Source organism: Oceanobacillus longus, from assembly GCF_042650085.1.
Taxonomy (GTDB): domain Bacteria; phylum Bacillota; class Bacilli; order Bacillales; family Amphibacillaceae; genus Oceanobacillus; species Oceanobacillus longus.
Genome location: NZ_JBHSAO010000006.1, coordinates 1 through 230,686 on the forward strand (window position 1 = coordinate 1; position 230,686 = coordinate 230,686).

The window sequence follows — 230,686 nt, forward strand, 5'->3', positions numbered from 1 at the left end:
TAGCTTGTTACTTTCTCAAAAAGTAAAACTTAATGAGTTGTTTTAGAAAGAAAAACAAGTTTTCTTTCATTTGACATACTGGTTGTTTTGTTCAGTTTTCAAAGAGCAAATTTGTGAGTCGTTTAAAATAGCGACCCGATTAATATACCACATTCAGCAAGTATTTGTCAACATTTATTTCTTTCTTGTAAACAGATGTTGTCTTTGGTTACTGTGGACTCTTATTATAGCATTTATTATCAAAGCTTGTCAATACTGTTTTTTGTGTTTGTCGAAAAATAAAATTACTGTTTTCAAAGGCGGCATCACCCGTTCCTAAACAGTAAAATTAATATTACACGCTTTTATTCATAAAATCAACCTGATCTTACTAGAGGTTATTTCCATTTTTTCCAGAGATAACCTCTAACAGTAGTCAGACGATTACTTCGCCTTCCCAATTCATCATGCCGCCTTTCATGTTGATAACCTTAAAACCTTGTTCGTTCAAATATTTCGATGCATTCATACTTCTGGCACCCGAACGGCAAACTAGGATATAATCTTTGTTTTTATCTAATTCAGAGGCTGCTTCAGGAATATCCCCAAGTGGAATATGCTTCGCTTTCTCAATGATACCTTGTGCAACTTCCTCATCTTCTCTTACATCAATCACTACTATATTATCCTTATTCATTAGTTCTTCTACTTCTGTTGGCGTTATTTCTTTAATATCTGCCACATCAACCATCCTTTCCTATTATATGCAACTTCAATTTTACGGATATTACGTATAAGATGCAAACACTACGCACAATCTAACTGCATGAAAACAATCGTGTTTAGCGACGTAACATTTAAAAAATAAACTTTGAACGGAGTGAGTCTGCAATGAAATTCCTGTTTCTTCTATTATTATTTATTCCTTCTGTTACTTTTGCTGCTGAAACAGATCCCAAAGAAGCGATCATAATAGAAACCTATCATGAAGATGTTACGGGTGATGGTGAAAAGGAGACAATCGAATTAAAAGGGATGCTTTTCTCCCCTGATGCCCAGTATTATCAGGATATATGGGCAGAGGTCACATCGACTTCAAGTAATGACTGGAAAATACCCTATGGCGGTGGATATGATCCCGTTATACAGTTTATTGATTTAAATCATGATGGCATCAACGATATTTTTTATCAAAGTCCAACTGGTGGAAGTGGTGGGCTATATACTTATAACCTTCGGACGCTCGCAAATGGGAATATGAAGGAGATTGACTTGCCTGAACAACGTTTTGTTGAAGGGAGTTTTGAAGAAAACTTTAAGGTTTCACTCCAAATGAACCCTGGTGATAAACCAATTATAATAGAAGTAATAGATAGAGCTGGTGATTATGTACGTCTTGGTATTTATGATAAAAATGGTAAGTTATTGGTACCAACACCTCTAATGATTGATCCGATCGCTTTTTTTGAACCAATTAAGGTTAGCGACAGTAAAGGTTATGGGTTAAAAAGTTATAAACAAATAAGTGGTGCTTACCATGCGGATGGTCTCGGTACGATTGAAACACTGTGGTATTTTGAAAATAGTGAATGGGTTATTTTAAAAACAGAATGGGTACCATCGGGTTAAAACGCTCTACTTATTCTTCTTGAATATAAAGATCTCCTCTTAATATTAAGAAGAGATCTTTTTTCATTTTTTTAATTTGCTACGAAGTTAACTAGCTTTCCTGGTACGACAATCACTTTCCGAATTGTTTTACCTTCCAGCCATTTTTGCATGCCTTCATCAGCACGTGCTGCTTTTTCCAAGTCGTCTTTAGAAATATCTACGGAAACATTAATCTTCGAACGAACTTTTCCCATTACCTGTAGGACTACTTCAACTTCATCCTCAACCAATTTGGATTCGTCATAAACCGGCCATTCGGAATAGCTGATTGTTTCTGTATAACCAAGTTTCGCCCAAAGCTCTTCAGCAATATGTGGTGCAACTGGTGAAAGCAGCTTCACAATACCTTCCATATATGCTTTTGGTATACTGTCTGCTTTATAACCGTCATTGATGAACACCATCATTTGGGAAATACCAGTATTGAAATGAAGGTTCTCAAAATCATCCGTCACTTTTTTCACTGTTTCATGATATACCTTATCAAGATTAGCATTCTCTCCATCGATAATCTTATCGGAAAGTTTACCATCTTCATTGATGAATAATCTCCAAACTCGATCAAGGAATCTTCTAGCACCATCAAGTCCATTTGTTGACCAGGCAACAGATGCATCCAGTGGGCCCATGAACATTTCATATAAACGAAGTGTGTCTGCACCGTGGGAAACAACGATATCATCTGGATTAACCACATTCCCCTTAGATTTACTCATTTTTTCATTACCTTCACCAAGGATCATTCCTTGATTGTACAATTTCTGGAATGGTTCTTTTGTGGATACTACACCGATATCATACAGGAATTTATGCCAGAAACGAGCATATAGCAAGTGAAGTACGGCATGTTCCGCTCCACCGATGTAAATATCGATTGGCAACCATTCTTTCAATGCTTCTGGATCTGCAAGCTGTTCCGTATTGTCCGGGTCGATATAACGAAGGAAATACCAGCAGCTGCCTGCCCATTGTGGCATCGTATTTGTTTCACGGCGCCCCTTCATACCTGTTTTTGGATCAATGACATGGACCCAGTCTGTATTATTGGCAAGAGGTGACTCTCCTGTACCAGATGGTTTTATCTCCGACATCACTGGAAGTTCCAATGGTAGCTCTTCTTCAGGAACCGCTGACATCGAACCATCTTCCCAATGAATAATTGGAATAGGCTCACCCCAGTAGCGTTGTCTTGCGAACAACCAGTCACGTAGACGATACGTGATCTTCTTTTCGCCTTTATTTTCTGAAACAAGCCAGTCAATCATTTTACTAATCGCTTCATCTTTTCCAAGACCATTCAAGAAGTCAGAGTTTACATGTTCACCATCACCTGTATAAGCTTCTTTTGTAACCTCTCCACCGGCCACAACTTCTATGATCGGCAGCTCAAATTTGGTTGCAAATTCATAGTCACGTTCATCATGTGCTGGTACCGCCATAATTGCACCCGTCCCATAACTCATCAATACGTAATCAGCAACCCAGATCGGCATCTTTTCATTATTAACTGGATTAATCGCATATGCTCCAGTAAATACACCGGTTTTACCTTTTGCAAGATCGGTTCGCTCAAGGTCAGATTTTGTTTGTACCTCATTCAAATAAGCATCAACTGCATTTGTTTGTTCTGCAGTTGTAATTTTTTTAACAAATGGATGTTCTGGAGCAAGTACGGCATAGGTTGCACCAAACAATGTATCTGGACGTGTTGTAAAGACAGTAAATTCTTCATCATGTCCGTCAATATGGAACGTTACTTCAGCACCTTCTGAGCGACCAATCCAGTTGCGTTGCATTTCTTTTAAACTGTCCGGCCAATCCAAATCATCCAGATCTTCAAGAAGGCGATCTGCATAAGCAGTTATTTTCAGCATCCATTGTTTCATTGGCTTACGTACAACAGGATGCCCACCACGTTCACTTTTTCCATCAATAACTTCTTCGTTTGCCAGCACCGTTCCAAGAGCAGGACACCAGTTAACAGCAACTTCATCAATATAGGCAAGACCCTTTTCATAAAGCTTAATGAATATCCATTGTGTCCATTTATAATAATTTGGATCAGTTGTATTTACTTCACGGTCCCAATCATAAGAGAAACCAAGCTCCTGGATTTGACGTTTAAAAGTAGCAATGTTTTTCGCAGTGAATTCTGCAGGACTATTCCCTGTGTCTATAGCATATTGCTCTGCTGGAAGACCGAAAGCATCCCAGCCCATTGGATGTAACACTTCATAACCTTGCATTCGTTTCATGCGAGATAGAATATCCGTTGCTGTATAGCCTTCCGGATGCCCAACATGGAGCCCAACCCCTGATGGATATGGGAACATATCAAGTGCATAAAATTTATCCTTTTCGGAAAAGGTCTCCGTTTTAAATGTTTTATTTTCCAACCAATGTTTTTGCCATTTCTTTTCAATTTGCTGATGGTTAAAACTCATATTCTTTACCTTCCTTCCACTGCTCAACACTCTATTCGAGGGCCGCTTAACATTAGCTTCAACAACAAAAAAAGCCACTCATCCCTATGTAGGGACGAGAAGCTTTATCTCCCGCGGTACCACCCAAATTAACGCTAAAATTGCGTTCGCTTGTAATCCTTAACGCGGATGGATCGGCAGAAGCTACTTGCGTTCACTTCTGCAACATTAAAGGTGAGTTCATAAATATTTCCAGCAGCAGTTTCCACCAAACACTACTTCTCTAAGCCTGAAAAAATTTACTACTAATCCTTATCAGAGTCGTTGAATTATTTATCCGAATTATAATGAAAACGCGCCTCATTGTCAAGGCGACACGTATTTTCTATTTAATGCTTCATTCTATGTGAAATGTTCAAATTTGATAGTGCGCCGTTTTCAGAAATATTTTAATTTATATTTTATTCCTTGTAAAAGCGCTTTCATGATAAAATAAGTGAAAACATTAAATTTATAACGAAGGAAAGTGCTCATACATGCTAAAAGGCGTCTTAAACTATGCACATTATTTACTCGAAGAATCCATTGAAAAAGGTGAAAAAGTAATTGATGCAACGTGTGGTAATGGAAATGACACCTTATTTTTAAGCAACATTGTCGGCGAACACGGACATGTCTATGCTTTTGATCTCCAGGAACAAGCCATTGCAAGTACTAGGAAAGCATTGATTAGCTATCAACGGACAAATGTATCGCTTATTCATGATAGCCATGCACAAATTGGTGACTATATAAAGAAAACAGAGATCGGTGGAGCCATATTCAATCTCGGATACTTGCCGAAAAGCGATAAATCCATTATTACAAAAGCAGAGTCCACCGTAACTGCAATTGATTCTATTTTAACTCTATTAAAGAAAGGTGGTCTTGTTGTTCTTGTCGTATACTATGGACATAAGGGCGGTAAGGATGAGAAAAAGTCTTTATTGGCATACCTTCTTCAACTGGACCAGAAAGAATATAATGTATTACGCTATGGCTTTATCAATCAGAAAAACGACCCACCATTTATTCTTGCGATAGAGAAAAAGATCTAGGATCCTGTCACTTCCCAAATTTTGCCCCCAAAAACAGGTGCTGGTTTTCTCGCTTTAAGAAGCTGGCTCCTTTTTCGCTCGTGGCTCAGTCTCCTATCCTACTACTGCTCCATATGATTAATTCCAATATTTAAACAGTGCAGCTACTCCTCTAAAAAGCAGTCGAAACGGAATAATAATCAGTTCTGGAATAAATAGCAGGATGTCCATTATCCAGTCCCAAGCACTGCCTTTCTTCTTTTTATCTTGTTGAAGTGAACGCATCATTCTTTCTCCTTTTCTAATTTTTCTAGACGTATCTCCAACTTTTTAATTTGGGTTTGGGCTCCTACAGCGAAAACAAATGCTAATATCCCAAAAACGAATGCAACTGTTTCCAAGCATCATCACTTCTTACATCTTATTGATTTATACGATTAGAAAGGAAATAAAGTTTCAATTTCTTAGGTAAATAAATGATGAAATAATCGATCTCTATCCTCAAAAAATTGTTTCATAACCGTAAAATGATCGGTGTCTTCCAATTTTGTCTCCTTCATTCCCACATCCGTTAACTGTAGAATTTTTGCATCTGGATATGCCATCATTATTGGGGAATGTGTAGCAATAATAAATTGAGATTCCTGATTTACCAAATCATGAATTCTAGCCAACATGGATAATTGTCTTAATGGTGATAACGATGCTTCAGGTTCATCAAGAATATACAAGCCCCTACCTTGAAAACGATTGATAAAGGCGGCAAAAAAGGACTCGCCATGTGATTGTTGATGCAGGGACTTCCCACCAAATGAATCGATAATTCTAGAGCCTCTACCTGGACTTGAATCCATTTCCTCTATATTGCTCGCCAAATTATAAAATGTTTCAGCCCTGAAGAAAAAGCTATCATCCGGTCTAAAAGCCCCCTTCACAATCCGCAGATACCTGTCTAAGTTAGCATGTGAATCAAAACTGGAGAAGTTAAAATTCTTTGTACCACCTTCTGGATTAAAACCTAATTCAATGGCAATCCCTTCAAGCAGGGTAGATTTTCCCATCCCATTCTCACCGACGATATATGTTACATTTGGATGAAATACCAATTCCTCCATCCTTTTAACGACTGGAAGATTAAACGGAAAGCTATCGTATGATTCAATCATCTCTGATTTTAGATATACACTTTTCATATACTGGTTATCCTTGTTCAATTTCACGATTAATACGCCATCCTTTTTATTTCTTTTAGAATTTTTACTTTTTAATGCTCTCGTAATACCTATTGGTCCAAATCCATAAAACATCAATATGAATAGTATATAGGCGATATATCCACCAGCAATTAAAGCTACAAGCATCATCACAAACATCACTAATTGTTTAGTTAATGTATGAAATTTCGAGAAAGAAAATTTGTCTAATGGAAACAAATCATCTGGGAACCACTCACCAAATTTTTTTTTGCCTTTTCTAACTCATCCAGTTTTATGGGCAATTTTTGCATGGATGACGGCAAGCCTTATTATATTCTATAATCTTTCTATTTATTTCCTTCATGTCCTTTTCCGTTTCGGCTTCATGTATAAGGGTGGATTTCTCTTTTTGCAATTGAAGCCAAAATTATCTTTTTCACCAGACTCCTTCAACATATCACCAATCAAATCATTGTATTCTTTGTCCATGATTGATTCCTCCAATTTATTAAGCAAATAACTAATAAACTCCCAATATCAAAAAGATAATCGGAAAAACACTGAAACTGATATTTACGATAAAATGACATACAATCAGTGGAAAGAGCCGCTTCTGTTTATGAAAAATTAACCCGCTGAAAGCACCCCATACAAAAAATGCAGCAGCATAGACGATTGCTCCCTGTAATGTTACCGCAAGCATCGTATGCTGCAAAGCAAAACCGATGGAAGGGATCAGAATAGCAACCCATACTTTTTTATAATGCTTGTTAAATGTCGGCTGTGCATATCCGCGATACATCATTTCCTCGATTGGCGCATTGAAAAAGGGAAACAGCAGAGATACAAATGCAGCAAACCACAGTAGCCATTTCGGTCGCTCATACAAAAAAGCTTCCTCTCCGGCAAATACTGCCTCAAACTGTTGAAACATCTCTGCTCCATGCATGACAAACATGATGCCCATTACCGTTAATACAAATGGGATAAACAGCAGAAACAACCAAAGAAATCCATAAAGAATGTCACTACCCAGACGGTCGCGCTGATATCCGACTAATTCCTTAAACGACCGCCCCTCAACCTTCAATAGCCGATGTAGAAGCACGAAGCATGAGATGTTGACCACTGTAAAGTACACGGTTGACAGTTCCGAAAGAAACGGAAACTGAAATTCCAGACCAAACAATTGTAACAATAAAAACATAACGATCATGGCAATGATTAACATGGGAAAGCGAATAAGCGATATAATCCACGCATGCTTTAACATGTGGTTGCCACTCCTTTAATCACAGAGTTTATCAAACTTAACCCAGAATTTTATAAAAACCAGTGGCCTTCCCTTCAAAACCTCTCCGTTTATAAAATAGATGTGAATCATCCCGTTCATCGCGGTTTCCACTGTTCAAAACAAGCTTTTGAATCCCTTTTTTCCTTAGCCCAAACTTCTGTTTCCAACAACAACTTCTTCCCAACTCCCTGCTTTCTATAGTTAGAATCCACTACAAATGCTACGATTCTGACGTAGTCATCATTTTTTTCATAATGATGACTCCATATCATACCAATCATGCCAGCTACAATGCCATTTACCTCTGCAACGAATGTATGATAAAAAGGTGATGCATTTATATTTGAGAAGCGTGCTTCCATTTCCTCTATTGTTGTTGGGTATCCTAGTTCACCCATTAGCCTAGCTAAGTGAGGCACATCATTTTCTTCCGCTTTTCGTATTAGTACGTTCATTCTGTTCCCTCCCACTTGCATAAACTTCCTATAATATATTTCTATAAATAGCAGTAAATACCTTTAATAATTTTTTACAAAAATCGATAATTACCTTGCATTACAAGTTAGATAAATATATACTTTTACTATACCTTGTAATACAAGTCAAATTATAATAACTAAATACCTTGCAATGCAAGACTATCGGAGGCGAATCCAGCTTGTCAACAACACAGATGATGAAGGGGATCCTTGATGGGTGTCTTTTAGCAATTATAAAAGATAAAGAAGTTTATGGCTATGAGCTTGCTGAAAGGCTTGGCGAATACGGCTTTCAAAATTTCAGTGAAGGTACAATCTATCCACTTTTACTAAGGATGCAAAAAGAAAAGTTAATTACTTCCACGTTAAAAAAGTCGACTGCTGGACCAAAAAGAAAATACTATTCGCTTACTGAAAAAGGAGAAGAAGAATTGCAAAAGTTTCTCCAACGATGGAGTCACATGCAAAGCAGTGTTAACAATGTGCTTAATCATGAAACAAGTAATCATGAGGAGATGAGAGAATGATTAAACAGGAAGTAGCTCTATCACGGAAGAGTAGAAAATTTTTAGAAGATTTGCGTGTGTACCTTTTTTCTAGTGGAAAAAACGAACTGGAAACGAATGAAATCGTTGAAGAGCTGGAGGACCACCTAATCGAAGCGGAGAAAAACGGGAAGTCGATTGAACATATTGTCGGTCAATCTCCGAAATCCTATATGAGAAAAATTTCTAATGAAATGACAATAGATTATAAAGCGTGGATAAAATATATTCCAATTATTTTATTTGGAGCATTTTCGTTTGTCATTATCGGTGATTTATTTGAAGGATTGCTTTCGTACTCCCTCATGGAAATTCTAGGTTTTATTGCTATAACTGCACTGTTTCTAGCCGGTGTTTCTGTGACATTCCGGTATGTATCAGCAAATAACGTATCAACTAGAAAACAATTCATCATTTTTTTCCTGCTTGGAATGTTTCCTATGTGCTTATTTATTGGCCTGATATTTCTTAACGGTGCAATTTCAACCCCTATCATCCATTTTGGCATGACTGGCTCAATCATTACTGCAATTCTAACATTTATTTTTGTCTTAGCCGTTTCTATCTGGGCGAAAACATGGGTAATATTAGTTCTGCTAGCCTTACTGACACTTCCAGATTTCTTTTTAAGCTACACAACGATGACCGAATCACCCCGCTTGATCACCGGGACAATGATAACATTTGGTGGCATCGCTATTTATCTATTTCTAACGAGTCGTATGAATAAGGCATAACCCCTTACAAATGGGATTACAAAAAAACTATGTAATCCCATTTCTTTATTTACTCGGATATAGTCCCTGAAGAAATTCAACCGACTGATTGATTAATGCTTTTAAAACGTCTATTTCTATATCTGCTACTTTATTGATATAGACACAAGCTTTTCCTGTCGTATGCTTCCCAAAATCCTTCAACAGTTCTCCTCTTCTATCATCCCCAGTAGCAAAGTAGAGACTATGTTTTGCTTTACGCGGCGAAAAGCCAACTAACGGTGCATCGCCCTCATGACCTGTTTCATATTTATAATGATACGAACCGAATCCTATAATACTTGGTCCCCACATCTTTGCTTCAAAACCCGTTGTTTCCGTAAAGATATCCAGAAGTTTGTAGGCATCCTCCCGCTTTTTGGGATTATCCACATTTTCGATAAATTCTATTACACTACGGTCTGTTTCTTTTGTTTTTAACTCATACATGTTCGTTCCCTCCTCAGGAATTTTCCATTTTATGATAAAATTTAATGGTGAAATTAATAAATTTTGCAGTCGTTCCACTCGCCTTCAGTAGCGCCTTGCACATCTCTTCTGAACCTCTTACCTGCTCCAATTTTTCATCAGCTAAATAGAGTCCAACAAGGCCCTGAACGATCAATTCATGAAATCTCCTGTCTGGAAGTTGTTTAACATGTTTGTTAGACTGCTTGATAAAGTAGATGAGACGTTCCTTCATTTCATGATCATCGGAATAAAAATTACAGAAATTCAGATCTCCCTCTTCCATGTCTTCTTGCTGATCAATATAATAATCAAGCATGATATGTAAGCCTTGCATGAATGGAAAATATCCATTATATATAATCTGTGATATGTTGCTATCCATTTTACCACCTAATGTATAGGATACAAGACAATAGATTCCTATTGTCGAACCCGCTGCTGCAGCGTATTCATACCATGGTAATTCGGATACCTTCTCTTTGTTTTCCTCGTACCAACTTGTTAAACGGGGTATTCTCTCCTCAACGGTTACATGCTTATGTACCTGTAAATCAGCATACATTTCCTCCAATTGCCAGACCTGATCGATAATCGTTGTATAACCATCCAGTTCTTCAAGAATTTGTTGACATGTTCCTACGAGCTCTGTTAAGTATCCCCCGTCATTCTGATTTTCACGTAGACGGTAATAGTTCTTCAACTCCTTATTGTCAGGGGTCAGAGCGTCTTTCATTGCCAGATGCAATAGTCGGAAATCATGAGGATCAAGAGATGTACTGCGATCACAAAGATTATCAAGATAGTCACTGATTGTCTGATAGGCAACAATGAAGCGAATCGCTGTTTTCGCATTCTCGCCCGCAAGGAGTGCATACACACCCCCACCCTGACAATGAAACTTTTTGGAATCAATACTCGCAATTGCCTGTGACCTCAATTCCTTATTGGGAATCTGTTCCGCCCGATTTCTCCAATAATTGATTTCCTCATCCACCATCGGAAAAATTTTCTGAAAACTGGACCTTAGTAGTGAAATAGCGTTGCCTGGTGCCCGATTCACATGGTTCCCTCCATTCCATACATTATTCCATCATATTTGCTATACTAATTATATCACCAAAATGAATTGAAAAATACAAATGAAAACAGGGGGAATAATCATGATTGACCACTATCATCATATATATCCAAAAATTCATGATACTGCTTTTATCGCAAAAGATGCGGTGATTAATGGAGACGTCGAAATTGGCGAAGAATCAAGCATCTGGTTCAAAACTGTGATTCGTGGAGATGTTGCACCTACCCGTATAGGCAAAAGGGTTAGTATTCAAGATCTATCCATGCTACATCAAAGTCCTAATAACCCGCTTATTGTGGAAGACGATGTAACGGTTGGCCACCAGGTTACCCTCCACTCAGCCATCATCCGTAAAAATGCATTGGTCGGAATGGGGTCGATTATTTTGGATGGAGCAGAAGTTGGCGAAAATGCATTCGTCGGAGCTGGAAGTCTCGTCCCACCAGGTAAAAAAATCCCGCCAAACACCATGGTAATGGGTAGGCCAGCCAAGGTTGTAAGGGAACTGACCGAAGAAGATTATGCTGAAATGGAACGTGTTAGAAAATCATACGTGGAAAAAGGGAAATATTATAGAGAGCATACAAATATGGGGCTTTAAGTTGAGCTATTTATATAATTTATAGTTTTAAATCTATCAGCATTTCTTTATAGGAGGAATGCTTTTATCTTGTCTAAAAAGAAAAAACAACATAAACATTACTATACTCAATAAAAATTTATTGCAAAACAATAAAACACCTGTTAAAATCAATTTTATAATAATTAAATGAGGTGCTTTTTATGAAACGTGGATCAACACTCTTTTTAAAATTGGCTGTAATTCTTATTGGAATTCCAGTTCTTGCTTTATGCCTATTTGGGTTGCCTTGGTTAGTTAATAATCCAGTAAATCCAGATTATTCGCTTATCCTATATCCAATTTTAATAGGTATATATGTATCCGTAATCCCTTTTTTCTTTGCATTGTATCAGGCTTTTAAACTATTAAGCTATATTGACAAAAACCAGGCTTTCTCTCCATTGTCGGTTAAAGCTCTAAAAAAAATCAAATTGTGTGCAATGACAATCTGTGGCTTGTATGTGGTAATATTGCCCTTTGTCTTTCTCGTAGCAGAGCTTGACAATGCACCAGGTCTGATCATAGTAGGAATGGTTCCTGCTTTTGCATCATTGGTGATTGCAGTATTTGCTGCTGTTCTTCAAAGACTTTTAAAAGAAGCAATTGATATAAAATCGGAAAATGACTTAATCATCTGAGGTGAAAACAATGGCAATAATAATCAATATTGATGTGATGTTGGCTAAAAGGAAAATGAGTGTTACAGAGCTTTCGGAGAGGGTTGGAATAACAATGGCCAATCTTTCTATATTGAAAAATGGAAAGGCTAAAGCGGTTCGATTATCTACTTTAGAGTCAATTTGTAAGGCGTTAGATTGTCAGCCTGGGGATATCTTAGAATACCGAAGTGATGAAAAAATCTTAGATTAATAAAGACATTTATTCAAATTTAAGGCACAACTATAAGAGCAATAAAACACAGTTGGGAACAGGCACTATCGTGTTTGTTTCCTGTTGTTATTATATGAAGAATAGATAAAGTTATGGTTGCATTTTATATCAACTACAAGGATTAAAAGCACACCCCCATTTCGAATATAGCTTACAAATGAAAACCTAACTACAAATTAAACATCCCAAAGAAATCAGATCTGAATACGACTACTACAGTAGCAATGATAAATATCAACTGAATTAGTGTAAACAGATAATTATTTTTATCTTTTAGATATTTCCATTCCATATAAGCCCGTATTAATTCTTGTACTGCCATAATGACCATACCAACTACGAATAAATACCAGGAAGTTTCCATACCAAAATTCGAAGAGTCAGCAATCAGGTAAAACATAGCAATCAAATAAGCGATAACAGAAATTACTCGTATTCTTTTATCATACTTTTTATGTGTATCATTAACATAATGATTAGAGAACCATTTCTGACGTTCAACATTCAATAATTTCCTCATGATCCAATTAAAAATGAAAAGGATTAGTGAAAGAGTCCCTGTTAGGATAACTATTTTCAATATTAAATGATCGCCATTATCATAATAATACATACCCTACCCTCCCTTACTTCTATACTACCAAACTTTATTCGAATAAATAACTACTGTTTTGGCGAATGTTTACTTGCCAAAAAGCCACACAGCCTTTACAGGGTTGTGTGGCTTTCTATCATACGTTTTATTTCGTCATTGCTACTAATTCATCAATTTTGTCTGTTTTCTCCCATGGGAATAAGATATCAGTTCTGCCAAAATGTCCATAAGCAGCAGTTTCTTTGTATATTGGTTTACGCAAGTCAAGCATACGGATAATTCCTGCTGGTCGCAAATCGAATAATTTACGGACTGCATCTACAAGAACTTCCTCGCTAACCTTTCCTGTACCAAATGTGTTAATTGCAATGGACACAGGTTCTGCTACACCGATCGCGTACGCCAATTGAACTTCACATGACTTTGCAAGGCCAGCAGCTACAATATTTTTAGCAACATAACGTGCAGCATATGCAGCAGAACGGTCTACTTTTGTAGCGTCTTTCCCACTGAATGCTCCCCCACCATGGCGTGCATACCCGCCATATGTGTCAACAATAATCTTACGGCCCGTTAAGCCGACATCTCCTTGTGGTCCACCGATAACGAAGCGGCCAGTCGGATTAATAAAGTACTTCGTAGATTCATCAAGTAAGGCAGCAGGAACAACTTCACGAATAACATGTTCTATCATATCTTTTTCAATTTGTTCCGTAGTTGTATCCTGGTGATGTTGTGTAGAAATAACAATTGTATCAACTCGAACCGGTTGATCATTTTCATCATACTCTATAGTTACCTGTGTTTTTCCATCTGGACGTAAATAATCCAATACATTTTCTTTTCGGACATCTGCCAAACGTTTGGATAGTTTATGTGCCAGTGAAATAGGTAAAGGCATGTATTCTTCTGTTTCGTCACAGGCAAAACCGAACATTAATCCTTGGTCTCCTGCACCAATTGCATCAATCTCATCTTCACTCATTTTTCCTTGACGTGCTTCCAGTGCAGTATCAACTCCACCAGCAATATCCGCAGATTGTTCATCAATTGCAGTAAGTACGGCACATGTTTCATAGTCAAAGCCATATTTTGCACGTGTATAGCCAATTCCTTTGACTGTTTCTCGAACAATCGCTGGAATATCTACATAGGTGCTTGTGGAAATTTCACCTGCTACTAATACGAGACCAGTTGTAACAGTAGTTTCACATGCTACCCTTGCATTTGGATCTTTCTTTAAAATTTCATCCAGAACTGCATCGGATATTTGGTCTGCCATTTTATCCGGATGTCCCTCTGTTACGGATTCTGATGTAAATAAACGACGATTTGCAGCCATATGGCTAAACTCTCCTTTGTTATGTGTTACGGAACTCGATATCAATTTTCTCTTCTATATTATTCAAAGTACCTTCAAAAGGTAAAACAATTTTTATATGACCAGTTAAATATGTTTTCATTAAAAATAATTTTACTATCCTTAAAAACAAAAAAAGCCTTTCCTACAATGCATGAGGAAAGGGACTACAAGCTGGCCTTTCGCTCTTATTGTTCAAGGAAAAATCCTTGCATCAGGTTAGCACCTTTTCACCGTAGTGATGGTTGCTGGGCTTCATCGGGTCTGTCCCTCCACCAACTCTGAATAAGAGAGTATCCGTTCAAAATTAGATTACCGAAACAATGGTAAACTGTCAACTGTTTTAACGATGTAAGCGGAATCACATAAATTTCATAAATTCTTATTTAATTAGTATGGACTATTAATTTAAATGTGTTATACTAATAACCATATTAAGATAAATAATCTGAAAAGTTATTTCATTATAACATACAAAACCTTTAAAAAGGCAGGAGAATTCAATATGAAAACTGTGGAAAAGTCATTACTAAAAGAGCTTTACACCCATCAAAATATTCACCAAAACTTATCGGTGTCACAATTAGTTGAGAAGATCTTAAGCCGTAATGAAGGAAGTTTGACTTCAACTGGTGCAGTTTGTGCTTCAACTGGAACATATACTGGCCGTTCACCAAAGGATAAATTTATTGTGAACGATGAAGTTTCTAAGGATTTTATTGACTGGGGAAAAGTAAACCAACCTATTCGTGAAGAAGTATTTGATCTTTTGTACAGAAAAGTGATTGACTATTTAAATGGGAAAGAGGAAATTTATCAGTTTAAAGGTTTTGCAGGAGCCGATGAGAAATACCGTTTACCGATTCAGGTAATCAGTGAATACGCATGGCACAATCTATTTTCAAGACAGTTATTTATACCACCGACAGAAGAAGAACTAGATAATCATCAAGCTGATTTTACTGTTGTTTCTGCTCCTGACTTTAAAGCAGATCCAGCGATAGATGGTACGAATTCAGAAGCTTTCATATTGATTTCCTTCAAGAAACGCATCGTATTAATTGGGGGTACGGAATATGCGGGAGAAATCAAAAAATCAATCTTCTCTATCATGAACTACTTACTCCCACAACGTAATGTGCTATCCATGCATTGTTCTGCAAATGTCGGTGCTGAAGGTGATGTCGCATTATTCTTCGGTCTATCCGGTACTGGAAAAACAACATTGTCGGCAGATCCTTATCGTCGTTTAATTGGTGATGATGAACATGGTTGGAGTCCAAATGGCGTGTTTAATATTGAAGGCGGCTGTTATGCAAAATGTATCAATCTCTCTGAAGAAAAGGAACCGCAAATTTTTAATGCCATTCGCTATGGTTCTGTACTTGAAAACGTGATTTTGGATTCGGAATCACGTATTCCAGATTATGATGATATATCTCTAACTGAAAATACGCGCGCAGCATACCCGCTTGAAAATATTGATAATATCGTTATACCAAGTGTTGCAGGGCATCCGAATACAATCATTTTCCTGACAGCCGATGCTTCGGGTACATTGCCACCGATTAGCAGATTAACGAAGGAACAGGCGATGTATCATTTTCTTAGTGGTTACACGAGCAAACTAGCTGGTACCGAACGTGGCGTAACAGAACCGCAGGCCACATTCTCTGCTTGCTTCGGCTCTCCATTCCTCCCTTTAGCTCCATCAAAATACGCAGAAATGCTTGGGGAAAAGATCGATATGTATGAATCCAGCGTCTTTTTGGTTAACACTGGTTGGACTGGTGGCTCTTATGGTAAAGGAAATCGTATGAAGCTTTCCTACACTCGTGCAATGATCCATTCTGCATTGGAAGGTGAATTGAACTCTGTTGAAACAGTAACCGATGGCATCTTTGGATTAGAAATTCCAATGCATGTACCCGGTGTTCCTGATGAAGTTCTTATCCCTAAGAATACATGGGACGACAAAGCTGCCTATCAAAAAGCTGCTGAATCACTTGCCCTTAAATTCCAAAAGAACTTTGAAAAATTCACGTTGGCAAGTGACAAAATCAAGCAAGCAGGTCCTTTGTATAAAGGTTAAAACGTTGTTTCCTCATCCCAAAAGGATTATATATAGGAGTGAAAGTCTTGGTCAGCTTTTATGCTAGTTGCCGGTCTCCCGATGGAGGCCGGCTTTTTTACTTTGGCTCTTTTCGTAAACTTTGTTGCTTTTTTAACCTTCGCAGTTTCTATAAACTACGACGTAACTGCTAGTTGATTTCCGCTGCGCACAGTTGCTTTCCGCGGGCACGGCCTCAGCCTCCTCGAGATAACCACTCTGCGGAGTCTTCGGACACGTGCTGGGACTGCGATTACTCGCCCCATCGAAAACATTTGTTCCCGCAGGAGTCAACTGTCCTCCGCTCCAATCAACTGCCTTAATAGAGCGAATTCATTAACTACTCATTAAAGTGCTTTTAAATTTTTTATTGGACACTATACTAGCTCTGGGAAATACACGGAGACTTCTGCGGGAGGAAAGGCATAGGTGAGACTCTGAAATGCTTCAGCATGAAGAGGCTCACCAGCCGCCCGCGAAAAGCGCAGTGTATTTCCCAGAGCGATCGCCGAAGTTCCCTATTCTAGTTCGCATTTTATCTCGACTACGGAGCAGTTAACAACAATCCATGCGAAAAGTCCTTTACTTTTTAATAGTATTTGAGAGCTGAGTTGGGTGCGGTATTTGGTTTTGTATGTAGCGTTCGATACACTGTATACCACTCTTCTTCATCTGGGCATTCACACATTTTTCTCATATCGCATAAAATGTGTTGATAAACCATCACATATTTTGAAGGGAAAGAATTGTATGAAGAAAATTAGATTCATTGCTGTTTTGTCAGGTTTTTTCCTCATTTTCCTTTCGGCTTGTAATGCTGCGGAAACAACAAAAATAAGTTTAGCAGAGGTTACGCGTTCTCTCTTTTATGCACCACAGTATGTAGCGCTTGAGAAGGGATTTTTTGAAGAGGAAGGCCTTGACGTTGAGCTGCAAACTACATGGGGCGGCGATACGACGATGACTGCACTTCTTTCAGGTGGGGCTGATATTGCATTGGTCGGATCTGAGACATCCATTTACGTGTATGCACAGGATTCAAGGGATTATGCGATTAACTTCGCACAACTAACCCAGACAGATGGTACTTTTCTGGTAGCAAAGGAACCAAAACCTGATTTTACATGGGAAGATCTTGAAGGTAGTAACTTTTTAGGACAGCGTGTTGGCGGCATGCCTCAAATGGTTGGAGAATATGTCTTAAAGCAACATGGCATTGATCCACACGCAGACCTCGACCTTGTTCAGAACATCGATTTTGCGAATATTGCCGGCGCCTTTGCCTCTGGGGATTACGACTATGTTCAATTGTTTGAACCAACTGCGAGTGTATTTGAAAAAGAAGGTCAAGGTCATATTGTCGCTTCCTTCGGTGAGGAATCGGGAAAAGTCCCTTATACCGTCTTTATGACGAAACAAAGCTATATGGAAGAGAATGATAAAGCTGTGGAAGCGTTCACCCGTGCGATTTATAAAGCACAACAATGGGTTCAGGAAAGCAGTGCTGAAGAAATAGCTGAAGTCATCGAGCCTTACTTTGAGGATACCGATTTGGAAATGCTCGCATCATCAATTGATCGCTATAAAAGCCAGGGATCCTTTGCCACTGATCCAATCTTGGATGAGGAAGAGTGGGATAATTTGAAAGCCATTATGAAAGAGGCTGGAGAACTTCCTGTTGATGCCCCTTATGGTGACTTAGTGGATACCGACTATGCTGAAAGAGTCATGACGGATTAAAAGGAGGAGAGCTTGTGTCATTTTTGACTTTAGACCATGTCTCCCATCATTATTTCTCTAAAAATAGCTTTACCAAAGCATTAAATAATATTTCTTTAAACGTTAAAGAGGGAGAATTTGTCGCATTGCTTGGACCGAGTGGGTGTGGTAAGTCTACCCTTCTCTCCATTATTGCTGGCATCATCCGACAAACGGAAGGAAATGTTTTCCTCCAGGGAAAAGCGATTGGGGAATCCGAAATGGATATTGGTTATATGCTCCAGCAGGATTACCTCTTTCCTTGGAAAACGATTATTGATAACACGCTGCTCGGGCCTAAAATCAATAAGATTAATACCATGGAATTAAAGGATAAAGCAGTTCAACTGCTTGATGAGGTTGGCTTAAGAGATGTTTCTAAAAAATATCCAAATGAACTCTCTGGTGGTATGCGTCAGCGTGTAGCATTAGTAAGAACGCTCATTAATGATCCAAAAATTTTATTGCTTGATGAACCATTTTCAGCACTTGATTACCAGACAAAACTGAATCTGGAGGATCTCGTCGCAGATTTACTGAAATCCTATCATAAAACCGCTGTACTTGTAACACATGATATTGGAGAAGCAATCGCAATGAGCGACCGCATTGTTATGATGAATGCCAATCCGGGGTCAATTGCCAAAGTATATGATGTTCCAATCGAGCTTCGTAACGAAGTCCCTTTTATGGTAAGACGTCATCCAAAGTTCCAGATTCTATTTGATAAAATTTGGGATGAACTCGAAGCAAAGGGGTCAGACAAAAAGGCGGTGGAAATCTCATATGAATGATCGCCAATTATTTGAAAGGTATCAACGGGGATTAAAAAGGGAAACAAAAATCATTTTCAGTTGGCAGCTAAGCATTCTAATTGTGTGTATCGGCCTCTGGGAAACAGCCAGCCGCTTCTATTGGATCGATCCATTGTTATTTAGCTCGCCAAGTAAGGTTTTTAATCTGCTCGTAACCCGTTTTGCGAATGGTTCTATTTTTACCCATATACAGATAACTCTCTTTGAAACGATCATTGGGTTTATCATCGGAACAATCGGCGGAATTATTATCGCTACGATGCTCTGGTCATCCGGACGGTTCGCAAAAATTATGGACCCCTATCTTGTTATATTCAATGCAATGCCAAAAGTAGCTCTCGGACCAATTCTTATTGTAGCACTCGGGCCTGGTTATCTTTCTATTATCGCTATGGGGTTCATCATTTCGGTTATCGTAACCACCTTAGTTGTCTTCTCCGCATTTAATGAAGTTGATCCAAACTATGAGAAAGTACTGCGGAGTTTCGGTGCAACGCGATGGCAATGCTTCAAGGAAGCCATTTTCCCAGCAGCCATGCCTGCCATGATTTCTACTTTGAAAGTAAATGTTGGCCTTTCTTGGGTTGGTGTTATTGTGGGGGAATATCTCGTATCCAAACAAGGCCTTGGATATTTAATTATCTATGGATTTCAAGTATTTGATTTCACCCTCGTTATGTCAAGCCTTGTTATCATCGCTATCTTGGCAGCGATGATGTATAAGTTGGTGGAAAGGCTCGAGCGTTGGCTAATCAGAAACAGAAATATATAGCTTGATTCTTCAGGCTGTATATTTCTGCTTTTTTTGTTGATTGATTGTGAAGCTTACGGCAATTTTTATTTAAATGGCTGTTTTCTAAAAGATTGGGACTGCGGTTACTCTTCCTACCGAAAATATTTGTGGTATTGCCACAAAATCTATAAAATGCGAAGTAACTTTAGGTTTATTTCCAGGATTTGTGCTTTTCCCGCCGTCCGGGATCGCTCTGGGCGGATGCTTTCCGCGAGCACGGCCTCAGCCTCCTCGAGAAACCCACTCTGCGGGGTCTTCGGACACTTGCTTTTCCCGCAGGAGTCACCGCCCGCCACTCACCCGGACTGGTGAAGCTATGTGATATGATTTATATTGCAGTTAATAGTTTGTAAGCTTAAAACCAGCTCTGGGGAAATATACGAAGACTCCAGCGGGAGGAAAGGCATCGGTGAGACCCCGGAGTGCGGTAGCACGAGGAGGGCTCACCAGCCGCCCGCGGAAAGCGAAGTATATTTCCCCAGAGCGGTCGCCAAAGTAACTTATCTAGTTCGCATTTTATCTCAACTCTGCGATGATTGAATAGCAACAAACACGACGAAAATTAGCTTTAAAAAAGATCAAACCCATCAGGATTTGATCTTTGTTCATTGTATTTTATTGCTTTTAATGTATTTCATGCAGTTTTCCAGAACTCCGTCTTTCATAATAAAACTGTATTTCTTGATATATTTGACTTTACCAGGGATATAGTTGAGCAGAATAGGTCCTTCTGTTTCGTAATAAGTTTCCTGTTCTGTCAGCTTATCAATCGTAGCAAAGTAAACATTTTTTATTACCGTATCGCTTCTGCCGTCTACCATATACTGACCAATATAATTAATATCCTGGATGGTACCGCCTGTTTCTTCCATCACTTCTCGTATGGCAGCTTCTTTAGCTGTTTCTCCTTCTTCCACTTTCCCACCTGGAAACTCCAATCCGCGTTCACTGTGTTTGGTTAAAAGCCACTGCCCTTTATGCCTGCATATCACCCACACATGCATGGGACTTTCAGAAAAGGGGTGATCTTCAAAGGAAAGCTTTACTTCATTGTTGTAATAATCTCTGAATGTTATCAAATAATTCAACTGCCTTTTTTGCTGGTTGGAAAATTAGTTATATGTGATATTTGTTATTTTCCAATCGTTATCAAATCTGAATTCCAACTCCAGCGAGTAGTTGCCATCAAGATCTGTATGGTTGTCCTGAACAACTTTTACCGTTGAAGCGTCCACAGTTATCATATCATAATCATTTTCTTCAAGAAACCATGGTGGCGTTTCTGTTGGCAAAATATACATACCATCTGCTTCCTCACTGTAATAAAAGTCAACAAATTGCTGTGCAGTTTCCTTCGTTGTTACTTTTTCGAATTCATTCAGAAGTTCATCTTTTGTATCGAAATGAATTACTTTATAATTGGCATCGATATCCTGTACGAGAATATCCATGAATCGATTTGTTATTTTTATTACTTCCTCATGTGTTAATTTCTGTTCTCCCTGTGTTTTCACTACTTCTTTAACGGAAGATAATGTTTTGATTTGCTGATGGTCATTCGCAAATACCTGCTCCTTATTGACAGTCAGATTCCCCACCAATAGGAATAGCGCAATGACTCCTATTGGTATAATCCACTTTAATGTCATATGATGTTTTTTCATTTTAAATCCCCCTGGTCGTTCATAAAGTGTTATGTGCTTTTTCTATTCCTTTTATTCCAAGAGATTAAACACGTTTTACAATTTATATTCCAAAATTTAGCTACATATGATTGTCCGATAAGATTCCCATTGATTCAATATGGGATTTTGTCTGTTCATCCCCAAGTTGATGGAGCATTCTAAATGCTTCTGTGATGTTTATGTCATATTCATCGTTGGCTTTGTCATTATGATATGGAACGATTGGAATATGAGCACGTATAAACGAATCAAAGCTTGCTCCGTGCATGTTCTCCATTGTGGCTCTTAACAAGGCTATATCTTCGGAATTTGCGTGGATTACATAATCATCATTATTTTGATAGCGGTTCTTGGAAATTTCGCCAGTACCAACGTTCACATAGTATTTTCCCTTTTCCAATTACAGCACCTCCTGTCTTTAATTTGGCTCATTCACAAAAATTTAACCAAAAAGAGCATTTGCCCATAGTCAGGCAAATGCTCGAATGTTATTTATTATCGTTTTTCTGGATCATCATTGATAAGTGGATCTGTATCATCGATAGTCTGTTCCGTAGACTTATTAAGATTCACTTCTGTATCTTCCATCAGATCTGTTACATCAGATTGTTTCGCTTTTTGTTCTTTCACGGATGTTTCATCAATCGTGTTATCAAACTTACGTAAGTATTTGCTTGCAAAATCTTTTCCGCCAAGTCCAAATGCAAGACCGAATGCTAAAGCTACACCACCAAGGATGAGGATAAATGCTGCATTAACAATAGTCGGAGCAATTCCAAGTTGTGTCAGCGCCATAAATCCAGCTAATACAAAAATGGCATACTTCGCAAAACCGGCCAGCGCATTAGCAGCAGGACCATCTAGGATATTTCTCAACAGCTTTTGAACCATATTTCCCAGGATAATCGCTACTCCTAGAATTAGCACTGCAGCAAGCACATGTGGAATATAAGCTGTAATTATAGTAGCAATTCCTACAAGGAAGTCAAGCTGTACAAGATTCAATGCCTGTACGGTAAGGAAAAATACAATCAGTATTTGTACGATATATCCTACAATTGTAGAAGGTATCATTATATTGGACGCTCGGTTACTACTGCCAACATTTAATTTAGAAGATAATCGATTGAAACCTAGTCGTTGTAAATAATCTTCCACAAACCCACCAATCAGCTTACCTAACCAAACACCGACAAGAACAAGTCCAATTGCAACTAGGATACTTGGAATCATGTTCATTATTGTGTTCAGCATCGCAATAGCCGGGTCTGTAATTCCTCTTAGTTCAAGTTGTTCAAGTGCAGCAATCGTAATTGGAATCAAGATTAAGATAAATACGATATTACCTACAAATGCCGCAAAGCTTGTCCCTTCAAACAATTTGGTAAGCTTCAGGCGATCAATCAGTTTTTCGGAACCAACGGCATGCAACAGATTCGTTACAATACGCTGAACAATTTTAGCTACAAACCATCCTACTCCAAAAATAATGGTTGCTGCAATCAATTTCGGAATGAATCCAAGGATCGTTGCCAATAAGCCACTAAATGGTTCTGCTACACCTTGAATATTCAGTGCATCAAGAACACCTGGGATGAACAACAGTAAAATTAGATAAAATACGATCTTACCAATTGTTTGTGTATATTTTTGTATATCTGTTTCTGTTTTTGCCAGCTTAAATTTGAAAAGCAAATGTTGTAAATTGACTTTTTTGCTTCCTTCAACAATTAACCATTGGGCAATACTCGCAATAACCCATGCTAGTAAAAGAATAAGTGCTGCGCTTAGAACTGCGGGTATAAAGTTCAGTAATGTAGAAATAAGTTCAGAAAGTGGATTTGCAATCATATTCAGATTCAATACATTGAAGAACAGAATGAAGACAACCACTAGAAGTATGTAATAGACCACTCTTCCAATGAGCTTAGCTGCGTTTACTGGTTTATCACTTGTACGGTATTTGTTTATTAATTTATCGTCCCAATCGGTTTTTTTCAACGCTTTTTCAACTAAATTCCCGATTAATTTGGCGATCAACCAACCTACTAATAAAACAATGAGTGCTACTACAAAATTTTGCAGTCCTTGCATAAAACTACCCGACAAATAATCGTTCATAAAATTGTTCATACATATCAAGCTCCCTTCAAGTATATACCTATGTATACCTTAAGAGAGCCTGCTTGAAACATTTAATATAAATCGATTAATTTACTACGCACCAATTTATTCGAAGCGTTTCTAGGAATTCCTTCAACAAAATGTATTTCTTTAGGCAATTTATACTTTGCCAAACGTTTTTCGGCATAGGTGTAAATGGCCTCCACGGTTACTTCTTTATGTTTGACGACGTATGCGATAGGTACTTGCCCCCACACATTATCTGTTTTTCCAGCAACGCCCACTTCCCGGATTTGTTCCATACCGCTAAGCACACTTTCAATTTCGGATGGATATATGTTCTCCCCACCTGAAATAATTAAATCCTTGCGTCGGTCCACGACATAAAGAAATCCTTCATCATCGAGATAACCCACATCACCTGTTGCTAGCCAGCCATTGTCGAATAATTTACTATTTGCATCCTCATTTTTAAAATAACCATTCGTCACCATAGGGCCTTTTACGAGAATTTCCCCTACTAACTCATCTGTAGTTTGTTCAATTTTCAATTGTGCAGGGAATAGTGGTTTTCCAGCTGATCCAATTTTCTCCAGAGCATCTTTCGGTCCCAGCGTTACAATTTGAGAAGCAGTCTCCGTCATGCCATAGGATTGAAATACAGGAATTTTCTTCTCCTTTGCTCGTTCCAACATTGGCTTTGGTGCTGGTCCACCACCTAGAAGCATGCACCGAAGTGTTTTGGGATAGCTTTCATCACCAAGTCGATCCATCAAACGTTGCACCATCATAGTGACGACCGAAACAATCGTAATTCCTTTGTTGATAATGGCTTGATGTACTGCCTCGGTGTCAAATTTTTCCAAAAGATAGACTGGCATGCCATAGATTACACTCTTGATTGATGTAGATAATCCACTAACATGAAAAATTGGAAGTGGTATCAGCCATTTATCATCTTTATTCAAACCAAGATTCAATGCTGACCCAATTGCACTCCACCAATGATTGCCATACGTATGCAGCACCCCTTTCGGAAAACCAGTTGTGCCAGAAGTGTATATAATCGTAAAAGTATTACCCAAATCTAACTCCGATTTTAAAGTTACCTCTTTTCCTGGTTGTGCTTCAATATCGGAAAATGATTGAATGTGATTTACGTTTAAAGTTTGACATGATTCTTTTAAATGATCTGCAGTAATCAAAATGGAAACTTCTGCATCTGTCACTTGATAATTAAGCTCTTCGGCAGTCAGCCGAGTATTTAATAGAACGCCAACAGCACCTAAATAGCTTAATGCATGAATGGCCACAATCATTGGGATCTGGTTCGTCGATAAAATTCCAACATGACTTCCCTCAGAAACTCCACGTTGTGCCAGTTGCTTAGCAAAGCGCTGACTTTTTTCTTTTAAAATTTTAAATGTAACCGTGCTGCCATCTTCCAACTCCATTGCAATTGCTTCTGGAGATAAATCAGCTTGCTTTGTTAACCAATGTGGTATAACTTCTGCCATTATGTTGATTCTCCTTACTTATATATAGTGACCATGGATGGATATAACGAATCGAGAGCTAATACCACTAAAAACAAAAACCTTTGCCCAGGTTAGCAAAGGTTTTCGTATGTGCATCCATCAATGGATCAAGGGAAACGCGGGAATTGTTTAAAATCCGGTTTTCTCTTTTCTTTGAAAGCGTCGCGTCCTTCTTTTGCTTCATCTGATGTGTAGTAAAGTAATGTCGCATCTCCACCAAGTTGCTGCAAACCAGCGAGCCCATCTGTATCCGCATTAAATGATGCTTTAAGGAAACGTAGTGCAGTTGGTGATTTTTCTAGAATTTCTTCACACCACTGTAATGTTTCTTCTTCTAGTTTTTCAAGTGGTACGACGCTATTAACCATACCCATTTCATATGCTTCATCGGCATTGTACTGGCGGCATAGGTACCAGATTTCACGTGCACGTTTATGACCGACCATGCGCGCAAGGTATCCTGCGCCATATCCAGCATCAAAACTTCCCACTTTTGGTCCAGTTTGTCCAAAAATTGCGTTGTCTGCCGCGATGGTTAAATCACAAACAATATGCAATACATGCCCACCACCGATTGCGTACCCAGAAACCATTGCAATTACCGGTTTTGGAATCTTACGGATTAAGCTTTGTAAATCAAGTACGTTCAAGCGCGGAATATTGTCTGATCCAACATAGCCACCATGTCCGCGGACAGATTGATCTCCTCCGGAACAGAATGCTTTATCTCCATCACCAGCGAGTACAATTACACCAATTGATGAGTCATCACGTGCATCTACAAACGCATCAATCATCTCCTGAACAGTCCGTGGTGTGAATGCATTGCGTTTTTCGGGACGATTAATAGTTACTTTAGCTACTCCATTATATTTCTCATAAATGATTTCTTCATAATTCTTCACATTTTGCCATTCTACAGTCATTTCAGGTTCCTCCTAAAAATAGATTTTATGTAGTTCTTCAATCTAAGCCAGTATTCGCATTTATAAATCCTATTACTATCTTACCAAAAGTTTCGGGTTTTTCCACGTGAATTGCATGTCCTGCATTCTCACATACAATCAGATTACCTGATTTCAAATGACTTTGCATCTTTTTATTAATCTTTACAAATTTAGGGTCAAGTTCTCCGGTAATCAAAAGCACCGGCATATCCAAGTTTTCAAGATGAGACCATAGCGATACTTGGCTGCCTGTTCCCATTGTACGAAGGGATAATGCCAATCCTTCAGAAGTATGAGAAAGTCGTTCCGAACGAAGCTGTTCCTGAACATCGGGCGCTAAACGCTTTTGTGTATGAAACAAAGAAATGTCCTGCCAATAATTCACAAACAATGGTACGCCATCCTGTTCAATTCGCTCGGCAAGCACTTCATCACTCTCCTTGCGCAACCTTCGTTCCCGAACGCTTGCAATTCCTGGTGATGCACTTTCCAAAACGACAGAACGCACTCGTTCCGGATATAACCGGCTGTATGACAAAGCAGTACGACCGCCCATGGAATATCCGACTAGATGGAAGGACTCCAATTGAAGTGATAGAAAAAGTGAATGCAAATCTCCGCAGCACTCCTCCATCGATTTGAGCGAAGGGGTACGGGTTTTACCATGCCCTGGCAAATCAATCGTAATGATTCGATAGCCGGAACCAAACGCATTGATAAAAGATTGCCATGTAGCTGAACTTCCCGTAAACCCGTGCAACATCACAACCGGAAATCCCTCACCTCGTTCCTCATACCAATAGGTTACATTTTCTCTGGAAAAATACAAAAATATCAATCCCCTTCTTGTAAGATTCCCTTCTCAATAGCATGCCACTTCGCACGATGCCATTCCACATTTTCGTTACGATCTGTTTTTACTTCAATAACGGAAAGACCTTCGTGCTGGTAACTTGTATATAGCAGTTCCTTTAAATGATCCTCTGTTGTCGCTAGAGCATATTCCCCACCATACATGGTAATGGCATTTTCGAATTCAATATCCACTGGTGTGCCGAAAAGTGCTTCAAAATGCTTTTTGTCGTTCGACTGAGGTAAAAAGGAGAAGATACCTCCACCATTATTGTTTACCAGTAAAATCGTAATGTTAAGCTTGTAATGCTTTGCGGCCAGAAGTCCATTCATATCATGGAAAAAGGATAAATCGCCTAATAATAAAGTAACCGGCTTGCCTGTGGTTGCCGCACCAACACCACTTGATATCATACCATCAATACCATTGGCACCACGATTTGCAAGTATCGAAATGTTCTTCGGTGTCGTCATTAGGAACGAATCCACATCCCGAATAGCCATACTATTTCCGACATATAATGTACTGTCTTCTGGGATTACATCGCACAATCCTCTTACAACTTCCCCTTCTGTTATTGCCGCTTCCGTGCCGCTTAACAGATGTTTTTTAGAAATACTGTTCATTTCCTGCCAACGATTCAACCATCCTGTATCCACATCAAATGCAGCAGATCCTGCAATCAAATCCTCACAAAGCATAACCGGATCCGCAAAAATGAATTCCGTTATATTTCCAGTCGGTTCGCGGTAACCCGTATAATTTTCCACTAAGTATTGCTTAGAATCTTTGTTTTCTTTCACATAAAAAAGGTATGCCTTTGAAACAGGCATGGCACCAAACCGAATAATATAATCTGGCTTCAATTGTTCACGGATCGATTTATTTCTTAAAAAAGCATCATAGGATTCAATAACCTGATCTTTATGATGGCTGCCTGTACGTACTTGTGATAATGGATCAGCCAAAACAGGAAGACCCCAAATACGCGCAAGTTCAGTTACTGCAGAAGCAAAATCCGGATCCGTTTGCGGTCCACAAACGATAACACCCTTTTGACCATCACCCAATGTTTTAACAAGTTGTTGAACGTGTTGCGCTGCCAATCTTTTTTTTCCATCAAAGACCGGATTAACGGATTGTGTTTGTTGTTGTGTAGCAGGAGATTCCCATAAATTTCTCAAAGAAAAGTCTGGGTTGAGCGGTTCCCGAAATGGAAAGTTTAAATGAAGCGGTCCAGGGTTTCCTTCCTGTGCCATATACACCGCTCTTGCTGCTTTATTTCTTGCATAACCAAGCATTTCAGGCGTACCTTCAGGCAGTGCCATTTCATGAAACCATTTCACATAATCACCATACAATTTAATTTGTTCAATTGCCTGTGGTGCACCAACATCACGTAGCTCATGCGGGCGATCTGCTGTTAAAACTATCAATGGTACTCTACTGTAATGCGCCTCGACAATAGCAGGAAAATAATTAGCTGCAGCTGTTCCGGATGTACAAATAAGTGCAACCGGCCGATTCGTTTGTTTCGCGATTCCCATTGCAAAAAATGCTGCAGATCTTTCATCGATAATGACCCATTCTTTGATGGAAGAATGCTCCGTAAATGTCAATGCAAGCGGCGTAGATCGGGAACCGGGTGAAATTACTACATCCGTCACTCCACTTTTTGTTAACTCATCTACAAAGTTTGCTGTATATCTTGATAATGTTTCTATATGGTTCATCTAATGTTTGCCTCCTAAAACAGATAGCATAGGCACAAGCTTAATTTTTGTTTCTTCATATTCACTGTCTGGATCGGAATCTTTCACTACGCCACACCCTGCAAAAAGGGATGCCTCGTCACCTTGTATGAGAGAAGAGCGTATCGCCACAGCGAACTCACCATTCTGATTACTATCCATCCAGCCAATTGGTGCCCCATACCACCCACGGTCCAAAAGTTCCTCTTCACGAATGAATGCGAGCGATTCCGTACGTGGTGTCCCACCAAGCGCTGGTGTAGGATGCAATTGCTTAATAATATCAAAAATACTGTAGCCATTTCTTAGATTTGCCGTCACAGGTGTGTATAAATGCTGTAAATTACGTAACGGATAGATGACTGGCTCATCCGGAATATTCACTTCTGTACAATAATCCATGATTGCGTGTTTGATCATTTTCACAACGAAATCATGCTCTTGTCGATTCTTCTCGTCATGCAAAAGGTCATCACTAATTTTCCTATCCTCTATTTCTGTTTTCCCACGGGAAGCCGTACCTGCAAGACACGTGGATAAAAGCTTCGTTCCCTCCAGTTTTACAAGTCTTTCCGGAGTAGCTCCAACAAAACAATCTTCATCCATTTCATAGGCGAAGATATAGCTGTTTGGCTGTGTGTTTAAAAGATTCTTTAGTACGGTTGAAATATCTGCTTTCTGGTTGAATTTTAACCGGACTTCCCGGGCCAGTACGATTTTCTCCATATTGCCTTTCCCTATTACTTCCGTAGCTCTACGAACACTGTTTTTCCATTTTTCCGGATCTATCTCTTTCACCTTGGTAATTTTCAATCGATCGGCTACTCGTTTATGATTGAAAATAAGCTTTCTTTCCATCATCTTTAAATCATCTGCCAGCTGCTTGGCATGATCATTCTTTTTCACATAAATATTTATTGTAAAATAATAGCTTTTATCATATTTTGTCAGTAGAAATTCAGGTACTGTAAAGTTACTCGGTTTGAACTTCTTCCATAACTTCGTTGGTTTCTTTTTTGGATCAAAAGACATGCCGCCAAGTACAACGACTCCAGTCCCAGGAACGTCATATGGATTATGAACGAATGCCTTTTCTAATACGGAGTTCCATTGTTTTTCCGTTTCCTCAAATCGTGATTTCTCTGCACTGATTTGGTGCGCGCTTCCAGCGCCTACAAGCAGAAACTGTTGGGATGAGCTTGTCCAAAATGTGCGATTTCCTCCAATTTGCTTAGCTGCATCAAAGAAACAAAGCGGATCCGTTTCTTCTATTTTTTTCGTTATACTTACAAGTCTGGTATCATCTTCTGTCTGAAGTTGTTGTATAGCCTCATTCAGTATCGATACTACTTGTTTTTCCTTTATATCAATCATCTAAATTAACCTCCGTCATGTCCTGAAGTCAGAGACATCCTACCTTATTTTATGCTCTTTTCGTCAGTTTCTCAAGAAAAGCCTTCAATTTCTACAAAAATTGTCAGCAGAACCGTTCGGAATAGATTGACAGGCCTCTTGTATTTCCCTAAAATTATACTGATTGGCAGAGATAAATCAGGGGGAACAAATACATGCAGTCATCAGATAATAATACGATTAAACAGGCTTTAAATGAACGTGGTGGTTTTCACGTTTGGTGGCGTCTATTGCGCCCACATACACTCACAGCATCTTTTGTTCCCGTTTTTGTTGGAACGATGATCGCTTTTAATGAAGGATCCATTGATTGGTTATTATTCCTCGCTATGTTAGTTGCATCCATACTTATACAGGCAGCAACGAATATGTTCAATGAATACTACGACTTTGTACGAGGTTTAGATACTGATGAGTCTGTCGGTATTGGCGGTTCTATTGTTCGGGACGGTATTGCACCGAAAAGAATCCGGAATTTGGCATTTGGTTTCTATGGCATTTCCATTCTTCTCGGCATCTATATTTGTATGACTTCCAGTTGGTGGATTGCAGTTATTGGTTTAGTTTGTATGGCTTTCGGTTATTTATATACTGGAGGGCCGCTTCCTATATCCTATACCCCATTTGGAGAATTATTTTCAGGCGTATTAATGGGAACAGTAATTATTGGCATCACTTACTTTATACAAACCGGTACTGTTACAGCTGAAATGGTTTGGATTTCTATTCCAATTTCAATATTCATCGGAAGTATCAATTTGTCCAATAATATTCGTGACCGTGATGGAGATAAAATAGGCGGCAGGAAAACAATCGCTGTGTTAATTGGCAGAGAAAGATCCGTCACCTTGCTCGCTTTTTTAATGATTATAGCCTATGTAATCACTGGAATCTTGATTATTATCGGGAATTTGCCTCTTTGGTCACTGATCACATTTTTTAGTGCTGTGAAGGCCCGTGAAGTTATTAAGAAGTTCCGAGGTAAAACAGAAGCAATTGAAATGATGCCTGCCATGGCAGCGACCGCAAAAACAAATACGATTTATGGTTTCCTTTTGGGTATTTCACTCCTTCTGGCAGCGTTTATTTAATTCTACGTGCCAGAGATGAAATAAGCGCCTCCGTAACGAAAGGAAGGATGGAATTATGAATCAACTTAGTAATGAGAAGCTTGCATATTTCAAAGAAAAACTCTTACAAATGAAAAACGAGACGGAGCAGGAAATCCATTCCAATAGCAATCAAAGTCCAAATGAATCAATCCAAGAACTTGCTGATTACGATAACCACCCAGCTGATATGGGTACTGAACAGTTCGAACAGCAACGTGACGCGGGATTGGACCTTATGCGGCAGGATCGTTTAAAAGAAATTGAAGATGCACTTGATCGGATAGAAAATGGCTCCTATGGTCTTAGTGAAAAATCAGGCAAACCAATTCCAGAAGAAAGACTGGAAGTAATGCCGATTGCCAGAAATTTAGTTGAAGAAGAGAACTAGTTTGAAATCACCCTTTTGAACATGGGGTGATTTCTTTTTGTGAAAAAAAAAGCCAACCTCATCTGAGATTAGCTTTCTGATGTTAACTTTTGTCGTTTATATAAATCTTGCTTGTTGGCTTTCTATCCAGCTGCGCATTTTTATGAATATTGGTACAAATAGTAACGCAACAACAATTCCTTTAATTATATTAAATGGAAGTACACCTACCAATACGGATGTCCAGATTACTTGATCAGTCATTTCCCAGCCCATAAACCAACTATACGCTGGGAGGATAAAGAAGTAATTAAGCACACTCATACCTACTGCCATGATGACTGTTCCAGCCACTAATCCGGAAACAATGCTTTTAACACCATTAAACTTATGATAAAGCAACGAAACAGGAACAACAAACATGACCCCGGCAAGGAAATTAGCTGAAACTCCGATTGGATCACCTGCTCCCGATACTGCTAAATAAAGGATATTTTTCACCGCTACCACGATAACACCTGCAATCGGGGAGAAAATGAGTGATGCCATTAATGCTGGCACATCACTGAAATCTATTTTTAAATACGGTGGTAAAAATGGTAGTGGGAAGTTAATAAAAAATAAGACTAGTGAGATCGTTCCCAACAATGCTAAAATAATAAGTTTTAATAAATTTGATGATTGCTTTTTTGTATTTTGCATCATCCTATTCCTCCTTCATCTTATCGATTCCGCTCTCGTGATGAAGGATTGCTACCCTGAACTTTACCGAATAATCACAAAAACCCTAAAGCAAATAAGGGCTTTAGGGCTTTAGGGTTTTAAATTCATCGGTAAATAATGGTGTAAGGATACACCAAAATCAGGCTCGACATCTTCTCCCATCCAGACTGTAACTGTCGGTCCTGGAATTGCACCAGGTCAACCATATAGCAAAGCTGCCATACCGTTCGCGGACTTTAAGTAATTATACTTATCACCGCCGGTCGGGAATTTCACCCTGCCCCGAAGATTGGAATCGATTATTTAATTGTTTAACTATATTATACTAGATCTTCACTAGTTTGCAAGAAAAATAATTAGAAATCTCAGCCAAAAGTAAAACAAACGAAGAGAGTGTGGAAAAAAACTCTCCCACACTCTCTTCGTTTGCCTACTACTAATTCTTACTTTTAACCTTTTCCGTTACCTTTGCCTTTTCCTTTACCTTTTCCATTGCCATTACCTTCATCTTCTTCATCGCCGATATATAGCTTTCCTTCCGCTTGATCGCGTGTTTCATTACCAAATTCATCTACTGCTTTTACTTCTACAACTGCACCTTCTGCAGTTACATTACTTGGTACTGTCCAATAACCTACATAGGTTCCATCAGATGTTTCCATCATTGGAAGTTCTGTAGCATTGGCAACTCCAAGATTTGTGAGTGGCATATGGATCATAAATGAAGCATCTAACCCTGGCTCGCTTTCAAACTCAATCATGACACTTTCACCAGCTTTAAGATTGACATCTTCTGTAGGTGTTAAGTTTGAGATCTCAGGAGCAGTGAAATCTGCTCCGATGACTATCGATTCAGTTGCTGTATTTCCAGCTAAATCTGCTGCAACAACTTCAATTGAATTTTCGCCTTCATCAAGCAAGATACGTTTAGAGTAGCTTCCATCTTCAATAGCAGCTGCTTGACCATTCACTTCTACAAAGTCAAGATTTGCATCAGCTACAGTACCTTCAACTGTTACTGTTTCACGAGTAGTTTGATCTCCATCTGCAGGAGAATCAATTGTTAGGTCTGGTGCTTCTGTATCCAGAGTAACTGTCACTGTTTCAGATTCACCAACTACTACACCGTTTAATAACGTTAATGCCTGGAATTCATTATCTCCTTCTGTCAGTTCAGTTGGGAACTCAAAAGACCCATCGTAGCCAACTTCAACAGATTCAATTTCTTCTCCATTATTCAATAACTGAACAGTTGTTGTTGCAGAAGCAGTTCCTGCTACTGTCAACTCCGTTTCATTCGTAATGAAGTCTTCTGCAGGTGTAGTAATTACAGGATCATCTACTCCATACGCTAAACGAGCACGGATCATATAGTTACCTTCCGCTGCTGGAGATGGTCCCCATGCACCACCAACATATTGATAGCTACGTTCTGCATTTGGTCCATTTTCATCTGTTGCAAGTCCTGGTACATTTGGATTTGCTCCCGTTTGAATGTATACCATATAGAAGTCACCATCAACTTGAATAGAATGTTCGGTTAGGTCAACAACAGTCCACTCATCTAGGCTTCTGATTGCCTCTGCATCAACCGGTCCAGCTAATTTTTCTCCTGGTGTTCCATCCGGACCTGTAGCATCCCAAACTTCTACAGCAAATTCAGTTCCACCTGGTGTTGGCCAGTCGGTACCATGGAATTGGAAAACACCATCCGTTACGATAGCAGATTCCTGTCCTTCAGGTAGGGACATTTTTACTGCCCATCCATTTCCAGCGTCATAGAATGCACGTGCATTCTCTGCACTTCCATCATCATAACCAATTTCTCCGCCAGGAACCGTGTAGAATGGTTCCAGTACCACATTTACTTCAGCGTCTGAACCATCAAGATCCACTTCAACCTCAGTTCCATGATATCCAGCTGCAAGAATTTTCAATGTGTACGTACCCTCGTATGCAGTCAATGCGAAACTACCACTAGTATCTGTTTCGATAGGTTCAATAGTTGCATCTTCTACAAGAAGCACTGTTGCACCTTCGATTCCTTCTCCGGTGTCTTCATCAGTAACCGTACCACTAACCGTGTATTGATCAATTTCTTCCAATATAAAATCGGCTACCGCAGTTCCGTCTGCTTCGATTGATACGGATTGTTCTTCCGATTCAAAACCGTAAGATTCTGCTACAACTGTAAACTCACCTGCTGCATGCAGTAAGGAATAACTTCCATCTTGTGGGTTCGTGTTTACCGAACGCCCACTTTCAAGCACGCTTACTTGTGCACCTAATGGTAGTAGTGTTGGATGAATTCCTTCATCACTCAATGAAACAGATTCATTCCTTGTCATGACAGGCTGCATTTTATCTGGATTAACTTTTTCCTTTTTAGCTTCTTCACTTGGACCGATTACGCCGAGTGAAATTGGCTCTTCAGCTTCTACTATTCCCAATGATGTATCTGATAATGCTACATCATCAATATACCAGCCATCTCTTAAAACACTACCATCTGTATCAAGGTTGAAACCAATGTAGACACGTTCTCCGCTATATTCGGAAAGGTCAATTTCAACTTGTTCCCATCCATCAGATGTGTTCGTCAGTCTTAATAGTTGTGTCCAGTTTTCCTGATCTGTTGAAATGAACACATGACCATAATCCCAGTTATTTTCAATGTTATACCATTGTTCAAACTGCAGGAAGGATTCTCCTTCAGGCAAATCGATTGGAGGCATAACTAGTGTTGAATTCTCATTATTGCTATACGTTCCTTCTGTATTTGTCGCATAGACATTTTCACCTGAAACAGCTTCTCCTGGTCCAGAAGTTGGGATACCACGATTCCAGCTATTGTTTTCACCGAATAGTGTCCAGCCTGCAGGAGCCGTTTCAAAGTCTGCAGAATAGCCTACCGTGATACCAGGATGAACTGCAACCGTATATTCATCACTGATTACTTCATTTCCGCCAAAGTCATTAATAACGATTTGATAGGTAAAAGAATCACCAGTTATATCTTCCCCAGGAATGGTTGCAACATATTCGCCGGATTTAAAATCTCCTGTTACTCGAGATGCTTCAATAGATTGTCCATCACCATAGATAACCTCTACAGAATTAACACTAATATCATCTGTAGCCTGAATGCTTAAATCAAGATCCATGCCTTCATATGTTTCTATTGGTGCCTCATGCTCAAAAGTAGGAGCTTCCGTGTCTTCCCCTTCTTTTGTTACTTGTCCTTCTAATGTTCCAAGACCAGTTACTAGAGATGAAACAGCGTCATATGCATTAACAAGACCATATCCATACCCCATGTTTGGAGCCTCAGGATAAGTGCCATCTGTTAATGGTGTCGCTGTACTCATAACTATTTCTTCCAATTCATCAACCGTTAAACTAGCATTCGCTTGAATCATAAGTGCTACTGCACCAGAGACTGCAGGTCCCGCCATTGATGTACCATTCCATCCACCTTCATAGCCACCACCTGGTACCGTTGAACGAATGTTCACACCAGGAGCTGATATATCCGGTTTAATATCATCTTCATATGGTGAAGGTCCTTCCAATGAAAAGCTAGCTAAATTGTCATTAATATCTGTAGCACCAGTTGCGAATGATTCTGGATAGTTTGCTGGAGTTGCAATTGATCCAGGACCACCTGGGTTAGAGAACGTAGTATTACCTGCAGAGAATTCAGGGAAAATTTCCGCCGCTCTCCAAGAAATAACTACATCACGGTACCATTCATCAAGACCTGGTCCACCACCCCATGAATTATTGACAACATCCGGAGCCATAGAAGCGTCCCCACCAGGTGCTAAGATCCACTCAGCAGATGCTAATAAATCTACATCTGTTCCTCCAGCTGCAGTGAAAGCTCTAGCTGAAATAAACTTAGCTCCAGGTGCTACACCGACCTGATTCGAACCATCTGGCTCACTACCTACCATTGTACCAGTTACGTGTGTACCATGCCCCTGGTCATCATAAGGAACATCCTGACCTGTTGTTGCATCAAACCAGCTGTACGTATGATCTACCTCGCCAGTTGCAGCATCATAGCCACGATATTTATCGGCTAATCCTGGATGATCATGCTGAACACCAGTATCGATACTTGCTACAACAACACCTGAACCATCAAATCCCATATCCCAAACACCAGGAGCGCCAACACGTTCTACATTCCACTCTACGTTTGCAATATCAGAATTTGGTGTTTCTGCATCTTTGGAAACTGTTGTATACAGTTCACGTGTTTCATTGGGTAAGATTTTTTCAACTTCAGAAAATGTAGCGATTTTTTCCGCTACTTCTTTTGTTGCTGTTACTGCCAAACCATTGACAATGTGATAAGATTTGAGATTTTCAGCATTTCCATTTTCTATTTCCTTTTCCAAGAATTCCTTTACATTATGTTGGGACGTTAAGGACGTTGCTTTCAATTCAGCAATTACTGCAGAGCGCTGAATATGTTCTGCTTTTTGTGCTGAAAGACTTTCCTTTGCCGCACTTTCCCTAGCTTCACTAGCCACCTTCTCTACTTCTGCTGTTTCTTTAAATTTAACAAGAAAGGTAACTTTTTCATCATCATTAAATTGCTTCATCAGCCGGTCATTTACTTTAACTTCTGCTACCTTATTGGAATCATTTAGTGAGTAAGACGATTTGCTATTCGATTCAGCAAGCGCTACACTTGGTGCAATTAAAGAAAATGTCATTAAAAATGATGCTGCGATACTAAAAGCTTTCACTTGACGCCTTTTCTTTAGTCTCAAATCTTTTCCTCCCCTCAATTTTTAAACCAATGCAATACCAGCTGAAAATACGACATTAAAACGCACAAAAAAACACCCTAGCCTCCTTTTCAAATGCGAACACTTATCATGTCGATTTAAAGCCACTGTGGTGTGAGTGCAAATTCTCGTTGATAGTGCCAGTATAGTAGATAAATAGAAAGGTTAGTGTCGAACTACGTCGAATATAATCCGAATTTTTAAAATTGATAGATTAGTATGAATTTTTCGTATTTTATTCAACTAATATCAACCACTAAATAGCATGTAATTACCTGTAAGCAAGGGTTTATAAGGGATTTATTAGTTATCTAGTTAACAATTTATTGATAAAATGATTATATAAACCTACTTATATTTTAAAGAATGATAGTATTTTTCTAGAACTAGGAAAAATAGGACTATGTATAGCGTATAGATTCATTCGTTCTTAATAAGAAATGGTTCAATAGTCGGGATTCGAAATATAGGTAGTACTTTTGTTGCAACGAGTAAAAAAGCGATAGCGTCCACTTTATTGGACACTATCGCCTTTTTGCTTAGACTCTTTTGTAATTTTTGTTTTTAATCCTCGCAATTGAGATAAAATGCGAAGTAGGATATGTCTCTTCAGCGACCGCTCTGGGAAATACACTACGCTTTCCGCGGGCGGCTGGTGAGCCCCTTCATGCTAGCGCATTTCAGTGTCTCACCTATGCCTCTCTTCCCGCAGGAGTCTTCGTATATTTCCCAGAGCTGGTTAGAAGGTTGCTGACAATGACTACACTTGCTAATAGGTAAAAAAGCACCCTACAGCTTCACTAGTCCGGCATCGCTGTGGGCGGTGACTCCTGCGGAAAAAGCACAAATTCTGGAAATAAACCTATTTTATAGATTTTATGATAAAAGCAACAATTTTTTTAATCTTCTAGCGGATTTAGGCTCTCTTCTCCGGTCATGTCGGTAATCATCGTGACGAGTAATTCAATTTCCTCATCAATATCTTTAAAACTTGCTGTTTCCACTGGTGAGTGCATATAACGTAATGGCAAGGATACTAAAGAAACAGGAACTCCCTTGCCAGTTAATCGCATTTTGTCTGCGTCTGTACCGGTCATTCTCGGAGTAAGTTCATATTGTACGTCCATATTCAGCTTTTTCGCAGTACGTTCAAGCAATTTATTAATTTTTATGTTGATTGGTGCACCTTTTGCAAGTACAGGACCACCATCAAGCGTGATATCACCATACTTATTTTTGTTTACACCCGGATAGTCGGTTGCAAATGTCACATCACAGGCTATTGCCATTGTCGGTTCGATACCTGCCGCTGCAAAATACGCGCCCCCCATATTCGTTTCCTCATTAACCGTGCTTGCTGCATAAACGCCAACCTTTACATCTTTTTCAGAAAGACGTTTTAAAACTTCTGCAACAATAAAGGCTCCCGTCCGGTTATCGAGTCCCCTTCCTGCTACATAACGATCTCTTAAAATCTCAGGTTCCGTTTTATAGACACAGAGATCACCGATTTGAACATCTTTCCCTGCCTCATCGTTCGTTTTATAGCCGCAATCAATAAAAAGATCTTCGAGGCCGAAATCATTCTTCAAACCTCCATGGTGCTGTGCATTTACACCTATAACTCCAGTAACTGTTCCGTTATATCCAAGTACAGTTACACGCATTCCAACGGCAGCTTTTGGATTAATTCCACCCATCTTATCAAAATGCAGATAGCCGCTTTCATCAATCCGATTTACTACGAGCGCAATTTCATCACTATGACCTGCAAGTAATAGTTTAAATGGGGCTTCAGGATTTAGTACACCAATTGCATTTCCTGCATTATCGGTGCGAATTTCATGAGCAAAATCCTTTACATAATGAATCCATTTCTTTTGTATATCCATTTCCATACTGGATGGAGATGGGGTTTTTAATAATTCCAATAAAAATTCCTGATTTACTTTTGACATCATTTCTTCCTCCTCGAGTAAAACATTTCATTAATTTCATGATAGCAAAGATTTTACCGAAGAGCACTTTTGTTTACGCCTCATCCAATAATGGGTAAACTTTAATAAAGAGGATTACAATCTGTAAGGAGTGTGAAAAGATGAATTTGAATGAATGGTATGAAAAAGGCTTGAACCCGGATCTTTATATTGAATCAATGGATAAGCACAAGGATGATTTACTGTATATTTATGATCAATTCATTTTGCCTGAGGATGAAGCATTTTTCGAACAAATGCGTGAAAAAAATCTTCGTGCAATTGTCTTGACGGAAGACTGGTGCGGTGATGCTATGCTTAATATCCCCATTCTTTTGAAGCTATCTGAGGCATCAGGTATTCAGGTACGGATGCTTTTACGAGATCAAAACCTAGAGCTGATGGACCAATACTTGACCAATGGCAAATCTCGCTCCATCCCCATATTTATCTTTATGGATGAAGATGGGAATGAAGTTGCCAAATGGGGACCACGCGCAACAAAGATTCAGAAATTTGTTGATGAGTCACTTCGTAAGCTTCCACCAAAAGATGCAGAAGACTTTAAAGAAAAATCGAGTGAAGTATTTCTATTTATGACAAAATCTTACCGGGACCATCCCGAATTTTGGACAGATGTTTATACCAGTTTAAGAGAAACATTGCAATAACATTCCAAAGTAACAGTGATTTTTTGCTGTTACTTTTTTTGTGGGTGAAAAATGCCGTAACTCAACTTTCGCAAGTTCGATCAGTTAACTGGGTTAAACTTAGAATGTTTCTAATATCCCCTTGCTAAACTTGATTAAAACAGGGCTGTTTTCGCACTATTTATAGCCTTTTAACCATCGCAGAGTTGAGATAAAATGCGAACTAGAATAGGGAACTTCGGCGATCGCTCTGGGAAATACACTGCGCTTTTCGCGGGCGGCTGGTGAGCCTCTTCATGCTGAAGCATTTCAGAGTCTCACCTATGCCTTTCCTCCCGCAGAAGTCTCCGTGTATTTCCCAGAGCTAGTATAGTGTCCAATAAAAAATTTAAAAGCACTTTAATGAGTAGTTAATGAATTCGCTCTATTAAGGCAGTTGATTGGAGCGGAGGACAGTTGACTCCTGCGGGAACAAATGTTTTCGATGGGGCGAGTAATCGCAGTCCCAGCACGTGTCCGAAGACTCCGCAGAGTGGTTATCTCGAGGAGGCTGAGGCCGTGCCCGCGGAAAGCAACTGTCCGCAGCGGAAATCAACTAGCAGTTACTTCGGAGTTTATAGAAAATCCGAAGTAAAAAAATGGAAAGAGCCTCTTGAAATCTCGATGTACCCAGACTGCTCAGGGCAAATAGTTCATCCAAAGTCAACTTGAGCAGTGTAGCACAATCCCTCCTAATTCTATCAAGGCTTATTTGTTCATTTCACACTCCGAAAGTTGATTTATAACATAAAACAATAACAAATATATACAACTTGTATAACCTCCTCCTAACTTGGCACATACTATGTAAAAATCCATTTATTTCTAAGGTGATGTCATGTATATTCGATTTCTGAAACAAATTTATTATCGCCTTCCAACTGCACTTAAGCTACTCGTTACAATTTTAGTTCTTATGTCCTTTTTTGGATTTCTCATTCATTTAACAGAACCTGTACAGTTCCCGACCGTCTTTGATGGGGTTTGGTGGGCTTTTATTACTGGATCTACAGTTGGATATGGTGACTATGTACCTTTGACTCCAACTGGCAGGATTATTGCTATATTGCTGATTTTAACAGGGGGTGGGTTTCTTGCTTTTTATATCACTTCTTTATCCACCGCAACTGTGAAGCATGAACAAGATTTAGAAAACGGTAAACTCCCGTTCAAGGGGAGTAATCATTTTATTTTTATCGGTTGGAATGAACGGACGAGGCAATTAATCGATATAGTAGCGGAAAAACATCCAAGTATCCGAATCGTGTTGATTGACAGGACGTTACACCATCTGACATATCAGGAGTTCCCGGTTCATTTTATTAACGGCGATGCAACGGAAGACAGTGTATTAGAAAAAGCAAATGTTGCCTATGCTGATCGCGTGTTAATCAGTGCAGATATAACTAAAAATGAACGTCAGTCAGACCAATTCACCATTTTATCTACGATTGCAGTTAGAGGAAATAATGAAAAGATACCCATTGTAGCTGAAATTTTGTCCAAAATACAGATTGAAAATGCGTTGCGTGCCGGTGCTACAACTATTATACGATCGAATGATTTTATGAGTGGCTTGTTCTTTCATGAACTTTCTCATAGGAAGACCGCTACCCCATTTGAAGATATCATCCAAATTTTACGTCAGCAGCAGTTTTCACATATGAAACTTCCGAAAGAGCTTGAAGGCCAACCTTTTAACCTGGTGTTGAATGAAATGCTCAAAAAGGAAAATCTGGTTTTCGGTTTTATACGGGAAGGTAATTATTATATGCATCCAGAATCAAAGCATATCTTAATGAAGAATGATATTCTTGTTTCACTAACACGTTGGTAATTTAAAACCGATAGTTTCTATTTTTACTTTGCTAGAATCAATAAACTGTGCTATAATAATATATTGTGTATTAGAATCGAATATAGGTATAGGAGTTGTTCAGCATGACTAACAAATTTGAGGCTGGTCAGATAATAGACGGTAAAGTAACAGGAATTCAACCATACGGTGCATTCGTTGCTTTAGACGATGATAATCAAGGATTAGTTCACATCTCAGAAATCACACATGGATATGTTAAAGATATCAATGAGCACCTAACAGTTGGAGACGACGTTAAAGTTAAAGTTATGAACGTTGACGAAGCAAGAAATAAAGTTTCTCTATCCATTCGTGCTACAGAAGAAGCTCCAAAAAAACCAGCAGCAAGAGCAAAGAAACCTCAAGCTACATTCCAACAGGAAAATGATACAGCTGGATTCAACACATTGAAAGATAAACTTCAAGAGTGGATCGATCAATCAGAAAAGAAGTAAGCAACAGGAAAAAGAGGCATACGTGGTGGATATTAACTTACCTACCACGTATGCCTCTTTTTTATTAATTCTTTCTACGTTAATACTATTTTCAGAAAATAATTGAGTATACTCTCTTTGTTCTTGATTTCACATTCCTAATAGCTTAAAGTAAAATAGTATTATTACTGTAGCCACAAGGAGGATAACAATGACACATGTATCATTTACGTACGATAAAGCTCTGAAGTTTTTCGACAAACAGGAAGTGAACAACTTAAGTCCATTTGTTGAAGCAGCTCATCATATGCTTCACGAAAAAACTGGTGCTGGCAATGATTACCTTGGTTGGATTGATCTACCAGAAAACTATGACAAAGAAGAATATGCACGGATTAAAACAAGTGCTGAAAAAATCAGAAATGATTCTGATATTCTGCTAGTAATTGGGATTGGTGGTTCTTATCTTGGAGCACGTGCAGCACTTGAGATGTTGAACCATTCTTTCCAGAACCTGCTTTCCAAAGAAGAGCGCAAGGCACCACAAATTATTTTTGTTGGCCATCATTTAAGTTCTACATATATGAGCGAGCTTTTTGATGTACTAAAAGACAAAGATTTCTCCATTAACGTTATTTCCAAAAGTGGAACAACAACAGAACCTGCAGTTGCCTTCCGTATTTTCAAAAAATATTTGGAAGAAAAATATGGTGCACAAGAAGCAAAAGGCCGTATTTACGCAACAACAGATAAAGCAAAAGGCGCTCTAAAAACATCTGCAGATAATGCTGGCTATGAAACATTTGTCATTCCTGACGATGTTGGGGGACGTTATTCTGTACTTACAGCAGTGGGACTTCTACCGATTGCAGTAAGTGGTATTTCCATTGATGACATGATGCAAGGTGCGAAAGACGCGATGAATGACTTTGCTGAACCTACACTTGAAAAAAATCCGGCATATCAATATGCAGCTGTTAGAAACGTATTGTACAACAAAGGAAAAGTCACTGAACTTCTGATCAATTATGAACCAAGCCTGCAATATTTCTCTGAATGGTGGAAACAGTTATTTGGCGAAAGTGAAGGAAAAGATCAAAAAGCCATCTACCCTTCATCAGCTAATTTTACAACTGATCTTCATTCACTTGGGCAATACATTCAAGAAGGGCGCAGAAATATTTTCGAAACGGTTCTACATGTGAACACTGCTAAAAAGGAAATGACGTTGGAAGCAGAAGAAAATAATTCGGATGGCCTAAACTATCTTGCTGGGAAAACAATCCATGAAATTAACAATAAAGCATTTCAAGGTACGATGCTTGCGCATACAGATGGGGATGTACCGAATCTGATTGTTGAAGTGCCTGCACTTGATGCATATACATTTGGCTACATGGTTTACTTCTTCGAAAAAGCTTGTGCCATCAGTGGCTACCTACTTGGAGTTAATCCATTTGACCAACCAGGTGTGGAAGCATACAAAACAAATATGTTTGCTTTGCTTGGTAAGCCTGGCTTCGAGAAAGAAAAAGAGGAACTTGAAAAACGTTTATAAAAAATTTTTTCAAAAAAAGTTCAAACATATTGTTTATAATTCGCAACACCGGGTAATACTATAAATGTAAGACTTTCTCGTATTCCCCCTGTAGGCAAGGCGTTTAGACGCTTTGCTTTTTTTTTTGCTATTTTCTTTGATATAATAGCACTACATGAATATTAGGAGGCAGCTGATAATGGGTATTTTTGACGAATTATATGAACGCAGAAACACAAGGTCGGTTAAATGGGACCTACTACAAGAAGTATTTCAGTCTGACGATGTTCTCCCAATGTGGGTTGCAGATATGGATTTTAAAGCACCAGATGAAGTAAACGATGCATTAGTAAAACGAGCACAGCATGGAATATATGGATATACCGTTATCGATGACGATGTATCAGACTCCATCCTAAATTGGTTACAGAAAAGGCATCAGTGGAAAATTGATAAATCATGGCTATCTTATAGCCCAGGTGTGGTAACAAGCCTGCATATGGCTGTACAGGCCTTTACCGAACCGAATGATAAGATTCTCATTCAAACTCCTGTCTATACTCCCTTTTACAGTGTAATTACAGAACATAATAGAGAAGTAGTAAAAAATAAACTTGTACAAAATAATAATTATTATACGATTGATTTTGAAGACTTCGAGAAAAAATTGAAAGATAACGTAAAAGCGTTTATCTTATGCTCTCCGCATAATCCTGTTGGAAGGGTTTGGAAAAAAGAAGAATTGGCAGAAATGGCAAGACTTTGCCTGAAGTATGATGTCATGATTTTCTCTGATGAAATTCATAGTGATCTCGTGTTCCCTGGTGAACATCATATTCCAATCGCATCCCTTTCGGAGGAAATCGCCGATCAAACGATAACGTTTATGGCACCGTCGAAAACATTTAATCTTGCTGGGTTGGATGCTTCCTATGTGGTTACTACCAATAAGGAAAGAAGAAAGAAACTCGATACAACATTTAGTAAGCAAGGTTTTCATAATATGTTGAACACAATGGGTAATACAGCATTGGAAGCTGCCTATACATATGGAGAGCCATGGCTGGATGAACTTGTTGCATTGTTAGAAAATCATAAAAATTATGTAACAGAAATGTTTGATAAGCACGCACCGCAATTAAAAGTCATTAAATCGGAAGGAACATACTTACTCTGGGTTGATTGCAGTGAACTTGGTATGGATAGTAAGGAATTGAAAAAGTTTATGATTGAAAAGGCAAGAGTCGGCCTGAATGCAGGTGTTGACTACGGTGAAGAGGGCAAACAATTCATGCGAATCAATATTGCCTGCCCACGGGCAACGCTCGAAGAAGGCGTGAAGCGAATCATTGATGCTGTAAAAGCACTTTGATCCATATGTAAGCATAAAGACAGCTTGGTGAAACTACACCAAGCTGTCTTTAATTACTACTCTTCCTGATCTTCATTTGTTTCTGTTGGGTCTGTAGGTGATTCATCTGATACGCCGCTATCCTTATCTTTCTTTATTTCACCACAAAGTATTCTCACCCCGGAATCTCCGCTTGGCTGGGTGACACCATCATCCTGTGCTTCATGAACAATCAGTGAACTTCCTTCTTCATTTAAGAGAGAGTTCTTGCCGTCCAGCAATGTAGCGCCGGCGAGCATTAATTCAGCTTCAACAAGCCCACCACCATCAGCTTCGATATTTGGCAAGTCACCCATATGTGGTCCGTCCGGATGCATCAATCCATGTTCCTTCCCTTCCGGATTATAGTGGTTTCCCGCAGTTGTAAAGTCAGGTCCTTCACATTTAGGAAACTCATGTACATGTATGCCATGAAATCCGGGTTCAAGCCCTTCCAATTTAAGCTCTATCCCTACACCATCTTCTTGTTCATTCATTGTCGCAGTTCCTACCATATCCCCTGCACCATTGTACATTTCAATTGTTTGTGTCGTGGGACTGTCCGTCTGACATGCCCCAAGCAGCAGAATACTAAACAGAAAAATAAAACGCATATAACTTATCTCCTTTTGCATTTCTTTGTATTCAGTATCTGCAATTAATCTATAACCTAAACCAAAAAGCCTCCTCATCTTTTCAGATATAAGGAGACTTAACTTCAGGAATTAGGCTTATCTGTTGTGCTATTGGCGCTTTCTAATTGTTGATTGTATTTCTTTTTAAAATCCGCTTCATCTTTTCTCGACTTTTTCATCATAAAATACATTGCAATAACCGCTAGAGTCATAAAAATCGCCAGTGCGATGAACGCTGGAATATACTCGGTTTTATCTTCCGGAAAATAAAGAAATGGCATCATTATACTTCACACCCTTCTTTTCCTATTATATCAAAGTTCTAGTTATAGCCAACAACCTGAGTTAAATATTCGCTAATTTGTTACATTTTTGGCACAATATAGCTGAGGAGAGTGATAACCATGGCGGAAGCTATAATTGGGGATATTGTCAAAGCACATTATCATTCAGGTACATATATCGGTGAAGTAAAAGAGGATCGTGGAGCAAATTATTTAATTGAAGTACTCGCTGTGTTGAAACATCCACTTCAGGGTGATCTGCATAATTACGGGACGCTTGAAGATGTCTTCTTCCATGAACGAAAAGCATTGGCATTCCATGAAAAAATGAATGTGAAAAAAGCTGCAATTCATCCAATCGATGAGGAAATTCCTGCTTATGGGAAATCTCTGAAAAAAGCAGTGGATGAATACAAAGAGAAGATGGCAGTCGAGAATACAGAATTTAACCGTCAAGCTATATTAAAACTGGAGGATTTAGAAGAGAATCATTACAAGAAATTGTACAATTAAAAGAAGCCAGGGATCCCTGGCTTCTTTTAATACTACTCGCCTAAGTGTTCTTTAATTACTTCTCCAACACCACTCAATGCTTCTTCTTCGTCGCTACCTTCAGCAGAAACTTCGATTTCGGCATCTTTTGGAATTCCAAGTGACATAACACCCATGATGGATTTCAAGTTAACTTTTTTCCCTTTATAAGATACCTCTACTTCAGAATTATATTGGCCTGCTTTATTAACTAGTAGTGTAGCAGGTCGTGCATGAACTCCAGTTTCAGCTGTAATCGTAAATGTTTGTGTTTTCATTTAATTCCATCCTTCCAAAACCTATTAGTTATCTTTTGTTTATATAATAAACCATTCATGTTATGTGGTCCACATAAACCTACGTTTATTATATACAATTACACGATTTTATGAAACATTTAACTCTAAAAAAATAGAATGATGCGGAAATTTGTCTTTAACCTGCTGTTATGATAACTTTATTTTAAAAGAAGTTTCGAGAAACAAGGAGGAAAATATATGAGTGTACACATCGGTGCCAAACAAGGTGAAATTGCCGATAAAATTCTTTTACCAGGGGATCCACTCCGCGCGAAATTTATTGCTGAGACTTTCCTGGAAGATGCAAAACTTTATAACGAAGTTCGTGGGATGTATGGTTATACCGGAACTTACAAAGGAGAACGTGTCTCTGTACAAGGAACGGGGATGGGTGTCCCCTCCATTTCAATTTATGTTAATGAATTAATTCAAAGCTATGATGTAAAAAAACTGATCCGCGTAGGAACTTGTGGAGCTATTCAGAAGGATGTCAAAGTTCGCGATGTCATCCTGGCACAAGGAGCAACAACTGACTCACAAATGAATCGATTAATCTTCCAAGGAATTGATTATGCACCAATTGCAGATTTCGATCTTTTGAAGAATGCATATGATGCTGGCCTGGAAAAAGGACTTAACCTCCGTGTCGGAAATGTATTCACAAGTGATACCTTCTATCGTGACAATGCAAAAGAAGTAAATGAACTCCTAGCTAAGTACCAAGTGCTAGCAATTGAAATGGAATCAACAGCACTTTATACATTGGCCGCAAAATATGGCAGACAGGCATTATCTGTACTGACGGTTTCCGACCATATTCTTACTGGTGAAGAAACAACTGCAGAAGAACGTCAAACAACTTTTAGCGAAATGATGGAAATTGCTTTAGATGCTGTAATTAAATAAAGCTCTTCTAAAACAGGTTGTCTAAAAGTGGACAACCTGTTTTTTAAAATATTCGTTTCCTAAAATAAAAAATAATATCGGATGTACTCCCTTAAGTTTAGACCCTGATACTTCTGTATGGTAAAATAAAAAAAAACAAAACGGAAGCGAACCGGTATATAAACAGGTTTCCATCAGCAGGAAGGATGATTTAGCTAATGATTCCGTTTTCCAATTTCCCTTTATGGGCAGCCTTAGCGGCAATTGTATTTGCCCAGTTGGTTAAAATTCCAATTAAATTAATTTTTACAAAAGAATTCCAGCCGGGACTTGCTTTGAGTACTGGTGGAATGCCAAGCAGTCATTCAGCTGCGGTAACTGCATTGACAACTGCAATTGGTATTGTAGAGGGTGTAACCTCAAGTGTATTTGCATTGGCATGTATCTTTAGTGTCATAACGATGTTTGATGCTTCTGGGGTACGGAGACAAGCCGGAGAACAGGCTGCTGTTCTGAATCGATTAATCAAAGACTTTCAACATTTCACAGACAGCGCGAAAGATTGGAATAAAAAGGAAGAAACGGAGAAACGCAGAGAACTGAAAGAATTACTCGGTCACCAGCCTATCGAAGTCTTTTTCGGTGGACTGACAGGAGTTATCATTGCTTTCCTACTCTACCCGCTTTTCCAATAAATAGAAAGACTCCCGTATTCCATTTGGGAGTCTTTCTTTATTTGCAGGCTATGTCAATACACTTTTTCGCGTCCGCTATTGATATTTAACTCTCATTAATTTGTTGTCGAAATACTTGCATGGTTTCTTCTTCGTTTAATTGGATGAGTTGTTCCTCGTTCAGTTTTCCATTGCCCATTTCGACAATATATACTTCTATTTCTTTTTTCCCCCACTCAGAAAAAACATCTTCAACGGAATGATAAAACAAATCGATTTTGTTTCCTTTGATTGCACTTCCCTTATCAGCAACTACACCATAACCATAATCAGGGATATAAAGAATTGTACCAAGTGGGTATATATCTAAATCTGCAGCAATGGTAGAATACAAGTCTCGCTTCACTTTAACACCAGAAAAAGTAATACCGTATTCGGGATGATCAGGGGTCTTACCGGTGGACTCAATTCCAGCCGTATAACCTGTAGCCAAAACCGTTGCAACCGGATACTGATCGAAATCAATTACTTCTTCAATTGTTTTTGGATCTTCAATCTCATCGCTTGAAATATACTTTTGTTTTACATTTGAAACATTCAATCCTTTATCTTTTAACGCACTGTGTCTGTACTCTGCTGGTTTTGAAGTGAAAGAATAATCCAGTTGGACACTTGCAGCCTCAACGTTCTTTTCACTCAATGATACATCGGAAACGGATGTTGCTGCCTGAAAAAATAGTACTAAAATCAGTGTCAGCATTACTAAATGCCAAATAAAATTTTTGATTTTCATAAATAACACCTCTTGGATGCTATCATTTCCAATCTATTAAAATTTATTCATAAAAAAGACTAAAACATCTGATATCCACTCTTACGCAGGAATTTTATAACCAAACCAGAAACAATTGTACCAATAAATCCAGAAGATAAAATAATGATATCCATTACTGCTAAACTAGTAATTTCAGCAGATAACTGGGAAAAAGATTCTCCTGTGTTCCTAAAATATTCCATTGTTGAGAGATTATCAACAATCATTATTACAACGAATGGATACAGGAGTGACATCAGCCACGTTTTTCTTAACAGCATATTTAGAATAAAAGCTACTCCGAAAAATATAACAAAATATAATATGACGGATACAATTAATTGAATCAATGTTATAACTCCTCTCACTTAACTATGTAGGCATATAAAAGCCATTTTATAATAAAACAAAGAAAAAGCAAAGGCTATACCCTTGCCTTTGCATGATTGTCATAAAATATCAATAAAAAAAGTTAAACTTCCCTTTTTTCATTAAGAGGCCGATTCCACCTAACTTTAGAAGGTAACGATTGTCACTCATTTTTTTCATGAAAGCTGCTTTCCAGCCGAATAAATTACGGCCAAATACTTCAGCAATCGCATCATCATTACCAAGAGAAGCAATGGTTCCTTGCAAGTTCGGGCAAAAAGACTTCAATTCATTACGGCGAACTTTTGCTCTCACATTATGGGCGACAGTTTCTGCCTGTTGAATGGCGATTTGTGCAGTTGGAGGAAACGCTTTACCAGTCGCCTCATTTTTAATTAAGGCACAATCTCCAATTACAAAAACATCTTCAAAATCAGGCGTACGCAAATCATTTCGAACTTCCACTTTCCCACGATTCGTTTCAAACCCGGATCGTTCTACAACCGAATTAGCGCGTACTCCCGCTGCCCAAATGGTTGTCATCGTTGGAAGTTCCGTCCGTTTTCCATCTTTTTCGTACACAATATAATCTTGATTACATTCTTTCAGAAGGGCACCATTAATAAATTCAACACCACGGGATTCCAACGAATTAATAGCATATGATACAAGTCGCTCATCAAATCCAGGAAGGACAGTTGGAGCGCCTTCTATAATAATAATTCGCACCTGTGTCTTTTCAATATCGTATTCTTCACAGAGATGTGGGATTCGATTTGCCAATTCTCCAGCAAATTCAATTCCAGTGAATCCCCCACCGCCGACAACAATATTCAGGCGTGCATCATTTTTTTCCAATTCATTATGATAGCTGGCAAAATTGAAGTCGAGCTGTTCTCTAATTAAACGAGCATTATTTATATTTCCGATAGTAAATGCATGTTCACTAAGCCCAGGTATACCAAATGTAGCAGGTTCAAATCCTAAACCAATCACGAGGAAATCATAATTCATTACCCCATTTGCAAGTTTAACTTTTTTTTCTTCAGGCTTTATACAAATCACTTCATCTAATACAATATTAACTTTATTTGAGTCAATTACGTCTTTGATCTTAATTTTCGTTCGATCATGATGAAGTGTTCCGGCAGCATTTTCATGTAGCCACGTTGTTTGATAATGGTAGTCGTTCTTATTTATAAGCGTAATAACAGCTTCGTTTGTATGCAGAGTCTTTTGCAGTTTTGCTGCTGTCATCATCCCACCATATCCAGCTCCCAAGATAACGATATGTTTTTTGTTCATTTTATTTCACTGCTCCATTTTTCTTAGTTGTATAATTTGTGATATATTTCACTAGTATGCAAACCTTTAAATTGACTATAAATATATGCAAAAGTTACCGAAATAAAATCTATTTGTAACCTATTTGTAATATGCACTTTATTATACTAGCCTTTTTAATCATAAATTTCAACCCTTTATTAGATATTTTCGCTATTGTGCTCCGCTTCTTTTTCCCTGAATCTTTAAAGTACGCATTTATACCATGCTCGAGTCATTTTATGGTACGATATAAAGGGCAAAATTAATAGATAGAAATGAGGGTTTACCATGTCTGAAAAAGTATATGATATTACAATTATCGGAGCGGGTCCGACCGGATTATTTACAGCTTTCTATGGCGGAATGCGCCAGGCAAGTGTGAAAATAATCGAAAGCCTACCACATACCGGTGGACAGCTTACAGCCCTTTATCCGGAAAAATATATATATGATGTAGCAGGATTCCCAAAAGTTCGAGCACAGGAACTGGTGGACAGGCTTGAGGAGCAGGCAGCAATGTTTGATCCGGAAATTGTTCTTGGGCAGGCGGTAGATAAGGTGGAACGCTTGGAAGACAATTCCTTCAAGATGACTTCCACTACTGGAGAAGTTCATTATACGAAGACTATCATTATTACAGCAGGAAACGGTGCATTCCAGCCACGCCGTTTAAATATTGGTGAAAGCGAAAGTTTTGAAGGAACAAACTTACATTACTATGTAAAAGACATGAATCAATTTAAAGATAAAAATGTTGTACTTTTGGGGGGCGGTGACTCGGCTGTAGACTGGGCTCTAATGCTTGAAAAAGTTGCAAAAAATGTCAAACTTATTCATCGCCGCGATCAATTTCGTGCACATGAACATAGTGTGGAGCAGTTGATGAATTCTTCGGTAGAAGTACTGACACCATTTACACCAACTGACATTATCACGTCTAATAAAATTGACAAAATTATTTTGGAAGAGGTAAAAGGTGAAAGAGAGATGGAACTTGAAGTCGATGATGTGATCTGTAACTACGGTTTCATTTCAAGCCTTGGACCAATTAAAGACTGGGACCTTAATATCGAGAAAAACAGCATCGTAGTAAATACAAAAATGGAAACGAATATCCCGGGAATTTATGCCGCGGGAGATATTTGCACATACGATGGAAAAGTTAAATTGATTGTGACCGGGTTTGGCGAAGGTCCAACAGCAATCAACAACGCTAAAAACTATATCGATCCCAAAGCACGTATTCAGCCCAAACATTCAACGGCAATGTTCTAAAATACTAACCATCCAACAAGCAATTATTGTTGGATGGTTTTTTGTATAAGCCTTTTCCTGAAATTTTGTTGTCTTTGCCACAATATCTATAAACTGCGAAGTAATTTTAGGTTTATTTCCAGGATTTGTGCTTTTGCCGCCGTCCGGGATCGCTTCGGGCGGATGCTTTCCGCGGGCACGGCCTCAGCCCAGAAGAGAAAACCACTCTTCGGGTCTTCGGACACGTGCTGTTCCCGCAGGAGTCACCGCCCGCCGCTCACCCGGACTGGTGAAGCTGTATAATACTATTTTAGTTACCCGCAAGTGAAGTAATCATCAGCAGCCTTCTAACCAGCTCTGGGAAATACACGGAGACTTCTGCGGGAGGAAAGGCATAGGTGAGACTCTGAAATGCGTTAGCATGAAGAGGCTCACCAGCCGCCCGCGAAAAGCGCAGTGTATTTCCCAGAGCGATCGCCGAAGTTCCCTATCTAGTTCGCATTTCACCTCAACTCCGCCATGCTAATAAAGTAACATTCATAACGATTGTATAAAAACAAAGAAACCGGAGCGTGTTATCACGCTCCGGTTTCTATTAACAGTCTCCTGGGCTTCCTACTTTATCTTTCGTGCGGAAAGACGACCCACAGCCACATGATACGATTGCGTTCGGATTATCAATGCTAAATCCGCCGCCCATCATATTTTGTTTAAAATCGATTGTTGTACCTTCTATGATAGCGACGTCCTGATTGAATAATACAACAGGAATTCCTTTTATATCTTCCACGACATCTAATTCTTCATTTACTTCATAATCAAAACCCATTGAATAGGATAATCCGCTGCAACCGCCGCCTTTGATACCAAAGCGGAAATGTACGTTATCCGACTCTTCTTTCATCATTTCTTTGATTTGGGCACTGGCACTCTCCGTTATGTTAATGACCATTTGACGGACCTCCTCTTTATTTCTACCTTAAGTATACAAATAGAAGAGACGTTATTCAACTATTTAATATCTATATTTTAATACTGAAACGTTCCTGTAGCGATTACATCTGCTCCACCAGTCATCCAAACATCGCCTTTTTCATCCCATTTAATTGTCAAATCTCCACCAGCCAAATGGACGACAATATCTTCATCCCGCTTCACGTATTCATTTAAAACAGATGCGACGACTGCTGCACATGCGCCAGTCCCACATGCCTGTGTGACTCCGGAACCACGCTCCCACACACAGAAATTAATCTCATTCTGTGATACTACTTCAATGAATTCCACATTCACGCCTTCTGGAAAGCGCATATCTTTTTCAATTTTAGGTCCAAGTTCATACAATGGAGCTTCTCCAATGCTATCTACAAAAAACACGGCATGCGGATTACCCATCGATACTGCGGTTACTTCCAGTTTTTGGCCACTAATGATAAACGGTTCAGATATGACTTTAGGGTCATCATTTCCCATCATAGGAATATCCATCCGGCGAAGATATGGGGCTCCCATATTAATCGTAATTTCTTCAACCTGATCACCATTAACAGTAACTTCCGATTCCACGACATTAGCTTTTGTGGAAATGGTGAATTTATCTTTCGCTACGATGCCATGCTCATATGCATATTTTGCCGTACAGCGTAAACCATTCCCACAGCTCATTCCTTCAGAGCCATCTTTATTGAAAATTCGCATACCGAGATCTGCCTTATCACTCGGATGAATCAATATCATGCCATCTGATCCAATTCCTGTATTAACATTTGAAACTTTTTCGGCAATATCTGCTAGCTTTTCTTCTTCTAAATTGTGTTGGAATAAATCAATATAGATATAATTATTTCCTAGCCCGTGCATTTTTATAAAAGGTATTTCCATTTCATTCCCTGCTTTCCTTATGACTGTAATGGTATGCCATATTTGTCCAATGATTGATAGATTGTTTTCAAGCGCGGAATACCTTCTGCGACCATTTCATCATTTACGAAGACAATTGGGTAAAATAGATCTTCTTCAAAAATTTGTTTCACAAACTGTTTATGCTCCTCCACCTCTGGAGGTTGGTTGATATCAATATATTCATATGCAATTGGGTCATCCATATACTTTCTCCCAATTGCTGCCTGAAGCCATTCATACGTATCCTTTGATCCTGGAGCCCCAACACAGCTCGCACAAATCTGTTCCGCTCCATAAATTGTAATCGTTACTTTCTTTGTTTCCATCCATTTTCCTCCTACTTCCAGTTTTGTTCGGCTTAACGCACACTTCCGCTTTTGTATGTAGTTACTTTTATTTTACAAAATCTTGATAAAAAGATAAACTATAAATAACTGGAGACATAAATAAATTTAAGATAGATTTTTACGCATTTACAATTTATAATGGGAATATGGAAAGGAGTAGATGGATATGCAAGAGCAAGTACAAGAAGTATTAAATAAATTACGTCCATTCTTACTACGCGACGGTGGAGACGTTGAGCTAATCGACGTGGATGAAGATGGTGTTGTTCTTCTTCGTCTTATGGGTGCATGTGGAAACTGTCCAAGTTCCACGATTACATTAAAGGCAGGAATTGAACGCGCGCTTATGGCAGAAGTTCCTGGTGTTAGAGAGATCGAACAAGTATTTTAAGGACAAAAAATTATATATTAGAAGGCAGACAAACTTTTGTCTGCCTTTTTTATACTACTATACTACCCATAAGCAATGCCTCAACCAACAGGTGTTTTCGCACCCATTCCCCCTATTACTCCTTTAATATTATCCAAACACAGTCTAATCATTGCCGTACGTGTGTCATCGCTTGCCGATCCGATGTGTGGCAGACATACTACATTCTTCAGACCTATGAGCGGATTGTCGCTATGAATCGGCTCTTCACGAAAGACATCCAACCCAGCACCTCTAATTTTATTTTCCTTTAATGCCTCGAATAATGCCGATTCTTCAACAACATCTCCACGGGATATATTAATAAAAATGGCAGATGATTTCATTTTTTGAAAGGCATCTTTATTAAACATATTTTCCGTCTCCTTTGTCAGAGGAACGACCGAAACAATAAAGTCAGATTCTTTCAACAAATCATCAAAACTCGAATAAACTGCTCCGAGGTTTTTCTCTGCATCTTCCTTCCGTGACCGATTGTGATAACGAATATTCATATTGAACCCGGTTGCGCGTTTTGCGATTGCTTCACCAATTCGACCCATCCCTACAATTCCAATTGTCTTATGGTGAATATCAGCTCCCGCCAACAAGTATGGTGCCCAATCTTTCCACTCACCGTTTTTTATAAATTCATTTGCCTCAATAATTCTTCTCGCCGTAGCCATCAACAATGCAAACCCAAGATCTGCTGTTGTTTCTGAAAGCACATCCGGTGTATTGGTCACAAGGACATTATGTTTTTTGGCTGCACTTAAATCAATGTTGTTATAGCCAACAGCTAAGTTGGCAACTACTTTCAAGTTCACCGCTTGGGAAAGCAACGCTTCATCAACCTGATCACTAAGCACCGTGAGTAATCCATCTACTGTTTTTGCTTCCTCCAGCAATACATCCCTTGGTACGCTTTCATCCTCTTTCTCCCACATCCGGAATGTAAAGTGCTCCTCATAATTCGAAAGCAATGTCTTCGGTATCTTTCGCGTAATATAAATACTTGCCTTATCCACGGAATCACCCTTTTGTAATCTTTACAGCCATTGTACCACAGGAATCTCCCAACTTTCAGTATCCACCCCTACGGTCTCATAAAAATTACTTAAGCGTTTTTCGTAATCTATTTGCACTTTCATGATTCTTCTTAATTCGTTTGCATTCGGTGTAGTCACAAACCCTTTCTCTATAAAATCAAAGAGATGTATAGGAAACAGTAGTCGTGCGTACACTAATCGCCATCCAAAGATAGATAACGGTGAAATAGTCTGATAATCATTTAGAAAGTTTATTATTTTTTCCGAACGGTCATTTTTTAAGAAAGTCGAACGTATATATTCTGCAATGTCTCTTGAAGGGTGGTCATATGCTAGTTGATCTGCCCAAATAATGGATTGTTCCATAAAAGAATCGAATCGAATAAATGTTGTTGTCCCTTGGTCCGTACTTAAGATACGTTGTTCCCGCTCACTTTCCTGTAAATATTGAATGGCATTTTCACTAACACCAATTAAATAAGGAAGGTAATCCATCAGTATACGATAATACTCATTAGGTGTTTCCTGTGCTTGCGCTTCGATTCCTTTCTCAAATGCGGTTAATTTTTCTATCCACAGATCCTTCCACTTGCCATAGCTTGAAATCGACTTAGGCTCATAACTGAATTTGGAACCAACTTGATGGAATTCCGCTAATTTAATTCCAATCGGTTTACTGTACTGCTGATTCGCATTCTTTACATGCAAAACCATATAGGAGTCTTCAGCATAGGATGTATACCATTCCCCATTCATATTTGGAATCGGTATGGCAAGCATTTCCACTTCGTTTTCTCTTAAATAGTAAGATAAGGCTGCTTGTTCCATTAGTATTGTTTCCCTGTTCTTTCCAGAAATGGTAACATAGATATTATCATCCTGTCTGTATCCTTCTTTTTCTCCCAGAAATAATTTATCATCCGTTTGGATACGGTAATGGATATTCAACATCTCTTTCAATGGCAAAGCAATCTCTCCTTTTTTCTTTTTCGTGTATGAACTTCCGCCTATAATAAAAGTGTATGAATGAAAGAAAGATAACTTAACTATAATAAAGAAAAGGTGATCTTATGACTAAATATACAAAAAAAAGCGAACTTGAAATTAAAGCAAGACAATTACTGACGCAACGCGGCGTAGGGCTTGATGATATTGCAGAGCTGGTCTATTATTTACAATCCAAATATCATGAAAATTTATCCATGGATATATGCCGACATAATGTAGACCGCGTCCTTACCAAAAGAGAAGTTCAAAATGCCATTTTGACAGGGATTCAGCTAGATGTTCTTGCAGAGCAGAAAAAACTTGAACAACCATTACAGAAAACAATCGAAATAGATGAAGGACTTTACGGTGTTGATGAAGTTATCGCATTATCAATCGTTAATGTATACGGCTCCATCGGAATGACCAATTTCGGATATATTGATAAACAAAAACCAGGAATTTTGAAGAAGTTAAATGATAAATCAAGTGGCGAGATTCATACTTTCCTTGATGACATTGTCGGAGCAATTGCCGCTGCAGCTTCAAGCAGATTAGCACATAGCGATGCAGAAGACTTGGCTGATGTCGATATTTAATTTGATTTTTGTAATCATCTCCTAGACTAACTTATTAATAAATAATAAAAAGGACATGTGAATGAAAATTGCACATGTCCTTTTCTTTGTGAACTATTATTTTTAGTGTAATTGGCTATTACTAAATAGAAGCTATCCAATCACTTAGTCCGTGCACATGATATGTTGGTTGAATGACTAAATTTGGCAGTTCACGATAAGGGGTAACGCCTGTAAAAACCATTAATGTATCCATCCCTGCATTAATTCCAGCCATCATATCTGTGTTGTAATTATCGCCTACCATTAACGTTTCCTCTTTATCTAGTCCGAGAATAGTTAGAGCTTCTTCCATAATAATTGCTTCTGGCTTTCCAATAAAAATTGGTTGTTGACCGGTACTTACTGCAACAACAGAAGTTAATGCACCATTTCCAGGAAGGAGACCGCGTTCAGTTGGAATCGCAATATCACTGTTGGTAGATATAAATGTAGCACCGCTTCTTACTGCTAGACATGCCTTTGTAAGTTTTTCATAGGTCACTTGTCTGTCAATTCCAGTTACAACAAAATCACAATCTTCATCCGTTATTACCATGCCGCTTGCTTCTAAAGCATGGTGAAGCCCTTCTTCACCAATGATATAGCAACGGGCATGTTCTTTCTGAGACCGGATATAATTTGCTGTCGCCATACTTGTTGTAACGATCTGATTCGGCTCGGATTTTATACCCATTGAATTTAACTTATTGGATACGTCTTCCTGTGTTTTGGAGGAGTTATTGGTGACAAAAAGATACGGGATCCCCTTTTTGGAAAGTATATCGACAAACTCTGCCGCGCCATCAATCGGCTCCGTCCCACGATACATTGTCCCATCCAAGTCTATTAAATACCCTTTATACTTTTTCATGCAAATCCTTCTTTCAACGAAAAGGAAGATGTTTTTGTCATCTTCCTTCCGGTTTTGTTATCGTCCATCTGCAAATTGGCTCCCCTTTTGCGATAAAAGAATGAGCTTCGACTTCACTTTTCGGGAAGACTTCTTCATATAGCTTTTTCTCATTTGTACACATCTGATGATAACAAGAAGCAATATTTGCAACTGGACAATTATAATTATTTATCCTATAGTCACCCGATTTCGATTTTTCCACTTCAAGCATATAGCCTTTTTTATTTTGAATACTCGTCATCTCAGCTATCTTTTCATCAAAGTCATCTGATTGAATTGCTTTAGTTAAGTAGATTTTGTCTCGATCGGTATGTTTATTCAACAGCTCGTGAACTGCCTGTTTTCCTTGTAATTCCTCCAAATCTTGAAGCAATTCTACAGGAAAACGTTTATATTGGTTAGGGAACGTTTCATGGCCCTTCTCTGTCAGATCGTAGGTAAGATATGGTCGACCAAGTTTATGCTTATTGGTTTTCTGCTTTACTAGACCTTGCTGTACTAGTTCATGAATCTGCTTTCTAACAGCTATTTCTGAAATCGTAAAGTGCTCCATAATAGATCCAATCGTTAAGCAGTTTTTCTTTTTCAGGACCATAAGTAGTTTCTCTTTTGTCGATGTACGCTTACTCATTTAATCCATCACCTTCATTCATTTGAAAAAGCGTTAGCTACGCCAAGCTCATTCGTTAAATATGTTCGAATATTGCTGCTGAACTGGTCTAATACCTCTCCATATTCGGTCATCGTATGAAGCAATATGACATGATCGACATCGGTATAGTCATTAACGAGCATTTTGCGGAGACTGATGAATGACTTGTATGCCTGCTCTTCTTCTGATGGTATCACTTTTTCATCAATCAGAATATCGATAATGTCTTCATAACTCCCCGGATCCCTCATTATAAAACCATCAATCATCATATTTCCAACATCGAGCGTAGATTCAATCAGCACATGAACCATCCGTTCCAAACTAAATTTTTCCATCGAACTGCTGAAGGATTGTTTCTTCATTTCATTTAGAATTTCTTCCATATATAAAAGCGTTTGCTCAATTTTACTTCGGTCTACGAAATACATACATATTCCCCCCGTTAACTGTCTATAATTTTATCATATCATATTCTTTATGAATATTAGCTAAAACATGATATATTTAAATGTAATGATATTTATGATGAGGGGAAGCAAATGAAAGAAAGATTGATTATCGATATGGATGCAACGGCAATTGCCAATGCCATTCAAAACCGGGAAATAAAAAGTTCGGAAGCGGTTACGGCCTATATCAACCATATTTCAGAAGAAAATCCTAAAATTAATGCTATGGTTGAAAATCGCTTTGAGAAAGCCTTAGAAGATGCATACGAAATGGATGCCATGATTGAAAGAAATGAAGTAAAAGGGCCGTTACATGGTGTTCCTATCAGCATTAAAGAATCATTACACGTCACAGAGATGAAAACAACCGCAGGACTAGAGCATCGTCAGGATCTAATTTCCAAAGAGGACGCTGAGGTTGTTACCCGATTAAAGAATGCTGGTGCTATTATCTTAGGTAAAACGAACACTCCTGCATTATGTTTTTGTCAGGAAACGGAAAATAAATTATATGGAAGAACAAACAACCCTTGGGATGTAAGTCGCACTGCGGGTGGTTCCAGCGGTGGAGAAGGTGCACTTCTCGCAGTCGGCGGTGCTGCTGCAGGCATCGGTTCGGATATTGGTGGATCCATTCGTTTTCCTTCTCATTTTAATGGTGTCATCGGATTCAAGCCCGGAATGAACCAAGTTTCCACAATTGGACATATTCCTCAAGTAGTGCATCCGCTACAGGAACGCATGATGACGATTGGTCCGATGGGTAAATCGGTACAAGACATGAAATTATTGTATCAAATACTTACAGGATCCTCCTTGGATTCTAAACCATTGCATCGGTTCAGAATTGAAATATTACCAGGAAGTACAGACTATCCTTTATCACAAAAAACGAAGGAAATTCTTGATCAACTTGAAATATTTTTGGGGAAAACATACTCCACCAAGCGGGCTGTCCCTCCTTATTTTAAAAATAGCTCATTAATCTGGCAGGAAATAATGTCCATTGAGGGAAGCAAATTAATTGAATTGGAAGCATACAACAATGACAGATCAAATGTTTATACTTCTTTCTTCAAAGAAAAGTTAACCCAACGGACAAAGGTGCATCCATATCTTTCCTGGGCAATTATGGGATCAAAAATGTTCCGTCCGTCATTGAAGCGGGTAAGTGAGATTGAAGAAACATTGGAACAGGGCGATGAATTACTGGCGGCTTATTTAAAGAATCGGCTACTGATTTTCCCCGTATATCATTCAGGTGCCCTCCCACATGGTCAGGTCTTTAAGGAAATTTTCTCCATTAGAAAAACATTCCTAAATTTTATGCCGTATGTAGCATATGCGAATGTATGGGGCCTTCCTGCATTAACTGTTCCCGTAGGTGTAGATGAGAACAATATGCCAGTTAGTGTTCAAATAATGAGCGCAACAGGCAATGAAGACGCCCTGTTCCGAATAGGGAGACTATTGGAGAAAAAATTTAGAGGCTATATTCGTTCCACATAAAAAATTTAAAGACGGTTCTTCCAATGTTACAAGGAAGTGCCGTTTTTATTTTTGTCAAAAAGGTTATAGCTTTCTCTTTATTGCAAAAGCTATCCGTAAGAAAGGAGGAACTAACTTTGCGTAAAGAAAAGCAACCGTATTCCGATTTTCCAAACGTTAATCAACAACATAATCAGTTGATTCCAGAAGAATTCCCTGAAGGTTCCTATGGTTCCGCAATTAATAAAGATGAAAAGGTTACAGGTAAGTCTGAACCATGGACAGAAGGACAGTATCGTGACAGTGCTTTTGTTTTTCCAGATAAGAACCAACACGAAGGTTTACCAAGACAGGCAGATGGCTCACATCCGACAGACGATGAAAAAGATAAGCTTGGGGATTGAGAGTAAAAAGGCTGCAGTTCAAATTATAAACTGCAGTCGCTTATTGTATGTAGAATGATTTATGTTATTTGGGTAATTTCTTCAGTACAAAATACGCACATCCAAAATTACAGTACTCCAGCAAGTAATCATCTAACGTACCTATTTTTGAATCAATCGCTGCTTTTGCATTTCTATCTTTATAAAATCCTTTTAATCGGAGCTGGTCATATCCCCAATCCCCTACAATATAATCATACTTCGCCAGGATTTCGGAATAGCGGGCTTTTATTGCTTCTTCCTGAAATCCATCTTTAATATCTTCAATAATTTCATAATTCTTTCCGTTCAATTCAACCAAGAAACTCACCCCACTTAAACTGATTCTAGTTTACCACATGAAGCGATATGGAAACCAGAAATATTTCATGCATTATTTTTTGCTTTTTATAGAAACTAAAGGCATCTAATAAATATGTTAGGAGGAAGAATATGAAATCACTCATTTTTATAGCTCTTGCTGTTACTACATTCTTAACTGGATGCAATACAACAGATAATACAATGACAGAACAGGAACAAATTGCAGACGAATTGGACCCTTCGAGAAATTACGAAGCTCCTGCAGACGATGATCAAATTGGCTATGTCCGATATACAAAAGAACAATTTGAAAATGATACGATAAACAACGATAAGGAGATTTCGATCGACCGGAATGAGATGGCTGATATGATTACCAGAATTATTTTAAAAAATAATGGTTTTAATGAAGTGTCTACCCTTGTAACGGACAGAGAAGTTCTAATTGCTTATGACAGAAATGAAAATACAGCTGAAGAAGAAGCTGCTGATATTGCCAAAAAAACTGCGATGTCTATCATGCCAAGTTATTTCGATATTTATGTTTCCGACAACGAAACACTCATGTATGACATTCAAAGTCTGCATAATTCTTCAACAGAAAATCGCGATTACGATAACACGATTAATATGATTATTGAAGAAATGCAAAAATCCTCACAAGGTCTAACTAATGACCAGGAAAAATAGGAAATAGAAAAAATAATTCTTTCTGGAGGTGAGAAAATGTCCTTTCGGGCAACCATAACATGCTTTAGTATGATGTTTCTTTTCTTCTATCCTTTTCATGTTCATGCGGAAGAAGATATTTATGATGAACGCATGGCGCTCTTTAAGAAAACAGAAGCACTCACGCAGATTCCATGGTATTATTTAGCAGCAATTGATAATTATGAACGTAATATGAAGAACAGTGATGAACCTGAGCAACTCATCTCGATAGAAATTATGCCTGAAATTTGGTTTGGGCCTGGTAACAGTTCGTTGCTGAAAGACATAGCTCTCATCGACACATTCAATGGGAAAGGCAAAGATGGTAATGGAGATGGAATTGCAGACCCAGGTAACGAAGAAGATGTTCTATACACAATGGCAATGATTCTTCTTGAATATGGTCCATCCAAAGATGAAATTCGAATTGCACTGTGGAATCATTACAATCGCGATTTAACGGTTCAAACCATCATGAATACTTCAAAGGTATTCCAGACCTTTCAGGGTATAAATTTAACGGACAGAGACTTTCCAGTAGCCATAAAACACAATTACAGTTATCGGAACACATGGGGTGACAGGAGAGGATTCGGAGGTAATCGAATCCATGAAGGAACGGATATCTTTGCAAGTTACGGGGTTCCTGTTCATTCAACTACGTACGGCGTTATCGAAATGATGGGTTGGAATTTATATGGTGGTTGGCGGGTTGGTATTCGGGATATATTCAATATATATCATTATTATGCACATATGAGTGGATTCAGTGATGACATTAAAGTTGGTCAGGTTGTTAAGCCTGGCGATGTTATCGGAAGTGTCGGTTCAACAGGGTATGGACCTCCTGGTACATCCGGGAAATTCCCTCCACATTTGCATTATGGAATGTATAAGGATAACGGATACAGTGAATGGTCCTTCGATCCCTATCCATATTTAATAAAATGGGAGCGCATGGCTAAAGATAAAAGCTAAAGAAAGAACCTTTATCCCAATGATAAAGGTTCTTCTCTTTTTAATCATTACTTTGCCACTTTTGAAGTTTTGATTGCGTACCAAATGCTTGCTCCGAGTCCACCCCATATAATAACGATACCGAGGCACATTACAAATATCGCTCCACCACTCATTTATTTTGCCTCCCCAGTCTTTTGTTTTTCTTCCTCAATTGTAGCCGATGTTTTCCATTTTGTAAGAGAGAGTAAAATACCTATAAGCAAAGCTGCAGCTGCAACTGCCCATCCACCAAACATAATAAAGGTATCCGAATAGCCTTCATAGTTACCAGTAGCACCATCAAATTCTTTTAAAAGGTTTTGTTTGAACAATCCAAACATCATATAACCCAATACGATTGGTGTCACAACACTTAAACAAATCGTCCACCATGAACCCAGTCGAATATCGGATATTCCGTTAGCATGTGTTTGAAGACCTTTTAGTTCACGCAATACCCAAGCAATCATTACAACTTCCACTAGCCCTATCAATGCAACTCCGAATTGGTTAATGAAATAGTCTGCTGCGTCAAGGAAATAAAGACCACCTTGTGTAGCATAAAGAAGTGAAATTACCGCAGCTAAACCGCCACCGAAAAGTACTGCTTTTGTTCTGGAAATGTTGAATTTGTCTACTAAACCAGCGACATATGTCTCCGTAATTGATATTAATGAGCTTAATCCCGCCAGAACTAATGAAGCAAAGAATAAAAAGCCGAAAAATTCATTGAAGAATGGGAATTCATTAATAATTGCAGGGAAAACTACAAAAGCTAATCCTACCCCTCCAGCTACTACTTCATCAACTCCTACACCAGCTGCTGTTGCCATAAATCCTAAAATAGCGAATACACCAATACCAGCAAGCAATTCAAAGCTAGAATTACCAAACCCAACAATAAATGCGTTATTTGTTATGTCGGATTTCTTTGGTAAGTAACTGGAATAGGTAATCATTATTGCAAATGCAATAGATAAACTAAAGAATATTTGTCCGTAGGCCGCTACCCACACATCAGGATCAGCTATCCTGGCAAAATCAGGTGCAAAGAAAGCGTCCAACCCTGCAAGTGCACCAGGTAATGTTAATGCATAAATAACAATAATAAGAAAAAGAATTACTAAAGCTGGTATAAAAATTCGATTTGCAATTTCAATTCCTTTTTTCACACCTTTAAATAAAATACCTAAAACAACTGCCCAAACGATAATTAATGGAATGAATACACCAGGAACTAAACTTCCTATTTGACCCGGGACTTCAGCCAAATTCAGGTATTCACCAAATAAGAATCCTTCTGTATCTGTTCCCCAACTACCATTAAATGAGAATATAGAATAGGATATTGCCCAGGCAATGATAACAGAGTAGTACGTAGATATAACAAATGCGACTAATACCCCCCACCATCCGAGCCATTCTGTTTTCTTATTCATTCTTTTGAACGATAAAGGAGCTGATCCTCGATACTTATGTCCAATGGTAAATTCCATAATAAGTATCGGTATCCCAGCAGTTAACAGTGCAAATAAATAAGGAATAAAGAATGCTCCACCACCATTTTCATAAGCAACCGCTGGAAAACGCCAAATATTTCCCAAACCAACCGCTGATCCAACAGCTGCCAATATAAAACCAGCTCTTGTCCCCCACTGTGAACGTGTTTCCATGTATAAACCTCCCCCTTTTTCTCTTCTACTAGCAATACTATGCTATGCATCATGGTGAAAATGAATGTTTAAAATGTTTATTATTTTCTAACATTTATGCTTGTATTATATCGGTACTTTTCACCTATGTCAAAGTAATTTTTAAATCTTCTATTTATTACCCTCATTCCTAACAAAAAAATCTTTCACCAAATAGGGTGAAAGATTTTTTATTTGTTATTATTTACTTTTGATTGAATGAATGAGGAAACCAATTAGCAACACAAGAGCTAGTGAAATGAATAGTGGAACAAATACCATATTCATTAGACCTACCAATAAATAACCTACAATAGCTACCCCAGCAGCAATGAGTGCATATGGTAACTGTGTCAACACGTGGTCAATATGGTTCGCACCTGCACCTGTAGAAGACAGGATCGTGGTATCTGAAATTGGTGTACAATGATCACCGAAAACGGCACCAGCAAGTACTGCAGCCAAGGACGGTAGAAGCATCTCCATGTCAGAGACGGCCGCAACTTCAGCAGCGATTGGTAACATGATACCGAATGTTCCCCATGATGTTCCAGTTGAAACAGCCATTAATCCAGCAATGATAAAGAACAGAACTGGTAACATCGATGAACTGATGGACGCTTCACTCACTATTTCTGCTAAATACGTTCCGGTTTCAATTGTTCCGATAATAGAACCAATCATCCATGCAAGAATAAGAATATAAATGGCTGGAAGCATGGTTTTAATACCTTCAAAAAAGATTTTCCCTACATTCGCCTTTGGTATGCTTAAGTTAACATGAAATGCGAATGATGTTACAACAGCAGCAACTCCACCTATAAACAGTGATAAATTAACATTTGTATTAGCAAAGATGGTTAATATAGTTACATTATCACTTGCATTGGCACCAGTAACAACCATCGATAGAACTGTACCAACGACTAAAATAATAATCGGCAGTAATAGATGGTATACTTTACCTGATTGATGTGGATTAAATGTATCACTTAAATCTCCAGGTACCTTATCCTGTTCCGGATCCAATACTGCTCCTGTATTAATGGCACGTTCTTCATGTTTACGCATTGGGCCAATATCCAGCTTCAAATAGGCAACCATGAAAACAAGCAATATTGCAGAAAGTGCATATAAATTAAGAGGGATCATTTGGATAAATGCTGTTAATGGTTGCATATCCGTAATGCCATTAGCAGCAAACAATCCACCTAGTATACCTATTATATATGCACCCCAGCTTGAAATTGGCGAAATAACTGTGATGGGTGCAGACGTAGAATCGATAAAATAAGCTAGTTTTGCACGAGAGATTTTATGTCTATCTGTTAATGGCCTTACAACTTGTCCAACAGCCAAGCTATTAAAGTAATCATCGATAAATATAATTAAACCTAAAACACTTGTCATTACTTGCGCACCAGTTCGGGTTTTGACGCGTTTCATCATCCATTCCCCAAACGCCCTGCTGCCGCCTGACGCTTGAAGAAATGCTGTCATCATACCTAATAATAATAAGAATCCTAATAACAGCAGATTTCCTGTATTTAAAGATCCTTCTGAAACAAAGATAGTATAAAAAACCATCCAAACTTCAGATAAGGAATCTAAAATGTTAAAATCATGAATTAATAAAGCTCCAACGATAATTCCTGCACCTAAAGATAGCAATACCTTCCTGGTTAGTACGACAAGTACCAACATAAGCAGTGCTGGAATAAGTGATAAAATTGTTCCTTCCATGATGTTACCTCCATTAGTTAATATCGAATGTGTGGGAGTTGGACATATTGATTGCGAAACGCCTGGTGTACGAGCATACGTCATTAATTTTGCGCACAAAAAAACAACGACAGAAAATAACCCATCATTGTTTTACAATATACGTTATCCTCCATTTCGATCAGTAGTTCTCCATGCACATTCGTATACATTGCATGACAGTGCATCCTTTATTCAAAGATGTACCAGCAATAATAAGTCTGACCCTTATTACACTTCGGCAAACAATCCTTTTACCAACCATCACTGTTGTCCTCCTCCGGTTGATTACTAATATTATTTGCGCCTCTACCTCACCGATCTGATAAGGTTTTTATTCAATTATGATTTTACTATACAAGATTTTCAGTCATTCTGCAAGTCGTCTTTTGGCACAGAGATGGATGGTCCACCTCCATCACCACCATAGAAGTCGGGTACTTTCCCCATAATTGCCCCACCATCAATGTAAATTTCTGTATTGACTGTCTTCACATCTGTGGTGAATGGAATAATTATTTGAACATCAGCCTCTACATCTACATAAAGGGAAACCCATGAACCATTAATACCAAACTCCTCTTCTTCACGTATAATATTCGTCCTTACACTTCCAACTAACCCGAGATTTATTGGTATCTTAGGTCCTAAATTTGCCAGGACTGTATTTCCAGTAACCTGACCTAGTGGAACTTCCACCAATGTCGGATCCTGTTCTACACGTCCCTCTGCCCCTTCTTCATATTCATAAGGATCATGAAGGGAATAATCATACGTAATTGGATCACCCCTGTTTACATTTAAAAAGAATTCTTCAACACGATCTGTTGCCACCCGATTTATTTCACTGACTACAGAGGGATTCCAATTGTATGTTGCGACATGGCCTTCATTATCATAGGTAATATTCAATACTTCATCAAAGCTGTATTCTTCAGCAAATCTTACCGCTGAATTAATCGCACGCGTTGCAAATTCATCCGTTTTTACTTCTGCAATTTCCATTAAGACCGGTTCAATCCGCTTATCAATGATCCATATACTAAGACCAACACTGCACACAAATATAAGTAACGTAATCATCATTATAAAATTATTTGGAGGCGATGCAAAGTTTTTTTTTCGATAACGCTTCTTATGTCTCAACCCAAAAACCCCCTCAAAACAATTTATGCTTGTTTTAAGAGGGTTAGAATAGGTAAAAGCACGGGGAAGAATACTGATTAATCCTTCGTTAATACAGAAGTAATCGTTACATTCACGACTCTTCCCAAATTTACTTCATAAACTTCTTCAACTTCTTTGCCGTTTTCCTGGATAATTCGAATGATGGGCCTGTCACAAAGTTGTTCGTTTTGCCTGATAACGACACCTTGCCTTCCATCACTCAACTCTACTGTCAAGCCTTCGGGATAGACTGCAATGCTCTTCTTAAATGCTTCAACCATCTCTTTATCAAAAAGACGCATCGCACCAGCATAAAGGATCTCCAATCCTTCATGTGGAAGCATTGCATCACGATAAACGCGATTACTCGTTACAGCATCAAAAACGTCTGCGATACCAATTAATTTTGCATATGGAAGCATTTCTCTATCTTCAATGCCTCGTGGATATCCAGAACCATCTAGCCGCTCATGATGCTGATAGGCACAATGGGCAACTACAGAGGAAATCCCCGAATGCTTTCGCAAATAGTCATAGCCCATTTGTGTATGACTTTTAATAATTTCAAATTCCTGATCTGTCAGCCGATCTGGTTTATGTAGAATCTCAGGGTCAATGAAGATTTTGCCTACATCATGCAGCATTGCACCAACACCTATTTCCAACAGCGCATTTTTTGAATAGTCCATTTGAACCCCTATTGCAAGAGAGTAAATTGCGACATTAAGTGAATGCTGAAAGACATAATTATCAGAAACAAAAATATCAGCAAGCAGTGTAAGTGATTTTTCACTGTTTTGGATTTCTTTCAGAATCTGCTCGACCACATTACCAAGATCTCTTCCCTTTTTATTTAAAATATAGGGATTATCCAGAAAACCATCTTTTTTAATCTGATGGAATGTTTCTTTAATCGTTTCTGTCGCTTTTCTACGTAAATGATCCGGGATAATTGACTCAGGATAAATATCTTTTGTCAGTGGATCTTCTATGTATATGTATGTAATTCCCTGGTTAAGCAGCCTCTTAATCATTCTCTCCGTTAAAGACATGCCTTTTGCCAGCAGTACAACACCATTTTCATTATAAATGGACTGCGCAAGCTTCGTTCCAGGTTTGATTGATTTCGTACTCGCAAGTTTCATAATGATCCCCTTACCCTTACATCGACATGATTCAACAAAATGAGCCCTTAGTCATATTAAATAATATCAGAAAATGACCATTAAATCTATGAAAATATTGTCTCTTTTTGCAATATAAACTTTATAGTAGTTTTTAAAAAGGGGGCAAACAAAAATGTCTCCCATATGGAAGACATTCGAGGTCATGATATTTTCAACAAGGCATCTTTTCCTGTCATGCCAACTTCCCAGCCATAGGCTTTCGATGCATCCGTAATTTTTTCCAATGGTGCATTCAGCAATTCATCAATCGTTCTTACTCCTACTGCCCGGCCTGCAATAACATGACGTTCTTTTAATTTTGGAATCTCATTAAAGATATCCACGTCCAATGCCGCACACATAATGTAGCCGATGTCGTTGGAAATCGTTAACAGAGTTGTTTTCGGAAGCTCTACACTTACTGCCGTAAAAATCATGCCATCTACTTCAAGCGGATTTATCGTAATCATAATTATGATTGCCCCCTTCGCAATTTACCTTATATTTGTATGCAAATAGGGGGCGACGTGTCACAATTCCTTTGTAAGTAGTAATGGCCCTTTTAGGAAAAATTACTGCGGAGTGTCTGTGCAAGCAGATCTCTCAGAAATTCAGGTACAAAATACTGCTTTGTATTTGATTTAGCAATTTCTGGCAAGAGCCGGCCAAACGTAAATGTATCTGCGGTTGCAATGTAATACGTATGATCGGGGTTCACCTGCTTGCCGTTTTCCAGTAAAACGCGTTTTACATATTCCCCGCCATCCCTATGAAAAGCAGTTTCCACTTTTAGTCCAGAGAACATCATCCTGCCAAGCAACTCTCCACGGAATCCAAATCCCTTCAGTCTTAATTCCATAAAGTCCTTTGTTAAAGAGGCCCGGATTACTTCAATTAGCTCATCACCCTTCAGGTCAACAACCACAGGATTAATAGGATGTGGACAGATGCGATGTATATCTTTGTATGTGACAGCACCAGCAGGCAAACGATCGAGCAGCAGCCCTGCATTCAACATTGCAGCATCTGCTTTTGTCCAGTTTCTTAATGTATTCGTTAACTCCTGCATGATTGGAGAGTTAGTAAACCAGCTGACCTCTATCGGTTGTTCAAGATGCACAACGGTCTTGCCTAGTAATTTATCAGCTTCCACCTGCATTTCTTGGATCATTTGTTCTGTCTGTAAATCTTTCGCTTTATTTGTTATGTCGGTTGTATAAGCCTCTTTTTTCACGAGCTTTTTCTGATGATGATCCCACGTTAAAATTACTTCCCCAATAAAAGAACAATGCTTACCTGCAGCGGTTATAATCGTATTATTTATCGATTCAGCCTTACGCAACAGATGGTGGGTGTGACCACCAATAATGACGTCAATTTCCTCATATCTCCTTGCAATCTCCTGATCAACGCTGATCCCGAGATGGGACATTAATATAATAATATCCACCGATTGTTCTAATTCAACGATATGGTTATCAAGTGCATCAAACTCAGGAGAAATATGCCAGCCTAGCAGTTCATAGAATGCATTAAATGGTGCAGTTAATCCAATGAAACCAATTTTTACGCCATTAACCGTTTCTATCTTAATTGTTTTATTTAGCCATGGCGGTTCCTCTTGATCTGTGCTATTTAGATTTGCGCATACGACCTGAAAATTCGCTTCATCATATAAGTGATATAAATCTTGATGGGATAGGGTAATCCCTTCATTGTTTCCTATCGTAACAAAATCATAACCTGCATCATTTAATAGCTTTATATTGGACTTACCCATTGAAGCTTCTGTAATTGGATGGGAACGGTCCACATGATCGCCGATATCGATGATCCAGCTTGATTCTCCTTTTTGTTTCCGGAGCGCTTTCGATTCCTTTAAATAGCTTGATACTCGTGGCCATTGTTCGAAATTACTATGTAGATCATTTGTATAATTAAAATAAAGTTTCTCTTCCATTTATATAACTCCTTACTATAACCCTTGATATATCATACGTAATCCAATGAAAACAAGCAGAATGCGCAATATCAATTCAAGCGTTTTGCCGGGCATCAGTTGATTTACCTTTGCTCCAAGTTTACCACCAATCCATGAACCAGGTATAAAGAAAAGCACATACTCCCATGGAATATGACCTAATGAAATATGTGTCGTTGCACCTACAATACTTACAAAGAAAATCATAAACATTGAAGTGGCTGTTGCGATATGTGCAGGAAATCCAAATAATAAAATCATTGCTGGAACCATGATTGAACCGCCACCAATTCCAAACAGACCGGATAATGTCCCAACGATAACTGACAAGAGGAATGCTCCGAAAACAGACACTTTATAGTAATAGGTTTCACCATACAATTCAAACGATCGCAAACCACTTTCATTTTCGGAGTATATCCGCTTTGCAAAAGGTTTCTTTTTAAGTAACAATACAAGCGAAATAACAATCATTAATATACCAAAATACATTAAAAATGATTCAGTATCAACAAATTGATTTAGCCAGGAACCGACTACCCCTCCTGGGATACTCCCAGTTAAAAACAAGGCACCTGCTTGATAATCCACACGTTTCCCCTTCGCATAAGACAATGTGGAGGCCAACGAAGTAACTACCATCGTAATCAACGAAATACCAACAATTGCCTGTGGAGTTGCCCATGAAAAACTGTCCGAAATAGTGCTCATAAATAATAAACTGGGAATCAGTACGATACCACCGCCCAAGCCCATTGCTGAGCCGACAAGTGCAGTAATCACTCCAATAATCAAACAAACAAAAACAACCAATTTAATCCCTACCATCTATTATATTGTAACAACATCATATCATATGCCTCGTACATTTCGTTGCCTTAATTTGTCATATCTAAAATGGGTAATGTCTCCGTTTAGAAAACAAGCAAATTAGTTGCGGGAAAATAAAGGATAGGCTAAGCTTCACTAAAATAGGAGTTGTTCAGTAAAATACTTGTACTTACACGATGAAAAGGATTGATATGGGTGAAAAAAGGTGTCAAAAAGTAAATTATTAAATGTTGTAGATATTAATGATAAAGTGAGGGATTATTGATGAAACTTGTCGGTATATCAGGAGCACTGGCTGGTGACAAAACATCTTTAGCTGTAAACAATGTTTTAGTCGCGGCTCAACTCCATGACCGAACGATACAAAAGGAGTTAATTGACTTAAGGGAATATGAAATTGAATTTTCCGTTGGTGCTGCTTTAGCAGATTATAATGATGATACTAGGGCGGTTGTAAGTAAAATTTTATCCGCTGATTTTCTTGTATTTGGAACTCCAATTTACCAAGCATCCATATCGGGCGCGTTAAAAAACTTGTTCGATCTTCTCCCTGAAAATGCGTTTAAATATAAAGTAACCGGGATTGTTGCAACAGGATGGTCTAACAACCATTTTCTTGTACCAGAATATCAGTTAAAGCCAATCCTTTCTTATTTTAAAGGATTAATTCCAACGGGAAATGTCTATATCCAAAATGACTCCTTTAACTTGGAAAGCGATGAAATAATAAATCAGACGATTTCCGAGAGAATTCAAAAGCTTGCTGAAGAAATGATTTATCTGCAACGGGGGATTAATAATCGATAATGACTTCTCATCTTCAAATTCAGATAAATTTAATCCGTTAAAAACCGAAAACATTCATTAGAAAAACCCCGCCACAAGTGACGGGGTTTTTGAGTATTAACCAATCGAACCTTCCATTTCAAACTTAATCAGACGGTTCATTTCTACTGCATATTCCATTGGAAGCTCTTTTGTAAATGGCTCGATAAAGCCCATTACAATCATTTCTGTTGCTTCTTCTTCCGTCAATCCTCTACTCATCAAGTAGAATAATTGTTCCTCAGAAACTTTTGAAACTTTTGCTTCGTGTTCCAAGGAGATGTTATCATTTAAAATTTCATTGTATGGAATCGTATCCGATGTTGACTCATTATCCATAATTAGCGTATCACATTCGATGTTTGCACGTGCTCCGTCTGCTTTACGACCAAAATGAACAAGTCCACGATAGGATACTTTACCACCTTGTTTGGAAATAGATTTCGAAACAATTGTGGAAGACGTATTTGGCGCCAAGTGATGCATTTTAGCACCTGCATCCTGCATCTGTCCTTTACCTGCAATAGCGATGGAAAGTGTGTTACCACGAGCACCTTCACCTCTTAGGAGGATTGCAGGATATTTCATTGTCAATTTAGAACCGATGTTACCATCAATCCATTCCATTGTTGCATTCGCATCACATACTGCACGTTTCGTCACTAGGTTATACACATTATTTGCCCAGTTTTGAATCGTTGTATAACGGCAATAGGCATCTTTCTTAACAATGATCTCAACAACTGCACTGTGAAGTGAATTTGTTGTATAGACTGGTGCAGTACAACCTTCTACATAGTGAACGGAAGCACCTTCGTCAACGATAATCAATGTTCTCTCAAATTGTCCCATATTTTCAGAGTTAATACGGAAATATGCCTGTAATGGTGTCGTTGTTTGAACACCTTTAGGCACATAGATGAATGATCCACCAGACCATACTGCTGAGTTTAATGCAGAGAATTTATTATCAGAATAAGGAATTACCTTACCAAAGTATTCTCTGAATAGATCTTCATGTTCTCGCAATGCAGTATCTGTATCTGTAAATAGGATACCCAAATCTGTTAAATCTTGTTTCAAGCTATGGTATACTACTTCCGATTCGTATTGTGCTGATACACCAGCCAAGTATTTTTGTTCTGCTTCAGGGATACCAAGTTTATCAAATGTTTCCTTGATTTCCTCTGGTACTTCATCCCACGTAGTCCCTTGCTTTTCAGATGGCTTTACATAATAAACAATCTCATCAAAGTCAAGGCCGGTAAGATCGCCACCCCATTGCGGCATTGGACGATCATAGAAATGTTGCAACGATTTCAGACGGTAATCCAGCATCCACTGAGGTTCTTCCTTCATTTTGGAAATTTCTTCAACGACTTTTTTTGTTAAGCCTCTCTCCGTACGAAAAATAGAGATGTCTTTATCATGAAATCCATATTTATACTCATCGATTTCTGGCATATTTTTAGCCATTACTAAAACCTCCTATTGGTATTTAAAAACAATATACCTTAGTCTTCCTGTACCCCTTTTTCCATAGCCTTCCATGCTAAAGTTGCACATTTAATTCTCGCTGGAAACTTAGCAACACCTTGAAGTGCCTCAATGTCTTCCATATCAAATTCTTCTGTATCAACTTCATTTCCAAGCATCATATCAGAAAAAGCGTGGGACATGTTAATCGCATCTTCCACTTTTCTCCCTTTAATTGCCTGTGTCATCATGGAAGCTGATGACATACTGATTGAACAGCCTTCCCCGTCAAATTTGGCATCTTTAACAATACCATCTTCAACTTGCATCTGTAGCTGTATTCGATCACCACAGGTTGGGTTATTCATGTCAATCGTTACTGCATCGCCATCAATATTTCCACGGTTTTTTGGATTTTTATAATGATCCATTATTACTTGTCGGTAAAGTGTATCGAGGTTATTTAAAGCCATTCCCAAAATACTCCTTCGTTTTTAACAGTCCCTCTACAAGATGATCAATATCTTCAGTTGTATTATAAAGATAGAAGCTCGCACGTGCCGTTGCTGATACTTCCAGCCATTTCATCAATGGTTGTGCACAATGATGTCCGGCTCGCACTGCAATCCCGAAAGAATCGAGTACGGTTGCAGTATCATGCGGATGAACATCATTAAGATTAAAAGTAACAAGTCCAGCACGTTTTTCAGGACCGTAGATTGTCATACCATCTATTTTACGTAATTGATCCATCGCATAGTCTGCTAATTTTTGCTCATGGTCCAAAATGTTTTCCTGGCCAACCTCAAGTATAAAGTCGATTGCTGCACCGAGTCCGATAGCTCCAGCAATAATTGGTGTACCACCTTCAAATTTCCAAGGTAGTTCCTTCCATGTTGAATCATATAGGTCTACAAAATCAATCATTTCTCCACCAAATTCAACAGGTTCCATATTTTCAAGGAGAGCTCTTTTACCATACAATACCCCTATACCGGTTGGTCCACACATTTTATGACCGGAAAAAGCATAAAAATCACAGTCCAGTTCTGCTACATCCACTTTGATATGTGGAGCACCCTGTGCACCATCAACTAAGATGACAGCACCTTTTTCATGTGCAATTTTCGCTATATCTTTGATTGGGTTAATGGTGCCCAATACATTAGAAACATGGTTGACTGCCACAATTTTTGTATTCTCGGTAATCGTCGAGCGGACATCCTCCAATGTAATTGTCCCATCGTTTTGTAATGGTATATATTTTAATGCTGCGCCAGTTGCTTTTGCCGCCTGTTGCCATGGAATGATATTGCTGTGATGCTCTACCTGTGTAATAACAATTTCATCTCCAGCTTTTAACGTGTTACGAGCATAGCTGGTTGCAACTGTATTAATAGCTGTCGTTGTCCCGCGGGTGAAGATTACTTCTGCTGTACTCCCGGCGTTTATAAATCCACGAACCTTTTCACGGGCCCCTTCGTATTTATCTGTTGCCCTGGTTCCTAGCGTGTGAACACCACGGTGCACATTTGAATTATCTTCACGGTAATACTTATTCACAGCCTCTATTACGGTGACCGGTTTTTGTGATGTCGCTGATGAGTCAAGATATACTAAAGGATGTCCATTGACTTCCTGATTTAAAATTGGAAACTGTTCTTTAATGGCTTGAACATCCATTAATTAACTTTCCTTTCAATTACTTGAGTCAATTGTTTTCTAATGGACTCAATCGGAATTTGAGATACAACCGGATCAAGGAAACCATGAATAACAAGGCGTTCTGCTTCTTCTTGTTTCAAACCACGGCTCATCAGGTAATACATTTGAAGAGGATCCACACGACCTACAGATGCAGCGTGACCAGCAGTAACATCATCTTCATCAATTAAAAGGATTGGGTTAGCATCACCACGTGACTTTTCACTTAACATCAATACACGTGATTCCTGCTCAGAGTTAGACCCTGAACCACCATGCTCAATTTTCCCAATCGCATTGAAAATAGTTGTCGCACTGCCTTTCATAACCCCACGTTGTAAAATATAAGCGTCCGTTTCTTTTCCGAATTGACGAATGCTAGCTGTAAAGTTCTGTGTTTGCTTACCGCGTCCAACCGAAACAGCTTTTGCTTCTGAAGTCGAATTATCTCCAAGCAGATAGGTAATGTTTTCGGAAACTGTATTTCCGTCATTCATTTGTCCCAATGCCCAGTTGATTTTTGTATCACGATGACCAACTCCACGACGATTTACATAGGTTGTTGTCCCAGCAGCGAAATGATCCACTGCACCATAGGCAACCTGGGCATTATCATGCGCAAATACTTCGGATACAATATTAGCTACTGTCTCCTGCTCATCATTATGGGAAATATAATTTTCCACATAGGTTAAAGAGCTTCCTTCTTCAGCTACCACGAGAACATGGTTGAATAACGCTGTTTCAGGGTTTTCCTGCCAGAAAATAGCTTGTAATGGTTCTTCAACTTGAACGTTTTTTGGAACGTAAACAAAAATTCCACCGTTCATTAATGCTGCATGAAGTGCAGTTAGACGGTTTTGATCTACTGCTACTGCATCTTTCATGTAATATTTTTCTACGAGATCACTGTGTTCGTTCATCGCAGTGAAAATATCAGTGAAAATAACGCCTTTATTTTTAAGTTCTTCATTTAATGTATTATATGCTACAGATTGATTACGCTGAATCAAGAGATTCTCATTCGCATTTCCTTCATCAAAATACGCTTGCATTTCTGTAGGCAAATCTTTTATGGAAGAGATTTTATCTCCTTCTGTAAATTCGTGCTTAAAATTACTGAAATTCCAATTACCGATCTTCGTCTTATCCGGTTTTGGCATCTCAAGTGTGTCTGCCATTTCTAAAGCACTAAGACGTAACGAGGTCATCCATTGTGGTTCATTACGATCTTTGGAAAACTGGTCTATATAATCTTTATCAAATGGAAGCTTAGTTTCTACAGTCATATTACCCCTCCTAACATTACGCGTTTTGTTCAACTGTTTCGTCTTCGATGCCTAGTTCCTCTTTAATCCACTCATAACCTTCTTCTTCCAAACGTTTAGCAAGTTCAGGTCCACCTGACTTCACAATACGGCCTTGCATCATTACGTGAACAAAATCTGGTGTAATATAGTTTAGCAAACGTTGGTAGTGGGTAATAATTAAGCAACCGAATTCTTCGTTGCGCATTTTATTAATCCCTTTGGAAACGACTTTCAATGCATCGATATCTAAACCGGAGTCAATTTCATCCAGGATTGCAATTGCCGGGTTTATTTGCATTAATTGAAGAATTTCATTACGTTTTTTCTCCCCGCCAGAGAATCCTTCGTTTAGGTAGCGTGTTGCCATGCTTTGATCAATTTCTAGAAAATCAAGATCTTTATCTAATTGCTTAATGAATTTCATTAGAGAAACCTCATCGCCTTCTTCGCGACGGGCATTAATTGCGGAACGAAGGAAATCTGATGTCGTTACACCACTGATTTCACTTGGGTATTGCATTGCTAGGAAAAGTCCAGCACGAGCACGTTCGTCCACTTCCATTTCCAGTACGTCTTCTCCATCAAGAAGAATGCTACCTTCTGTAACTTCATATTTCGGATGCCCCATGATTGCAGAAGCAAGAGTTGATTTACCAGTTCCGTTAGGTCCCATAATAGCGTGGAATTCTCCACCTTTTATCGTAAGGTTTGCACCTTTTAATATCTCTTTTTCTTCAATGGATACATGAAGATTTTTAACTTCTAAAACTGATCCTGACATAAAACATACCTCCAAATACTGTATTTTCTAGTAATCATCAAATGAACTTACATCCATTCTCAATTTAGTCTCATTCCAATCTTAAAGCATTTCAAATTAATAATCAACTCTTTTAGATTAGCAGAAAATCGAGGATTTCTACACTTTTGATATACGCTCTAATTGAAAATAGAGAATGCTAATTAATGTGCTTCTTACTATTCTTTCCTGTAAACTTTTTTCTATCGTATAAAAAAACTGATGCTCCTATTAGGAACATCAGTTTTGTTTTTCAAGTATTTATTTAGGGAGTTGACCATCCATATTAGAGGTTAATTGTTTTGCCTCTTTGTATTCTTCATCGCGTTGTCGTTCAACATCAATACGTTTATCGAGCTTTCTTCCGTATTCCTCATAGTTGACATGTCGTGATTGAGCCATTCCTTTTTGCATTTCAGAAGTATACTTTAAGTCTATTCCACTATTAATAGTGAACCATCCCTTTCAAGTTTTTAACTACATTAATGTTACCACAGAGACGATTCCCCTAACAAAGCGGATATAAACCTCTTTTCAGGGAAATAGAACGATATTTGGTTAAACCATAACTTCAAATAGATTGTTTACATAAAATACGGATAAATAACTAACATATCCTCTGGAATCCTCATTATTCAGTTTTCAATTAATTCTCTCCACCTACAGGAACTACGGCACCCTTGTAGTTTTCAATAATAAAGTTTTGAAGTTCTTCTGATTGAAGGACTTCAACCAATGTATTTAAAGCTTCATTATCTTTATCTTCAGATTTGGCAGCAATAATATTTACATATTCTGATTCTTCGCCTTCAATAAATAATGCATCATCAAGTGGACTTAAACCAGCTTCTATTGCATAGTTTGTATTGATGACAACAAGTGCTTCTTCTTCTGAATTGTAATATTCAGGTAAGAAAGCTGGATCGTAGTCAGGAGAGAAACTTAAATTTTTAGGGTTTTCTGCAATGTCTTCCATTGTTGCTTCTGATTTCTTGACACCTTCGTCAAGTGTAAGTAATCCTTCAGCTTCAAACAAGGATAGAATTCTGCCATGGTCAGACACAGAGTTACTCAAAATTACTTCTGTACCGTCTGGAATCTCGTCAATACTTGCGATGTTTTGAGAATATACACCCATTGGTTCAACATGTATGCCACCAATTGATTCAATTTCATAACCAGTGTCTGCAACCGTTTGGTTCAAATAAGGGAGATGCTGGAAATAGTTTGCATCCAGTTCACCACTTGCCAAATCATCATTTGGAAATACATAATCCTGATATTCTTCAATATTTAAGGTGATTCCTTGCTCTTCAAGCACAGGTTTTGCTTCTTCAAGAATTTCTGCGTGGGGAACACTTGATGCACCTACAGTAATCTCCGTAGTCTCTTCTGTTCCTTCTTCAGTAGTTCCATTATCGCTTCCGGTGTCAGAATCTCCTCCACCACACGCAACCAATAGTAGTACAAATGCTAATGATAATAATGCTAGAATTTTTTTCATCTTTTTCTCTCCTTCTATGTTGTTATATATTTGAAATGGGCATCTGCCTATATACAAATCAATTATCTTTTATCCACTTTATTAGTAATAAAGTCCCCAATAAATTGGAAAATAAATACGATAATAACAATTATAATTGTACAAAGAAATACAACATCAAAGTCTCTTCGCTGGAATCCAAAGTAATAGGCGTAATTTCCAAGTCCACCGGCGCCAATGACACCTGCCATTGCAGTATAGCCAATTAAAGCAATTGCTGTAACCGTAAGTCCTGAGATAAGGGCAGGCATGGATTCTGGTATAAGTACGCGTAAGATAATGGTGCTTGTCTTTGCTCCCATTGATTTTGCCGCCTCGACAACACCTTTATCCACTTCTTTGAGAGCAATCTCAACGAGTCTCCCATAAAATGGTGCCGAACCGATAATTAGGGCGGGCAATGCTGCATTTGGTCCGCGTATAGTTCCAATCAAAAAATCAGTAAAAGGAAATAACAATAAAATCAATATAATAAAAGGAATCGCCCGAAATATATTCACAAAGGCTGCTACGATTAAATTAACAACATTATTTTGCCAAATTCCATCTTTCGTTGTCAGATAGAGAAGTAGCCCTAAGATGAGACCTAAAATACATGTCCCAATCAATGCCAGAATTGTCATATAGAATGTTTCATAGGTAGCTACCCAAAAATCTTCTATATCGATATTCGGAAATAAATTAGTTAGCATCTCGGATAACCTCCACTTCTACTGAGGTTTCTTCCTGGATAAAGCTTACTGCCATATCAATTTCCTCAATTTCACCTTTCGCCTGGACAAATAATGTACCATATCCGCCAGCCTGGGTTTGTGTTATTTTCCCCTGCAATATATTCAAATCGATATCAAACTTTTTCGCCAATTCACTGATGAGGGCTTGATTTGTAGTTTCACCAAGAAAATGCAAGCGTAGAATTTTTCCCTCGTTACTATACGTATTGATCATATTCGATATATCATCATCTTCACTACTGGATCCCATAATTTGTTCCACAAACTTCTTTGTAACGGGCATTTTCGGATGCGTGAATACATCTAGGACTTGCCCTTGTTCCACGACTTTCCCTTGCTCCATGACAGCAACCTGATTACAGATTTTACGAATAACATGCATTTCGTGAGTGATCAGAATAATTGTCAAACCAAGCTTCTCATTTATATCCATCAATAAGTTCAATATGGAGTTGGTCGTTTCGGGATCTAATGCAGATGTTGCTTCATCACATAGCAATACTTTCGGATTGTTTGCAAGTGCACGCGCAATACCAACACGTTGTTTCTGTCCACCACTTAACTGGGATGGATATGCCTTTTCACGTCCACTAAGTCCGACGAGATCAATCAGCTCTTGTACTCGCAAAGAACGTTCCGCTTTGGATGCGCCTGCTATTTCCAATGGAAAGGCAATATTATCTTCGACTGTTTTTGACCAAAGCAGATTAAAGTGTTGGAAAATCATACCTATTTCCTGGCGTGCAAGCCGTAGCTGCTTCGTATTCAAAGCCGTAATCTCCTGGTTGTCGATGATAACTTTACCTGCAGTTGGTTCTTCCAGTCGGTTTAGCAGGCGTACGAACGTACTTTTACCAGCACCACTATATCCGATTACGCCATAAATTTCGCCTTCTTTTATATTAAGGGTCAAATCGTCAACAGCTGTTATATTTTTCTTATTTAGAGCAAAGATTTTACTTAAACCCTCAATTGAAATCACTATTTATCCTCCTAATGATTCACATTCAATCAACAAAAAACGTCTATCTGCTCGAGAACAGAAAGACGTAATAGATTACATAAAGTCTCACGTTCTCTCATCTGTCAAAGTGCTACTTTGCAGGAATTGGCACCTTTCAAATTTAAATTTGAAGGTTGCCGCGGGTTCAAAGGGCCAGTCCCTCCACCGCTCAAGATAAGAGATAGAAAATATTAAGTTTTGAATCAGTGAGACTATAGTAGCACGGTGAAATATTCATGTCAATATTAAATTTTTGTATCTTTCTGTTATCCTTAGCTTTTCGCAAACAACTCAGGCTTATACTTTATTAAATAACTATAGATATTGCCTGTTGATTGGAAGGCATAGATTTTCTCCTTTATTTGGCTGTCTTCCTTAATTAACAGGCATGGGACACTTTCTATTTTATTCTCAATCATAAATTCGGGGTTCAAAGACGCATTCATTTCAAAAAATATTTTTTCCTGATGAACCGCTTCAATTTTTTCAAGCATTGCACGTGCAACACTGCATGTTCCACAAAATGGAGTATAAATATAGAGCAACATTCGTTCTTGTTTAAGCGTTTCTTCTGTAATAGTTTGCACCTTTTACCACCTTATACCTTTGCATTAAAATAAAAATATGGGATGGACAGAAAAATGTTTGCTGAGTAAAGCACTCGCAAGAATCTTCTCAGGTGTGGCAGCTACTTCGCGGTATTCACTGCTAACATAAATGTGTTCCGCATGTGGCAGTTCGCGAGCAAGTTGTTTCCGTAATTTTATCCCCGATTTATCCTCATCTACCAGTATAAAAACATCCTTCTCATCCAGTTCATATGTTTCCAGTAATTCATCAAATTTCTCCACACCAAGTGTACCATTCGTACAAATAATCGTAACATTGTCGTTGATGATCTTTGCAATCTGCCGTTTGTCTGTCAGCCCTTCGACAATAATTACTTTCTCTGGTTCAGTAGTTATCATCACATAGCACTCCTTATGCAAGCAAGAAAGATGCTTATTTACATACATTATATGATAAAACGAAGGCTGACTATACACAATTGTGTGCTTTAGTCAGCCTAAGGAGCATTATTCTTCTGTTAATTCTTTGTATTGATCAGGTGAAAGTAGTTCATCAAGCTCAGATTCATTAGACAGTTCCACTACAACCATCCATGCTTTCTCGTATGGTGATTCATTTACGAACTCTGGGCTGTCATCCAACTCTTCATTTACTTCAACTACTTTGCCACTTATTGGAGCATACAATTCAGAAACTGTCTTAACAGATTCAACACTACCAAAAGGCTCATCAACGGTTAGCTCGTCACCAACTTCAGGTAATTCCACAAAAACGATATCGCCAAGTTCGTCCTGAGCAAATGCCGTAATACCGATTCGTACATTTCCATTCTCTTTTTTAATCCATTCGTGTTCTTTTGAATACAATAATTCCTCTGGTAAGCTCATTCTTATCCCTCCAATAATTAATTCCAATCTAACTATACAATTTAATGTTCTCTTTTTCTAGTCCCTGTAATACTTATTTCCAAGTTTCCTGGAATGTTTCTTCTTTGAAACCGACTGTAACAATCTCGCCATCTGTTACAATGGGCCGCTTAATCAGCATTCCATCAGATGCCAATATTTCCGCCATTTCTTCTGTGCTTGCATCCTTGATTTTATCTTTGATATTTAACTCACGATACTTCTTCCCACTCGTATTAAAAAATTTCTTTGCCGGAAGATCACTTTTCTCCATTAGATTCATTAGTTCTTCTTTAGAAGGAGTCGCTTCCACAATATGTACACTTTTATAATCGACATTATTAGTGTCAAACCACTTCTTTGCATTCTTACATGTCCCACAATTTGGATACCAATAAAATGTTAATGCCACCCGATAACCCCCTCATACCACTAAATTAAATTTCATTATATCAAACCCAATGTGCATAAATCCATTATAAGTGTTTTTATTTAAGGCTCTTTTCGTAATGTTTTCTGATTTATAACCTTCGTATTTGATATAAACTGCGAATTAGTGAAGTAATTGCTATTTATGTTGTAGCTGATAATGGAAGCAAGTTACTTCGGCTACCGCTCTGGGAAATGCACTGCGCTTTTCGCGGGCGGCTGGTGAGCCAACTTGCGCTAAAGCGCTGTGCTGTCTCACCGATGCCTCTGCTCCTGCAGAAGTCTCCGTGTATTTCCCAGAGCTGGTATGGAGATTGCTACTAACTTACTAATCAGGCTTTATCTGAAATAGCAACACACAGCTTTACCAGTCCGGGTGAGCGGCGGGTAGTCGACTCCTGCGGGAAAAGCACGTGTCCGAAGACCAGAAGAGGGCTTTTCTCTTCGGGGCTGAGGCCTTGCCCGCGGAAAGCGACTGCCCAGAGCAATCCCGGACGGCAGCAAAAGCATATAACTCCGGAAAGTTAATCTAAATTAGTTCGGAGTTTATAGATTTTGTGCAAAAGAACAGCCTTATTTAAAAAGCAAAAGTCTCTACTAGAACCGTAGAGACTTTTACTTTATTATAAGGCGTATTTCTCTTCTTTAATAATTTCTGCTGCAATTTCACGTTTTTTGACTACAACATTTATTGGCGTGTGACGAGTCAATTTACGTAAGGATGACAGCATCGTACGAAGTGTGTCTCCTTCTTCAACCGTTATCAATGTTTCTTTTGCATTCGCTTCGATACGATTGAATGCTTCCTGAACATACACTTGTGTATATAGAAGTTTGAGTTTACTTTTATCTTCTCCATTTTTACTGATTGCTTTTTCCGTACGAAGAATTGCTGACTCCATATTGTAAACTTCTGCTGTCATATCTGCCAAATTTACAAGGATCTCCTGCTCTCTTTCCAGATTTTTGCCATATTTTTGTGCAGCAAGGCCCGCTCCAAGGAGAACCATTTTCTTAGCGTTACGCAATAAATATTTTTCTTGTTCCAATGCTTCTGTACCAATTTCTTCGGGCATCATCATCATTAATTCTTCTTGAAGTCCTTGTGCTTTTTGCAGCAATGGTAATTCACCTTTCAATGCCTTCTTCAAAAGGGTACCCGGCACAAGCAAGCGGTTGATTTCATTTGTCCCTTCAAAAATACGGTTGATTCTGGAATCACGATAGATTCGTTCCACTTCATATTCCTGCATAAATCCATATCCACCATGCATTTGTACAGCTTCATCCGCAGTGTAATCGAGTAATTCAGATGCCATATATTTATTCATGGAACATTCAATTGCATACTCAGCAATTGCACGAGCTACTTCACGTCCATCCTTTAACTGTTCGTCAGTCAATGCACCCATACGTTGTTCAAATAGGCCTACCGTACGATAAACAGCACTTTCATTCGCATAGATTCCGGCAGCCATTGTCGCAAGTTTTTCCTGTGTTAATGAAAAACTAGAAATTGGTGTATTGAACTGCTTGCGCTCATTCACATATTTAACAGCTAATTCCAACGCACGTTTCGATCCACCTACACCACCAACTGCCAGTTTATACCGTCCTACGTTAAGGATATTAAATGCAATTACATGCCCACGACCCTTTTCACCAAGGAGGTTCTCTACAGGGACTTCAACGTCCTCTAAAATCAATGTCCGGGTTGAAGAACTCTTAATCCCCATTTTCTTTTCTTCAGCTCCTGTTGAAACGCCAGGAAATTCACGTTCTACAATAAATGCAGAGAAATGTTCGCCATCGATTTTTGCATAGACAATAAATACATCTGCAAATGCGGAGTTTGTAATCCATTGTTTCTCCCCATTTAATACATAATGTGTTCCTGCCTCATTAAGTTTTGCAGTTGTTTTTGCACTTAATGCATCAGATCCAGAGCTTGGCTCAGTCAATGCATATGCTGCTAGCAATTCACCGGTTGCCAGTTTTGGTAAGTACTTCTCCTTTTGCTTATCATTTCCGAAAAATACGATTGGCAGTGATCCGATTCCAACATGGGCACCATGAGTGATAGAAAATCCGCCTGCGCGTGCAAATTTTTCAGTAATCAGTGATGAACTGATTTTATCCAATGCTAGACCACCATATTCTTCGGGCACATCGGCACCTAATAACCCCAAATCTCCTGCTTTTTTTAGAAGTTCAACAGAGTAATCAAACTCATGATTTTCAAGATGATCTACTTTAGGCAAAACTTCTCCAATTACAAAATCTTCGGTTGTTTTAGCAATCATTTTATGTTCTTCCGTAAAATCTTCCGGTGTTATAATGTCATTTCCAGTCAGATCTTCAATTAAAAACGCGCCACCTTTAAATAATTTATCTTTTGTTTCACTCATGAAAATCTTCCTTTCCTTTATAGGAATTTTTATTTTAATATCATATATTATCCATCTTCAACATCCCGCTTACCTTACAGTAGTTCAAAAACTCCTGCTGCTCCCATACCTCCACCAATACACATGGTTACAACACCAAATTGTTCATTTCTACGCTTCATCTCATGCTTGAGTGTTAATGTCAATTTCGTACCAGTGCATCCAAGTGGGTGACCAAGTGCAATTGCTCCACCATTCACATTGACTTTATCCATGTCCAGATTGAGTGCCTGAATGACACGGAGGGACTGTGAAGCAAATGCTTCATTTAATTCAAACAAGCCGATATCGGATAGTTCCAGTCCAGCAATCTTTAATGCCTTTGGAATGGCTTCCACCGGCCCTACACCCATAATTTCAGGCTCTACCCCTGCTACAGCAAAGGAACGGAATTTCAATAAGGCTGTTAGTCCTTCTGCTTCAGCCTTCTCTCGATCCATCAAGAGTACGGAAGCTGCTCCATCACTCATCTGAGAAGCATTTCCCGCCGTTACGGATCCTTTTACATGAAATGCCGGCCGTAATTTAGCAAGAATTTCAGTTGTCGTTCCCTGCCGAACTCCTTCATCCATTTCAAATAGGAAACTTTTTTCTTCAATCTTATTATTCCTACCTACCACACGCTCTGTGACTTCGACAGGAACAATTTCATCATTAAATTTACCGCTTTCAATTGCTTTTGCCGCGCGCTGGTGACTCTGTACTGCAAACGCATCCTGATCTGCACGCGAAATTTCAAAGCGGTTGGCAACTTCCTCTGCTGTATGTCCCATGCCCATATAATAGCCAGGGGCATCCTGCACCAATTTCGGGTTCGGCTTTATTACATGTCCTCCCATTGGTAGTAGACTCATAGATTCTGCCCCGCCAGCAATCATCGTATCGCTTGCTCCAATCATAATACGTTCAGCAGCGTAGGCGATACTTTGTAAGCCAGAAGAACAGTAGCGATTGATCGTTATTCCTGGGACGTCATACTTAAGTCCGGCCAAACCTGCGATATTTCGTGCCATGTTCATTCCCTGTTCTGCTTCCGGGGTTGCACATCCTATAATGACATCATCAATACTTCCATCATAGCCTCCTGCACGCCTCAATGTTTCTTTAATGGTGAGCGCGGCTAAGTCATCAGGTCTTGTATTTGAAAGGGACCCTTTACCTGCTTTTCCAACTGGTGTTCTTGCGCCTGCAACAATAACTGCTTCCTTCACATTTTCTCCCCCTTTTCGGATTAATTCCGTAATGCTTTTCCTTTTACGAGCATATGCTGCATTCTCGCTTGTGTAAGTGGTTCTGCTATCAGACTCAGGAATGCTTCACGCTCCAAATCGAGCATGACCTGCTCATCGATCAACGTTCCCTCTTTAATTCTTCCGCCTGATAATACATACGCTAATTTTTCAGCTATTTTCACATCATGGTCAGAAGCATAGCCTCCATACTGCAACGTTTTTGCTCCCATAACCATTGCCGCATATCCCGCTTCTCCAACGACAGGGATCGTTTCACGTTTTGGTTTTTTATATCCTGCTTTAACTAACGCAAGCACACGCTCCTTTGCGTCATATAGAAGATGATCCGGGTTCACGCTGATCCTATCGTTACTATCAAGATAGCCATGTTCAATCGCTTCTGCAGCAGAAGTGGATACTTTAGCTGTAGCAACCTTCTCAAAAACGTTATTTGCAATCTTTGTTAAATCAAAATTGACACCTTGTGGAAGATTTCGAAGTTCTTTTAAATAAAGTTCCTTCGTCCCTCCACCACCAGGTATCAGTCCAACACCAAATTCAACCAAACCAATATACGTTTCTGGTGAAGCTTGAATTGCTGCTGCAGGTAAAGATACTTCTGCCCCGCCACCAAGTGTCATATTAAATGCTGCGGTTACTACCGGTTTCTCGGAGTATTTAATATTCATCGCCATATTCTGGAATTGCCTAATGACCATATCCAGTTCAAAGTAGTTATCGTCTTGGGCTTCCATCAACATCATCGCGAGGTTGGCACCGACACAGAAATTCTTGCCTTGATTCCCTATCACAAGTCCTTTATAATTTTTGCCGACTTCCTCAATCGCGTAATTAACCATTTGGATAATATCGAGACCAATCGCATTACTAGGTGAATGGAATTCCAGTAATGCAACACCGTCACCCATATCTATTAAACTGGCACCAGAATTCTTCTTAATAACGCCTTTCAGTTCTTTTACGTTCTTTATATTCATCTCTTTTTGATTAAATTCCTGTTGTTTATACCCTTCACGATCATAGTAATAAACGGATCCGTTCCCTGTTTTGTAGAATGATTCATTCCCATTTCCAAGCATTTTCAGCACCCAATCAGGTATTGTTTCTCCTTCCTCCTGCATTCGTTCGACAGACTTACGAAGTCCGATTGCATCCCATGTCTCAAATGGACCAACTTCCCATCCAAATCCCCATTTCATTGCCTGATCGATGGAAACAATATCATCTGCAATCTCACCAAGCAGTTCAGCAGAGTAGATTAATACTGGCTTCAGCACAGACCACACAAGCTCCCCAGCTTTATCATCTTTTGCAGATACAAGCGCTTTCAATTTGTTGCGTGGGCCTTTTTCCTGCTTTGCCATTTCGGTTGCAGTTGTCTTCAATTGTTTCCGATCTTCATATTCCAATGTTTCCGGATTTAATTCATAAATAATGCGGTCTTTTTTCACAAAAAACCCTTGACCACTCTTAGCACCCAGCCAGCCATTTTCAAGCATTTTCTTCATGAACTCTGGTACATCGAATACTTCCTTTTCAGCTCCTTGCACTTGGTCATAAACATTTTTAGCTACATGACTGAATGTATCGAGGCCTACTACGTCAAGCGTACGGAAGGTTGCACTTTTCGGTCTGCCAATAAGTGGACCTGTAACCGAATCAACTTCACCAACACTGAATGCCCCTTTTTGCATTTCTCTTACCGTAACAAGCAATCCGTATGTACCAATTCGGTTAGCGATAAAATTCGGTGTATCCTTCGCTTCGACTACACCTTTACCGAGTATATCTTCTCCAAATTGCTTCATAAAGGAAAGTACTTCTGGATCCGTATGCTTTGTTGGTATTACTTCCAACAGTTTAAGGTAACGTGGTGGATTGAAAAAATGTGTTCCGAGAAAATGTTTTTTCATATCCTCTGAACAATCTTCAATCATTGCTTCCACTGAAATCCCTGATGTGTTGGAGCTGACAATTGTTCCTTCCGTTCGATACGTATCTATATTTGCAAAAACTTTCTTTTTCACTTCTAGATTTTCAACAACGACTTCTATAATCCAATCAACAGTAGACAATTTTCCCATGTCATCTTCCATATTTCCTATCGAGATTAAATCAAGACTTTTTTTAGTTGTAATTGGAGATGGCTTTTGTTTCAATAAGGCCATTTTACTAGCTGCAGTAATACGGTTGCGCACACCAGGATGTTCCATTGAGAGGCCTTTTTTCTCTTCTTCCTTAGTCAGTTCATGCGGTACGATATCAAGCATCATCACTGGTATTCCCAAATTTGCTAAGTGGGCTGCAATCCCGGATCCCATAACACCAGACCCAAGTACTGCGGCACTTTTTATTGAATGCTTCATCATTTATCCCCCAATCAATTTTGAATGAATACTCATTCATTTTTGGATTAAAATAAAAGGACAGTTCCCTATCCGTCTGTCTAATAGTATAATCTAATTTCTGACATTTCGCAATAAATTTAATTCATTTATTTCTAAAGGTTTTCTTTTATTTAGGATTATTCTGTATGGTGTTGCTTTATAATCCTCTCTTGAGATAAACTGCGAACTAGAATAAGTAACTTCGGCGATCGCTCTGGGAAATACACTGCGCTTTCCGTGGGCGGTGACTCCTGCGGGAAGAGCACGTGTCCGAAGACACCAAAGAGTGGTCTTCTCGAGGAGGCTGAGGCCGTGCCCTAAGGATGCGCATCCCCCCGCAGCGATCCCGGACGGCGGATTGCAGTTATTTTGCTGTTTATAGACTTTGAGATATAACAAAATATTTTCGGTGGGACGAGTAATTGTCAATCTTCTAGAAATTTTTTTTAATTATAATCCTCCTATTCTTATTTGAATTATTTTTCTATCAATCGTAATCATTACTATTTACAAACCGTAATCATTACGTTATGATATTGAAAGAAATTCATAAAATGACGGAGGTTTTATTGATCCATGAGAAACTTAAAAACGATAACATTGCTATTATCTTTACTAATAATCGTTGCTGGATGCTCTTCTGCTGATGAAGTAAATTCAAAGCAGGAAGACCATCTCCAAATCTATACATCTATTTATCCTATTCAATATGCTTTGGAAAGAATCGGTGGAGAGACCGTTTCAGCCAAAACGGTTTATCCTCCAGGTGTAGATGCACATACGTATGAGCCAACATCAAAAGACATGACTTCCATCGCAGACAGTTCTGCTTTCTTTTATATGGGTGCAGGAATGGAAGGATTTGCAGAAACTGCAGCAGATGCGCTAGTATCTCAAGATGTTAGTCTAATAGAAATTGGTGTACATGATGAGCTATTCCATTCAGATTTTGAGGCTGAGCAAGATCACGAAACAGAAACGGATGAACACGGTCACGAATCCGGTGAAGGTGAACACGACCATGAAGCTGAGGTAGAAGATGAGCATGAAGAAAGTGAATCGCATGATGGCCATACCCATGGTGATCATGATCCACATATTTGGATCGACCCATTACGAATGATCGAGATGGCGGAAATCATAAAAGAGGAACTAATTAAATTAAATCCCGATGAAAAAACACTCTATAATGAAAACTTCACTGCATTGGAAACAGAGCTGCAATCATTGGATAAGCGTTTTACAGAGGTATTGAGTGCAAAAGACGATAAACATATTCTTGTCGCCCATGCGGCATACGGTTATTGGGAAGAAAGATATGGAATTGAACAAATTGCTGTTAATGGATTGTCTTCTAGTAGTGAACCTTCACAGAAGGACCTAACCAATATTATTGATCAAGCTAAAGAATATGACCTGAACTATATTATTTTTGAACAAAACAGCTCAAATAACGTTTCAGAAATTATCCAGGAGGAAATTGGTGCCGACTCACTAATTATTCATAATCTGTCCGTATTAACCGAGGAAGATGTAAATAATAAGGAAGACTATTTCTCTTTAATGGAACAAAACCTAGAAGTACTTGACAAAGTAACAAAATAAGACAGCTATTTCCCAAAATAAAAGAGGTGTAATAATGACAGAACCCGTCGTTTCCATGAAAAAGATAAGTTACAGCTATGAAAACAAAAAAGTACTCGACAATATTAATTTTGAGGTGCCTCAAGGCTCATTCATGGGGTTAGTCGGTCCAAATGGTGGCGGAAAAACAACATTAATCAAACTTATTCTCGGATTAATGAAACCACATGAAGGCTCTGTCTATATTTTTAATGATCCTAAAGACCATCGAAAGGACAAGAACAAGATTGGCTTTGTGTCACAAAAAGCCAACACATTTAATAAAGGCTTCCCCGCCACCGTATTTGAGGTGGTTTCATCCGGACTTACAGCAAAAATTGGCTATTTTAAATTCTTGAATAAAACACATAAAGCAAAGATATTAGAAGCTATTGACCAGGTTGGGATGCTAGAGTACGCTTATGAAAACATCGGCAACCTTTCCGGTGGGCAACAACAGCGAATCTTTATTGCACGTGCTCTCGTAAACGATCCGGAGCTGATTATATTAGATGAACCAACTGTCGGGGTTGATTATGAAAATGTCAAACGATTTTACGAGCTATTACATCAATTACACAAAGAGCAAAACAAGACTTTACTGCTTGTAACACATGACACTGGAACGATGACAGAGTACGCAACTGACATTGTTTGTCTGAATAAAACCTTGCATTTCCACGGGAAGCCGGAGGAATATACTTCCCTTACTGAAAAGGACTTATCACAATTTTATGGACATCCCGTAAATATTGTCAGCCACAATCATTAACGTTGGAGGAACAATTATGCTAGCAGACTTTTTTCAATATGACTTTTTAAGATACACCTTTTTAACCGGATTGCTGATTGGCGTAATAGCCCCTCTGCTAGGTACATTCATCGTTGTAAGGAGACTCTCCTTAATCGCTGATGCCCTCTCCCATGTAACATTAGCCGGAATCGCTTTTGGATTGATGGCTGAAAAGAAATTTGGATTGATGGTTCCCCCCTTGTATAGTGGGATGCTATTTTCAGTTATTGGGTCTGTATTGATTGAAAAACTCAGATCCGTTTATAAAGCTTATCAGGAAATTGCCATTCCAATTATCTTATCAGCAGGGGTTGGCTTAAGTGTGATTTTTATTTCTATTGCTGACGGTTTTAACACTGAATTATTTAACTATCTATTTGGCTCTGTATCAGCTGTTAGCCAAAATGACTTTTTCATGATTCTTGGCATTTCTATTTTTGTCGTACTTGTTGTCGTTTTCTTTTATAAGGAACTTTTCACCTTGTCATTCGATGAAGAACATGCAACAATTTCAGGGCTGCATGCGAAACGAATTCATTTACTATTTATTGTATTAACAGCACTTGTTATCGCTGCTTCGATCCGAATTGTCGGTGTATTGCTAGTATCTGCACTAATGACATTACCGGTCGCAGCGAGCATGCGACTTGCTAAAGGATTTAAGCAAATGATGTTGTTGTCTATATTATTTGGAGAACTTTCCGTTATCTTAGGACTCATATCCGGGTATTATTTAAGTATACCTCCAGGTGGTACAATCGTAATGATTTCCATCTTTATATTGCTATTGGCCATCGGAATAAAACGACTACAGACGAAACCGAAAAAAGTGAGGGATTCAGTATGAACATAGATGAAGCAATTGACTTATTAAAGGCTAAAGGCTATAAAACAACTGGAAAACGAAAAGATATCCTTGCCTACTTCGGAGAGGCTGACGGTTACCGTACAGCAAAAGATTTGATCAGTTATTTGGAAAAGACCTATGATGGAATCAGTTTTGATACGATCTATCGAAATCTCCATTTATATGATGAAGTGGGAATCCTTGAAGCTACTGAATTAAACGGCGAGAAACACTTTCGTATGAACTGCACCCATCACCATCATCATCATTTTATTTGCAATACGTGCGGGAAAACAAAAGAGATTGAAGTTTGCCCCATGGATGATGTGCAGCAGTCACTTGCCAATTATGCTATAGAGGACCATAAATTTGAAATTTACGGATTATGCCCGTTGTGTAAAGGCGCCTAACCATATGAAACTTTATCTTGCAATAGGTATCGGTGGAATGCTGGGTGCAAGTAGCCGGTACGGGATTTCTTTACTCTTAGATACCAATGATGGATTCCCCTTTTCAACGTTACTAGTGAATTTGATTGGGTGTTTTGTGTTAGCTTACCTATTAAATCATACTATTATTAAACAAAGACTATCACCCCATATATTTACTGCACTGACAACGGGGGTAATTGGCTCTTTTACTACGTTTTCAGCGCTTGCCGTTGAATTTGTTCAATTGCTGGGCTCACATGTAGTTGCGGCTATCAGTTATTTGCTCATTACCTTCGTTGGTGGATTGGTTTTCAGTTATCTTGGGTATCAAGTATCTACCAAAGACGGAAAGCAGGTTGCCAGATGAACGTTTTATTCGTAGCCCTTGGAGGTTTTCTTGGGAGTATTGTCAGATACTCCATCTCTATTAAATTTAATAAACGACTACTTGCTACATGGATTGCCAATGTTACGGGATCCATTTTTTTGGCATTCTTGTTTCATCTCTATATCACTGAGGCAATTTCAGATAACGTTTGGCTTCTGTTTGGTGTCGGATTTTGCGGTGCTTACACCACTTTTTCAACATTTGGTAATGAGACGCTTCAACTACTGATGCAACATAAATACATAGCAGCAATTCTCTATGTTTTCTCTTCTTTCTCCGTATCGATTGGGTTTGTTTTTACAGTTTTCTATCTACTTTAATAATGAATCTCTCCAAATTTTGGTATCTTTCATGTATAATTATTCGAGATACGTTTAAAAGGAGGAAAATTGATGAATAGGAAAAAAGGAATATTCTTTGGTTTTGTTGCAATCATTTCTACCGTATTTATATTATTTATAATCATTATGCAAAATGGTTTTAACAGCAGCCCAACAGTTGCGCAAAAAGACTCTGAACAGATACATAGTAAAGAAGAAACGGACAAAAAAGTCGAAGTAAAAATCGAAGGTGAATCAGATCCAGAAACCGTTGATAAGGGGCAGGAAGAAGATAGCCCAACTCCAAGCAAGGACTCAGAAGTAAAAACCGAATCTACGGAAGAAACTGATCCTAAAGAAGAAGATCAGGTTGAAAACAAACAGGAGCCTGTTACTTACTCCAATAAATTTGTTAGTGTATCTTCCCTTAACGTTCGTCAAGGTCCTGGTGTAAACAGCGAGGTCATTGGTATCGTGAAGATCAATCAGGCAATTCAGGCATCCGATTCTACAACTGAAGATGGCTGGGTCCAAATGAAAGCCAATAACATTTCTGGCTATGTTAATGCCAAATACGTAAGTGATCAAAAGGTCGCTGTCCAGAAGGTGGCTAAGCCTGCATCTACTGTACCAGAGCAGAATAGTACCCAAAACGCAGATACGAATGCAAAAGAAACAAAGCAGGAAAATAGTAAAAAACAAGATGAAAAAGAAACACAGAAAACAGAAAATCCTGCGCCAAAACAAAATGATGCTGATAAATTAAAAACGATAGATGGGAATAATCAATTGATTCTTGTTACTGCCAATGGATATGGAACAAGTTCCGCACGTGTTCAAACTTACGAAAGGACAGCAGAAGGAAATTGGAAGCAACTTCTTGACGTTTCCGGATTTATTGGTAAAAATGGGTTTGCAGATAATAAGGTTGAAGGGGATGGAAAAACTCCAACCGGAAAATATACCATTGGACATGCATTTGGACGCGCAGGAAACCCTGGAATAAAATTATCGTACCGAGCAATTACTCCAGACGATGTATGGGTTGACGATTCTAATTCTAGTCTTTATAACAGTTGGCAGTCAAAAGCAGAGACAAGCGATCAATGGTCCAGCGCTGAAAATATGGATATTGCTTTATATACACACGGTTTTGTAATTAACTACAACACGGCACAAACACCTGGAAAAGGTAGCGCAATTTTCTTCCATATTGCAAATGGATATACGTTAGGCTGTGTTGGAGTGTCTGAGTCAAATGTTGTTTCTATACTGAAATGGCTCGACCCTAAAAAGAATCCGGTTATCATTCAAACTCCTACCAGTGGTCTTGGTAAATACTAACCCGTGAAATATACTCGTGTTTCATGTATACTACTTTTACACATATATGTTTTAGGAGAAGTGAGAAATGGATAGGAAAAAAGGAATTATTTTTGCATTATTACTCATATTAACTGCTGCTTTTATCGTATTTGTGGCAATCATGCAGCATAACTTCGCAAATCCCGAATTTGCTGTTAACGATGCGACAGATTCTGTAAATAAATCAGTTGAAGTGGAGAACGATGCGCAAGAAGCAGTTGACACAGAAACTTCGGAAATAGAAACAGATCGTAAACAAACCGAAACAGAGGATATAACAACTTATTCAAAGCGAATCGTTACTGTAGATTCTCTTCATGTCCGTAGTGGGCCAGGTACAGATTTTGAAATTTCCGGGGTACTCACACTTGATGAGGAAGTTGAAGTTGAAGATGACGGTATTGAATGGGTCAAAATTACAACTGCCGACTTCACAGGATATGTAAACGAAAAATACCTAACTGAAAATGAAGAATGAATAAAAGACAGTACCATCAATCATATTGTTGGCACTGTCTTTATTTACCGTTCGAATTACCCTAATACTTCTTTCATAACTTTGGATTCCTCATGATCCAGCATATTTTTTTGGATGACTTCATTAACCGTTTTATTCATTTGTTTCTCAAGTTCTTTAGATGACGCTGCTTCCCCAACTACAAAAATTTTCTCCCATTTCTTTTCCTTTGCCTGTTTATCTAATTTTGGAGCAATGCTCTTATACCAGCGCTGTTGGTTAGCTTCATAGCGAGCTTCAAAGTTATCTTTTTGTAAATTGGTGGATCCCATACCAGTCGCGGAATTTCCCTTACGAGGACCTTGCATCACACGCCATGTCTCTTCTTCCACATCCAGTTCATAGGAAAGAGTGTCTTCAAGTTGATTCAAGTAGGATTCAATAACTTTTATCTCGTTTTGCTGTACGAGGATAATGCCTGTTTTCGGATACGTATCCTTAAGCTTTCTAAACTGATTCAACTCCGGGGTCTCCTGCCAATAAAATTCATTTTCAAGCCTCATTTGAACCATATCTGCATACCATACTACTTCATCGGCAGTCGCAAATACAATGATTCCCTTTAACTGCTGTTGTTCATTTTCCTTCATATATTTTTCAACATTTTTCTTCACGAGTTGAAAGTTTTTTAGTTCTTCTTTATCATTTGCTTCTTCTAAATATTTTTCAAAATTACGCATACCATTTTTAAAGTGGATTTTCCATTCTCCACCCTGTTGATCTGGATCAGCAGGGTCTGTATTTAAGTACATGGTGAACACTTTATTGTTTCCTTCCATACGTACATTCTCTAACTCTTTCAGTTTTTTATTTATGTCGATACCCATTATAGGTGACCTCCTTAAAAGAATTTGTATTAGTCCTTTATCCTATATTTGGAAGTAGTAAACATAATCTTTTACTCTATAAACTTACATTGAGCTGCATCGGAATGAATCCTCCATATAAATCCTGCCCCTTTTATACAAGTGCCTATAGAAAAAAAGCATCCCTTTTATAGGAATGCTTTTGGTTACTATACTTTTACAATTTTAATACGCTTAATCTGGTAACCATCTTTTTCATCGAGGATAAATTCATGTCCATCAAATTCCATCGTAGCACCTGCTTCGGCATCAAGGTTATTTGTAAAGAACCACCCGCCGATCGTGTCTACTTCATCATCTTCCAAATATGTGCCTAAGCGTTGATTGACTTCATCGAGATTTAACTTTCCTGAAACAAGAATGGTATTTTCATCAATTTCTTCAATATCCGGAATTTCATCCTCATCAAATTCATCACGAATATCACCAACAATCTCCTCCAGGATGTCTTCAACCGTAACGAGACCTGCAGTTCCGCCATATTCATCATTAACAATTGCCATATGAATCCGCTCTTTTTGCATTTTGAGCAAGAGCTGCTTAATTGGGGTTGCTTCGGATACGTGAATAATCGGTCGGATAAAGCTTTCTATGGTGTTTGGTTTTTCATCATCATACTGACCTGTAAATATTTCCTTTAAATTAATCAAACCTATTATATTATCTTTATCTTCATCAGCAACTGGATACCTCGTAAACTGACCATCACGAATGATCTCGATATTCGCTTCAAAGCTATCTTCTTTTGCAAGATAAACCATTTCAGTACGAGGAACCATTATTTCCCTTGCTACACGTTCATCAAAGTCAAAAATATTATTTACATACATCATTTCTGATTGATTGATTTCACCACTCTTATAACTATCTGCAAGAATTAAACGCAATTCTTCTTCACTATGTGAGGCTTCATGGCCACTCATAGGTTGTAACCCTACAGAACGTGACAAGAGTCGTGCTGAACCGTTTAAGAACCAGATAAATGGGAAGAGCAGTCGATAAAATAAGATAAGAGGGCGTGCTACGAACAGTGTAACTTGCTCTGCTTTTTGAATAGCTAATGTCTTCGGTGCAAGTTCTCCTACAACCACATGCAGGAACGTTGCAAATGCGAGTGAGATAGCAATCGAAAGCGTTGTAACAATTGCGCCACTGATATTAAATGCCCCGATAATCGGATGTAGCACTCTCTCAAATGTTGGTTCTGCTAAACGCCCAATTCCAAGAGCTGTGATTGTAATCCCAAGTTGACACGCAGACAAATATTCATCCAAATGGGTCACGACTTGTTTAGCATAAACCGCTGACTTCTTTCCATTTTCAATATGTGGTTCTAGTTGTGTACTCCGCACTTTTACAATTGCAAACTCCGCCATTACGAAGAAAGCTGTAAACGCGATTAGAACAGCAACTGCAAGTAAACCTAATATGGTATCTATGTCCAATTAATATCCTTGTGCCAACGACACAAGGATTTCACCTCCTGATTTTCTAAAAATTAAGTATTTTAAATAGAGTTTCCGTCCGCTGGTGATTCAACATATGAGGTAATAAAACATTTACTGAGTCATTGCTGAATCCGCTATATTGTTTTACCTTCCCACCCGAATCACCCACTTTCCTAATTTGATTATAATATATATAAAAATGGGAGTCTATATTTAATGAAATTTTTCTAAAAATTACTTAAATGGGGATTGTATATGAATAAAAAACAAGCAGCTAATAGATGGAACTATTAGCTGCTTGATGGGTTACTTCTTACCTTTGAAATCCTTCTTGATTAGCTTCATGAAAGATACCACCATTAACAGTAATATAATTGTAAATGGCAGGGCTGAGGTTAATGAAGCCGTTTGTAATGCCTCTAGACCACCAGCTATCAACAATACGACTGCAATCGCTGTGATTAAGAAGCCCCAGATCATCTTCGTAATTAATGCGGGATTCAGTGAACCCTTGGATGTCATACTTCCTAAAATATACGTAGCTGAGTCCGCTGAAGTAACCAAAAATGTAAATATCAGTAAAATCGAGATTAGCGATAAGATATCCGTTAAAGGCAAGACACCAAATGTTTCGAACAATGCTACGGTAACATCTTCATTTACCGCTTCTGCTATTTCTGTTCCATTAAATAAATCGCTATGCAATGCTGTTCCGCCAAATGTTGCGATCCATAGACAAGCAATTGCTGGTGGAACAATCAGAACACCAAAGACGAATTCCCGAATGGTTCTACCTCTAGAAACACGAGCAACAAATGCACCTACAAATGGGGACCATGCAATTGCCCACGCCCAGTAGAAAATCGTCCATTCCTGTACCCAAGTACCACCCTCATATGGGGTTAATCGTAAACTGTACTGAATGAAATTCGTTATGTAATCACCCGTTGCAAGTACAAGCGTTTCTAATATAAACACTGTAGGTCCAGCGAAAAATACAAAGACTAAGAGGAGAAGAGCCAATCCCAAATTTAAATTACTCAACCATTTGATCCCTTTATTTAAGCCAGTGCTGGAAGATAGCAGGTAGGCAACAAGCATCACCCCTGCAATTGCAATTTGAACCCACATTGAATTAGGTACATCAGCTACTGCATTCAGACCACCATTCAACTGTAAAATACCGAGCCCAAGTGATGTTGCCACACCCATTACAGTTGCAATTACTGCTAACGAATCTATCGTATTTGCTACTCCCTTGTTTTTTCCAACTACAGGTTCAATTGCAATGGAAATTAATCCTTTTTCATTCTTTCTAAACTGCAAATATGCAATAATTAATCCTACAATGGCAAAAACCGACCATTGACTTATGCCCCAGTGGAAAAATGAATATCCCATTGCCTCACGTGCAGCTTCGGGGGTTTGTGCTTGCAAATGATCAAATGGAGTGGCGAAATAATGACTCATCGGTTCTGCTACTCCCCAAAAAACGATGGATATCCCAAATCCTGCAGAAAAAAGCATTCCTATCCAAGTAAAAAATGGGAATTCGGGTCGTGAATCTGGTGGGCCAAGGCGAACTTTTCCGTATTTACTAATCGAGATTCCAAATAAAAATAACGTAATAATGAATACAGCTATTAGGTAAAACCAACCAAAGTTAGTCGTCGTAAAGTCGAATAAACTCCCTGCAACATTACCGAATGTCTTTGGCGCCACTGCACCAATGATTACTAAAATCAAAACAATAATTGCTGAAACGAAAAATACTGGGTTAAAATATGCTCTTTTCTTCATAACAATTCCTCTCGTATGTACACAGTTTATTATGTTGCTTTAATATGTATAGATTATTTAACTGATTACCTATTACCTTAATTGTATATGAGTAAACCTCTTTTTTAAAACGATTTGTATTTCAAGTTCTTTTTTTCTTATAATTTACGTTTAACACATTTCTATTCTCTATTACCTTATCTAATCATAATTTTCCCCAAACAAAAAACCCACCCGATAAGAGTGGATTTTCTATTCATCTATTATTTCACACTGCGTACATGACCAGAGAAATGATCTGCCCAATACCCACTGGACATATCTGCTACAGCGAGACCGGTTGAATTTTGTGCACCGATAAATTTACCGCCGCCAAGATAAATACCAACATGTCCATTTGTTTTATATGTGTTGAAAAATACAATGTCACCTGGTTGCATATTGCTTGCTGAAACTTTAGTACCTGTTCCTGCCAATCCAGAAGTACTTGATGGGATGGAAATGCCTGCCTGTGCAAATGCCCACGAAACAAATCCTGAACAATCAAATCCGCTTGGAGTTTTACCACCCCATACATAAGGCGTTCCTAAGTAGGAGAAGCCGGCATTCATTGCCGTACTAATATTTCCGGATCCTGCGTTCGTACGGGTGCTAGTCTCCTTACTTAACGTTGTAAGATCACTGGAGTCATCTGTATTCACCGATGCACTTGCAACAGCTACATCTGGTGCAGGTTCAAGAGCAGCTCTTAAACTCGCATCAACATCTTTCTCCAAGGACGCAAACCTGGCGTCTTCTATTTGAAGTTCCTCTTGCATTGCCAATAATTCAGTTTCTTTATTTTTCAGTTCTTCTTTTTTACTTTCATTCTCAGCTTTTTGGTCTTTGATTAGTGCAACAATACCATTTAATTCAAGTTCTGTATCTTTTAATTCATCTAGTTTGGCTAGAACAGCAGTCTGTTTTTCTTCTACTGCATTTTTATCTTCTTCCTGACTTTTCATTAAGGCACTATCTGATTCTGTTATTTTATTTACCGCTGAAACTCGGCTAATAAATTCATTGAAACTCTTTGAGCCAAAAATAACTTCTAAATAGCTTATTTCTCCTCCACTTTGCTGGTAGGATACAGCACGTTCCTTAAGAATATCATAACGCTTTTCTATTGTTTCTTCCAAAGCCGCTATTTCTTCTTCAAGTAGTGCTACTTCATTTTCTTTTTCTGAAATATGTACTTTCGTATCATCCAATTGTTTCTGGTTTTGTTCTAAAGCATTCGTTACTTTATCGATTTCTTTATTTAAATCCTCCAGATCGATTAGCACATCTGCAATCTGACCTTCAGCTTCTGATAAATTTGCTTTTAACGCTTCCCGTTGTTCCTGAATCTCAGTTTGTTTATTTTCTAATTCCTGGACGGATTCCGCCTGGGTAGTTACAGTGAATAAAGTACTACCTAAACCAACCACAGCTACAGTAGTTAATGTCATTAATGTCTTTTTCAACTTTCATTTCCCCGCTTCCATTAGCACAACGCAAAGCTCTCTATGTATGTAGGTAATTTTGTCTCGAATTTGCAGTTATGTAAATAGTTTAATAGTTTTATATTTCTTCTAGGCAATATGTAGTATAGCATCCTAAAATGTCACAGACATTATGAAAATGTTACAGTTATATTTCAATTATGACATTAAACCCCTTTTTTCATTAAAAAAGTGTCTATCCATTCGTCATGGATAGACACTTACTTTGTAATATTGTCTTATCTTGTAAACTGTTCCGCTTCCGTAGACCCTTTGAGAGCAGTAGTTGAAGAAGTTCCCCCGGAAATTGCTTGTGCTACTTCATCAAAATATCCTGTACCCACTTCCCGCTGATGACGTGTTGCACTATAACCATATTGTTCACTGTCAAATTCAGCCTGTTGAAGTTCAGAATATGCTGCCATTCCTTCATCTTTATACTTGCGTGCTAGTTCAAACATACTGTGGTTGAGTGCATGGAACCCAGCCAATGTTACAAATTGGAATTTATAGCCCATCTTACCCAGTTCTTTTTGGAAACTAGCAATTTCTTCTTCTTTCAGTTTACGTTTCCAGTTAAATGATGGCGAACAATTATAGGCAAGTAATTTATTCGGATATTGCTCATGAATGGCATCTGCAAATTTTTGTGCCTCTTCCATATTCGGTTCAGATGTTTCACACCAGATTAAATCGCAATAAGGTGCATATGCCAAGCCTCTTGCAATTGCTTGATCGATTCCAGATTTTGTTTTATAAAATCCTTCAGACGTACGCTCTCCTGTTAGGAATGGTTCATCATATGGATCGATATCATTTGTAATCATATCAGCTGCATTTGCGTCCGTTCTGGCAATAATTACTGTTGGTGTACCCATTACATCTGCAGCAAAACGTGCGGCTATTAAATTTTTAATCGCATTTTGCGTAGGTAGTAGTACTTTTCCACCAAGATGACCACATTTTTTCTCCGAAGAAAGCTGATCCTCAAAATGTACTGCTGATGCTCCCGATTCAATCATCGACTTCATTAGTTCAAAAACATTTAGCTGCCCACCGAATCCAGCTTCTGCATCTGCGATAATCGGTGCAAACCAATCAATTTCTTCATTGCCTTCTGAATAATGGACCTGGTCGGCACGCTGCAACGCCTGGTTAATCCGTTTTACCACATTTGGTACACTGTTCACTGGATACAAGCTTTGGTCTGGATACATCTGTCCTGCCGTGTTAGCGTCTGCAGCTACTTGCCACCCACTTAAGTAAATTGCTTTTAGTCCAGCTTTCACTTGTTGAACTGCCTGATTTCCTGTTAATGCCCCTAATGCATTCACATAGCTTTCCGTATTTATTAAATTCCACAGCTTTTTAGATCCTCTTTCAGCAAGTGTATATTCTATGTCAATCGACCCACGCAAACGGATTACTTCCTCAGCACTGTATGAACGTTCCACTCCTATCCAGCGTAAATCATTTTCCCATTCATTTTTTAACTGTTCTACACGATTTTCAGTTGACATTATTTATTTCCCCCTTTAATTAATTGGCCGTAAGCCGGTAGTGTTAAAAATTCAGTAAAGTGATCCTGTTTAATAAGGTCTTCAAAAAGTGTTGCTGCCTCTCTGTAATGACCTTCTTCATAAAATTCTGTTCCTACTTGGGTTTTAATCTTCTTCAATTCTTCTTCCATTATTGCTTCCACAAGCTCTATCGTTACGTCTCTACGATCTGACAGTACCCCTTTTGGATGTCTAATCCATTGCCATATTTGTGCTCTTGAAATCTCCGCTGTAGCCGCGTCCTCCATCAAATTATTTATTGGCACCGAACCTCTGCCGGAAAGCCATGCAGCAGTATACTGAATACCTACATTAATGTTTGTTCGCAGGCCTTCTTCTGTAATATTTCCTGCTGGCACTTCTACAAGGTCTTCGGCAGTTACTTCAACATCTTCACGCTTATTGGAAATTTGGTTAGGTTCAGGCATCCCTTTATCGAAAATATCTTTTACAATCTGTACCATTCCAGGATGTGCTACCCATGTTCCATCATGGCCATTATTCACTTCCCTTTCTTTATCGGCACGTACTTTATCAAACGCCGCTTTATTAGCTGCCTCGTCATTTTTTACAGGAATTTGCGCTGCCATCCCCCCAATAGCCGGAGCATTTCGTTTATGACACGTCTTGATTGCCAGCAACGAGTACGAACTCATAAACGGTACAGCCATCGTTACCTTAGATCTGTCAGGCAAAATGACATCTGTATCATTCTGGAATTTTTTAATAAAGCTAAAGATATAGTCCCATCTACCACAGTTAAGCCCGGCTGAATGCTCACGTAATTCGTATAATATTTCATCCATTTCAAATGCTGCTGTTATTGTCTCAATCAATACAGTTGCTTTAATGGTACCCTGTGGAATTCCAAGTTCGTTTTGGGAAAAAATAAAGACGTCATTCCATAATCTAGCTTCCAAATGATTTTCCAGCTTAGGTAGATAGAAATATGGACCTGACCCTCCTGCAATAAGTTCTTTCGCATTATGATAAAAATAAAGACCAAAATCTACGAAACTCGCACTAATTGATTTTCCATTAATCTGGATATGCTTTTCTTTCAGATGCCAACCGCGTGGCCGGACAATTAAAACAGCAGTTTGATCCTTTAGAGCATACTTTTTTCCATTGGATGCTTTGAAGTCTATTTTTCTTCTAATTGCATCCTGCAAATTTAGCTGACCGTCCATGACATTTTCCCATGTAGGCGAAGTTGCATCTTCAAAATCGGCCATAAATGTTTTTGCTCCAGAATTCAGAGCATTGATAATCATCTTTCGGTCAACAGGTCCAGTAATTTCCACTCTGCGATCCTTCAAATCTTTCGGAATACGATCAATCGTCCAATTCCCTTCTCTAACATGCTTGGTTTCTTCCAGAAAATTCAATGGTTTCCCATCATTTAGTTTCTGTTGAATTTGTTTCCTCATTTCAAGCAATTTTTTGCGACGTTCATCAAAATTATGATGAAGTTTCTCCAAGAACTCCAATGCTTCAGGGGTAAGAAGTTCTTCATACTTTTTTTCGCTTTCGATCTTTACCGTTTCACTTTTCAAAAACATCCGGAAAATCACTTCCAATCTGTTATACTATAATATAATTAAAATATAATTGTTATATAACATGAGATACAAAAAAATTTAATCATCCTTTTTAGATAAACAGTAATCACATTCCAGTGTATAGCTCTTGGAGTCCACTTCTTTTCCGCATTCCGGACAAGATACGTCTTCATATCTTTTCATATTATTTCCTCCTCTCTTTTATATAACAGTTGTTATATTATTTCTTCTGTTACAAAACAGTTTATGCTATCCTTTTTAAAATTGCAACCCTTTTATTTAAATTAATTGAATTTTTTTTCAGATAGTAAGAGAATAGGTTAATATCATAGGCTTTACTAGTTAATTTTGGGAATAGAGGTTTTATAAGTGAAAAAGTATATGATCGGTAGCAGAGTTGTAAAAACTGGAGTAGCTGTTTTCCTGACTGCTTTTATATGTGAATGGATCGGTTGGCCCCCTGTGTTTGCAGTAATTACAGCTATTGTTACAGTGGAACCGACAGTTTCTGCTTCTATCCAAAAAGGAATTGTTCGTTTTCCTGCATCAGCAATAGGCTCGGCCTTTGCTGTACTATTTATATCTCTTTTTGGAAATTCACCGCTTACGTACGCGCTAGCAACTGTGTTTACAATCGCTGTCTGTTTTAGATTAAAGCTACGAGACGGTTTACTCGTTGCTACATTGACTGCTGTTGCAATGATTGATGTCACACATAGTAATCTTTTAATCGCTTTTTTTACAAGGTTAGGGACTACCACAATCGGACTTTGCGTTTCAACTATCGTAAACATGTTTATTCTGCCTCCGGATTACAGAAATCATATATCTAAAAACGTGAAAGATATTAAACATCAAACCGGATTACAAATTGAAAAATTATTTGAAGTTATTTTAAAAGATAAACACGAAAGTACATCCTCTATGCTGAACGAATTGAAAAGACTAGATCAAAACATTATTCAAACGGAAATGTTAATTCGCTTTCAAAAAGACGAAGTTAAATATCATCCATTGTTGGAAACAGAGAAGGAAGAATTTGAGCAATTACAAAGTCAGTTGAATAATTTGAGACTCATTCATTACCATTTAAGTAATCTAATACACAATCCGATTATCAATCTATCTTGGACTGATAGCGAGAGGAACATCATCTTAACTGCAGTCAGGGCACTCGTACAAAGTTTGCAGGATGAAACTTCCTATAATTTTGAAGTTCATGCAAACCGCCTTAAGGAAATAACAGCTATATTTTGGGAAGACAATGAGGAAATTACAAAGAATAATGAAATACATCCTACGAACTTTCCACCCGAATTAATCATTTTATATGAGTTGGTATCTATTTATGATCTGGTTGACCACTTCTATACCAACTAAAAAAGGAAGAGCCTGTATATCCGAGGCTCTTCCTCTATGTGACGAGATTATTTTGAAATGCGTAAATGACTGCCTGTGTCCGATCCTGGACTTGAAGTTTCCCTAAAATATTACTTACATGCACTTTTACTGTTTTCAAGGCAATAAATAAGTCATTCGCAATTTCCTGATTTGTTTTCCCTTTTGCGATTAACAACAGAATTTCTTTCTCTCGTTCTGTCAGCTGATCATGTAGATGATCTTCCGGTTTATTGCGCATACGAGTCATTATTTTTCCGGTTACTTCAGGTTCCAAGATGGATTGGCCACCATGGGTTGCCCGAATTGCTTTTGCGATTTCACTTGCCTTTGAAGTTTTTAACATATAACTTGTCGCTCCCGCTTCCAGAGCAGGGTATACCTTCTCATCATCTAAAAAACTAGTCACAATTATAATTTTTGCCTCGGGCCACTGCTCGATGATTTTTCTTGTTGCTTCAATTCCATCCATTTCCTTCATAACAAGATCCATTAGAATAATATCCGGTTTCAATTCTAAAGCGAGCTGTACTGCAGGAGCACCATCATCCGCTTCTGCAATAACATCGATATCAGGCTGTGCGGAAAGATATGCCGATACTCCAATCCGAACCATCTCATGATCATCTGCAAACAATACGTTAATCATTCAAGAATTCCTCCTTCTTCAGGACCGGGACTTTAACTTCCAATTGCGTTCCCTCATTTGGCAAGCTGACAATTTTGAACGTTCCCCCTACTTCATATGCGCGTTCCCGCATATTCTGCATACCATAAGAACTTGTTTTTTCTTTTTTCATATCAAAACCGATTCCATTATCAGCCACACGTAAAATAATTGTTTCATCCCGTTCTATTAATAAGATATTCAATGTGGTTGCTTTGGCATGCCTTAATGTGTTGGAAATCGATTCCTGTAAAATACGGAACAATTGATCCTCCACCCCTTTATCAACGGAAAATGCCTCGACCTTTGTTTCAATCTCCATCGGGACCTTTTGGGTAAGTTCCAATAAAAGTTCTTCTACACCTTCCTGAAGAGACTTCCCTTTTAATGCGACAGGTCTAAGATGTAAGAGTAATGCACGCATTTCCGCTTGAGATTGGTGTATCATTTTCTCAACCATCGTAAGCTGTTGTTTGAGAGTTGCGTCTTCTAGTGGATTGTTTTCATTTATCGCTGACATCAACATGGAAGCAGCAAATAATTGCTGACTCACCGAATCATGAAGCTCCCGAGCCAAGCGATTACGTTCCTGTATAACAATCTCCTGCAGACTTTTCTCCCGTTCGTGAGCCCTTTCTGTAGCTAGACGTTGGGCATGTTCCGCCTGATTTCTTAATTTTTCCTGTAATTGATCAATCCGTAACTGTATGCTTGTGAGTTCTTTATAGGCTTCTTCCTCCTGTGATACCTTTTGCCCTTTCACCATCTGATCAAGCTTGCGTTCTACCAAATGCAGCCGCTGTTTCCAATACCATCCGATAGAAATCCCTGTAATTGTACCTACTGAAATCGCAATCCCAATAATCCACACCAGATAGGAAACATTTCCGAAACCTTCATTCCAAATATCAGACCAATTTGATGGTGGGAAGAAGAAAAAAGTCACCCCTACCACGAGTAAAGTAAATAATATACAAAATAAAACGGAAGTAAGTATATGACGTATAACTGTATTCATATCCGCTTCACCTCAATATCACCCGAGAATAAAGAGGTAATGATTTTCACGCGCTGCTGAGATGTATCGTAATTGGCTGTTTGATAGAAAAGCGATTTGTTCATTAATTGCATATGATGGTTTCCTAAAATATGCCCTCGTCCAAAGATGGAACTGTGATGTATACTAACTTCAACCTCATAAGGCACATAGATTACTATATTTCCTACAAGATGGCGAATCGAGATGACAGCTGTATCTTTTGGAAGAACTGTATTACTCAGATCGATTACACGGTCACCAAAGGCACCATGTATATTAATATCCTTCCATTGATAGGCAGTATCATCCGTTATTTGATTATCAAAAAGTGTAGACTTAAATAATGCATCTAATTCAATGACCGTTTCTTCTCTTACTTCACCACCGGGAAGAATTGGTTCATCATGTTCCGTTTCCTTTTTTGATTTGGAATAATTCATGATAAATAAAACGACTGCAGCAATAATCAAAAACCGGACTGCCAGTAAATTTAATACAGCAAAAACGAGACTGATTAAAGATATCCAGAACAGAATTTTTCCCCATAATCGATTGAAATGTTTCCAACCGATATACATAAATAAAGCGGAGAACAGAGCTGGAATAATCGTTCCCCCGTAAAAGAAAGCTATCTCAAAAATAAAGAGGATCACCCCAATGATCAAAATCCAGTTGAAATAATCGGTCGATAAAAACTTGAACATATTGGTGATCCTCCTTTCTATGTAGTAAGATGTACAAGCTCAAATAGTGCAAGCCTGTACATTATATCATGATTTATTCTTTTTCTAAATGGGTTGCTTTTGCATTAATTTGTTTGTTCATTCAGCTCTTTTTCAAGCTTTGCAATTTTACTGTCGAATGTACTTTTGTAATAGGAGTTGTTTACTTTGTATTCCAGATTCTCAATATATTGCTCCATCTCAGCGAATCTTGAAAATGGCTTTTCCGATGTTTCTTCAACTACTCGATTGATTTGATGATTTGCTTTAGCAATATTTTCACGTCCCATCAATTCCATACGACGTAAATGCATGTCTTTTAATCTATGTTTCATATCCTCATATTTTTGTTCGAGTGTTTCAAGCTGCTCAAGTGCTTCCTCACGGGAGGCTTTCATGCGATCTGAACGAACCTGATATTCTTCATGTTCTTTTACCGCAAACTCATGCATTGCTACTTCTCCAGCCTTTTCCGCAATTGCTGCTTGTTTCAAGCGTCTGTCAGCAAGATCCTGTGCTTTCAAATATTCTCTTGAAAATTCCTCTTTTAATTTGTATTGACGGTCAATCAGTTTTCTTACCTTTTCTTTTTCTTGTTCGCTTTGACGTAGATACTGATTTAAAGCTGCGATTGGATTTTTTTGTTCCTTTTTATCCAGCATTGTATGAAGATCTGCTGATATTGAATCTTTCATTCGAGTGAAAATATTTGTTGACATATCAATCTCTCCTTTTATTTTAATGCTCTTTTCGTTATATTTGGTACTTTTAAAGAATGCAAAATTTATATACTGTGACTAATATAAGTAACTTCGGCTACCGCTCTGGAAAATATACTTCGCTTTCCGCGGGCGGCTGGTGAGCCCCCTCGTGCCAAAGCACTTCGTAGTCTCACCGATGCCTTTCCTCCCGCAGGAGTCTACGTATATTTCCCAGAGCTGCTGTGGTGTCAATAGTGGAATGATAGTAAACACTCTATTGATTAGAGAAAGCAACAAAATCTTTTAGGAATAGCTATTTTTATTATCTATTTAATTCTGCCCACTGACGTTCAAAATTGGTAAATGGGTCATCGTCTTCTATAACAGAAACTACAGAGCTTTCTTCTTCCTCGTTCCAGTTTTTATAAATGTGGTAAAGCACATATGCTGCAGCAATACCAATCACAGCAAACATGTTTGAAAAAGTAATACTTAACACGAGTAATCCAACAAGCGCCCAGCCAACTTTACCTACCGTTGAATCGCTTTTGACAAATTTCTTAAAAACGATGTATAGTAACCAAATACTCAGCGCAAGCAGTGCCATCGGACCAATATTGGCCAACAAAATAAACACTGCAACAAGCCCGAACGTAAACAACATAAATTTCTTCATTCCTATTTCCTCCTTTCTTTATCCTGATTTAATCTTACCGAGAATGAAGCTCTCCGGTAATGAGCCTCAGATATATTTTGAACTAAGCCCTCAGGCGTATTCGGTGCCTGTCACTCCCCGGTTTTTGTCATAATCTGTCGGAAAGAGACATAGAAAAAGGAAGTAAGGTTAGCCAAAGTGGCATCCTTACTTCCTTTTATTTCGAATATACCAGATAATAATTGCTACAATAATAATAAAAATCAATAGATAAACAATATAGGAATATACATCCATAAATCCCAAAATATCTTCCCAGTTTTCTCCCAAGATGACACCAATCGAAATAAGAATCATATTCCAAGCAAGCGTTCCGATTGTAGTAAAAAACAGAAATAATGAGAATTTCATATTAGACATCCCAGCAGGAATAGAAATCAGACTACGAACGAGAGGGATCATCCGACAAAAGAGTACCGTCCAGTACCCATACTTATCAAACCACGCATCTGCCTTATGAATGTCTACTTTTTTAATCTTGACTATATGGCCAAAACGTTCGACAATTTTTTCCAATCGTTCCACATCTACCAGCAGTCCAATACAATACAAAATCATAGCACCGATGACAGAACCTAGAGTTGCAGTAACCACTATACCGATTACTGTCAAATCTGTATAGGTAGTAAGAAACCCACCGAATGGAAGTACTATTTCCGATGGAATTGGTGGAAACACATTTTCCAAAGTCATCATTAGGAAAACTCCTAAGTAGCCAAATTGTTCCATTATGTCAGTAACCCAACTTTGCATGATAACCTCCGATTTCCAGAAAAGCTAAAAAAGATTTTTCATTCTTCTATTCACTTAATCTAAATTCATCAGCCAACAACTGAAATGATTTTCTTCGGGCTTCATAGCTATGTGTGATTGTCACAATCATAAATTCATCCGTACCATATTCCTGTTGTAGTTCTTCCAGCTTATTTCTAACCGTTGCAGGGTCACCAATAATCTGATTATCATTCATATTTTGTATCATTTGCAAATCGTCAACAGAATAAGGATATTCGGTTGCTTCTTTGACGGAAGGCACACCATTTTTCCCTTCTCCCTTCGATTGGAGTACTCGCAAAAGTATATTGCTTTTAGCAAGTTTCCGAGCTTCTTCATTTGTTTCTGCACAAATGACGGAGACAGCAACAAAAGCTTCCGGATTTGTAGAATGATGATCATAATAACTTTTCATTATCTCTGCGCCATTCTCATGACTCATAAAATGTCCATATACATACGGCATTCCTTTTCCAGCAGCCAACTTGGCACTCTTTCCACTTGTTCCGAGAAGCCATGGAACAGGTGCAGACTCTGGAATTGGGGTGGCTGTAACTTTGGAAAACATATGATTCTCTGGAAAATCATGTTGAAGGAAATGCCTTAGCTCGTCTATCAATTCCGGCATTTTACGTACTTTTTCCAGGAAGTTACCTGCTAGTGCAATGGAAGCCTCAGCAGATCCACCAGGTGCCCTTCCTAAGCCAATATCAATTCTACCAGGGAACAACGTAGCCAATACATTATATCTCTCTGCAATATTATATGGTTTATAATTAGGCAAGAGAACAGCACCAGACCCTAAACGGATTTTGTCTGTTTTAGAACCGATTATTCCTAACAAAATATCCGGGGCGGGACTCGATAATCCATCCAGATCATGATGCTCTGCAACCCAATAGCGGGTGTAGCCTAATTCATCAGCGAACTGCGCCAGTTCAATAGTCGCTTCCAAAGCCTCTCTGGTAGAACTCCCTTTTGTAACCGGTGCCTGATCCAAAATACTAAGCTTCATCCTTATTCCCTTCCTTCTTCATATCATCCACGATTTTCTCAGCAGCTCTACGATAATAATTACTCATGCTTGAAAAAGTTGCTACAAGCAAAACTTGTTCCAAATACACTTCATCATCGGCATGATTATTATCAAGTTCTTTCACTTCATTATTTATATCTTTCCAATGCTCATCGACATCATTCTTGAACATAGCGCTGTTTTTATCCATTAAATCTAGGTAACTATGATACAAACGCTGTAGATTGAAGTTCTCATCTGTTATTTTTGAATTCAATTGATCAAGTGCCATCTTTACATCCTTAATTGACAATGCACTTTTCATTTGATAAATCATACTGATTAATATCAAATGCTCCTTGGAATATTTTTTATTTTTTATAGGAAAAAAAAGCTTTCCCTTTGCGTAATTGTTAATCATTGTTTTGGTTAATACCTTTTCATCATCATTTCGCTTAGATGCTGCAAATTTATTTTCAAATAGCTGAATAACCTGATCCATATATAGATCAAGGTTAGGTATATCCTCCAATGATAATTGGTTTTCCAAGTTCAGTGATTCTATTAGTTCCTTTTTATTTTTCATCGTTTAAGCTCCATTTATAAAGGTTACTTTACATTATATGTGATGCCAACATCAAAGTAAAATATTGACTACATATCGAAATAGTACTATTATGTACATATAGTTTTAAAAACTACATAACAAAATAAGGATGTGTAATTATTGAATAAGTATATTCGCGAACCAATGAATGGTTTTACACATTTATTTGGAGCAATCATGGCAGTTATTGGGCTGGTGGCTCTGATTATAAAAGCTTCTGAAACTACAGACAGTACACTGGCAGTCACAGCTGTTGTTATATTCGGAGTAAGTATGATACTATTATATTCTGCTTCTGCGACTTATCATATGGTGATAGCAAAAGATAGTGTAATTGCATTTTTACGAAAAATTGACCATTCCATGATATTCGTGTTGATTGCGGGAACATACATACCTTTTTGCCTTATTACCTTAAATGGCGTTACAGGGTGGGTTCTAAGCGGAGTTATCAGTGGACTTGCAATAGCTGGAGTCATTTTCAAATTGGTTTGGTTTCATTCTCCACGGTGGCTGTCTACTGCACTTTACGTACTAATGGGCTGGATTGTCGTTTTCTTCAGTGGATCATTATCCCCCGAACTTGGATCAAGTGGGATGTTTTTTTTAATCGTAGGAGGTCTGTTTTATACAGTGGGAGCGCTTATCTATTGGCTGAAACCTAACTTTTTATCATCGAAATACTTTGGATTTCATGAAATCTTCCACATATTTATTTTATTTGGCAGTTTATGCCACTTTGTCTGTATTTACGTATATGTATTATAGAAAAACGAGCTCACCAATTTGGTAAGCTCGTTTTCATTTAATAGGATACTATATTGGACTTTATATAATAGTAAAGCAAATTCTCAGTATGGATTAATGATGACTCATGCGTTCTTTCAAATGCATGGGAAGAATCAATTCCAGGACCAACTAAACCATGAATGATGTCGTGACCAGCACGAATTGCTGCTGATGCATCTGAACCATAGTATGGATAAATATCCAGTTTATAACCAATATCATTTGACTCCGCGATATTAACGAGATGTTTACGCAAACCATAATGATACGGACCGCTGGAATCTTTTACACAAATGGAAACCGTGTATTCATCTGTTGATTGACCATCACCCATCGCTCCCATATCTACTGCCAGATACTCTACTGTTTCCGAAGTAATATTCGAATTTCCTCCGTAACCAATTTCCTCATTATTTGAAATAAGAAAATGGGTCGTGTATGGCAAGGTAATATTCTCTTCTTTAACTCGTTTAATCAGTTGCATCAAAATCCCAACACTTGCTTTATCATCCAAATGCCGTGATTTGATAAAACCATTCGCTGTTTCTTGTATTCTTGGATCAAAGGAAACAAAATCACCAACTTCAATACCTAATGCCCGAATATCCTCAGCACTTGCAACTTTTGCATCGATACGTACTTCCATATTCGTTTGGTCTCTTTTTGCATCGCCTGCATCCTTGTATACATGTACCGATGTTTGATGCATCAAAATGGTTCCTGTATACACATCGCCTGTGGAAGTATGAATTTCACAATATTCTCCTTCAATGGAGTTATAACGGAAACCACCAATCAAATCAATACGTAGACGGCCATTGCCTTTGACTTCTTTAACCATTGCCCCCAACGTATCAACATGAGCCGTCAGCATTCTGTGTTCAGAATCATTTTTACCAGGTAGTGTTGCAATTAATCCACCCTTGCGATTACGTTTCGTTTCCACATTCAAATCGCGTAAGAAATTTTCAACGTATTGAATCACTTTAAATGTATTTCCGGATGGACTAGGAATTGACACTAATTGTTTAATACGTTCTTTTGTTTCACTCACATTTGGATATGTAGTCATGAAGACTGCCCCTTTCAAATAATCCTATTAATAATAGTAACGCGAAATAGACAAGATGAACAGTAGGAATGATCTAGATAAGATCTTAAAAGTCAAAATTCAGATAAAAATTATTTCTTGTTTCTGCAACGATTCTTTAGTAATCTTAATAGGCATCTACCATTATTGGAGGGAATAATATGAAAAAAATGATAGCACTAACCTTTATCTTCTTATTTATACTAACGAATCAGACATTTGCACATACTGGACTGGAAAGTTCAAATCCGGAAAATGGAAGCACCGTCAATGAAACATTAACTGACATTACACTATCCTTTGAAACTACTATCGAACAGGCAAGTACATTTGAATTACAAAATGGAACTGGAGAAACCATTTCAGTGAATGATATTACTATTTCTGACAATATAATGGAAGGTACCTTAACCGAGCCATTGGAAAATGATCAATATACCGTCTTGTGGAACATTATCGGTGTAGATGGACATCCAATCCAAGGAGAATTTTCTTTTACTGTGGATACTCCTGTAAATGAGTCTATATCTGAGGAGGAAAAAGAGCCCGCAGATAGTGAAAATTCCGGAGATGCTACTAATCAATCAGATTCAATGGAAACAATAGAAACAGATACTGAATCAGCTGATGTACAAGCAACGGAAGGCTCTAATACATTAATGATTGTAATTATCGTTGTACTCGTTGTCGTCGTGGCGGCTATTATCTGGTTGAGGAGAAAAAATAAATAATGTTTTTTCTCTCTATAATCAGTGAAACACTTCTTTATATCTGTTTCGCGTTGTTGATTGCAACGTATATTTTCTCTTTAGTTCCAAATAATCGAAAACCTAATTTGATTGTTCCAACGAATGTTTTACTTTTTGCAATTGCAGGAATTGCATTGTCTTCTTTTATGCCCGTTTTGCAGCTCGTGTTATATTTATATGAAGATTATGGATTAGGATCAGCATTTGAATCTGTATTACTGACATTTAAAGTTGGAAATGCATGGGTATATACCTTTATTCTTTCAATAATTTTAGGATTGTTCATTACACTAACAGATGGACGAAAGCATAAAGCCTATTCATTGGCTGGGCTGACTATTGTATTCTTACTAGTTATTGGTGTTGCCTTGTCAAGTCATGCCAGTTCAATTAGTCCTATAGCAGGGTTTGCAATCCATATGATGCATTTTCTGGCTGTAACGGTATGGGTCGGACTTTTATTTGTCGTAAGCTGGTTTTCAAAAAATACTGCTAACTGGATGAATTTTCTGAAATGGTTCCATGTGACAGCACTTAGTTGTTTTATCCTTACCATTATATCCGGACTCCTTCTGATGAATGTTACGAATGAATGGAATAGCTATACGGATGCTTGGATGGTCTCCTATGGACAAAGTCTGCTCATTAAACATTTATTGATTATTCCACTCATAGGCTATGCCTTAATTAATGGGATTTTGCTGAAAAAAAGATTGAAACAACAGTCAGATTTCGATCCACGACCATGGACAAAGATTGAGTTTTTAGTAGTTTTATTGATATTCGCAGTTACTGGAGCCATGAGCCAGCAGTCACCGCCAACCAATCTGGAAAGCCTTATCAGCTATGAAGGAATTTCATCTTTATTCACATTGTTTTATAACGGACCGGTTCATCCGGAATTAGGTGTCGAATTGATGTGGAACGGATCCAGTATTTTATTCGGTGTATTGGCTATTATATTTTTAGGTATAAGCATTGCCTCTTTTTCAGAAAAAATGTCACCAGCCTTTTCGTTCATTATGTCTTTATTTGTTGTTATTTGCGGGTATTTGGCTTTCATGCAGAGCGTTCAAGTTATAAATTGATAGCACTCCCTTTCTTCTCTGTGGGATTTAGTGATTTTAATAATTCGTTTACCTAATTACCTAATAATACATTTATACAAAGGTTTCATAGGCTATTGAATAAAGCGTATGTTCTCCACTAGAAGACATACGCTTTATTCATAAGTAAATTATAACTTATCATCCATTCGGTCTACCCATTTACGCAACAGTTGATAGTACTGTGGTAAATTTGCAAAAATTTCTATAGCTAATTCTTCATTATACGTATGAACGGTTAAATTACGATGATTTACCATATGTAACCCGAGAGTTGTTTCATCATCCGATAATAGATTCACTTCTCGAGAAGAACGTATCACGCCTTTCGGTGAACCTATATCAACACCCTCAATATCATATAAAAATTGTTTAGCCGCTTTCCAGCAAGCTTCAAAACTGAATTCGAATCTCTGTATCGCTGCATCTCTTTCAATAGCAGAAGGTTTTTCTATTGTTACTAATTCACGTAAAGTACTTAAGGCTCTATTTGCGCTTTGGAGTCTTTCTTGTAATCTTTCCATAAAATACCCTCCCTTTTTACTTTCATAATTAAATCAGAATTAGTATTTTGTAAATCAACTAAATCCACATGATAAGGTATCGTTGACTCATCTATCTTATCACGCAATTCTACCCATTTTTTAATAGAAATTTTCTTTTGCGAATCAAAAGCCACATCTATATCGGATGTTCTTTTTTCTTCATTGCGAGCCCATGATCCAAAAAGATAAATATTCACAGGGACATCTTGCATCGTTTCAAGAACTAAATCTTTAACCATTAATAACATCTGGTCTCTTTTTGAGATGTTCGATTTCATTTTACTCCCCCTGTTAGACTTTTTCATAGTATACCATGATAAAATCGGTTAAGAAAAATGTACAAAAACATTTCGTGATTTTTTCGTTAGTTTTTTAACCTAAAATAAAGGTGGTTTTCTCTTCGGGGCTGAGGCCGTGCCCTAAGGATGCGCATCCGCCTGAAGCGATCCCGGACGGCGGCAAAAGCACAAACCCTGGAAATAAACCTAAAATTACTTCCTAGTTTATATAAATTACGAAGAGAGCCAAAATAAAAATAAGTCACCCTAAGCTTCTAGCTCCAAGGTAACTTATTTTTTAATCTATTTTTTAAATTACTCTACGATGGTTACCTTAACAGTACGTACTCCCCAACTGTATGCTTCCTTCTTAGTTGGTACAAAGACATCAATTTTATTTCCTTTAATTGCGCCACCAGTATCTCCTGCTGTTGCGTATCCATATCCTTCCACATAGACAGTACTACCTAATGGAATTACATTTGGATCTACCGCTATCACTTTTGCATCTGGATTAGCTTTTAAATTAATACCTGTTGCCGTGTAACCAGAGCAACCTGCACAATTAGCTGTATAGGCAGTCGAATTTACAGTAAAGGTTTTACTTTCTTTCTTTTCTTCCGCTTTTTCCTCTTTCACTGGCGCTGGTGTTTCTTTTTCCACTTTTTCCTCTTTTACTTCTTTTGCCTCTTGTTTAGGTTGTTCTTGTTTAACAGCAGGCTTAACCTGTTTGTTTTCCTTAGACTTCTTCGTTTCAACTTTTTCAGAAGGTTTCTCTTCTTTTGATGCCATTTGAACTACAGCTGGTTCAACTACTGTTTTTTCCGTGTTTTTGGATTTCTCATCAGCTTTTGCCGATTCGGCTACTAAACTTTGCTTAACTTCTTGTTCAAGTGAAGCTAAATCACTATCTTTCAATTTAAGGTCATTTGCTAATGCTGATAATTCTTGTTCTTTCGTTTCAAGCTCTTCTTTGCGTTGATCACTTTCCTGTAATTGTTGGCTGATTACCACTTTTGCTTCTTCTTGTTCTAATTTCATTGTGTTTAATTCATTAAGCTTGTCCAACACTTCATTACGTTTTTTTTCTACTTTTTCCATATCAGATTTCTGCTGTTCCATTAATGCAGCATCCGAATCGGCAATTTTATTCATTGCAGAAACACGTGTAATAAAGTCACCGAAGTCTTTCGAACCAAAAATAACTTCTAAATAACTAATATCCCCACCTGTTTTTTGGGTAGAAACCATACGTCCTTTTAATATCTCATATCTTTCTTCTATCTTTGCTTCTAATTCTTGCATCTCTTTTTCCAACTCAGATATGTCAGCTACGGTAGAGTTGATTTTATTCTCTGTATCTTCTACTAGATTTTGTTTTTCTATTAACGCTTCATTCGCACGTTCGATTTCTTGATTCAACGCTTCAAGTTCTATTAAAATTGTTGTAATTTGTTTTTCTGATTTTGATAGATTTTCTGTAATATCTTTGCGTTGGTCACGAATAGATTCTAAATCGTTCGTCGGTTCTGCAAAGACTGGGACACTGAATAATGAACCACCTAGTCCAACAATCATCATAACTGTGGATATTACCACTAAGGTTTTTCTCAATTTTTCTTCCCCCTGATTTCTGCCACACCTGCAATCTTTATATACACTAGATTGATTCGTCAATCTGCAGTTATGTGGAAAATGTACTAAAATTATCCATTCTATGTACGAACAAGTATAGCATTGGAGAATGACATCCGTATTATGAGAATGTTACATTTGTGTTTCAGAGGGGTTCGTAAGTTTGCATGAAATGATTGTATACTAGAGAGGCAGTAGAAGACTGGATAAATTACTGTCTTCTACTGCCTCTATCAATTTATAAGTATCACAGGGAATAGAGCCAGATCTGCCAGGGTGAACTCTTGTTTTCAAACGTTTGCTCATACTCCAGTCCAAGTTCTTCCTCATTCGCAATGGGTGCTGCAGAGAAAATATAGTCACCACCGAGTTGAGCCAGTGCCTGTGTATTAATGTTTAGCTGTTCAATCGGTTCATTGCGATCTTTTGTAAACATGTAGTCTTTTCCATGTTCTGCTACGTACATGTACAGCCTTCCACCCCATGTTTCATAGTAGGACTCCAGACTTGGACTTTTATCAAGCTCTCCCTGGATGACTTCCCTGAACGCATACTTGTATTCAAGTGGATAACTGTTATTGTATGTATCGAGTGTGTAAAATCCGTTATACTGTGCAATCGTTGGATGCATCCCAATACTAACTACTCTGTAATCGGAAGGATCTTTACCGATGTAATCAGCTACCTCATCAAATAAATCCTCTGAATAAAATTCTGCAAATGTTGGCGTACTAAAATCCCTGTACTTAAGCTCTTCTGTTAATCCAAATAAATTAAAGCACTGGGCAATTACAAGCAAACATACGAGCACTCTTCCGTACTTTAAATATCTCCATAAAATGGCAAGTGCCAACGCAAAGCAAATATACCAAATTGCCGGATCAAGAAAGTGAAAACGACCAAAATTAAACGTGTTGGCAATCATAAAATTGTCCTTTATGACTCGCCACCCTTCCCAGTACCAAAAGGCATACCAGAATGAAAGGGCTAAATTGAACAAGAAGAGAGTCAGCAGTAATCGCGGCTTTACTTTACTATATACTGCGACTAGCAAGGCAATCAGTATCGTAGGAATGACAATATACGCCTGATGTGCTTCATCATGGGTTAGTCCGTATAGGAAATTTTCCCAGGCCAATTCATAACTGCGTTCAAACGTATTGTGTCCTAGATCGAGTTCTTCCCGATGTGAAGTGAAACTGGAATCAAGAAACATCGACGTAATTAACAAATAGTTTTTTAGCAGATAGATACTTGTCATGGATGCAATTGCTGTAAAAAACGGCCAATTCGACTTTTTAAAGCGAATCCAGTCAATAAGCCAGAACAACCCCATTAATAAAAGGAAAAAAACAAAGCTAAGGACGAAATTGGATAGAAATGGAATCAGCAGTAGTACCAACCAAATATACTTAGCTGTTTTCCAACCATATTTTCGAATCATTAAAAATAAGTAAAGTGCAAGTGGTATACCTGCAATGGACAAAGCACCTGATGGCCAAAAGGGGAGCATTGCAAAAGCTAATGATGCTCCGACTGTAATCCATGCTGATTGTTCTTTCTTGAATATAAACTTTTTCAGAAGCAAGTACATCCCGAAAAAGGCAACAAAACGCATAATGGTTTGACTGATCGTATAGGCTGTCATTGGTTCAAAAAACACATACAGCCAAACAACTGCATCAAAAGCGGATGGTAGTGTGCTCCTTGGCAAACCGTTAATGGCATTTGGCAGCATTGTATCTGTCAAGGTGAAAATCTGACCACTTTCTGCAAGCATCTTATACCAGACGATATTCGAATCCAGATTATCATGTATACGGATATGAGTGTCCTCACCTAATATGTAATAAGGGGTAAGATAGGCAATGAGGACAAGACAGGCAATCCAGATATATTTATGCTTTATAAAATTGGTGAATACTCTTGATACCATGTTCGACATCCTCTTTTTTTATTCCATAATATAGGGGCAATCTCAAAATCCGCTCACTTTCCGTTGTCGTATACCGGTCCTCCCCAACAAACTCACCAAATTTTTTCCCAGCTTGAGAAGAACAGAGTGGTACATAATGAGGAACAGCCATCACCTCATTTTCTTTGAGATAAAGCATCAGATTGGAACGTTCCTGGTCATCCTTTGTTTTAATATAAAACATATGGGCATTATGTTCGCAATTCTTGGGAATAGTAGGAATGGCAATCTTCCCCGACTCCACCAGTGACTGCAGTCCTTCCTCATACTGTTCCCATGCTCGTAATCGATCCTGATTTATTACATCTGCATGTTCCAATTGCACAGAGAGATAAGCGGCATTCAATTCACTTAATAAATAGGAAGAGCCAAGATCCCGCCAAGTATATTTATCAACCATTCCCTTCATAAACTGTGAACGGTCTGTTCCTTTTTCCTGCAGGATTTCGGCACGATCCACAAGTGAACGATCATTGATGATCAGTGCACCGCCTTCCCCGCATGTGTAATTTTTCGTTTCATGGAAGCTGAATGTCCCCATGTGCCCAATCGTACCAAGACTTTTTCTTTTATACTTACTCATCAGGCCCTGGGCGGCATCTTCAATCACCCAAAGTCCATGTTCTGCAGCAATTTCCATAATCGAATCCATGTCGCAGGAAACGCCAGCATAATGAACAACGACGATTACTTTGGTCCGTTCTGTTACGGCTTCTGCGATTTTTTCCGGATTGATATTCATCGTTTCTGGTGAGACATCGACAAATCGTATCGATGCACCTCTGAGTGCAAATGCATTGGCAGTCGATACAAAGGTATAGGATGGCATAATGACTTCATCTCCCTCACCAACCTCTGTTAATAGAGCTGTCATTTCAAGTGCTGCCGTACAGGAAGGAGTAAGGATTGCCTTTTCACAATCGAGTTTGTTTTCTAACCAGGACGTACATTTGTCTCCAAACGGCCCATTTCCGGAAAGTTCGTTCTGCTGCATTGCATCTTTCATCGCTTCCATTTCTGGTCCGATCATGCATGGTTTATTAAATGGAATCATTATTATCACCTCATTACAATAATGCCTAGAATAATTAAAGCAAAACCGATTAATTTTTGCGGACTCACCGGTTCACCGAATAGAAACACGGATAAAATAAATACAAGCACGAAAGACAAGCTCATAAATGGATATGCATAACTAATATCAAATTTTGTCATTGCTGCCATCCAACTGAGTGCAGCCAAAAAAGCGGCCAGAAAACCGGATAAAATCCAGGGGTTCATTAATAATTGAATGAGAAACATGAATTTATCTGTCCATGCTTCAGGTAGTCCCCCCTGCTTATCCATGGTCCACTTGATTACGAGCTGCCCGTAGACAGTAAAAGTAATCGTACTGAAAATAAATAAGTAACCCATTCATTCCCCTCCGGCCTGTAGTGAACCATTTAATTTATGATAAACATCGATGGAACCCTTCAAACGAAAGCCAAGTGAAATAAACACATTCAATGATGCCGGATTAGAAGGGGAAATGGATGTCCGTAATGTGTCGTATCCTGTAATTTTGAATTGTTCCTGAACACAGGATCCGGCGAAATCTTTTGCCAGACCTTTTCCCCGAAACTTCTTATGCATGGCTAAGAGTAGAATATGATCATTTTCATAGGCAAAAAATCCAGCTAAGCTCCCATCAAAGTACAATGCAAGGATAAGATTTTTTTGAATCAAATCATTCACCCAATTTCGATAGCGCTTGTCCGCCATATAATCCGGTATATTGAAATCGCGGTGAAAACGTCCACCCGCAAATGCCTCCTCGGCAATATCCAATATCTCCTTTTTGTCATATTCACGGGCAAAACGAATTTCACTTTCTTTTGGAACGAGTAACTGTTCTTTTTTGCACACTGGCTCCATTAATGTATCTACATAATAAAATCCGAACTTTTTCAAGTTTTCTTTATCAGTAAATGGATCTACCTTCACAGTGAAGTGTCCCTCTGTATCCTGTGTCTCTTGTAAGGCTTCTACGGAATATTCCGTCAGCTGATAGGTAGGCACACGAAAATTCCGTTGATCCCAAGGAGTGGGTTCCAAATAGTTCGTCATTGTATCAGCTCCGTTCATCTGTTTCATCTGTTGTTTCCCTGATTAGATAGAGGGGGCGTCCTTTTGATTCATTAAATATCTTTCCGATATACAATCCAAGAATTCCAAGATTGAAAAAAATCAAGCCTCCAAGAAAGAAAATGGAAACCATAACGCTTGTCCAACCCGCGACCGGTTGATCAAGAAAGAAATAACGGAAAAATAAATACACAGCATACAGAAAAGAAACAAGAGAAATAAAAAATCCAATTTGAATCGATAGGCGAAGTGGCTTATTGGACTGTGAAATAATCGCATCTGTCGCCAAATTAATCAGCTTTTTAATGTTGTACGAAGATTTCCCTTCCTTTCTGAAATTGTGTTCTACAGGAATGCTTGCTGTTTTGTATCCCATCCATTTAAGAAATAATGGGAAGTTACGATTCTGCTCGCGCATCCGTCTGAAGCTCATTACTACTTTTTTTGAGTTGATACTGAAATTGGCAGTTGAGTAATCGGAAACTTGTTCACTAAAATAATCATAAATACGGTAAAAGACTTGTGAAGATTTCCTCTTAACCCACTTATCCTGTCTATTAATTCGTTTGCCGAAAACTACTTCATAACCATCCATAGCTTTTTCATATAGGTTAGCGATTTCTTCAGGCTTGTCCTGTAAATCACAGTCCATGACGACAACCCAGTCTCCGTTTGCATTATCAAGTCCTGCTGTAATCGCGTGATGCTGGCCGAAATTTCGGGAAAAATCAATCCCTTTGATTTGTTCATCCTCTGTACTTAAACGTTTAATCGTTTCCCATGCATCATCCGGGCTTGCGTCGTTGATTAATATGATTTCATGTTGGGCTGGTATCGTTGAAATTGTCTTTTTTATGCGGCCGCAAAGTTCTATCAGACAAGATTCACAACCATAAATAGGTACGACCACCGAGATTACCGGTTTGTTTGCAAATTCCATTGTTTCACATACCATTCTACAGTTTTCCTTAGTGCATCATCCAAGTCTTCTTTTGGTTTCCAGCCCAATTCATTTCTTAGTTTTCTATCATCTACAGCATATCTCCGGTCATGTCCTTTACGATCCTCGGTAAAAGTAATCAGCTCTTTAAAGCTATGAATACCTGCCTGCAATTTAATCTCCGGTTTAATCTGATCGAGAATATCGCATATTTGTTTAGCAATTGCAATATTCGTTTTCTCGTTGCCGCCACCGACATTATAGGTTTCCAAAGGTTTTCCCTGATGATAAATAGCATCCAATGCTCGGCAGTGATCTTCTACATAGAGCCAATCACGAATGTTTTTTCCATCACCGTAGATTGGTATATGCTCACCTGCAAGCGCTTTTCGTATGATGGTCGGGATCAACTTCTCCTTGTGCTGCTTCGGTCCGTAGTTATTGGAACTGGATGAAATGACGATATTCATCCCATATGTATACCCGAAGCTTTTCACAAGTAAATTTGCTCCCGCTTTTGAGGCGCTATAAGGATTTCTTGGATCATAAGTTGTCTCTTCGGAAAATTTCCCATCAGAACCTAGCGATCCGTATATTTCATCCGTTGAAATTTGATGGAAGCGTCTGCTTGAAATCTCACCTTTCTTTTCCCAGTCATCTCTGGCAGCCTGTAGAAGTGTCATCGTTCCGAGTACATTGGATTCAATAAATGCTCTGGAATCTTCGATGGAACGATCAACGTGAGACTCTGCCGCAAAGTGAATGACACCTCTAATATCATAGTTTTGAAAAACATGTTTTACCAAGCTTACATGTGCGATATCTCCATGGATGAATTGATAGCGATCTGATCTTTCCACCTCTTTCAGGTTATCTGTTGAACCTGCATAAGTGAGCTTATCAATATTCAATATAGTTACATTAGGGTGTTCGCCCATAAAATATTGGATAAAATTAGATCCGATAAAACCCGCTCCACCCGTAATAAGAATTGTTCCCTCCTGATTATTCATTTTTCACCAGTCCCATCATCGGATGATGATCAATAGCGTCCCAATATTGGTCCGTATGTTTTCTGTCAGCAATTTCCATGAGATACTGCCCATAGTCATTCTTCTCCATTGATTTCCCTTTTTCATACAGTTCTTCTCTCGTGTTATAGCCTAAATAAAAGGCGATTTCCTCCAAGCATGCAATCTTGAATCCTTGTCGCTGCTGGGTCGTTTTTACAAACTCCGCCGTTTCAAACAATGATTCCTGGGTGCCTGCATCCATCCACGCAAATCCTCTCCCTAGTAATTCAACATCCAAATGATTCCATTTTAGATATTCTTTATTTAAATCTGTTATTTCCAGTTCACCACGGTCAGACGGTTTCAATTTTTTCGCAATCTGGACAGCACGGTGATCATAAATATACAGTCCAGTAACAGCGAAATCAGATTGAGGATTATCTGGTTTTTCTTCCAGAGAAATAACTTTTTGCCTATGATCAAACTCAACAACCCCAAAACGCCGTGGGTCTTTTACTCGATAGCCAAAGATAGTAGCATACGTATGGTTTTTAATTGCATTTCTAAGAAGTGTTGTAAATCCCTGACCATAGAAAATATTATCCGCCAGAATCAAAGTTACTTTATCTTTTCCTATAAATTCCTCGGAAATGGTGAGTGCTTCCGGAATTCCTCTTGGTTGGACCTGTTCCCGGTATTTCAACGTAATTCCAAGTTCTGAACCATCGCCAAGAAGCTTCTCAAAGCGTGGAGTATCCTCTGGTGTACTAATAATCAAAATCTCCTTAATCCCACCAAGCATCAGTACGGAAAGCGGATAATAGATCATAGGTTTGTCATAGACCGGCAGTAAATGTTTATTGATACTGTCCGTACTAGGAGACAACCTTGTACCGCTTCCTCCCGCCAAAATAATACCCTTCATATATTAAACACCCCTCTTGGAAGTGAAAAGCCGTGCCTGTCACTACCCGAATTTTGTCGAATTATTTCATGTATTTCTCTCCATATAGGTTTATTCCACATTTAGTTAGCAAGTAATCTTACATTTCTGTTTCAAATTTATTTCAGTTTATGAAATCTAAAAAAAGCACAAGCTATCCAAATGGAAGGCTTGTACAAGATTTTAAAAAAAGGCATAAAAAAACCACCAACATATGTATTGGTGGAGACGGTGGGAATCGAACCCACGTCCAGAGATATTGGCACTCAGGCCTCTACACGCTTAGTTGATATATTATGATTCGCTTATCCTTCAGCCTATCAACAGGCTTCAGAGTAGCTAGTCTGATTCAGTTCAACTACCGTTCCCCAGACGGAGGATGGTAGTATAGCCCGCTTCATTTGAGACCCTTCAATCTGCCACACGGGCGATAACAGGAAGGATCCTTTAGTGCTACTTACGCAGCTGCTAAAGAGTAATTTTGTTCTTTGCCAGTTATTATAGGCGTTTAACGTTTTACGAGCCGTAACCTCGACGTGCAACCTGAGCTCAATCTATCCCTGTCGAATCCGTAACGTCCCCAGAAAAGGAGAAACGCTCGGTAAAAATGAGCATTCATAATTTGTTCTACATTTTCTAGTATAACAGAAATCCTGTTAAATTCAAGGGATGGAAAAATTTACAAGGTAGCTTACTTTACATGTTCCTTTATAGCACGGTCCACATCACGTTTCATTTGTTTCCGCTTCAGGTCTTCACGCTTATCGTATTTCTTTTTCCCTTTTCCTAGTCCAATCAGCACTTTTGCAAATCCATTTTTAATATATATTTTCAATGGAATAAGTGCATAGCCTTGCTGTTGGGTTAATCCGATTAACTTATCAATTTCTTTTCGATGCAGCAGGAGTTTACGGGTTCGAGTAGGATCATGATTATAACGGTTCCCTTGCTCATATTCCGCGATGTGTAAATTGATTAGCTGTACTTCACCGCGCCTGTCAATTCTTGCATGGGAATCTTTTAAATTCACTCGCCCATTTCGTAGAGACTTAATCTCTGTTCCCTGTAAAACGATTCCTGCCTCATATGTTTCTTCAATTAAATAATCATGCGATGCTTTTTTATTTTGGGTGATTGCTTTTCCATGTCCTTTTGGCATAAATGTTCCTCCTACTGCTTCCCATAGACCTTTATTTTAACAAAGATTCAGTATGATTCCAATCAGAATACATTAAAATTAAGCAAGTAGTACCAAGCTGACTGCCATAACGGCCATACCAGTCATCACGCCATATATGGAAAGGTGTGCTTCATCATATTTTTTTGCAGCGGGAAGTAGTTCATCCAAAGAGATAAATACCATAATACCAGCCACCATAGCAAATATAATTCCAAATAAGGTTTCAGTGAGAAAAGGCATTAAGATCAGAAAAGCGACAATTGCTCCTACAGGTTCTGCAAGCCCTGAAAGGAAAGATAGTTTAAATGCTTTCTTCTTATCACCAGTAGCATAGTAAATAGGAACTGACACTGCGATTCCTTCTGGTATATTATGAATCGCAACTGCAACTGCAATCGCTATTCCAATTGATGGATCTTGCAACGTAGAGACAAATGTTGCAATCCCTTCCGGAAAATTGTGGATTGCAATGGCTAAAGCTGTAAACATCCCCATCTTCAATAAGGCCGGATCATTTACAGGTTTTGTCGGTTTTTCCATATCCTCTACCTTTTTGACTTCATGGGGATTCGTATATTTTGGAATGAATTTATCGATTAAACCAATCAATAACATTCCAGCAAAAAAGGCTAGTATTGTTACCCAATACCCCTGTGTTGCTCCCATGGAAGAAGTGAGCGAATCTTTAGCTTTAAAGAAAATCTCGATCATGGATACATAAATCATAACACCCGCAGATAATCCTAGAGCAAATGACAAAAATTTCGTATTGGTGGTTTTGGCAAAGAAAGCAAGTAAACTTCCAACGCCTGTAGCAAGTCCTGCAAACAACGTTAACAAGAAGGCAAATAAAACATCATTCATTCAAAAATCACTCCAAACATCCTTTATTAATTTTGCACCTGTTTATCTGAAAACACATTAGTATTAGGACTATTATAATAAGTAGTCTATAGGACAATTAGTTAGGTGTCAACAAATAGTTTTCCCGGGTGCAACTTTTATAAAGTATATATATGCAACTATGTTTGTTTTGATGACACAAATTTTAGGTAATTGTCATTGTTGTAAATTCCGCAAAAAAAATAAGCCAAACAGGACGTCTGGCTTATCTTTTACTTTTTTTCTTTTTTGATTTCATTTTATTAGATGGTAACTCTTTCCTATGTGGATTCGTTTTCCTACTCTTATTCATTTTAGGAATTCCAACCAATTCAAAGTCAACTGTATGCTCATCCGTATTGACACTGACAACTTTTACCTCTACCTCTTGTCCAATCCGATACACGTTAGCGGTTCGCTCACCAATCAATGCATGGCTACGATCATCATAATGATAATAATCATCTGTCAAATAACTTACATGAACAAGACCTTCAATGGTATTTTCCAGTTCAATAAACATACCGAAATTGGTTACGGAGCTGATTACACCGGTGTATTCTTCACCAATTTTATCCTTCATAAATTCTGCTTTTTTCAGATTATCGGTGTCTCTTTCCGCATCAACAGCCCTGCGCTCCCGTTCGGAAGTATGTCTTGCAATATCTGGGAGTTTATTCTTCCAGTGACCCGTTGTTTTATTGTCTAATTGATTATTTATTAAATACGTGCGAATGAGACGATGAACAATTAAATCCGGATATCTTCTGATTGGTGATGTGAAATGTGTATAAAATTCTGTTGCCAATCCAAAGTGACCAATGCCTTGAGGATCATATTTCGCTTGTTTCATCGACCGCAGCATCAATTTGGAAACGATCATTTCCTCCGGTTCCCCGTGTATGGAATCTAATACTTTTTGAAGTGCCTGTGGATGAATCTCATTTGCAGTACCTTTTACAGATAAACCGAGACTTCCAAGGAAATCAAAGAACTTTTCCAGTTTCCCTTCATCAGGATCTTCGTGAATACGATGAATAAACGGAACATCCATCCAATGGAAATGTTCTGCTACTGTCTCATTCGCCGCAAGCATGAACTCTTCAATCAGACGCTCAGCAACTCCTCGTTCACGAACGACGACATCTGTCGGTTTTCCTGTATCATCAACTAGTACTTTCGCTTCTTTAAAATCAAAATCAATTGCTCCTCGACCAAAGCGCTTATTACGAAGAATCTCAGCAAGCTTTTCCATTTGTTCAAACATGGGAACCAATGCATCATATCTCGCCCGAACTTCCTCATCTTTATCTACCAAAATTTTATTAACATCGCTATATGTCATTCGCTCTGTTGTTTTAATAACACTTTGGAAAATTTCATGGTTGACTACTTGTCCTGCAGTATTAATTTCCATTTCACAACCAAGTGTCAACCTGTCCACCTGTGGATTCAACGAACAGATTCCGTTAGATAGCCGGTGTGGGATCATCGGAATTACTCTGTCAACGAGATAGACACTTGTACCACGATCAAATGCCTCGGTATCGATTGGAGATTCTTCTTCCACATAATAAGTAACATCGGCAATATAAACACCAAGCTTGTAATTTCCATTATCAAGCTTTTTGACCGTTACAGCATCATCGAGATCTTTCGCATCTGCACCATCTATCGTGACGATCATTTCATCACGCAAGTCCCGACGACCCTTTAACTCTTCCTCTTTAATCGTTTCCGGAACATTTGTTGCATGCTCTAATACTTCCTCTGGAAAGTCGATGTTGATTCCATGTTTATATATAATGGAAAGAATATCAATTCCTGGATCATTTTTATGACCAAGAATATGGAGAATTTCCCCTTCAGCACTTTTTCTGCCTTCCGGATATTTCGTGATACGTGCAATGACCTTATGCCCACTGACAGCCCCATGTGAGCCACCTTTTGGAATAAAGATATCATTCGGGATCCGTTTATCATCTGCAATGACAAAACCAAAGGAGCGGTTGTCTTCAAATGTCCCCACAACTTGTATTACAGCACGCTCCAATATACGAATGACTTTACCCTCAGGTCTGTTACCATCCGTATCTGCTTTTTCCAGACGTACAAGTACTTTATCATTGTTCATTGCAGACCCGAGATCATTGGCATGAATATAGACATCCTTCGTTTCCTCATCTTCCGGAATTAGAAAGGCAAAGCCCTTTGCATGCATTTGTACTTTCCCTTTAACAAGGTTCATTTTATCAGGTAATCCGAAACGGTTTTTACGCGTTCGTACCAGTTCACCATCATTTTCCAGTTCATTTAATGCTTTGATAACCTCTTTGAACTCAACTGCATCATCAATTCCCAGCTCTTTTTCTATTTCATCTACTGCTAATGGTTTTGTTCCACTTTCTTTGAAGAAATGAAGTATTTTCTCTTTCATCTGGTCACCTTCTTTCTTATTATTGTTTGCATTTTTTAATAAATATAATCATATTTTCCAGTCAAGTGTTTCTAAAAACTGAAAAATATCCTCATGCAGCTGCTCTTTTTCTTTATCAACTGTAACAACATGTCCAGATTCTTCATACCACTTTATATCTTTTACATCGGATTCGACATTTTCATAGATATACATGGCACTCTCCGTATTAATCATTTGATCCTTTCTTGCTTGTATTACAAAAACCGGTGTATAGATTGTGTCCACATTATTTTTAACATCTTTAATGGTTTTACCCATTTCATCAAACAATTCTTCTGAGCCTTCAAGCAATGAAGCAATTTCTTTTTGTATGGTGTCATCGTCTTTTTGTTCTAACTGTTTATATTCTTTAGAAAAAAGTTTAAATCCTTGTGTAAGCTGTGTTTCATTATCAAAAAACATAGGAGCACACATTGGAATCATTGCTTTAATATTTTCTGAATAGGCAAGCTTCAACCCTAAAACACCCCCAAGAGATAGTCCGGCTACTGCTATTTCTTCATAACCAAGCTCCCTTAAATGCTTAAATGCTTTCCTAACATCTTCCCACCACTGTTTGGGATTTGATTTAATCAATTCTTCTGGTGGTGCACCATGTCCCCGATAGATCGGCGCATGGGTCGTATAGCCTTTTTTCTCCAAAAATCTGCCTAGCATCCTTACATCTGCAGTATGTCCAGTGAACCCATGCAGTAATAACACAGCACGTGGTCCTGCTTCAAATGTAAACGGTTGTGGTTGCTTAATTTTCATAATAACTGCATCTCCTTACACATTCCTACTCTTACTCTACCCCATATGTATTACTATACAACATATAATAATAAAAAACCCTTATCACGAAATCATGATAAGGGATTGGTTTCTATTGTAATACGTATGCACTTAGAAAAGCTAATACGAAAAACAAAATTCCGGTAATAACCGTTCCACGATGTAAAATCAAGTCTGCACCACGTGCTTTTTGTTTTCCAAATAATTGCTCAGCACCACCAGAGACTGCTCCAGATAGTCCTGCGCTTTTTCCTGACTGCAATAGCACAAATGCTATCATTATAATTGCATCTACTACTAATAATACATTAACTAAACCTGCCATGTTTCCACGACACCTCCTGTATCCGACAAATACCTACTTATTACTTTATCATAATAATGATTTAATTAGCAAGATATATTTTCAATTTCACAGCTTACGTTTGCACCCCTGAAGCAAATGATTTTATATTATATAAAAGAGACTTTAAGTCTGGAGTGAAAAAAATGGAAAGTTCCTTTTGGCTAACAATGGAAGATTATACGGAAATCTACGTCAAGCAATGGTATATCGATGGAATGAAACCAAAAGCGATCATTCAATTTGCACATGGAATGGCGGAACATATTAACCGATATGACGAATTTGCATCGTATCTATTAGAACAGGGTTTTTTTGTAATTGGAAACGATCACCGAGGTCATGGAAAGACTGGTGAAAAATCAGGAATACTAGGTTATTTTTCCAATAAGGATGGGTTTAAGAAGGCAACGAATGATTTATATGAGATTACAAGGTATATCAAGCAAAACTATCCGGAGATTCCCATATTTTTAGTTGGACATAGTATGGGGTCGTTTTTAGTAAGAAACTATATACAGACACATAGTGCTCTTCTTAAAGGGGTCATTCTGCTAGGAACAGGCTATTACCCCAGAACCATCTCCATCGCTGGCAGAAGACTCGCTTCGTTGCTTCCACCTAAAGAAGAATCGAAATTAATGAACCGATTAGCCTTCAGCAGCAATAGTAAAAAAATAAGTGATCGGAAAAACGGCTTTGAATGGCTAACAAGAGATGAAGACATCGTCAAGAAATATATGGACGATCCTTTTAGTGGATTTGTTCCAACAGGAAGGTTTTTCTATGACTTGCTTAGTGGTGTACTTTCCATGCAAAATAAAAAGAAAAATACCTCCATTCAAAAAGACCTGCCCTTACTGTTAATTAGCGGCGATGCAGATCCAATTGGAAATTACGCAAAGGGGATCTGGAAAACCGCTGATATCTATCGAAAGGCCGGTCTTGAAGAAGTGCTTGTTATGCTTATTACCGATGGACGTCATGAATTATTAAATGAAATAAATCGAGAAGAAGTTTTCGAATCATTATGTGAATGGTTGAATTCGCAACTTCCATAGTGCCTTCCCTTGCATGTACGATCACAACTGTTTAGAATAAGATTGTACGAATAAAATTCAAGAACCTTCCATAGAAAGGGTGCTACCAAGAAATGAGAAAAATAGAAGGAATTGCTGCATCAACTGGAATAGCTATTGCAAAAGCATATGAATTAAAAGCCCCAGAATTAACATTTGAAAATGTTACGATAGATAATCCCGATAAAGAAACTGAACGGCTTGATGAGGCCTTAAAAATTTCCAAACAAGAACTGGAGAAAATAAAAGAACATACAAAGAACGAAATAGGCGACGAGCATGCTGAAATTTTCTCTGCCCACTTACTTGTTCTTAGTGATCCTGAACTTATTAAACCAATGAAAGATAAAATTAATACAGATAAAGTAAATGCCGAAGCTGCTTTGGATGAAGTGGCGAATATGTTTATTGATATGTTCAAAAACATGGATAACGAATACATGCGCGAACGTGCGGCGGATATTCAAGATGTTACGAAACGAGTAATGGCACACTTGTTAGGTGTAAATTTCCCTGATCCAGCATTAATTGATGAACAGGTGGTTGTTATCGCCAATGACCTGACACCATCTGATACAGCGCAATTAAATCGGGAATTTGTTAAAGGATTCGCCACTGATATTGGCGGGCGGACTTCTCATTCTGCAATCATGGCCAGATCCCTTGAGATTCCAGCTGTAGTAGGCACGAAAAACATTACAACATCTGTTTCCAAGGACGATATTATTATCGTAGACGGAATGGAAGGAATTGTCATTATTAACCCGTCTGATGAAGAAATAGAATCATATCGCAAGAAACAGGAATCCTTTGCAGAACAGCAGCAAGAATGGGCCAAATTAAAAGATGAGCCAACATTCACAAGTGATGGTGAGCAAGTGGAACTCGCTGCCAATATTGGAACACCGGCTGATGTAGAAGGTGTTTTGAATAATGGCGGAGAAGGAATTGGTTTATACCGGACGGAGTTCTTATATATGGGTAAATCAGAACTTCCGACAGAAGAAGAGCAATATGAAGCTTATACTTCTGTATTAGAGCAGATGGGAGATAAACCAGTTGTTGTAAGAACATTGGATGTCGGTGGAGATAAAGAGCTTAGCTATTTGGACTTACCTAAAGAGCTTAATCCGTTTTTAGGATTCCGCGCCATCCGATTCTGTCTAGAAAATGAGCATGTTTTCCGACCACAATTACGTGCATTACTACGCGCGAGTGTACACGGTAATTTAAAAATTATGTTCCCTATGATTGCAACACTGGAAGAATTCCGTAAGGCGAAAGCTCTTTTACTGGATGAAAAGGAAGCATTACTTGCAGAAGGTGTAAAAGTTTCCGAGGATATTGAAGTTGGAATTATGGTTGAAATTCCATCTACTGCAGTTATTGCAAGACAATTTGCCAAAGAAGTTGATTTCTTCAGTATCGGTACGAATGATTTAATTCAATATACAATGGCTGCTGATCGAATGAATCAACAAGTTTCCTATTTGTACCAGCCATACAATCCCGCAATTTTGAATTTAATCCATACTGTAATCGAAGCGGCACATAAAGAAGGTAAATGGGTTGGTATGTGCGGAGAAATGGCAGGAGATTCCATTGCCATTCCAATACTGCTCGGACTAGGACTCGATGAATTTAGTATGAGTGCAACATCCATTCTACCAGCCAGAACACAAATTCTTAACCTATCTAAAAAAGAAATGACTTCCTTTAAAGAACAACTGCTTTCCATGGGTACTGCAGAAGAAGTCGTTGCATTTGTAAAAGAAAAAACAGAATAAATCCAAAAAGCGCACAGACCTAACATGGCCTGTGCGCTTTTTTTGGTGCCTGTCACTCCCCGAATTATAGGGAATTTTGTCGAAGGTTATTCCTTAATTATTTCCATTTTCTGTTCAATTGGTGTTCTGCCTTTATCTCGCGAGACTTTTTTCGGGTATCCAATCTGCAATACGGCAGCTATTTTAGTTGTATCGCTATTTAAACCGATACTAGCCAAAAACTGCGGGTCATGCATATATGGCGTAATTGTCCATAGCATTCCTACATCATATTCCCACGCAGCAAGTTGTGCGTTTTGAATAAATGCTGCTACTGATGCATATTCTTCTTCATACCTTATTGGATCATTATCTTTCTCAAAATAAATAAGTGCGTGATGCGGTATTGCCATTAAAAAGTCCTTCATTGAATCAATCATACGCAACGTTTTTGGATCATCATCACCTTTAATCATGCCAATGCGCTGGTAGCTTTTGATAATTGCGTCGATAAATGCATGCCTTCCCTTTGACTGATATAACTTAATCTTCCAAGCTTCAGTCATATAATGTGTCGGGGCGTATGAACCGTATGTAAAAATCTGTTTCAGTATTTCACTATTAACTTCTTCCTTTTTAAATGTATGTGTCGATCGACGTTCTTTCATTGTTTTTAAAATATCCATAAGCAAACCTCCAGAGGCAGTAAAGAGTACTGTTACTATATTATATACGCAGTACCCTTTTAATTCACCCTTTCTAGTAAAAACGTCGTCCGGACATCTTGGTCATAAAGTACATAAAAAATTGTGGATAGTCTAGTTCGAATGCGATACGATGTGTTTTTAACTCTGTTGCACCTTCTTCTTCCATATTTTCATATGGCCTTATGTCAGCAATGCTATGCCCTCTTTCCGTACCTTCCCTTGCCTGTACAATATCCACAGGTAACTCCCGGAACGTAAACATATCTTCATTGTTGGTTGCCATTAATGTTAATACATCGTGCATCGGACTTCCCTGTATATTCGGATTTCTTGTTTTATAGAAATCATAATAGTAATCGATCATCGGCTTGATCATATCAACTTCACCGACTTCATCGATATAATCAACCATTTCTGGTGTTACGATTGCTCTCTCCGTTACATTCAATGGAATAATGGTTACATTCTCTGCATGTGTAAGTACTAGCTGTGCAGCAACTGGATCACCGTGGAAATTCGCTTCTGATACAGCGGTAATATTACCTGGAACCCAAAATGCCCCACCCATGATATATATCCCGTTTACTTTTCCCATTAAATCCGGGTAAAGCAAGTACATCGTAGCAAGTGAGGTCAACCTTCCAATATTAACAATCACCAAGTCATTTTGATGTTCTTCAATAATATCCACAATGTCAAAAAAATTCTCACTAATTCCATTTGGCTCCGTTTCGTGTGGCATGATTGGTCCCATACCATATTCTCCGTGTATTTCCGGAACAGGAGACGGTATTTCCCCCGTCATTGGAAGTTCTGCTCCAGCAATAATCGGAACATTGAACTCATTGTAATCCAATTCATCCCTCAGATAGTAAATAGCCTGTAATGCGTTTTCCCTTGTGACATTTCCATAACCAGTTACAACCCCAACGATTTCAATTTCGTCGTTTAAAGATGCATAAATCAAGGCAATGATGTCATCAATCCCGATATCCCCAAACAAGAGTACTTTCTGAGCCACTTTTCTCCCTCCTCTGATTTACTTTCGTCTCACTTAATATATGGTATGGAAGCAAACTGTCCCATGTTCTGCAATCAGAAGTAGTCCTATTTTCCCAGAACAAAAGCGCAAGCGCCCGTTTAGGGACTACGGACTGGACTGAGCCGTAGGAGATAAAGGAAACACGCCGACCGGAGGGAGTCGATGTTAACTTATCGTACGGAGGTGAAGGAAGTCTCGCTAGTCCCTGGGCGCTGGAGGAATTATTTGCTGAGAAAAGTTTAGACTTTCTTACCTAGCAAAAAAAGAGACAGATTTCTCTGCCTCCTTTTAAATGGATTATTTATTATTATTTATTTTTTCAGGTTATAAAATGCAGTTAATCCTGCATATTCACCCATACCAGCAAGTTCATCTTCAATACGAAGTAACTGGTTGTATTTCGCTACACGGTCCGTACGTGAAGGAGCACCTGTTTTAATTTGACCTGCATTTGTTGCTACAGCAATGTCAGCAATGGTTGCATCTTCAGTTTCACCAGAACGGTGAGAGATTACTGCAGTATAGCCTGCACGTTTTGCCATTTCAATTGCTTCAAAAGTTTCTGTTAATGTACCAATTTGATTTACTTTAACAAGAATGGAATTCCCGATACCTTTTTCAATTCCTTCAGAAAGTTTCGCTGTGTTTGTAACAAATAGGTCGTCACCTACGAGTTGTACACGGTCACCAATACGATCTGTTAGCAATTTGAAACCATCCCAGTCATTTTCATCTAAGCCATCTTCAATAGAAATAATTGGGTATTTATTAATCATTTCTTCATACCAGTCAACCATTTCTTCGGATGTACGAACGACACCTTCACCTTTTAAATTGTACTTGCCATCTTCATAAATTTCAGATGCTGCTACGTCCATCGCAAGTTTTACTTCTTCACCTGGTTTGTAGCCTGCAGCTTCAATTGCTTCTACAATTGTTTGCAATGCTTCCTCGTTCGAACCAAGGTTTGGAGCGAATCCACCTTCATCACCAACGGCAGTGTTTAGCCCTTTATCACTTAACACTTTCTTCAATGAGTGGAAAATTTCAGCACCTGTACGTAATGCTTCTTTGAATGTTGGAGCTCCAACAGGCATGATCATGAATTCCTGAATATCCACGTTGTTATCAGCATGCTCTCCACCGTTTACGATGTTCATCATTGGTGTTGGCAATACTTTCGCATTAAATCCTCCAAGGTAGTTATATAAAGGCACTTCAAGATAGCTTGCTGCTGCATGTGCTGCTGCCATGGAAACACCAAGAATAGCATTTGCTCCAAGTTTTCCTTTGTTTTCTGTACCATCCAGTTCAATCATTAAGGCGTCAATAATATTTTGGCGTGTAACATCTAGACCGATTAACTCAGGCCCGATAATGTCATTCACATTTTCAACTGCTTTTAATACACCTTTTCCTAAGTAACGGTCTTTGTCACCATCACGTAATTCTACAGCTTCATATTCTCCAGTTGATGCACCACTTGGTACCAAAGCAGAACCAAATGCACCTGATTCTGTGAAAATTTCTACCTCAACTGTTGGGTTACCACGTGAATCTAAGACTTCTCTAGCATATACGTCAGTAATGTATGGCATTAAAATCTCTCCTTTTTGTTTTCATTTTTTTAATACTGCTGGTTTATTTAATAATCAATGACTCTCCAGTCATTTCTTCTGGTTTACTAACATTTAGTAGATCCAATAGTGTTGGTGCAAGATCTGCTAGAATACCACCTGTACGCAAAGAAGCATCTTCTTTGGTTACAATTACCGGTACCGGATTCGTTGTATGGGCAGTCATTGGTGTACCTTCCATTGTAACAACTTCATCCGAATTTCCGTGATCGGCAGTAATAATCGCATTTCCACCTAGTTCCGTAATCTTATCTACAATTTTACCAAGACATTCATCAACCACTTCAATGGCATCAATAGTCGGTTGCAGCATCCCTGAATGTCCAACCATATCCGGATTGGCAAAGTTTAAGATGATGGCATTTTGCTCGCCTTTGTCAAGCTCAGCAAGAAGCGCATCGGTTACTTCATAGGCACTCATTTCTGGTTTTAAATCGTAGGTGGCAACCTTTGGTGAATCAATTAATATTCTTGTTTCACCAGGGAACTCCTGTTCACGTCCGCCACTCATAAAGAATGTAACATGCGGATATTTTTCCGTTTCAGCAATCCGGAGCTGTTTTAAATCATTCTGTGCAAGTACTTCACCAATGGTATTGTCCAGATTAATTGGTTCGTATGCTACGTAACCATTGACAGTTTCACTGAAATTCGTAAGCATAACAAAATCCAAGTCTTTTGGAACATTCTCTCCACGGTCAAAGTCACGAAAATCAGCATTGGCAAACGTCCGTGAAATTTGAATTGCTCTATCTGGACGGAAATTATAAAAGATGATGGAATCATTATCTTTTATCGTTCCTACAGGCTCATCAAAATCATCCGTGATTACAGATGGAATGACGAACTCATCATGGATTCCATTCTCATAATTGTCCTGAATTACTTCCATTGCATGCTTATATTTCGGCCCTTTACCATGTACCATCGCCTCATAGGATTTTTGTACACGATCCCAACGTTTATCGCGGTCCATGGAATAATAACGACCTGAGATACTCGCAAACTTACCAATACCAAGTTCGCGCATCTTTTCTTCTGTCTGTTGAATGTATTGCCCTGCAGTTTGTGGACCTACATCACGCCCATCCAAAAATGCGTGAACATACACTTTATCCAAATCACTGTCTTTTGCCAGTTTCAGCAATGCAAATAAGTGATTAATATGACTATGGACACCACCATCGGATAACAATCCAAATAAATGGAGTGACTTATCATTTGTTTTCGCATGATGAATCGATTTCAGAAAAGCATCAACTTCGTAAAAATCCCCTTCTTCGATCGAGAGATTTACGCGGGTGAGACTTTGATAGACAACTCTACCTGCACCAATATTTAAATGGCCTACCTCCGAATTACCCATTTGGCCTTCCGGAAGACCTACTGCATGTCCACTGGCAGTCAATTGACTATGTGCATACTTGTTCCAATAACGATCAAAATTAGGTGTATTTGCTTGTTTGACTGCATTACCTTTATCTTCATCACGGATTGCAAAGCCATCTAGGATGATTAATGCAGCTAAATTATTTTGACTCATTTTGTACCTGCCTCCACAAGTTGCAGAAAGGATTCTGCCTCCAGACTCGCTCCACCAACTAAAGCTCCATCAATATCAGATTGTGATAATAATTCTTCTATATTGGAAGGTTTTACACTACCTCCGTATTGAATGACAACTTTTTCTGCAATAGCTTCTGATGTTACTTCTTTAATTACGTTTCGAATGTGGCTACATACTTCATTGGCATCTTCACTTGATGCAGTTTTACCTGTTCCAATTGCCCAGATTGGTTCATAAGCAACAATTGTTTCAGCAACTTGCTCATCAGAAAGACCTTCAATTGCTTTTTTAACCTGAGCTTCAACGTGATTTTTAGTTTCATTTGCTTCACGTTGTTCCAGCGTTTCTCCGACACATACAATCGGTGTTAGACCATGATGAAATGCGGCATGCGCTTTTTTGTTTACTGTTTCATCCGTCTCTGCAAAATACTCACGGCGCTCGGAGTGTCCGAGAACTACATGCGAAACACCAAGGTCTTTCAGCATAACTGGACTAACTTCTCCTGTATATGCTCCATTGTCTTCAAAGTGCATGTTTTGTGCTGCTACTTTTACTTTTGAACCATTCGTTTTTTCTACCAATGATGATAAATACGGGAACGGCGCACACACGATAGCTTCCACTTGCTCACTATCGGGTACCTTACCGACAACCGCATTAACGAATTGATTTGATTCTGATAAAACTTTATTCATTTTCCAGTTTCCTGCAATAATTTTTTTACGCATCGTCTCACCTCTCGAATTAGTTATAAATTTAGTTTTGGTTTATTTATCATCTAGAGCTGCTACGCCAGGTAAAACTTTACCTTCCATATATTCAAGTGAAGCTCCACCACCAGTTGATACATGATTCATTTCTGAAGCAAGGTCAAACTTCTCAACAGCTGCAGCTGAATCACCGCCACCAATAATTGAAAAACCTTCTGTTTCAGCTAAGCTTTCAGCAACTGCTTTTGTACCACCAGCAAATGGGTTCAGTTCAAATACTCCCATTGGTCCATTCCAGATAATTAGTTTAGAATCTGCAACAATTTGGCTGTAGATTTCCCTCGTTTTTGGACCGATATCCAATGCTTCCCAGTCTCCAGGAATTTGATTTATGTCCACAATTTTAGTGTTTGCTGTTTCGGAAAAATCATCAGCAACTACTGCGTCAACTGGTAAAACAAAGTTAACACCTTTTTCTTCTGCTTTTTTCATGAATTGTTTAGCAAGGTCAATTTTATCTTCCTCGAGTAGTGACTTACCAATTTCATGGCCTTGTGCTTTTATGAAAGTGTAAGCAAGTCCTCCACCAATTATCAAATTATCAACTTTTTCCAACAGATTATCAATCACATTGATTTTATCCTTCACCTTCGCACCACCAATAATTGCGGTAAAAGGACGCTCCGGATTGTTAAGCGCACTACCCAGGGCAGCAATTTCTTTTTCCATTAAGTAGCCTGCCGCCGATGGAAGTTTCTCAGCAACACCAGTTGTTGAAGCATGTGCCCGGTGTGCTGCACCAAATGCATCGTTAACATAAAAATCAGCCATATCAGCAAAAGCCTGAATCAATTCAGGATCATTCTTCTCTTCGCCAGCCTCAAAACGTACATTTTCAAGTAATAAAACATCCCCATCACTTAGTTGGGAAATAGCTTCATTGACTTCATCACCGTATACGGAATCTGTTTTCACTACATCTTTACCAATTAAATTACTTAATTGTTTGGCAACAGGGTCCAATCGTAAATCATCCACTACTTGACCATTTGGTCGCCCAAGATGGCTTGCCAAAATTACGATGGCGCCTTGCTCCGTTAGATAGTTGATTGTTGGTACTGCTGCTTTGATGCGTGTATCATCCGTAATGGACCCTTCTTTCAATGGAACATTAAAGTCCACACGGCAAAATACTTTTTTCCCTTTAACATCAAGGTCTTGAAGTGTTTTTTTGTTCATGATAAACCCTCCTAATTTTGGCCTATGTAACATATTTACTGTTATAGGTCTTCCCTGATTACATCGTTCGTAACCATTATATACCATGATTGGCATTAGCGCTTGTAACAGTAAAAGAATAAATAGAAAACGGAGGAGGAATGGAATCCTCCTCCGTCTAAACTGTATCGTATATAGATTATTTGACTAGTGTTGCATTCACTCTTGTTCTTATAGTCCTTGTTTTTTCAAGAATGCTGCTAAGTCTACACAACGTGCAGAGTAGCCCATTTCGTTGTCATACCAAGAAACAACTTTAACTAGATTGTCTTCCATAACCATTGTAGATAAACCATCAATTACAGATGAATGTGGATTTCCAATAATATCAGTAGAAACAAGTGGTTCTTCACTGTATTCTAACACGCCTTTTAATGGGCCTGCTGCTGCTTCTCTTAATGCATTATTAATATCTTCAGCAGTAACATTTTTATCAAGTTCAGCTACTAAATCAACTAATGAACCATCTGGAGTTGGTACACGTACAGCCATACCATTCAATTTACCATTGATTTCAGGTAAAACTAATCCAACTGCTTTTGCAGCTCCAGTAGTTGTAGGAATAATGTTTTCCGCTGCTGCACGTGCACGACGATAATCTTTGTGCGGTAAATCAAGAATTTGTTGATCATTTGTATAAGAATGGATTGTAGTCATTAATCCACGTTTAATTCCAAAGTTGTCATGAAGTACTTTAGCAAATGGAGCTAAACAGTTTGTTGTACAAGATGCATTAGAAATAATATTGTGTTTAGAAGCATCGTATTTATCATCATTAACACCCATAACGATTGTTAAATCTTCACCATTTGCAGGTGCAGAAATAATTACTTTCTTAGCTCCAGCATCGATGTGTTTCTGAGCGTCTTCACCTTTTGTGAAACGACCAGTTGATTCGATAACTACTTCTACTCCTAAATCTCCCCAACCAAGGTTAGCAGGATCGCGTTCAGACAATACTTTAATTTCTTGTCCACCAACAACGATGTTTGAACCATTAACTGAAATTTCTTGTTCTAATTTGCCATGTACGGAATCATATTTCAATAAATGTGCAAGCATATTAGCGTCTGTTAAATCATTCACTGCAACAATTTCAACCTCATCATTTGATAAAGCCTGACGGAATACGTTACGTCCTATTCTACCAAAACCATTAATACCAACTTTAACTGTCATTTGCTATTCCTCCTAAAGATCTTTTAATATTTATTACTAATGTATATATTTAAAGAGGAGTACCTCTCAAAATCTGTTCTGCTGCGCCCTGATCTGTTATAAACAGGTCGCTTTTACCTTGCTTAAAATAAGAAGCAATCGCCTCACCTTTTGATTTACCACCAGCTACCGTAATGACATGTTCCACAGCTGCTAAATCTTCAAGTTGAATACCAACTGTCTTCACCTTATGAACCACATTCCCATAGTTATCGAAATAATAACCAAATGCTTCGCTGGCTGCGTTCTTTTCTTTTAATAGCGCCATCACTTGCTCAGAGGTTCTTCGACGCTCTGCCATTTTAAATGCATTGCCGACACCATGAATAACAATATTCGAGCCTTTGATCTTCTCTAATATTTCAATAATGGCCGGTTCTGTAATGATTGTCTCATAGGTAGAATTACTGATAGGATCAGGTACATATAACATGCGATATTCGCCGTGTGCTCTTCTTGCCATTTCAGCAACAATGCCAGACGCCTGATTTTCTACCTTTTCTCCAATTCCTCCACGGGCCGGTACAAATAAAAGGTCGCTTTCTTTACCGAGAGGTGTCATCACATTTGCAACAGCAGCCATTGTACTGCCACCTGTTACGGCGATTGTATTATCACGCTTGAGGATGGATTTGAGATAACTAACACAAGCCTTTCCCATTTCGTGTTTAACCCCTGCGTTTACATCACTATCACCTGGAACAATAACAACCTCACCTACATGTAATGTTTCCTTAATTCGTTTTTCTAAAACATGTAACCCGGATAATTCACCAATAAATTTCACTAGTTGTTCCAGAACTAATTTACCCTCATTTGTAATAAACATTCCTTTAGTAGTGATTTCAATTAATCCTTGGTCATGCAAAAAATCGATCTCGCCTCTGACATGTCTTTCCGTCAATTTCGTATTTTCTGCCAAACCTCTTCTTCCAATAGGTTGGAAAAAATGAACTCTTTGCAGTAAGGAATACCTTTGTTGCATTACTTCGAGTAACTCTGGAACTAACAATTTTTGTAAATCAATTAAGGATTTCATGTAAAAGACTCCTCTATACCGGGTCGTAATTCGTCCCTATGGGTTGCATTATGTCCCGATTACAAATTCATTATAACATATTGACTAAGTTATACAAATAATAACTCATTAAATTGTCCGTTAAGATTATTTAACAATTTTCAGCTATATAAATTATTCCTCTATAAAGCATTCGTAAACATTATGAATACGTCTATATCCATGGATTTGTGCTTTATCATTAGAAAAATTGGCATTCGCCAAGCCTTTGGGCGATGCCTTAGTTGCACTTATGCAGAAAGAAATATGGATATACTTTCTTTACTGCCAAAAAAAGAGGAACCTGGTTATTCACCGTGTTCCCCTTTTTGATCTTTAAATAGCATTTCAATAGCATTATAATTTAATTCTTCACAATTCAGTTGTTTTCCTTCTATCTCAATCACAGGTATTTGCAGATGGTATTCTTCAAGCCATTTGTCATTTGAATAAATATCCCTTTTTTCCAATTCATATGGAAACTCTCCTTTAAAAAGAGAAAGTAATGCTTCTGCATCCTCGCATAAAGAACAATCTTCTTTTGTATAAAATATTACGCGATGCAATTTTATCCCCCCAATCTTCTTTTTGTGGACGATGGTAATTTAAGCTGTCCACGGTATTTCATGACCGTACGCCTAGCTACCTCAATTGAAAATTCCTCCTTCAATTTCTTTTTTATTGCTTCATCTGATAAAGGCTTATTTTTATCTTCATATGTAATCAGCTCTTGGATAAGTTGTTTAATTACGAACGCAGCAGTTCCTTTTCCGTCTCCTTTTTTATTACCACTTTGCAAAAAAAATTTAAGTGGTAATACCCCTTGGGTCGTTTGAACATATTTCTGACTAATTGCCCTGCTGATAGTTGATATGTGAAGATCTAATTCTTCTGCAATTTCTTTTAGTGTTAACGGTTGGATCATGTATGTACCATGTTCAAAGAATGCCAACTGTTTCTCCAACACAATTCGTATCACTCGTTCCAATGTGTTTCCACGGTACGTTATAGCCTTCCTTAGCGACTCGATTTCTTTATATTTTTCTTTTAAATAATCAGCAGCTTCATTTGTAGGATCATTTAAATGTTTATATTGTGGATTTAAGGTTATCCTCGGCGTAGCCCATTTATAGAAGGAAATTTTCCACTCCCCCTCCTCTTTATAGATGGAAGCTTCGGGAATGATATATTCCGGTTCAGTTGTTGTTAATAATCGACCTGGTTTAGGATGACAACGCTTTATATTTTCAATTATAAGATTCACTTCTTCTGTTGGAATATCATACAATTGACTGATTAATTCTACATCTGAATCAGCAATAAGGTCCAAATGCTCGGTCAACAGTTTTTCCATGAATTGTTTGTAACCGTTTAACTGTTTGAGTTGCAACAATATACATTCTTGAAGGCTCCTAGCTCCAATTCCTGTTGGCTCCAATGACTGAATTTGATCAAGGGCTTTTTCTGTGATATCAATGGTGGTCCCTAATGAGCTTGCCCATTCTTCCATTTCGATATCCAAATAGCCATCCTCATCTAACGAGTCAATTCCAAACTCAATAATCTTTCTTAAATCGTCATCCATTGTGAGCATAAACATTTGGCCCTTCAATTGATCATACATTGTCAGCTCTGTTTGATTGATTTCTCCAATGGATTGCACACTCGTATTTACTGGACTATACTGTGCCCAGTCCATATCTGATTGGATCTCTTCAATTAATGGATTCTCGTTGGCAACCTCTTTCAAATAATCGGTCAATTCTCCGCTTGTAAGTTGTAGAATATTAATCGATTGCATTAGTGACTGATTCATTTTCCATTGTAATGATTGTTTTAAGACTAAATTCTGTTTCATTACCATCACTCCTTAAATCATATCACTCCCTTCTATTTTGCCATTATTATCATTAAATGTCATTAGTGGATTTAGTACAGTAATAAGGACACATGGTAATAATAAAAAGGAACACAAAAACCCATTTCACTCTATAAAAATTTTGAGAAGCTCCAATAGTTATGGAAGCTTCTCAAAAGTTAACGATTTACGATTCAATTACTTTATTTTCCATCCTGCCGATTTTTTCAATTTCCATTGTTACGATGTCCCCATCTTTTAAAAATTGCGGTGGGTTCATCGCTAAACCGACACCATCTGGGGTACCTGTTAATATAATATCACCTGGATTTAAAGTAATTAGATCGGAGATAAACTCAATCAAGAAAGGTATATCAAATATTAAATGACTTGTGTTGGAAGATTGCCTTTCTTCCCCATTCACATACGACTTAATAGCTAAATTGGACGGATCTCCTACTTCATCAGCTGTAACAACCCAAGGACCGATTGGTGTCGTTCGATCCAATGTTTTCCCCTGTAACCACTGTGGTGTCCTTTTCTGTAAATCTCTGGCTGATACATCATTCGCAATCGTATAGCCAGCAATGTATTCCAATGCATCAGCCTTTTTCACTTTAGAAGCTTCTTTACCGATTACAATAGTAAGCTCAACCTCGTAATCCAATTTATTCGTCGAGGCTGATTTCTCAATTGCATCTTCCGGTCCTATCAATGCATTCGTAAATTTAGCAAAAAGTACAGGAAAGTCTGGAATTTCACTTTTCATTTCCGCAACATGATCAGCATAGTTTTTTCCAATACAAATAATTTTCGATGGGGAAGATATGGGAATACCCACGTTTACTTCACCTTTCGCATACGAGACTTCCTCTGTATTGTTGCTTAATATATATTCATAAGCTTCCTCCGCCTTTTCGATTACACTGTTACCTATAGAGAAAAATCTATTTGGTTCAGCGGGGAAAACTTGTTCAATTGCAGTTAATGTATCTTTTTCTGTATTTGATATAAGCTTTTGGCGATAAGCTTCCTGAAGATCAACTACTCGATCTCCCAACATGCACCCGATTCTCCAGGTTTTCTTGTTTTTGGCTTGATAACTAATCAGTTTCATTTTTAGCATCTCTCCTATTAATACGTGTTTTTTCTATATAAAAGCGCGTTGAAAAGAAAAGCTAAGTATATGTACCATACCTAGCTTGCAGATTTCGACTCTATCGCTTTCGTATCCTTTTTATTTTTTAAATAATTTAATGCAAATACGACTGCAACAATTAGTAATCCAACAATATCGGTTGTCGTTTCAGGGACAATCATCATAAGTGAACCTGCACCTAAAATTATTCTGAAAACCACATTTAGATATGTTCTAAAATAACCTTCCAGAGCTGCCCCTAGACCGATAATTCCAATAAGCGCAGTTACCGTGATTAGGATTACTTCCATTATTGGAGGGAATGGAAACTCGGTTGCATTTACTGGTAATCCAGTTGTATCAATTAAGAGCATTGCCGGGTTATAGACAAACAGATAAGGGATGATAAACCCTGCAAGTGCTAAACGTAATGCAATAAACCCTGTCCGCATCGGATCTCCACCCGAGATACCTGCTCCCGCAAAAGCTGCAAGTGCTACCGGTGGTGTGATGTTTGCAAAGATACCGAAGTAAAATACAAACAGATGCGCAACTAATATCGGTATACCAAATTCAGCAAGTGCAGGTGCTGTCATGGTTGCGGTAATAATGTATGCCGGTATGGATGGTAATCCCATTCCTAAAATAATGGATGCTATCATTGTAAGGAATAATGTTAAGAATAGGGAACCTGAACCAATACTCGTAATTGCTGATGTCATAACCGATCCAAAGCTCGTTAGGTTTACAACTCCAATAATGATACCTACCACCGCACAAGCAATCATTACAGATAGAGACTGCCTGGCTCCATTTTCCAATGCACCAAGAATATCTTTAATACCCATTCTACTAACTTTTCGGAATGAAGCTATAATTACAGTAAGAATAATCGTGTAAAATGCTGAGAAACCAACCGGTATTCCCATATATAGCATTACAACAAGACCAACAATTGGAAGCAGTAAATGTCCTCTTTCTTTCAAGACATCTTTAGCCCTAGGCAAATCAGCTTTTGGAATACCTTTTAAATTTCTTCTTCCTGCCCGAAAATGTACTTGCATAATAACCGCCAGAAAATAAAGTACCGCCGGAATTAAAGCTGCCAAGGCGATGGTTCCATAAGCAATCCCTGTCGTCTCCGCCATTATAAAGGCACTTGCACCCATGATTGGCGGTAGAATCTGACCACCAATAGAGGCACTCGCCTCAACTGCACCTGAAAAGTTTTTGGAATAACCGATCTTTTTCATTAATGGGATCGTAAAAGCTCCCGTGCCGACTACATTTGCCACTGCAGCTCCATTAATGCTCCCCATAAAACCACTGGAAATAACAGCTACTTTTGCAGGTCCTCCTTGTTTACTTCCTGCAAGTGCCATTGCTAAGTCATTAAATAACTGGCCCATTCCTGACTTTGTCAGAAATGCACCAAATAAAATAAATAGGAATATAAATTGGACGGAAGCTCCAATTGCAGTGGAAAATAACCCTTCCGTTTTCAAGTATAACTGTCCAAATATATCTCCCATATCAAATGGCCTGGTCATCAGCATATTTGGCAGCCAATCCATATAGCTGATGAAAGGATAAGCCAAGAATAACAGCGCTAGTATTGGTAAAATAAGCCCTGTCACTCTTCTCGCTGCTTCTAATACTAGAATGACAGTTAAAACTGCAAATACAATATCCATTGTATTTGGAATTCCACCACGAGTTGTCACAATGGCATTGTATTCGATAATTAAATATAGCGAGGAAGCTATGCTCAGAAGAAAGAGTAACCAGTCATATGCTGGTACGGCTGCTCTGTTTTGTCTTTTAAAGGTAGGATAAATTAAAAAGATGAGTGCCATCCCAACAGACATATGTATAGACCTTTGCAGAAGGGCAGGCATTGGATTATATGTAACATATAAATGGTATACAGAATATAAAATGGCAAGGATTGAAATACCAATCGCTATTTTCTTGTTTTTCACTTTTCTTACTCTGGATTCCGTATCATACTTTTCCAATACTTCTTGTGTTTTGGCATCTCCACCTACTGCGGGAGTAGTTTTATCGATGATTGATTCTTGATTTTTTTCTGTCATAAAAATTCGCCTCCTATATACTCCCAAATATGCAAATATTCAACTGAGATAGTTACACTTTCGTAGTCATCCGTTAAATCATACAAACGAATTTCAGCATCACTTGTAGTAATTGTAGTTTTCACATTCTCTGAGACTGTTAGATTCATCTCTTGCATTCGTTGTTCGATCTTCATATGGATATAACCATCATCTGAATCAATAACCTCAGCATGTGATGGAACTCCTGCTCCAAACGTCTTAAAATATGTTTCCGTGAGAATAAGTTCATCCCCATCACGTAAATAGGTCTCTACCCAATCTGCTTTCTCTACGGAGTGAATCCATTGCAATTCGAAATAATCACTTGTTATAAAATACGTCTTATGACCGAAATCAAGTTGGATAACAGGAACCCTGTATAAAAGAGAAAAGAGGAGCACAATTATACATGCGCTCCATAATCTCTTCTTATTGTTCATTGAAGTAGCGTTCTGCCCCTGGATGCAGAGGTGCTACTAGTCCTTCCTGTGCTGCCTCCAACGAAATGTCGGCTGCTGCCTGGTGAGAGTTTACGAGACTATCAAGATTTTCAAAGAACGTCTTTGTCAGTTCATAAACATCATCCTCACTCATATCTGCATGAACAACTAGAGCATTCATAATTGCAGCGGTTGGAATTGGTTCGTCATTTCCATAAGTGCCTTCTGGTATTTCCATCGCCACAAAGTAGGATTCGTCCTTTGCAATTTGTTCTACGTCAGCCGGGTCAACTGTAACTAGTCGGATATCTAATGTCTCTGATAATTCGAGAAGAGATGCGTTTGGCAAACCACTTGTAAGAAATGCTGCATCCAATTGACCTGCTCGTAATCCATCTGCTGCTTCTGCATAGCCTAAATAATCAACCTCGATATCATCATATGTAATACCATGACCATTCAGCAGTGTGCGGGCATTTACTTCCACACCGGAGTTTTGATCTCCTACTGCAATACGCTTACCTTTTAAATCTTCAAATGTTTCAATACCTGAATCTGCAGTTGTCACAATTTGAACAAAGTTAGGATAAAGTGCAGCGATTTGATTAACCTTTTCTGCTGGTTGCTCAAAGCTAACCTCTCCAGCTACAGCTTGACTGACTACATCACTCATTGTAAAAGCAAGCTCCACCTTGTCCTGCTCCAGTAAATTAACGTTTTCTACGGAAGCACCTGTTGTTTGCGTTCTTGAGTTGACACCATATTCAGAGCTATATTTTTCAGCTAATGTTGTACCAATAATATTGTAAGGACCAGAAGCTCCACCAGTAGCGATGGTGACAATATTTGTATCAAGTCCTTCCCCATCTCCACCCTCTGATGAATCACTATTATCATTACCACATGCTGTCAGAATGCCACCTGCTAATAGAGCTGTAGCAAGCAAATAACCTATTTTTTTCTTAATCAAAAAAATCCCCCCTTTGTTATATTACGGAAATCCATGACCATTAAATGAAATGGCTTTCATAATCTATATTATTTAAATTATTTAATATTGTCAATACTATCATATTCTTATTAACGTTTAATCAATTAATAATTAAATAAATTATCGTTATATAAATGATAGGTTGATATAATAAAGTATAGTAGCAAGCTATGCAAATTCAATGAACGTTCATTTTTTATGTAATCGAACAATGGTATACTATATTTGATGTTTATATTAAGGTTTAAAAGATTGGAGGAATAACAATGGCAAGAAGATTCTGGATGCTTTTATTTATAATTTCCCTAGGTACTCTAGTCGCGTGCGGTGGGAATATGGATAATACAAGTGATGAGGATGAAGAAGAACTACCTTCGCTTGATGTCGAATTTATTGTACCGGAAAATGCTGACCCAAATGAGAAAGTTGAATTAAAAGCAATCGTAACCTATGATAAACAACCAGTTAATGATGCTGATGAAGTAATTTTTGAAGTGTGGGAAAAAGGACGTCCAGATGATAGTTCTAAGTTAGACTCCGTCAATAACGAAGATGGAACGTATACAGTTGAAACAAGTTTTGATGAAGATGGTGTATATGAATTATACGCACATACAACAGCAAGAGACCTGCATACGATGCCAATGAAATCCATAACGGTCGGTGATGCTTCTCTAGAAGACTATGTTGAAGAGGACGAAAACAAAGACGAAGAAGAAATGAGTCACGACCATTAGATCTTCCTTAATTTGAACTAAACCACCACTAAGGGAATCTCATCTAAAATGAGATTCCTTTTTCAAAAGATATTTTCGTAATATTTATTGCTTAGAACCCCGCAGTTGAGATAAAATGCGAACTAACTTCTATCTTTATTATCCTATCCATAAAGCGACATAACTTCTGGGTGGTATTCTAAGATGTGTGCTATTGCTACCGTCCGGGATCGCACTGGGCGGATGCGCATCCTTAGGGCACGGCCTCAGCCCCGAAGAGAAAACCGCTCTTCAGGTCTTCGGACACGTGCTTTCCCCGCAGGAGTCACCGCCCGCCGCTCACCCGGACTGGTGAAGCTGTATGATAGATATGATGCTATTTTAGCTGTTCGCAAGTATAGTAATTGTTAGCAACCTTAACTAGCTATGGGAAATACACGGAGACTCCAACGAGAAGCTCACTAGCCGCCTTAGGATGCGCGCAGTGTATTTCCCATAGTGGTCGCCTAAGTTTCTACATACGGTTAGAAATCACCAGCAGTTACTTCGAAGTTTATATATTTTGTGAAATAACATCAATCTTGTAGAAAACAGCCTTTCAAAAAGTACTTCCATCTTTCATGGTAAAGAAAGATTTTATATACTCAATAGAGAGCTCATAATATAATGTTGGGAGTGTGTACGATATGATTATCGTTTATACCGATGGTGCATCTAGTGGAAATCCTGGGTGGAGCGGTGCAGGAGTTTACATACAAGCAGGAGGAAACAACTATGAATATTCCTTTCCCCTGGGAATGTTATCCAACCATGAAGCAGAATTTCATGCAATTATAAAAGCTCTTGAAATCTGCAAAGAATCTTTCCCAAATGAAATATTATCATTTCGATCAGATTCAAAAGTTGTCGTAGATGTCATTGAGAAAGATGTTACGAAGAATAAACTTTTCCTCCCCTTGCTTGAAGTAATTAGAGATAATTACAGTGCTTTCCCATATTTCTTTATCAAATGGATTCCTGAAAAACAAAATCATCACGCAGATGTATTGGCAAGAAAAGCAATTCGACTACAATAACAGAAAAGTTAAACATATCTGCTCGTGCAAATTTAACATATTTAGCTTATACTAGTTTTACAGATAAGATGACTAGGGGGATACGCATGAACGACGTTTCGCTTCGGGAACAGAGTATTGTACTAATCGGTTTTATGGGTGTTGGTAAAACAACGATAGGCAGATCTGTTGCAAAAAAATTATACAGAGATTTCATTGATATAGATGAAGAGATAGAAAAAAAATTCAATTTGCCCACTCCAGAGATTTTCAAGAAGTACGGAGAGAAAAAATTTAGGGAAACTGAAAAGGAAATCATTATTCATTCATGTAAACAAAAACTGAAGATTATTTCAGTTGGCGGCGGTGCATTTTTACAGGAAGAAATTCGGAAAGCCTGCTTGTCGGAATGTATCATCTTTTTCCTCGACCTATCCTGGGATTCATGGAAAGAGCGAATTAGTTTACTTATTGATAGCAGACCAGTTCTTCAAGGGAAAACTATCGAGCAAATAGAAAAACTCTTCTACGAGAGACAGCCCATTTACGAAGGGCACCATTCCCGAGTAATTACTGACAACCTCGTTGTAGATGAAATAGCAGATTATATTACAGACTCACTGAAAACAGCATGGGATATTTACGAACCGAATGGAAACTAAGAAAGACAAGGAGCTAATGGCTTCCTTGTCTTTCTTAGTTTAGACTTGTATATTTAGTAAATACCTATTGAAGCAAGCAAAATTGCTCCAACGATAGATACAATAGGAATAAGTACAGCTACAACAAAAATATCTTTGTAACTATCTTTGTGTGTCATTCCAGTAATGGTTAACAGTGTCAATACTGCTCCATTATGTGGAAGTGCATCCAATCCACCTGATGAAAGCGAGGCAACTCGGTGAAATGCTTCAGGATCAATGCCCGTATTCATTGCAATTTCATAATACTTGGAGCCGAGTGCTTCTAGGGCTATACCCATACCTCCTGAAGCTGAACCAGTTGCTCCAGCAAGTATATTGACTGCAACTGCTTCTGAAATTAATGGATTGCCTTTAATGCCCATTAATAACTCCGTCAGACGATTAAACCCAGGAACTGCCTGAACCACCGTACCGAAACCAACTGCTGCACTCGTATTGATGATTGCTGTAACCGATCCGGTTGCGCCACCATTTATTGCTTTTACAAATCCTTTGAATTTCGAAATGTTTAACAGCATTAATAAAATGATCCCTGAAAGTAATGCAACTACTATATCCCATTTTAGTAAATTCAGTGTAAGTAGTACGGTCAACAATGGTAAAATCGATAATATAAAATGCGGTGTATCCCCATCTACATTGATCATTTTATTATCTTTCGGTTCCGTATATGTTTCCCCTTTTGCAGTCAATTGCTTTTCACGCCATCTTAAATAATAATACCCACCGACGGCCATAATTATAGCTGCTACAATACCCATGATTGGTGCCGCCATCGCATCTGTCATAAAATATTCTGTTGGAATTAGGTTCTGAATTTGTGGTGTTCCTGGCACAGCTGTCATCGTAAATGTAAATGCCCCAAGTGCAACTGTTCCTGGAATTAAACGTCTACTAATATTTGCTTCCTTGAAAAGCGTCAATGCTAGTGGATAAACTGCAAATACCACGACGAACAAGCTAACCCCACCATAAGTAAGTACGGCACAAGAGACTAATACACCTAAGATTGCCCGTTTTGTACCAATGACCTTTGTAAAGGCAACGGCAACTGACTTTGCCATTCCCGTGTCTTCCATTAATTTCCCAAAGATTGCCCCTAGCATAAATACCGGGAACCAGCTTTTAGCAAAGTTAACAAACCCACTCATATACGTATTGGTATATGCATCCAACAAATCAAGCCCACCAGTTAGCGCCACTACCCCAGCAGCAATTGGTGCGATCCATATGATAGACCATCCTAAATATGCTAAGCCCATTAAGACGATTAAACCTAAAATAATACCAAACATACTACCCCTCCTCTTTTCTCTTTTTAAATAACTTCAACAATCATCGCGATTCCTTGACCTCCACCAATACAGAGGGAAGCAATACCGTATTGCTGATTGCGTCTTTTCAATTCTTTGATCACGCTGTACAACACCCTTGTTCCACTTGCCCCTATTGGATGTCCTAATGCAATCGCTCCTCCATTAACATTCACTTTTTCGCGGTCTAATCCGAGTTCCTTTTCTACTGCCAAATATTGTGATGCAAAAGCTTCATTCACTTCAATTAGATCCATATCATTCAAAGTTAGACCTGCTTTTTTGAGTGCTAGTTTTATAGCTGGTACAGGTCCTATCCCCATATAAGACGGATCAACTCCAGCAATACCATAAGAGACTACTTTTGCTAGTGGTTGCAGATCATTACGTTGAACATAGCTTTCTCCAGCAACAATTACTGCTCCTGCACCATCATTAATTCCACTTGCATTTCCACCTGTGACAGATCCATCTTTTTTAAAAGAAGGTCTAAGTTCAGCAAGCTTCTCAACTGTTGTATCTTCACGAATATGTTCATCCGAATCTACTTTAACTGTTCTTTTTCTTGTTTTTACTTCAACCGGAACGATTTCTTCAGCAAATTTCCCTGTATTCCTGGCAATTGTTGCACGCTGATGACTCAAACAGGCATACGCATCTTGCTCATCACGCGTAATCGAATACTTTTCTGCCAGGTTCTCAGCTGTTACACCCATACCTGATCCGATATATTCATCTGTTAAAGCTGCCCATAACATATCATCTACTTGAGGGGTTTTTAGTTTAGTTCCAAATCTGCTTCCTCTCATTGCGTAAGGAGAAAGACTCATATTCTCTACTCCCCCAGCCAGTGCTACTTGCCCATCACCAAGCATAATGGATTGTGCAGCTGAAACTACCGATTGCAGTCCTGACCCACATAAACGATTAACCGTTAAGGCTGGGCTTGATAAAGGAAGCCCCGTTTTTAAAGCGATATGTCTCGATAAATAGGGAGCATTTTTTGCTGAATGAATTACATTTCCCAAAAACGAAAAATCGATATCCGCAGCATCAATACCACTGCGACGAATGGCTTCTTTGCTTACAGTTACACCGAGTTCTGTTGGGTCAACATCTTTTAGAACACCCCCGAAAGTACCAAAGGGTGTACGAGCTCCTTCTAAAATATATATATTTTCCATTTTCCCACTCCTCTATAATTTCATAATTCTACTGAGCCGTATATCCTCCATCGAGAACAACAGCCTGACCTGTAACTCCTTTTGCTTTATCGCTTGCCAGAAACATTGTATAATCTGATATTTCTTGTACTTCTAAAAGCCTCTTTTGCGGTACTAATGGATAGAGTACTTCCTCCAGTACATTTTCCAATGGTACATTCCGGTTTTTTGCAAGATCTTCAAATTGTCCTCGTACTAATGGCGTATCGACATATCCAGGACAAATAGCATTGACAGTGATTCCATCTGCAGCCCCTTCCAATGCCGCTACCTTCGTTAAACCAATTAAACCATGCTTGGCACTGTTGTAGGCTGCTTTTCCAGCAAAACCAATTAGTCCATTAATGGATGCCATATTAATAATACGTCCAAATCCTTGTTTTCTCATAACTGGTAATACATGTTTTGTAGCCATAAACGGCGCAACCAACATGACTTTCAGCATAAACTCATATTTTTCTGTCGGAAACTCCTCTAATGCAGCAACATGTTGTAATCCAGCATTGTTAATTAGAACATCCAGTCTGCCGTACTTTTCAACTGTATGATCGAGTGCTTGTTGTAACTCTTCTTCTTTAGTGACATCACACTTTAAACCAATACAGTCAAAGCCATCTTTGCTCAATTTTTCTGAGACTTCCTTTACTTTTTGCGCGTTGATGTCTGAAAAAACAACTTTAGCACCGTCTTTTGCAAACGCAACACCAATTTCATAACCAATTCCACTTGCAGCACCAGTAATAAAAACCACTTTATTTTCTACCATACTAATACCCTCCATTTGTCTATTTTATATTTATCAATATGTTCCTGTTTGCAGATCTTCACTTATTTTCAGGTCCGCTTCCGTTGATGCAATAACTTCATCAACTGTCCATCCTTTTGCAACTTCCATTAACATAAGACCATCGTTTATTACTTCAATGACAGCTCGGTCGGTAATAACACGATTTACTACGTTTTTACCTGTTAGTGGTAAACTGCATTGCTTCAATATTTTGGGTTCCCCTTTTTTGTTAACATGGTCCATGATGATAACAATTTTCTTAGCGCCATGCACAATATCCATTGCACCACCCATGCCTTTAATCATTTTTCCAGGTATCATCCAATTAGCCAAATCACCTGCCTCAGATACTTCCATTCCTCCAAGTATCGCAAGATCTATATGCTCCCCGCGTATCATCGCAAAAGACTCTGCATTACTAAAATAGGAGGCACCTTTTTGCGCAGTTACCGTTTCCTTTCCTGCATTGATTAAATCGGGATCTACTTCCTCTTTTAATGGTGACTTACCGATTCCGAGTAAACCATTTTCCGATTGGAGTACTACTTGCTTTCCATCCTGAATATAATTTGCAACCATTGTAGGCATCCCAATTCCTAAATTAACATAGGAACCGCTTACAATTTCCTTCTCAGCTCTTTTTGCAATTCTTTCTCTAACAGTTTCCTTATCCATTCTAAGTTAACCTCCTTTTAAGCTTCTTGTCTGATTGTCAGACGTTCGATTCTCTTCACCTGTTTTCCTTCAATTAAACGTTGCACGTATATTCCAGGTGTGTGAACATGATCCGGATCGATTGTACCGGTTTCAACTAATTGTTCAACCTCAGCTATAGTAACTTTTCCTGCCGCTGCCATCATGGGATTAAAGTTTTGTGCCGTTTTGTTATAAATAAGATTGCCATCTTTATCTCCTACAGCAGCTCGAATAAGACTGAAATCAGCCTTTAGTGCTGTTTGAAGTAAATACTCCTTATTGCCAAATTGCCTAACTTCCCCACCTTCAGCTATCGGTGTTCCAACCCCAGCTGGTGTATAGAAGGCCGGGATACCAGCTCCACCTGCACGGATCCTTTCAGCCAATGTACCTTGAGGCGTTAACTCGACTTCCAGTTCACCCGAAAGTACTTGCCGTTCAAATTCTTTATTTTCCCCTACATAGGATCCTATCATCTTATCAATCTGCTTATTCTTCAGGAGTAAGCCAAGCCCCCAGTCATCCACACCACAATTATTGGAAATTACCGTCAAATGTTTAACTTGTGAATCTACCAATGCAAGAATAAGATTCTCCGGGATACCAACAAGTCCAAATCCTCCTACCATAATTGTAGAGCCGTCTTTAATATCTTTTATCGCTTCGTCAAATCTTGTATAAATTGTTTTCATAACCTACACACTCCCTTCCGCCTATATACAAGCAAAAACCATGCCAACATTTTTTATATAAGAATATCCTGTTCCATCCCCCAACAAAAAAGAAAAATAAAAAAACCTATTTCCGGAATGGTGGAAAATAAGTTTCAAGTTGGTTATTGCTTAAATGTAAGCCCTTACTTCATGCGGTTTCTAATGCATTTTCCAGAAAACCGGAAATTTTTCCTGGATTCCGGAAATTTACAAGCCATACTTTTTCAATTTTTCATAGAAACTGGATTTACTAACCCCAAGAAGTTTTGCAGCTTTTGTTCTATCTTTGTTTACTTTATTTAACGCTTGTTCTATTGCCTGCTTCTCTGTTCTGTTCATGATTTCCTTTAAGCTAGTTCCTTGCTTAAGAATAAAAGGAGTGGCCTGCATTTGTTCTGGAAGGTCTTCTAGCTTAATCGTATCAGAGTTTGTAAGATGCACAGCAGACTCAATTACATTTTCGAGTTCACGCACATTTCCTGGCCATTGATATTGCATAAAAAATTCCTTTACAGATTCATCAAAGTCAACCACCCTTTTACCGGAACGTCTGGTAATTTTCCCAAGCAGATAATTTGCGATGACTCGAATATCCTCAGACCTTTCCCGTAATGGCGGAATCTTGATTTGAACTACGTTAATCCGATAAAATAAATCTTTTCTAAAACGGTTTTCTTCAATTAATTGTTCTAATGGCTGGTTCGTTGCAGCAATAATCCTGACATCGACTTTTTGAACTTTTTCTGAACCAATGGCTTCTACTTCTCCTTCCTGTAGCACACGGAGAATCTTGACCTGTGCATTTAATGGCATATCACCAATTTCATCCAGAAAGAGTGTTCCACCGTCAGCAAGTTGAAATTTACCCAGTTTACCACCCTTTACAGCTCCAGTAAAAGCACCTTCCACATAGCCAAACAGTTCGGATTCCAGAAGTTCTTCCGGAATAGCTGCACAGTTAATTTTTATAAATGGTTTTGCACTGCGCTCACTTAAGTGATGGATACTATGTGCAAACAATTCCTTTCCTGTACCACTATCACCCTTTAAAAGTACAGATACATCGCCTGAAGAAACTTTTTTTATTTTTTCCTTCACTTTGTTCAATTGATCTGAACTGCCCACAATATCATGAAGGGAATAAATGGCACCACTTTGATTGATTAGTTTTTTTCGATATTGTTCGATTTCTAGTAAAAGATCTTTAATGTGGGAATTCATTTTCATCCATTCTTTCGTATCCCGGTATAAAACAGTCCCTACCGCCCCAACGATTTTCCCTTTTGAGTACAATGGCACCCTATTAGCAATCATATAATTACCCCGAATATATTGGATATCTGCTATCTCTTCTATACCTGTTTTCACAACGATGTGCATTCTCGTATTTTCAATAACATCTTCCACATGTTTACCAAAAGCTTCTTCCTTCTCAACATCAATAAATTCACAATAATTATCATTTAAATACGTCAGCATTCCCTGATTATCCACTACTACAAAGCAAAAATTTGATTTCTCGAAAACGGTTTCAATAATTTCTTCCCTATATGGACTGTCCAAGAGCATCTTCTCATCCCTCCGCAAGGTATTAAATTGTTATAGATTCGTTTATAGAAAGGGACAAGAGAAATGATGCATTCTCTTGTCCCAACTCGTTCATTAAGCGCGCCCGGAGGGATTCGAACCCCCGGCAAACCTGGTACCGGAAACCAGTGCTCTATCCAACTGAGCTACGGGCGCATGTATGTGATTAAATTTGACACATTCACTATTATAACGTCGTTTGCGATTAGAAACAAGTCTTTTTTTAGTGTTCACCGTATAATTTATAACTCCATTTTCGCACCACTAAAAAAATTTTAAATGTTTAACTGGGTTAAACTGAGAATCTATCAAATGCTCACCTTGATAACCTTGGAAAAATAAGGCTGTTTTCTAAAGGCTATTTTCGTAATTTGTTGTTTTTTAAACATCGCAGAGTTGAGATAAAGTGCGACGTAACTTCTATTTATGTACAGTGCTTATAATGGAAAATAGGCTCTCAGGCGACCGCAGCCCGTATACACTTCGCTTTCCGCGGGCGGCTGGTGAGCCCTCCTCGTGCTATCGCACTCCGGGGTCTCACCGATGCCTTTCCTCCCGCTGGAGTCTACGTGTATACGGGCTGCTGTTATGGAGTTTCTTCAAAAAAGAACTCTGCTAACTTACTTTCAAATCAGCCTGCATTTTTTAAACAACACCAAAATTTTTTTCCGTAATCAATAGCTATTGCAAGGATATGGCAGCAATCTTCTAACTAGCTCGGGGAAATACACGGAGACTTCTGCGGGAGCAGAGGCATAGGTGAGACAGCGCAGCGCTTTAGCGCAAGTTGGCTCACCAGCCGCCCGCGAAAAGCGCAGTGTATTTCCCCGAGCGGTAGCCGAAGAAACTTGCTTCCATTATTAGCTAAAGGTCTCTCGCAAATGGCAGTTACGTCGCATTTTATAGATAATGCGATGATAATAAGCAGCAAAATGAACAAAAAAGCCTTGGAATCTAAATGAATCCAAATTGCCCTAAGCAAACAGTTAATCCAAAGTCAACTTGAGTAATGTATCTCCATCCCTCCTAATTTTACTAAGGATTATTTGTCCATTTCACTCTGCGAAAGTTAATAAAATAACGAAATGGACCAATACGTTTATAAAGATGAAAAAAGGGAATCATGGGAAAGTATATTTTTTTATAAAGGTGAATGTTATCGTTTGACCTTTATTGACCTTTAAGCTATTATGAAAATATATCCAAATATAAGGATGTTAATGTTACAGACTAAGGGAGGATTTACAAATGAATTTAGTACCTACAGTTATCGAACAAACCAACCGTGGAGAGCGCGCATATGATATTTACTCACGTTTACTTAAAGACCGTATTATTTTACTCGGAAGTGGAATTGACGACAATGTTTCCAACTCAATCGTTGCACAGTTACTCTTCCTAGAAGCAGAAGATCCGGATAAAGATATTTCCTTATACATTAACTCACCGGGTGGATCAATCACAGCTGGTATGGCAATCTTTGATACGATGAATTTCATCAAACCAGATGTTTCTACAATTTGCATCGGTATGGCAGCATCTATGGGTGCATTCTTACTTACTGCCGGTCAAAAAGGCAAACGCTATGCATTACCAAACAGTGAAATTATGATACACCAACCATTAGGCGGTACACAAGGTCAGGCTACGGATATTGAAATCCATGCAAGACGTATTATTGAAATCAAGAAAAGAATGAATGAAATCATGGCAGAAAAAACTGGCCAACCACTTGAAGTCATTGAACGTGATACTGAACGTGATAACTTCATGACTGCTCAAGCATCTGTTGATTATGGTTTAATTGATCAAATCTTGCAACGCAAAGAAGAAAAAGAAGGAAAATAATAGGAAAAATCCCTTTCATTAATCTGAAAGGGATTTTTTTTGGTTATTGCTTTTCAACGAATGATGCCAAATGATCCAATGCTTCTTGTTCATCAGAACCTTCAGCAATCAGTTTGATAACTTCACCTTTTGTAATGGCGAGACTCATTAAGCCCATTATACTTTTAGCATTAACCTTTTTTTCACCTTTCTCAAGAAATAGATGTGCAGAATAGCGGTTAGCCTCCTGAACAAACTGTGCTGCAGGTCTTGCCTGCAATCCTGTATCTAATTCAACTGTTATTGACTTTTCTACCAAGTCACTCATCCTCCCCAATATAGAAAACGCTATCAAATTAATATATGACAGTAGCTACGAGAAGCTAGCATACTATCCTTATTTATTTTAGTTGATTATATTCTTTAAATTATCAGTATTATATCACGAACAGATAATCAAATGTACTATTTGCAATCCCTATTATTTTACAATTGTTTCTCCACTTCTGATTCGATCTGCAAAGTCATCAATTTTTTTCAACCGATGATTTACACCTGATTTGGAAATTTTGCCGCCTGTTACTAGTTCCCCTAATTCCTTTAATGAAACATCCTCATGTTGAACACGCAGTTTTGCTATTTCCTGAAGTTTATCTGGAAGTTGGTCCAGACCGACCGTTTCATCAATAAATTTTATGTTTTCTATTTGCCGGAAAGCAGCTCCGATTGTTTTATTCAAGTTTGCCGTTTCACAATTCACGAGACGATTAACAGAATTTCGCATGTCTCTTATAATCCGAACGTCTTCAAATTTAAACAATGCAATACTTGCACCAATGATACTTAAAATCTCCGTAATTTTTTCTGCTTCTTTAAGGTAAACAATATAACCATTCTTCCGTTCCAGTGTACGTGCTCGTAAGTTAAATGAATTTAGAAGTTCGCATAATGCATCATTGTGTACCTGGTAAAAGTTGGATATCTCCAAATGATAAGATGAAGTTTCTGGATTATTGATAGAACCACCTGCGAGAAAGGCCCCGCGTAAGTAGGCCCTTTTACAGCACGTCTTATCCAAATATTTCTTGGAAATAGTTCTTATAACTGTATAATGATCACGGATAATATCGAGGTCCTTCAAAAATTGCTCAACATCCTCTTTCATCCGAACAATATATACATTGTTCTTCTTTAGTTTCATCTTTTTTCGAACAAGAAGCTCCACAGGAAGTGAATAGCTGGATTTAATTAACGTATAGATTCTTCTTGCAATCGCAGCATTTTCAGTTTGTACATCAAGTGAATATTCCTGTCTTGAAAGGGAGACTGCTCCATTCATACGGATTAATGCTGCAAGCTCTGCGAATTTACAACACTCTTCGATTTCCATCGTTGTTAGTTCCTTTTTAATTTCGGAAGCAAAGGACATCTTTAGATTCCCCCCTTTACTAAAAATTCTAAGATATATCTATCTATTTCATAACGGAATACAATAATTTAGCTATTTTATTATTATCATGTCGCAACATAAATTGCGTATGGTCAATAATGTCCCCTTCAATAATCTCCAGTCCCATATCAATCAGCCTTTCCATATCGTATTCAACCGGTTCGGCATTTTCTTCAGCATAAACAGCGCGAATGGATTTATCGATTACTTCGTTATTCACGACAATTGCATCAAGGCATTCACTACCAATATGATCACTTATCGCACGTACATGGTCTGATGCAGAATATCCGGTCGTTTCACCTGCCTGTGTCATTACATTACAGACATATACAACTTTAGCTTTCGTATCTCGAAGCGCCTCTTTTACTTGAGGAATGATTAAGTTAGGCATAATGCTTGTATAAAGACTTCCTGGTGAAATGACAACGAGATCTGCTGCATCAATCGCTCTAACAGCATTAGGTAGTGGCTTCACTGGCTGCGGTCTTATGAATACACGTTTAATACGCTTATTAGAGAGTGGAATACTGGATTCTCCGGACACAATTGTACCATCTTCCATTTCGGCATGAAGAGACATGTTCTCATTAGAGATTGGATAAATTTTACCCTTTACGTTCAGTACACGCGAAATTTCTTTAATGCCTGTATTGAAATTTCCAGTTACCGAAGTCATTGCAGCAAGCAATAAATTCCCCATTGAATGCCCGGAGAGTCCGTTCCCCTCAGAGAATCGGTGTTGAAATAATTCTAGTAGCATCGGCTCAGCATCAGATAATGCTGCAATTACATTTCGTATATCTCCTGGTGCTGGAATCGCCATTTCATTTCTTATTCTTCCTGTACTGCCTCCATCATCTGCTACTGTAACAAGTGCGGTAAGTTCGATAGGCAGATTTTTAAGACCTCTTAATAATACAGGCATACCAGTTCCTCCACCAATAACAACTACTCGTGGCAACTTCTGCTTACTCATATTAATGTCCCTTTCTTTTATCAATATCCCGATGACTTACATGAGTAATATAGTTGGAGGTGAGCTCTCTTGCGAAAAACTCTGATAATGCTACGGAACGATGCTGTCCGCCAGTACATCCAATCGCTACTACCAGTTGGGATTTCCCCTCTTTTTTATACTGAGGAAGCATAAACTTTAACAAATCGAGAATTTTTTCATTGAATTTTTGTGTATCGGACCATTTAAATACGTAGGATGCAACTTCTTGATTCAAACCTGTTAAAGGTTGAAGGTTGGCAACGTAGTGAGGGTTTGGAAGAAAACGTACATCAAAAACCAAGTCAGCATCGATAGGCAAACCATATTTAAAACCGAAAGATAGAAAATGAACAGAAAATATCTCCTGTTTTTCTTCGGAGTAAATTTTTAATATTTTCTCACGCAAGTCTCGTGGTTTTAAGGATGTTGTGTCAATTATTCGTTGAGAACGTCCCCTTAATTCATCTAAAATTTCACGTTCTTGGGTAATCCCGTTTAATGGGAGACCTCCAGTTGAAAGAGGGTGAGAGCGTCGCGTTTCTTTATAGCGTGATACCAATACTTCATCTTTTGCATCCAGAAACAGAATGTGTTCCTGTAGCCATTCTTCATGACCTAATATATCCAATGCTTCCACTAGTGAATCAAAGAATTCACGCCCACGTAAATCCATTACCAATGCTACTTTGCGTATATTATTAGTGGAATCCTTCATCAGTTCCAGAAATTTCGGCAATAATGCTGGGGGCAGGTTATCCACGCAATAGAATCCCAAATCTTCAAAGCTCTGGATGGCAACCGTTTTACCGGCACCTGACATACCTGTTATAATAACCAATTTTGTTTCGTGTTCATTACTCATATTGTTTACTCCCCTTCTAAACATCTCGAAACGACGAAGACATTGCAATCAAATTACTAACGTTTCTATTATACATATTGCATATCAGCAAGGACTGTATTCACAATAGTTCACCGTATTAAATGTTATTCCACATTCATTATACTATGAACGGTTCGCTTCCAACAAGGGTATGAAATACGATTTTATCCTACGACAAATTGGGACAAGATGAATTCATAAAAAAGGCACAGGTGACATGCACCTGTGCAATAAACTAATTTATCTATTAAAAGGGGGTCAATTAGTTATTTATAGTGTACCCCATTTATATTTCGAATGTATTACAGCACGATTAAAAAGCAGTTACTATTAGTAAATTTTTTTACACATTTTTTATTTATTTTGCTGCTTTCATTTCTTCTGCCAATTCCTCAACATATTTTATTGCAGCTTCTGCAGCAATACTCCCATCGCCCGTCGCTGTCACAATTTGTCGAAGTGTTTTTTCACGGATATCTCCAGCAGCAAAAATCCCTGGTATACTGGTCTCCATTTGCTCATTAGTCGGTATATAACCTTCATCATTTGTAATACCCAATGACTTAAATGGCTCACTTAAAGGAACCATACCGATATAGATGAAAACACCTTCCGCATCAAAATCGTATACTTCACCAGATCTTTTATTTTGAAGTGTTACACTGCTTACTTTTCCCTCTGGACCATTGATTTTATTAATGACCGTATCCCAGATAAAGTTTATTTTTTCATTATCAAATGCACGCTGCTGAATAATCTTTTGTGCACGAAGTTCATCGCGTCGGTGAACAACTGTAACTTTATCCGCAAAACGGGTTAGGTAGATTCCCTCTTCAACCGCAGAATCTCCTCCACCAATAACGACAAGATTTTTTTGTTTAAAAAACGCTCCATCACAAACGGCACAATAGGAAACGCCACGTCCACCAAGCTCTTCTTCACCTTCGATACCCAATTTTTTATATTGTGCACCAGTAGTTATGATTAATGATTTTGTTTGATACTCTTTACTGCCTGTGATAATTGTTTTATGATCTCCATGATCAATAACTTCTTTTATATCGCCATAGGCATATTCTGCGCCAAACTTTTTGGCATGATCATACATTTTATTGGAAAGATCCGGTCCTAATATATGATCGAACCCAGGATAGTTCTCTACATCTTCTGTATTTGCCATTTGTCCACCAGGAATACCACGTTCTAGCATTAGTGTATCTAAACTTGCTCGTGAAGCATACACTGCTGCAGTCATTCCTGCAGGTCCTGCTCCCGCAATGATTACATCATACATACGTTCTTCGGACATTTAAATCGCCCCTTCATTCTTCAATTAGTTAGTACTACAGCTAGTGTAATTAATCTGATCCTATCCGTCTATTTTTCTGCTCACAGCTTTATATCCAAGGTCCTTCCTCTTTGGAAAGTTTCGGATGCCTTCTGCAGCCTTCTTCCCAAATTGTAAGAGCTTTACCAGGGTCCCCATTCTGATATGCCGTGACACTATACCACTTAAAGTAAGATACGTGGCTGTTCACCTTCTCTTTTGAGAGCATACGGAAGCGCGCATAGGCTTCTTGATGAAAACCAGTTCTCGCCAAAGTAATAGCGATTCGCAATTTTTGTTGTTCATGAATTGGATATATATTTATTAATGCCTGAATATGATTTTCGTATTCCTCTTTTATACTCTTTTCATAATAATACAACGCTAAATTTATATGGCTATATAAAGAATTGGGATTCTCTTGCAGAATTTCCTCTTCCATATCAATTGCTTCCTGTTCACGTCCGGTAAAGAACAAAGCTTGTGTATAATCATGTTTAGCCATACTGTGTTCCGGAAAGATTGTCATCATTTCTTCGATAATCGGAAGTGCTTTCTCCCATTCCATATTCTCAAGATGATAAAAAGCGGTTTCCTGATAAATTAATAGCTCATCTTCATCCTCAAGCGTCCAATCTTCATCGTCTTCTTCATCGATGTCGATTAATTCCAGTAAGCTTCTTGCTTCGTCGCTGAAATCACCATCCGGTTCTTTGTCAAGATATGAATCCGCATATTTCCTGGCATCGTTCAGTAAACCAAGGTGAGCATAATTATTTGCAATCAGGTAATAACAATCAATATAATCACTTGATTGCAGAACACTTGTTAACAGTTGATTTGCAGCATGATATGCTCCAATTTCAGTATATATAATGGACATTTGACATTTATACAATGGTTCATCGGGCTTCATGTCGGTAGCCTTTTTCATCCATTTAATTGCTATATCAAATTTTCTTTTTTGAAAAGCTTCTACACCTTTAGTAAAATAAAAATCACCTTCAGGAATAAAAGGGATAATGTTATTCGTTTTAATTTCCTTATCTTTAGCGTGCATGGATATCCCCCTAAATTCGCAACATTCGTCAAAAGTATACCATATATTTACCGCTAATAACATAGGACTGAAGGAAATGCAAAATTGAGGCAATAAAAAAAAGCCAACTTTTCAAATTGGCTTTATTCTAGGATATGGATGTATTATTTTACAGGGGTTACTGCCTCCTCCAGAAGTTGCTTCAGTTCAGCCGTATAACGATCTTGCTGTTCTGCACTCCATTTGAAGGCCTTTGTCATATAATTGATCACATCTTGACAGTGCGTTTCAACCCAATCTTTGTTGAAAAACAAAGCACCTGTTCTTCGCACAAAAAAATCAACAGGTTTATATGCTAATTCATAATCAATAGCATAATTTAGTTCTGCAAAAACAACTGGGTCAATCATTTCGTTCTTCGCTTCGGCATATTTATGATGAAATATTTCAAAAAAGGTATTAATATTGGAACCATATCTTTGTACGACTTGGGCTGCTACATCTCTGTTAAGCCCTAAACGAACACCTTCTTCTATTTTCTGCTTCTTGTATTTCTCGAAACCTTTAGTCCCACCGACATCCCCACCGGAAATGGGCAAGTGTTTCGTTTCACTTCTAGAATACAGAATTCCCTCTTCTTCTTTCAATTGGTTGATAATTGTATCCACTACTTGTTCCGACATTTTTCGATAACCAGTAAGCTTACCGCCAGCCATCGATATCAATCCAGAATCAGATATGAATATTTCATCTTTACGGGAAATTTCACTTGGACTTGTTGCTCCCTCTTCAGCAATAAGCGGGCGTAATCCAGCCCAACTCGAATGAACATCTTCAGCCGTGATTTTTAGTGACGGAAACATATATTCAATTGCATCCAATAAATAATCACGGTCCTTTTCCGTTATCAACGGGTGGGCGATGTCACCCTCATAGGTCGTATCCGTGGTACCAACATATGTGATGTTGTCACGGGGGATAGCAAAAATCATTCGACCATCCGGGGCATCAAAATAGATTGCTTGCTGTAACGGAAAGATGTCTTTTGAAAAAACCAAATGGACACCTTTCGTTAAGTGTAGTGATTTCCCATGTTTTGACCCATCTATCTCCCTTACTTCATCTACCCAGGGACCACCGGCATTTATAATTTTCTTTGCATAGATTTTATGTGTTTCACCACTAATCTGATCCTCTACAATAACACCACAAGCTTTATTTGATTGATCATAAATGAATTCTACTACCTTGGCATAATTAATTGCATGAACTCCATGCTCCACTGCCTTTTTCAGGACTTCAATCGTCATTCGGGCATCATCTGTCTTATATTCTACATAATAGCCGCCTCCCCGTAGATCTTTACTTTTGAGGAGTGGCTCTCTCTTTAGCACTTCTTCTGGTTTGAACATTAAACGACGTTCCTCTTTCTTCACTCCTGCCAGAAAATCATATACCCGCAGACCTATATTCGATGTTAATGGTCCAAGCGTACTTCCTTTATGAAAGGGAAGTAGCATCCATTCCGGTGTTGTAACATGCGGTCCATTCTCATATACAATTGCCCTTTCTTTCCCTACCTCTGCTACCATTTTCACTTCAAACTGCTGCAAGTAGCGTAGTCCTCCATGCACCAACTTAGTGGAACGGCTAGATGTTCCCGCGGCAAAGTCCTGCATTTCCACTAATCCAGTTTTTAGACCTCTTGTTACCGCATCAAGTGAAATTCCCGCTCCTGTGATGCCTCCGCCGATTACTAACACATCAAGTGAATCGTTTTCCAATTTATTAAAAATATCATCTCGATGATGGCTTGAAAATAAAGTCATTTCCACACACTCCCTATTAAAAGTCTTTTACTTCTACGTATATTTACCCTGTTCAAAGCACAATCATGTAATAAGAGAAACAAAAAACCGCAAACACACCAGTACACAATTGTACTAGTCGTCTGCGGTTACTCCATTTCTCCGTCCAATTCCTATTAACTTAATTTAAGTATAGCATATCTCTCTAGTGTATGGAACTATTTAAATGACCTTGCTGAAGCTACCGCTTTTTGCCACCCAGCATATAAATCTTTACGCTGCTCATCGTCCATTTCATTTGTAAACGTACGTTCATTCAACCATTGTTTTGCAATCTCATCTTTATCTGCCCAATAACCAACTGCTAATCCAGCAAGATAAGCTGCTCCAAGTGCCGTTGTTTCCTGTACCACCGGTCGTTCAACAGGAACACCAAGAATATCACTCTGGAATTGCATGAGAAAATCATTTTTCACGGCACCTCCATCGACACGTAGCGTTTTCAATTCAATTCCAGAATCAGCAATCATTGCATCCAAAACATCTTTCGTCTGGTATGCAAGTGACTCCAATGTCGCACGGATAAAGTGGTTTTTTGTTGTACCTCTTGTTAACCCAAATACTGCACCCCTTGCATCACTATCCCAATAAGGAGTTCCCAATCCGACAAACGCAGGTACCATATATACACCATCTGTAGAGTTCACCTTTGTTGCAAAGTCTTCACTTTGTGGACTTGATTCAATTATTTTAAGTCCATCGCGTAACCATTGGATAGCAGATCCTGCAACAAAAATACTACCTTCCAATGCGTATTCCACCTTACCATCTACTCCCCATGCTAATGTGGTTAATAAACCATGGTCAGACTGGACAGGTTTTTCTCCGGTATTCATTAACATGAAACAACCAGTTCCATACGTATTTTTAGCCATCCCTTTTTCAAAGCATGCTTGCCCAAAAAGTGCTGCTTGCTGATCTCCAGCAATACCTGCAATCGGAATTTCATGCCCGAAAAAATGATACCCTACCGTTGTGGCATATACTTCAGAGGATTGCCTAACCTCAGGAAGCATACTCTTTGGTACGGTTAATATTTCCAAAAGTTCCTCGTCCCACTTAAGATCATAAATATTAAACATCAATGTCCTTGAAGCATTGGAATAATCGGTAATATGTGTTTTCCCACCAGAAAGCTTATAAACGAGCCAACTATCCATCGTTCCAAATAATAGATTACCATTATCAGCTTTTTCTCTTGCACCGTCTACATGATCAAGAATCCATTTAACCTTCGTACCTGAAAAGTAAGGGTCGATTAACAAACCAGTTTTCTTCCTCATTAAGTCCAGGTGGCCTTGTTGGGCTAATTCTTTACAAATTTCTTCTGTCTGACGTGACTGCCAAACAATTGCCTTATAAATTGGTTTACCAGTATTTTTATCCCAGACGACCGTTGTCTCGCGTTGGTTCGTAATACCAATTCCAGCAATTTGACTTGGATCGATATCAGCCTTGCGCAATACATCTGCGATACAAGCCAAAACAGAGGTCCATATTTCATTTGCATCATGTTCCACCCAACCAGGCCTAGGAAAGAATTGTTCAAATTCCTTTTGAGCAGTCTCCACGATTTTCCCATCATGATTAAATAAAATTGCCCGTGAACTTGTTGTACCTTGATCTAATGATAAAATAAATTTTTCTGTCATTTTAAAATTCCCCTTACACGATTTTTTGGTTCACTATGTCTGCAATTGTTCGCCCTTTTAAGCTCACATTTACTGCTCCAATTAAAAGGTTACGAATTAGTATCCTACATTCCCAAAACAATACCAAAATATTCCCTAAAAGATTGCTTAAAAATAATAAGTATCATCATCTCAATTGACTCAGCTAAAAAGCTGACATTAAAAAGACCCACACTTCAATAGACATACTCTTTTATAAGAGTATGATCGAAATACAGGTCTCCAAGTCTCCACCACTAATTAACTTGTTCTTTATCTTAACTTGTAATGGAAACGTTGTCAATATATCTTAATTATTCTTAATCATTCATATAATTTCTAGAAGCTCCATAAGTTCTTATTTGATGTGGATACCGCTACAGCTCCGGCTTGTATCGCAGCTTCCACTTCTTCTTCACTCTTTATAAGTCCGCCGGCTATTATTGGAATAGTTGTTTGCTGACCGATTTGTTCAATAATTGTAGGCATCAGTCCAGGCAATACTTCGATACAATCCGGTTTTATCTTTTCGATCAGCTTTAAATTATGATCAAGTGCAAGACTATCTAAAAGAAAGATTCGTTGAATGGCTAAAAGTTTTTTTTTTTTTGCTAGATTAATAACATTCCCTCTAGTGGATAGTATACCATCGGGGTTAACTTCACGAATTAAAAACTCCATCCCAAATTCATCTGATTTCAAACCCTGTATTAAGTCAAAGTGAATCAGAACCTTCTTATTGGCTTTCCTAGCGTATTCTACCAAACTTTTTATCTGAACAAGCCTCGATTCGAGAATTACAATCGAATCATGGCTTGTTTCCAATGCTTTGTCAAAGTCTTTCATTTTTCGTATTGCGGGTAATATCCCAGATGGTATATCCATTTATGTCACCTACTATTTTATTTAATCTAAATCCCGCTTGTCCATTTCTTCTTTCGTATAAATTAATCGCATTGGATTACCACCAACGAATGCACCTGAAGGAACATCTTTATGTACCAGTGTTCCCGCAGAAACAATAGCATGGTCTCCAATTGTCACACCTGGAAGGATGGTCGAATTAGCTCCAACCATCACTTCATCGCCAATAATGACTTCCCCAATACGATATTCTTTTATTAAATATTCATGCGCCAATATCGTCGTATTATAGCCGATGACACAATTACGACCGACTGTAATTTTTTCAGGAAACATAATATCCGGCATCACCATTAAGGCAAAAGATGTCTCTTCCCCTACCTTCATATTCAAAAAAACTCGGTACAACCAATTTTTCATATTTAAAAAGGGTGTATATCTTGCAAGCTGAATCACAATAAAGTTCTTTACAACCTTCCAGAACGGGACAGTTTGATAAATCTGCCATAGAGAATTAGAGCGTTCTACCTTAAATCGTTCGGTTCTTCGCATCGTTATACACCTGCAATTTTCAACAAATCTGACATTTGCTCCAGCATATAGGTTGGATTGCATTCCATTAATCTCTCTTTTCCTTTATGTGACCAAGCTACCCCTGCAGTCTGTACATTTGCATTTTTTCCGGACTCAATATCATGATGATTATCACCAACCATTAATGTTGTTGCTGGATCTGCCTGTAATGACTCCATTGCCTTTAATACCGGTTCGGCGTGTGGCTTCGGTCTGGTGACATGATCAAATGTAATAACTGTATCAAAAAAGCGATCCAAACCCGTAAGTGTTAATCCCATATTTACAGATTGTGTCATTTTTGTCGTAACTATTCCAAGTTTTATTTCTCGCTTCAGAAGTTCTTCCAAAGTCTCGATTACCTGTGGAAAAGCAGTTACATAATTATCATGTTCGGACAAGTTATGTTCACGATATGTTGCAACCATCCTATCTGCTTTTTTGGGATCAATCTTTTGAAATGTCTCAATGAGAGGCGGGCCATTAAATTCCAGGATTTCTTCAGGTGTAAATGCTAGCTTATAGTGTTCAAATGTATGTCGGAATGACGCATTAATTAGTTCATTTGTGTCGATTAATGTTCCATCCAGATCAAAGAGAATTGTACGAATGCTCATGTATGGCTCCCTTTCTTTTTCTTCTTTCTTTACTGTTCCAGACAAATGCAATTATCATTGTGAGTAGAATTGCTGTTGTTAAACGTATGATTAGCAATGGCAATACTGGTATACCCAATGGAATAAATATAAGTGTATCTTCGACAACAGCGTGACAGGATACTAGAAAAATCATGGCAAGATACATATCCTTCTTTGATACATTATCCTCTTTTACTGCCTGAATCATTAGTCCTGCACCATATGCCAATCCAATCGTTAAACCTGCCACCATTGTCATCGATGCTTTCTTATCCATTCCAAGTATCTTTAAAAATGGAGCAAGCTTATTGGACATCGCGTTCATCCACCCTAGCTCACGCATAAATTGCATAATGACCATGAGCGGAATAACAATTAGTCCTAATTGCAAGATAGCAATTAAAGCAGTTTGGATACCATGTAACGCAATTTCTCCCCAGCCATTCAGGACAACCTCAGTTGCAGTTACAAAACCGTACTGTGCCATTTCAGCTCCACCATTCCATATGAGGTTAATGATTGTTGCCGCTGCCAGTGCAAGTCCGACACGAATGCCGATAATAACCCACCATTTAACACCTACTTTTGTCGCCACAGCAGATTCCACAATTAAATTATGTGAAAATGAAAGCATGACTGCAAGTATAAATACTTCTTTTATTGTAAACTCAAATGAAATGATAGCCGCTATCCCTGCGTATAAATTGAGTGTATTTCCAAGTACTAATGGAACTGCTGCTTCTCCTGGCAAACCAATCAAACCCATTACAGGTGCTAATAAACTTATAATCCACGGTAATACAGGGGTAAATTGTAAAATAGTAACAATCAATGTAATAGGAAAAATTACTTTCCCCAAGGTCCATGTCGTGTTAAAGCCCTGTTGTAGACCTCGGTATAATATTCCGGACATCTTACTACCTCTCTTCCAAAGTAAAAATTTGTACTATTTTTTCTTCTTTTTTCGTTTCTTTTTATTCTTATGATTGGATTTCTTCTTTTCATGAATTGGAACATCATTGTACCTTACTGTTACAGTTCTCCGACGATAAATAATCAAGATAATCGATACGACAATCATCAAAATGGAAATTAATTGTGCCGTCCGTATTTCCCCAAATACATATAAACTGTCTGTACGAAGTCCTTCGATAAAGAAGCGGCCAATGGAATAAAATATTGCATAGCTCAGGAATATTTCCCCACGCAACGGATTATACTTTCTCATCAGAAGAAGGAGTGTGAAAACGAGAATATTCCAAACGGATTCATATAAAAATGTCGGATGATACATCACACTATCAATTGTCATCTGGTTCATGATAAAGTCAGGTAAATACTGATGAAAACTTTCATATGTAGATTGAGAAATCGGTCCTCCATGTGCTTCCTGGTTCATAAAATTGCCCCAGCGTCCAATAGCCTGTGCAAGAATCAAACTCGGAGCTACAATATCTGCCAATTGCCAAAATGGAACGTCTCTCACTTTTGAAAAGACAATTGCTGTTAATACGCCCCCAAGAACTGCCCCGTGGATGGCAATTCCGCCTTCCCAGATGGCAAACATACTCCACCATGGTCCATCTGCATACCTTTCCCACTCAAAAACAACATAGTAAATACGTGCACAAATAATCGCAATCGGAACTGCGAATACGATAAAGTCAATAATTAAATCCTTTTTCAATCCGAGACGATCTGCCTCTTTTGTAGCCAAATAAACACCTAACAGCGCTCCAAACGCAATAATTAAGCCATACCAATAGATTGTTAAAGGTCCTAATTCAAGAAATACTCTGTCTAATGGAGGTGCACTGTATAACAAAAAAATCACTCCTACTTGTTAGTCTTTTTGTTCATGTTCAATCATGGTTGTTAAACGATCTGAAAATTCCTCAGCTGCATTGACGCCCATCCGCTTCAAACGGTAATTCATTGCTGCAACTTCAATAATAACAGCAAGGTTTCTTCCTGGACGAACAGGGATTGTTGCTTTCGGTATATGCACATCCATAATTTTCATTGTATCTTCATCAAGACCTAGACGATCATATTGTTTTTTCTCATCCCAATTTTCCAAATTAATTACGAGGGAAATTCTTTTTTTACTACGGACAGAACCGGCACCAAATAATGTCATTACATTGATGATTCCTAATCCGCGAATTTCTAATAAATGTTCAATTAGTGGCGGTGAATTTCCAATCAGGCTATCATAATCCTCCTGACGAATTTCCACACTGTCATCAGCTACCAAACGATGTCCACGTTTTACAAGTTCCAATGCTGTTTCACTTTTACCTACTCCACTTTGGCCTATAATTAATACACCAACCCCATAGATATCTACTAAAACTCCATGTATGGCAGTAAACGGGGCAAATTTTGCTTCCAAATAATTGGTAAGTCTACTGATGACACGAGTCGTTTTCCTCGGTGAATGCAATATTGGAACACCTGATTTATTTGACTCTTCGATTAATATCTCAGGAATATCCATTCCTCTGGAAACGACAATTCCCGGAGTAATATCCGTACAAAGATTTTTCGCTCGATCCCTTTTCTGCTCATCATTTAAATCAAGGAAGTAAGTCATTTCGGTTTTCCCGATTAACTGGAGACGTTCTTTTGGATAATATTTAAAATAACCTGTCATTTCAATACCTGGACGTGATATATCACTTGTAATAATTTCTCTGTTAATCCCATCCTCTCCTGCTATTAAAACAAGATTGAAATTTTCCAGTAAATCTTTTGTGCGGACAATCGCTGCCATATAAAAACTCCTCCAATCATTAAACTGGACATGCTAACTGATATATATTTTAGCATATGCCAAGGAAAAAACGTAGGCATGAGCCTACGTTTTTATCCTTTGAGGGAATCTTTTATAAGACTGTTCAAAAGCATGCTAATTAGAGAAATGACAATAGATGCAATAATTGCTATACCAAAACCGTCGATTACAAATGAGGAACCTATTAACGCCTGAGCAAACATCAGCGTTATAGCATTAATAATTATTAGAAATAAGCCAAGTGTTAGGATGGTAATTGGTAATGTCAATATAATTAAAATTGGTTTAACCAATATATTTAAGATAGCTAGAATGAAGCTTGCTAATATAGCTGTCCCAAAGCCCTCTAAATGGAAGGAATCAAACAGTTGCGCCACAGCGATTAAGGCAATTGCATTTAAAACGAGTGATACAATCCATCTCAAAATCATTAGTAAATCTCCTCTTCCTTAGGTATGATTAAGGCCGCAACCAAATATACCAATGCAAACGTCATAAAACTAGGAATCAGCAAAACTACAAATATTAATCGCAATATCGTTGCATCAATATTAAAGTACTCACCAAGTCCCCCCAGTACTCCTGACATCATTTTATTTGAAGTTGAACGGTACAACCGCTTCATCGGATCATCCTCCTTCTTTTGTTTATATTTCCCATTTCACCTAAAGTTTACACTCTATAAGCATATATACGTTTCAATTCGCCAAAAAGTTTCCTAAAGGTAAAAAATCCCCTGCAGTTTTTCTGCAAGGGAAAAGAATTAGTCTTCAAACTTCCACGTGTAAAATTCCTCTTTACTGAACCGTTCTTTAATATCTTCCTGAATTTCGCTTTCCAATTTATCGATATGTTTGAATTGTCCAAGTACACCTGCAGCTTGTGAATCATGGCAAAGAATTGCTTCCATTTTGTTTTCAAAAAAGTCGCTAATATCATTTCGAATATCCGGCTTTCCAAGTACATCATAATAATTATTTGTAATTGCTTGAGCCCAAACAACCGGACGTTGATCAGAATCCATTAAGCGAACTGCTTCTATTGCAGCTGCTCCTAATGCATTATGGTCGGGATGTACCGCATGTTCCGGATAATGCGTGATGACAAGACTTGGTTGGATTTCATCCATAATCTGTCTTAGATTTGCCGCTACCTCACTACGGTCTTCAAATTCAAGCGTCTTATCACGATATCCAAGCATTTTTAAATCCACATCCAGCGCTTTACACGCATTAATTAACTCTTCTTTTCTAATAACTGGCAAAGTTTCCCGATTGGCATACGTTGGGTTGCCCATGTTTCTTCCCATCTCCCCCAACGTTCCACATAAATATGTAACGGGAACACCTTGTTCACGGAATTTGGCAATCGACCCAGCTGCACCAAATGATTCATCATCAGGATGAGGATATATAACGACAACATGTTTTTCCATTCTTTTCACCTATTTTCATAATTTAATTTAATAGTTAAAAGGTGTTTCACTAATTTCCAGGGAAACCATCAGTCTACCTTCACGATCGTGACCTGCTAGCAATAGTTTTGTCCCTTCATGCATTACCCAGTCTGTCAGCCCTTCTGCGTATATCCAACCCATTTCCATTTTTAAGCCTGCACGATAAACTTTACCATCACCGACCAGCCTCGCTTGTGTAAATACGACGTTTGCATTGCGTATATACGCTCCAACATTGTATGCCTGGTCATTAAAATGACTTGCATATGCACCATTTGTCGTTTCTAAATGTACATATACACTTTTATTCGTATACTCGTCCAGAACAGTCTGGACTTTATCTATTTCAATTGGTTTCATCTTTCCATCCTCCAATTCACACCTAATTTCACTGTACCGAAACCCGCTTAAAACGTCAATCAGTTCGTTCCAATATCCTAAGTATATCATCCCTTATTTTGGCTAAAAAGACAGTAGCGATAAAACACTACTGTCTTTTGCAATTGTTTAGTTTGTACTGACTGTTTCCTTTTTTGTTAACGCTTCTTGCATTCGTTTATTGTCACGCTCAAGAATGGATTTTAAATATTTTCCGGTATAGGATACATCCTCTTGTTTCGCAATTTGTTCAGGTGTACCTGTTGCAACAATCTGCCCGCCTTGATCTCCACCCTCCGGGCCAAGATCAATGATATGATCCGCACTTTTAATCACATCCAGATTATGCTCGATGATTAATACAGAATCGCCATTGTCGACTAACCGCTGTAAGACCGTAAGCAGCCGCTTAATGTCGTCTGCATGCAGTCCTGTTGTCGGTTCATCCAAAATATAGAATGATTTCCCGGTAGACCGCTTGTGAAGCTCACTTGCCAGTTTAACACGCTGTGCTTCTCCACCTGATAGTGTTGTTGCCGGTTGGCCAAGTTTAACATAGCCAAGACCAACATCAAAAAGAGTTTGCACCTTCCGCTTTATTTTAGGAATAGGAGCAAAAAAGTCTACTGCTTCCTCAACCCGCATTTCGAGTATATCGGCGACACTTTTTCCTTTGTATTTCACTTCCAATGTCTCACGATTATAGCGTTTACCGTGGCACACTTCGCATGGAACATAGACATCCGGCAGGAAATGCATCTCAATTTTAATAATTCCATCACCACGGCATGCTTCACAGCGTCCACCTTTAACATTAAAGCTGAAGCGTCCTTTTTTATAACCTCTTATCTTTGCTTCATTTGTTTGAGAGAACAAGTCGCGAATATCATCAAACACACCCGTGTACGTAGCTGGATTTGACCTTGGTGTACGTCCAATTGGGGATTGGTCGATTGCAATAATCTTGTCAATATGTTCGATCCCTTTAATCTTTTTATGTTTACCAGGCTTGTGATTTGCTCGATTCAATGTTTTGGATAAATATTTATAAAGGATCTCATTAATAAGTGTACTTTTACCTGAACCGGATACACCTGTCACTACTGTCATTAAACCAATTGGAATTTTAACAGAAACATCCTTTAGATTATTTTCAGCTGCTCCCAAAATCTCAATTTTTCGTTTATCCGCTTTTCGTCGTTTGGTAGGTACAGAGACAAACTCTTTGCCAGATAAATATCTCCCCGTTAAAGAATTTTCGTCTTTCATTACCATTTCTGGTGTATCATTTGCAATAATTTCCCCACCATGTTCCCCTGCACCTGGTCCAATATCAACGAGCCAGTCTGCTGCAAGCATTGTATCCTCATCATGCTCCACAACAATTAACGTATTATCGAAGTCTCGCATTCTTTTAAGGGTTTCAATCAGTCGATCGTTATCACGCTGATGCAGGCCGATGGATGGTTCATCCAACACATACAATACACCCGTTAAGGCAGAACCGATTTGAGTTGCTAATCTGATTCGTTGTGCTTCTCCACCTGAAAGCGTTCCCGCTGCACGGGATAGTGTAAGATAATCTAGCCCAACATTATAGAGGAACTCCAAACGATTATCAATTTCCTTCAAAATCATTTTGGCAATCTGTTGTTCCTTTTCAGTCAGTTTTAGGTTTTTGAAAAAGTCCACCGCTTCAACAACAGAAAATTCGGTCACATTGCTTACATGTAATCCATCAATTAAAACTGCACGCGCCTCTTCTTTTAAACGATGCCCTTTGCATGTTGGGCAATGTTTTTCTGCCATATATTTTCCTAATGTTTCACGAGTGTACTCGGATGATGACTCTCTATGACGACGAGCTATATTTTTGATCACACCTTCAAAAAGAATGTCACTGCTTCGTGCTCGGCCAAAATCAGTTACATAATGAAAGTTAATTTTCTCCTTGCCACTTCCGTACAGTATTTTATCCATTTTATCTTGCGGAATATCTTTAACTGGTATATTCATGTCAATATCATAATGTTCACAAACACTCTTCAGTAATTGCGGGTAGTATTGTGAGCTAATCGGTTCCCATGGTGCAATAGCATTTTTCTTCAATGTCAGATTCCAGTCAGGAATAACGAGGTCAAGATCCACTTCCATTTTTGTGCCAAGACCATCACAGCTCGGACAAGCTCCAAACGGACTATTGAAGGAAAAAAGGCGTGGTTCCATCTCGCCAATGGAAAACCCACAAATCGGACAGGCATGATTTTCGCTGAAAGTCAGTTCTTCCTGACCGATAATATCAACAAGGATCTTTCCTTCTCCCAATTGGAGTGCAGTTTCTATTGAATCACTCAACCGTCCAGCAACACCTTCCTTAAGGACGATACGGTCAATGACAACTTCAATCGAATGTTTTTTATTCTTCTCAAGCTTAATCTCTTCGGATATTTCACGCATTTCATTATCGACCCGAATACGAATATAGCCTTCCTGTTTCAATTTTTCCATGACTTTAACATGTTCACCTTTTTTTCCAGAAATAACTGGGGCAAGAATCTGCAGCTTGGTTCTTTCTGGGTATTCCAAAATTCGGTCGGTCATTTGCTGAATCGTTTGTGAGCTAATTTCTATCCCATGTTTTGGACATGTTGGCCGTCCTACACGTGCATAGAGTAAACGCAAATAATCATAAATCTCTGTTACAGTACCCACGGTGGATCTTGGGTTTTTACTCGTTGTTTTTTGGTCAATTGAAATGGCTGGCGATAATCCTTCAATCACATCCACATCAGGTTTGTCCATTTGACCGAGAAATTGCCTTGCATACGCGGAGAGGGACTCTACATAACGACGCTGTCCTTCTGCATAAATGGTGTCAAATGCGAGTGAAGATTTTCCAGATCCGGATAAACCCGTTACAACGACAAGTTTATTTTTCGGTATCTCAATATCTACATTTTTTAAATTATGGGCCCTGGCACCCCTTATCTTAATTGATTTACTGGGCATGAATGGTCATCCTTCCGCTTTTAATTCAAATATTACATCACGAAGTTCTGCTGCTTTTTCAAAATCAAGCGACTTTGCAGCATTCTTCATTTCTTTTTCCATTTGTTCGATTACTTTTTCTCTTTCTTTCTTTGTCATTTTCTTCAGACTCTTCGTTTTGCCTTCATATTTATCTTGATCTTCTGCTACGACGGTTGCTTTTATCACATCACGGACTTCTTTAATAATCGTTTTCGGAGTGATTCCATATTTTTCATTATAAGCCTTTTGAATCGTACGTCTCCTTGTCGTCTCGTCCATCGCCAACTGCATAGAGTTAGTGATTTTATCTGCGTACATAATAACTCTACCATTTTCATTTCGTGCAGCTCTACCCATTGTTTGAATTAAGGATCGTTCAGAACGCAAGAATCCTTCCTTATCGGCATCAAGAATCGTAACAAGGGAAACTTCTGGAATATCCAATCCTTCACGAAGCAGGTTAATCCCGATAAGAACATCATACGTACCAACGCGAAGATCACGAATAATTTCAATCCGCTCCAATGTTTTAATTTCTGAGTGCAAGTAGGCAACCTTTATTCCAATCTCTTTCAAATAGTCGGTAAGATCTTCAGACATTTTTTTCGTAAGTGTTGTAACGAGAACACGTTCATTGCGCTCTGTCCGTTTATTGATTTCTTCTATTAAATTATCAATTTGACCTTCAATTGGTCGGACTTCAATTTCCGGATCAAGTAAACCGGTGGGACGAATAATCTGTTCCGTCATTTCCGGGTTATGTTCCAGTTCATACGGTCCAGGCGTTGCAGACACATAAACGAGTTGCTTTGTTTTTTCTTCAAACTCCTGAAACTTTAATGGACGGTTATCCATAGCAGAAGGAAGACGAAATCCATGATCAACAAGGACCTGCTTTCTTGCCTGGTCTCCATTGTACATTCCCCTAATTTGCGGGAGAGTAACATGGGACTCATCGACGACAACTAAGAAGTCTTCCGGGAAAAAGTCAATCAATGTATATGGCGTTGCGCCTGATTCTCTCAGCGTCAGATGCCGGGAGTAGTTCTCTATCCCAGAGCAAAATCCCATTTCACGCATCATTTCCAAATCATAATTTGTACGCTGTTCCAAACGTTGTGCTTCCAATAACTTATTCGCTTCTCGTAATTCTTTCAATCGTACTTCCAATTCTTTTTCTATATTGTTAATCGCTATTTTCATTTTTTCTTCACCGGTGACAAAGTGGGATGCAGGAAAGATTGCAACATGTTCACGATCACCAATAATTTCACCTGTTAACGCATCTACTTCCCGGATACGGTCTATCTCATCTCCGAAAAACTCGACCCGTATACAGCGTTCTTCCCTGGATGCTGGAATAATCTCTACAGAATCCCCGCGTACACGGAAGGTACCACGTTGAAAATTAATATCGTTTCGGGCATATTGTATATCTACAAGATCACGAAGTAATTGATCCCGATCCTTTTCCATTCCCATTCGAAGTGAAAGAACCTGATTACGATATTCTTCCGGATTACCTAAACCATATATACAAGATACACTGGCCACAATTAAGACATCTTTTCTTTCAAAAAGTGACGATGTAGCCGAGTGTCGCAATTTATCGATTTCATCATTAATACTGGCGTCTTTTTCAATAAATGTATCTGTTGACGGGACATACGCTTCCGGTTGGTAGTAATCATAGTAACTAACAAAGTATTCTACTGCATTATCCGGGAAAAACTCTTTAAATTCACTATACAATTGTCCTGCCAATGTTTTATTATGGGCGATGACCAATGTCGGCCGATTAATTTCCCGAATCACATTAGACATTGTAAATGTTTTCCCTGTTCCGGTTGCGCCAAGCAATGTCTGATGGCGCTGTCCGGCAAGAACCTTTTCCGTAATATCCTTTATTGCATTAGGCTGATCCCCTGCAGGTTCATATTTTGAAACTAATTCAAATTTATCCTTCATAGATGCATCCTCCGTTTCTCTATAAAGTCTTTTACTATCTCTAATTATATATTTTAACATAAAATCGAACAAGTATTCGATGTATTTGTTTGATAAGCTCTTAATTATAATACCCATAAATCTCTTTCGAAAATCATTTCCCATTTTTCATAGAGTTAGCATCGGTTCTGATTTCAATTTCTATTGAATAAAAGGAAAAGAGCAACCATTCAGTTGGTTGCTCAGCCCGATATTTTGGTTTTCGTTTTCTTAGCATTCTTCTGGCGGTATGGTGCTGATGAAAATAGAAGGCCCAGTTCATGGTGGTCTCCTTCATAAAGTGCCCCTTGAACAAATCGAACCTCCTGACGATCATCTAAAACATCTAACTTAAAGAACGCTCCGCTTCCTTGCAATGCTTTGTAGAATTCTGTTTCCGTTGATATTTTTTGACCATTTACCTTTGCAATTGTCTCACCAGGATATACCTCCAACCTTGCAGCAGGTGTGGATGGAATAATACCAACTACCTTTAAACCCTTTTCCTGCGGCTGAAAAAATGGCCTCCGCAACCTGTCTCCAACACGGTATTTATAATTTAAATATTCCTTCCCGATAATAGCTAACACAATTGCTACGATTGACAATGATGGAATAAATATACTTCCTGTAGCCATCAATACGATCCCTGTTCCTAAAAGTCCATTAAATTTAGAAATTTTCCTAGTAGCCTGCATTGGTTCATGGCCCTTAGCTAAATAATCAAATCCAATTAAAAAAGGGATTAGTACAAGGCTATAAGATGCTTCTCCTATAGCAAAGTATGGCCACCAAGGTGCAAAAGGACTGATTAAACCGTTTGGTACGATAACAAAAAATGGAATAACGCTTAGTTTCTTAATTCGATGCTGACCTACCCAGATCCCACGATCACTTAAAGCGATACTTGGATACGTTTCACTGCGTTTTACTCTATCGATCAGGATAGCTTCCACAGCTATCAATAATCCCGCCAGCAATGCTAGTCCAGTAAAGTTGGTTTCCGAAATTAATTCTGCATCTATTACTGTCTGACTTTCCAACATAGATGGTAAGAATAAGAGTAGTAAAAATGTAAGCCCGATTGTATAACTCGGGGATAACAAAGTAAATCTCAAAGTAAGACTTAATATTATAGTTATTATTGCTAATAATACAATGGATTCATAAGAAAAAACGATACCTGTCCCGATTGTGATGATAGACAAAACCAAACCAGAAATAAGGGATACACCAAGTGTACTTTTCCATTCTGAAAAGATGTCAAATACTTTAGATCCAAAATCAATTCTTTCCTGCTTGATACGTTTATAGCCTGCCAATAGTATTAATAAGATTGTCCAATATACAATTGGATTCATAAACAATCTGCCAACACCCTTGGTAATTTCAATTAGCCATGCTTCTGCCACAACGATTCACCTTCTTTACTGTCTGACAACCATCATTTATTATATTCGATAGTTGTCTATTATTTTCCTGCTATAACCATTTCAAAAATTGGCTTTTCGCCATAATGCAAAATCTTCAGTTGTACCTATCTTCCAAAACTCACTAAATGAAAATCCACGAGCGGTACCTCGTGGATTGTTAAAAACTTATTGCTTTTCTCCGAACTTTTATGCTATTGATATAACTCTTCCAATGCAGTTTCGAGCTGCTGATCATCTTCACCATTACGCATCTTTTCAATAACTTGGGTCTCAATTAAACCAGCTGTTTCCTCGTTTACTTCACCAGTGGAATCAAGATCGTTGTCTATTTGAAATTCTGTTACAGCTGTTTTTGTTTCTTCACTAAAGTATCCATCTGTCCGGCCCGTATCATACCCTAATCCAGAAAGCATGATTTGCATATTTGCAATTGCTTCTGCTGTTTGATCGTAAGTAAAAGGTTCTTCTGCCTGAATGGGATAGGTATAGTAATATTCTGGTTGTTTTTGTTCTATCGTAGGCTCAACACCTGTTTCATTAATCCACTCACCATTTGGGGATAACCATTTAAAGGTTGTCAGTTTAATTGAACTTCCATCACCAAGCGGCACTGCCTGCTGTACGGTACCTTTTCCATAGCTTGTTTCCCCAACAATGTCGTAACCAAGTTCCTTTAGGGCAACAGCAAGAATCTCTGAAGCGGATGCACTTCCTTCATTAATCAACACACTAATCGGATATTCTTTCTTTTCATCCAATTGTGAGTGATATGCTTCTTTTTCTCCGTTACCATCTTCAATTTGTAAATATGGAATATCTTTAGGAACAAATAAAGAAAGAATCTCCTCAGCAACATTTAATAAGCCACCTGGATTCCCCCGAACATCAATGACTAGACCTTCTATTTCTTCATTCTCCAGAGCTGTTAATTGCTCTTCAAATTCAGTAGATGTGTTCTCTGAGAAGTTGGTAACTTCCAATATCCCAGTAAGTTTTCCATCAATTGTTTCTGTCCTGCTGTATACTGTTTCTACAGGAATCTCGTCACGGACAATGGTCACATCAAATGCTTCTGTTACACCGGATCGCTGTATCTGCAATACTACTTCCGATCCTTTCTCGCCACGGATTTTAGCAACAGCTTCATTCAAGTTTAAACCTTCCAATCCTTCCCCATCAACAGTTAATACTTGATCATTGGGACGCAAACCTGCCTTCTCTGCTGGCGAATCCTTGATAGGTGCAACAATCGTTACAAGTCCGTTAACCATGCTAACCTCTGCACCTATTCCTTCAAAGGAAGATTCGATTTGGTCATTAAACTGACTTACCGTTTCAAGGTCCATGTAGGAAGTATGCGGATCTTCCAGGGTAGACAGCATACCTTCTATTGCCCCTTCAATCAGTTGTGTATCATCAACATCTTCCAAGTAATTCTGTTTAATTAAACCATACGCCTGAGTAATTTTATTTAAATCGTCAGATCGTTCTGTTTCATTCTCTTCTACGTCTTTAGCCATCTTATTTTGGAGCTGATTGGAATTCTGTATTTCTGGTTCCCCGGGCTGTGCAAATTGTACCCCCGCATATGCACCGGCAAAACCTAGAAAAAGTGCAGCAACAAGGATTAATGCAATGTGTGATTTTTTTAAATTCATAATTCCACCTCTAACTTATTATTCGCTATGTAAAAGTATATGACATGATCAAAAGATTTACGAATTGCAAGCAACTTTATCTGATATCTCATATGAAAAGCATACCATTATATTTTACCAATGACTATGGTTTTATCTTTTGTGCTTTGTGGAATTCAATCAATATATAGAGAAAAAGGCACACCCACTAGGGAATGCCTTTTGTAAACATACTATTTTAAATAGTTCATCGGGTTAGCTGGATTTTTATAACCACCGGGATGTACTTCGAAATGTAGATGTGGTCCAGTTGAATCTCCGGAATTACCAGTTTTACCGATTGCTTGACCTTGACTAACCGCTTGTCCAACAGATACAGAAATACTGCTTAAATGCGCTGAAAGAGTCGTATAGCTTTTACCATTGATATAATGTGAAATCATTATTGTATTTCCATAACCACTGACCCATCCAGCTGTACTCACAACACCGTCAGCTGCTGCAACCAAAGTAGTTCCGGTAGGTGTTGCAAAGTCCGTTCCTGCATGTAGCTTATTGTAATTGTGAATGGGATGGTGTCTCATTCCATAATGGGAAGAGATTGAACCAGCCGCTGGCATTATAAATATTCCTGAACCTGAACTACTGCTTGGTGCCGGGCTGGAATTTGATTTTGTGCTAGAACTAGGGGTTGAACTAGAGCTAGAACTTGGGGTAGAACTTGACTTTGACTTATTTGCTTCCTCAGCTTTTCGTGCTTCTTCTGCTTTTCTCGCTGCTTCTGCTTTTCTTGCTTCTTCTTCTTTAGCCAATTGCTCGAGCTCACCTTTTTTACTAGCAGCCATTGCAATTGCCTTTTCTTTTGCCTTTTGTTCTGCGCTTATAAGTTGCTGTTCTTCTTCAACGCTCATTTTATGTTCTTCCAGCTCACCATGTTCTTCTTCCAGTGAAGCCATTAACGTTTCTTTTTCTGCAAGCTGTTTATCCAGTTGACTTTTTAAGGCTACAAGATCTTGTTTCTGGCTTTCCAGTGACTTTTTCTTATCTTCCACTGCAACCTTTTTCGTTTCCACTTCTTCTTTGTTTGCTTCTACTTCTTTTTTACTTCCTTCAAGTGCTTTCTTATCTGCAGCTTGCGCTTCCATAATATCTTTATCTTGATCCATTATCGTATTTACTGCCGATGTTCTACTGATGAAATCACCAAAACTGTTGGCTCCAAGGATTACGCCCATATATTTCATCTCGCCGCCACTTTGCTGTATCGCACGAAGGCGTTCTTTCAGCAATGCATCCCGTTTTATGATTCTTTCTTGTAATATCTCAATCTCTTCTTTTAATTCTTCAATTCTATCAGAAAGTTCATTAATCTTGTTATTTAATTCTTCAATTTCAGTGTTCGTTTCTGTTATTTCATTTTCCTTTGTGCTTATTTTACTCTGTGTATTTGAAAGTTCATCATCTATTGTATTTATTTCCTGTTTAACCGAACCCTGTTGTTCCTCATTCTCGCCTAACTTACTTTCGGTTTCTTTTTTAGTACCTTCCAATTGATTCTTCTCTTGATCCAGTTTGGATTTCTCTTGTTCCAGTTCATTGATTTCTTTGTTCAGGTCCCCGATTGTTTCTGCAGATACCTTACCTATTCCGGCAGGTAATGACACTAAAATTAAGACGGCAATAAGTATAACCGTAGCTAGCTTTTTCACTCGTATTTCCCCTTTTCAATTAAAATTGTCTAGTTGCTTCTCTATGTTAGTCTTTTGTATCCTTAAACTTTCAGGAATTTACGGACACTCATGACACTTCCCCAGATACCGATAACTGTTCCTATTCCCAGTATCATTACGGACAATTGCCATGCAAATGGGTTAAACGGCAAGAGTTCCACAAAACTGAGCGAAATTTGATGCCCAAAGTTGGTTTCCAGATAATAATATCCACCCATAATGACTGCTATCGGAATGATCGAACCGAGAATTCCGAGTAGTAATCCTTCAATAAAGAACGGCCATCTGATAAAACCATTTGTTGCACCTACAAGCTTCTGAATGCCTATTTCAGTACTGCGTGCCATAATTGTAATTTTTATCGTGTTGGAGATAAGGAATATTGCAGTGAATACCAATGCGATAACTAAAACCAAGCCGATTGTTCTAGCATAGTTATTAAACTGGAATAACTTGTCTACTACATCTTGTCCAAAGTTTACCTCTTGCACATGATTAAATGATGCTATTTCGGTCGCTATTCTCTCTGTGTCCTCCGGGAACTCTGCCCGAACGATATATGCATGGCTCAGAGGATTATCCTGCTCATATAATTGCCATGCTTCTCCTTCTTCTCCCATACTTTCAATAAGGCCTTGCAGTTCATCATCATTTGATGAAAATGCAGTAGATTCAACTCCATCTATTTGTTCAATTTGTTCCCCTAAAGCGAGAATATCCTCTTCTTCAGCAGTTAAATCAATTAGCGTTTTTATTTCAACATCGTTTTCAATGTTATTTGCCATCTCATTTAAATTCATTACAAGTGCAAGAAATACCCCGACCAAGATCAATGTCGTTGTAACCGCACCAACTGAAGCAACGGTCATCCAACCATTACGGATTATATTTTTTGACCCTTCCCTTAAATGCCTTCTAAATGTTCTAAATTTCATAGCCGTAATCACCCCTGTGCTCATCTCTAACAATTAAACCGTCTTCGATAGCAATAACACGTTTCTTGATTGTGTTAACAATTTCCTTACTATGAGTGGCCATGATAATTGTTGTTCCACTAGCGTTTATTTCTTCAAATGTCTTCATAATGCCCCAAGATGTTTCCGGGTCAAGGTTTCCTGTAGGCTCATCTGCAATTACGATTTTTGGGTGGTTAACGATCGCACGTGCGATTGAAACACGCTGCTGCTCTCCCCCAGATAATTCATTGGGAAGAAAACGTGCCTTATTTTTCAAGCCCACTTGTTCAAGGACTTCCATTACACGTTTGCGGATATTCTTCGGAGATTCTTCAATTACTTCCAAAGCAAATGCAATATTTTCATAGACTGATAATTTCGATAAGAGTTTAAAGTCCTGGTAGACAACTCCAATATTCCTACGTAAAAAAGGAACTTTCCGCTCTTTAATTCCACTTAAATCCATATCACCAATAACGATAGTTCCACTACTCGGTTTTACTTCTCTGAAAATTAATTTAATAAATGTCGACTTCCCAGCTCCACTGGGGCCAACAATATAGACGAATTCACCTTGCTTAATATCAATATTAATACCATTTAAGGCTGTTACACCATTGGCATACGTTTTATAAATATCTTTCATTAGTATCATTTTAGTATCAACCTTTTTATTTATTGTTGTCGTCCTTTGCTGCCCGAATCTATCAAAAAATGTAGAAATTCATCGCTTCAACGTACGTTTTCATGAATACTAACTTAGTATAACATTTTTCTACAATTATTTTAGCTATAAAATTATTACATTTATATTTCATTCAGTAACTACGATGTAAAATAGATCCAAAAAAAATCTCTGTTACAAGTAACGCACTTGTAACAGAGATTTTCATCCTTTTAACCATTATTGTTGTTCAGCCAACCAGCTTGATAATGCATCCAAATCTTCTCCCGCTACATTTTGCGCTGGCATACTTCCTTTACCATTTGTAACGATATCTGCGATTTCTTCAGCAGAATATGTTGATCCTACTGCTGTTAATTCAGGACCTGCACCACCTGATAAGTCGGCACCGTGACATGCTGCACAGTTTGCTTGATATACTTCTTCCCCTGCGGCAGTATCAACTGTACCTTCATCCGCTGGTACTTCCGTTTCTGTGCCGGTATCATCTGATCCTGTATCATCAGTTCCGCCATCGTCACCACCGCCACATGCTGCTAATGTTAATACTGTTCCAAATAAAAATGCCATTAAAACTTTTTTCATTAATAAAGCCCCCATTCATAAGTCAATTGTTTTTATAAAAATAGTTGCTGCTTCTATTATAACCCTTTTAGAAAAAATTAAAACTTATGTTTGAACCGTTCTCATTATGTAACTTTGTTAAACCATTGATATATCAATCCCTCTGGATGATTATGGCAATTTTATGAAATTAAAAAGGAGGAAACTATCTATATGACAGAATTCCTCCCTTTTGGGATTATTGAATTTGTGACCTAAGATAAGAATCAATAAATGAATTGATGTCACCATCCATTACTGCCTGTGTATTCCCTGTTTCTGTATTTGTACGATGATCTTTGACCATAGAATATGGGTGGAAGACATAGGAACGTATTTGACTACCCCAGCCAATTTCTTTTTGTTCTCCACGTATATCATCCAGTTCACGCTGCTGACGTTCAATCTCTAATTGATACAACTTTGATTTCAACATTTTCATTGCTGCTTCACGGTTTTTTATTTGTGAACGTTCATTTTGACAAGTAACAACCGTGTTGGTCGGTAAATGTGTAATCCGTACTGCCGAATCAGTCGTATTAACATGCTGACCACCCGCACCGCTTGCACGGTACGTATCCACTTTTATATCTTCCGTTCTGACTTCGATATCGACATCATCTGTCATCTCCGGGGTTACATCACAGGAGACAAATGAGGTATGTCGCCGGCCGGATGAGTCAAATGGAGAAATACGCACAAGTCGATGGACACCTTTTTCTGCCTTTAAGTAACCATATGCATTATGTCCTTTAATCAAAAGCGTTACACTTTTCACACCTGCTTCTTCACCAGGAAGATAATCAACTGTCTCCACCTTGAAGTCTTTATCTTCCGCCCAGCGCTGATACATTCGAAGTAGCATGCTCGCCCAGTCCTGTGATTCTGTTCCCCCTGCGCCAGGATGTAATTCAAGGATTGCATTATTTGCGTCATAAGGTTCACTTAACAGCATTTGTAGTTCAAAATCATTAACGTCATTCATAAATGCTTGCAGTTCTGTTTGTAAATCTTCAAAGAGCTCCTGATCCGCTTCCTCTTTTATCAATTCGTAGGAAACTTCCAGATTTTCTAAACGTTCTTCCATATCTTTAAAGCTTTCCACGTAGCCTTTCAAACCGTTTGCTTCGGAGATTACCTTCTGTGCTGCCTCCTGGCTATTCCAGAATTCCGGATCTGACATCTGCATATCCAATTCAGCAATGCGAGCCTTTTTAACATCTAAGTCAAAGAGACCCCCTAAAGTCTTCAACACGTGAAGCTATTTTATCTAATTCATTTTTTATCTCTACTAATTCCATTTCCTTCACCTCTGGTTAATTTATTTATAAAAGAATCTTTCGTAATGTTTGTAGCTTTATAATCGAGTTGAGATAAGCTGCGAAGTAACTTATCTCGCCGTCCGGGATCGCTCTGGGCGGATGCTTTCCGCGGGCACGGCCTCAGCCCCGAAGAGAAAACCACTCTTCAGGTCTTCGGACACGTGCTGTTCCCGCAGGAGTCACCGCCCGCCGCTCACCCGGACTGGTAAGGCTGTATGACGATTTTAGCTACCCATCGTCAGCATGAAGGGGCTCACCAGCCGCCCGTGGAAAGCGAAGTATATTTCCAAGAGCGGTCGCCGAAGTTTCTTCATACGGATAGAAATCAACTAGCAGTTACTTCGGAGTTTATAGATTTTATGACAAAACAACAAATCATTTCGATGGGACATGCGTGCGCAGCCTTATAAAAAGGCTAATATCAAAATATATTTGAATTTATTTTCCATGACAATTTTTATATTTCTTCCCGCTTCCACATGGACATGGGTCATTACGACCAACCGTTTGATTTTTCACAATAGGTTTACGCGATTTTTTCTTTTCATCCTGTCCACCAGCAACGGCTTGTGTGTTCTTCACTACTTCTTGACGTTGCAGATTTTCACGAATTTGAGCTTTCATAATATATTTTGCAACTTCATCCTCTATATTGGCAATCATCTCTTCAAACATAGAATAACCTTCCATTTGGTATTCACGTAGCGGATCATTTTGTCCGTATGCACGAAGATGAATACCTTGGCGCAGCTGATCCATTTGATCAATATGATCCATCCATTTTGAATCCACTGTACGAAGCAGTATTACTTTCTCAAACTCACGGAATTGCTCTGGAGAAAGCTCCGTTTCTTTCTCATCATAACGTGCATGTACTCTTTCCATAAGCAGATTGGAAATTTCATCCGCTTCTTTCCCTTTAAGGTCCTGCTCAGAAATTTCAGTAGGGTCCATTAAGTTTCCGTGTGCATATTCTACAATTGCTTTTAAGTCCCATTTTTCTTCATCATCGTCCTGTGTATGCGTTTGAACGATACGATTAATGGATGACTCAGTCATATTTTCAATGATTTTACGTAAATCATCATTCGCATCGATAACTTCGAATCGTTGTTTATAAATAATCTCGCGCTGCTCACGCAATACATCATCGTAAGAAAGAACCGTTTTCCGTGCATCAAAGTTATTTCCTTCCACACGTTTTTGTGCAGATTCAACAGCTTTGGAAACCATTTTGCTTTCTAAAGGCTGTGTATCATCCATTCCCAATCTTTCCATCATTGATTTCAAATTATCAGAGCCAAAACGGCGCATCAATTCATCTTCCATGGACAAATAAAATTGTGTTACACCTGGATCTCCCTGACGACCGGAACGCCCTCGAAGCTGGTTATCGATCCGTCGTGATTCATGTCGTTCCGTACCTACTACAGCAAGTCCTCCTAGTTCTTTAACACCTTCACCTAGTTTAATATCTGTACCACGACCTGCCATATTCGTAGCTATTGTTACGGAACCTTTTTGGCCTGCATTTTCAATGATATCCGCTTCTCTATAGTGATTTTTCGCGTTAAGAACTTCATGTCTAACTCCAGATTTTTTTAACATATGAGAAATAAGTTCCGACGTTTCTACCGCAACCGTACCGACAAGAACAGGTTGTCCGGCTTTATTTCTTTCTTTAATGTTTTCTACTACGGCACGGAATTTACCTTCCATTGATTTGTAGATCAAGTCAGCACGATCATCCCTTGTTATTGGTTTGTTCGTAGGTATCGCAATGACATCCATATTATAAATATTTCGGAACTCTTCTTCTTCTGTTTTAGCCGTACCTGTCATCCCTGCAAGCTTATTATACATACGGAAAAAGTTTTGGAAAGTAATGGAAGCAAGTGTCATGCTCTCATTTTGAATTTGTAATCCTTCTTTTGCTTCAATCGCCTGATGAAGGCCATCACTATAGCGGCGGCCTTTCATCTTACGACCTGTAAATTGATCAATGATGATAACTTCTCCTTCTTCTACCATATAATCATCATCACGATGCATGGAAACATGAGCTTTTAATGCTTGATTAATATGGTGTGTTAAGGATACATTGTCTAAATCAAATAAATTCTCGATGGAAAAATAACGTTCAGCTTTGTTAATACCCTCTTCCGTCAGTTGGACACCTTTTGTTTTTTCATCATACGTATAGTCTGTCTCTCCATTCAGGGTGATAACAAAACCATCTGCTTGCTGATAAAGTGCAGCTGATTTTTTTGCTGACCCAGAAATAATTAATGGAGTTCTTGCCTCATCTATGAGAATAGAATCGACTTCATCGATGATTGCGAAATTAAGAGGCCGCTGCACCATTTGATTTTTATATAAGACCATATTATCTCGTAAGTAATCAAAACCAAACTCATTGTTTGTACCATAGGTAATATCTCGGTTATACGCTTCTCTTTTTTCTTCTTTAGTTAACCCATTTCCATTCAAGCCAACTGTCAAGCCAAGGAAATCATAAAGCTGGCCCATATCCTGTGCATCACGGTCAGCCAGATATTCGTTGACGGTAATAATATGAACACCTTTTCCAGCCAAGGCATTTAAGTATGCTGGCATAGTGGAAGCCAAGGTTTTACCTTCACCCGTTTTCATTTCAGCTATGTTACCTTCATGAAGCGCTATCGCTCCCATTAGCTGCGTTTGGAATGGACGCATCCCGAGTACTCTTTTTGAAGCTTCACGCACTACTGCGAATGCCTCAACCAACATATCATCAATTTCTTCACCATTCGCATATCTTTCTTTGAATTCTTCTGTTTTTTTCTGGAGTTCAGAATCTGTTAATTTTTCGATTCCAGGTTCCAGAGCTTCTATTTTATCAACTTGTTTTTGTAATCGATTTATTTGTTTTTGGTTCCCATCACCAAAAATTTTTGTTAATAATCCAGCCATATTATAAACGCTCCTCAATTAAAACAATCTATACTATAATCCACTATTATCATAACACTTTACGATAAGCTATGACAACTCGGGTGGGCATTACCAAAGAGCGTAATTATCGAATACTAAAATAGAGAGCAGACCGGGGATAGTCTGCTCTCAGAAATGAGGAAAAAGAGGAAGATTTGGGGAGATATCCTGCTATTTATACCTGAGAATAAAAATAATCTTTCTCTTTTTGTTCTGCTGAAATCTCCGTAATTTTCCGGTTCGTAGCAGCAAGAATTTCAAGTAACTGCACGATTGTAGCTTCATGCTGTTGTACTTTAATTACTAAGTCATCAAACGCCCTCCGATCATTTTCATTCACAGACTCACCTCCTAGTTCTATTGACTTATTTATAACATGGGGATGGGCGAAAAGACGAATGGGTATTTTTCAATTTTAATTTCAATTTCTACAGCGATTTGAATCTTAATAAAAACTTTGAATATAGTAAACGGATGTTATTTTGCATTTCAAGTAATTTTTTATCCAGAAAACCAAAATTCTATTTTTCTTTCTACAATTTTCGACAAATACCAGCATATAGGCTGCAACTACGTACTCTCGCACATTGTAAAAGGCGACTCCCATATAGGAATCGCCTTAAGTATTTTATATTTTAAAAAGCATTTGGTTCTATTAATCCGTATTTTCCGTCCCTGCGACGGTACACAACATTTGTCTCACCAGAAAGATCATTTGTGAATACAAAGAATTCATGTCCGAGCATATCCATTTGAAGGATTGCCTCTTCAGAATCCATCGGTTTAAGATTGAAACGCTTTGTTCGTACAATTTCTATTTCATCAGGATCTTCTTCTACTGCAATACTAGTAGCCTGTTTTTCCATTTCCGCAAAAGCGTGTTTAGGAGAACCATTCTGTCTAAACTTACGATTGATTTTTGTCTTATGCTTACGAATCTGTCTTTCTAATTTATCAACAACCAGATCAACAGCAGCATATAAGTCAACATGCTGGACTTCGCCACGTAATAATAGATTTGTCATCGGTATAGTAACTTCGATTCGTTGTTCATCATTATAGACACTTAAATTCACATGTACATCGGACGTTGGAGGTGTGTCAAAATATCTTTCTAGCTTACTGATCTTTTTTTCCACGTATTCCTTAATTGCCCCTGTTACCTCGAGATTTTCACCACGGATATTATATTTCATGAAAGTGTCCTCCTTTATTACTTTATATATTTATTATACTACTTTACCACCAATTTTACCTGTATAAACCTTACAAAAACGTAACATATATTTGATATAATAAGATAATCCCTTTCATATCAAGGGTTAGAGGATTTACAATTAATTAATATTTTTTACAATTCTATAAACTAAGTAATGTACAAAAAAACTTCTGAAGTAAAACAGAAGTTTTTGCATTATTTTTTACTGTCCATAAACATTCCATCCATTGTCTGAACATGTTTATATGGATTAGTATAAGATTGATTTGATTTTTTTTGTTTCTTAACTTGTCTCATTTCTAATTTCAAATCGGCGAAAAGGATTTGCATCTTTTTCTGAATTTCATTGTTGATTAGCACAAGTTCTTTACCGATTTTTTTTTCTTCTTCTGTATAAGGAGACTTCAGTTTCTCCATATACATGCCTCTACTTAATATAAGATCATTTAATTCTTCAATTACGGATTCTCTTGATTTTGCGGTAATATCCTGCTCCAACAGTGTTTTAATTTTCATCGTTATTTCATAAATTGGCTCTACCCTGTTCATTAAACCTGTGCACCTTGAGCAAATTGCTGCTGCCTATTTTTGATAATGACCTGTTTCCATGTATCTCTGAAGTCTTTAACAAACTCTAACACTTCTTCCAACTTTGAAGCGTCATTTTTTATATTCGCTTCTTTAAGTTGATATTGCATATATTCATATAATGGTAGAATCTGTTTTGAAATTTCTACTTTAGGATCCAGGGTAATCATTAATTCCTGGATGATATTTTGTGCTTTTTGGATATTTTTATTTTTTGCTTCGTAGTTTTTATCGTTCATATCTTTAATTGCCTGTTTAATGAATTTCATGCATCCATTATACAACATTAAAGTTAACTCCCCACCTGAAGCTGTGTTTACCGCATTGTTCTGATAGGTTTGATAGGCCTTATTAACTGCCATTAGCCTGATCCACTCCTTTTAATAAGTTATCTACTGTCCGCCACCAAAGTTGGACATAAGCATGGAAGATTGCTGATTCATCGCGGAAATTGCTTGTTCCATTGCACTGAATTGTCTCCAGTAGCGATCTTGAACCTGAGTAAGTCGATCTTCAAATGCACTGATTCTGCTATCTAGATCTTTCATCCGTTTACCCAACGTATAATTTTCTAATGTATCCGTACCTTTACCAGCACGTTGATTGATTTTATCCATGGTACGTTCTAATGAATCTTCCAGTCTATTTACCAATCCACGTTGATCACCTGTTTCACTGTTGGAAAATAATTTTTGTACACTTGCAGGATCTTCTGATAATGCTGCTCTTAATTCTTCTTCATTTACAATAAGCTTTCCACCATCAAGATAATCACTTGAAGTGGCAATACCAATTTGGGTAAGGGATGTATATTGTCCACCGCCTGTATCAACAGTAGAATACCAGCTTTGGCGCATATCGAATAATCCACTGGAAATTGAACTTTCTCCTTTTAGAAGGCCGCTCTTCGCCTTTTCTTCCCACAATTCAATTTCATTATCAGACATCTCTTCCCTTTGTGCGTCGGTCAATGGTGGGAAGTCCCGATACCGTTCTTCCTGCTGCGAACCATTTAATGTCTCCACTACCTCATTATATTTGTCGACGAATGCCATGATTTTATCGAAGGAAGCATCTACATCGTTGTTGACGGTTAATGTCGCGTTTTGGGCGACTCCGGAACTGTCTTTGGTTGTGTTGTTGAACTGGAAAGTAATACCGTTTAAAGTGTAGTTGTTTTCTCTTGAATTCTCTACACGGTAATTATTGTTGTATGTGAAGATTGCATTTTCTCCACCGTCTTCATTTCCCTGGTGTATATTTAGAGCTTCTTTAAGAAACGTTGCATTCTCAAAAACAATTTCCTTGCCATCTACTGCAGGGTTGTATTTCCCTGTACGTGTCGTTTCCATAATAATCTTGTTTGTATTGTTATCAAAAGTCATTCGGACATTATTATCATCTGTATTAACTCGATCAATTACATCTTTTAATGTTTCATCAGCACCTATAGTATATTCATATGTTTTCGCTACTCCAGCCTCGTCAAAGGTTTTAAAAGAGAATAATGTCTCATCCGCTATTATTTCTTCCCCATTACCCATTGTTTGTCCAGCTAATTTTTCGCTAGAGTCAATTTTAATTGCACCACTGACATTTATCGCAGACGTTGCCAGCTGTTCAACTTTTATATTATATGTCCCATTCGTAGAACTCGCTGTACCTGTAGCCGTCACAGCACCTTCCATCGTTGAGGTAACTGATTTTGAATTATATGTTTTGCTCATTTTCATATCAAGCATCATATTGTCCAATTCGAGCATAGATTTATTAACATCCCGAAATGCATCTCGTTGCCATTCCAATTTCGTTTTATCCTGTTCCATTTTATCCAATGGAATTCGTTCTGCCTTCATTAAATCCTTAATAATACTATCTGTGTCTATGCCACTGGCTAGACCACCAATTCTCATGCCCATTTCATCACTCCTTAAATTTTCTTATCGATCAAAAAACCCATGAAGTCTGCCATTTCGGCATACATATCAAGCATTTTTTTCGGAGGGATTTCTTTAATAACTTCTTTTGTGCTCGAATTAATGACAGTTACATAATATTTATTCAGCTTGTCGTGAAGTTCAAACTTAACATTCCTTCTTAAGGGTTCAAGAAAGTCATTCATTTTGGAAACTGCCATCTCCAGATCTTTATTGTTTATCATAGCGTTTTGTTTTTGTGATTGCTCTTGTTCATATTTATTATCCGTCTTGATTTCAGAACTTTCCATTACTGTTGTCGGTTTCATGCTGTTCTCACTGATTCGTAAAGTTTGAGATCCGGTCGCTAATTTATCCACCATCATCCCACAACACTCCTAAACCTTTTCCTTTTATATCGGCTATGAATACTGTTATGTGAAGGATTTAAATCATTATTTTCATTTATTTGAGTCTTTTAGAAGTTCGAGTAAATCCAGTGAAACATTTGCCGCCTCATTATTTTGCTGTTGAATATCCACATAAATTTCCTTGCGGTAGATATCAATAGACTTTGGAGCAGAGATTCCCAGTTTTATTTGATCTCCCTCTATCGCTAAAACCGTAATTTCGATGTCTTCACCAACCTGAATGGCTTCATTTCTTTTTCTGGAAAGTACGAGCATTATTTAACCTCTCTTTCAGCAACTGGAGGGATAATGGATGCCTTTGAGGAATAATCCTCACTATTTAAAATATATTGTTTCCCTTGTCTAAGAGTGGTGTTAATAATAATCGGTGCTTTCATATTTAATGTACTCGTTTTAAAAGGATTTTTTAAAGTTACAATGGAAAGCACTGCCACTTCTATTTCCTTTTTAATTTGCAGACTCTCCATTAAGCTTTCATCCAATTCAAATGTGTATTCCTCATAAATTTGGTAAGGATTCGTTACAATAAACGCAACATTGGCGGACGCAATCGACTGTAAAATTTGAAAGATAGGGTTATCCGGCAAATCCAGTAATACAAATTGTGTTTCATGAACAAATCCAGGAAGGCCAAAGGGAAATTGAATGATCTTGTATTCTTCAATTTCTACCTCACTCAAATATTTCGTTTGTATTTTCATTTTTTCATTTTCCTTTCCTAAACCAGAAGATTGGTGAAACTTATTTCCAGGTTTTGTTGCTGTTTCAAGTTTGTTTCTACTTTACCAGGCTGATAACTGAACTCAGGTTTTCTAACAGTTGCATCAATAACCGGTTTGTTCGTTTGGACCTCAATATGTACTTCTGCTGGTTGATAGCTTGTCTTAACTGAAAAATGCGATGGAATAAATTGAATAGCGAGAGATTTCTTTGATTCATGACCATTTTGCATTGCTTGACTGACAAATGGATTCCCACCATTTTCAATTTCCATCAGCTCATTACCTTGCCTCGCCCGTCGTGCTATACCTTGCATTAATGCATTTTCACCTTCTTGAGCAAATCTCTGATTACGTTTGGAAATGTGCATTAAGTTCATATCTTCCCACGCTTGCGTCTGGTCAATTTCCAGCTTTCCAGGGGTGGTCCGAATGGATACTTCTGCTTTAGGCTGCACAATGGTAAGCTCTGCCTGTGGCTGAGAAATTTGTTGTTTGCCTTCTGTTCGTTGGATTTGAATTTGTGCCATCTGTGACTGTAATCTGATTTGTGGTAATTTCACCATCGAGGACTCCCTTCTGCATAAAATCTCCAATTTACCAGGATAAATTTTACCGTTAAATACAGGATAAACCCTGAACCCTATTTCGGGTCAGGGTTTACTGAATGTTTATCTTAAGAAATCAACCAGTGACGGTTGGATAATTTTTGAACCTGCAGCTAATGCAGCACGATGAAGGCTTTCCTGAGTAATCAATTGGGTTATGGCTTCAGCATAATCAATATCTTCATTGCTGGACATCGATTGGGTAGCAATAACTTCCTGTTCGCTTAAGCGGTTTTCAACAAGTTCGAGACGGTTCATTCGAGCACCCAATTCCGCACGCGAATTAATAATATTATTAATGCCAACATCCAGTTCACCAATGCTGGAATCAATATCTTCACCTGAATCCAATCGATCAATAAAATTATCGATTGCACCAAAAATGCTTGGTTCCCCACCGAATACGTCTGCACCACTTACATTTGCTTTCAATGTTGTACCACTGGATACTTCAATTTTTACTTCTCCACCAGTAAAACCAGGTTCGATTTCGCCACCTTCATTAATCGTATTAACAGGTGCTATATCTGTATCGGTCCCATTGAAAATATATTTATCATTTACATTTGTATTCGCAATATCGACAAGATGTTCTTTCAGCTGTTTGACTTCTTCACTGATATTTGCTAGTTCTTCGTCGTCATATGTTCCATTACTTGCCTGTACAGAGAGTTCACGAATACGCTGCATTGCAGATGTTGCTTTATCCAAAGCAGCATCCGAATTATCCATCCAATTATGCACTTCATTCGTATTCCGTTGAAATTGTTCCACTTTAACCAACTCTGTACGGTAACCCATGCCTTTCATGGCAACTACAGGATCATCGGAAGGTCGGGTTATTTTTTTACCCGTATTTAATTGATCCATATACGAACTCATTTTCGTATTGCTTTGCATTAAATTTCGTAACATATTATTAGAAAGCATTCCTTGAGTTACACGCATCGTTACTGCCTACCTTCCTACTAATCCCATATTATTTATAACTTTATCAAGCAGTTCATCCATGGCAGTCATGCTTCTGGCTGCTGCACTATATGCATGTTGGAATTTAATCATATTGGACATTTCTTCATCAAGAGAAACTGCACTCACGGAGAGTCGCTGATTTTCCACCTGTGCCAACAGTGTACCTGTGTTTTCTGTCATACGATTTGCATGTTCAGCAGTTACACCTAAATCTCCGATAACTGACTCATAAAAATCTTTAATCGAAACACCATCCAAATCATCATTGTTTGAATTATAAAAAACTTCCGCTAGTGCTAGCGCATTTTCTCCATTACCAGCATCGCCATTTGAACTTGCGATAATCTGACTTCCTTCTGTTAAAGCAACCGATATGGAACCTGCAGCGCCTCCAGAATTAGTCGGATTATCAATTTTAAAAAACGGAACCTCGCCTTCATCATTGGCATGTTGCTCATTAAAAGCAGTTGCAACTGCATATCCCATTTTATCGAGGTTACGTATCATTTCTGGATAATCACCGAATGCATTCTCCCCGTCGGCATATCCATAAGCATCTATTAAACCTTTCAATGATCCGCTTGAAGTCATCATGTTTTCACCGTTAACCGTGATTGCTTCGACTACTAGAAGTGATTCCGCAGTGCCATACACAGGATCGTCTATCCTTTGTTTCGTTCCTTCTACACCGTTAACCAGTTCCGAGATTGCTGTCCCAATATCATTTACGATATTGATCGTTGCGACACCATCCACTCTTTTACTTGGACTGTGACTATTATCATAAGAAACTTCAATACTTACGATTTCAGATAACTGATCAATCAGCATATCTCTTCGATCATACAGATCATTGGCAGCATATCCATGTGTTTCCAGATTTTTCACCTGTTTATTTAACTCATTGATTCCATCAATTAACGTATTCGCATCCTTCACCGTCGTGTCAATTTGAGTTTGCAGATCTGTTCGAATATTTGTCATGGATTCGGACATATAATTAAACGTTTCTGCCAAAGCCTGACCACGCTGAAGGACTACAGACCGCGCACCTGAATTTTCTGGATTAACAGCCAGGTCCTGCAGTGATTGCCAAAATTGGTCGATCGTCGTGGATAATCCTGTATCAGAGGGTTCGTTTAAAATATTTTCCATACGGCTTAAAGCTTCAGACTTTGTAGACCAATAGCCTGAAGTACTGTTTTCGCTGCGGAATTGATTATCCAAGAATTGATTCCGGATACGCTGAACGGATCCTGACTCAACTCCTGTCCCCATCTGGCCTGGAATTTGTGGTCGATTACGCGATGCTGAAGGAAATGGGGATGATGTTTCAAAATTAACCCGCTGCCTCGTATAGCCTTCTGTATTTGCATTCGCTATATTGTGACCGGTTGTATATAGTGCTGACTGTTGCGTGGATAAGGCTTGTCTTGCCATCTCCAAACCATGAAATGTACTCATTTTAACGTACTCCTTTTATTGCTTCATCTTTATGCTTTGGAATCAAAAACCGACCGACTTGAAGTATCTGCTTCACTTTTGACTCCATAATTCATGCTTTTTAATGTCGGACTCATTAACTCCAAAGATATTTGAACAAATTGCATCGATTGACTGATGAGTACCTGGTTTAATTGTTCCTGCTGTTTTAGCTTCGTAATAACAGCTGTAAGTTTGATTGCAGCATTTTCCATTTTTACTTGTTCTGCTTCATTTTTAACTTGTTGTAGGATGTTTGTAATTGTCGCATCTTCCACCGCCATATCATTGGCTTTACACAACGCCTCAACAGAGATTTTCCTTTTGCTCTCCGCTTGTTCTAAAAGCCGAATGAGTTTCCGTTCCCTTACTAACAAAGACTGTAAATGGTCGATAGAACCTTCCTTGACTGTTCTCGTTTTCTCGTTTGAAACCGCTAGTAAATCTTCATGTATCTTTACAAGCTGCTCCAATGATTGTGTAATTATATGGGACAACTTGAAGTCCTCCTTTTAGACGTTACAAAACTTTTATTTTGACCAAAATTCGAGCATTTTTTGAGCCGCCTTCTCTGGATTTACTTTATATTCACCAGAATCAACTGCTTGTTGGATCTCTTGAACATAGGCAGCCCGCTTTTCACTTGTTTTATCTTTTTCCTGAAGTTGTTTTGCCTGACTTGAGATCTCAATTTGATCTTTCGTTTCAATTGCTTTCTTTACTTCTGTTTGTTTTTGTATCTGCTGTTTATATGGATTGAAGTTCGTATGATTTGGACCATTAATTTTCATTAGAGCTTCACCTCTTCCTGTTCCTAGTTATCTGCGGACAATTTCTCTTAACCCTATTATCGGCCACTAACACAAAAAGTTTAAGGGTTTATTCAAAAAAATCCCTGTTAACACTGATTATTTCCGGTATTTATCCATCGCATAATACGTATCCGAACGGGCATTTTCTCTTATACGTACTTCTTCCGTCCTTTTTTCTACTTCTTCATATAGTTTCAGCTCTTTGTTTAATTGTTCCCGACAGCCTATACATAGTTTCCCTGAAACAATATTCGTACCACATTTTTCACACGGGAAAGCTAGTTTTGGGAAATCGGTCGGATGAAGTCTTTTCGCTTTAATAAATTTCGTAATTAACGTTTCTTCAACACCAGTTTCTTCAACAATCTCTATTAAAGTTGCTTCTCTATTTTTTCTTATTTTTAAAAAAGCATATACTTTCTTAAAAGCTGCTTCTTCTTCTTTGTAGCAGTTTGGGCATATATCACGTAATCCTTTTACAAAAACAGCATCACAGGTGCTGCAGTTTGCTAGTTCAGCCATTGGCCTATTCCCTCTTTTCAATAATTATAATACATCAACCCCGAATCAAAGTAAGGGCATAAATGGACGGGCAGCCATGGTTTTTCAGTAATTTGGCTGCATGACGTAATGTCGTACCTGTTGTATATATATCATCGACAAGAATGACTGGTTTGTTAATAGGTTGTTCTATAAAAAAAGGGCTATCGGTATATATTCGTTCTAATCTCGTTTTCTTGGACTGTTTCTCACCATCTTGACGCGATAAAATATCCGTACATGGTACAGGTAAAAATTCCGCCAATGCCTTTGCCTGATTAAAGCCTCTTTCTCTAGCACGTTCTTTACTCAAGGGAATTGGGATTAGTACTGCGTCTTTTTTTAAAACTGAAAACCGCTCATTAAATGTGTCTTTGAAATAAATTCTAAAGATTTCTCCAAGTACATAATCCCCACGATATTTCCATTTCGTAATCACTTCCTGCATTATCTCATTATAGGCAAATACAGAATAATTAAATTCTAGCGCATCTTTCTCGAGATTTCCCTCCCACCACAAACAGTCTGAGCAGATTTCTTCATCTGTTTGTCGGCTGCATATTCTGCATCGAGGTCCATGCAATAATTCTAGTTTATCTTCACACTCGGTGCAAATCGGCTTTGGTTTGTACAACTGAAATAAGTTGGACCAGGTAATCTCTGGGATGATCTGATTGTGACACCATAGACAAATCACTTCAAAAACGCTCCCCTTTTATTCATTGAATTTATCGAATCGATCGCCTGCACCATTGCCTCTGTTTTGCCATCATGAAAAAATAAAACTTCCCCAGTCGGATCTTCTGGACTTCTACCTGCGCGTCCAGCAATTTGAACAAGGGCGGCTTCATCGAATACATCATGCCCAGCATCTAAAATGGCCACATCTACAGAGGGAAATGTAACCCCTCTTTCAAGTATCGTTGTAGTAATCAAGATGAAAATTTCCTTCGCTCTGAATTCCTGAACCTTTTCTTCTCTGTTCACATCCGATGCGTGTACAGATTGCAGTTTTTCTTCTGACAATAGAATTCCTACTTTTCGTAAATGCATCGAGATAAAAGGCTTTATTTTTTCAGCGAGTGTAATGGAAGGTACAAAAATCAACAGCTGTCTTTTCGGATTTTTCCGGGATTTCACCCATTTCAAAAATGCAGACGGAGGATAATAGTTATTTAGATCCCGTTTCAACCCATGACACATTACCTTTTTTGGTATAGGTAGTGGTTGTCCATGAAATCGGACTGGCACAAAAATATGTGGTAGCTTTTTACGTCTCATTGCTTTTTTATGTTCTTTTCTCGGAGTCGCAGTTAAATAGATGGTTGTACTTTCAGATTTTTTTGCGCGTTCGGCAGCATATGGGAGCGATTTATCTGCATGATATGGAAAAGCATCAATTTCATCAATAATCATTACATCAAATGCTTCCTGATAACGAAGCAATTGGTGTGTCGTTGCAATAATGAGTTGCGCTGCTCCTAACTTGTTCTCACTCCCACCATACAATGCTTGAATCGAAACCGTCTGAAAAGCACGCTGAAGTCGTGGAAGCAATTCTCGGACTACATCTGCTCGAGGAGTTGCTAAGCAAATACGTTTCCCTGTGCTTAATGCTTCCGTAATACCAGGAAATAGCATCTCCGTTTTTCCAGCTCCACAAACGGCCCAAACTAATAGCTCAGGCTCTTTCTTTTGTACTGCGTTGACAATTCGGGCGGCAGCTTTTTGTTGGACGACTGTCAATGTCCCCTGCCAGGAACATGGATCCACATGATGACTCCAATTCGGTTCATTTTCATTCCAATAATAAAGCAACTCACATTCACTAACACGTCCCATTTCAATACATTTACGACAATATCTGTGTGTATGATGACATTTTTGGCAAGGAAGTTTTTCAAATAAATGAGGGTTCTTATTACCGCAACGCTGACACTGGTAATGGAAGTTTTTTTGAATGATGGATTTTTTACCTGTTAGTAAATTATTTGCTAGAAGTTGTTGGAATGAAGGTTCGTTTAGCATTATTTCATTTCTAAGGAGAAGTTTTCCAGCGTACTGGAAGGAGAGTTCCTTGAGGTCGAGAGGTTGTATGACATTATCTGCCATCATCGATTCACTCACTTTCTATTATATTATTATTTGTAATTATCAGCTCAGGATTGGCTGATAATTACTCAACTTTCGCAAAGTGAAAGTGATAAATATTAGGAGGTTGGAGATACACTGCTCTAGTTGACTTTAGATTAACTGTTTGCGCTCTACAGTCTGGGTACATCGAGATTCCAAGGCTCATTTCGTTAGTTTTGTTGCTTTTTATTATCGTATTTTATATAAACTCCGAAGTAACTGCTGGTTGAATTGGTTTCTATAAGTAACTGCTTTCCCCTCCGTCCGGGATCGCTCTGGGCGGATGCTTTCCGCGGGCACGGCCTCAGCCCCGAAGAGAAAACCGCTCTTCTGGTCTTCGGACACGTGCTTTTCCCGCAGGAGTCACCGCCCGCCGCTCACCCGGACTGGCGAAGCTGTAGGATGCTATTTTAGCGATTAGCAAGTGTAGTCATTGTCATTGTCATTGTCAGCAACCTTCTAACCAGCTCGGGGAAATATACGGAGACTCCTACGGGAAGAGAGGCATAGGTGAGACACTGAAATGCGTTAGCATGAAGGGGCCCACCAGCCGCCCGTGGAAAGCGTAGTGTATTTCCCTGAGCGGTCGCCGAAGTAGATCTTACGTCGTAGTTTATCTCAACTCTGCGACTATTAAAAAAATAAACACTATGAAAACAGCCATATTTTTACCCAGTTTAGCAAGGAGATTATTAGAAACATTCTAAGTTTAACCCAGTAATGTTTGAACATATTTTATTGGTGCGAAAGTTGAGTAACTACAAAAAAGACACTCTATTTTACATACCACCCAACACCGATGGATCCCTCGCCGAGATGGGTGCCAATAACTGGTCCAAAGTAGCTGATGGAGGTGTGCATCGTTGGGTATTTTTTCACAAAATCATCTCGAAGCTCACTAGCTGATGTTTCATCATTACCGTGAATGAATACAACTTGCAGATCTTTTCCTTTTTCTGCATCTGTTTCAAGCATTCCGATAATCCGATTAATCGCTTTTTTACGAGTTCGTATTTTTTCAAATGGAACAATAAATTTTTCCGAAAAATAAAGGATAGGTTTCACTTGCAAAAGACTGCCAACAAGTGCTTGTGCTCCACTTAAACGTCCTCCACGCTGCAGGTTGGTAAGATCGTCTACCATAAAGTAAGCCTTCATACTATTCTTCATCTCATCCAACCGCTCCAGAACTTCTTCAGCTGTTTTTCCTTTTTGAGCCATGTTAGCAGCTTCCAGTGCATAAAAGCCTTGAACCATACAACTCGCTTCCGAATCGTAGGCATAAACATCAATACCTTCAACTAACTCGCCTGCTGTTATAACTGTCTGATACGTTCCACTAATGCCACTTGATAAGTGAATAGATATTACCGCATCATAAACCTTTGCAAGCTCTTCCAACTTGGTTGTTATATAACCAATGGATGGCTGTGAAGTAGTAGGTAGTTCTTTTGATTCTCTTACTTTTTCATAGAACTGTTCTGCTGTGATATCTATTTCTTCCTCATAGGAGTTATCTTTAAAAATAACGTTGAGCGGAATCATATGTATATTGTGCCTGTCCCTTATATCAGCGGGGATATATGCTGTGCTATCTGTCATTACAGCAAGCTTCATTTATTACCTTCTCCTCTATTCCAAATTGAACGATATATGCATTTTATTTTACACGAAAGATAGAAAAAAATCACCTGTAATTAACTCAATTTTCGCAGATTGAAATTGACTAATAAGCCTTAGTAGAAATAGGAGGGTTGGAGATACACTGATCAAGTTAAATTTGAATTAGATTTTTGCTCTAAGCAGTCCGGTTACACTTACTTAGACTTCAAGGGGTTATTCGTTCATTTGTTACTTATACTAGTTCGCATTTGAGATAAAATGCGAACTAACTTCTGGTTGATATTCTAACATATGTGCTATTGCTGCCGTCCGGGATCGCTCTGGGCGGATGCTTTCCGCGGGCACGGCCTCAGCCCCGAAGAGAAAACCACTCTTCTGGTCTTCGGACACGTGCTTTTCCCGCAGGAGTCACCGCCCGCCGCTCACCCGGACTGGTGAAGTTGTATGCTCTGTTAGCTATCCGCAAGTGTAATAATTTCAAGGTAAGTCTAACTAGCTCTGGGAAATATACGGAGACTCCAACGGGAAGAGAGGCATAGGTGAGACCCTGAAATGCGTTAGCATGAAGGGGCTCACCAGCCGCCCGTGGAAAGCGAAGTATATTTCCCAGAGCGGTCGCCGAAGCTTCTACATACTATTAGAAACAACCAGCAGTTACTTCGGAGTTTATATAAACTCTGCGATGATTAAAAAGAAGCATTAGTTTAAGTTTAACCCTGTCAAATGTTTGGACTTATTTTTTTGGTGCGAAATTAGAGTAATTAAGATAAATAACCTGCACATAGAAAAATACCCTGGTGCATAAACACCAAGGTATTTTTTCTTAAGCCAATGTAAAGGAAGTTAAATTACTTCTACCCAGCCTTTGCGAATTGCCGAAACAACCGCCTGTGTACGATCATTTACGTTCATTTTCTGTAAAATATTACTTACATGGTTTTTAACTGTTTTTTCACTAATATATAAGGTTTCTGCTACGGCACGATTACTTTTCCCATCCGCCAACAGCTGCAATACCTGACACTCACGTTTCGTAAGCAAGTGTAGTGGTTTACGGTATTCAATACCTTTATCCGCAATACTTGAAGAATTTTCCTTCGCAAGGCGACGATATTCCTTCACAAGGTTATGTGTTACCTTTGGATGGAGATAGGATCCGCCGTCACTGACTACTTTTATTGCTTCAATCAAGGAATCCGAATCCATTTCTTTAAGCAAGTACCCTTGCGCTCCCGTTTTTAGTGCATGTGTCACATAGCTTTCATCATCATGAATGGAGAGAATAATTACTTTTGAGTTTGGAAAATATCGGACTAAGTCAGCAGTCGCCTGAACACCGTTAATCTCGGGCATATTAATATCCATTAATACAACATCAGGGTTATTTTCTTTTACCAGTTTAGATGCAACAGACCCGTCATCTCCCTCAGCAACTACGTTAAAGGACGGTTCAAATTCTAGAATGCGTTTTACCCCTTCACGAAATAACTTATGATCATCTATTAACACAATTCGAATTTCTTTCTCTGTATTCATTTATTCATCTTCCTCCCGCATTCGATTACTTAGTAATGCCTATTAACATTTATATGACAGATATATGTTTCTCTCTATTTTTTATTTAGTATTCTTATAAACCATTATATACTTAAGGCGTTGAATAAGGAACTTTTATGGTAATTATTGTTCCTTTGCCAATAGCAGATTGTATATTCAGTTGGCCTTCAAGCATTTCGACTCGTTCTCTCATACCTATTAATCCAAATGATTTATCTCTTTTCACACTCAGATCGAAGCCTTTTCCGTTATCCTTAATGAGCATCGTCAAGCTATCTCTACGTATTTCCAGTTTAACTTGAATCAAACTTGCTGCACTATGCTTAATTGCATTTTGAATCGATTCTTGCATGAGACGGAAAAAGGCTATTTCATATTTTTGATTGAGACGCCTTTCTTCTCCAAAAACAGTGAAATCAATCGTGATTTTATTATAATCCGAGATATTATCCACATATTTTTTGATTGTTGGTACAAGTCCCAGATCATCCAATGCCATCGGTCTAAGGTCATAAATAATTCTTCTCACTTCATACAAGGAAGAACGAACCATTTCTCTTACACTTCTTATTTCAGCTATTGCCTGATCAACCGAACCACTTTTTACTGTTCGTTCCATAAGTTCGGAACGCAATAAAATATTGGCAAGCATTTGTGCCGGCCCATCATGTATTTCCCTCGATATCTTTCTGCGTTCATCCTCTTGTGCTTCAATAATTTTCAGACCAAATTCCTGTTTCTCTTTTGCATTTTCTATCATTTCGTTAACTTGCCGGAAATCATCCTGCAAGTAAGTAAGAATTACTGAAATTTTTCCAGCCAATCCTTCAGCCCGATTGATGGTTTGAGATAAGGTGATTAATCTTCTTTCCAATTCATCCCGTTTATCACGCAATACTTTTTCTTCCTGGCGAAGCATAGCTAAATTTGTTTGCATAAGATGTGTATTTTCATAGACCTCTCGTATATCCGCCTCGGAATATCGTTCAAAGTATTTACTTACTTCGGCTAATCGCTGTCGTGAAAAGCGGACTTTTTCTTCTAACTGATCTCCATTTTCAATATGCCGAAGTACTTTCTCCTTCGTTTCTTTTAGCTCAAAAACAAGATGCTCATGTTCTTTACGAGCCTCTTCACTAATATTGAAAATTTCGTCCTTACTATTTTCAACGACTTCAATCATTTCGTCGATGACGTGGTCCAAAGCCTTTTCGCTTATCTTTACCGCCATATTTTTCCACCAACCTATGTTATAGTTATACGTATAGACATTTCATTTTTTTAGGGTCTTTTCCCTATATAGAGGAAATATTTTCCCAATTAGCTATATTTTTAACAACTTCTCTTTATATGAAATTAACGATACCTATATACTATAATGTGCGTTCGAGGTGAGAAAATCAAGATGTTGAAAAACTATTATACCGTAAAAAAAGAAGGAAACGACCAGATTATTATTCAGAAATCCAGATTTATCGGCTATATTAAGCGGGTGAAAAGCGAAGAGGAAGCACAAATATTTATTCAGGAAATAAAGAAAAAACATCATGATGCTAACCACAATTGCTCTGCCTATATCATTGGGGAAAATGATCAAATTCAAAAAGCAAATGATGACGGCGAACCAACCGGTACTGCTGGGGTGCCGATGCTCGAAGTGCTTAAGAAACAGCATTTAAAGGATACCGCAGTCGTTGTAACAAGGTATTTTGGTGGAATTAAGCTCGGTGCTGGTGGACTGATTCGTGCTTATGGAAGTACGACTTCTCAAGCTATTAAAACGACAGGTATTGTAAAAAGGCAGCTTATGAAAGGTTTCTCCATAACGGTGGATTACAGCCTTCTAGGTAAATTGGAAAACGTACTAAGAAATTCAGATCATCTTTTGGAAACAATTAACTATTTGGAAAGTGTTGAGTTTATCGTTTTTGTAAAAGATGATCAGGACGACGCTTTTCAGGGGTGGATGGTAGACTTGACAAATGATCAGGCAGGTATTAAAAGAATCGAATCTAAATATATTGAAATCGACGTTACTTCGACCGACAAAATGTAGAAAAATGACAAAATAAAACTGCATCCTATGGAATGCAGTTTTATTTTGTCATATATTGTGCATACTTTTCCAAACGCTTACTGCTCGACAACTCATTAATCAGCATCTTGATCAACTCTTCCGAACTATGAATATTTTGCTTTTCGGTTTCATCAATCATTCGTCGCAGCATATTTTTATATTTTTCCTGCTCTATCATTCTCTTACCGCCTTTTCGTTCGTAATCCAAGTTACTAACATTGCAATTAAAAAGAACTGTATCATAGTTTTTGGTAAATGTTTGTCGAACTATGTCGAAACAAGAAACAATTTATTTCCTCACCATACCTATACGACAAAAGCTGTCATTTATGGGCGCTGTTTCTCCTTTTACCAAAGCCATTTATCATAATGATACAAAAAACAGCTAGTAAACCTCCAACACTATCCAACATGACATCGCCGGCATATGGGGTTCTATTGGGTGTCATTCCCTGGTGTAGCTCATCTAAAACCGCATATATAACTGTCAGCAGAAAAGAAAATATTAATCGTATTTCTATTCTAAAGTCAGTAGATTTTCTAAAAGCGATATAGAGAAAACAAACTAACAAAAAGAAGACCGTAACATGTGCACCTTTACGAATAAAAAATTCGATAAATCCATTAATCCCAAGCACATCAACATTTACCAAGGAATGATTATAATTGAAAGAAATCCAGCCAACAAAGGGCTCTAGCAAACTGAAATCGATCAGACTTCCCATCAAGGGTTTAATATCCTGCTGCTCATATGGTGTAGCTGAAGAATAGAAAATAATACCCATCCAGCCAAACGGCAACAACCAATATAAATATTTTTTCATCGTTAACAACCAAACTTTCATCTGAAAAATAAAATTTCCTGAACGATAACCAGACTATTATATAGTATATCTGTTAATCCAATTAGTTTCATCTATTAATTTCATCTACAGGATATATTTATAAAAATGGGAATCGAAACATAAAAAAACCGTTAAGCAGTTGGCTTGACGGTTCTTCTCTTAATTATCTTGTTTTTGTTTCCATTTATTAAATTCCAAGTATTCCTTAAATTGTTCTTTCGATACTCCGGACTGCATTGCTTCCTGTACAATTTGCATCCATTCATTATCAAGTTCTTCTGTATCTATAGATTCATTTTCATTAATTACATCATTTACGGATACACCTAATACAGTACTGATCTTTTCAATAAACTGGATCGATGGATTAGATTGAAGGTTTCGCTCAATCGAACTAAGATATGATTTTGCTACCCCCGCTTTTTCAGCTAATTCAGAGATGGACATTCGTTTTTCCTGGCGTAATTTCTTTATCGTTTCACCGATCAAGTTCCTCACCTACTTTCACTGCGCATTATACCATATTTGCAGTAAGTAGTTCTATATAAAGTACACTTTTTCATAAAAATTACGCCTTATGTCCTGTGTCGTTTAAAAATTGGCGAATCTCGTCCATTGAAATCCCTATTTTCTTTGCATGCTTTATTAAGACTACCCATTCCTCATCAACTGCTACTTTTTCAATAATCTTTTCCACCATCCATCCCCCATTATTCATCCAGACAATCCAGCCATCTTAGCATAATGCTTTAGACCCGTGACTTTGCGCCCTTACCTTTCAATAAGTTTGCCCTTTTCTGAGGATTTTGTTAATTCCTAAGACTATCATACTATAAAGTTTACAATAATTGTGTGACTTGTTTTGTCATATGGGCACTAGTTTTGTAGGGTTTTCAATCTAATAAATCGGTTATTTTCTACTTTTTGTACACATCTTTATTATTCTTTATATGCTACTTCCCAGAAAAAAATATTACGATGCTATTTTCTTTTTTCGATAAAGCATTAGGCCAATCCCAGCCATGAGGAGTATTATACCGATAACTAGGAAATTAAATATCGTTGTTGCCGTATTAGGAAGTGGGGATCCATCACCAATTGAACCACCTCCACTACTAATAGCACCAGCGATAAATTGCTCATCTCTTTCGTTATTTTCTCCTTCTGCTGTAAAAAATAATGAAAATTTAGCATTCAGTCCTTGGAAGTCATTACCAAGATGTTCAGGAAATCGAATTGTGAAATCCAGAGTTTCTTCACTAGAGCTTTTCAGGGTTCGAGGTGATAATACCTGAAAGTCCTTTAGTTTTCCATTGTATAACAAATCCTTTGAATCCCTAATTTCCAGCAATAATTCGTTATATAGTTTTAAAGTATCACCAGAAGGCTTGGCCGAAACATCATATGCAAAATCTAGTATCCCATTGTTTTGAATAACGACAGACCTTGGGGCCCAATCACCAGGTTTCATATTATCGATATTAAATAAAATTTCCTCCGGTAAAATATCAATTGTGATTTCTCCTTCGGCCGAAACAGTGGATTGCGTTGCGATACCCATATGAATAATAGTAATTCCAAATAGGAGTAACATTGTAATTCCCCTGATTATCATGAGCCACCTTCCTCGCTTAACTGACATGATGCTTATTTAGATCTGCTACTTTATCTTTTTCATCGAGTTGTCTTATCGTTTTCCATATTGTGATCCCTGAGTAGGCTAACATGAGAAATCCAGGAACAATCATAAATAGTATGCCTCCATTTGGAGATTGCGAAAAATTAATTAAATAGCCCATGTATGGGATTGTGAATCCGTTATATACCCCAACAACATTTTCCGCAAGAACAGGGTTTCTATCCGCTGCATTATTATTGTCCCCTTTTGTTGTATAAAGAACGCCATTCTCTGTCGTGGTTACCTCTGTAATTCTATGAGTAATTAACTTGTTGTCCTCTTCCATAAACGTGATCACATCGCCTTTTCCAAAACTACCTTTTTCTTCCTCTGTAAGTGACTGTACCGCAATGATTGAACCGGTTTGGATACCAGGTTCCATTGATCCAGAAAGCACCGTCTTCAATTGATATCCAAGTACTTCTGGATCACCACCTGTAAATTTGGTTGATAGTACAATAGTAGCTACACCTATCAATAGAATCATAAGAATACTTGTAACGATTTGATTTGCCCACTTTGAGACCTTCCTTATTTTCATTCTTCTCCACCGTCCTGTTCATTTGTCATATTTGCTTCTTTTTCATTCTCTTCTTCTGCAATAATTGGCTCAACACTTTCGACTGGTGCCTCAATTTCTTCTTCCTTTTCTTTCATCTCTGTCTTGTTATTTTCAACATTTTCTTTTTCATCCATCTCCGTCGTGTTTTCTTCTACACTTCCTTTTTCATCCATCTTTGTTTCAGTAGATTCATTTATATCTTTTGATTCCACTTGTTCTTCGCTGCTACCTTCCGTTTCTTTTTCTTGTATTTCTGACTCTTCGGCTTCACTAGGTACTGAATTAGTATTCTTGTTGTTCTGCTTTTCATCAATATTATTCGACGAAGGACAGTTTACAATTGTCCACTTACTCCAAATAGTTTTGCTGTCAGAATCACCTGGGTTCTCTTTTGTTGAAAAAACATAGACGCCTGGTTTACTCGCTTCATACGTAAGGGGGGCTGTTTCTCCCTTTTTAATCGGTTTTATTATTCCTTCATCTTCACTTAGAGCTAGCTTTTCTCCATGTTTTTCAGGATTTCCGTTTTCGATATAATACAATTCAAATGAACCGTTTTCTTTCAAATCTCCTGGACCATCATTTTTCAATTCTGTAGCAATAATTACAGATTCACAGGCTTGTATATTTTTGTTTCCTTTAGTTATAAAGCGCAAAATGCTTTCCTCGTCAGGACTTTCCCATTTCCCCACTGTCACCTCTCCTGATGATTCCTGATACGCAGTAAATTGTGCTGCCGTATCTGAAGTTAAATAACCAATCAAAAAAATTAAAATATACCAAATGACTGAAGTTTTTAAAAACAGTAAAAACGATCGATTTTTTTGTTTGAATTTATTGAAACGGCTACTTCTCAAGTCTATCTCCGCCCTTCAAAATGTCTCCATTTTTATACTTATTCAAAAGCATAGAACTTCATGTTGTATACTTTGGAATAAGTATAAATACAGAAGGAGAAGGATTATAAGTAATCTCCCTCTGCACTTAGTTAGTTTCGCATACTTCTCAGGAAATTTATTTAATACACCTAGAGGTGCAGAACTATTAAACAAGTATTTAATAATTTATTGAGAGTTCTCTTTACCATCTCGTTGAATTGCTTCAAATTTCCATGTCAATTCTAAGGAATCTTCTTGAAAATGATTTTGAGTACCTTCACTGTTCAAAAAACTAAACCGAACCGAGAACTTCCTTGTGTTATTCTCCAAGTTAAAATTTTCTAGAATCTTAGTAGGGTTATCCATTAATTCGGAAAGCTTTTTTTTGAACAATACATTTTCTTCACCACTCACATGATGTACAAACTCCACAAGTATATGATTACCTAGATCATCACCATCATTATTTTCACCATTATCAATAACTTCATAGGACGAGTATAAATTTACTTCCTTCATGTTAACTGTCCCATCATTCGTAAGTTCAAAATCCCCACTGACTGTATCTCCTGGTACAAGATTATCGATTTTAATGATCGTTTCTTTGTTTATCCCCAGGTCCAGCAGTCCAGCTGCAAAGGTACTTCCTGCCTCCTCTGTATCACTAAAGTAGGCAAATGTCCCACCCGTGACTAAACTGATTCCTAGTGCAGCAGTAATGAAGCTGATGGTTAAACTCCTTTTTATGCTCAATAAGATTCCCTCCTATAGCTTTACTTATTAAACTAGATTTCATTTACGATTATGGTATTTTTTATATAATGCTTATGTAGGAGGAGAATAATCTCCTCCAATTATTTTATTATTTTGCTTTACCTTCATCTTGCATTGCTTCAAATTTCCATTCTAAGTTTAAGCTATCCCCTTGGAATTCGTTTTGGTCTTCACCATTATCCTCAAACTCGAATTGAACGTAGAAGGTATCACTTGTTCCCGGTTCTAGACCTCTTTGTTCCCAAAATATTAACCAGAATTTTTCTTCTACTAATTCAGGACTCGCATTCTTTAGTTCGGCTAGTGATGTTGACCAAATTGGGAGTGTACCCTTATCTGCATTTAATAGGAAATTCACATTAATATGTTCCGCAAAGTCTTCATTATTGTCATTCTCAGCATCTACTACTCCATAATTTGTTAATAGATCAACTGTTTTAATATGCAATGATCCACTATTTGTAAGTGTAAATGGTCGTAGCATTGTGTCACCAGGCTTAATATTTTCTACGTTAATAATTTCAGTTGGATTTAATGCTAGATCCAAAGTTCCTGCAGCAAATGTGTTATTCGAAACTTCTGTATCACTAAAATAAGCAAATGTTCCTCCACCGATTAATCCTAATCCTAATACTGCTGTTGCTACACCCATACCTAATTTTTTCTTAATACTCATTGTTAAATTCCTCCAATTTATTTATAATTTTAGTAATGCATGAAATCTTGTTTTGCATAAATCTTCGCTGCGTTGGAAATGATGGTGCGAGTTTCTCTGTACTGTTGATATTTATTCCAGTACAATAGAAGTAGTTTATTAACGAACTAGACTTGCCACAGCGATAGTCCTCCTTTCCTATGTATCTCATCTTAATAGCGTTCCGTTCTTTATAACTAATTAATTTTGTTTGTTATAACGAACGATTAATTGAAGTATAGGTTATTTTCCCTAGAATGAAAAACCTCAAAAATAGCCATTTATGCGCTATAAAGAACACTTTACTTTATTTAACTCACAATAACTTTGGTTTACTTATATTTTCAATTATTTTATAATTTATACTTCTATATAAAGAACACTAAAACCCTTTGGCACTGCTGTTTTTAAGAATCTTATACTTTTTCTTCATTTACGCTTTCTTGTTTTTGTTTTTTAAAATATACTTATTATTATCAAGAACATGAGGAGCATGTCCTATGAAATGGTTATCTTTTTTGTTAATTACGGCTGGATTGGCAATCGTTGCATATGGTGGATTTCAGTGGTATACAACGGAGAAAGCGCAGAGAGAAAGTATGGCTGAAGCACAGTCATTACTGGATGATAAAAATCTCGACATGAGCGAAATCGTTGCTGAGCATTCCCAGCTTCCTGAGGACTTTACGCCTGACACCGGTGAAACAGTCGGTCTCCTCCATATCCCTAAACTGGAATCCGATCTTCCTATCGTAGAAGGTACACATGAAGATGAACTGGCAAAAGGCGTCGGACACTATGCTGGGACTGCTTATCCGCTTCAAAATGAACAGATTGTGCTTTCGGGACATCGTGATACCGTTTTTCGCAGAATGGGCGAACTTGAAATCGGGGATATTTTAACGATGAAATTATCGTATGGTGAGTTTTCTTATGAAATTACTGGAACGAAGATTGTTGATGCAGATGACCGTACGATTATCGTACCTCATGATGAAGAAGTGTTGACACTTACGACTTGTTATCCTTTTTCCTTCGTAGGCAATGCACCTGACAGGTATATTATTACTGCTATGCCTGTAAAAACGGACATCAAAAAATAAACAAAAACCAACTTATTTCATTAAATTCCATAGACTATATTCGCTATTTCAGATATAATTTACCCAAGATTTGATATTTTTTTACAAGTTTCTACTAGTCAAAAAGTCTTATAATGGAAGTCATAATTAATACAGAGGAGAATACGAGTGGTATCAAGAGCAGAGAAGAAACAAAATAAGAAAAAACGCAAATGGCCTTATTGGGTTGGCGGAATAGTATTGGCATTAATTTTACTTGTTGGAGGATTTGCATTCTATGTTTGGAATCAGGTCGGTGCTACCGTAGAAACGATGCACAATCCATTGGCAAGAGATGAAGACCCCGAAAGACAAAAACAAATACAGAATATTTTCAAAGAAACCGATTCTGTTAATATTCTTTTGCTTGGCGTTGATGAACGCTCCGGGGATAAGGGACGATCTGATACAATGATTCTTTTGTCTGTTAATCCAAATACGGAATCGATGATTATGTTGAGCATACCACGTGATACGTATGTAAATATACCTGGGCGTGGACAAGATAAAATTAATCATGCCTATGCTTTTGGTGGAACTGATTTATCGGTACAAACTGTCGAAGAAGCATTTGACCTTCCGATTCATACGTATGCAAGGGTAAATATGGAAGGCTTCCAACAAGGAATTGATGCTTTGGGTGGCGTTACAATCAATAATGACCTGGCCTTCTCACAAGATGGTAACACCTATCCTGAAGGGCAAATTACGTTGAATGGGGAAGAAGCACTAAGTTTTATCCGCATGCGTTATGAAGACCCACGTGGAGACATGGGTCGAAATGATCGTCAACGAAAAGTAATTACCGCTGCCATGAATGAAGCGGCAAGTTTTAATAGCATTACCAAAGTTGGAGAGATACTGAATATTTTAGGTGACAATGTGCAAACAAACCTAGATATGAAAAAAATACAAACCTTGTTCACTGGTTACGCAGGAGCACGCAAAGATGTGTCCACAATGGAAATAAGCGGTTCCGGACAAACCATTAATGGTGTTTGGTATTATATCGTTCCAGATTCTGAGTTTAACCGTATCAATACAGAGATAAAAGATCATATGGAAGCAAATTAGGAATGGTAAAATGAAAAGTCACCTGTGTGTCATAAAACAGCGTGGCTTTTCTGTTCGATATACAAATGTTTGTATATCGTTGATGTTATACTATATATAGAAAAAATTTGGGGGTATTATTTATGAAACGAATATTATTATTATTTATAATTCCACTTGTTCTTGTGGCATGTTCCAATGATGAAGAGGTCACACCGAATAAGCGTTTTAATGACTATGTCAACCACTGGAATGAACAGGAATTTGGAGAAATGTACGGCATGTTTTCTCAAGTAGCAACAGAGAGCTATCCTGAAGATCAATCAACATTACGAACCGAAAAAATTTATCAGGATCTGAACGTTTCTGATTTACAAATAGATTTTGAAGAATTAAACGAAGAAGAACTTGAAATGGCAATGGAAGAAGGTACAGCAGAACTTCCATTCACCGTTAATATGGAGACGATCGCCGGACCAATTACTTATGAGTATGAAGCAACACTTGTCCAGCAAGGTGAAGAAGACGAAGAAGAGGAAATGAATTGGTATGTAAATTGGGATCCCGGATTTATCTTTCCTGATTTGAAAGACGGCGGCGAAATTGGTATTGATACGGTTAATCCAAAACGTGGAGAAATCCTTGACCGTAACCAAATGCCTTTAGCAATCAATGGGACAATTGTTGAAGTCGGCGTTGTCCCTGGTGAGCTTGGAGATAACGCTGAACAGTCAAAAAAACAAATTGCGGAATTGCTCGGTATCAGTGCTGAATCTGTCGACACGGCTCTTAATGCTGGTTGGGTCCAAGATAATTTATTTGTACCACTCAAAAGTGTCCTTTCTACTGAAGAGGAACTTCTATCCGAGTTAAGTGCCATTGATGGCGTTCAGCGCAGAGAAACTACCGGACGTGTCTACCCGGCTGGCGAAGCAGCAGGACATCTGGTTGGATATATCCGAAGTATAACTGCCGATGATCTGGAAGACCTTGATCCTGCTCAATATAGTGCGAATGATAAAATTGGTTCACGTGGACTTGAAGCACATTATGAGGAGCAACTTAAAGGAAAAAAAGGAGTAAAAATTACAATTAACAAAGAAGAACAAGATGAAATCATACTTGCTGAAACACCTGTGGAAGACGGTGAAACAATAACCGTTACCATTGATGTTAATGTTCAAGAAAAATTGTTTAAATCCTATGAAGAAGATGCAGGAACAGCTGCTGCAATTAATCCAACAACCGGTGAGACATTAGCACTAGTTAGTAGTCCTGCATTTGACCCAAATGAAGTTTTATATGGTACATCAGGAGATTTATGGGAAAGAATGGAGAACGATGAGCAAAACCCATTAATTAACCGGTTTGCTTCTACCTATGCCCCAGGATCGGTTTTTAAACCTGTCACCGGTGCAATTGGATTAAAAGATGGAAGCATTAAACTTGGTGAAGGAATAGAAATCGATGGTTTAACATGGAGCAATGGTGAAGGCTGGGGGAATTATGAGGTTACAAGAGTTTCTACCTCAGATGGTCCTGTTGACCTTGAAGATGCGTTAATCCGTTCAGACAATATCTTTTTTGCAAGAAAAGCTGTTGAAATGGGATCCGATGCCTATGTAAGTGGTCTGAACGAATTTGGATTTGGTGAAGATTTACCATTTGAATATCCAATCACAATGTCAACCATTTCTACAAGTGGTGATCTGGATGATGAAGTTTTATTGGCAAACTCTAGCTATGGCCAAGGTGAATTGGAAATGAGTGCACTTCATGTGGCATTAACCTACACGACATTCTTAAATGAAGGAAATATGATTATGCCTACATTCCTAACAAGTGAAGAAACAGCTCAAGTATGGAAAGAAGGATTAATTACACCGGAACAAGCAAAAGCAATTCAAGAAGCTTTAAGAAAAGTGGTCACAGAAGGTACAGCGAAAAAAGCTCAGAATGCAGACTTTCCTATTTCAGGTAAAACCAGTACGGTAGAGTTAAAGCTTTCGGATAGTGAGTCAGGTGCTGAGAATGGCTGGTTTGTAGGTTATCCAACTGATGATCAGGACATCCTAATTGCAATGATGGTGGAAGAAACACAGGATAAAGAAAGCGGACTTGCCGTTCAAAAAGTGACGGATGTCTTAAAACAAATGAAATAGTTTCCAAAGCAAAAAAATCTACTCCTCTTCGTTGCAGGAGTAGATTTTTATTTTATAATAATTTCGCCAGCGAATGAAACATATTTTCATCACGTGCATCAAGTGCCATATCGATCAGTCTTTTGATATTATCTCTTTCCAATTCATGAATAAATAGATGGGTAGCTTTTTCTTGGTCTGTCTTACTTAAGCTTGCATCGCTATGGTAATACGATTCAGCAATCGAATGCAATTGCTTTAGAAAATCAGGGATGGAGATGAGTTTGGACATCGGGACATTTACGACGTCTTTACCATTTTGAAAAGCAAAGACCGCATCGGTATTTTCTACCATCTTTGTTTTTCGATTAATCCGTATTTCATTGGCCTCAACAGGAATGAATTGATATACCTTTTTATTGATCATGACCGAAAAATATTGATACGCTAAAATAATACGGACATATTTATCTTCTGTTTTAACGTAGTACGGTTTTAGCATTTTAACAGTTACCATCGATTCCACCTCCCAATTTTTCTTACGCAATACCAATCTAAATTTTCAGTTAATTTATTTTACATGAATTTTCTGCGAATTACAAGAAGAAGTTTTGAAGAAGCCTTTCATTCTGGTAGGGAAATCGTCAATTTTCATCTTATCCTTCGATATATGACGATTAAATTAATGTCTGATTCATTTTTTCTTTCTCTATTTCAGTAAATACTCGGGATCTTGTTAGAAATCGTTTCCCTTCAGGACCTTCGAGGGAAAACATGCCGCCCCTCCCCTTCACTGCGTCAATGATAAGCTGTGTGTGTTTCCAATATTCATATTGATCTTTGGAAATATAAAAAGGTGTATCTCCTATTTTCCCAAGAAGTAAATCCGATTCACCTGTACGGAACTCATCTCTGGGGTAGCACATTGGGGAGCTGCCATCACAGCAGCCACCCGATTGATGGAACATAAGCGGTCCATGCATTTCTTTCAAATTCTCTATCAGTTGCAACGCATCTTCTGTAGCGACAACACGGTGAACCATTATTAATAATCACATCCTTTCGTACAAATGAATTATTGCTAGGTTAGCGTCGAATGGAAAATTTATTATTTCCCTAGAACAATCCAGCAGCACCTTCACTATAACTGATTAATAAATTCTTCGTTTGTTGATAGTGGCTGAGCATCATTAAATGGTTTTCACGCCCAATACCGGACTTTTTGTATCCGCCAAAAGCTGCGTGAGCTGGATATTGATGATAGCAATTTGTCCATACACGACCAGCTTGAATTCCACGACCGAAACGGTATGCGGTATTAATATTTCTCGTCCAGATTCCTGCTCCTAAACCATATAACGTATCATTGGCTATTTCCAATGCTTCCTCATCGTCTTTAAAAGTTGTTACAGAAAGGACGGGGCCAAAAATTTCTTCTTGGAAAATGCGCATTTTATTGTTTCCTTTAAAAATGGTTGGTTCCACATAGTAGCCTGCTCCGAGTTCACCCTCCAATTTGTTTACGTTACCTCCAACTAATACTTCTGCCCCTTCCTGTTTTCCGATGTCTAAATAGGATTTAATCTTTTCCATCTGCTCTTCGGAGGCCTGGGCACCCATCATTGTCTCCGTGTCGAGTGGATGACCAATTTTAATTTGTTTTACGCGTTCGATTGCTCTTTCCATAAACTTGTCATAAATAGATTCATGTACGATTGCACGGGATGGACATGTACAAACTTCCCCTTGATTCAAGGCAAACATAACCATACCTTCGATTGCTTTATCTAAAAATCCGTCGTCTGCATCCATGACATCTTTAAAAAAGATATTTGGTGACTTTCCACCAAGTTCCAACGTCACAGGAATGATATTTTCCGATGCATATTGCATGATTAGACGGCCGGTTGTCGTCTCACCAGTAAACGCAATTTTTGAAATACGGCTGTTGGACGCTAAAGGCTTTCCAGCTTCCACTCCAAATCCATTGACAATATTAAGTACACCAGGAGGTAACAGGTCTTTGATCAATTCCATGAGAATATGAATGGATGTTGGTGTTTGTTCTGCAGGTTTTAACACAACACAATTACCAGCAGCCAATGCTGGAGCCAATTTCCATGTCGCCATTAATATTGGAAAATTCCATGGAATAATTTGTCCGACGACACCTAGTGGTTCATGAAAATGGTAGGCAACTGTATCATTATCAATTTGACTGACGCCGCCTTCCTGCGCTCGAATCACTCCAGCAAAATAACGGAAATGATCAACAGCTAATGGTAAATCCGCAGCAAGTGTCTCTCTGACTGCTTTTCCATTATCCCAGGTTTCTGCTACTGCAAGCATTTCCAGATTTTCTTCTATACGATTAGCTATTTTGTTTAATACATTTGATCGTTGGGCAACCGATGTCTTTCCCCATTCATCTTTTGCTGCATGTGCCGCATCAATGGCAGCTTCTACATCTTCTTTCGTCGATCTGGCAACCTTACAAAAAACTTCTCCAGTAACCGGACTGACATTCTCGAAATACTTACCGTTGATTGGGGACTGATATTCTCCTCCGATAAAATTATCATACTTTTCCTTAAAATTTACTAGAGCCCCTTCTGTGTTTGGGTTTGCATACCTCATTCATTAATTCCTCCCCTACATTGTAAGCGATTACAATTATGTGATGAAAGAATACATGTTGTGGACTATCTCTTTCTAGATTATAACATTATATGTTTAACTATTCCAATAATTATAATTACGTAAAAAAATAAAAATCCTTGACCAATCTATTTTGATCAAGGATTTCCTCAAGCTGAAGCTATAAGAAAAACGCTGGTAACCCAACGTTATAGCTAGCAAGTATTGTATTATGATTTCAAATTTTAGCTTCAGCTTATTTTGAGATACTATTTCCTACTACTTCATCTCCGGAATAACGCGAACTTCTCGTTCCATTGTCGATTTACATAGTGGACACGCTGGTTCCTCGTTAAAACTGTATGTTTCTCTCATCCAGCCTTGACAATCGTCGCTTGTGCATGACCATACGTTCGTTTCCACTTCAGGAACCGGTTCCTTTGGTCCTCGAGAAAATGACATAATAGCATCCCCTTTCCTTCTACTCTTCTTATTATACTCCTTTTCGGGTAACAATGTAAGGGCATGCTTAGGTACAGATTAAATTTTCTGTTTAACAAGTTCCTCAAATACTTGCAATGCCTTTGGATGAAACTCATGGTGATTTTTAATAATGGAAAATTTGCGCTTAATTGGTGTCCCATCAATGATGAGCTTTTGAACTTTATTCAATTGAATTTCTTTTGCAAATGTTAAATCAGAAAGCAGGCTGATGCCTAACCCGGCTTCAACCCCTTCTTTAATTGTCTGTGTACTACCAAATGTTAAAACGCGTTTTGGATGAAGACAGTGCTTTTCGAAAAAATTTTCAAGCACTTTACGTGTCCCGGAACCTGACTCCCGAATAATCCAAGTTTCTTTTTCCAAATCCTCTATGGAGACTTCTTCTTCTACTTTATATGGTTGCCTTTTCGCTGCGATAATATACATTTTATCTGTTGAAAACTGCTCAACGGAAAACTGTTGATGCGAGTAATTTCCTTCAATGAGTCCAATATCTATTTCATGGTGCAAAAGCTGCGAACCAATTTCATCCGTATTTCCGATCGTAACTTCGGGAACAATCTGAGGGTATCTCTCCTGTAATTCCGCCAACAGTTTGGGTAGTAAGTATTCCCCAATGGTATAGCTTGCGCCAATCTTCAATTCCCCACTTGGATCATTTTGTAAATCCGAAACAAGAATCTGCATTTGATCATAACTGCGCAAGATTTGCTGTGAATATTGATAAACAATCTTTCCTGCTTTGTTCAACTCTACAAATTTATTGCTTCTCTCCAGAAGCCGTACACCGAGTTCCTTTTCCAAGGATGCTATGTACTGACTGACTGCTGGCTGAGACATATGTAAAGCCTCAGCAGTACGGGAGAAACTCTTCCGTACAGCCACTTCTTTAAATACAACAAGATGTTGATCCACCAACTACTCCCCCTTCCAGGTGCCTGTCACTCCCCGAATTTTGTCGAATAATATTGCATTTTCTATTTATAAGTATATCTTATCATACTAATAACAATAATTTATTTTTCTTATGTTGAAAATGAACTTATACTTAAAATTACAATTAGAAAGTGAGGATTATCTATGAGCACATTAACGAAAGGCTCCAATTATTGGAGAAAGCTATTATTAGGAATCGGTTTTACATTTATTTTTGCCCTGTTTGGATACTTGCTATCATTGGTACCCGGTTTTAATCGTGTTGGACCACTTGCTAGTGCTATCATGCTCGCTATTACCTATCGACAAATAGCTGGCTATCCTGAATTTTTTCGTATTGGAATTGAATTCTCATCTAAATATTTATTACGTTTTGCTATTATTTTATATGGGCTAAAATTAAATATGGATGTCATTTTTCAAGATGGACTTGGATTACTACTTAAAGGGACGATAACGATTATCTTCGCAATTCTCGTAACGATATATCTAGCAAAATTATTTAAAGGAAATGCCCAAATAGCATTACTACTCGGAGTTGGCACAGGGGTTTGTGGTGCAGCGGCCATCGCTGCAATTGCGCCAATTGTAAAAGCGAAAGACGAAGATACAGCAATAAGTATTGGTATTATTGCACTTGTCGGAACGGTATTTTCAATTATTTATGCACTCTTACTGCCGCTACTGCCAATTTCAGATGTCCAATACGGGATATGGTCAGGTCTCAGCTTACACGAATTAGCGCATGTTGCTCTCGCAGCAGAACCAGCAGGTGAAGAAGCACTTGCAATAGCATTACTGGCAAAGCTTGGACGTGTTTTTCTTCTTGTACCCCTATGTTTTGTTTTAATTTTCTGGGTTAAAAACCGTAAATCCGTAGATGGGACAGATAATACGAAAGTTAAATTTCCAATGTTTTTGCTTGGATTTATTGCAATGAGTTTATTTGGAAGTTATGTATTGGGAGACCTAGTTCCGGTAACAGATAATGTCATGGGTGTTATCAGTTTTGCTACCACATTCATCCTTACTTCAGCCATGGTCGGACTTGGGTTGAATGTAAGCTTGAAGGATGTTAAAAACAAAGCAATGCGTCCACTGTTTGCTATGTTGATCGCTTCGGTACTTGTTTCCATTTTGATGTACTCGATTGCTGGAATTTAATTGAATGATTGTCTTCGAGGATTGGCTGCTTAGCCGATTCTTTATGATTAGATGATTGATATAAACAGGGAGTGACCAGCACCTAATGGTGGGCACTCCCTAAGCAATCTTATAATGCAAAGCTTTCGATAGCTTTAGCAACGCCATCTTCATTGTTTGAATCCGTTATATGGTTAGCAACATTTTTGATTGCTTCCTGGGCATTGCCCATTGCTACACCTATTCCGGCTTCTTGAATCATCTTAATATCATTCAGGCTATCGCCAACTGCCATGACTTCTTTCATCGTTATACCAATCTTGTCACACAGAAAATGGAGTGCTCTCGCTTTACTAACGCCCTTTGGATTAGCTTCCATGTTGGTTGGCAATGAGTTAGTCAACTCAAGCCCTTCATAATGTGAAAGCTCCTGTACCATGATGTCCAACTTTTGTTTATCTTGGGATTCACAGCCAAATTTCAGCCATTCATAGTCATAAAAGTTCTCTGGAGCTTCCCCACGGAAAACACCACTTGTGGAGATCATCCACATATTAACTCCGACCTGTGTTCCCAGATTATATAATTTCTCAATGAGCTGTGTTTCAAGTAAATGCTGATCCAGAAGTTCTTTTCCAACTGTCCAAACCTGACCACCATTGGCAGTTATCAGATAGGATTGCAATTTCAATTGTTCTGCATAGGGATAACAGGTTTGAAATCCACGTCCTGTACTAAGAACAACGTGTATACCTTGATTCATCGCATCTTCAATTGCTTTTACAGTACGTTCTGATACTTCATGATTATCCGATAATAGAGTACCATCCATATCTAACGCAATAAGCTTTATATCTTGTTTTTGTTCTGTCATTAAAATGCTCCTTTTTCTATTGGTCTTCGTTACTAAAATTTAAGCAATTCTAACTGTAATCCATTTTAACAGAGGTTACGCCAGAACGATAAGAAAATCATTTTATTCCCCATAATGAACGATAATCGCCAGCCAAATTGGAATATTACTCTCATCTTCAATTTAGGGAGGACATACCACACCCACCCCTATCACTTTACACAACTCTTTCGCTTCGTCTACTTTGCATAACATGAACAAATACTAAATAAACGAGTGGTAATAGACCTGCCAGTAGTACAACACCATTCCAACCTGCAGTGTTCCAGATTGGACCTACTGCTGAACTACCTAATGTAACACCAACATAGTAAGCAACTAAATATAGACTTGAAGCACTTCCTTTATGATGTGTTGCATGTTCTGTCACGGACGTTGCTGTCAATGAATGCGCAGTAAAAAAGCCAAGACATAGCACACACAAACCGATTACTATTACGATTAAAGACTGGCTAAAGGTGATAAATGCCCCCATTGATAATACGATAATTCCAGCAATACGAACTTTCTTTAAATTAAGTTTCCCCGCAAGCCAACCAGCAAGTGGCGCTCCTATCACTCCCAATCCGTAGGCTAAAAATGTATAGGAAATAGCTTCCATTGATAATGAAAAAGGCTCAGACTCCAAATGGAAAGGCAAATACGTCCATATCGATGTGAAGGAAAATTGCAGAACAACACCTATTCCAATGATGACAAGAATGGCAGGATTTTTTAAATGAAAAACCATCCCTTCCATATCCTTTTTAAATGGAAGTCTGCTAGCTTCAAAAAATCTTGATTTGGGTAGGAATAAAAATACAAGTACGGAAATGAATACGCCAATTCCAGCAAAAACATAAAATGCTGTTTGCCAAGAATAGTGGTCGGTTAAATAGCCAGTAACCACTCTCCCAGCCATTCCACCAATAGCATTGCTTGATATGTATAATGCAGTTGCTACACCAACACTTCGCCGATCAATTTCTTCATTCAAATAAGCAAGCGATGCAGCAGGTAAACCGGCAAGTGCAAATCCTTGAATAAAGCGCAGCAGTACAATCAGATAAAAAGAGTCAGATAGAGGAATGAGAAAGAATGGAATAACCGAACCAATTAATGAAAACTTAATAAAGAAAGTCCTTCCTACCCTATCTGATAGAAATCCTAAAATAATTAATCCCATGATTAGTCCAACAATCGTCATTGACAATACCAACGTGGACTCTGAAACCATGACATCAAATTCCTGGACAAATAATGGTAATAGTGGTTGAACGACATATGTACTTGCAAAAACAAAAAAAGATGCAAATGCTAAAATCAATGTTATCTTCCAAAAATAATAATCCTTGATCGTATACTTGTGCTCCTGCCTCATCACATGACACTTCCTAGTTTATATAGATAAATCGCTTTCTCTATCTACTATAGCATAATCTATTTCGTAAAAATCTATAATTATCAGCCTAATTCGAGATATATCAGCTTTTCTACATCAGGAAATACGTTACTGCAACTATTTTCCGGAGAAATGATAAACATTGTACTATTTATAAAACAGGATAGCTGCGTAAAGAACGCAGCTACCCTGTTTATTTCAATTTTCATTCACACTTCTTCATCATCGAATACTACTTCACGCAATTCATTCGTCTCTTCAAAATCCACGATACGGTCCAGATCCAGTAAAATCAATAGATGACTATCTACTTTTGCTACACCCTTAATAAATGTATCTTTGACCCCACCTACAAGTCTTGGTGCAGCCTGTATCATCTCATGGTCAATATCCATTACTTCTGTAGCTGCATCGACGATTAGACCTACCTGCATATCTTGAACAGAAACGACGAGGATGCGACTATCATCCGTCGTTTCTGTTTCAGCAATCAGGAGACGTTCCTTTAAATCAATAATAGGCGTCGTTTCTCCTCGCAATCCGGTTACACCTTTAATAAACTCGGATGTTCTTGGAACTTCCGTAATATCCTGCACCCTTTCAATGGAGATGACCTGCTGGATATTTACCCCAAAAGATTGCTCCTTTAATTTGAATACAATAAATTTTGTTATTTCTTCCAATTTATGACCCTCCGACTCTATTTAATTAATGCGTTTGGATCCAGTACTAATGCAACTTCACCGTCACCTAAAATAGTTGCACCGGAAATGGCGAAAACATCTTTTAAGTAGTTGCCAAGCGACTTCAATACAACTTCTTTTTGTCCAACAAAGGAATCCACAATTAAACCAGTCAGTTTGTCCCCTTTTTTGACAATAACAATGGAGAATTCCTGCTTATTGTTTACTTCCTTTGATGGGACGTCAAATATGGTTTCTAAGGAAACGAGTGGAATAACTTTACCTCTAAAGTCCATTACCTTCTTACCATGGGCGTACATCATCTGAGTTTTATCCAGTATTGCGGTTTCAATTATACTGGATAATGGTACCGCATAAGTTTCCTGCTGTACTTTAATTAGCAAGGTAGCAATAATCGAGAGAGTTAATGGTAATTGAATGGAAAAAATACTTCCTTTTCCAGCTTTAGATTCAATGGATATCTGACCGCCAAGTGATTCTATTTTATTTTTAACAACATCTAGACCAACCCCACGACCAGAAATGTCCGATACTTTGTCAGCAGTACTAAAACCCGAAGATAAAATAAAATTAGCAACTTGATCATCGGTTAATAATTCCGCCTCTGCGGCAGAAATAAGTCCATTTTCAATTGCTTTTGACTGCACCTTTTCTCGATTTATGCCAGCACCGTCGTCTTCAATTTCAATAAAAACATGATTGCCACTATGGTATGCCCTTAATATTAAATTGCCTTCCTCATGTTTACCAACCTGCTTCCGAACATCCGGCAATTCAATTCCGTGATCAACGGAATTGCGAATTAAATGTACTAAAGGGTCCCCAATTTCATCAATAACCGTTCGATCGAGCTCCGTATCTGCACCAATTATGTTAAGATTAATATGCTTATTCAAGTCTTTGGCAAGTCCTCGGATCATCCGTGGAAATCGATTAAATACCTGATCAACCGGTACCATGCGCATTGCCAAAATTAAACTTTGCATATCGGTTGATACACGGCTCATATGCTCAACGGTATCTGTAAGGTCACTATTGCTTAGACTATCTGCAATTGCTTCCAGTCTACTTCTGTCGATAACCACTTCTTCAAACAAATTCAACAGATCATCGATTTTTTCAAGATTGACCCGGATCGTTTTGGAACTACTATTGCTTGTCCCAGGTGCAGACTTTTCTGTAGTTGCAGCCGCATCTTCTTGTACGAGTTGTGACACCAGATTCTCCTCATCAATTGGCAGATCGTCTTTCTCCGAATTAGAAATGGTAACCAGATTACCAATATCCACCTCTTTAACCTCAGATACTTTTTCAATGATCGTTTTTATTGTTTCAGCCTCCATTGTTGAGAGGAATATCATTGAAAATTGTTGAGCAAAATTACCTTCTTCAATTTCTTCGACAGAAGGATTTGTCCGAATCATTTCCCCACGATCTTCCAAAGACTCAAAAACCATATAGGCACGAGCGCCTTTTAAAATACAATCGTCTGTCAATGTAACTGTTATTTGATAAGGGAAAAATCCCTGTTCACTGGCCTGGTCGATAATGGTTATTTGAAATTCGTCAAGATTCAGTTCTTCCGTATTAATGAAGTTACCTTCATTTGCAACTGTTGATTTGATCACTGCCTTAACCGGTTCTCCCTGTTCAATTTGATCCAGTTGCTGTACCAATTCGGAAACATCTTTTTTCCCGTCTTGTCCTTCACTGATGGTGCTAACCATATCTTCTAAATATTCAATTGCTGAAAATATAATATCAATAATAGCAGTTGAAACCGTTAATTTATGATTGCGAATCAAATCCAATACATTTTCCATTTTATGAGTTAAGGAAGCGATATCCTCATACCCCATTGTTGCAGCCATTCCTTTTAATGTATGGGCGGACCTGAAAATCTCATTTACAAGATTTAAGTCCTGAGGTTGTTTCTCCAATTTAAGAATATTATCATTAACCGCCTGTAAATGCTCGCGGCTTTCATCCAAAAACACTTCCAAATATTGATCCATATCCATAGGAAAAATCCTTTCTCATTTCCAATTTGTCACATAAATTCTTTGTTTAAGGCTATTTTCAGAATAGCAGATTGACTTCTATTTCAATAGTCTTTTTGAAAATTATGTAGGCTAAAATCCCTAATTTTTATATCGGTTGAAGAGCGAAAAATGTGAAGGGTAAAAAGGAAATACGAATCTATATGAAAAACAGGAAACAGAATCACTCCGTTTCCTATCCTATCCTTAAAATAAGAATATCTCTAAAGCTTAAATTTTCTAATGAGTTCATTTAATTCTTCTGCTGAATTTGCAAGCTGCTCTGAGCTTGATGCAACTTCATCCATCGAACTGCTTGTTTGTTCCGTAGAAGCGGCAATTTCCTGAACACCTGCAGCCGACTCTTCTGAGACAGAAGCAATTTCTTCGACAGACCCGTTCATCTGGTTTGTACTATCTGCAATATCCAAAAGGTTTTCTGATACGATATTTATATCCGTTACCATGTTCGTAATGGAAGACTTTACTTCTTCCAACATTTCCGCGGTTGACTGAATTTGATATGTACCCTGTTCAACTTCTTTATAGCCACCTTTCAATGAATCGGTCACATTACTTGTCTCTGTTTGGATCGTACCTACTATCTCTGTTATATCCTTTACAGAGTCAGAAACCTGTTCAGCAAGCTTTCGGACTTCATCTGCTACAACAGCAAATCCTTTTCCATGCTCACCGGCTCTTGCAGCTTCTATTGCTGCATTTAAAGCGAGCAGGTTTGTTTGTGAAGCAATTTTCTGAATCACAGATATAAGTTTAGAAATCTCCTGCGACTGCGTATCCAGTCCTTGAACCTTTGCAACTGAATTTTTTACGAGCTGGTTTATTTTCTTCATTTGAACATTCGAGTTTTCCATAAGCTGGCTTCCAATTCCGATTTTCTCCAGTACGTCATTCGAATTAACGTGAACATTTTCACCTTTTTCTTTTGCTTCCTTAACCTTAATCGAGAATGTGCTCATAACAATTGCTAGATCACTAGCACTATTTGCCTGTGTTTCCGATCCTGTAGCTAATTCTTCCATTGTGGTTGCCACCTGATCCGTACCGGCTTTCACCTCATTCGCAGAGCTTGTTAACTCTTCCCCTTGACTGGATAACAGTTCGGATACTTCACTAAGTTTTGTAACGACATTATTCAAATTATAGCTCATTTCGTTTGTCGAAATAATAAGTTGGCCGGTTTCATCCCTAGTGGTAACTTCCAACGGTTCTTGACTGATATCCCCAGATGAAACCATCTTCATCCGATGCATCACTTTATTAATCGGCCTAGAAATACTGTTGGATGTAATCATACTTGAAACAATTGCGACAGCAAGTATGATAACGCCAAGTGCAATCATACTGATATAATTTATTCTATTATTTTCTAAAATGTTTTTACCCAAATCAGTTATAATCTCTTCTCTTGTCTCAGATGCAGCAATCATTGTATCGATTATTTCATCCGTTAGTGGACTTAAGTCATTTTTCATCATCCTTAATGCTTCGTCCTGATTCCCACTTTCAT

The 230,686-nt window shown here is 38.3% G+C and carries 230 protein-coding genes, 1 tRNA gene, 1 other RNA gene, 5 riboswitches and 1 other annotated feature (1 of these 238 cut by a window edge); of the genes, 52 read left to right on the forward strand and 180 right to left on the reverse strand.

Annotated elements, in window-relative coordinates:
• Positions 1-415 precede the first annotated feature (415 nt).
• Positions 416-730, reverse strand: coding sequence for a rhodanese-like domain-containing protein (locus ACFOUV_RS07640; protein ID WP_379496165.1), 315 nt, complete (start codon positions 728-730; stop codon positions 416-418).
• Between the two features lie 140 nt (positions 731-870).
• On the opposite strand from ACFOUV_RS07640, the gene ACFOUV_RS07645 reads away from it, so the two are divergent.
• The gene (locus ACFOUV_RS07645) at positions 871-1,608 is read left to right on the forward strand and encodes a hypothetical protein (RefSeq protein ID WP_379496166.1); all 738 of its coding nucleotides are present in this window, start codon (positions 871-873) and stop codon (positions 1,606-1,608) included.
• Positions 1,609-1,679: 71 nt separating this feature from the next.
• Here ACFOUV_RS07645 and leuS read toward each other — a convergent pair whose 3' ends face one another.
• Positions 1,680-4,094, reverse strand: a complete 2,415-nt coding sequence (leuS, locus tag ACFOUV_RS07650; RefSeq protein WP_379496167.1) for a leucine--tRNA ligase — start codon at positions 4,092-4,094, stop codon at positions 1,680-1,682.
• 87 nt (positions 4,095-4,181) lie between these two features.
• Positions 4,182-4,401: a binding site (T-box leader), on the reverse strand.
• Between the two features lie 208 nt (positions 4,402-4,609).
• Here leuS and ACFOUV_RS07655 point away from each other — a divergent pair.
• Positions 4,610-5,170 carry a tRNA (mnm(5)s(2)U34)-methyltransferase gene (locus tag ACFOUV_RS07655; protein ID WP_379496168.1) on the forward strand — a complete coding sequence of 187 codons (561 nt, stop codon included), beginning with the start codon at positions 4,610-4,612 and terminating at the stop codon, positions 5,168-5,170.
• Between the two features lie 117 nt (positions 5,171-5,287).
• On the opposite strand, the gene ACFOUV_RS07660 is transcribed toward ACFOUV_RS07655, so the two are convergent.
• The 5 genes from ACFOUV_RS07660 to ACFOUV_RS07680 form a co-directional block, all read right to left on the reverse strand.
• On the reverse strand, positions 5,288-5,437 hold the full coding sequence (locus tag ACFOUV_RS07660; RefSeq protein ID WP_379496169.1) for a hypothetical protein: 150 nt from the start codon (positions 5,435-5,437) through the stop codon (positions 5,288-5,290).
• Between the two features lie 176 nt (positions 5,438-5,613).
• A complete protein-coding gene (locus ACFOUV_RS07665) occupies positions 5,614-6,342 on the reverse strand; it encodes an AAA family ATPase (RefSeq protein WP_379496584.1) in 729 nt (242 codons plus the stop codon).
• 363 nt (positions 6,343-6,705) lie between these two features.
• Complete coding sequence (locus ACFOUV_RS07670; RefSeq protein ID WP_379496170.1) at positions 6,706-6,834, reverse strand: hypothetical protein; 129 nt, start codon at positions 6,832-6,834, stop codon at positions 6,706-6,708.
• A 31-nt stretch (positions 6,835-6,865) separates the two neighbouring features.
• Positions 6,866-7,618 (reverse strand): CPBP family intramembrane glutamic endopeptidase, encoded by a 753-nt coding sequence (locus tag ACFOUV_RS07675; protein ID WP_379496171.1) that lies wholly within the window; start codon positions 7,616-7,618, stop codon positions 6,866-6,868.
• Between the two features lie 116 nt (positions 7,619-7,734).
• The gene (locus tag ACFOUV_RS07680) at positions 7,735-8,094 is read right to left on the reverse strand and encodes a GNAT family N-acetyltransferase (RefSeq protein WP_379496172.1); all 360 of its coding nucleotides are present in this window, start codon (positions 8,092-8,094) and stop codon (positions 7,735-7,737) included.
• Positions 8,095-8,297: 203 nt separating this feature from the next.
• On the opposite strand from ACFOUV_RS07680, the gene ACFOUV_RS07685 reads away from it, so the two are divergent.
• Positions 8,298-8,645 carry a PadR family transcriptional regulator gene (locus ACFOUV_RS07685; RefSeq protein ID WP_379496173.1) on the forward strand — a complete coding sequence of 116 codons (348 nt, stop codon included), beginning with the start codon at positions 8,298-8,300 and terminating at the stop codon, positions 8,643-8,645.
• Positions 8,642-9,400 (forward strand): DUF1129 family protein, encoded by a 759-nt coding sequence (locus tag ACFOUV_RS07690; RefSeq protein WP_379496174.1) that lies wholly within the window; start codon positions 8,642-8,644, stop codon positions 9,398-9,400. Before ACFOUV_RS07685 ends, ACFOUV_RS07690 begins: the two co-directional genes overlap by 4 nt.
• 45 nt (positions 9,401-9,445) lie before the next feature.
• Here the strand turns inward: ACFOUV_RS07690 and ACFOUV_RS07695 are convergent, their stop codons facing one another.
• A complete protein-coding gene (locus ACFOUV_RS07695) occupies positions 9,446-9,868 on the reverse strand; it encodes a DUF1801 domain-containing protein (protein WP_379496175.1) in 423 nt (140 codons plus the stop codon).
• Positions 9,869-9,881: 13 nt separating this feature from the next.
• Positions 9,882-10,949, reverse strand: a complete 1,068-nt coding sequence (locus ACFOUV_RS07700; RefSeq protein ID WP_379496176.1) for a tetraprenyl-beta-curcumene synthase family protein — start codon at positions 10,947-10,949, stop codon at positions 9,882-9,884.
• A 100-nt stretch (positions 10,950-11,049) separates the two neighbouring features.
• On the opposite strand from ACFOUV_RS07700, the gene ACFOUV_RS07705 reads away from it, so the two are divergent.
• The 3 genes from ACFOUV_RS07705 to ACFOUV_RS07715 all read left to right on the forward strand — a co-directional run bounded on the left by ACFOUV_RS07705 (position 11,050) and on the right by ACFOUV_RS07715 (position 12,462).
• The gene (locus ACFOUV_RS07705) at positions 11,050-11,571 is read left to right on the forward strand and encodes a gamma carbonic anhydrase (protein WP_379496177.1); all 522 of its coding nucleotides are present in this window, start codon (positions 11,050-11,052) and stop codon (positions 11,569-11,571) included.
• Positions 11,572-11,753: 182 nt separating this feature from the next.
• Entirely contained in the window at positions 11,754-12,230 is a 477-nt protein-coding gene (locus tag ACFOUV_RS07710; RefSeq protein ID WP_379496178.1) for a DUF2975 domain-containing protein, read from the forward strand.
• A gap of 10 nt (positions 12,231-12,240) precedes the next feature.
• Positions 12,241-12,462, forward strand: a complete 222-nt coding sequence (locus tag ACFOUV_RS07715; RefSeq protein ID WP_379496179.1) for a helix-turn-helix domain-containing protein — start codon at positions 12,241-12,243, stop codon at positions 12,460-12,462.
• A gap of 190 nt (positions 12,463-12,652) precedes the next feature.
• On the opposite strand, the gene ACFOUV_RS07720 is transcribed toward ACFOUV_RS07715, so the two are convergent.
• Both ACFOUV_RS07720 and metK read right to left on the reverse strand, forming a co-directional pair.
• Complete coding sequence (locus ACFOUV_RS07720; RefSeq protein ID WP_379496180.1) at positions 12,653-13,096, reverse strand: DUF4181 domain-containing protein; 444 nt, start codon at positions 13,094-13,096, stop codon at positions 12,653-12,655.
• 127 nt (positions 13,097-13,223) lie between these two features.
• Entirely contained in the window at positions 13,224-14,420 is a 1,197-nt protein-coding gene (gene metK, locus ACFOUV_RS07725; RefSeq protein ID WP_379496181.1) for a methionine adenosyltransferase, read from the reverse strand.
• A 203-nt stretch (positions 14,421-14,623) separates the two neighbouring features.
• Positions 14,624-14,730, reverse strand: a riboswitch (SAM riboswitch).
• 213 nt (positions 14,731-14,943) lie between these two features.
• On the opposite strand from metK, the gene pckA reads away from it, so the two are divergent.
• The 4 genes from pckA to ACFOUV_RS07745 all read left to right on the forward strand — a co-directional run bounded on the left by pckA (position 14,944) and on the right by ACFOUV_RS07745 (position 19,893).
• Positions 14,944-16,530 (forward strand): phosphoenolpyruvate carboxykinase (ATP), encoded by a 1,587-nt coding sequence (gene pckA / locus ACFOUV_RS07730; protein WP_379496182.1) that lies wholly within the window; start codon positions 14,944-14,946, stop codon positions 16,528-16,530.
• A gap of 768 nt (positions 16,531-17,298) precedes the next feature.
• Positions 17,299-18,288, forward strand: a complete 990-nt coding sequence (locus ACFOUV_RS07735) for an ABC transporter substrate-binding protein (protein WP_379496183.1) — start codon at positions 17,299-17,301, stop codon at positions 18,286-18,288.
• Between the two features lie 14 nt (positions 18,289-18,302).
• Positions 18,303-19,100, forward strand: coding sequence for an ABC transporter ATP-binding protein (locus ACFOUV_RS07740; protein ID WP_379496184.1), 798 nt, complete (start codon positions 18,303-18,305; stop codon positions 19,098-19,100).
• Complete coding sequence (locus ACFOUV_RS07745) at positions 19,093-19,893, forward strand: ABC transporter permease (protein WP_379496185.1); 801 nt, start codon at positions 19,093-19,095, stop codon at positions 19,891-19,893. Before ACFOUV_RS07740 ends, ACFOUV_RS07745 begins: the two co-directional genes overlap by 8 nt.
• A gap of 626 nt (positions 19,894-20,519) precedes the next feature.
• Here the strand turns inward: ACFOUV_RS07745 and ytkD are convergent.
• From ytkD to ACFOUV_RS07790, 9 genes are all read right to left on the reverse strand, one after another.
• Entirely contained in the window at positions 20,520-20,993 is a 474-nt protein-coding gene (ytkD, locus tag ACFOUV_RS07750; RefSeq protein WP_379496186.1) for an RNA deprotection pyrophosphohydrolase, read from the reverse strand.
• Between the two features lie 33 nt (positions 20,994-21,026).
• The gene (locus tag ACFOUV_RS07755) at positions 21,027-21,578 is read right to left on the reverse strand and encodes a hypothetical protein (protein ID WP_379496187.1); all 552 of its coding nucleotides are present in this window, start codon (positions 21,576-21,578) and stop codon (positions 21,027-21,029) included.
• 100 nt (positions 21,579-21,678) lie between these two features.
• The gene (locus ACFOUV_RS07760) at positions 21,679-21,999 is read right to left on the reverse strand and encodes a hydrolase (RefSeq protein ID WP_379496188.1); all 321 of its coding nucleotides are present in this window, start codon (positions 21,997-21,999) and stop codon (positions 21,679-21,681) included.
• A gap of 95 nt (positions 22,000-22,094) precedes the next feature.
• Positions 22,095-23,732 (reverse strand): mechanosensitive ion channel, encoded by a 1,638-nt coding sequence (locus ACFOUV_RS07765; protein ID WP_379496189.1) that lies wholly within the window; start codon positions 23,730-23,732, stop codon positions 22,095-22,097.
• A gap of 62 nt (positions 23,733-23,794) precedes the next feature.
• Complete coding sequence (locus ACFOUV_RS07770; RefSeq protein WP_379496190.1) at positions 23,795-25,240, reverse strand: o-succinylbenzoate--CoA ligase; 1,446 nt, start codon at positions 25,238-25,240, stop codon at positions 23,795-23,797.
• Between the two features lie 128 nt (positions 25,241-25,368).
• The gene (gene menB / locus ACFOUV_RS07775; RefSeq protein WP_379496191.1) at positions 25,369-26,187 is read right to left on the reverse strand and encodes a 1,4-dihydroxy-2-naphthoyl-CoA synthase; all 819 of its coding nucleotides are present in this window, start codon (positions 26,185-26,187) and stop codon (positions 25,369-25,371) included.
• A gap of 37 nt (positions 26,188-26,224) precedes the next feature.
• Positions 26,225-27,037 carry a 2-succinyl-6-hydroxy-2,4-cyclohexadiene-1-carboxylate synthase gene (gene menH, locus ACFOUV_RS07780; RefSeq protein ID WP_379496192.1) on the reverse strand — a complete coding sequence of 271 codons (813 nt, stop codon included), beginning with the start codon at positions 27,035-27,037 and terminating at the stop codon, positions 26,225-26,227.
• 5 nt (positions 27,038-27,042) lie between these two features.
• Positions 27,043-28,794 (reverse strand): 2-succinyl-5-enolpyruvyl-6-hydroxy-3-cyclohexene-1-carboxylic-acid synthase, encoded by a 1,752-nt coding sequence (gene menD, locus ACFOUV_RS07785; protein WP_379496193.1) that lies wholly within the window; start codon positions 28,792-28,794, stop codon positions 27,043-27,045.
• Positions 28,795-30,186, reverse strand: a complete 1,392-nt coding sequence (locus ACFOUV_RS07790) for an isochorismate synthase (RefSeq protein WP_379496194.1) — start codon at positions 30,184-30,186, stop codon at positions 28,795-28,797.
• Positions 30,187-30,380: 194 nt separating this feature from the next.
• On the opposite strand from ACFOUV_RS07790, the gene ACFOUV_RS07795 reads away from it, so the two are divergent.
• Positions 30,381-31,316 (forward strand): 1,4-dihydroxy-2-naphthoate polyprenyltransferase, encoded by a 936-nt coding sequence (locus ACFOUV_RS07795; protein ID WP_379496195.1) that lies wholly within the window; start codon positions 30,381-30,383, stop codon positions 31,314-31,316.
• 55 nt (positions 31,317-31,371) lie between these two features.
• On the forward strand, positions 31,372-31,725 hold the full coding sequence (locus tag ACFOUV_RS07800; RefSeq protein ID WP_379496196.1) for a hypothetical protein: 354 nt from the start codon (positions 31,372-31,374) through the stop codon (positions 31,723-31,725).
• 96 nt (positions 31,726-31,821) lie between these two features.
• On the opposite strand, the gene ACFOUV_RS07805 is transcribed toward ACFOUV_RS07800, so the two are convergent.
• From ACFOUV_RS07805 to ACFOUV_RS07815, 3 genes are all read right to left on the reverse strand, one after another.
• A complete protein-coding gene (locus ACFOUV_RS07805; RefSeq protein ID WP_379496585.1) occupies positions 31,822-32,406 on the reverse strand; it encodes an ECF transporter S component in 585 nt (194 codons plus the stop codon).
• Between the two features lie 167 nt (positions 32,407-32,573).
• Positions 32,574-32,721: riboswitch (FMN riboswitch) on the reverse strand.
• Between the two features lie 155 nt (positions 32,722-32,876).
• Positions 32,877-37,154 (reverse strand): S8 family serine peptidase, encoded by a 4,278-nt coding sequence (locus ACFOUV_RS07810; RefSeq protein WP_379496586.1) that lies wholly within the window; start codon positions 37,152-37,154, stop codon positions 32,877-32,879.
• Positions 37,155-38,128: 974 nt separating this feature from the next.
• The gene (locus ACFOUV_RS07815; protein WP_379496587.1) at positions 38,129-39,187 is read right to left on the reverse strand and encodes a M20/M25/M40 family metallo-hydrolase; all 1,059 of its coding nucleotides are present in this window, start codon (positions 39,185-39,187) and stop codon (positions 38,129-38,131) included.
• A gap of 140 nt (positions 39,188-39,327) precedes the next feature.
• Between ACFOUV_RS07815 and ACFOUV_RS07820 the strand changes: the two genes are divergently transcribed.
• The 5 genes from ACFOUV_RS07820 (at position 39,328) to ACFOUV_RS07840 (ending at position 45,095) form a co-directional block, all read left to right on the forward strand.
• The gene (locus ACFOUV_RS07820) at positions 39,328-39,876 is read left to right on the forward strand and encodes a thioredoxin family protein (protein ID WP_379496197.1); all 549 of its coding nucleotides are present in this window, start codon (positions 39,328-39,330) and stop codon (positions 39,874-39,876) included.
• 856 nt (positions 39,877-40,732) lie between these two features.
• Positions 40,733-41,731 carry a potassium channel family protein gene (locus ACFOUV_RS07825; protein WP_379496198.1) on the forward strand — a complete coding sequence of 333 codons (999 nt, stop codon included), beginning with the start codon at positions 40,733-40,735 and terminating at the stop codon, positions 41,729-41,731.
• Between the two features lie 104 nt (positions 41,732-41,835).
• A complete protein-coding gene (gene yugI / locus ACFOUV_RS07830; protein ID WP_379496199.1) occupies positions 41,836-42,207 on the forward strand; it encodes a S1 domain-containing post-transcriptional regulator GSP13 in 372 nt (123 codons plus the stop codon).
• A 190-nt stretch (positions 42,208-42,397) separates the two neighbouring features.
• Positions 42,398-43,744 carry a glucose-6-phosphate isomerase gene (locus ACFOUV_RS07835; protein ID WP_379496200.1) on the forward strand — a complete coding sequence of 449 codons (1,347 nt, stop codon included), beginning with the start codon at positions 42,398-42,400 and terminating at the stop codon, positions 43,742-43,744.
• A gap of 178 nt (positions 43,745-43,922) precedes the next feature.
• Positions 43,923-45,095: a MalY/PatB family protein gene (locus ACFOUV_RS07840; protein ID WP_379496201.1), complete on the forward strand. Its 1,173-nt coding sequence runs from the start codon at positions 43,923-43,925 to the stop codon at positions 45,093-45,095.
• A 56-nt stretch (positions 45,096-45,151) separates the two neighbouring features.
• Here the strand turns inward: ACFOUV_RS07840 and ACFOUV_RS07845 are convergent, their stop codons facing one another.
• Together ACFOUV_RS07845 and ACFOUV_RS07850 are read right to left on the reverse strand one after the other, a co-directional pair.
• On the reverse strand, positions 45,152-45,727 hold the full coding sequence (locus tag ACFOUV_RS07845) for a superoxide dismutase family protein (RefSeq protein WP_379496202.1): 576 nt from the start codon (positions 45,725-45,727) through the stop codon (positions 45,152-45,154).
• Positions 45,728-45,831: 104 nt separating this feature from the next.
• A complete protein-coding gene (locus ACFOUV_RS07850; RefSeq protein WP_379496203.1) occupies positions 45,832-46,032 on the reverse strand; it encodes a hypothetical protein in 201 nt (66 codons plus the stop codon).
• 120 nt (positions 46,033-46,152) lie between these two features.
• Here ACFOUV_RS07850 and kapB point away from each other — a divergent pair, with 120 nt between their 5' ends.
• Positions 46,153-46,545, forward strand: a complete 393-nt coding sequence (gene kapB / locus ACFOUV_RS07855; RefSeq protein WP_379496204.1) for a sporulation phosphorelay system protein KapB — start codon at positions 46,153-46,155, stop codon at positions 46,543-46,545.
• A 32-nt stretch (positions 46,546-46,577) separates the two neighbouring features.
• Here kapB and ACFOUV_RS07860 read toward each other — a convergent pair whose 3' ends face one another.
• Positions 46,578-46,841 (reverse strand): phosphocarrier protein HPr, encoded by a 264-nt coding sequence (locus ACFOUV_RS07860; RefSeq protein ID WP_379496205.1) that lies wholly within the window; start codon positions 46,839-46,841, stop codon positions 46,578-46,580.
• Positions 46,842-47,060: 219 nt separating this feature from the next.
• Between ACFOUV_RS07860 and deoD the strand changes: the two genes are divergently transcribed.
• Together deoD and ACFOUV_RS07870 are read left to right on the forward strand one after the other, a co-directional pair.
• Positions 47,061-47,768 (forward strand): purine-nucleoside phosphorylase, encoded by a 708-nt coding sequence (deoD, locus tag ACFOUV_RS07865; RefSeq protein WP_379496206.1) that lies wholly within the window; start codon positions 47,061-47,063, stop codon positions 47,766-47,768.
• 197 nt (positions 47,769-47,965) lie between these two features.
• Positions 47,966-48,442, forward strand: a complete 477-nt coding sequence (locus ACFOUV_RS07870; RefSeq protein WP_379496207.1) for a divergent PAP2 family protein — start codon at positions 47,966-47,968, stop codon at positions 48,440-48,442.
• Positions 48,443-48,527: 85 nt separating this feature from the next.
• On the opposite strand, the gene ACFOUV_RS07875 is transcribed toward ACFOUV_RS07870, so the two are convergent.
• The 3 genes from ACFOUV_RS07875 to ACFOUV_RS07885 form a co-directional block, all read right to left on the reverse strand.
• Positions 48,528-49,214, reverse strand: a complete 687-nt coding sequence (locus ACFOUV_RS07875; RefSeq protein ID WP_379496208.1) for a 3D domain-containing protein — start codon at positions 49,212-49,214, stop codon at positions 48,528-48,530.
• A 59-nt stretch (positions 49,215-49,273) separates the two neighbouring features.
• The gene (locus ACFOUV_RS07880) at positions 49,274-49,585 is read right to left on the reverse strand and encodes a YuiB family protein (protein WP_379496209.1); all 312 of its coding nucleotides are present in this window, start codon (positions 49,583-49,585) and stop codon (positions 49,274-49,276) included.
• A 109-nt stretch (positions 49,586-49,694) separates the two neighbouring features.
• Positions 49,695-50,909, reverse strand: a complete 1,215-nt coding sequence (locus ACFOUV_RS07885) for an NAD(P)/FAD-dependent oxidoreductase (RefSeq protein WP_379496210.1) — start codon at positions 50,907-50,909, stop codon at positions 49,695-49,697.
• 309 nt (positions 50,910-51,218) lie between these two features.
• Between ACFOUV_RS07885 and ACFOUV_RS07890 the strand changes: the two genes are divergently transcribed.
• On the forward strand, positions 51,219-52,205 hold the full coding sequence (locus ACFOUV_RS07890) for an NAD(P)/FAD-dependent oxidoreductase (RefSeq protein WP_379496211.1): 987 nt from the start codon (positions 51,219-51,221) through the stop codon (positions 52,203-52,205).
• A 574-nt stretch (positions 52,206-52,779) separates the two neighbouring features.
• On the opposite strand, the gene ACFOUV_RS07895 is transcribed toward ACFOUV_RS07890, so the two are convergent.
• The 3 genes from ACFOUV_RS07895 to ACFOUV_RS07905 all read right to left on the reverse strand — a co-directional run bounded on the left by ACFOUV_RS07895 (position 52,780) and on the right by ACFOUV_RS07905 (position 54,412).
• A complete protein-coding gene (locus ACFOUV_RS07895; RefSeq protein WP_379496212.1) occupies positions 52,780-53,136 on the reverse strand; it encodes a HesB/IscA family protein in 357 nt (118 codons plus the stop codon).
• 77 nt (positions 53,137-53,213) lie between these two features.
• Positions 53,214-54,065 carry a diaminopimelate epimerase gene (gene dapF / locus ACFOUV_RS07900; protein WP_379496213.1) on the reverse strand — a complete coding sequence of 284 codons (852 nt, stop codon included), beginning with the start codon at positions 54,063-54,065 and terminating at the stop codon, positions 53,214-53,216.
• A gap of 17 nt (positions 54,066-54,082) precedes the next feature.
• On the reverse strand, positions 54,083-54,412 hold the full coding sequence (locus tag ACFOUV_RS07905) for a YuzD family protein (protein WP_379496214.1): 330 nt from the start codon (positions 54,410-54,412) through the stop codon (positions 54,083-54,085).
• 187 nt (positions 54,413-54,599) lie between these two features.
• On the opposite strand from ACFOUV_RS07905, the gene ACFOUV_RS07910 reads away from it, so the two are divergent.
• Entirely contained in the window at positions 54,600-54,824 is a 225-nt protein-coding gene (locus tag ACFOUV_RS07910) for a NifU family protein (RefSeq protein ID WP_017797469.1), read from the forward strand.
• Between the two features lie 80 nt (positions 54,825-54,904).
• Here ACFOUV_RS07910 and ACFOUV_RS07915 read toward each other — a convergent pair whose 3' ends face one another.
• Positions 54,905-55,870: a 2-hydroxyacid dehydrogenase gene (locus tag ACFOUV_RS07915; protein ID WP_379496215.1), complete on the reverse strand. Its 966-nt coding sequence runs from the start codon at positions 55,868-55,870 to the stop codon at positions 54,905-54,907.
• Between the two features lie 21 nt (positions 55,871-55,891).
• The gene (locus tag ACFOUV_RS07920) at positions 55,892-56,857 is read right to left on the reverse strand and encodes a hypothetical protein (RefSeq protein WP_379496216.1); all 966 of its coding nucleotides are present in this window, start codon (positions 56,855-56,857) and stop codon (positions 55,892-55,894) included.
• A 104-nt stretch (positions 56,858-56,961) separates the two neighbouring features.
• On the opposite strand from ACFOUV_RS07920, the gene ACFOUV_RS07925 reads away from it, so the two are divergent.
• On the forward strand, positions 56,962-57,477 hold the full coding sequence (locus tag ACFOUV_RS07925) for a phosphatidylglycerophosphatase A family protein (protein WP_379496217.1): 516 nt from the start codon (positions 56,962-56,964) through the stop codon (positions 57,475-57,477).
• Between the two features lie 121 nt (positions 57,478-57,598).
• Here the strand turns inward: ACFOUV_RS07925 and ACFOUV_RS07930 are convergent, their stop codons facing one another.
• Genes ACFOUV_RS07930 through ACFOUV_RS07940 form a run of 3 tightly spaced genes read right to left on the reverse strand, consistent with a single transcriptional unit; the run spans position 57,599 to position 59,494 of the window.
• A complete protein-coding gene (locus tag ACFOUV_RS07930; protein ID WP_379496218.1) occupies positions 57,599-58,369 on the reverse strand; it encodes a TIGR01457 family HAD-type hydrolase in 771 nt (256 codons plus the stop codon).
• A gap of 37 nt (positions 58,370-58,406) precedes the next feature.
• A complete protein-coding gene (locus ACFOUV_RS07935) occupies positions 58,407-59,042 on the reverse strand; it encodes a helix-turn-helix transcriptional regulator (protein ID WP_379496219.1) in 636 nt (211 codons plus the stop codon).
• A gap of 14 nt (positions 59,043-59,056) precedes the next feature.
• A complete protein-coding gene (locus tag ACFOUV_RS07940) occupies positions 59,057-59,494 on the reverse strand; it encodes a DUF86 domain-containing protein (RefSeq protein WP_379496220.1) in 438 nt (145 codons plus the stop codon).
• Positions 59,495-59,605: 111 nt separating this feature from the next.
• Between ACFOUV_RS07940 and ACFOUV_RS07945 the strand changes: the two genes are divergently transcribed.
• Both ACFOUV_RS07945 and ACFOUV_RS07950 read left to right on the forward strand, forming a co-directional pair.
• On the forward strand, positions 59,606-61,024 hold the full coding sequence (locus ACFOUV_RS07945) for an amidase (protein ID WP_379496221.1): 1,419 nt from the start codon (positions 59,606-59,608) through the stop codon (positions 61,022-61,024).
• A 116-nt stretch (positions 61,025-61,140) separates the two neighbouring features.
• On the forward strand, positions 61,141-61,407 hold the full coding sequence (locus ACFOUV_RS07950; protein ID WP_379496222.1) for a hypothetical protein: 267 nt from the start codon (positions 61,141-61,143) through the stop codon (positions 61,405-61,407).
• Between the two features lie 64 nt (positions 61,408-61,471).
• Here ACFOUV_RS07950 and ACFOUV_RS07955 read toward each other — a convergent pair whose 3' ends face one another.
• Positions 61,472-61,747 (reverse strand): YutD family protein, encoded by a 276-nt coding sequence (locus ACFOUV_RS07955; RefSeq protein ID WP_379496223.1) that lies wholly within the window; start codon positions 61,745-61,747, stop codon positions 61,472-61,474.
• A 131-nt stretch (positions 61,748-61,878) separates the two neighbouring features.
• On the opposite strand from ACFOUV_RS07955, the gene ACFOUV_RS07960 reads away from it, so the two are divergent.
• Positions 61,879-62,439, forward strand: coding sequence for a YhcN/YlaJ family sporulation lipoprotein (locus ACFOUV_RS07960; protein WP_379496224.1), 561 nt, complete (start codon positions 61,879-61,881; stop codon positions 62,437-62,439).
• Between the two features lie 69 nt (positions 62,440-62,508).
• Positions 62,509-63,438 carry a M23 family metallopeptidase gene (locus ACFOUV_RS07965; RefSeq protein WP_379496588.1) on the forward strand — a complete coding sequence of 310 codons (930 nt, stop codon included), beginning with the start codon at positions 62,509-62,511 and terminating at the stop codon, positions 63,436-63,438.
• 47 nt (positions 63,439-63,485) lie between these two features.
• Here the strand turns inward: ACFOUV_RS07965 and ACFOUV_RS07970 are convergent, their stop codons facing one another.
• From ACFOUV_RS07970 to ACFOUV_RS08005, 8 genes are all read right to left on the reverse strand, one after another.
• On the reverse strand, positions 63,486-63,593 hold the full coding sequence (locus tag ACFOUV_RS07970) for a MetS family NSS transporter small subunit (protein WP_379496225.1): 108 nt from the start codon (positions 63,591-63,593) through the stop codon (positions 63,486-63,488).
• Complete coding sequence (locus ACFOUV_RS07975; protein WP_379496226.1) at positions 63,594-65,132, reverse strand: sodium-dependent transporter; 1,539 nt, start codon at positions 65,130-65,132, stop codon at positions 63,594-63,596.
• A 219-nt stretch (positions 65,133-65,351) separates the two neighbouring features.
• Positions 65,352-66,893: a Na+/H+ antiporter NhaC family protein gene (locus ACFOUV_RS07980; RefSeq protein WP_379496227.1), complete on the reverse strand. Its 1,542-nt coding sequence runs from the start codon at positions 66,891-66,893 to the stop codon at positions 65,352-65,354.
• Positions 66,894-67,049: 156 nt separating this feature from the next.
• A riboswitch (Lysine riboswitch) is annotated at positions 67,050-67,231 on the reverse strand.
• A 46-nt stretch (positions 67,232-67,277) separates the two neighbouring features.
• Positions 67,278-68,057 (reverse strand): sporulation protein YunB, encoded by a 780-nt coding sequence (gene yunB, locus ACFOUV_RS07985; RefSeq protein WP_379496228.1) that lies wholly within the window; start codon positions 68,055-68,057, stop codon positions 67,278-67,280.
• Positions 68,058-68,134: 77 nt separating this feature from the next.
• Positions 68,135-69,223: an HD-GYP domain-containing protein gene (locus ACFOUV_RS07990; RefSeq protein ID WP_379496229.1), complete on the reverse strand. Its 1,089-nt coding sequence runs from the start codon at positions 69,221-69,223 to the stop codon at positions 68,135-68,137.
• Positions 69,224-69,405: 182 nt separating this feature from the next.
• Positions 69,406-69,714: a YunC family protein gene (locus tag ACFOUV_RS07995; protein ID WP_379496230.1), complete on the reverse strand. Its 309-nt coding sequence runs from the start codon at positions 69,712-69,714 to the stop codon at positions 69,406-69,408.
• Between the two features lie 92 nt (positions 69,715-69,806).
• Positions 69,807-71,204 carry a bifunctional metallophosphatase/5'-nucleotidase gene (locus ACFOUV_RS08000; protein ID WP_379496231.1) on the reverse strand — a complete coding sequence of 466 codons (1,398 nt, stop codon included), beginning with the start codon at positions 71,202-71,204 and terminating at the stop codon, positions 69,807-69,809.
• Positions 71,205-71,219: 15 nt separating this feature from the next.
• Positions 71,220-72,038 carry a sulfite exporter TauE/SafE family protein gene (locus ACFOUV_RS08005; RefSeq protein WP_379496232.1) on the reverse strand — a complete coding sequence of 273 codons (819 nt, stop codon included), beginning with the start codon at positions 72,036-72,038 and terminating at the stop codon, positions 71,220-71,222.
• 282 nt (positions 72,039-72,320) lie between these two features.
• Here ACFOUV_RS08005 and ACFOUV_RS08010 point away from each other — a divergent pair, with 282 nt between their 5' ends.
• Positions 72,321-72,863, forward strand: coding sequence for an NADPH-dependent FMN reductase (locus ACFOUV_RS08010; protein WP_379496233.1), 543 nt, complete (start codon positions 72,321-72,323; stop codon positions 72,861-72,863).
• 96 nt (positions 72,864-72,959) lie between these two features.
• On the opposite strand, the gene sufB is transcribed toward ACFOUV_RS08010, so the two are convergent.
• The 16 genes from sufB to ACFOUV_RS08090 all read right to left on the reverse strand — a co-directional run bounded on the left by sufB (position 72,960) and on the right by ACFOUV_RS08090 (position 89,420).
• Positions 72,960-74,357: a Fe-S cluster assembly protein SufB gene (gene sufB, locus ACFOUV_RS08015; protein ID WP_379496234.1), complete on the reverse strand. Its 1,398-nt coding sequence runs from the start codon at positions 74,355-74,357 to the stop codon at positions 72,960-72,962.
• A 38-nt stretch (positions 74,358-74,395) separates the two neighbouring features.
• Complete coding sequence (gene sufU / locus ACFOUV_RS08020; RefSeq protein ID WP_379496235.1) at positions 74,396-74,830, reverse strand: Fe-S cluster assembly sulfur transfer protein SufU; 435 nt, start codon at positions 74,828-74,830, stop codon at positions 74,396-74,398.
• Positions 74,817-76,040: a cysteine desulfurase gene (locus tag ACFOUV_RS08025; protein WP_379496236.1), complete on the reverse strand. Its 1,224-nt coding sequence runs from the start codon at positions 76,038-76,040 to the stop codon at positions 74,817-74,819. Before ACFOUV_RS08025 ends, sufU begins: the two co-directional genes overlap by 14 nt.
• Positions 76,040-77,350 (reverse strand): Fe-S cluster assembly protein SufD, encoded by a 1,311-nt coding sequence (gene sufD, locus ACFOUV_RS08030; protein ID WP_379496237.1) that lies wholly within the window; start codon positions 77,348-77,350, stop codon positions 76,040-76,042. Before sufD ends, ACFOUV_RS08025 begins: the two co-directional genes overlap by 1 nt.
• A gap of 16 nt (positions 77,351-77,366) precedes the next feature.
• Positions 77,367-78,152: a Fe-S cluster assembly ATPase SufC gene (sufC, locus tag ACFOUV_RS08035; RefSeq protein WP_379496238.1), complete on the reverse strand. Its 786-nt coding sequence runs from the start codon at positions 78,150-78,152 to the stop codon at positions 77,367-77,369.
• A gap of 279 nt (positions 78,153-78,431) precedes the next feature.
• A complete protein-coding gene (locus ACFOUV_RS08040) occupies positions 78,432-78,584 on the reverse strand; it encodes a hypothetical protein (RefSeq protein ID WP_379496239.1) in 153 nt (50 codons plus the stop codon).
• A 232-nt stretch (positions 78,585-78,816) separates the two neighbouring features.
• Positions 78,817-79,674: a MetQ/NlpA family ABC transporter substrate-binding protein gene (locus ACFOUV_RS08045; RefSeq protein ID WP_379496240.1), complete on the reverse strand. Its 858-nt coding sequence runs from the start codon at positions 79,672-79,674 to the stop codon at positions 78,817-78,819.
• A 62-nt stretch (positions 79,675-79,736) separates the two neighbouring features.
• Positions 79,737-80,405, reverse strand: a complete 669-nt coding sequence (locus tag ACFOUV_RS08050; protein ID WP_379496241.1) for a methionine ABC transporter permease — start codon at positions 80,403-80,405, stop codon at positions 79,737-79,739.
• Positions 80,395-81,429 carry a methionine ABC transporter ATP-binding protein gene (locus tag ACFOUV_RS08055; protein WP_379496242.1) on the reverse strand — a complete coding sequence of 345 codons (1,035 nt, stop codon included), beginning with the start codon at positions 81,427-81,429 and terminating at the stop codon, positions 80,395-80,397. The genes ACFOUV_RS08050 and ACFOUV_RS08055 overlap by 11 nt, the downstream gene beginning before the upstream one ends.
• Before the next feature lie 94 nt (positions 81,430-81,523).
• A riboswitch (SAM riboswitch) is annotated at positions 81,524-81,631 on the reverse strand.
• Between the two features lie 91 nt (positions 81,632-81,722).
• Positions 81,723-82,037 carry a thioredoxin family protein gene (locus ACFOUV_RS08060; protein WP_379496243.1) on the reverse strand — a complete coding sequence of 105 codons (315 nt, stop codon included), beginning with the start codon at positions 82,035-82,037 and terminating at the stop codon, positions 81,723-81,725.
• Positions 82,038-82,061: 24 nt separating this feature from the next.
• On the reverse strand, positions 82,062-82,418 hold the full coding sequence (locus ACFOUV_RS08065; protein ID WP_379496244.1) for a toprim domain-containing protein: 357 nt from the start codon (positions 82,416-82,418) through the stop codon (positions 82,062-82,064).
• A gap of 108 nt (positions 82,419-82,526) precedes the next feature.
• Positions 82,527-82,907: a glycine cleavage system protein GcvH gene (gene gcvH, locus ACFOUV_RS08070; protein ID WP_379496245.1), complete on the reverse strand. Its 381-nt coding sequence runs from the start codon at positions 82,905-82,907 to the stop codon at positions 82,527-82,529.
• Between the two features lie 73 nt (positions 82,908-82,980).
• The gene (locus ACFOUV_RS08075; RefSeq protein ID WP_379496246.1) at positions 82,981-83,337 is read right to left on the reverse strand and encodes an arsenate reductase family protein; all 357 of its coding nucleotides are present in this window, start codon (positions 83,335-83,337) and stop codon (positions 82,981-82,983) included.
• Positions 83,338-83,977: 640 nt separating this feature from the next.
• Positions 83,978-85,762 (reverse strand): acyl-CoA dehydrogenase family protein, encoded by a 1,785-nt coding sequence (locus ACFOUV_RS08080; RefSeq protein WP_379496247.1) that lies wholly within the window; start codon positions 85,760-85,762, stop codon positions 83,978-83,980.
• Between the two features lie 74 nt (positions 85,763-85,836).
• Positions 85,837-87,012 (reverse strand): acetyl-CoA C-acetyltransferase, encoded by a 1,176-nt coding sequence (locus ACFOUV_RS08085; RefSeq protein ID WP_379496248.1) that lies wholly within the window; start codon positions 87,010-87,012, stop codon positions 85,837-85,839.
• A gap of 20 nt (positions 87,013-87,032) precedes the next feature.
• Positions 87,033-89,420, reverse strand: a complete 2,388-nt coding sequence (locus ACFOUV_RS08090; RefSeq protein ID WP_379496249.1) for a 3-hydroxyacyl-CoA dehydrogenase/enoyl-CoA hydratase family protein — start codon at positions 89,418-89,420, stop codon at positions 87,033-87,035.
• Positions 89,421-90,017: 597 nt separating this feature from the next.
• Between ACFOUV_RS08090 and ACFOUV_RS08095 the strand changes: the two genes are divergently transcribed.
• The 8 genes from ACFOUV_RS08095 (at position 90,018) to ACFOUV_RS08130 (ending at position 95,686) form a co-directional block, all read left to right on the forward strand.
• Complete coding sequence (locus ACFOUV_RS08095; protein WP_379496250.1) at positions 90,018-91,046, forward strand: metal ABC transporter solute-binding protein, Zn/Mn family; 1,029 nt, start codon at positions 90,018-90,020, stop codon at positions 91,044-91,046.
• A gap of 34 nt (positions 91,047-91,080) precedes the next feature.
• Positions 91,081-91,836, forward strand: a complete 756-nt coding sequence (locus ACFOUV_RS08100; protein ID WP_379496251.1) for a metal ABC transporter ATP-binding protein — start codon at positions 91,081-91,083, stop codon at positions 91,834-91,836.
• Positions 91,837-91,852: 16 nt separating this feature from the next.
• On the forward strand, positions 91,853-92,704 hold the full coding sequence (locus ACFOUV_RS08105; protein ID WP_379496252.1) for a metal ABC transporter permease: 852 nt from the start codon (positions 91,853-91,855) through the stop codon (positions 92,702-92,704).
• Positions 92,701-93,114, forward strand: a complete 414-nt coding sequence (locus ACFOUV_RS08110; RefSeq protein WP_379496253.1) for a Fur family transcriptional regulator — start codon at positions 92,701-92,703, stop codon at positions 93,112-93,114. Before ACFOUV_RS08105 ends, ACFOUV_RS08110 begins: the two co-directional genes overlap by 4 nt.
• 4 nt (positions 93,115-93,118) lie before the next feature.
• Positions 93,119-93,502, forward strand: coding sequence for a fluoride efflux transporter FluC (locus ACFOUV_RS08115; RefSeq protein WP_379496254.1), 384 nt, complete (start codon positions 93,119-93,121; stop codon positions 93,500-93,502).
• On the forward strand, positions 93,499-93,843 hold the full coding sequence (gene crcB / locus ACFOUV_RS08120) for a fluoride efflux transporter CrcB (protein WP_379496255.1): 345 nt from the start codon (positions 93,499-93,501) through the stop codon (positions 93,841-93,843). The genes ACFOUV_RS08115 and crcB overlap by 4 nt, the downstream gene beginning before the upstream one ends.
• 72 nt (positions 93,844-93,915) lie before the next feature.
• Positions 93,916-95,187 carry a L,D-transpeptidase family protein gene (locus tag ACFOUV_RS08125; protein ID WP_379496256.1) on the forward strand — a complete coding sequence of 424 codons (1,272 nt, stop codon included), beginning with the start codon at positions 93,916-93,918 and terminating at the stop codon, positions 95,185-95,187.
• Positions 95,188-95,254: 67 nt separating this feature from the next.
• The gene (locus tag ACFOUV_RS08130; RefSeq protein ID WP_379496257.1) at positions 95,255-95,686 is read left to right on the forward strand and encodes an SH3 domain-containing protein; all 432 of its coding nucleotides are present in this window, start codon (positions 95,255-95,257) and stop codon (positions 95,684-95,686) included.
• 56 nt (positions 95,687-95,742) lie between these two features.
• Here the strand turns inward: ACFOUV_RS08130 and ACFOUV_RS08135 are convergent, their stop codons facing one another.
• The 6 genes from ACFOUV_RS08135 to aceB form a co-directional block, all read right to left on the reverse strand.
• Entirely contained in the window at positions 95,743-96,546 is an 804-nt protein-coding gene (locus ACFOUV_RS08135) for a VLRF1 family aeRF1-type release factor (protein ID WP_379496589.1), read from the reverse strand.
• A 194-nt stretch (positions 96,547-96,740) separates the two neighbouring features.
• Positions 96,741-98,036 carry a hemolysin family protein gene (locus tag ACFOUV_RS08140; protein WP_379496258.1) on the reverse strand — a complete coding sequence of 432 codons (1,296 nt, stop codon included), beginning with the start codon at positions 98,034-98,036 and terminating at the stop codon, positions 96,741-96,743.
• A gap of 309 nt (positions 98,037-98,345) precedes the next feature.
• Complete coding sequence (locus ACFOUV_RS08145; RefSeq protein WP_379496259.1) at positions 98,346-99,839, reverse strand: BCCT family transporter; 1,494 nt, start codon at positions 99,837-99,839, stop codon at positions 98,346-98,348.
• A 242-nt stretch (positions 99,840-100,081) separates the two neighbouring features.
• Complete coding sequence (locus tag ACFOUV_RS08150; protein WP_379496260.1) at positions 100,082-101,323, reverse strand: C40 family peptidase; 1,242 nt, start codon at positions 101,321-101,323, stop codon at positions 100,082-100,084.
• Positions 101,324-101,580: 257 nt separating this feature from the next.
• Positions 101,581-102,861 (reverse strand): isocitrate lyase, encoded by a 1,281-nt coding sequence (gene aceA / locus ACFOUV_RS08155; protein ID WP_379496261.1) that lies wholly within the window; start codon positions 102,859-102,861, stop codon positions 101,581-101,583.
• The gene (aceB, locus tag ACFOUV_RS08160) at positions 102,861-104,462 is read right to left on the reverse strand and encodes a malate synthase A (RefSeq protein ID WP_379496262.1); all 1,602 of its coding nucleotides are present in this window, start codon (positions 104,460-104,462) and stop codon (positions 102,861-102,863) included. Before aceB ends, aceA begins: the two co-directional genes overlap by 1 nt.
• 369 nt (positions 104,463-104,831) lie before the next feature.
• On the opposite strand from aceB, the gene ACFOUV_RS08165 reads away from it, so the two are divergent.
• Entirely contained in the window at positions 104,832-105,842 is a 1,011-nt protein-coding gene (locus tag ACFOUV_RS08165) for an FUSC family protein (protein WP_379496263.1), read from the forward strand.
• Between the two features lie 34 nt (positions 105,843-105,876).
• On the opposite strand, the gene ACFOUV_RS08170 is transcribed toward ACFOUV_RS08165, so the two are convergent.
• The 8 genes from ACFOUV_RS08170 to ACFOUV_RS08205 form a co-directional block, all read right to left on the reverse strand.
• Positions 105,877-106,509, reverse strand: coding sequence for a response regulator (locus tag ACFOUV_RS08170; protein ID WP_379496264.1), 633 nt, complete (start codon positions 106,507-106,509; stop codon positions 105,877-105,879).
• Positions 106,502-107,545 (reverse strand): sensor histidine kinase, encoded by a 1,044-nt coding sequence (locus tag ACFOUV_RS08175; protein WP_379496265.1) that lies wholly within the window; start codon positions 107,543-107,545, stop codon positions 106,502-106,504. The genes ACFOUV_RS08170 and ACFOUV_RS08175 overlap by 8 nt, the downstream gene beginning before the upstream one ends.
• On the reverse strand, positions 107,542-108,270 hold the full coding sequence (liaF, locus tag ACFOUV_RS08180; protein WP_379496266.1) for a cell wall-active antibiotics response protein LiaF: 729 nt from the start codon (positions 108,268-108,270) through the stop codon (positions 107,542-107,544). Before liaF ends, ACFOUV_RS08175 begins: the two co-directional genes overlap by 4 nt.
• A 104-nt stretch (positions 108,271-108,374) precedes the next feature.
• A complete protein-coding gene (locus ACFOUV_RS08185) occupies positions 108,375-109,007 on the reverse strand; it encodes a PspA/IM30 family protein (RefSeq protein WP_379496267.1) in 633 nt (210 codons plus the stop codon).
• Positions 109,008-109,311: 304 nt separating this feature from the next.
• On the reverse strand, positions 109,312-109,665 hold the full coding sequence (locus ACFOUV_RS08190) for a lmo0954 family membrane protein (protein ID WP_379496268.1): 354 nt from the start codon (positions 109,663-109,665) through the stop codon (positions 109,312-109,314).
• A 186-nt stretch (positions 109,666-109,851) separates the two neighbouring features.
• Positions 109,852-110,457, reverse strand: a complete 606-nt coding sequence (locus ACFOUV_RS08195) for a DedA family protein (protein WP_379496269.1) — start codon at positions 110,455-110,457, stop codon at positions 109,852-109,854.
• A 46-nt stretch (positions 110,458-110,503) separates the two neighbouring features.
• Positions 110,504-111,493 (reverse strand): LLM class flavin-dependent oxidoreductase, encoded by a 990-nt coding sequence (locus ACFOUV_RS08200; protein ID WP_379496270.1) that lies wholly within the window; start codon positions 111,491-111,493, stop codon positions 110,504-110,506.
• Complete coding sequence (locus ACFOUV_RS08205) at positions 111,483-112,079, reverse strand: DUF1836 domain-containing protein (protein ID WP_379496271.1); 597 nt, start codon at positions 112,077-112,079, stop codon at positions 111,483-111,485. The genes ACFOUV_RS08200 and ACFOUV_RS08205 overlap by 11 nt, the downstream gene beginning before the upstream one ends.
• A gap of 141 nt (positions 112,080-112,220) precedes the next feature.
• Here ACFOUV_RS08205 and trhA point away from each other — a divergent pair, with 141 nt between their 5' ends.
• Positions 112,221-112,868, forward strand: a complete 648-nt coding sequence (gene trhA / locus ACFOUV_RS08210; RefSeq protein ID WP_379496272.1) for a PAQR family membrane homeostasis protein TrhA — start codon at positions 112,221-112,223, stop codon at positions 112,866-112,868.
• A gap of 37 nt (positions 112,869-112,905) precedes the next feature.
• Here trhA and ACFOUV_RS08215 read toward each other — a convergent pair whose 3' ends face one another.
• Positions 112,906-113,961 carry a M42 family metallopeptidase gene (locus ACFOUV_RS08215; protein WP_379496273.1) on the reverse strand — a complete coding sequence of 352 codons (1,056 nt, stop codon included), beginning with the start codon at positions 113,959-113,961 and terminating at the stop codon, positions 112,906-112,908.
• Between the two features lie 179 nt (positions 113,962-114,140).
• Here ACFOUV_RS08215 and ACFOUV_RS08220 point away from each other — a divergent pair, with 179 nt between their 5' ends.
• Together ACFOUV_RS08220 and ACFOUV_RS08225 are read left to right on the forward strand one after the other, a co-directional pair.
• Complete coding sequence (locus ACFOUV_RS08220; RefSeq protein ID WP_379496274.1) at positions 114,141-114,710, forward strand: copper resistance CopC family protein; 570 nt, start codon at positions 114,141-114,143, stop codon at positions 114,708-114,710.
• Positions 114,710-115,816 carry a copper resistance D family protein gene (locus ACFOUV_RS08225; RefSeq protein ID WP_379496275.1) on the forward strand — a complete coding sequence of 369 codons (1,107 nt, stop codon included), beginning with the start codon at positions 114,710-114,712 and terminating at the stop codon, positions 115,814-115,816. Before ACFOUV_RS08220 ends, ACFOUV_RS08225 begins: the two co-directional genes overlap by 1 nt.
• 149 nt (positions 115,817-115,965) lie before the next feature.
• On the opposite strand, the gene ACFOUV_RS08230 is transcribed toward ACFOUV_RS08225, so the two are convergent.
• From ACFOUV_RS08230 to secG, 16 genes are all read right to left on the reverse strand, one after another.
• Complete coding sequence (locus tag ACFOUV_RS08230; RefSeq protein ID WP_379496276.1) at positions 115,966-116,358, reverse strand: HI0074 family nucleotidyltransferase substrate-binding subunit; 393 nt, start codon at positions 116,356-116,358, stop codon at positions 115,966-115,968.
• The gene (locus tag ACFOUV_RS08235; protein ID WP_379496277.1) at positions 116,313-116,657 is read right to left on the reverse strand and encodes a nucleotidyltransferase family protein; all 345 of its coding nucleotides are present in this window, start codon (positions 116,655-116,657) and stop codon (positions 116,313-116,315) included. The genes ACFOUV_RS08230 and ACFOUV_RS08235 overlap by 46 nt, the downstream gene beginning before the upstream one ends.
• 315 nt (positions 116,658-116,972) lie before the next feature.
• On the reverse strand, positions 116,973-118,271 hold the full coding sequence (locus ACFOUV_RS08240; RefSeq protein WP_379496278.1) for a PcsB-like coiled-coil domain-containing protein: 1,299 nt from the start codon (positions 118,269-118,271) through the stop codon (positions 116,973-116,975).
• Between the two features lie 268 nt (positions 118,272-118,539).
• Entirely contained in the window at positions 118,540-120,228 is a 1,689-nt protein-coding gene (locus tag ACFOUV_RS08245; protein ID WP_379496279.1) for a DUF6044 family protein, read from the reverse strand.
• On the reverse strand, positions 120,191-121,321 hold the full coding sequence (gene rffA, locus ACFOUV_RS08250; protein ID WP_379496280.1) for a dTDP-4-amino-4,6-dideoxygalactose transaminase: 1,131 nt from the start codon (positions 121,319-121,321) through the stop codon (positions 120,191-120,193). Before rffA ends, ACFOUV_RS08245 begins: the two co-directional genes overlap by 38 nt.
• A gap of 5 nt (positions 121,322-121,326) precedes the next feature.
• A complete protein-coding gene (locus ACFOUV_RS08255; RefSeq protein ID WP_379496281.1) occupies positions 121,327-121,683 on the reverse strand; it encodes an EamA family transporter in 357 nt (118 codons plus the stop codon).
• Positions 121,684-122,403 carry a GNAT family N-acetyltransferase gene (locus tag ACFOUV_RS08260; RefSeq protein WP_379496282.1) on the reverse strand — a complete coding sequence of 240 codons (720 nt, stop codon included), beginning with the start codon at positions 122,401-122,403 and terminating at the stop codon, positions 121,684-121,686.
• Positions 122,381-123,349, reverse strand: coding sequence for a glycosyltransferase family 2 protein (locus ACFOUV_RS08265; RefSeq protein WP_379496283.1), 969 nt, complete (start codon positions 123,347-123,349; stop codon positions 122,381-122,383). The genes ACFOUV_RS08260 and ACFOUV_RS08265 overlap by 23 nt, the downstream gene beginning before the upstream one ends.
• Positions 123,310-124,347 carry a dTDP-glucose 4,6-dehydratase gene (rfbB, locus tag ACFOUV_RS08270; RefSeq protein WP_379496284.1) on the reverse strand — a complete coding sequence of 346 codons (1,038 nt, stop codon included), beginning with the start codon at positions 124,345-124,347 and terminating at the stop codon, positions 123,310-123,312. Before rfbB ends, ACFOUV_RS08265 begins: the two co-directional genes overlap by 40 nt.
• The gene (rfbA, locus tag ACFOUV_RS08275; RefSeq protein ID WP_379496285.1) at positions 124,340-125,272 is read right to left on the reverse strand and encodes a glucose-1-phosphate thymidylyltransferase RfbA; all 933 of its coding nucleotides are present in this window, start codon (positions 125,270-125,272) and stop codon (positions 124,340-124,342) included. The genes rfbB and rfbA overlap by 8 nt, the downstream gene beginning before the upstream one ends.
• A gap of 238 nt (positions 125,273-125,510) precedes the next feature.
• Positions 125,511-125,872: a transfer-messenger RNA gene (ssrA, locus tag ACFOUV_RS08280) on the reverse strand.
• A gap of 109 nt (positions 125,873-125,981) precedes the next feature.
• Positions 125,982-126,449 carry an SsrA-binding protein SmpB gene (gene smpB, locus ACFOUV_RS08285; RefSeq protein WP_379496286.1) on the reverse strand — a complete coding sequence of 156 codons (468 nt, stop codon included), beginning with the start codon at positions 126,447-126,449 and terminating at the stop codon, positions 125,982-125,984.
• A 78-nt stretch (positions 126,450-126,527) separates the two neighbouring features.
• On the reverse strand, positions 126,528-127,334 hold the full coding sequence (zupT, locus tag ACFOUV_RS08290) for a zinc transporter ZupT (protein ID WP_379496287.1): 807 nt from the start codon (positions 127,332-127,334) through the stop codon (positions 126,528-126,530).
• A 244-nt stretch (positions 127,335-127,578) separates the two neighbouring features.
• Positions 127,579-129,789 carry a ribonuclease R gene (rnr, locus tag ACFOUV_RS08295; protein ID WP_379496288.1) on the reverse strand — a complete coding sequence of 737 codons (2,211 nt, stop codon included), beginning with the start codon at positions 129,787-129,789 and terminating at the stop codon, positions 127,579-127,581.
• 48 nt (positions 129,790-129,837) lie between these two features.
• A complete protein-coding gene (locus tag ACFOUV_RS08300; protein WP_379496289.1) occupies positions 129,838-130,584 on the reverse strand; it encodes an alpha/beta hydrolase in 747 nt (248 codons plus the stop codon).
• A 112-nt stretch (positions 130,585-130,696) separates the two neighbouring features.
• Complete coding sequence (gene secG / locus ACFOUV_RS08305) at positions 130,697-130,930, reverse strand: preprotein translocase subunit SecG (RefSeq protein WP_379496290.1); 234 nt, start codon at positions 130,928-130,930, stop codon at positions 130,697-130,699.
• A 164-nt stretch (positions 130,931-131,094) separates the two neighbouring features.
• Between secG and ACFOUV_RS08310 the strand changes: the two genes are divergently transcribed.
• Positions 131,095-132,009: an alpha/beta hydrolase gene (locus ACFOUV_RS08310; RefSeq protein ID WP_379496291.1), complete on the forward strand. Its 915-nt coding sequence runs from the start codon at positions 131,095-131,097 to the stop codon at positions 132,007-132,009.
• 92 nt (positions 132,010-132,101) lie between these two features.
• Positions 132,102-133,814 carry a phosphoenolpyruvate--protein phosphotransferase gene (gene ptsP / locus ACFOUV_RS08315; protein ID WP_379496292.1) on the forward strand — a complete coding sequence of 571 codons (1,713 nt, stop codon included), beginning with the start codon at positions 132,102-132,104 and terminating at the stop codon, positions 133,812-133,814.
• 86 nt (positions 133,815-133,900) lie between these two features.
• Here the strand turns inward: ptsP and ACFOUV_RS08320 are convergent, their stop codons facing one another.
• From ACFOUV_RS08320 to ACFOUV_RS08385, 14 genes are all read right to left on the reverse strand, one after another.
• The gene (locus ACFOUV_RS08320; protein ID WP_379496293.1) at positions 133,901-134,479 is read right to left on the reverse strand and encodes a nitroreductase family protein; all 579 of its coding nucleotides are present in this window, start codon (positions 134,477-134,479) and stop codon (positions 133,901-133,903) included.
• A 73-nt stretch (positions 134,480-134,552) separates the two neighbouring features.
• Positions 134,553-135,521: a nucleoside hydrolase gene (locus ACFOUV_RS08325; protein WP_379496294.1), complete on the reverse strand. Its 969-nt coding sequence runs from the start codon at positions 135,519-135,521 to the stop codon at positions 134,553-134,555.
• A gap of 332 nt (positions 135,522-135,853) precedes the next feature.
• Positions 135,854-137,140, reverse strand: a complete 1,287-nt coding sequence (eno, locus tag ACFOUV_RS08330; RefSeq protein WP_379496295.1) for a phosphopyruvate hydratase — start codon at positions 137,138-137,140, stop codon at positions 135,854-135,856.
• Positions 137,141-137,183: 43 nt separating this feature from the next.
• Positions 137,184-138,722 (reverse strand): 2,3-bisphosphoglycerate-independent phosphoglycerate mutase, encoded by a 1,539-nt coding sequence (gpmI, locus tag ACFOUV_RS08335; RefSeq protein WP_379496296.1) that lies wholly within the window; start codon positions 138,720-138,722, stop codon positions 137,184-137,186.
• A complete protein-coding gene (gene tpiA / locus ACFOUV_RS08340) occupies positions 138,719-139,477 on the reverse strand; it encodes a triose-phosphate isomerase (protein ID WP_379496297.1) in 759 nt (252 codons plus the stop codon). The genes gpmI and tpiA overlap by 4 nt, the downstream gene beginning before the upstream one ends.
• A 39-nt stretch (positions 139,478-139,516) precedes the next feature.
• On the reverse strand, positions 139,517-140,698 hold the full coding sequence (locus ACFOUV_RS08345; protein ID WP_379496298.1) for a phosphoglycerate kinase: 1,182 nt from the start codon (positions 140,696-140,698) through the stop codon (positions 139,517-139,519).
• Between the two features lie 210 nt (positions 140,699-140,908).
• Positions 140,909-141,916, reverse strand: a complete 1,008-nt coding sequence (gene gap, locus ACFOUV_RS08350; protein WP_379496299.1) for a type I glyceraldehyde-3-phosphate dehydrogenase — start codon at positions 141,914-141,916, stop codon at positions 140,909-140,911.
• Between the two features lie 49 nt (positions 141,917-141,965).
• On the reverse strand, positions 141,966-142,994 hold the full coding sequence (locus tag ACFOUV_RS08355) for a sugar-binding transcriptional regulator (RefSeq protein ID WP_379496300.1): 1,029 nt from the start codon (positions 142,992-142,994) through the stop codon (positions 141,966-141,968).
• 326 nt (positions 142,995-143,320) lie between these two features.
• Positions 143,321-143,578: a glutaredoxin family protein gene (locus tag ACFOUV_RS08360; protein WP_379496301.1), complete on the reverse strand. Its 258-nt coding sequence runs from the start codon at positions 143,576-143,578 to the stop codon at positions 143,321-143,323.
• Positions 143,579-143,580: 2 nt separating this feature from the next.
• Complete coding sequence (rpoN, locus tag ACFOUV_RS08365) at positions 143,581-144,870, reverse strand: RNA polymerase factor sigma-54 (protein ID WP_379496302.1); 1,290 nt, start codon at positions 144,868-144,870, stop codon at positions 143,581-143,583.
• A 187-nt stretch (positions 144,871-145,057) separates the two neighbouring features.
• Entirely contained in the window at positions 145,058-145,987 is a 930-nt protein-coding gene (locus ACFOUV_RS08370; protein WP_379496303.1) for a fumarylacetoacetate hydrolase family protein, read from the reverse strand.
• Positions 145,988-146,067: 80 nt separating this feature from the next.
• Positions 146,068-148,104 (reverse strand): TRAP transporter permease, encoded by a 2,037-nt coding sequence (locus ACFOUV_RS08375; RefSeq protein WP_379496304.1) that lies wholly within the window; start codon positions 148,102-148,104, stop codon positions 146,068-146,070.
• Entirely contained in the window at positions 148,101-148,565 is a 465-nt protein-coding gene (locus ACFOUV_RS08380; RefSeq protein ID WP_379496305.1) for a DUF1850 domain-containing protein, read from the reverse strand. Before ACFOUV_RS08380 ends, ACFOUV_RS08375 begins: the two co-directional genes overlap by 4 nt.
• Complete coding sequence (locus ACFOUV_RS08385) at positions 148,555-149,535, reverse strand: TAXI family TRAP transporter solute-binding subunit (RefSeq protein WP_379496306.1); 981 nt, start codon at positions 149,533-149,535, stop codon at positions 148,555-148,557. The genes ACFOUV_RS08380 and ACFOUV_RS08385 overlap by 11 nt, the downstream gene beginning before the upstream one ends.
• 287 nt (positions 149,536-149,822) lie before the next feature.
• On the opposite strand from ACFOUV_RS08385, the gene ACFOUV_RS08390 reads away from it, so the two are divergent.
• The 3 genes from ACFOUV_RS08390 (at position 149,823) to ACFOUV_RS08400 (ending at position 151,989) form a co-directional block, all read left to right on the forward strand.
• A complete protein-coding gene (locus tag ACFOUV_RS08390; protein WP_379496307.1) occupies positions 149,823-150,293 on the forward strand; it encodes a FixH family protein in 471 nt (156 codons plus the stop codon).
• 665 nt (positions 150,294-150,958) lie between these two features.
• A complete protein-coding gene (locus ACFOUV_RS08395) occupies positions 150,959-151,348 on the forward strand; it encodes an RNase H family protein (protein WP_379496308.1) in 390 nt (129 codons plus the stop codon).
• Positions 151,349-151,434: 86 nt separating this feature from the next.
• Positions 151,435-151,989, forward strand: a complete 555-nt coding sequence (locus ACFOUV_RS08400) for a shikimate kinase (RefSeq protein WP_379496309.1) — start codon at positions 151,435-151,437, stop codon at positions 151,987-151,989.
• 53 nt (positions 151,990-152,042) lie between these two features.
• On the opposite strand, the gene ACFOUV_RS08405 is transcribed toward ACFOUV_RS08400, so the two are convergent.
• From ACFOUV_RS08405 to ACFOUV_RS08435, 7 genes are all read right to left on the reverse strand, one after another.
• The gene (locus tag ACFOUV_RS08405) at positions 152,043-153,326 is read right to left on the reverse strand and encodes a GntP family permease (RefSeq protein WP_379496310.1); all 1,284 of its coding nucleotides are present in this window, start codon (positions 153,324-153,326) and stop codon (positions 152,043-152,045) included.
• 23 nt (positions 153,327-153,349) lie between these two features.
• Entirely contained in the window at positions 153,350-154,528 is a 1,179-nt protein-coding gene (locus ACFOUV_RS08410; RefSeq protein ID WP_379496311.1) for a thiolase family protein, read from the reverse strand.
• A gap of 28 nt (positions 154,529-154,556) precedes the next feature.
• On the reverse strand, positions 154,557-155,333 hold the full coding sequence (locus ACFOUV_RS08415; protein ID WP_379496312.1) for a 3-hydroxybutyrate dehydrogenase: 777 nt from the start codon (positions 155,331-155,333) through the stop codon (positions 154,557-154,559).
• Between the two features lie 33 nt (positions 155,334-155,366).
• A complete protein-coding gene (locus tag ACFOUV_RS08420) occupies positions 155,367-156,029 on the reverse strand; it encodes a 3-oxoacid CoA-transferase subunit B (RefSeq protein ID WP_379496313.1) in 663 nt (220 codons plus the stop codon).
• 17 nt (positions 156,030-156,046) lie between these two features.
• Positions 156,047-156,742 (reverse strand): CoA transferase subunit A, encoded by a 696-nt coding sequence (locus tag ACFOUV_RS08425; RefSeq protein ID WP_379496314.1) that lies wholly within the window; start codon positions 156,740-156,742, stop codon positions 156,047-156,049.
• 228 nt (positions 156,743-156,970) lie between these two features.
• Positions 156,971-158,332, reverse strand: coding sequence for a sigma-54 interaction domain-containing protein (locus ACFOUV_RS08430; RefSeq protein WP_379496315.1), 1,362 nt, complete (start codon positions 158,330-158,332; stop codon positions 156,971-156,973).
• 98 nt (positions 158,333-158,430) lie between these two features.
• A tRNA-Arg gene (locus ACFOUV_RS08435) sits at positions 158,431-158,506 on the reverse strand.
• Positions 158,507-159,598: 1,092 nt separating this feature from the next.
• Between ACFOUV_RS08435 and clpP the strand changes: the two genes are divergently transcribed.
• The gene (gene clpP / locus ACFOUV_RS08440; RefSeq protein WP_379496316.1) at positions 159,599-160,198 is read left to right on the forward strand and encodes an ATP-dependent Clp endopeptidase proteolytic subunit ClpP; all 600 of its coding nucleotides are present in this window, start codon (positions 159,599-159,601) and stop codon (positions 160,196-160,198) included.
• A gap of 43 nt (positions 160,199-160,241) precedes the next feature.
• Here clpP and ACFOUV_RS08445 read toward each other — a convergent pair whose 3' ends face one another.
• From ACFOUV_RS08445 to ACFOUV_RS08675, 47 genes are all read right to left on the reverse strand, one after another.
• The gene (locus tag ACFOUV_RS08445) at positions 160,242-160,496 is read right to left on the reverse strand and encodes an HPr family phosphocarrier protein (RefSeq protein ID WP_379496317.1); all 255 of its coding nucleotides are present in this window, start codon (positions 160,494-160,496) and stop codon (positions 160,242-160,244) included.
• A 162-nt stretch (positions 160,497-160,658) separates the two neighbouring features.
• Complete coding sequence (gene whiA, locus ACFOUV_RS08450) at positions 160,659-161,606, reverse strand: DNA-binding protein WhiA (protein ID WP_379496318.1); 948 nt, start codon at positions 161,604-161,606, stop codon at positions 160,659-160,661.
• Between the two features lie 43 nt (positions 161,607-161,649).
• A complete protein-coding gene (locus ACFOUV_RS08455) occupies positions 161,650-162,606 on the reverse strand; it encodes a gluconeogenesis factor YvcK family protein (RefSeq protein ID WP_379496319.1) in 957 nt (318 codons plus the stop codon).
• 1 nt (position 162,607) lies between these two features.
• Positions 162,608-163,489: an RNase adapter RapZ gene (gene rapZ / locus ACFOUV_RS08460; protein WP_379496320.1), complete on the reverse strand. Its 882-nt coding sequence runs from the start codon at positions 163,487-163,489 to the stop codon at positions 162,608-162,610.
• A 379-nt stretch (positions 163,490-163,868) separates the two neighbouring features.
• Positions 163,869-164,819 (reverse strand): thioredoxin-disulfide reductase, encoded by a 951-nt coding sequence (trxB, locus tag ACFOUV_RS08465; protein WP_379496321.1) that lies wholly within the window; start codon positions 164,817-164,819, stop codon positions 163,869-163,871.
• 88 nt (positions 164,820-164,907) lie between these two features.
• Complete coding sequence (locus ACFOUV_RS08470; RefSeq protein WP_379496322.1) at positions 164,908-165,897, reverse strand: tetratricopeptide repeat protein; 990 nt, start codon at positions 165,895-165,897, stop codon at positions 164,908-164,910.
• Between the two features lie 143 nt (positions 165,898-166,040).
• Positions 166,041-167,705, reverse strand: a complete 1,665-nt coding sequence (locus ACFOUV_RS08475; RefSeq protein WP_379496323.1) for a glycerol-3-phosphate dehydrogenase/oxidase — start codon at positions 167,703-167,705, stop codon at positions 166,041-166,043.
• A 197-nt stretch (positions 167,706-167,902) separates the two neighbouring features.
• Positions 167,903-169,396 carry a glycerol kinase GlpK gene (gene glpK, locus ACFOUV_RS08480; RefSeq protein WP_379496324.1) on the reverse strand — a complete coding sequence of 498 codons (1,494 nt, stop codon included), beginning with the start codon at positions 169,394-169,396 and terminating at the stop codon, positions 167,903-167,905.
• A gap of 357 nt (positions 169,397-169,753) precedes the next feature.
• On the reverse strand, positions 169,754-170,299 hold the full coding sequence (locus ACFOUV_RS08485) for a glycerol-3-phosphate responsive antiterminator (RefSeq protein WP_379496325.1): 546 nt from the start codon (positions 170,297-170,299) through the stop codon (positions 169,754-169,756).
• 21 nt (positions 170,300-170,320) lie between these two features.
• Positions 170,321-170,830 carry an acyltransferase gene (locus tag ACFOUV_RS08490; protein ID WP_379496326.1) on the reverse strand — a complete coding sequence of 170 codons (510 nt, stop codon included), beginning with the start codon at positions 170,828-170,830 and terminating at the stop codon, positions 170,321-170,323.
• A gap of 2 nt (positions 170,831-170,832) precedes the next feature.
• Complete coding sequence (ppaX, locus tag ACFOUV_RS08495; RefSeq protein ID WP_379496327.1) at positions 170,833-171,468, reverse strand: pyrophosphatase PpaX; 636 nt, start codon at positions 171,466-171,468, stop codon at positions 170,833-170,835.
• A complete protein-coding gene (locus tag ACFOUV_RS08500; RefSeq protein ID WP_379496328.1) occupies positions 171,443-172,402 on the reverse strand; it encodes a nucleoside recognition domain-containing protein in 960 nt (319 codons plus the stop codon). Before ACFOUV_RS08500 ends, ppaX begins: the two co-directional genes overlap by 26 nt.
• 33 nt (positions 172,403-172,435) lie before the next feature.
• Entirely contained in the window at positions 172,436-173,314 is an 879-nt protein-coding gene (lgt, locus tag ACFOUV_RS08505) for a prolipoprotein diacylglyceryl transferase (protein ID WP_379496329.1), read from the reverse strand.
• Between the two features lie 18 nt (positions 173,315-173,332).
• A complete protein-coding gene (hprK, locus tag ACFOUV_RS08510) occupies positions 173,333-174,265 on the reverse strand; it encodes an HPr(Ser) kinase/phosphatase (RefSeq protein ID WP_379496330.1) in 933 nt (310 codons plus the stop codon).
• Positions 174,266-174,357: 92 nt separating this feature from the next.
• The gene (locus tag ACFOUV_RS08515; RefSeq protein WP_379496331.1) at positions 174,358-174,717 is read right to left on the reverse strand and encodes a phage holin family protein; all 360 of its coding nucleotides are present in this window, start codon (positions 174,715-174,717) and stop codon (positions 174,358-174,360) included.
• A complete protein-coding gene (locus ACFOUV_RS08520; protein WP_379496332.1) occupies positions 174,717-174,911 on the reverse strand; it encodes a PspC domain-containing protein in 195 nt (64 codons plus the stop codon). Before ACFOUV_RS08520 ends, ACFOUV_RS08515 begins: the two co-directional genes overlap by 1 nt.
• A 138-nt stretch (positions 174,912-175,049) precedes the next feature.
• Positions 175,050-175,721 carry a bacillithiol biosynthesis deacetylase BshB2 gene (gene bshB2 / locus ACFOUV_RS08525; protein WP_379496333.1) on the reverse strand — a complete coding sequence of 224 codons (672 nt, stop codon included), beginning with the start codon at positions 175,719-175,721 and terminating at the stop codon, positions 175,050-175,052.
• A 27-nt stretch (positions 175,722-175,748) separates the two neighbouring features.
• Complete coding sequence (locus ACFOUV_RS08530) at positions 175,749-176,102, reverse strand: YojF family protein (RefSeq protein WP_379496334.1); 354 nt, start codon at positions 176,100-176,102, stop codon at positions 175,749-175,751.
• Between the two features lie 147 nt (positions 176,103-176,249).
• Positions 176,250-179,129, reverse strand: coding sequence for an excinuclease ABC subunit UvrA (gene uvrA, locus ACFOUV_RS08535; protein ID WP_379496335.1), 2,880 nt, complete (start codon positions 179,127-179,129; stop codon positions 176,250-176,252).
• 6 nt (positions 179,130-179,135) lie between these two features.
• Entirely contained in the window at positions 179,136-181,118 is a 1,983-nt protein-coding gene (gene uvrB / locus ACFOUV_RS08540; RefSeq protein ID WP_379496336.1) for an excinuclease ABC subunit UvrB, read from the reverse strand.
• 221 nt (positions 181,119-181,339) lie between these two features.
• The gene (locus tag ACFOUV_RS08545; RefSeq protein WP_379496337.1) at positions 181,340-182,548 is read right to left on the reverse strand and encodes a PDZ domain-containing protein; all 1,209 of its coding nucleotides are present in this window, start codon (positions 182,546-182,548) and stop codon (positions 181,340-181,342) included.
• Between the two features lie 212 nt (positions 182,549-182,760).
• Complete coding sequence (locus ACFOUV_RS08550) at positions 182,761-184,227, reverse strand: S41 family peptidase (protein ID WP_379496338.1); 1,467 nt, start codon at positions 184,225-184,227, stop codon at positions 182,761-182,763.
• Between the two features lie 212 nt (positions 184,228-184,439).
• Positions 184,440-185,915, reverse strand: a complete 1,476-nt coding sequence (locus tag ACFOUV_RS08555; protein WP_379496339.1) for a peptidoglycan DD-metalloendopeptidase family protein — start codon at positions 185,913-185,915, stop codon at positions 184,440-184,442.
• 62 nt (positions 185,916-185,977) lie between these two features.
• A complete protein-coding gene (gene ftsX, locus ACFOUV_RS08560; protein ID WP_379496340.1) occupies positions 185,978-186,871 on the reverse strand; it encodes a permease-like cell division protein FtsX in 894 nt (297 codons plus the stop codon).
• Positions 186,861-187,547 (reverse strand): cell division ATP-binding protein FtsE, encoded by a 687-nt coding sequence (gene ftsE / locus ACFOUV_RS08565; RefSeq protein ID WP_379496341.1) that lies wholly within the window; start codon positions 187,545-187,547, stop codon positions 186,861-186,863. The genes ftsX and ftsE overlap by 11 nt, the downstream gene beginning before the upstream one ends.
• A 249-nt stretch (positions 187,548-187,796) precedes the next feature.
• On the reverse strand, positions 187,797-188,162 hold the full coding sequence (cccB, locus tag ACFOUV_RS08570; protein WP_379496342.1) for a cytochrome c551: 366 nt from the start codon (positions 188,160-188,162) through the stop codon (positions 187,797-187,799).
• 217 nt (positions 188,163-188,379) lie between these two features.
• Positions 188,380-189,481, reverse strand: a protein-coding gene (prfB, locus tag ACFOUV_RS08575; RefSeq protein ID WP_379496343.1) for a peptide chain release factor 2 whose coding sequence is annotated in 2 segments (ribosomal slippage) — positions 188,380-189,408 and positions 189,410-189,481 — 1,101 coding nt in all. Because the reading frame shifts where the segments join, the coding sequence is not laid out codon by codon here.
• Positions 189,482-189,940: 459 nt separating this feature from the next.
• Positions 189,941-192,454, reverse strand: coding sequence for a preprotein translocase subunit SecA (secA, locus tag ACFOUV_RS08580; RefSeq protein ID WP_379496344.1), 2,514 nt, complete (start codon positions 192,452-192,454; stop codon positions 189,941-189,943).
• A 196-nt stretch (positions 192,455-192,650) separates the two neighbouring features.
• Complete coding sequence (locus ACFOUV_RS08585; protein ID WP_379496345.1) at positions 192,651-192,815, reverse strand: hypothetical protein; 165 nt, start codon at positions 192,813-192,815, stop codon at positions 192,651-192,653.
• A gap of 295 nt (positions 192,816-193,110) precedes the next feature.
• Positions 193,111-193,671 carry a ribosome hibernation-promoting factor, HPF/YfiA family gene (hpf, locus tag ACFOUV_RS08590; protein WP_379496346.1) on the reverse strand — a complete coding sequence of 187 codons (561 nt, stop codon included), beginning with the start codon at positions 193,669-193,671 and terminating at the stop codon, positions 193,111-193,113.
• 218 nt (positions 193,672-193,889) lie between these two features.
• Positions 193,890-194,243, reverse strand: coding sequence for a flagellar protein FliT (locus tag ACFOUV_RS08595; RefSeq protein ID WP_379496347.1), 354 nt, complete (start codon positions 194,241-194,243; stop codon positions 193,890-193,892).
• A complete protein-coding gene (fliS, locus tag ACFOUV_RS08600) occupies positions 194,243-194,644 on the reverse strand; it encodes a flagellar export chaperone FliS (RefSeq protein WP_379496348.1) in 402 nt (133 codons plus the stop codon). The genes ACFOUV_RS08595 and fliS overlap by 1 nt, the downstream gene beginning before the upstream one ends.
• Before the next feature lie 30 nt (positions 194,645-194,674).
• Positions 194,675-196,195 (reverse strand): flagellar hook-associated protein 2, encoded by a 1,521-nt coding sequence (locus tag ACFOUV_RS08605; protein ID WP_379496590.1) that lies wholly within the window; start codon positions 196,193-196,195, stop codon positions 194,675-194,677.
• A 17-nt stretch (positions 196,196-196,212) separates the two neighbouring features.
• Complete coding sequence (gene flaG, locus ACFOUV_RS08610) at positions 196,213-196,584, reverse strand: flagellar protein FlaG (protein ID WP_379496349.1); 372 nt, start codon at positions 196,582-196,584, stop codon at positions 196,213-196,215.
• 75 nt (positions 196,585-196,659) lie between these two features.
• On the reverse strand, positions 196,660-196,884 hold the full coding sequence (csrA, locus tag ACFOUV_RS08615; RefSeq protein ID WP_379496350.1) for a carbon storage regulator CsrA: 225 nt from the start codon (positions 196,882-196,884) through the stop codon (positions 196,660-196,662).
• Positions 196,884-197,330, reverse strand: coding sequence for a flagellar assembly protein FliW (fliW, locus tag ACFOUV_RS08620; RefSeq protein WP_379496351.1), 447 nt, complete (start codon positions 197,328-197,330; stop codon positions 196,884-196,886). The genes csrA and fliW overlap by 1 nt, the downstream gene beginning before the upstream one ends.
• Positions 197,331-197,347: 17 nt before the next feature.
• The gene (locus ACFOUV_RS08625; RefSeq protein ID WP_379496352.1) at positions 197,348-197,914 is read right to left on the reverse strand and encodes a DUF6470 family protein; all 567 of its coding nucleotides are present in this window, start codon (positions 197,912-197,914) and stop codon (positions 197,348-197,350) included.
• 105 nt (positions 197,915-198,019) lie between these two features.
• Complete coding sequence (gene flgL, locus ACFOUV_RS08630; RefSeq protein ID WP_379496353.1) at positions 198,020-198,904, reverse strand: flagellar hook-associated protein FlgL; 885 nt, start codon at positions 198,902-198,904, stop codon at positions 198,020-198,022.
• A 9-nt stretch (positions 198,905-198,913) separates the two neighbouring features.
• Entirely contained in the window at positions 198,914-200,392 is a 1,479-nt protein-coding gene (gene flgK, locus ACFOUV_RS08635; protein WP_379496354.1) for a flagellar hook-associated protein FlgK, read from the reverse strand.
• A gap of 29 nt (positions 200,393-200,421) precedes the next feature.
• Complete coding sequence (locus tag ACFOUV_RS08640) at positions 200,422-200,907, reverse strand: flagellar protein FlgN (protein ID WP_379496355.1); 486 nt, start codon at positions 200,905-200,907, stop codon at positions 200,422-200,424.
• 33 nt (positions 200,908-200,940) lie between these two features.
• Positions 200,941-201,201, reverse strand: a complete 261-nt coding sequence (flgM, locus tag ACFOUV_RS08645) for a flagellar biosynthesis anti-sigma factor FlgM (protein ID WP_379496356.1) — start codon at positions 201,199-201,201, stop codon at positions 200,941-200,943.
• A gap of 117 nt (positions 201,202-201,318) precedes the next feature.
• Positions 201,319-201,744: a TIGR03826 family flagellar region protein gene (locus ACFOUV_RS08650; protein WP_379496357.1), complete on the reverse strand. Its 426-nt coding sequence runs from the start codon at positions 201,742-201,744 to the stop codon at positions 201,319-201,321.
• Positions 201,745-201,778: 34 nt separating this feature from the next.
• Entirely contained in the window at positions 201,779-202,201 is a 423-nt protein-coding gene (locus ACFOUV_RS08655; protein WP_379496358.1) for a ComF family protein, read from the reverse strand.
• Positions 202,202-202,455: 254 nt separating this feature from the next.
• Complete coding sequence (locus tag ACFOUV_RS08660; RefSeq protein ID WP_379496359.1) at positions 202,456-203,877, reverse strand: DEAD/DEAH box helicase; 1,422 nt, start codon at positions 203,875-203,877, stop codon at positions 202,456-202,458.
• A 792-nt stretch (positions 203,878-204,669) separates the two neighbouring features.
• The gene (locus tag ACFOUV_RS08665) at positions 204,670-205,512 is read right to left on the reverse strand and encodes a DegV family protein (RefSeq protein ID WP_379496360.1); all 843 of its coding nucleotides are present in this window, start codon (positions 205,510-205,512) and stop codon (positions 204,670-204,672) included.
• A gap of 849 nt (positions 205,513-206,361) precedes the next feature.
• The gene (locus ACFOUV_RS08670) at positions 206,362-207,054 is read right to left on the reverse strand and encodes a response regulator (RefSeq protein WP_379496361.1); all 693 of its coding nucleotides are present in this window, start codon (positions 207,052-207,054) and stop codon (positions 206,362-206,364) included.
• A 112-nt stretch (positions 207,055-207,166) separates the two neighbouring features.
• Entirely contained in the window at positions 207,167-208,306 is a 1,140-nt protein-coding gene (locus ACFOUV_RS08675) for a sensor histidine kinase (protein WP_379496362.1), read from the reverse strand.
• Positions 208,307-208,480: 174 nt separating this feature from the next.
• On the opposite strand from ACFOUV_RS08675, the gene ACFOUV_RS08680 reads away from it, so the two are divergent.
• Positions 208,481-209,131 carry a YigZ family protein gene (locus ACFOUV_RS08680; RefSeq protein ID WP_379496363.1) on the forward strand — a complete coding sequence of 217 codons (651 nt, stop codon included), beginning with the start codon at positions 208,481-208,483 and terminating at the stop codon, positions 209,129-209,131.
• A 40-nt stretch (positions 209,132-209,171) separates the two neighbouring features.
• On the opposite strand, the gene ACFOUV_RS08685 is transcribed toward ACFOUV_RS08680, so the two are convergent.
• The 9 genes from ACFOUV_RS08685 to ACFOUV_RS08725 all read right to left on the reverse strand — a co-directional run bounded on the left by ACFOUV_RS08685 (position 209,172) and on the right by ACFOUV_RS08725 (position 214,565).
• Positions 209,172-209,330 (reverse strand): hypothetical protein, encoded by a 159-nt coding sequence (locus ACFOUV_RS08685; protein ID WP_379496364.1) that lies wholly within the window; start codon positions 209,328-209,330, stop codon positions 209,172-209,174.
• Between the two features lie 145 nt (positions 209,331-209,475).
• Positions 209,476-209,976, reverse strand: coding sequence for a VanZ family protein (locus ACFOUV_RS08690; RefSeq protein ID WP_379496365.1), 501 nt, complete (start codon positions 209,974-209,976; stop codon positions 209,476-209,478).
• A gap of 180 nt (positions 209,977-210,156) precedes the next feature.
• Positions 210,157-210,486: a helix-turn-helix domain-containing protein gene (locus ACFOUV_RS08695; protein WP_379496366.1), complete on the reverse strand. Its 330-nt coding sequence runs from the start codon at positions 210,484-210,486 to the stop codon at positions 210,157-210,159.
• A 79-nt stretch (positions 210,487-210,565) separates the two neighbouring features.
• Entirely contained in the window at positions 210,566-210,715 is a 150-nt protein-coding gene (locus ACFOUV_RS08700) for an anti-repressor SinI family protein (protein ID WP_379496367.1), read from the reverse strand.
• Positions 210,716-210,799, reverse strand: a riboswitch (cyclic di-GMP riboswitch).
• Positions 210,800-210,970: 171 nt separating this feature from the next.
• Positions 210,971-211,612 (reverse strand): TasA family protein, encoded by a 642-nt coding sequence (locus ACFOUV_RS08705; protein ID WP_379496368.1) that lies wholly within the window; start codon positions 211,610-211,612, stop codon positions 210,971-210,973.
• A gap of 16 nt (positions 211,613-211,628) precedes the next feature.
• The gene (gene sipW / locus ACFOUV_RS08710; RefSeq protein WP_379496369.1) at positions 211,629-212,216 is read right to left on the reverse strand and encodes a signal peptidase I SipW; all 588 of its coding nucleotides are present in this window, start codon (positions 212,214-212,216) and stop codon (positions 211,629-211,631) included.
• A complete protein-coding gene (gene tapA, locus ACFOUV_RS08715; RefSeq protein ID WP_379496370.1) occupies positions 212,213-213,094 on the reverse strand; it encodes an amyloid fiber anchoring/assembly protein TapA in 882 nt (293 codons plus the stop codon). The genes sipW and tapA overlap by 4 nt, the downstream gene beginning before the upstream one ends.
• Before the next feature lie 207 nt (positions 213,095-213,301).
• Positions 213,302-213,868, reverse strand: a complete 567-nt coding sequence (locus tag ACFOUV_RS08720) for a TasA family protein (protein WP_379496371.1) — start codon at positions 213,866-213,868, stop codon at positions 213,302-213,304.
• 109 nt (positions 213,869-213,977) lie between these two features.
• Positions 213,978-214,565, reverse strand: coding sequence for a TasA family protein (locus tag ACFOUV_RS08725; RefSeq protein WP_379496372.1), 588 nt, complete (start codon positions 214,563-214,565; stop codon positions 213,978-213,980).
• A gap of 518 nt (positions 214,566-215,083) precedes the next feature.
• On the opposite strand from ACFOUV_RS08725, the gene ACFOUV_RS08730 reads away from it, so the two are divergent.
• From ACFOUV_RS08730 to ACFOUV_RS08740, 3 genes are all read left to right on the forward strand, one after another.
• Positions 215,084-215,686 carry a class D sortase gene (locus tag ACFOUV_RS08730; protein ID WP_379496373.1) on the forward strand — a complete coding sequence of 201 codons (603 nt, stop codon included), beginning with the start codon at positions 215,084-215,086 and terminating at the stop codon, positions 215,684-215,686.
• A gap of 147 nt (positions 215,687-215,833) precedes the next feature.
• Positions 215,834-216,778 (forward strand): LCP family glycopolymer transferase, encoded by a 945-nt coding sequence (locus ACFOUV_RS08735; RefSeq protein ID WP_379496374.1) that lies wholly within the window; start codon positions 215,834-215,836, stop codon positions 216,776-216,778.
• A 122-nt stretch (positions 216,779-216,900) separates the two neighbouring features.
• Positions 216,901-218,919: a penicillin-binding transpeptidase domain-containing protein gene (locus ACFOUV_RS08740; RefSeq protein WP_379496375.1), complete on the forward strand. Its 2,019-nt coding sequence runs from the start codon at positions 216,901-216,903 to the stop codon at positions 218,917-218,919.
• A 52-nt stretch (positions 218,920-218,971) separates the two neighbouring features.
• On the opposite strand, the gene ACFOUV_RS08745 is transcribed toward ACFOUV_RS08740, so the two are convergent.
• The 5 genes from ACFOUV_RS08745 to ACFOUV_RS08765 all read right to left on the reverse strand — a co-directional run bounded on the left by ACFOUV_RS08745 (position 218,972) and on the right by ACFOUV_RS08765 (position 222,954).
• Complete coding sequence (locus ACFOUV_RS08745) at positions 218,972-219,415, reverse strand: IDEAL domain-containing protein (RefSeq protein ID WP_379496376.1); 444 nt, start codon at positions 219,413-219,415, stop codon at positions 218,972-218,974.
• Between the two features lie 160 nt (positions 219,416-219,575).
• Positions 219,576-219,941 (reverse strand): DUF779 domain-containing protein, encoded by a 366-nt coding sequence (locus ACFOUV_RS08750; protein WP_379496377.1) that lies wholly within the window; start codon positions 219,939-219,941, stop codon positions 219,576-219,578.
• A 73-nt stretch (positions 219,942-220,014) separates the two neighbouring features.
• Positions 220,015-221,535 (reverse strand): aldehyde dehydrogenase, encoded by a 1,521-nt coding sequence (adh, locus tag ACFOUV_RS08755; protein ID WP_379496378.1) that lies wholly within the window; start codon positions 221,533-221,535, stop codon positions 220,015-220,017.
• Between the two features lie 279 nt (positions 221,536-221,814).
• Positions 221,815-221,997 carry a cold-shock protein gene (locus ACFOUV_RS08760; RefSeq protein ID WP_379496379.1) on the reverse strand — a complete coding sequence of 61 codons (183 nt, stop codon included), beginning with the start codon at positions 221,995-221,997 and terminating at the stop codon, positions 221,815-221,817.
• A gap of 78 nt (positions 221,998-222,075) precedes the next feature.
• Positions 222,076-222,954 carry a LysR family transcriptional regulator gene (locus ACFOUV_RS08765; RefSeq protein ID WP_379496380.1) on the reverse strand — a complete coding sequence of 293 codons (879 nt, stop codon included), beginning with the start codon at positions 222,952-222,954 and terminating at the stop codon, positions 222,076-222,078.
• A 165-nt stretch (positions 222,955-223,119) separates the two neighbouring features.
• Here ACFOUV_RS08765 and ACFOUV_RS08770 point away from each other — a divergent pair, with 165 nt between their 5' ends.
• Positions 223,120-224,139: a YeiH family protein gene (locus ACFOUV_RS08770; protein ID WP_379496381.1), complete on the forward strand. Its 1,020-nt coding sequence runs from the start codon at positions 223,120-223,122 to the stop codon at positions 224,137-224,139.
• 109 nt (positions 224,140-224,248) lie between these two features.
• Here the strand turns inward: ACFOUV_RS08770 and ACFOUV_RS08775 are convergent, their stop codons facing one another.
• From ACFOUV_RS08775 to ACFOUV_RS08795, 5 genes are all read right to left on the reverse strand, one after another.
• The gene (locus tag ACFOUV_RS08775) at positions 224,249-224,992 is read right to left on the reverse strand and encodes a Cof-type HAD-IIB family hydrolase (protein ID WP_379496382.1); all 744 of its coding nucleotides are present in this window, start codon (positions 224,990-224,992) and stop codon (positions 224,249-224,251) included.
• 196 nt (positions 224,993-225,188) lie between these two features.
• The gene (locus ACFOUV_RS08780; protein WP_379496383.1) at positions 225,189-226,391 is read right to left on the reverse strand and encodes an MFS transporter; all 1,203 of its coding nucleotides are present in this window, start codon (positions 226,389-226,391) and stop codon (positions 225,189-225,191) included.
• A gap of 230 nt (positions 226,392-226,621) precedes the next feature.
• The gene (locus tag ACFOUV_RS08785; RefSeq protein ID WP_379496384.1) at positions 226,622-227,095 is read right to left on the reverse strand and encodes a chemotaxis protein CheW; all 474 of its coding nucleotides are present in this window, start codon (positions 227,093-227,095) and stop codon (positions 226,622-226,624) included.
• A gap of 17 nt (positions 227,096-227,112) precedes the next feature.
• Positions 227,113-229,137 carry a chemotaxis protein CheW gene (locus tag ACFOUV_RS08790; protein ID WP_379496385.1) on the reverse strand — a complete coding sequence of 675 codons (2,025 nt, stop codon included), beginning with the start codon at positions 229,135-229,137 and terminating at the stop codon, positions 227,113-227,115.
• A 242-nt stretch (positions 229,138-229,379) separates the two neighbouring features.
• On the reverse strand, positions 229,380-230,686 hold the 3' portion of the coding sequence (locus ACFOUV_RS08795; RefSeq protein ID WP_379496386.1) for a methyl-accepting chemotaxis protein. It continues 397 nt past the right edge of the window; the window shows 1,307 of its 1,704 coding nt (coding positions 398-1,704); its start codon lies off the right edge, out of view — the gene reads right to left on this strand; the stop codon is at positions 229,380-229,382.

Bases quoted from the DNA above. Each gene is read 5' to 3' on its own strand.
- ppaX (WP_379496327.1), bottom strand. From the start codon at position 171,468: ATGAGCATTCGTACAATTCTCTTTGATCTGGATGGAACATTAATCGAC.
- ACFOUV_RS07905 (WP_379496214.1), bottom strand. From the start codon at position 54,412: ATGGAAACAAAGAAAGTAACGATTACAATTTATGGAGCGGAACAGATT.
- ACFOUV_RS07930 (WP_379496218.1), bottom strand. From the start codon at position 58,369: ATGAAAAAGTATAAAGGGTATTTAATAGACTTGGATGGGACAATGTAT.
- ACFOUV_RS07800 (WP_379496196.1), top strand. From the start codon at position 31,372: ATGAATCAACTTAGTAATGAGAAGCTTGCATATTTCAAAGAAAAACTC.
- ACFOUV_RS07980 (WP_379496227.1), bottom strand. From the start codon at position 66,893: ATGGAAGGAACAATTTTATCACTTATTCCAGCACTGCTTATGTTGGTA.
- ACFOUV_RS08225 (WP_379496275.1), top strand. From the start codon at position 114,710: ATGTTTTTTCTCTCTATAATCAGTGAAACACTTCTTTATATCTGTTTC.
- ACFOUV_RS07840 (WP_379496201.1), top strand. From the start codon at position 43,923: ATGGGTATTTTTGACGAATTATATGAACGCAGAAACACAAGGTCGGTT.
- ACFOUV_RS07870 (WP_379496207.1), top strand. From the start codon at position 47,966: ATGATTCCGTTTTCCAATTTCCCTTTATGGGCAGCCTTAGCGGCAATT.
- rapZ (WP_379496320.1), bottom strand. From the start codon at position 163,489: ATGAGTAATGAACACGAAACAAAATTGGTTATTATAACAGGTATGTCA.
- rfbB (WP_379496284.1), bottom strand. From the start codon at position 124,347: ATGAATAATCAGGAGGGAACAATTCTTATTACGGGTGGAGCGGGTTTT.
- ACFOUV_RS08125 (WP_379496256.1), top strand. From the start codon at position 93,916: ATGAATAGGAAAAAAGGAATATTCTTTGGTTTTGTTGCAATCATTTCT.
- ACFOUV_RS07640 (WP_379496165.1), bottom strand. From the start codon at position 730: ATGGTTGATGTGGCAGATATTAAAGAAATAACGCCAACAGAAGTAGAA.
- menB (WP_379496191.1), bottom strand. From the start codon at position 26,187: ATGACTGTAGAATGGCAAAATGTGAAGAATTATGAAGAAATCATTTAT.
- ACFOUV_RS07690 (WP_379496174.1), top strand. From the start codon at position 8,642: ATGATTAAACAGGAAGTAGCTCTATCACGGAAGAGTAGAAAATTTTTA.
- deoD (WP_379496206.1), top strand. From the start codon at position 47,061: ATGAGTGTACACATCGGTGCCAAACAAGGTGAAATTGCCGATAAAATT.
- dapF (WP_379496213.1), bottom strand. From the start codon at position 54,065: ATGGAAATACCTTTTATAAAAATGCACGGGCTAGGAAATAATTATATC.
- ACFOUV_RS07995 (WP_379496230.1), bottom strand. From the start codon at position 69,714: ATGATTACGATAAATCCGCTTGAAGTAGATGGCATGATTTTTACGGCA.
- csrA (WP_379496350.1), bottom strand. From the start codon at position 196,884: ATGCTCGTACTTTCCAGAAAAAGAAATGAAGCCATTCAGGTTGGTGAA.
- ACFOUV_RS08130 (WP_379496257.1), top strand. From the start codon at position 95,255: ATGGATAGGAAAAAAGGAATTATTTTTGCATTATTACTCATATTAACT.
- ACFOUV_RS08230 (WP_379496276.1), bottom strand. From the start codon at position 116,358: ATGGAAAGATTACAAGAAAGACTCCAAAGCGCAAATAGAGCCTTAAGT.
- ACFOUV_RS07695 (WP_379496175.1), bottom strand. From the start codon at position 9,868: ATGTATGAGTTAAAAACAAAAGAAACAGACCGTAGTGTAATAGAATTT.
- hprK (WP_379496330.1), bottom strand. From the start codon at position 174,265: ATGGCAGCGATTGTCCGCACAAAAGATTTACTGGAAAATTTCAATCTT.
- ACFOUV_RS07825 (WP_379496198.1), top strand. From the start codon at position 40,733: ATGTATATTCGATTTCTGAAACAAATTTATTATCGCCTTCCAACTGCA.
- bshB2 (WP_379496333.1), bottom strand. From the start codon at position 175,721: ATGGAAAAACATGTTGTCGTTATATATCCTCATCCTGATGATGAATCA.
- ACFOUV_RS08345 (WP_379496298.1), bottom strand. From the start codon at position 140,698: ATGAACAAAAAAACACTTCAAGACCTTGATGTTAAAGGGAAAAAAGTA.
- ACFOUV_RS08145 (WP_379496259.1), bottom strand. From the start codon at position 99,839: ATGAAGAAAAGAGCATATTTTAACCCAGTATTTTTCGTTTCAGCAATT.
- ACFOUV_RS07755 (WP_379496187.1), bottom strand. From the start codon at position 21,578: ATGAAAAAACATCATATGACATTAAAGTGGATTATACCAATAGGAGTC.
- ACFOUV_RS08605 (WP_379496590.1), bottom strand. From the start codon at position 196,195: ATGAGAATTGGTGGTCTAGCCAGTGGCATAGACACAGATAGTATTATT.
- flgM (WP_379496356.1), bottom strand. From the start codon at position 201,201: ATGAAAATTAATGGTCCAAATCATACGAACTTCAATCCATATAAACAG.
- ACFOUV_RS08685 (WP_379496364.1), bottom strand. From the start codon at position 209,330: ATGATAGAGCAGGAAAAATATAAAAATATGCTGCGACGAATGATTGAT.
- ACFOUV_RS08300 (WP_379496289.1), bottom strand. From the start codon at position 130,584: ATGAAAATTAAGCAACCACAACCGTTTACATTTGAAGCAGGACCACGT.
- ACFOUV_RS07680 (WP_379496172.1), bottom strand. From the start codon at position 8,094: ATGAACGTACTAATACGAAAAGCGGAAGAAAATGATGTGCCTCACTTA.
- ACFOUV_RS07960 (WP_379496224.1), top strand. From the start codon at position 61,879: ATGAAATCACTCATTTTTATAGCTCTTGCTGTTACTACATTCTTAACT.
- secA (WP_379496344.1), bottom strand. From the start codon at position 192,454: ATGGCTGGATTATTAACAAAAATTTTTGGTGATGGGAACCAAAAACAA.
- ACFOUV_RS08220 (WP_379496274.1), top strand. From the start codon at position 114,141: ATGAAAAAAATGATAGCACTAACCTTTATCTTCTTATTTATACTAACG.
- ACFOUV_RS08475 (WP_379496323.1), bottom strand. From the start codon at position 167,705: ATGACTTTATTTTCAAGCCATCATCGAGATGATATTTTTAATAAATTG.
- ACFOUV_RS08760 (WP_379496379.1), bottom strand. From the start codon at position 221,997: ATGTCATTTTCTCGAGGACCAAAGGAACCGGTTCCTGAAGTGGAAACG.
- secG (WP_379496290.1), bottom strand. From the start codon at position 130,930: ATGGCAGGTTTAGTTAATGTATTATTAGTAGTAGATGCAATTATAATG.
- ACFOUV_RS08205 (WP_379496271.1), bottom strand. From the start codon at position 112,079: ATGAAAAATAAAAAGGAACTAATAGAATCACTGAACTTGGAAAACCAA.
- ACFOUV_RS07770 (WP_379496190.1), bottom strand. From the start codon at position 25,240: ATGGCAGAAGTTATACCACATTGGTTAACAAAGCAAGCTGATTTATCT.
- ACFOUV_RS08185 (WP_379496267.1), bottom strand. From the start codon at position 109,007: ATGTCAACAAATATTTTCACTCGAATGAAAGATTCAATATCAGCAGAT.
- ACFOUV_RS07790 (WP_379496194.1), bottom strand. From the start codon at position 30,186: ATGATTGATATAAAGGAAAAACAAGTAGTATCGATACTGAATGAGGCT.
- ACFOUV_RS08100 (WP_379496251.1), top strand. From the start codon at position 91,081: ATGACAGAACCCGTCGTTTCCATGAAAAAGATAAGTTACAGCTATGAA.
- ACFOUV_RS07975 (WP_379496226.1), bottom strand. From the start codon at position 65,132: ATGGAAACACGTTCACAGTGGGGGACAAGAGCTGGTTTTATATTGGCA.
- ACFOUV_RS08245 (WP_379496279.1), bottom strand. From the start codon at position 120,228: ATGGTATCAAGAGTATTCACCAATTTTATAAAGCATAAATATATCTGG.
- ACFOUV_RS08235 (WP_379496277.1), bottom strand. From the start codon at position 116,657: ATGAAATCGAACATCTCAAAAAGAGACCAGATGTTATTAATGGTTAAA.
- ACFOUV_RS08415 (WP_379496312.1), bottom strand. From the start codon at position 155,333: ATGGTAGAAAATAAAGTGGTTTTTATTACTGGTGCTGCAAGTGGAATT.
- metK (WP_379496181.1), bottom strand. From the start codon at position 14,420: ATGGCTGCAAATCGTCGTTTATTTACATCAGAATCCGTAACAGAGGGA.
- sufB (WP_379496234.1), bottom strand. From the start codon at position 74,357: ATGGCTAAAAATATGCCAGAAATCGATGAGTATAAATATGGATTTCAT.
- ACFOUV_RS08650 (WP_379496357.1), bottom strand. From the start codon at position 201,744: ATGGCTGAACTAGCAAACTGCAGCACCTGTGATGCTGTTTTTGTAAAA.
- fliS (WP_379496348.1), bottom strand. From the start codon at position 194,644: ATGGCAGTTAATAAGGCCTATCAAACCTATCAGAACAATGCGGTAAAC.
- ACFOUV_RS07660 (WP_379496169.1), bottom strand. From the start codon at position 5,437: ATGATGCGTTCACTTCAACAAGATAAAAAGAAGAAAGGCAGTGCTTGG.
- ACFOUV_RS08105 (WP_379496252.1), top strand. From the start codon at position 91,853: ATGCTAGCAGACTTTTTTCAATATGACTTTTTAAGATACACCTTTTTA.
- menD (WP_379496193.1), bottom strand. From the start codon at position 28,794: ATGAACCATATAGAAACATTATCAAGATATACAGCAAACTTTGTAGAT.
- rffA (WP_379496280.1), bottom strand. From the start codon at position 121,321: ATGATTCCATTTAATAAACCATGCATGATCGGACCAGAAATGGAAGCG.
- ACFOUV_RS08265 (WP_379496283.1), bottom strand. From the start codon at position 123,349: ATGGTATGTGAAACAATGGAATTTGCAAACAAACCGGTAATCTCGGTG.
- ACFOUV_RS08625 (WP_379496352.1), bottom strand. From the start codon at position 197,914: ATGGTGAAATTACCACAAATCAGATTACAGTCACAGATGGCACAAATT.
- ACFOUV_RS07675 (WP_379496171.1), bottom strand. From the start codon at position 7,618: ATGTTAAAGCATGCGTGGATTATATCGCTTATTCGCTTTCCCATGTTA.
- ACFOUV_RS08690 (WP_379496365.1), bottom strand. From the start codon at position 209,976: ATGAAAAAATATTTATATTGGTTGTTGCCGTTTGGCTGGATGGGTATT.
- ACFOUV_RS07885 (WP_379496210.1), bottom strand. From the start codon at position 50,909: ATGAACAAAAAACATATCGTTATCTTGGGAGCTGGATATGGTGGGATG.
- tpiA (WP_379496297.1), bottom strand. From the start codon at position 139,477: ATGCGTAAAAAAATTATTGCAGGAAACTGGAAAATGAATAAAGTTTTA.
- whiA (WP_379496318.1), bottom strand. From the start codon at position 161,606: ATGTCCTTTGCTTCCGAAATTAAAAAGGAACTAACAACGATGGAAATC.
- ACFOUV_RS08790 (WP_379496385.1), bottom strand. From the start codon at position 229,137: ATGGATATGGATCAATATTTGGAAGTGTTTTTGGATGAAAGCCGCGAG.
- ACFOUV_RS07820 (WP_379496197.1), top strand. From the start codon at position 39,328: ATGAATTTGAATGAATGGTATGAAAAAGGCTTGAACCCGGATCTTTAT.
- ACFOUV_RS08430 (WP_379496315.1), bottom strand. From the start codon at position 158,332: ATGCTCTTGGACAGTCCATATAGGGAAGAAATTATTGAAACCGTTTTC.
- ACFOUV_RS07860 (WP_379496205.1), bottom strand. From the start codon at position 46,841: ATGAAAACACAAACATTTACGATTACAGCTGAAACTGGAGTTCATGCA.
- ACFOUV_RS08485 (WP_379496325.1), bottom strand. From the start codon at position 170,299: ATGGATATACCATCTGGGATATTACCCGCAATACGAAAAATGAAAGAC.
- ACFOUV_RS08390 (WP_379496307.1), top strand. From the start codon at position 149,823: ATGGCAAGAAGATTCTGGATGCTTTTATTTATAATTTCCCTAGGTACT.
- ACFOUV_RS07935 (WP_379496219.1), bottom strand. From the start codon at position 59,042: ATGAGTAAGCGTACATCGACAAAAGAGAAACTACTTATGGTCCTGAAA.
- uvrA (WP_379496335.1), bottom strand. From the start codon at position 179,129: ATGCCCAGTAAATCAATTAAGATAAGGGGTGCCAGGGCCCATAATTTA.
- ACFOUV_RS08420 (WP_379496313.1), bottom strand. From the start codon at position 156,029: ATGGATAAGGAAACTGTTAGAGAAAGAATTGCAAAAAGAGCTGAGAAG.
- ACFOUV_RS08730 (WP_379496373.1), top strand. From the start codon at position 215,084: ATGAAATGGTTATCTTTTTTGTTAATTACGGCTGGATTGGCAATCGTT.
- rnr (WP_379496288.1), bottom strand. From the start codon at position 129,789: ATGAAAGAGAAAATACTTCATTTCTTCAAAGAAAGTGGAACAAAACCA.
- ACFOUV_RS07850 (WP_379496203.1), bottom strand. From the start codon at position 46,032: ATGATGCCATTTCTTTATTTTCCGGAAGATAAAACCGAGTATATTCCA.
- ACFOUV_RS08355 (WP_379496300.1), bottom strand. From the start codon at position 142,994: ATGAAATCCTTAATTGATTTACAAAAATTGTTAGTTCCAGAGTTACTC.
- gcvH (WP_379496245.1), bottom strand. From the start codon at position 82,907: ATGAGCTTACCAGAGGAATTATTGTATTCAAAAGAACACGAATGGATT.
- fliW (WP_379496351.1), bottom strand. From the start codon at position 197,330: ATGAAAATACAAACGAAATATTTGAGTGAGGTAGAAATTGAAGAATAC.
- sufU (WP_379496235.1), bottom strand. From the start codon at position 74,830: ATGGCTTTAAATAACCTCGATACACTTTACCGACAAGTAATAATGGAT.
- ACFOUV_RS08195 (WP_379496269.1), bottom strand. From the start codon at position 110,457: ATGCAAAGTTGGGTTACTGACATAATGGAACAATTTGGCTACTTAGGA.
- leuS (WP_379496167.1), bottom strand. From the start codon at position 4,094: ATGAGTTTTAACCATCAGCAAATTGAAAAGAAATGGCAAAAACATTGG.
- ACFOUV_RS07795 (WP_379496195.1), top strand. From the start codon at position 30,381: ATGCAGTCATCAGATAATAATACGATTAAACAGGCTTTAAATGAACGT.
- ACFOUV_RS07715 (WP_379496179.1), top strand. From the start codon at position 12,241: ATGGCAATAATAATCAATATTGATGTGATGTTGGCTAAAAGGAAAATG.
- ACFOUV_RS08395 (WP_379496308.1), top strand. From the start codon at position 150,959: ATGATTATCGTTTATACCGATGGTGCATCTAGTGGAAATCCTGGGTGG.
- ACFOUV_RS08175 (WP_379496265.1), bottom strand. From the start codon at position 107,545: ATGAATACAGTTATACGTCATATACTTACTTCCGTTTTATTTTGTATA.
- ACFOUV_RS08775 (WP_379496382.1), bottom strand. From the start codon at position 224,992: ATGACAGAACAAAAACAAGATATAAAGCTTATTGCGTTAGATATGGAT.
- sufD (WP_379496237.1), bottom strand. From the start codon at position 77,350: ATGACTGTAGAAACTAAGCTTCCATTTGATAAAGATTATATAGACCAG.
- ACFOUV_RS08375 (WP_379496304.1), bottom strand. From the start codon at position 148,104: ATGACAGAAAAAAATCAAGAATCAATCATCGATAAAACTACTCCCGCA.
- ACFOUV_RS08050 (WP_379496241.1), bottom strand. From the start codon at position 80,405: ATGCTAACTAATTTATTTCCGAATATCGATATAGAAGATTTTTGGGTA.
- ACFOUV_RS07910 (WP_017797469.1), top strand. From the start codon at position 54,600: ATGCAAGAGCAAGTACAAGAAGTATTAAATAAATTACGTCCATTCTTA.
- ACFOUV_RS08010 (WP_379496233.1), top strand. From the start codon at position 72,321: ATGAAACTTGTCGGTATATCAGGAGCACTGGCTGGTGACAAAACATCT.
- ACFOUV_RS08110 (WP_379496253.1), top strand. From the start codon at position 92,701: ATGAACATAGATGAAGCAATTGACTTATTAAAGGCTAAAGGCTATAAA.
- uvrB (WP_379496336.1), bottom strand. From the start codon at position 181,118: ATGAAGGATAAATTTGAATTAGTTTCAAAATATGAACCTGCAGGGGAT.
- ACFOUV_RS07990 (WP_379496229.1), bottom strand. From the start codon at position 69,223: ATGAAACTTGCGAGTACGAAATCAATCAAACCTGGAACGAAGCTTGCG.
- ACFOUV_RS07815 (WP_379496587.1), bottom strand. From the start codon at position 39,187: ATGTCAAAAGTAAATCAGGAATTTTTATTGGAATTATTAAAAACCCCA.
- zupT (WP_379496287.1), bottom strand. From the start codon at position 127,334: ATGAATGATGTTTTATTTGCCTTCTTGTTAACGTTGTTTGCAGGACTT.
- ACFOUV_RS07720 (WP_379496180.1), bottom strand. From the start codon at position 13,096: ATGTATTATTATGATAATGGCGATCATTTAATATTGAAAATAGTTATC.
- ACFOUV_RS07890 (WP_379496211.1), top strand. From the start codon at position 51,219: ATGTCTGAAAAAGTATATGATATTACAATTATCGGAGCGGGTCCGACC.
- kapB (WP_379496204.1), top strand. From the start codon at position 46,153: ATGGCGGAAGCTATAATTGGGGATATTGTCAAAGCACATTATCATTCA.
- flgL (WP_379496353.1), bottom strand. From the start codon at position 198,904: ATGCGTGTAACTCAAGGAATGCTTTCTAATAATATGTTACGAAATTTA.
- aceA (WP_379496261.1), bottom strand. From the start codon at position 102,861: ATGTCAACTGAAAATCGTGTAGAACAGTTAAAAAATGAATGGGAAAAT.
- trxB (WP_379496321.1), bottom strand. From the start codon at position 164,819: ATGTCCGAAGAACGTATGTATGATGTAATCATTGCGGGAGCAGGACCT.
- ACFOUV_RS08090 (WP_379496249.1), bottom strand. From the start codon at position 89,420: ATGAAGCATTCAATAAAAAGTGCCGCAGTACTTGGGTCTGGTGTTATG.
- ACFOUV_RS07945 (WP_379496221.1), top strand. From the start codon at position 59,606: ATGAAAGAAAGATTGATTATCGATATGGATGCAACGGCAATTGCCAAT.
- ACFOUV_RS08705 (WP_379496368.1), bottom strand. From the start codon at position 211,612: ATGATAATCAGGGGAATTACAATGTTACTCCTATTTGGAATTACTATT.
- ACFOUV_RS08000 (WP_379496231.1), bottom strand. From the start codon at position 71,204: ATGGAAGAGAAACTTTATTTTAATTATACAAATGATCTACATAGTAAT.
- ACFOUV_RS08215 (WP_379496273.1), bottom strand. From the start codon at position 113,961: ATGACTACATATCCAAATGTGAGTGAAACAAAAGAACGTATTAAACAA.
- ACFOUV_RS08410 (WP_379496311.1), bottom strand. From the start codon at position 154,528: ATGGAAAATATATATATTTTAGAAGGAGCTCGTACACCCTTTGGTACT.
- ACFOUV_RS08515 (WP_379496331.1), bottom strand. From the start codon at position 174,717: ATGATTTTGAGATGGATTGTATCACTCGTTTTAAATGCAATTGCCTTA.
- ACFOUV_RS08260 (WP_379496282.1), bottom strand. From the start codon at position 122,403: ATGAAACAGATGAACGGAGCTGATACAATGACGAACTATTTGGAACCC.
- eno (WP_379496295.1), bottom strand. From the start codon at position 137,140: ATGCCATACATTACTGACGTATATGCTAGAGAAGTCTTAGATTCACGT.
- ACFOUV_RS07710 (WP_379496178.1), top strand. From the start codon at position 11,754: ATGAAACGTGGATCAACACTCTTTTTAAAATTGGCTGTAATTCTTATT.
- ACFOUV_RS08045 (WP_379496240.1), bottom strand. From the start codon at position 79,674: ATGAAAAAAATTCTAGCATTATTATCATTAGCATTTGTACTACTATTG.
- ACFOUV_RS08595 (WP_379496347.1), bottom strand. From the start codon at position 194,243: ATGAACAGGGTAGAGCCAATTTATGAAATAACGATGAAAATTAAAACA.
- ACFOUV_RS08725 (WP_379496372.1), bottom strand. From the start codon at position 214,565: ATGAGTATTAAGAAAAAATTAGGTATGGGTGTAGCAACAGCAGTATTA.
- ACFOUV_RS08190 (WP_379496268.1), bottom strand. From the start codon at position 109,665: ATGAAGAAATTTATGTTGTTTACGTTCGGGCTTGTTGCAGTGTTTATT.
- ACFOUV_RS08170 (WP_379496264.1), bottom strand. From the start codon at position 106,509: ATGATTAACGTATTGTTTGCAGATGATCATGAGATGGTTCGGATTGGA.
- ACFOUV_RS07940 (WP_379496220.1), bottom strand. From the start codon at position 59,494: ATGTATTTCGTAGACCGAAGTAAAATTGAGCAAACGCTTTTATATATG.
- ACFOUV_RS07665 (WP_379496584.1), bottom strand. From the start codon at position 6,342: ATGAAAAGTGTATATCTAAAATCAGAGATGATTGAATCATACGATAGC.
- ACFOUV_RS08500 (WP_379496328.1), bottom strand. From the start codon at position 172,402: ATGTCCGGAATATTATACCGAGGTCTACAACAGGGCTTTAACACGACA.
- ACFOUV_RS08370 (WP_379496303.1), bottom strand. From the start codon at position 145,987: ATGAAACTGATTAGTTATCAAGCCAAAAACAAGAAAACCTGGAGAATC.
- hpf (WP_379496346.1), bottom strand. From the start codon at position 193,671: ATGAAATATAATATCCGTGGTGAAAATCTCGAGGTAACAGGGGCAATT.
- ACFOUV_RS08470 (WP_379496322.1), bottom strand. From the start codon at position 165,897: ATGCACGCTAAAGATAAGGAAATTAAAACGAATAACATTATCCCTTTT.
- ACFOUV_RS08780 (WP_379496383.1), bottom strand. From the start codon at position 226,391: ATGAGGCAGGAGCACAAGTATACGATCAAGGATTATTATTTTTGGAAG.
- ACFOUV_RS08115 (WP_379496254.1), top strand. From the start codon at position 93,119: ATGAAACTTTATCTTGCAATAGGTATCGGTGGAATGCTGGGTGCAAGT.
- ACFOUV_RS07670 (WP_379496170.1), bottom strand. From the start codon at position 6,834: ATGGACAAAGAATACAATGATTTGATTGGTGATATGTTGAAGGAGTCT.
- ACFOUV_RS07810 (WP_379496586.1), bottom strand. From the start codon at position 37,154: ATGACATTTTCTTTAATTGCACCAAGTGTAGCGCTTGCTGAATCGAAT.
- ACFOUV_RS08065 (WP_379496244.1), bottom strand. From the start codon at position 82,418: ATGATAACTACTGAACCAGAGAAAGTAATTATTGTCGAAGGGCTGACA.
- ACFOUV_RS08770 (WP_379496381.1), top strand. From the start codon at position 223,120: ATGAGCACATTAACGAAAGGCTCCAATTATTGGAGAAAGCTATTATTA.
- ACFOUV_RS07645 (WP_379496166.1), top strand. From the start codon at position 871: ATGAAATTCCTGTTTCTTCTATTATTATTTATTCCTTCTGTTACTTTT.
- flgK (WP_379496354.1), bottom strand. From the start codon at position 200,392: ATGAGTACATTTCATGGTTTGGAGATGGCAAGACAAGCCTTATCCACG.
- yugI (WP_379496199.1), top strand. From the start codon at position 41,836: ATGACTAACAAATTTGAGGCTGGTCAGATAATAGACGGTAAAGTAACA.
- ACFOUV_RS08040 (WP_379496239.1), bottom strand. From the start codon at position 78,584: ATGCAAAAAGGAATGGCTCAATCACGACATGTCAACTATGAGGAATAC.
- ACFOUV_RS08425 (WP_379496314.1), bottom strand. From the start codon at position 156,742: ATGAAAACAATTTATACAAGATTTGACGAAGCGATAAAAGATATTAAA.
- ACFOUV_RS08670 (WP_379496361.1), bottom strand. From the start codon at position 207,054: ATGAATACAGAGAAAGAAATTCGAATTGTGTTAATAGATGATCATAAG.
- ACFOUV_RS07925 (WP_379496217.1), top strand. From the start codon at position 56,962: ATGACTAAATATACAAAAAAAAGCGAACTTGAAATTAAAGCAAGACAA.
- ACFOUV_RS08200 (WP_379496270.1), bottom strand. From the start codon at position 111,493: ATGAAGCTTAGTATTTTGGATCAGGCACCGGTTACAAAAGGGAGTTCT.
- gap (WP_379496299.1), bottom strand. From the start codon at position 141,916: ATGACAGTTAAAGTTGGTATTAATGGTTTTGGTAGAATAGGACGTAAC.
- ftsE (WP_379496341.1), bottom strand. From the start codon at position 187,547: ATGATACTAATGAAAGATATTTATAAAACGTATGCCAATGGTGTAACA.
- ACFOUV_RS08700 (WP_379496367.1), bottom strand. From the start codon at position 210,715: ATGAATAATGGGGGATGGATGGTGGAAAAGATTATTGAAAAAGTAGCA.
- ACFOUV_RS08320 (WP_379496293.1), bottom strand. From the start codon at position 134,479: ATGGATATTTTAAAAACAATGAAAGAACGTCGATCGACACATACATTT.
- ACFOUV_RS08080 (WP_379496247.1), bottom strand. From the start codon at position 85,762: ATGAGTGAAACAAAAGATAAATTATTTAAAGGTGGCGCGTTTTTAATT.
- ACFOUV_RS08405 (WP_379496310.1), bottom strand. From the start codon at position 153,326: ATGTTTGGTATTATTTTAGGTTTAATCGTCTTAATGGGCTTAGCATAT.
- adh (WP_379496378.1), bottom strand. From the start codon at position 221,535: ATGAGGTATGCAAACCCAAACACAGAAGGGGCTCTAGTAAATTTTAAG.
- ACFOUV_RS08380 (WP_379496305.1), bottom strand. From the start codon at position 148,565: ATGAACAATAAGAAGAGATTATGGAGCGCATGTATAATTGTGCTCCTC.
- ACFOUV_RS07895 (WP_379496212.1), bottom strand. From the start codon at position 53,136: ATGGTCATTAACATAACGGAGAGTGCCAGTGCCCAAATCAAAGAAATG.
- ACFOUV_RS08255 (WP_379496281.1), bottom strand. From the start codon at position 121,683: ATGGGTTACTTATTTATTTTCAGTACGATTACTTTTACTGTCTACGGG.
- ACFOUV_RS07835 (WP_379496200.1), top strand. From the start codon at position 42,398: ATGACACATGTATCATTTACGTACGATAAAGCTCTGAAGTTTTTCGAC.
- rpoN (WP_379496302.1), bottom strand. From the start codon at position 144,870: ATGAAACAGAATTTAGTCTTAAAACAATCATTACAATGGAAAATGAAT.
- ACFOUV_RS07765 (WP_379496189.1), bottom strand. From the start codon at position 23,732: ATGAACAATTTTATGAACGATTATTTGTCGGGTAGTTTTATGCAAGGA.
- cccB (WP_379496342.1), bottom strand. From the start codon at position 188,162: ATGAAAAAAGTTTTAATGGCATTTTTATTTGGAACAGTATTAACATTA.
- ptsP (WP_379496292.1), top strand. From the start codon at position 132,102: ATGAGAAAAATAGAAGGAATTGCTGCATCAACTGGAATAGCTATTGCA.
- ACFOUV_RS07705 (WP_379496177.1), top strand. From the start codon at position 11,050: ATGATTGACCACTATCATCATATATATCCAAAAATTCATGATACTGCT.
- ACFOUV_RS07805 (WP_379496585.1), bottom strand. From the start codon at position 32,406: ATGCAAAATACAAAAAAGCAATCATCAAATTTATTAAAACTTATTATT.
- liaF (WP_379496266.1), bottom strand. From the start codon at position 108,270: ATGTTCAAGTTTTTATCGACCGATTATTTCAACTGGATTTTGATCATT.
- ACFOUV_RS07655 (WP_379496168.1), top strand. From the start codon at position 4,610: ATGCTAAAAGGCGTCTTAAACTATGCACATTATTTACTCGAAGAATCC.
- ACFOUV_RS08660 (WP_379496359.1), bottom strand. From the start codon at position 203,877: ATGATGGCAGATAATGTCATACAACCTCTCGACCTCAAGGAACTCTCC.
- ACFOUV_RS08490 (WP_379496326.1), bottom strand. From the start codon at position 170,830: ATGCGAAGAACCGAACGATTTAAGGTAGAACGCTCTAATTCTCTATGG.
- ACFOUV_RS07970 (WP_379496225.1), bottom strand. From the start codon at position 63,593: ATGAGTGGTGGAGCGATATTTGTAATGTGCCTCGGTATCGTTATTATA.
- ACFOUV_RS08025 (WP_379496236.1), bottom strand. From the start codon at position 76,040: ATGGATGTTCAAGCCATTAAAGAACAGTTTCCAATTTTAAATCAGGAA.
- ACFOUV_RS08665 (WP_379496360.1), bottom strand. From the start codon at position 205,512: ATGAAGCTTGCTGTAATGACAGATAGCACAGCATATATCCCCGCTGAT.
- ACFOUV_RS07965 (WP_379496588.1), top strand. From the start codon at position 62,509: ATGATGTTTCTTTTCTTCTATCCTTTTCATGTTCATGCGGAAGAAGAT.
- ACFOUV_RS07845 (WP_379496202.1), bottom strand. From the start codon at position 45,727: ATGCGTTTTATTTTTCTGTTTAGTATTCTGCTGCTTGGGGCATGTCAG.
- ACFOUV_RS08095 (WP_379496250.1), top strand. From the start codon at position 90,018: ATGAGAAACTTAAAAACGATAACATTGCTATTATCTTTACTAATAATC.
- ACFOUV_RS08520 (WP_379496332.1), bottom strand. From the start codon at position 174,911: ATGAAGCGGTTGTACCGTTCAACTTCAAATAAAATGATGTCAGGAGTA.
- glpK (WP_379496324.1), bottom strand. From the start codon at position 169,396: ATGACAGAAAAATTTATTTTATCATTAGATCAAGGTACAACAAGTTCA.
- ACFOUV_RS08530 (WP_379496334.1), bottom strand. From the start codon at position 176,102: ATGAAACCAATTGAAATAGATAAAGTCCAGACTGTTCTGGACGAGTAT.
- ACFOUV_RS08680 (WP_379496363.1), top strand. From the start codon at position 208,481: ATGTTGAAAAACTATTATACCGTAAAAAAAGAAGGAAACGACCAGATT.
- smpB (WP_379496286.1), bottom strand. From the start codon at position 126,449: ATGCCAAAAGGACATGGAAAAGCAATCACCCAAAATAAAAAAGCATCG.
- ACFOUV_RS07745 (WP_379496185.1), top strand. From the start codon at position 19,093: ATGAATGATCGCCAATTATTTGAAAGGTATCAACGGGGATTAAAAAGG.
- flaG (WP_379496349.1), bottom strand. From the start codon at position 196,584: ATGATGGTGGATAAATTAGCGACCGGATCTCAAACTTTACGAATCAGT.
- clpP (WP_379496316.1), top strand. From the start codon at position 159,599: ATGAATTTAGTACCTACAGTTATCGAACAAACCAACCGTGGAGAGCGC.
- ACFOUV_RS08310 (WP_379496291.1), top strand. From the start codon at position 131,095: ATGGAAAGTTCCTTTTGGCTAACAATGGAAGATTATACGGAAATCTAC.
- ACFOUV_RS08740 (WP_379496375.1), top strand. From the start codon at position 216,901: ATGAAACGAATATTATTATTATTTATAATTCCACTTGTTCTTGTGGCA.
- sipW (WP_379496369.1), bottom strand. From the start codon at position 212,216: ATGAAAATAAGGAAGGTCTCAAAGTGGGCAAATCAAATCGTTACAAGT.
- ACFOUV_RS08400 (WP_379496309.1), top strand. From the start codon at position 151,435: ATGAACGACGTTTCGCTTCGGGAACAGAGTATTGTACTAATCGGTTTT.
- ftsX (WP_379496340.1), bottom strand. From the start codon at position 186,871: ATGAAATTTAGAACATTTAGAAGGCATTTAAGGGAAGGGTCAAAAAAT.
- ACFOUV_RS07875 (WP_379496208.1), bottom strand. From the start codon at position 49,214: ATGAAAATCAAAAATTTTATTTGGCATTTAGTAATGCTGACACTGATT.
- ACFOUV_RS08750 (WP_379496377.1), bottom strand. From the start codon at position 219,941: ATGGTTCACCGTGTTGTCGCTACAGAAGATGCGTTGCAACTGATAGAG.
- ACFOUV_RS07735 (WP_379496183.1), top strand. From the start codon at position 17,299: ATGAAGAAAATTAGATTCATTGCTGTTTTGTCAGGTTTTTTCCTCATT.
- ACFOUV_RS08675 (WP_379496362.1), bottom strand. From the start codon at position 208,306: ATGGCGGTAAAGATAAGCGAAAAGGCTTTGGACCACGTCATCGACGAA.
- gpmI (WP_379496296.1), bottom strand. From the start codon at position 138,722: ATGAGTCAAAATAATTTAGCTGCATTAATCATCCTAGATGGCTTTGCA.
- aceB (WP_379496262.1), bottom strand. From the start codon at position 104,462: ATGTTTTTGAAAAGTGAAACGGTAAAGATCGAAAGCGAAAAAAAGTAT.
- ACFOUV_RS08455 (WP_379496319.1), bottom strand. From the start codon at position 162,606: ATGAGTAAGCAGAAGTTGCCACGAGTAGTTGTTATTGGTGGAGGAACT.
- sufC (WP_379496238.1), bottom strand. From the start codon at position 78,152: ATGTCAGGATCAGTTTTAGAAGTTAAAAATCTTCATGTATCCATTGAA.
- crcB (WP_379496255.1), top strand. From the start codon at position 93,499: ATGAACGTTTTATTCGTAGCCCTTGGAGGTTTTCTTGGGAGTATTGTC.
- rfbA (WP_379496285.1), bottom strand. From the start codon at position 125,272: ATGAAGGGTATTATTTTGGCGGGAGGAAGCGGTACAAGGTTGTCTCCT.
- pckA (WP_379496182.1), top strand. From the start codon at position 14,944: ATGAAAACTGTGGAAAAGTCATTACTAAAAGAGCTTTACACCCATCAA.
- ACFOUV_RS08745 (WP_379496376.1), bottom strand. From the start codon at position 219,415: ATGGTAACTGTTAAAATGCTAAAACCGTACTACGTTAAAACAGAAGAT.
- ACFOUV_RS08550 (WP_379496338.1), bottom strand. From the start codon at position 184,227: ATGAATTTAAAAAAATCACACATTGCATTAATCCTTGTTGCTGCACTT.